At 72.0% G+C, this 226453-nt stretch carries 212 protein-coding genes, 2 pseudogenes and 2 riboswitches (1 of these 216 cut by a window edge); of the genes and pseudogenes, 94 read left to right on the top strand and 120 right to left on the bottom strand.

Annotated elements, in window-relative coordinates; all coding sequences use genetic code 11:
- Positions 1 to 1188: the 3' portion of a glutamate-5-semialdehyde dehydrogenase gene (locus PSH03_RS11570; protein WP_210786558.1), read on the top strand. Its footprint begins 54 nt before the window's first position; the window shows 1188 of its 1242 coding nt (coding positions 55-1242); its start codon lies beyond the left edge, outside the window; its stop codon occupies positions 1186 to 1188.
- Between the two features lie 12 nt (positions 1189 to 1200).
- On the opposite strand, the gene PSH03_RS11565 is transcribed toward PSH03_RS11570, so the two are convergent.
- The 6 genes from PSH03_RS11565 to PSH03_RS32445 form a co-directional block, all read right to left on the bottom strand.
- Entirely contained in the window at positions 1201 to 2037 is an 837-nt protein-coding gene (locus PSH03_RS11565) for a prenyltransferase/squalene oxidase repeat-containing protein (protein ID WP_238689110.1), read from the bottom strand.
- Between the two features lie 179 nt (positions 2038 to 2216).
- Entirely contained in the window at positions 2217 to 3398 is a 1182-nt protein-coding gene (gene moeZ / locus PSH03_RS11560; RefSeq protein ID WP_196919866.1) for an adenylyltransferase/sulfurtransferase MoeZ, read from the bottom strand.
- A 123-nt stretch (positions 3399 to 3521) separates the two neighbouring features.
- Complete coding sequence (locus tag PSH03_RS11555; RefSeq protein ID WP_238689109.1) at positions 3522 to 4343, bottom strand: DUF3152 domain-containing protein; 822 nt, start codon at positions 4341 to 4343, stop codon at positions 3522 to 3524.
- A 104-nt stretch (positions 4344 to 4447) separates the two neighbouring features.
- The gene (locus PSH03_RS11550; protein WP_210786562.1) at positions 4448 to 5293 is read right to left on the bottom strand and encodes a DUF3152 domain-containing protein; all 846 of its coding nucleotides are present in this window, start codon (positions 5291 to 5293) and stop codon (positions 4448 to 4450) included.
- A 5-nt stretch (positions 5294 to 5298) separates the two neighbouring features.
- Positions 5299 to 6273: an alpha/beta fold hydrolase gene (locus PSH03_RS11545; protein WP_238689108.1), complete on the bottom strand. Its 975-nt coding sequence runs from the start codon at positions 6271 to 6273 to the stop codon at positions 5299 to 5301.
- Between the two features lie 23 nt (positions 6274 to 6296).
- The gene (locus PSH03_RS32445; RefSeq protein WP_308194374.1) at positions 6297 to 7997 is read right to left on the bottom strand and encodes a hypothetical protein; all 1701 of its coding nucleotides are present in this window, start codon (positions 7995 to 7997) and stop codon (positions 6297 to 6299) included.
- Between the two features lie 1727 nt (positions 7998 to 9724).
- On the opposite strand from PSH03_RS32445, the gene PSH03_RS11535 reads away from it, so the two are divergent.
- Positions 9725 to 10363, top strand: coding sequence for a TetR/AcrR family transcriptional regulator (locus tag PSH03_RS11535; RefSeq protein ID WP_030489514.1), 639 nt, complete (start codon positions 9725 to 9727; stop codon positions 10361 to 10363).
- Positions 10364 to 10427: 64 nt separating this feature from the next.
- The gene (locus tag PSH03_RS11530) at positions 10428 to 10655 is read left to right on the top strand and encodes a DUF3107 domain-containing protein (RefSeq protein ID WP_088950288.1); all 228 of its coding nucleotides are present in this window, start codon (positions 10428 to 10430) and stop codon (positions 10653 to 10655) included.
- Positions 10656 to 10731: 76 nt separating this feature from the next.
- On the opposite strand, the gene PSH03_RS11525 is transcribed toward PSH03_RS11530, so the two are convergent.
- On the bottom strand, positions 10732 to 11373 hold the full coding sequence (locus PSH03_RS11525) for a ferritin-like fold-containing protein (RefSeq protein ID WP_238689107.1): 642 nt from the start codon (positions 11371 to 11373) through the stop codon (positions 10732 to 10734).
- Positions 11374 to 11723: 350 nt separating this feature from the next.
- Here PSH03_RS11525 and PSH03_RS11520 point away from each other — a divergent pair, with 350 nt between their 5' ends.
- Entirely contained in the window at positions 11724 to 13412 is a 1689-nt protein-coding gene (locus tag PSH03_RS11520) for a DEAD/DEAH box helicase (protein ID WP_210785503.1), read from the top strand.
- A gap of 88 nt (positions 13413 to 13500) precedes the next feature.
- Positions 13501 to 14658: a class I SAM-dependent methyltransferase gene (locus tag PSH03_RS11515; RefSeq protein WP_238689106.1), complete on the top strand. Its 1158-nt coding sequence runs from the start codon at positions 13501 to 13503 to the stop codon at positions 14656 to 14658.
- Here the strand turns inward: PSH03_RS11515 and PSH03_RS11510 are convergent.
- Complete coding sequence (locus PSH03_RS11510) at positions 14655 to 15110, bottom strand: hypothetical protein (RefSeq protein ID WP_238689105.1); 456 nt, start codon at positions 15108 to 15110, stop codon at positions 14655 to 14657. The genes PSH03_RS11515 and PSH03_RS11510 overlap by 4 nt on opposite strands.
- A 248-nt stretch (positions 15111 to 15358) precedes the next feature.
- Between PSH03_RS11510 and PSH03_RS11505 the strand changes: the two genes are divergently transcribed.
- Positions 15359 to 15775, top strand: coding sequence for a helix-turn-helix domain-containing protein (locus tag PSH03_RS11505; RefSeq protein ID WP_210785506.1), 417 nt, complete (start codon positions 15359 to 15361; stop codon positions 15773 to 15775).
- Positions 15776 to 15885: 110 nt separating this feature from the next.
- Here PSH03_RS11505 and PSH03_RS11500 read toward each other — a convergent pair whose 3' ends face one another.
- The 8 genes from PSH03_RS11500 to PSH03_RS11465 form a co-directional block, all read right to left on the bottom strand.
- The gene (locus tag PSH03_RS11500; protein ID WP_238689104.1) at positions 15886 to 16899 is read right to left on the bottom strand and encodes a DUF8832 domain-containing protein; all 1014 of its coding nucleotides are present in this window, start codon (positions 16897 to 16899) and stop codon (positions 15886 to 15888) included.
- Between the two features lie 114 nt (positions 16900 to 17013).
- Positions 17014 to 19146, bottom strand: a complete 2133-nt coding sequence (locus PSH03_RS11495) for a DEAD/DEAH box helicase (RefSeq protein WP_238689103.1) — start codon at positions 19144 to 19146, stop codon at positions 17014 to 17016.
- Between the two features lie 99 nt (positions 19147 to 19245).
- Positions 19246 to 20382, bottom strand: coding sequence for a branched-chain amino acid ABC transporter permease (locus PSH03_RS11490; protein ID WP_238689102.1), 1137 nt, complete (start codon positions 20380 to 20382; stop codon positions 19246 to 19248).
- Positions 20379 to 21269 (bottom strand): branched-chain amino acid ABC transporter permease, encoded by an 891-nt coding sequence (locus PSH03_RS11485; protein WP_091402581.1) that lies wholly within the window; start codon positions 21267 to 21269, stop codon positions 20379 to 20381. Before PSH03_RS11485 ends, PSH03_RS11490 begins: the two co-directional genes overlap by 4 nt.
- Complete coding sequence (locus PSH03_RS11480; protein WP_210785509.1) at positions 21269 to 22048, bottom strand: ABC transporter ATP-binding protein; 780 nt, start codon at positions 22046 to 22048, stop codon at positions 21269 to 21271. Before PSH03_RS11480 ends, PSH03_RS11485 begins: the two co-directional genes overlap by 1 nt.
- A 56-nt stretch (positions 22049 to 22104) precedes the next feature.
- A complete protein-coding gene (locus tag PSH03_RS11475; RefSeq protein ID WP_112584733.1) occupies positions 22105 to 22848 on the bottom strand; it encodes an ABC transporter ATP-binding protein in 744 nt (247 codons plus the stop codon).
- A gap of 2 nt (positions 22849 to 22850) precedes the next feature.
- Positions 22851 to 24050 (bottom strand): substrate-binding domain-containing protein, encoded by a 1200-nt coding sequence (locus PSH03_RS11470; protein WP_238689101.1) that lies wholly within the window; start codon positions 24048 to 24050, stop codon positions 22851 to 22853.
- Between the two features lie 389 nt (positions 24051 to 24439).
- A complete protein-coding gene (locus PSH03_RS11465) occupies positions 24440 to 25552 on the bottom strand; it encodes a glycerophosphodiester phosphodiesterase (protein ID WP_238689100.1) in 1113 nt (370 codons plus the stop codon).
- Between the two features lie 139 nt (positions 25553 to 25691).
- On the opposite strand from PSH03_RS11465, the gene PSH03_RS11460 reads away from it, so the two are divergent.
- Together PSH03_RS11460 and PSH03_RS11455 are read left to right on the top strand one after the other, a co-directional pair.
- The gene (locus PSH03_RS11460) at positions 25692 to 27026 is read left to right on the top strand and encodes a TrkH family potassium uptake protein (RefSeq protein ID WP_238689099.1); all 1335 of its coding nucleotides are present in this window, start codon (positions 25692 to 25694) and stop codon (positions 27024 to 27026) included.
- Between the two features lie 68 nt (positions 27027 to 27094).
- Complete coding sequence (locus PSH03_RS11455) at positions 27095 to 27763, top strand: potassium channel family protein (RefSeq protein WP_210785513.1); 669 nt, start codon at positions 27095 to 27097, stop codon at positions 27761 to 27763.
- Between the two features lie 114 nt (positions 27764 to 27877).
- On the opposite strand, the gene PSH03_RS11450 is transcribed toward PSH03_RS11455, so the two are convergent.
- From PSH03_RS11450 to PSH03_RS11420, 7 genes are all read right to left on the bottom strand, one after another.
- On the bottom strand, positions 27878 to 29533 hold the full coding sequence (locus tag PSH03_RS11450; protein WP_238689097.1) for a serine/threonine-protein kinase: 1656 nt from the start codon (positions 29531 to 29533) through the stop codon (positions 27878 to 27880).
- A 71-nt stretch (positions 29534 to 29604) separates the two neighbouring features.
- Entirely contained in the window at positions 29605 to 31167 is a 1563-nt protein-coding gene (locus PSH03_RS11445; RefSeq protein ID WP_238689096.1) for a fused MFS/spermidine synthase, read from the bottom strand.
- A 36-nt stretch (positions 31168 to 31203) separates the two neighbouring features.
- Positions 31204 to 32220 carry a coiled-coil domain-containing protein gene (locus PSH03_RS11440; protein ID WP_210785515.1) on the bottom strand — a complete coding sequence of 339 codons (1017 nt, stop codon included), beginning with the start codon at positions 32218 to 32220 and terminating at the stop codon, positions 31204 to 31206.
- 180 nt (positions 32221 to 32400) lie between these two features.
- Entirely contained in the window at positions 32401 to 33210 is an 810-nt protein-coding gene (locus PSH03_RS11435; protein WP_238689095.1) for an inositol monophosphatase family protein, read from the bottom strand.
- Entirely contained in the window at positions 33203 to 33655 is a 453-nt protein-coding gene (locus PSH03_RS11430) for a response regulator (RefSeq protein ID WP_196929407.1), read from the bottom strand. Before PSH03_RS11430 ends, PSH03_RS11435 begins: the two co-directional genes overlap by 8 nt.
- On the bottom strand, positions 33652 to 35385 hold the full coding sequence (locus PSH03_RS11425; protein WP_238689094.1) for a sensor histidine kinase: 1734 nt from the start codon (positions 35383 to 35385) through the stop codon (positions 33652 to 33654). Before PSH03_RS11425 ends, PSH03_RS11430 begins: the two co-directional genes overlap by 4 nt.
- The gene (locus PSH03_RS11420) at positions 35382 to 36581 is read right to left on the bottom strand and encodes a PP2C family protein-serine/threonine phosphatase (protein WP_210785535.1); all 1200 of its coding nucleotides are present in this window, start codon (positions 36579 to 36581) and stop codon (positions 35382 to 35384) included. The genes PSH03_RS11425 and PSH03_RS11420 overlap by 4 nt, the downstream gene beginning before the upstream one ends.
- A 290-nt stretch (positions 36582 to 36871) precedes the next feature.
- On the opposite strand from PSH03_RS11420, the gene PSH03_RS11415 reads away from it, so the two are divergent.
- The gene (locus PSH03_RS11415; protein ID WP_372494739.1) at positions 36872 to 39298 is read left to right on the top strand and encodes a M28 family peptidase; all 2427 of its coding nucleotides are present in this window, start codon (positions 36872 to 36874) and stop codon (positions 39296 to 39298) included.
- 60 nt (positions 39299 to 39358) lie between these two features.
- Here PSH03_RS11415 and PSH03_RS11410 read toward each other — a convergent pair whose 3' ends face one another.
- The gene (locus PSH03_RS11410; RefSeq protein WP_210785518.1) at positions 39359 to 39847 is read right to left on the bottom strand and encodes a hypothetical protein; all 489 of its coding nucleotides are present in this window, start codon (positions 39845 to 39847) and stop codon (positions 39359 to 39361) included.
- A 282-nt stretch (positions 39848 to 40129) separates the two neighbouring features.
- Here PSH03_RS11410 and PSH03_RS32830 point away from each other — a divergent pair, with 282 nt between their 5' ends.
- The gene (locus tag PSH03_RS32830; protein WP_210785519.1) at positions 40130 to 42280 is read left to right on the top strand and encodes a tetratricopeptide repeat protein; all 2151 of its coding nucleotides are present in this window, start codon (positions 40130 to 40132) and stop codon (positions 42278 to 42280) included.
- 4 nt (positions 42281 to 42284) lie between these two features.
- On the opposite strand, the gene PSH03_RS11400 is transcribed toward PSH03_RS32830, so the two are convergent.
- Positions 42285 to 43226: a threonine/serine dehydratase gene (locus PSH03_RS11400; RefSeq protein ID WP_196919894.1), complete on the bottom strand. Its 942-nt coding sequence runs from the start codon at positions 43224 to 43226 to the stop codon at positions 42285 to 42287.
- 16 nt (positions 43227 to 43242) lie between these two features.
- Positions 43243 to 44043 carry a 2OG-Fe(II)-dependent halogenase WelO5 family protein gene (locus PSH03_RS11395; RefSeq protein ID WP_238689093.1) on the bottom strand — a complete coding sequence of 267 codons (801 nt, stop codon included), beginning with the start codon at positions 44041 to 44043 and terminating at the stop codon, positions 43243 to 43245.
- Between the two features lie 257 nt (positions 44044 to 44300).
- Between PSH03_RS11395 and PSH03_RS11390 the strand changes: the two genes are divergently transcribed.
- Together PSH03_RS11390 and PSH03_RS11385 are read left to right on the top strand one after the other, a co-directional pair.
- The gene (locus PSH03_RS11390) at positions 44301 to 44474 is read left to right on the top strand and encodes a hypothetical protein (RefSeq protein ID WP_238689092.1); all 174 of its coding nucleotides are present in this window, start codon (positions 44301 to 44303) and stop codon (positions 44472 to 44474) included.
- 32 nt (positions 44475 to 44506) lie between these two features.
- Positions 44507 to 44851, top strand: a complete 345-nt coding sequence (locus PSH03_RS11385) for a hypothetical protein (protein WP_238689091.1) — start codon at positions 44507 to 44509, stop codon at positions 44849 to 44851.
- Positions 44852 to 45047: 196 nt separating this feature from the next.
- On the opposite strand, the gene PSH03_RS11380 is transcribed toward PSH03_RS11385, so the two are convergent.
- Positions 45048 to 45545, bottom strand: a complete 498-nt coding sequence (locus PSH03_RS11380) for an NUDIX hydrolase (RefSeq protein ID WP_238689090.1) — start codon at positions 45543 to 45545, stop codon at positions 45048 to 45050.
- 99 nt (positions 45546 to 45644) lie between these two features.
- Here PSH03_RS11380 and PSH03_RS11375 point away from each other — a divergent pair, with 99 nt between their 5' ends.
- On the top strand, positions 45645 to 46139 hold the full coding sequence (locus PSH03_RS11375; protein WP_238689088.1) for a GNAT family N-acetyltransferase: 495 nt from the start codon (positions 45645 to 45647) through the stop codon (positions 46137 to 46139).
- Positions 46140 to 46700: 561 nt separating this feature from the next.
- Positions 46701 to 46850 (top strand): hypothetical protein, encoded by a 150-nt coding sequence (locus PSH03_RS11370; RefSeq protein ID WP_238689087.1) that lies wholly within the window; start codon positions 46701 to 46703, stop codon positions 46848 to 46850.
- 21 nt (positions 46851 to 46871) lie between these two features.
- On the opposite strand, the gene PSH03_RS11365 is transcribed toward PSH03_RS11370, so the two are convergent.
- Positions 46872 to 47207: a hypothetical protein gene (locus tag PSH03_RS11365; RefSeq protein WP_238689086.1), complete on the bottom strand. Its 336-nt coding sequence runs from the start codon at positions 47205 to 47207 to the stop codon at positions 46872 to 46874.
- 148 nt (positions 47208 to 47355) lie between these two features.
- Here PSH03_RS11365 and PSH03_RS11360 point away from each other — a divergent pair.
- Positions 47356 to 48764 (top strand): annotated as a pseudogene (locus tag PSH03_RS11360) (NsdA family TPR-like regulatory protein).
- Here the strand turns inward: PSH03_RS11360 and PSH03_RS11355 are convergent.
- The 4 genes from PSH03_RS11355 to PSH03_RS11340 all read right to left on the bottom strand — a co-directional run bounded on the left by PSH03_RS11355 (position 48765) and on the right by PSH03_RS11340 (position 51101).
- Complete coding sequence (locus PSH03_RS11355) at positions 48765 to 49331, bottom strand: NUDIX hydrolase (RefSeq protein ID WP_238689085.1); 567 nt, start codon at positions 49329 to 49331, stop codon at positions 48765 to 48767.
- 145 nt (positions 49332 to 49476) lie between these two features.
- Positions 49477 to 49731 carry a Smr/MutS family protein gene (locus tag PSH03_RS11350; protein ID WP_007465523.1) on the bottom strand — a complete coding sequence of 85 codons (255 nt, stop codon included), beginning with the start codon at positions 49729 to 49731 and terminating at the stop codon, positions 49477 to 49479.
- 121 nt (positions 49732 to 49852) lie between these two features.
- A complete protein-coding gene (locus PSH03_RS11345) occupies positions 49853 to 50221 on the bottom strand; it encodes a tetratricopeptide repeat protein (protein ID WP_112584722.1) in 369 nt (122 codons plus the stop codon).
- Positions 50222 to 50330: 109 nt separating this feature from the next.
- Positions 50331 to 51101: an ROK family protein gene (locus tag PSH03_RS11340; RefSeq protein ID WP_238689084.1), complete on the bottom strand. Its 771-nt coding sequence runs from the start codon at positions 51099 to 51101 to the stop codon at positions 50331 to 50333.
- A 62-nt stretch (positions 51102 to 51163) separates the two neighbouring features.
- On the opposite strand from PSH03_RS11340, the gene PSH03_RS11335 reads away from it, so the two are divergent.
- The 3 genes from PSH03_RS11335 to PSH03_RS11325 all read left to right on the top strand — a co-directional run bounded on the left by PSH03_RS11335 (position 51164) and on the right by PSH03_RS11325 (position 53974).
- Complete coding sequence (locus PSH03_RS11335) at positions 51164 to 52801, top strand: ABC-F family ATP-binding cassette domain-containing protein (RefSeq protein ID WP_238689083.1); 1638 nt, start codon at positions 51164 to 51166, stop codon at positions 52799 to 52801.
- A gap of 38 nt (positions 52802 to 52839) precedes the next feature.
- Complete coding sequence (locus PSH03_RS11330; protein ID WP_124822832.1) at positions 52840 to 53148, top strand: hypothetical protein; 309 nt, start codon at positions 52840 to 52842, stop codon at positions 53146 to 53148.
- 100 nt (positions 53149 to 53248) lie between these two features.
- Positions 53249 to 53974 (top strand): methyltransferase domain-containing protein, encoded by a 726-nt coding sequence (locus tag PSH03_RS11325; protein WP_238689082.1) that lies wholly within the window; start codon positions 53249 to 53251, stop codon positions 53972 to 53974.
- On the opposite strand, the gene PSH03_RS11320 is transcribed toward PSH03_RS11325, so the two are convergent.
- The gene (locus PSH03_RS11320) at positions 53971 to 54978 is read right to left on the bottom strand and encodes a LacI family DNA-binding transcriptional regulator (protein ID WP_238689081.1); all 1008 of its coding nucleotides are present in this window, start codon (positions 54976 to 54978) and stop codon (positions 53971 to 53973) included. The two genes, PSH03_RS11325 and PSH03_RS11320, sit on opposite strands and share 4 nt — an antisense overlap.
- Before the next feature lie 37 nt (positions 54979 to 55015).
- On the bottom strand, positions 55016 to 56464 hold the full coding sequence (locus PSH03_RS11315; protein WP_238689080.1) for an amino acid permease: 1449 nt from the start codon (positions 56462 to 56464) through the stop codon (positions 55016 to 55018).
- 235 nt (positions 56465 to 56699) lie between these two features.
- Between PSH03_RS11315 and PSH03_RS11310 the strand changes: the two genes are divergently transcribed.
- Positions 56700 to 58376, top strand: a complete 1677-nt coding sequence (locus PSH03_RS11310) for a glycoside hydrolase family 10-like protein (RefSeq protein WP_238689079.1) — start codon at positions 56700 to 56702, stop codon at positions 58374 to 58376.
- A gap of 107 nt (positions 58377 to 58483) precedes the next feature.
- Positions 58484 to 59020 carry a phospholipase gene (locus PSH03_RS11305; protein ID WP_238689078.1) on the top strand — a complete coding sequence of 179 codons (537 nt, stop codon included), beginning with the start codon at positions 58484 to 58486 and terminating at the stop codon, positions 59018 to 59020.
- Positions 59021 to 59201: 181 nt separating this feature from the next.
- Here the strand turns inward: PSH03_RS11305 and PSH03_RS11300 are convergent, their stop codons facing one another.
- Together PSH03_RS11300 and PSH03_RS11295 are read right to left on the bottom strand one after the other, a co-directional pair.
- The gene (locus tag PSH03_RS11300; RefSeq protein ID WP_238689077.1) at positions 59202 to 62042 is read right to left on the bottom strand and encodes an ATP-binding protein; all 2841 of its coding nucleotides are present in this window, start codon (positions 62040 to 62042) and stop codon (positions 59202 to 59204) included.
- A 152-nt stretch (positions 62043 to 62194) separates the two neighbouring features.
- Complete coding sequence (locus tag PSH03_RS11295; protein WP_210782561.1) at positions 62195 to 62413, bottom strand: FmdB family zinc ribbon protein; 219 nt, start codon at positions 62411 to 62413, stop codon at positions 62195 to 62197.
- A gap of 37 nt (positions 62414 to 62450) precedes the next feature.
- Here PSH03_RS11295 and PSH03_RS11290 point away from each other — a divergent pair, with 37 nt between their 5' ends.
- The 3 genes from PSH03_RS11290 to PSH03_RS11280 all read left to right on the top strand — a co-directional run bounded on the left by PSH03_RS11290 (position 62451) and on the right by PSH03_RS11280 (position 68391).
- The gene (locus PSH03_RS11290; protein WP_238689076.1) at positions 62451 to 63908 is read left to right on the top strand and encodes a lytic transglycosylase domain-containing protein; all 1458 of its coding nucleotides are present in this window, start codon (positions 62451 to 62453) and stop codon (positions 63906 to 63908) included.
- A gap of 72 nt (positions 63909 to 63980) precedes the next feature.
- A complete protein-coding gene (locus PSH03_RS11285; RefSeq protein ID WP_210782577.1) occupies positions 63981 to 64997 on the top strand; it encodes a GNAT family N-acetyltransferase in 1017 nt (338 codons plus the stop codon).
- Positions 64998 to 65088: 91 nt separating this feature from the next.
- Complete coding sequence (locus tag PSH03_RS11280) at positions 65089 to 68391, top strand: lamin tail domain-containing protein (RefSeq protein ID WP_238689075.1); 3303 nt, start codon at positions 65089 to 65091, stop codon at positions 68389 to 68391.
- A 66-nt stretch (positions 68392 to 68457) separates the two neighbouring features.
- On the opposite strand, the gene PSH03_RS11275 is transcribed toward PSH03_RS11280, so the two are convergent.
- The 6 genes from PSH03_RS11275 to PSH03_RS11250 all read right to left on the bottom strand — a co-directional run bounded on the left by PSH03_RS11275 (position 68458) and on the right by PSH03_RS11250 (position 75246).
- On the bottom strand, positions 68458 to 69033 hold the full coding sequence (locus tag PSH03_RS11275) for a helix-turn-helix transcriptional regulator (RefSeq protein WP_210782556.1): 576 nt from the start codon (positions 69031 to 69033) through the stop codon (positions 68458 to 68460).
- A gap of 493 nt (positions 69034 to 69526) precedes the next feature.
- A complete protein-coding gene (gene hemB / locus PSH03_RS11270; protein WP_238689074.1) occupies positions 69527 to 70519 on the bottom strand; it encodes a porphobilinogen synthase in 993 nt (330 codons plus the stop codon).
- 20 nt (positions 70520 to 70539) lie between these two features.
- On the bottom strand, positions 70540 to 72120 hold the full coding sequence (locus tag PSH03_RS11265; protein WP_112584249.1) for a bifunctional uroporphyrinogen-III C-methyltransferase/uroporphyrinogen-III synthase: 1581 nt from the start codon (positions 72118 to 72120) through the stop codon (positions 70540 to 70542).
- Positions 72117 to 73085 (bottom strand): hydroxymethylbilane synthase, encoded by a 969-nt coding sequence (hemC, locus tag PSH03_RS11260; RefSeq protein ID WP_210782552.1) that lies wholly within the window; start codon positions 73083 to 73085, stop codon positions 72117 to 72119. The genes PSH03_RS11265 and hemC overlap by 4 nt, the downstream gene beginning before the upstream one ends.
- Entirely contained in the window at positions 73082 to 74479 is a 1398-nt protein-coding gene (locus tag PSH03_RS11255) for a glutamyl-tRNA reductase (RefSeq protein ID WP_210782549.1), read from the bottom strand. Before PSH03_RS11255 ends, hemC begins: the two co-directional genes overlap by 4 nt.
- Positions 74476 to 75246, bottom strand: coding sequence for a redox-sensing transcriptional repressor Rex (locus tag PSH03_RS11250; protein WP_210782547.1), 771 nt, complete (start codon positions 75244 to 75246; stop codon positions 74476 to 74478). Before PSH03_RS11250 ends, PSH03_RS11255 begins: the two co-directional genes overlap by 4 nt.
- Before the next feature lie 371 nt (positions 75247 to 75617).
- Between PSH03_RS11250 and PSH03_RS11245 the strand changes: the two genes are divergently transcribed.
- Complete coding sequence (locus PSH03_RS11245; RefSeq protein ID WP_210782545.1) at positions 75618 to 76922, top strand: sensor histidine kinase; 1305 nt, start codon at positions 75618 to 75620, stop codon at positions 76920 to 76922.
- Between the two features lie 117 nt (positions 76923 to 77039).
- Positions 77040 to 77693, top strand: a complete 654-nt coding sequence (locus tag PSH03_RS11240; RefSeq protein WP_030329744.1) for a response regulator transcription factor — start codon at positions 77040 to 77042, stop codon at positions 77691 to 77693.
- Here the strand turns inward: PSH03_RS11240 and PSH03_RS11235 are convergent.
- The 3 genes from PSH03_RS11235 to PSH03_RS11225 are packed head-to-tail and all read right to left on the bottom strand — an operon-like array spanning position 77674 to position 80265.
- A complete protein-coding gene (locus PSH03_RS11235; RefSeq protein ID WP_238689072.1) occupies positions 77674 to 78336 on the bottom strand; it encodes an HAD family hydrolase in 663 nt (220 codons plus the stop codon). The genes PSH03_RS11240 and PSH03_RS11235 overlap by 20 nt on opposite strands.
- A 20-nt stretch (positions 78337 to 78356) precedes the next feature.
- Positions 78357 to 78611 (bottom strand): glutaredoxin family protein, encoded by a 255-nt coding sequence (locus tag PSH03_RS11230; protein ID WP_030490173.1) that lies wholly within the window; start codon positions 78609 to 78611, stop codon positions 78357 to 78359.
- Positions 78601 to 80265 (bottom strand): AMP-binding protein, encoded by a 1665-nt coding sequence (locus PSH03_RS11225; protein WP_238689070.1) that lies wholly within the window; start codon positions 80263 to 80265, stop codon positions 78601 to 78603. The genes PSH03_RS11230 and PSH03_RS11225 overlap by 11 nt, the downstream gene beginning before the upstream one ends.
- 528 nt (positions 80266 to 80793) lie before the next feature.
- Between PSH03_RS11225 and PSH03_RS11220 the strand changes: the two genes are divergently transcribed.
- The 3 genes from PSH03_RS11220 (at position 80794) to PSH03_RS11210 (ending at position 83905) form a co-directional block, all read left to right on the top strand.
- Positions 80794 to 81750, top strand: coding sequence for an ECF subfamily RNA polymerase sigma factor, BldN family (locus tag PSH03_RS11220; RefSeq protein ID WP_210782539.1), 957 nt, complete (start codon positions 80794 to 80796; stop codon positions 81748 to 81750).
- 289 nt (positions 81751 to 82039) lie between these two features.
- A complete protein-coding gene (locus PSH03_RS11215; protein WP_210782537.1) occupies positions 82040 to 82909 on the top strand; it encodes a DUF5667 domain-containing protein in 870 nt (289 codons plus the stop codon).
- Positions 82910 to 83035: 126 nt separating this feature from the next.
- Positions 83036 to 83905: an HAD family hydrolase gene (locus PSH03_RS11210; RefSeq protein ID WP_238689068.1), complete on the top strand. Its 870-nt coding sequence runs from the start codon at positions 83036 to 83038 to the stop codon at positions 83903 to 83905.
- Positions 83906 to 83952: 47 nt separating this feature from the next.
- Here the strand turns inward: PSH03_RS11210 and PSH03_RS11205 are convergent, their stop codons facing one another.
- From PSH03_RS11205 to PSH03_RS11165, 9 genes are all read right to left on the bottom strand, one after another.
- Positions 83953 to 84813 carry a lysophospholipid acyltransferase family protein gene (locus PSH03_RS11205; RefSeq protein WP_210782575.1) on the bottom strand — a complete coding sequence of 287 codons (861 nt, stop codon included), beginning with the start codon at positions 84811 to 84813 and terminating at the stop codon, positions 83953 to 83955.
- 292 nt (positions 84814 to 85105) lie between these two features.
- Entirely contained in the window at positions 85106 to 86182 is a 1077-nt protein-coding gene (locus PSH03_RS11200; protein ID WP_210782533.1) for an NAD-dependent epimerase/dehydratase family protein, read from the bottom strand.
- 122 nt (positions 86183 to 86304) lie between these two features.
- Positions 86305 to 86406 carry a 30S ribosomal protein bS22 gene (locus PSH03_RS11195; RefSeq protein WP_007465623.1) on the bottom strand — a complete coding sequence of 34 codons (102 nt, stop codon included), beginning with the start codon at positions 86404 to 86406 and terminating at the stop codon, positions 86305 to 86307.
- 270 nt (positions 86407 to 86676) lie between these two features.
- Entirely contained in the window at positions 86677 to 86886 is a 210-nt protein-coding gene (locus PSH03_RS11190; protein ID WP_007465625.1) for a helix-turn-helix domain-containing protein, read from the bottom strand.
- Between the two features lie 212 nt (positions 86887 to 87098).
- Positions 87099 to 88283 carry an ABC transporter permease gene (locus PSH03_RS11185; protein WP_091402733.1) on the bottom strand — a complete coding sequence of 395 codons (1185 nt, stop codon included), beginning with the start codon at positions 88281 to 88283 and terminating at the stop codon, positions 87099 to 87101.
- Entirely contained in the window at positions 88280 to 89275 is a 996-nt protein-coding gene (locus PSH03_RS11180) for an ABC transporter ATP-binding protein (RefSeq protein WP_441005697.1), read from the bottom strand. The genes PSH03_RS11185 and PSH03_RS11180 overlap by 4 nt, the downstream gene beginning before the upstream one ends.
- Positions 89272 to 90618, bottom strand: coding sequence for an efflux RND transporter periplasmic adaptor subunit (locus PSH03_RS11175; protein WP_210782573.1), 1347 nt, complete (start codon positions 90616 to 90618; stop codon positions 89272 to 89274). The genes PSH03_RS11180 and PSH03_RS11175 overlap by 4 nt, the downstream gene beginning before the upstream one ends.
- Positions 90619 to 90697: 79 nt before the next feature.
- Positions 90698 to 91987 carry a hypothetical protein gene (locus PSH03_RS11170; protein ID WP_210782532.1) on the bottom strand — a complete coding sequence of 430 codons (1290 nt, stop codon included), beginning with the start codon at positions 91985 to 91987 and terminating at the stop codon, positions 90698 to 90700.
- Positions 91988 to 92180: 193 nt separating this feature from the next.
- Positions 92181 to 93101: a proline dehydrogenase family protein gene (locus tag PSH03_RS11165; RefSeq protein WP_210782531.1), complete on the bottom strand. Its 921-nt coding sequence runs from the start codon at positions 93099 to 93101 to the stop codon at positions 92181 to 92183.
- Between the two features lie 106 nt (positions 93102 to 93207).
- Here PSH03_RS11165 and PSH03_RS11160 point away from each other — a divergent pair, with 106 nt between their 5' ends.
- Genes PSH03_RS11160 through PSH03_RS11150 form a run of 3 tightly spaced genes read left to right on the top strand, consistent with a single transcriptional unit; the run spans position 93208 to position 95254 of the window.
- Positions 93208 to 93480, top strand: coding sequence for a hypothetical protein (locus tag PSH03_RS11160; RefSeq protein WP_225855034.1), 273 nt, complete (start codon positions 93208 to 93210; stop codon positions 93478 to 93480).
- A 1-nt stretch (position 93481) separates the two neighbouring features.
- The gene (locus PSH03_RS11155) at positions 93482 to 94648 is read left to right on the top strand and encodes a glutathionylspermidine synthase family protein (RefSeq protein ID WP_210782526.1); all 1167 of its coding nucleotides are present in this window, start codon (positions 93482 to 93484) and stop codon (positions 94646 to 94648) included.
- Between the two features lie 18 nt (positions 94649 to 94666).
- Complete coding sequence (locus tag PSH03_RS11150; RefSeq protein ID WP_210782524.1) at positions 94667 to 95254, top strand: CGNR zinc finger domain-containing protein; 588 nt, start codon at positions 94667 to 94669, stop codon at positions 95252 to 95254.
- 31 nt (positions 95255 to 95285) lie between these two features.
- Here PSH03_RS11150 and PSH03_RS11145 read toward each other — a convergent pair whose 3' ends face one another.
- Together PSH03_RS11145 and PSH03_RS11140 are read right to left on the bottom strand one after the other, a co-directional pair.
- Positions 95286 to 96092, bottom strand: a complete 807-nt coding sequence (locus tag PSH03_RS11145) for a sugar phosphate isomerase/epimerase family protein (protein WP_091402756.1) — start codon at positions 96090 to 96092, stop codon at positions 95286 to 95288.
- Between the two features lie 75 nt (positions 96093 to 96167).
- On the bottom strand, positions 96168 to 97112 hold the full coding sequence (locus PSH03_RS11140) for a Ppx/GppA phosphatase family protein (protein WP_112584229.1): 945 nt from the start codon (positions 97110 to 97112) through the stop codon (positions 96168 to 96170).
- A gap of 80 nt (positions 97113 to 97192) precedes the next feature.
- Here PSH03_RS11140 and PSH03_RS11135 point away from each other — a divergent pair, with 80 nt between their 5' ends.
- Positions 97193 to 97990: a DUF3109 family protein gene (locus tag PSH03_RS11135; RefSeq protein ID WP_210782571.1), complete on the top strand. Its 798-nt coding sequence runs from the start codon at positions 97193 to 97195 to the stop codon at positions 97988 to 97990.
- A gap of 412 nt (positions 97991 to 98402) precedes the next feature.
- Here the strand turns inward: PSH03_RS11135 and PSH03_RS11130 are convergent, their stop codons facing one another.
- Together PSH03_RS11130 and PSH03_RS11125 are read right to left on the bottom strand one after the other, a co-directional pair.
- The gene (locus PSH03_RS11130) at positions 98403 to 99086 is read right to left on the bottom strand and encodes a response regulator (protein WP_030329696.1); all 684 of its coding nucleotides are present in this window, start codon (positions 99084 to 99086) and stop codon (positions 98403 to 98405) included.
- A gap of 24 nt (positions 99087 to 99110) precedes the next feature.
- The gene (locus PSH03_RS11125) at positions 99111 to 100394 is read right to left on the bottom strand and encodes a sensor histidine kinase (protein WP_238689066.1); all 1284 of its coding nucleotides are present in this window, start codon (positions 100392 to 100394) and stop codon (positions 99111 to 99113) included.
- 205 nt (positions 100395 to 100599) lie between these two features.
- On the opposite strand from PSH03_RS11125, the gene phoU reads away from it, so the two are divergent.
- Positions 100600 to 101253 (top strand): phosphate signaling complex protein PhoU, encoded by a 654-nt coding sequence (phoU, locus tag PSH03_RS11120; RefSeq protein WP_151496297.1) that lies wholly within the window; start codon positions 100600 to 100602, stop codon positions 101251 to 101253.
- A gap of 64 nt (positions 101254 to 101317) precedes the next feature.
- Here the strand turns inward: phoU and PSH03_RS11115 are convergent, their stop codons facing one another.
- Positions 101318 to 102085 carry a phosphoglyceromutase gene (locus PSH03_RS11115; protein WP_091403562.1) on the bottom strand — a complete coding sequence of 256 codons (768 nt, stop codon included), beginning with the start codon at positions 102083 to 102085 and terminating at the stop codon, positions 101318 to 101320.
- A 152-nt stretch (positions 102086 to 102237) separates the two neighbouring features.
- Here PSH03_RS11115 and PSH03_RS11110 point away from each other — a divergent pair, with 152 nt between their 5' ends.
- Together PSH03_RS11110 and PSH03_RS11105 are read left to right on the top strand one after the other, a co-directional pair.
- Positions 102238 to 103518, top strand: coding sequence for an MDR family MFS transporter (locus PSH03_RS11110; RefSeq protein ID WP_210782518.1), 1281 nt, complete (start codon positions 102238 to 102240; stop codon positions 103516 to 103518).
- Between the two features lie 74 nt (positions 103519 to 103592).
- Positions 103593 to 104888: an MFS transporter gene (locus PSH03_RS11105; protein WP_238689064.1), complete on the top strand. Its 1296-nt coding sequence runs from the start codon at positions 103593 to 103595 to the stop codon at positions 104886 to 104888.
- A 365-nt stretch (positions 104889 to 105253) separates the two neighbouring features.
- On the opposite strand, the gene PSH03_RS33020 is transcribed toward PSH03_RS11105, so the two are convergent.
- On the bottom strand, positions 105254 to 105577 hold the full coding sequence (locus PSH03_RS33020) for a hypothetical protein (protein WP_238689063.1): 324 nt from the start codon (positions 105575 to 105577) through the stop codon (positions 105254 to 105256).
- On the opposite strand from PSH03_RS33020, the gene PSH03_RS33015 reads away from it, so the two are divergent.
- Positions 105561 to 106412 (top strand): hypothetical protein, encoded by an 852-nt coding sequence (locus tag PSH03_RS33015; protein WP_238689062.1) that lies wholly within the window; start codon positions 105561 to 105563, stop codon positions 106410 to 106412. The two genes, PSH03_RS33020 and PSH03_RS33015, sit on opposite strands and share 17 nt — an antisense overlap.
- Before the next feature lie 255 nt (positions 106413 to 106667).
- On the opposite strand, the gene PSH03_RS11090 is transcribed toward PSH03_RS33015, so the two are convergent.
- Together PSH03_RS11090 and mshA are read right to left on the bottom strand one after the other, a co-directional pair.
- Positions 106668 to 107183 (bottom strand): type III secretion system chaperone family protein, encoded by a 516-nt coding sequence (locus PSH03_RS11090; RefSeq protein WP_112605262.1) that lies wholly within the window; start codon positions 107181 to 107183, stop codon positions 106668 to 106670.
- A gap of 57 nt (positions 107184 to 107240) precedes the next feature.
- Positions 107241 to 108605, bottom strand: coding sequence for a D-inositol-3-phosphate glycosyltransferase (mshA, locus tag PSH03_RS11085; protein WP_238689061.1), 1365 nt, complete (start codon positions 108603 to 108605; stop codon positions 107241 to 107243).
- A gap of 206 nt (positions 108606 to 108811) precedes the next feature.
- On the opposite strand from mshA, the gene PSH03_RS11080 reads away from it, so the two are divergent.
- Together PSH03_RS11080 and PSH03_RS11075 are read left to right on the top strand one after the other, a co-directional pair.
- Positions 108812 to 109579 carry an SDR family oxidoreductase gene (locus PSH03_RS11080; RefSeq protein ID WP_210782508.1) on the top strand — a complete coding sequence of 256 codons (768 nt, stop codon included), beginning with the start codon at positions 108812 to 108814 and terminating at the stop codon, positions 109577 to 109579.
- 21 nt (positions 109580 to 109600) lie between these two features.
- A complete protein-coding gene (locus tag PSH03_RS11075) occupies positions 109601 to 110389 on the top strand; it encodes a class I SAM-dependent methyltransferase (RefSeq protein WP_238689060.1) in 789 nt (262 codons plus the stop codon).
- A gap of 172 nt (positions 110390 to 110561) precedes the next feature.
- Here the strand turns inward: PSH03_RS11075 and PSH03_RS11070 are convergent, their stop codons facing one another.
- Positions 110562 to 111599, bottom strand: coding sequence for a UDP-N-acetylmuramate dehydrogenase (locus PSH03_RS11070; protein WP_238689174.1), 1038 nt, complete (start codon positions 111597 to 111599; stop codon positions 110562 to 110564).
- Between the two features lie 114 nt (positions 111600 to 111713).
- On the opposite strand from PSH03_RS11070, the gene PSH03_RS11065 reads away from it, so the two are divergent.
- The 7 genes from PSH03_RS11065 to PSH03_RS11035 all read left to right on the top strand — a co-directional run bounded on the left by PSH03_RS11065 (position 111714) and on the right by PSH03_RS11035 (position 119386).
- Positions 111714 to 112472, top strand: a complete 759-nt coding sequence (locus PSH03_RS11065; protein ID WP_238689059.1) for a maleylpyruvate isomerase family mycothiol-dependent enzyme — start codon at positions 111714 to 111716, stop codon at positions 112470 to 112472.
- A 227-nt stretch (positions 112473 to 112699) separates the two neighbouring features.
- Positions 112700 to 114004: an ABC transporter substrate-binding protein gene (locus tag PSH03_RS11060; protein ID WP_210782496.1), complete on the top strand. Its 1305-nt coding sequence runs from the start codon at positions 112700 to 112702 to the stop codon at positions 114002 to 114004.
- A gap of 69 nt (positions 114005 to 114073) precedes the next feature.
- The gene (locus PSH03_RS11055; RefSeq protein ID WP_210782491.1) at positions 114074 to 115072 is read left to right on the top strand and encodes a carbohydrate ABC transporter permease; all 999 of its coding nucleotides are present in this window, start codon (positions 114074 to 114076) and stop codon (positions 115070 to 115072) included.
- Positions 115069 to 115902, top strand: a complete 834-nt coding sequence (locus tag PSH03_RS11050) for a carbohydrate ABC transporter permease (RefSeq protein WP_210782488.1) — start codon at positions 115069 to 115071, stop codon at positions 115900 to 115902. Before PSH03_RS11055 ends, PSH03_RS11050 begins: the two co-directional genes overlap by 4 nt.
- On the top strand, positions 115899 to 117311 hold the full coding sequence (locus tag PSH03_RS11045) for a GH1 family beta-glucosidase (protein ID WP_210782487.1): 1413 nt from the start codon (positions 115899 to 115901) through the stop codon (positions 117309 to 117311). The genes PSH03_RS11050 and PSH03_RS11045 overlap by 4 nt, the downstream gene beginning before the upstream one ends.
- 19 nt (positions 117312 to 117330) lie before the next feature.
- Positions 117331 to 118338, top strand: coding sequence for a LacI family DNA-binding transcriptional regulator (locus tag PSH03_RS11040; RefSeq protein WP_091402797.1), 1008 nt, complete (start codon positions 117331 to 117333; stop codon positions 118336 to 118338).
- 151 nt (positions 118339 to 118489) lie between these two features.
- On the top strand, positions 118490 to 119386 hold the full coding sequence (locus PSH03_RS11035) for a GNAT family N-acetyltransferase (protein ID WP_238689058.1): 897 nt from the start codon (positions 118490 to 118492) through the stop codon (positions 119384 to 119386).
- A 265-nt stretch (positions 119387 to 119651) separates the two neighbouring features.
- On the opposite strand, the gene PSH03_RS11030 is transcribed toward PSH03_RS11035, so the two are convergent.
- Together PSH03_RS11030 and PSH03_RS11025 are read right to left on the bottom strand one after the other, a co-directional pair.
- Positions 119652 to 120176 (bottom strand): O-acetyl-ADP-ribose deacetylase, encoded by a 525-nt coding sequence (locus PSH03_RS11030; RefSeq protein ID WP_210782485.1) that lies wholly within the window; start codon positions 120174 to 120176, stop codon positions 119652 to 119654.
- A 1-nt stretch (position 120177) separates the two neighbouring features.
- The gene (locus PSH03_RS11025) at positions 120178 to 120969 is read right to left on the bottom strand and encodes an EI24 domain-containing protein (protein ID WP_238689057.1); all 792 of its coding nucleotides are present in this window, start codon (positions 120967 to 120969) and stop codon (positions 120178 to 120180) included.
- Positions 120970 to 121169: 200 nt separating this feature from the next.
- Here PSH03_RS11025 and PSH03_RS11020 point away from each other — a divergent pair, with 200 nt between their 5' ends.
- From PSH03_RS11020 to PSH03_RS11000, 5 genes are read left to right on the top strand one after another with little or no spacing between them, the layout of a single operon-like run.
- Positions 121170 to 122078: an ABC transporter ATP-binding protein gene (locus tag PSH03_RS11020; RefSeq protein ID WP_238689056.1), complete on the top strand. Its 909-nt coding sequence runs from the start codon at positions 121170 to 121172 to the stop codon at positions 122076 to 122078.
- 14 nt (positions 122079 to 122092) lie between these two features.
- Positions 122093 to 122827 (top strand): ABC transporter permease, encoded by a 735-nt coding sequence (locus PSH03_RS11015; RefSeq protein ID WP_238689055.1) that lies wholly within the window; start codon positions 122093 to 122095, stop codon positions 122825 to 122827.
- 11 nt (positions 122828 to 122838) lie between these two features.
- Positions 122839 to 124107 carry a sensor histidine kinase gene (locus PSH03_RS11010; protein ID WP_238689054.1) on the top strand — a complete coding sequence of 423 codons (1269 nt, stop codon included), beginning with the start codon at positions 122839 to 122841 and terminating at the stop codon, positions 124105 to 124107.
- The gene (locus PSH03_RS11005) at positions 124104 to 124745 is read left to right on the top strand and encodes a response regulator (protein WP_091402812.1); all 642 of its coding nucleotides are present in this window, start codon (positions 124104 to 124106) and stop codon (positions 124743 to 124745) included. Before PSH03_RS11010 ends, PSH03_RS11005 begins: the two co-directional genes overlap by 4 nt.
- A gap of 23 nt (positions 124746 to 124768) precedes the next feature.
- Positions 124769 to 125737: a helix-turn-helix transcriptional regulator gene (locus PSH03_RS11000; RefSeq protein ID WP_238689053.1), complete on the top strand. Its 969-nt coding sequence runs from the start codon at positions 124769 to 124771 to the stop codon at positions 125735 to 125737.
- Here the strand turns inward: PSH03_RS11000 and PSH03_RS10995 are convergent.
- The 6 genes from PSH03_RS10995 to PSH03_RS10970 all read right to left on the bottom strand — a co-directional run bounded on the left by PSH03_RS10995 (position 125728) and on the right by PSH03_RS10970 (position 129936).
- On the bottom strand, positions 125728 to 126642 hold the full coding sequence (locus PSH03_RS10995) for an SDR family oxidoreductase (protein WP_210782470.1): 915 nt from the start codon (positions 126640 to 126642) through the stop codon (positions 125728 to 125730). The genes PSH03_RS11000 and PSH03_RS10995 overlap by 10 nt on opposite strands.
- Before the next feature lie 55 nt (positions 126643 to 126697).
- Positions 126698 to 127435, bottom strand: a complete 738-nt coding sequence (locus PSH03_RS10990; protein WP_124858939.1) for an alanyl-tRNA editing protein — start codon at positions 127433 to 127435, stop codon at positions 126698 to 126700.
- Positions 127436 to 127446: 11 nt separating this feature from the next.
- Positions 127447 to 128334, bottom strand: coding sequence for an alpha/beta fold hydrolase (locus tag PSH03_RS10985; protein WP_091402823.1), 888 nt, complete (start codon positions 128332 to 128334; stop codon positions 127447 to 127449).
- Positions 128331 to 128645 carry a DUF2516 family protein gene (locus tag PSH03_RS10980; protein WP_210782467.1) on the bottom strand — a complete coding sequence of 105 codons (315 nt, stop codon included), beginning with the start codon at positions 128643 to 128645 and terminating at the stop codon, positions 128331 to 128333. Before PSH03_RS10980 ends, PSH03_RS10985 begins: the two co-directional genes overlap by 4 nt.
- A 71-nt stretch (positions 128646 to 128716) precedes the next feature.
- Positions 128717 to 129352, bottom strand: coding sequence for a hypothetical protein (locus PSH03_RS10975; protein ID WP_238689052.1), 636 nt, complete (start codon positions 129350 to 129352; stop codon positions 128717 to 128719).
- Entirely contained in the window at positions 129349 to 129936 is a 588-nt protein-coding gene (locus PSH03_RS10970; protein ID WP_210782462.1) for a helix-turn-helix domain-containing protein, read from the bottom strand. The genes PSH03_RS10975 and PSH03_RS10970 overlap by 4 nt, the downstream gene beginning before the upstream one ends.
- A 112-nt stretch (positions 129937 to 130048) precedes the next feature.
- On the opposite strand from PSH03_RS10970, the gene PSH03_RS10965 reads away from it, so the two are divergent.
- The gene (locus PSH03_RS10965; RefSeq protein WP_238689051.1) at positions 130049 to 130846 is read left to right on the top strand and encodes an alpha/beta fold hydrolase; all 798 of its coding nucleotides are present in this window, start codon (positions 130049 to 130051) and stop codon (positions 130844 to 130846) included.
- Positions 130847 to 130930: 84 nt separating this feature from the next.
- Here PSH03_RS10965 and PSH03_RS10960 read toward each other — a convergent pair whose 3' ends face one another.
- The 4 genes from PSH03_RS10960 to PSH03_RS10945 form a co-directional block, all read right to left on the bottom strand.
- On the bottom strand, positions 130931 to 131890 hold the full coding sequence (locus tag PSH03_RS10960) for an asparaginase (protein WP_238689049.1): 960 nt from the start codon (positions 131888 to 131890) through the stop codon (positions 130931 to 130933).
- 94 nt (positions 131891 to 131984) lie between these two features.
- The gene (locus PSH03_RS10955) at positions 131985 to 132812 is read right to left on the bottom strand and encodes a beta-keto acid cleavage family enzyme (RefSeq protein ID WP_210782456.1); all 828 of its coding nucleotides are present in this window, start codon (positions 132810 to 132812) and stop codon (positions 131985 to 131987) included.
- Positions 132813 to 132835: 23 nt separating this feature from the next.
- On the bottom strand, positions 132836 to 133948 hold the full coding sequence (ygfZ, locus tag PSH03_RS10950) for a CAF17-like 4Fe-4S cluster assembly/insertion protein YgfZ (RefSeq protein ID WP_210782454.1): 1113 nt from the start codon (positions 133946 to 133948) through the stop codon (positions 132836 to 132838).
- On the bottom strand, positions 133945 to 134349 hold the full coding sequence (locus tag PSH03_RS10945) for a Fur family transcriptional regulator (protein WP_238689170.1): 405 nt from the start codon (positions 134347 to 134349) through the stop codon (positions 133945 to 133947). The genes ygfZ and PSH03_RS10945 overlap by 4 nt, the downstream gene beginning before the upstream one ends.
- A 93-nt stretch (positions 134350 to 134442) precedes the next feature.
- Here PSH03_RS10945 and PSH03_RS10940 point away from each other — a divergent pair, with 93 nt between their 5' ends.
- Positions 134443 to 135321, top strand: a complete 879-nt coding sequence (locus PSH03_RS10940; RefSeq protein WP_238689047.1) for an aminotransferase class IV — start codon at positions 134443 to 134445, stop codon at positions 135319 to 135321.
- Between the two features lie 21 nt (positions 135322 to 135342).
- Here the strand turns inward: PSH03_RS10940 and PSH03_RS10935 are convergent, their stop codons facing one another.
- Positions 135343 to 135933, bottom strand: a complete 591-nt coding sequence (locus PSH03_RS10935) for a heme-binding beta-barrel domain-containing protein (protein WP_112584198.1) — start codon at positions 135931 to 135933, stop codon at positions 135343 to 135345.
- A complete protein-coding gene (gene mtfM, locus PSH03_RS32665; RefSeq protein ID WP_030327764.1) occupies positions 135927 to 136031 on the bottom strand; it encodes a small membrane protein MtfM in 105 nt (34 codons plus the stop codon). The genes PSH03_RS10935 and mtfM overlap by 7 nt, the downstream gene beginning before the upstream one ends.
- Positions 136032 to 136043: 12 nt before the next feature.
- Between mtfM and PSH03_RS10930 the strand changes: the two genes are divergently transcribed.
- The 3 genes from PSH03_RS10930 (at position 136044) to PSH03_RS10920 (ending at position 138929) form a co-directional block, all read left to right on the top strand.
- On the top strand, positions 136044 to 136418 hold the full coding sequence (locus PSH03_RS10930; RefSeq protein ID WP_124820325.1) for a DsrE family protein: 375 nt from the start codon (positions 136044 to 136046) through the stop codon (positions 136416 to 136418).
- Between the two features lie 79 nt (positions 136419 to 136497).
- Positions 136498 to 136878, top strand: coding sequence for an SCP2 sterol-binding domain-containing protein (locus PSH03_RS10925; RefSeq protein ID WP_238689045.1), 381 nt, complete (start codon positions 136498 to 136500; stop codon positions 136876 to 136878).
- Positions 136875 to 138929, top strand: coding sequence for an amylo-alpha-1,6-glucosidase (locus PSH03_RS10920; protein ID WP_238689044.1), 2055 nt, complete (start codon positions 136875 to 136877; stop codon positions 138927 to 138929). The genes PSH03_RS10925 and PSH03_RS10920 overlap by 4 nt, the downstream gene beginning before the upstream one ends.
- A gap of 19 nt (positions 138930 to 138948) precedes the next feature.
- Here PSH03_RS10920 and PSH03_RS10915 read toward each other — a convergent pair whose 3' ends face one another.
- The gene (locus tag PSH03_RS10915) at positions 138949 to 139812 is read right to left on the bottom strand and encodes a hypothetical protein (protein WP_372494737.1); all 864 of its coding nucleotides are present in this window, start codon (positions 139810 to 139812) and stop codon (positions 138949 to 138951) included.
- A 71-nt stretch (positions 139813 to 139883) separates the two neighbouring features.
- Positions 139884 to 140339 (bottom strand): winged helix-turn-helix domain-containing protein, encoded by a 456-nt coding sequence (locus tag PSH03_RS10910; protein ID WP_238689042.1) that lies wholly within the window; start codon positions 140337 to 140339, stop codon positions 139884 to 139886.
- Positions 140340 to 140707: 368 nt separating this feature from the next.
- Between PSH03_RS10910 and PSH03_RS10905 the strand changes: the two genes are divergently transcribed.
- A complete protein-coding gene (locus PSH03_RS10905) occupies positions 140708 to 140893 on the top strand; it encodes a hypothetical protein (RefSeq protein ID WP_196919975.1) in 186 nt (61 codons plus the stop codon).
- A gap of 309 nt (positions 140894 to 141202) precedes the next feature.
- The gene (locus PSH03_RS10900) at positions 141203 to 141631 is read left to right on the top strand and encodes a PH domain-containing protein (RefSeq protein ID WP_238689040.1); all 429 of its coding nucleotides are present in this window, start codon (positions 141203 to 141205) and stop codon (positions 141629 to 141631) included.
- A gap of 71 nt (positions 141632 to 141702) precedes the next feature.
- Here the strand turns inward: PSH03_RS10900 and PSH03_RS10895 are convergent, their stop codons facing one another.
- The 5 genes from PSH03_RS10895 to PSH03_RS10880 form a co-directional block, all read right to left on the bottom strand.
- Positions 141703 to 142023, bottom strand: coding sequence for a DUF1416 domain-containing protein (locus PSH03_RS10895; RefSeq protein WP_210782441.1), 321 nt, complete (start codon positions 142021 to 142023; stop codon positions 141703 to 141705).
- Between the two features lie 2 nt (positions 142024 to 142025).
- A complete protein-coding gene (locus tag PSH03_RS10890; protein ID WP_238689038.1) occupies positions 142026 to 142874 on the bottom strand; it encodes a sulfurtransferase in 849 nt (282 codons plus the stop codon).
- A gap of 206 nt (positions 142875 to 143080) precedes the next feature.
- Entirely contained in the window at positions 143081 to 143158 is a 78-nt protein-coding gene (locus tag PSH03_RS33010) for an Ms5788A family Cys-rich leader peptide (RefSeq protein ID WP_310503780.1), read from the bottom strand.
- Between the two features lie 105 nt (positions 143159 to 143263).
- Positions 143264 to 144052 (bottom strand): LmeA family phospholipid-binding protein, encoded by a 789-nt coding sequence (locus PSH03_RS10885; protein ID WP_210782439.1) that lies wholly within the window; start codon positions 144050 to 144052, stop codon positions 143264 to 143266.
- Between the two features lie 104 nt (positions 144053 to 144156).
- Positions 144157 to 145215: a hypothetical protein gene (locus PSH03_RS10880; RefSeq protein ID WP_238689037.1), complete on the bottom strand. Its 1059-nt coding sequence runs from the start codon at positions 145213 to 145215 to the stop codon at positions 144157 to 144159.
- A 241-nt stretch (positions 145216 to 145456) separates the two neighbouring features.
- On the opposite strand from PSH03_RS10880, the gene PSH03_RS10875 reads away from it, so the two are divergent.
- The 7 genes from PSH03_RS10875 to pstB all read left to right on the top strand — a co-directional run bounded on the left by PSH03_RS10875 (position 145457) and on the right by pstB (position 152592).
- A complete protein-coding gene (locus PSH03_RS10875) occupies positions 145457 to 146176 on the top strand; it encodes a winged helix-turn-helix transcriptional regulator (RefSeq protein ID WP_181518701.1) in 720 nt (239 codons plus the stop codon).
- Positions 146177 to 146330: 154 nt separating this feature from the next.
- Complete coding sequence (locus PSH03_RS10870) at positions 146331 to 147203, top strand: polysaccharide deacetylase family protein (protein WP_238689036.1); 873 nt, start codon at positions 146331 to 146333, stop codon at positions 147201 to 147203.
- A gap of 58 nt (positions 147204 to 147261) precedes the next feature.
- Positions 147262 to 148188, top strand: coding sequence for a mycothiol synthase (gene mshD / locus PSH03_RS10865; RefSeq protein WP_210782433.1), 927 nt, complete (start codon positions 147262 to 147264; stop codon positions 148186 to 148188).
- Between the two features lie 291 nt (positions 148189 to 148479).
- Complete coding sequence (gene pstS / locus PSH03_RS10860; RefSeq protein ID WP_196919982.1) at positions 148480 to 149586, top strand: phosphate ABC transporter substrate-binding protein PstS; 1107 nt, start codon at positions 148480 to 148482, stop codon at positions 149584 to 149586.
- A 35-nt stretch (positions 149587 to 149621) separates the two neighbouring features.
- Positions 149622 to 150713, top strand: a complete 1092-nt coding sequence (gene pstC / locus PSH03_RS10855) for a phosphate ABC transporter permease subunit PstC (protein WP_238689035.1) — start codon at positions 149622 to 149624, stop codon at positions 150711 to 150713.
- Positions 150710 to 151798 (top strand): phosphate ABC transporter permease PstA, encoded by a 1089-nt coding sequence (gene pstA / locus PSH03_RS10850; RefSeq protein ID WP_238689034.1) that lies wholly within the window; start codon positions 150710 to 150712, stop codon positions 151796 to 151798. Before pstC ends, pstA begins: the two co-directional genes overlap by 4 nt.
- A gap of 17 nt (positions 151799 to 151815) precedes the next feature.
- The gene (pstB, locus tag PSH03_RS10845) at positions 151816 to 152592 is read left to right on the top strand and encodes a phosphate ABC transporter ATP-binding protein PstB (RefSeq protein WP_112584183.1); all 777 of its coding nucleotides are present in this window, start codon (positions 151816 to 151818) and stop codon (positions 152590 to 152592) included.
- A gap of 185 nt (positions 152593 to 152777) precedes the next feature.
- Here the strand turns inward: pstB and PSH03_RS10840 are convergent, their stop codons facing one another.
- Positions 152778 to 153611 carry an NUDIX hydrolase gene (locus tag PSH03_RS10840; RefSeq protein WP_210782427.1) on the bottom strand — a complete coding sequence of 278 codons (834 nt, stop codon included), beginning with the start codon at positions 153609 to 153611 and terminating at the stop codon, positions 152778 to 152780.
- Positions 153612 to 153693: 82 nt separating this feature from the next.
- On the opposite strand from PSH03_RS10840, the gene PSH03_RS10835 reads away from it, so the two are divergent.
- Positions 153694 to 154662, top strand: coding sequence for a Gfo/Idh/MocA family protein (locus PSH03_RS10835; protein WP_210782425.1), 969 nt, complete (start codon positions 153694 to 153696; stop codon positions 154660 to 154662).
- Between the two features lie 56 nt (positions 154663 to 154718).
- Here PSH03_RS10835 and PSH03_RS10830 read toward each other — a convergent pair whose 3' ends face one another.
- From PSH03_RS10830 to PSH03_RS10820, 3 genes are all read right to left on the bottom strand, one after another.
- Positions 154719 to 155726 (bottom strand): inorganic phosphate transporter, encoded by a 1008-nt coding sequence (locus PSH03_RS10830; protein WP_210782423.1) that lies wholly within the window; start codon positions 155724 to 155726, stop codon positions 154719 to 154721.
- A 4-nt stretch (positions 155727 to 155730) separates the two neighbouring features.
- Positions 155731 to 156357 carry a DUF47 domain-containing protein gene (locus PSH03_RS10825; RefSeq protein WP_030327784.1) on the bottom strand — a complete coding sequence of 209 codons (627 nt, stop codon included), beginning with the start codon at positions 156355 to 156357 and terminating at the stop codon, positions 155731 to 155733.
- Between the two features lie 127 nt (positions 156358 to 156484).
- Positions 156485 to 157426 (bottom strand): PPK2 family polyphosphate kinase, encoded by a 942-nt coding sequence (locus PSH03_RS10820; RefSeq protein ID WP_210782421.1) that lies wholly within the window; start codon positions 157424 to 157426, stop codon positions 156485 to 156487.
- A gap of 189 nt (positions 157427 to 157615) precedes the next feature.
- Here PSH03_RS10820 and sigJ point away from each other — a divergent pair, with 189 nt between their 5' ends.
- The gene (sigJ, locus tag PSH03_RS10815; protein ID WP_238689033.1) at positions 157616 to 158581 is read left to right on the top strand and encodes an RNA polymerase sigma factor SigJ; all 966 of its coding nucleotides are present in this window, start codon (positions 157616 to 157618) and stop codon (positions 158579 to 158581) included.
- A gap of 24 nt (positions 158582 to 158605) precedes the next feature.
- Here the strand turns inward: sigJ and PSH03_RS10810 are convergent, their stop codons facing one another.
- Positions 158606 to 159112: a DUF402 domain-containing protein gene (locus PSH03_RS10810; RefSeq protein ID WP_210782417.1), complete on the bottom strand. Its 507-nt coding sequence runs from the start codon at positions 159110 to 159112 to the stop codon at positions 158606 to 158608.
- A gap of 103 nt (positions 159113 to 159215) precedes the next feature.
- On the opposite strand from PSH03_RS10810, the gene PSH03_RS10805 reads away from it, so the two are divergent.
- Positions 159216 to 161420 carry an ATP-dependent DNA helicase gene (locus PSH03_RS10805; RefSeq protein WP_210782416.1) on the top strand — a complete coding sequence of 735 codons (2205 nt, stop codon included), beginning with the start codon at positions 159216 to 159218 and terminating at the stop codon, positions 161418 to 161420.
- 98 nt (positions 161421 to 161518) lie between these two features.
- Here the strand turns inward: PSH03_RS10805 and PSH03_RS10800 are convergent, their stop codons facing one another.
- Complete coding sequence (locus PSH03_RS10800) at positions 161519 to 162883, bottom strand: AI-2E family transporter (RefSeq protein WP_238689032.1); 1365 nt, start codon at positions 162881 to 162883, stop codon at positions 161519 to 161521.
- A 105-nt stretch (positions 162884 to 162988) separates the two neighbouring features.
- Here PSH03_RS10800 and PSH03_RS10795 point away from each other — a divergent pair, with 105 nt between their 5' ends.
- On the top strand, positions 162989 to 163327 hold the full coding sequence (locus tag PSH03_RS10795; protein ID WP_091402887.1) for a GroES family chaperonin: 339 nt from the start codon (positions 162989 to 162991) through the stop codon (positions 163325 to 163327).
- Between the two features lie 93 nt (positions 163328 to 163420).
- Positions 163421 to 163588: a hypothetical protein gene (locus tag PSH03_RS10790; protein ID WP_167337262.1), complete on the top strand. Its 168-nt coding sequence runs from the start codon at positions 163421 to 163423 to the stop codon at positions 163586 to 163588.
- A 47-nt stretch (positions 163589 to 163635) separates the two neighbouring features.
- Here the strand turns inward: PSH03_RS10790 and PSH03_RS10785 are convergent, their stop codons facing one another.
- Positions 163636 to 165126, bottom strand: coding sequence for a PrsW family intramembrane metalloprotease (locus PSH03_RS10785; protein WP_210782412.1), 1491 nt, complete (start codon positions 165124 to 165126; stop codon positions 163636 to 163638).
- 23 nt (positions 165127 to 165149) lie between these two features.
- Positions 165150 to 165270, top strand: a riboswitch (SAM riboswitch).
- 46 nt (positions 165271 to 165316) lie between these two features.
- Between PSH03_RS10785 and PSH03_RS10780 the strand changes: the two genes are divergently transcribed.
- Positions 165317 to 166594, top strand: a complete 1278-nt coding sequence (locus PSH03_RS10780; RefSeq protein ID WP_372494734.1) for an aminotransferase class V-fold PLP-dependent enzyme — start codon at positions 165317 to 165319, stop codon at positions 166592 to 166594.
- 25 nt (positions 166595 to 166619) lie between these two features.
- On the opposite strand, the gene PSH03_RS10775 is transcribed toward PSH03_RS10780, so the two are convergent.
- The gene (locus PSH03_RS10775) at positions 166620 to 167855 is read right to left on the bottom strand and encodes an FUSC family protein (RefSeq protein WP_210782410.1); all 1236 of its coding nucleotides are present in this window, start codon (positions 167853 to 167855) and stop codon (positions 166620 to 166622) included.
- Positions 167856 to 167961: 106 nt separating this feature from the next.
- On the opposite strand from PSH03_RS10775, the gene PSH03_RS10770 reads away from it, so the two are divergent.
- Complete coding sequence (locus PSH03_RS10770; protein WP_238689031.1) at positions 167962 to 168618, top strand: HD domain-containing protein; 657 nt, start codon at positions 167962 to 167964, stop codon at positions 168616 to 168618.
- On the opposite strand, the gene PSH03_RS10765 is transcribed toward PSH03_RS10770, so the two are convergent.
- Entirely contained in the window at positions 168590 to 168874 is a 285-nt protein-coding gene (locus PSH03_RS10765; protein ID WP_210782406.1) for a DUF4031 domain-containing protein, read from the bottom strand. The two genes, PSH03_RS10770 and PSH03_RS10765, sit on opposite strands and share 29 nt — an antisense overlap.
- Positions 168875 to 168942: 68 nt before the next feature.
- On the opposite strand from PSH03_RS10765, the gene PSH03_RS10760 reads away from it, so the two are divergent.
- The gene (locus PSH03_RS10760; protein WP_210782404.1) at positions 168943 to 170343 is read left to right on the top strand and encodes an FAD-binding oxidoreductase; all 1401 of its coding nucleotides are present in this window, start codon (positions 168943 to 168945) and stop codon (positions 170341 to 170343) included.
- Between the two features lie 10 nt (positions 170344 to 170353).
- Here PSH03_RS10760 and PSH03_RS10755 read toward each other — a convergent pair whose 3' ends face one another.
- Both PSH03_RS10755 and PSH03_RS10750 read right to left on the bottom strand, forming a co-directional pair.
- Positions 170354 to 170890, bottom strand: a complete 537-nt coding sequence (locus PSH03_RS10755; RefSeq protein WP_210782402.1) for a hypothetical protein — start codon at positions 170888 to 170890, stop codon at positions 170354 to 170356.
- Positions 170891 to 170978: 88 nt separating this feature from the next.
- Positions 170979 to 172844: a glycerol-3-phosphate dehydrogenase/oxidase gene (locus PSH03_RS10750; RefSeq protein ID WP_238689030.1), complete on the bottom strand. Its 1866-nt coding sequence runs from the start codon at positions 172842 to 172844 to the stop codon at positions 170979 to 170981.
- A 142-nt stretch (positions 172845 to 172986) separates the two neighbouring features.
- Between PSH03_RS10750 and PSH03_RS10745 the strand changes: the two genes are divergently transcribed.
- The 3 genes from PSH03_RS10745 to PSH03_RS10735 all read left to right on the top strand — a co-directional run bounded on the left by PSH03_RS10745 (position 172987) and on the right by PSH03_RS10735 (position 176920).
- Positions 172987 to 175587 (top strand): S8 family serine peptidase, encoded by a 2601-nt coding sequence (locus PSH03_RS10745; RefSeq protein WP_238689028.1) that lies wholly within the window; start codon positions 172987 to 172989, stop codon positions 175585 to 175587.
- Between the two features lie 69 nt (positions 175588 to 175656).
- Complete coding sequence (locus PSH03_RS10740; protein WP_210780914.1) at positions 175657 to 176592, top strand: GNAT family N-acetyltransferase; 936 nt, start codon at positions 175657 to 175659, stop codon at positions 176590 to 176592.
- A gap of 79 nt (positions 176593 to 176671) precedes the next feature.
- Entirely contained in the window at positions 176672 to 176920 is a 249-nt protein-coding gene (locus PSH03_RS10735) for a hypothetical protein (protein WP_238689026.1), read from the top strand.
- Positions 176921 to 176976: 56 nt separating this feature from the next.
- Here the strand turns inward: PSH03_RS10735 and groL are convergent, their stop codons facing one another.
- The 3 genes from groL to PSH03_RS10720 all read right to left on the bottom strand — a co-directional run bounded on the left by groL (position 176977) and on the right by PSH03_RS10720 (position 180281).
- Positions 176977 to 178599, bottom strand: coding sequence for a chaperonin GroEL (gene groL, locus PSH03_RS10730; protein WP_210780912.1), 1623 nt, complete (start codon positions 178597 to 178599; stop codon positions 176977 to 176979).
- Positions 178600 to 178871: 272 nt separating this feature from the next.
- Entirely contained in the window at positions 178872 to 179984 is a 1113-nt protein-coding gene (locus PSH03_RS10725) for a DUF1373 domain-containing protein (RefSeq protein ID WP_238689024.1), read from the bottom strand.
- Positions 179985 to 180077: 93 nt separating this feature from the next.
- On the bottom strand, positions 180078 to 180281 hold the full coding sequence (locus PSH03_RS10720; RefSeq protein ID WP_091402914.1) for a cold-shock protein: 204 nt from the start codon (positions 180279 to 180281) through the stop codon (positions 180078 to 180080).
- Positions 180282 to 180608: 327 nt separating this feature from the next.
- Here PSH03_RS10720 and PSH03_RS10715 point away from each other — a divergent pair, with 327 nt between their 5' ends.
- Positions 180609 to 181139 (top strand): GNAT family N-acetyltransferase, encoded by a 531-nt coding sequence (locus PSH03_RS10715; RefSeq protein ID WP_238689023.1) that lies wholly within the window; start codon positions 180609 to 180611, stop codon positions 181137 to 181139.
- Positions 181140 to 181309: 170 nt separating this feature from the next.
- Here the strand turns inward: PSH03_RS10715 and paaN are convergent, their stop codons facing one another.
- The 4 genes from paaN to PSH03_RS10695 form a co-directional block, all read right to left on the bottom strand.
- Entirely contained in the window at positions 181310 to 182983 is a 1674-nt protein-coding gene (gene paaN, locus PSH03_RS10710; protein WP_238689021.1) for a phenylacetic acid degradation protein PaaN, read from the bottom strand.
- A 100-nt stretch (positions 182984 to 183083) separates the two neighbouring features.
- Positions 183084 to 184103 carry a GNAT family N-acetyltransferase gene (locus PSH03_RS10705; RefSeq protein ID WP_238689020.1) on the bottom strand — a complete coding sequence of 340 codons (1020 nt, stop codon included), beginning with the start codon at positions 184101 to 184103 and terminating at the stop codon, positions 183084 to 183086.
- A 266-nt stretch (positions 184104 to 184369) separates the two neighbouring features.
- A complete protein-coding gene (gene thrC, locus PSH03_RS10700) occupies positions 184370 to 185656 on the bottom strand; it encodes a threonine synthase (protein WP_210780906.1) in 1287 nt (428 codons plus the stop codon).
- Between the two features lie 10 nt (positions 185657 to 185666).
- A riboswitch (SAM riboswitch) is annotated at positions 185667 to 185802 on the bottom strand.
- A 68-nt stretch (positions 185803 to 185870) separates the two neighbouring features.
- Positions 185871 to 186833, bottom strand: a complete 963-nt coding sequence (locus PSH03_RS10695; RefSeq protein ID WP_238689019.1) for a DMT family transporter — start codon at positions 186831 to 186833, stop codon at positions 185871 to 185873.
- 91 nt (positions 186834 to 186924) lie between these two features.
- On the opposite strand from PSH03_RS10695, the gene PSH03_RS10690 reads away from it, so the two are divergent.
- The gene (locus tag PSH03_RS10690) at positions 186925 to 187230 is read left to right on the top strand and encodes an ArsR/SmtB family transcription factor (protein WP_210780904.1); all 306 of its coding nucleotides are present in this window, start codon (positions 186925 to 186927) and stop codon (positions 187228 to 187230) included.
- A 205-nt stretch (positions 187231 to 187435) separates the two neighbouring features.
- Here PSH03_RS10690 and PSH03_RS10685 read toward each other — a convergent pair whose 3' ends face one another.
- On the bottom strand, positions 187436 to 187891 hold the full coding sequence (locus PSH03_RS10685) for a DoxX family protein (protein WP_238689018.1): 456 nt from the start codon (positions 187889 to 187891) through the stop codon (positions 187436 to 187438).
- A gap of 267 nt (positions 187892 to 188158) precedes the next feature.
- On the opposite strand from PSH03_RS10685, the gene PSH03_RS10680 reads away from it, so the two are divergent.
- On the top strand, positions 188159 to 188782 hold the full coding sequence (locus PSH03_RS10680) for a DUF4232 domain-containing protein (RefSeq protein WP_238689017.1): 624 nt from the start codon (positions 188159 to 188161) through the stop codon (positions 188780 to 188782).
- Here the strand turns inward: PSH03_RS10680 and PSH03_RS10675 are convergent.
- On the bottom strand, positions 188772 to 189638 hold the full coding sequence (locus tag PSH03_RS10675) for an ABC transporter permease (RefSeq protein WP_210780901.1): 867 nt from the start codon (positions 189636 to 189638) through the stop codon (positions 188772 to 188774). The two genes, PSH03_RS10680 and PSH03_RS10675, sit on opposite strands and share 11 nt — an antisense overlap.
- On the bottom strand, positions 189638 to 192502 hold the full coding sequence (locus tag PSH03_RS10670; RefSeq protein ID WP_238689016.1) for an alpha/beta fold hydrolase: 2865 nt from the start codon (positions 192500 to 192502) through the stop codon (positions 189638 to 189640). Before PSH03_RS10670 ends, PSH03_RS10675 begins: the two co-directional genes overlap by 1 nt.
- 372 nt (positions 192503 to 192874) lie before the next feature.
- On the opposite strand from PSH03_RS10670, the gene PSH03_RS10665 reads away from it, so the two are divergent.
- The 7 genes and pseudogenes from PSH03_RS10665 (at position 192875) to PSH03_RS10635 (ending at position 201139) form a co-directional block, all read left to right on the top strand.
- A complete protein-coding gene (locus tag PSH03_RS10665; protein ID WP_210780899.1) occupies positions 192875 to 194053 on the top strand; it encodes a hypothetical protein in 1179 nt (392 codons plus the stop codon).
- Positions 194040 to 196658: a nitrate- and nitrite sensing domain-containing protein gene (locus tag PSH03_RS10660; protein WP_238689015.1), complete on the top strand. Its 2619-nt coding sequence runs from the start codon at positions 194040 to 194042 to the stop codon at positions 196656 to 196658. Before PSH03_RS10665 ends, PSH03_RS10660 begins: the two co-directional genes overlap by 14 nt.
- Positions 196655 to 197128, top strand: a complete 474-nt coding sequence (locus tag PSH03_RS10655) for a roadblock/LC7 domain-containing protein (protein WP_091402960.1) — start codon at positions 196655 to 196657, stop codon at positions 197126 to 197128. Before PSH03_RS10660 ends, PSH03_RS10655 begins: the two co-directional genes overlap by 4 nt.
- Positions 197125 to 197613: a DUF742 domain-containing protein gene (locus PSH03_RS10650; RefSeq protein ID WP_238689014.1), complete on the top strand. Its 489-nt coding sequence runs from the start codon at positions 197125 to 197127 to the stop codon at positions 197611 to 197613. The genes PSH03_RS10655 and PSH03_RS10650 overlap by 4 nt, the downstream gene beginning before the upstream one ends.
- Positions 197591 to 198350, top strand: a pseudogene (locus tag PSH03_RS10645) (GTP-binding protein). Before PSH03_RS10650 ends, PSH03_RS10645 begins: the two are co-directional and overlap by 23 nt.
- 38 nt (positions 198351 to 198388) lie before the next feature.
- Positions 198389 to 198889, top strand: coding sequence for a hypothetical protein (locus PSH03_RS10640; protein ID WP_210780895.1), 501 nt, complete (start codon positions 198389 to 198391; stop codon positions 198887 to 198889).
- 36 nt (positions 198890 to 198925) lie between these two features.
- Entirely contained in the window at positions 198926 to 201139 is a 2214-nt protein-coding gene (locus PSH03_RS10635; RefSeq protein ID WP_210780894.1) for an AAA family ATPase, read from the top strand.
- 5 nt (positions 201140 to 201144) lie between these two features.
- Here PSH03_RS10635 and PSH03_RS10630 read toward each other — a convergent pair whose 3' ends face one another.
- The 9 genes from PSH03_RS10630 to PSH03_RS10590 all read right to left on the bottom strand — a co-directional run bounded on the left by PSH03_RS10630 (position 201145) and on the right by PSH03_RS10590 (position 207955).
- The gene (locus PSH03_RS10630; protein WP_238689012.1) at positions 201145 to 201654 is read right to left on the bottom strand and encodes a GNAT family N-acetyltransferase; all 510 of its coding nucleotides are present in this window, start codon (positions 201652 to 201654) and stop codon (positions 201145 to 201147) included.
- A gap of 149 nt (positions 201655 to 201803) precedes the next feature.
- Positions 201804 to 202691 carry a hypothetical protein gene (locus PSH03_RS10625; RefSeq protein WP_238689010.1) on the bottom strand — a complete coding sequence of 296 codons (888 nt, stop codon included), beginning with the start codon at positions 202689 to 202691 and terminating at the stop codon, positions 201804 to 201806.
- On the bottom strand, positions 202660 to 203259 hold the full coding sequence (locus tag PSH03_RS10620) for a DUF3618 domain-containing protein (protein WP_210780891.1): 600 nt from the start codon (positions 203257 to 203259) through the stop codon (positions 202660 to 202662). Before PSH03_RS10620 ends, PSH03_RS10625 begins: the two co-directional genes overlap by 32 nt.
- A 22-nt stretch (positions 203260 to 203281) precedes the next feature.
- On the bottom strand, positions 203282 to 203677 hold the full coding sequence (locus tag PSH03_RS10615) for a phage holin family protein (RefSeq protein WP_210780890.1): 396 nt from the start codon (positions 203675 to 203677) through the stop codon (positions 203282 to 203284).
- Positions 203674 to 204312 (bottom strand): hypothetical protein, encoded by a 639-nt coding sequence (locus PSH03_RS10610; protein WP_210780889.1) that lies wholly within the window; start codon positions 204310 to 204312, stop codon positions 203674 to 203676. The genes PSH03_RS10615 and PSH03_RS10610 overlap by 4 nt, the downstream gene beginning before the upstream one ends.
- 194 nt (positions 204313 to 204506) lie before the next feature.
- Positions 204507 to 204914 carry a DUF3263 domain-containing protein gene (locus PSH03_RS10605; RefSeq protein ID WP_238689009.1) on the bottom strand — a complete coding sequence of 136 codons (408 nt, stop codon included), beginning with the start codon at positions 204912 to 204914 and terminating at the stop codon, positions 204507 to 204509.
- Between the two features lie 110 nt (positions 204915 to 205024).
- Complete coding sequence (locus PSH03_RS10600; RefSeq protein WP_210780887.1) at positions 205025 to 206041, bottom strand: ABC transporter permease subunit; 1017 nt, start codon at positions 206039 to 206041, stop codon at positions 205025 to 205027.
- Positions 206038 to 207048: an ABC transporter ATP-binding protein gene (locus tag PSH03_RS10595; protein ID WP_091403013.1), complete on the bottom strand. Its 1011-nt coding sequence runs from the start codon at positions 207046 to 207048 to the stop codon at positions 206038 to 206040. Before PSH03_RS10595 ends, PSH03_RS10600 begins: the two co-directional genes overlap by 4 nt.
- Positions 207049 to 207169: 121 nt before the next feature.
- Positions 207170 to 207955, bottom strand: coding sequence for a DeoR/GlpR family DNA-binding transcription regulator (locus PSH03_RS10590; protein ID WP_210780886.1), 786 nt, complete (start codon positions 207953 to 207955; stop codon positions 207170 to 207172).
- Positions 207956 to 208155: 200 nt separating this feature from the next.
- Between PSH03_RS10590 and PSH03_RS10585 the strand changes: the two genes are divergently transcribed.
- The 3 genes from PSH03_RS10585 to nagA are packed head-to-tail and all read left to right on the top strand — an operon-like array spanning position 208156 to position 211138.
- Positions 208156 to 209085, top strand: a complete 930-nt coding sequence (locus PSH03_RS10585; protein ID WP_210780885.1) for an SIS domain-containing protein — start codon at positions 208156 to 208158, stop codon at positions 209083 to 209085.
- Positions 209082 to 210032, top strand: a complete 951-nt coding sequence (locus PSH03_RS10580) for an ROK family protein (protein WP_308194372.1) — start codon at positions 209082 to 209084, stop codon at positions 210030 to 210032. Before PSH03_RS10585 ends, PSH03_RS10580 begins: the two co-directional genes overlap by 4 nt.
- Entirely contained in the window at positions 210029 to 211138 is a 1110-nt protein-coding gene (gene nagA / locus PSH03_RS10575; protein ID WP_210780883.1) for an N-acetylglucosamine-6-phosphate deacetylase, read from the top strand. Before PSH03_RS10580 ends, nagA begins: the two co-directional genes overlap by 4 nt.
- A 279-nt stretch (positions 211139 to 211417) precedes the next feature.
- On the opposite strand, the gene PSH03_RS10570 is transcribed toward nagA, so the two are convergent.
- A complete protein-coding gene (locus PSH03_RS10570) occupies positions 211418 to 212641 on the bottom strand; it encodes a DUF4032 domain-containing protein (protein WP_210780882.1) in 1224 nt (407 codons plus the stop codon).
- Between the two features lie 120 nt (positions 212642 to 212761).
- Here PSH03_RS10570 and PSH03_RS10565 point away from each other — a divergent pair, with 120 nt between their 5' ends.
- Positions 212762 to 213499, top strand: a complete 738-nt coding sequence (locus tag PSH03_RS10565; RefSeq protein WP_238689165.1) for a phosphatase PAP2 family protein — start codon at positions 212762 to 212764, stop codon at positions 213497 to 213499.
- A gap of 10 nt (positions 213500 to 213509) precedes the next feature.
- Positions 213510 to 214745: an APC family permease gene (locus PSH03_RS10560; protein WP_238689008.1), complete on the top strand. Its 1236-nt coding sequence runs from the start codon at positions 213510 to 213512 to the stop codon at positions 214743 to 214745.
- 19 nt (positions 214746 to 214764) lie between these two features.
- Here PSH03_RS10560 and PSH03_RS10555 read toward each other — a convergent pair whose 3' ends face one another.
- From PSH03_RS10555 to PSH03_RS32660, 4 genes are read right to left on the bottom strand one after another with little or no spacing between them, the layout of a single operon-like run.
- On the bottom strand, positions 214765 to 215550 hold the full coding sequence (locus PSH03_RS10555; protein WP_238689007.1) for an ABC transporter permease: 786 nt from the start codon (positions 215548 to 215550) through the stop codon (positions 214765 to 214767).
- Positions 215547 to 216536, bottom strand: a complete 990-nt coding sequence (locus tag PSH03_RS10550; protein WP_238689006.1) for an ATP-binding cassette domain-containing protein — start codon at positions 216534 to 216536, stop codon at positions 215547 to 215549. The genes PSH03_RS10555 and PSH03_RS10550 overlap by 4 nt, the downstream gene beginning before the upstream one ends.
- Positions 216537 to 216566: 30 nt before the next feature.
- Positions 216567 to 219419, bottom strand: coding sequence for an AfsR/SARP family transcriptional regulator (locus PSH03_RS10545; protein WP_238689005.1), 2853 nt, complete (start codon positions 219417 to 219419; stop codon positions 216567 to 216569).
- A 50-nt stretch (positions 219420 to 219469) separates the two neighbouring features.
- A complete protein-coding gene (locus PSH03_RS32660; protein WP_305076079.1) occupies positions 219470 to 221455 on the bottom strand; it encodes a potassium channel family protein in 1986 nt (661 codons plus the stop codon).
- Positions 221456 to 221550: 95 nt separating this feature from the next.
- Here PSH03_RS32660 and PSH03_RS10535 point away from each other — a divergent pair, with 95 nt between their 5' ends.
- The 4 genes from PSH03_RS10535 (at position 221551) to PSH03_RS10520 (ending at position 225549) form a co-directional block, all read left to right on the top strand.
- On the top strand, positions 221551 to 222039 hold the full coding sequence (locus PSH03_RS10535) for an MSMEG_6728 family protein (RefSeq protein ID WP_091403045.1): 489 nt from the start codon (positions 221551 to 221553) through the stop codon (positions 222037 to 222039).
- A gap of 25 nt (positions 222040 to 222064) precedes the next feature.
- A complete protein-coding gene (locus PSH03_RS10530) occupies positions 222065 to 223618 on the top strand; it encodes an FAD-dependent oxidoreductase (protein WP_238689004.1) in 1554 nt (517 codons plus the stop codon).
- A 67-nt stretch (positions 223619 to 223685) separates the two neighbouring features.
- Positions 223686 to 224894: a hypothetical protein gene (locus PSH03_RS10525; protein ID WP_238689003.1), complete on the top strand. Its 1209-nt coding sequence runs from the start codon at positions 223686 to 223688 to the stop codon at positions 224892 to 224894.
- 211 nt (positions 224895 to 225105) lie between these two features.
- Positions 225106 to 225549: an HNH endonuclease gene (locus PSH03_RS10520; protein ID WP_238689002.1), complete on the top strand. Its 444-nt coding sequence runs from the start codon at positions 225106 to 225108 to the stop codon at positions 225547 to 225549.
- 70 nt (positions 225550 to 225619) lie between these two features.
- Here PSH03_RS10520 and PSH03_RS10515 read toward each other — a convergent pair whose 3' ends face one another.
- A complete protein-coding gene (locus tag PSH03_RS10515; protein ID WP_238689001.1) occupies positions 225620 to 226435 on the bottom strand; it encodes a hypothetical protein in 816 nt (271 codons plus the stop codon).
- Positions 226436 to 226453 lie beyond the last annotated feature (18 nt).

Genomic DNA, 226453 nt, shown 5'->3' with positions numbered 1-226453 from the left:
GTGGCCACGCGTACGGTCAAGGACGTCGCGCTGGTGGCGATGGCCGACGCGCTGGTGGCGCGTACCCCGGAGATCCTGACCGCGAACGAGACGGACCTGGCGGCTGGCCGTGAGGCCGGGCTGAGCGCGGCCGTGCTGGACCGGCTCGCGCTCGACGGGGGTCGGGTGGCCGGCATCGCCGACGCGCTGCGTGAGATGGCCGCGTTGCCCGACCCGGTCGGCGAGGTGGTCCGCGGGTCCACCCTGCCCAACGGCCTGGAGCTGCGCCAGATCCGGGTGCCGTTCGGGGTGGTCGGCATCATCTACGAGGCGCGGCCCAACGTGACGGTGGACGCCGCCGGGATCTGCCTCAAGTCCGGCAACGCGGCGCTGCTGCGCGGGTCGTCGTCGGCCGCACACTCGAACGCCGCGCTGGTCGCGGTGCTGCGCGACGCGGTCGCCGGGGCCGGTCTGCCCGCCGACGCGGTGCAGTTGCTCGACGCCAGCTCCCGTGACTCGGTCAAGGAGCTGATGCGCGCCCGAGGTCTCGTCGACGTGCTCATTCCGCGCGGTGGCGCATCGCTGATCCGCACCGTGGTCGAGGAGTCGACAGTGCCGGTGATCGAGACCGGGGTGGGCAACTGCCACGTCTACGTCGACGCCGCCGCCGACCTGGCGAAGGCCGTCGCGGTGACGCTGAACGCCAAGACGCAACGCCTGTCCACCTGCAACACCGCCGAGTCGCTGCTGGTGCACGCGGGCATCGCCGACGCGTTCCTGCCGCCGGTGCTGGCCGCGTTCGCCGAGGCGGGGGTGACAGTGCACGGCTCACCCGAGGTGGCCGCCCACTCCGCCGCCGTGGTTCCGGCGACCGAGGAGGACTACGCGACCGAGTACCTGTCCGCCGACATCTCGGTGGCGGTGGTGGACTCACTGGACGCGGCGGTCGCGCACATCCGCCGCTTCGGCACCGGGCACACCGAGGCGATCATCACCGACTCGGCCAGCGCGGCCCGCGACTTCGTGGCGAGGGTGGACGCGGCGGCGGTGATGGTGAACGCTTCGACCCGGTTCACCGACGGGGGCGAGTTCGGCTTCGGTGCGGAGATCGGCATTTCCACCCAGAAGCTGCACGCTCGCGGTCCGATGGGCCTGCCCGAGCTGACCAGCACCAAGTACGTCGTCACCGGCGACGGACACGTGCGCTAGCGACGGGGCGGCTCAGCCGGGCGGGGTGGGCCGGGCCGCCCGGATCGCGGCCAGCGTGGCGTGCACGTCGAACTGGTGGCCGTCGTCGCTCTCCCAGCCGCCGTCGCTGCGCTGGGTCTCGGTCAGCCGGCGCAGCGCCCGCACCATGATCCAGTCCTGGGGGTCGACGCCGGCGCGGCGCAACGTGGCCGCAAGCCACGCCACGTCCCCGGGGGTCATCTTCGGCATCCGCTCGGCGAGCGCCACCTGGATCCGGGCGGACTCCTGGAACATCTCCTGCCGGTGCAGCACGGCCGCGCTCAGCCAGCCGGCGGCGAGGTACGACGGCCAGCTACCGTCCGGGCGCAGCCGCGCGGCGAGCGAGTGGGCCGCCGCCTGCACCACCCCGGCGTACGCCCCACCGACCCGATGGTCGAGCGGACCCGAGGCCCGGGCGTCCAGGCCAGCGACGGTGAGCCAGAAACCGGCGTTGGCCGACACGAGGAACCCGGCCTCCGGGTCGCCGGGACGGGCCCACTCCGGTGCCGAGTCGGCCAGCGACGCGTCCTCTTCCCAACCGCCGTCGGCCTGTTGCCGGGACGCCAGCCAGTCCAGGGCGCGGCGGGCGGCGGGACGGCCGAGCGCGCCCAGGTCGTCCAGCTCGACGAGCCGGAAGCAGGTGGCGTCGATCGAGGCGACCTCGCCGCCCCAGGTGGCCGGCCAGCCGCCGTCCGGTGACTGGCCGACCTCGGCCGTCTCCAGCAACTCGGCGGGCACGGCCGTGCCGTTGCGGAGCCAGGAGAGGCGGGCGCGTTCCACCGCATCCCCATGCGCCACGACGAACCCGATCGCGGCTTCCAAGTCGACCACGGCGGAGACGCTACCTGCGCAGACGCGATGCCGCCTCGGAGAATCGGCCAGCTCGGAATGGCTGCGTCGCTCTGGCCGGACGGCCGCTCGGCGTCATCTGCGTCGATTTGCCGGGGCAGCCGCGTGGGCCACCCCGGCGCGGCGGCGTGGCCGCGCCAGGGCCGCCCCGGCTCGACCGGTCAGTACGCGGGCAGCGACGGGTCGATCTGCTTGATCCAGGAGAGCACGCCGCCCTGCACGTGCACGGCATCCTTGAATCCGGCCGCCTTGAGCGCGGCGAGCGCCTCCGCCGAGCGGACGCCGGACTTGCAGTGCAGCACGATCTGCCGGTCCTGTGGCAGCTTCGCGAGGGCCTCACCGGAGATGATGTCGCCCTTGGGGATCAGGGTGGCGCCGGGGATCTGGACGATCTCGTACTCGGCCGGCTCGCGTACGTCGACGAGGAAGATGTCCTTGCCGGCGTCCTGCCACTCCTTGAGCTCCAGGGCGGTGATGGTCGAGTCGAGCGTCGCCTCCTGGGCCTCCTCGGAGACCGCGCCGCAGAAGTCCTCGTAGTCTTCCAGCAGGTCGGTGACCGTCGGGTTGTCGCCGCAGAGCGCGCAGTTCGGGTCCTTACGGACCTTGATCTTGCGGTATTCCATCTCCAGGGCGTCGTAGACCATCAGACGGCCGACCAGCGGCTCACCGATGCCGGTGAGCAGCTTGATCGCCTCGTTCACCTGGATCGAACCGATCGACGCGCAGAGCACGCCGAGCACGCCACCCTCGGCGCAGGAGGGGACCATGCCGGGCGGCGGCGGCTCCGGGTAGAGGCACCGGTAGCAGGGGCCGTGCTCGGCCCAGAACACCGACGCCTGACCGTCGAAGCGGTAGATCGACCCCCAGACGTACGGCTTACCCAGCAGCACCGCCGCGTCGTTGACCATGTAGCGGGTGGCGAAGTTGTCGGTGCCGTCGACGATCAGGTCGTACTGGGCGAAGATCTCGCGGACGTTCTCCCGGTCCAGCGCGGTGTTGTGGATCTCCACGTTGACCAGGGGGTTGATCTCGCGGATCGACGCGGCGGCGGACTCGGCCTTGGACCGGCCGATGTCGGACACGCCGTGGATGATCTGGCGCTGGAGGTTCGACTCGTCGACGGTGTCGAAGTCGATGATGCCGAGCGTGCCGACCCCGGCCGCGGCGAGGTACATCAGGGCGGGCGACCCGAGGCCACCGGCGCCGACACAGAGCACCCGGGCGTTCTTCAGCCGCTTCTGGCCGGTCACCCCGACGTCCGGAATGATCAGGTGACGTGAGTAGCGGCGGATCTCGTCTACGGTCAGCTCGGCGGCGGGCTCGACGAGCGGGGGCAACGACACGGTGGACTCCCCGGGATCGGCGGTGTGAACCGCGCCATTGTTGCTCGCGGGAAGCCCTCTCGGCCATGAGGGACGACACGTGGTCCGGTATGCGGGAGCGGGAATAACCGACGACCCGGCAGATCAGGGGACGATGTCCCCCGCGTAACGACGACCGTCGAGGTACGGCCAGGCGTTGGCGACGCAGCCGTGCAGCCCGTACGTCTGCTGCTGCATCACCGGGGCGGGCTCCCCCGGGCCGGGGCACGCCTCGTGCTCCTCGCCGAACTCATGGCCCACCTCGTGGTTGATGACGTAGGTCCGGTAGGTGTCCAGCGAGGCGCCGTAGTCGGGGACCGCCTCCATCCAGCGGGCCAGGTTGATGATGACCTGGCCGGGCAGGCGACAGGAGGTGTAGCGCTCGGTGGTCAGCCCGCCCTCGGCGCACATCCGCTCGGACGTGACAGGGGTGGCCAGGTAGATGGTGAAGTCGGCGGCCCCGGCGTCGGCCACCCGTTGCACCCGCAGCTCATCGGACGCGATCCAACTGCGCGGGTCGGCCAGCACCTCGTCCACACTGGCGGCGAACACGTCCGCGTCCTGGCCGGCGCCTCGTTCGACGACGACCCGGTATCGGTGCAGCGGCCCGTCCGTGCCGTGCACGGGTGTCTCGCCGTCGGCCGCCGTGAAGCGCCCCGCTCCGACCGACGGATAGCCGGTGGACGCCGGGTGCGCGGCCACCCCACCTCCGTGGCCCATTCCGCCCTGCCTGGTGGCCGGAGGCTCGACCGACGACTCGCCGCCCCGGCTCACCGTCACCCCGATGGCGGCCGCGAGCACGAGCAGGCCGAGGAGCATGCTGCGACGACGACGCCGGTGCATCCGGACGAACGCGGGACGCACACCCCGCAACGCCGCCCGGGGCTCGGGCGGCCGGGGCGGGCCGTAAGGGGACGACGGCGTCATACGATCGAGCCTGCCAGATTATTCGGGCATTTCTCCGATTTTATCGCTATTGCCGCAAGACGCCTGATGGAGGGGCCAACAGTCGGCGTGTCGGGCCGAGCAACTCACAGGGCGGGACCGGCGTATCGACGCCCGTTCAGATACGGCCACGGGTTGACCCGACAGCCGTTGAGGAAGAGCGTCTGCTGCATCATCACCGGCGCCGGCCGGCCCGCGCCGGGGCAGCGCTCGTGCCGATGCCCGAGCTGGTGACCCACCTCGTGGTTGACCACGTACGTCCGGTAGACCGTCAACGGCACGCCGGCCGAGACGAAGTGCGGCACTGACAACCGCCACCGATCCAGGTTGATGATCACCTGGCCGGGCGCCCGACAGGACGTGTACGGGCGACCGCCGATCCGGATGTCCACCCCACCCGTCGCGCACATCCGACCCGCGGTGCGGGCGGTGGCCAGGTAGACGGTGAAGTCCCGAGGCGCGGCCCCCGGCACCTGCTGTAGCCGCAACCTGCCGCTGTCGACCCAACTGCCCGGCCCGGCGAGCGCCGCCTCAACCGCCAGGGCGAACTCGGCGACGTCCTCGGCACTGCCCGACTCCACAGCGACCCGGTAACGCCGCAGCTCACCCGCCCGACCCAGCACCGGGCCGGAGCGGGCGTCATAGCCGAACCCGCCCGTGCCGGCGCTCGGAACCACGCCGGGCACCCGCAACACCGGGGGCGGGCTGGACGGAACCGCGTCAGAGGGCGACGGGTCGGGCGGCAGCGGCCCGGCCACCAGCGGCGGCGGGCCGATCTCCTCGGCGGCCAACCGGTCAGCGCCGGGATGCCCACCCGGCCCCTCGGCGATCACTGTCACCGCCGCGCCGACGGCCACCACCACCGCCACCAGTTGGGCGAACAGCGCGAAACGTCGCCGACGGCGAGCAGGATGGCGGGCTGAGCTGGGCATCCAGGTCAGCCTGCCAGATCAGACCGCCCCGCGGTGTCCTCCGTTTCGGCGAGCAGACCGACCACCGCGCGGGCAACCAGCCGGGGAACCTCCAACTGCGCCACATGGCCGACGCCGCCGAGCATCATCAATCGGCTGTCCGCAATGACCCGGGCGGTCTGCGGCGCGACCCGCACGTCGACCAGACGGTCCTGAAGACCGCCCACCACCAGGGTCGGTGCGCGTACCGCCTCGGCGAGGCGCCACAGCGACCCCGGCCCCGGCAGGTACGCCCGCAGGAAGCTGGAGACCAGCCCACGGAACGTCCGGACGTACGCGGCGGCGTAGTGCTCGGCCTCGTACCGCACCCGGATCTCCTCCAACGCCTCGGCCCGGCGCTGATCGCAGATCCGGCTGAGGTCGGCGACGCACGCCTCCAGCACCTGCTGGGCCATCACCTCGGGAGCCATCTGGGTGAGGTGCCGGGCGACCAGCCGCTCACCTCGGGGGATGGCGAGCACCGGCAGCATCCGCCCCTGCAACGAGCGCCGGAAATCCAGGAACGGCAGCGCCGGGGAGATCAGGGTGAGGGTGCGGACCAGCTCCGGCCGGAGCCCGGCGACCTGGACCGCGACCGCGCCACCCAGCGAGTTGCCGAACAGGTGCACAGGCCCTCGACCGGTTTGCTCGATCCAGCGGACGACCAGATCCGCGAAGGCCGGAATCGTGTAGCTCAGGCCCGGCTCGCTACGGCCGAAGCCGGGCAGGTCGATGGCCTGACCGTCCAGCCGGTCGGCGAGCAGCCCGGCCAGGTCGGTCCAGTTCTGCGACGACCCGCCCAACCCGTGCACGTACAGCGCCGGCTCCGCGCCGGCGGCGGTGGCCGGAGTGTCCCGGACGTACGTGACCCGTCCGTCGAGGCGGACTTCCCGGCCCGGCCACGGCGGCGGAACGCTGTCGTCGGGGAGCAGGTGGTCCGGCCAGAGGGTGGCGCGTCTCATTGCTCCAGTCTGCCTCGGACCACTCAGGACAGCAGCGCCTCCAGCCGACGGTTGACCGCCGCCAGCGTCGCCCGGACCACCGCCTGACGGGGATCACCCGCGACCAGGGCCGACCCGGCGAGCTGCTCGACCCAGCCCTCACAGACCAGCAGCGCCACCACGGTGGCCACCTCGCAATTGCCGAACGGCACCACCGCAGCGTGTTCGACGAAACAGCGCCCCCGCTCGGCGTTCTCGGCACCGCGCAGCAACTCGTCCACCGCGGCAGCCGCCGCCACCGCGCAGAGCCGCAACACGTAGCCGTCCACCGCCGGCCCGGTGGCGTACCCGGAGGCGCTGTCGCCCCCGGCCAGCAGCCGGACCTCCACGTTCGCGTCCAGACCGAAGGTGCTGACCTGCACGTGGTCGATCACCACTCGGGGCCCCGGCGTACCGCCGGTCTCCAGCGGCCGGGACGGCGCCGACTCCGTCGTGGTCACCTGACCACCGGAGTACGACGTGCCCAGCGTCGCCGGGCTACCGGTCGCGGCGCCGGTCGGCGCGGACGAGACCGACCCGGGTTCCTCCACGGTGGCGCGCCCCCGGTGCGGAGCGTTCGACCGGCGGCGGCGGGTCGAGTCGGTGCCGGTCCGCTGCTCCGGGCCGGCCGGCGGGGACTCGACCCGACCGCCGGACGGGCGGGCGACCGTCGGCGACTCGGCCGACCGAATCTCGCCGGGATCGCGCGAAGCCGCGTTTCGAGTCTCCGGGGTACGCCGCTCGGCGGGCTCGGCCGCGCGACGGCGGACCGGTGGCGGTGGCGTGCTGGGCAGGCCGGGCACGTTCTGCGGGGCCGCGGCCAACCCCATCCGCTCCTGGAGCAGCCGGGCCACCTGCCGGCTCACCTCGGCCGGGTCGGCACCGTCGGCCAGGTCCAGTCGCAGACTGTGCGCCCCCGCCGGCGTGCGGCGCAGGGCCGCGTCGCGGACACCGGCCACCTCCCGGACGGCGTCCAGGATGGCGTTGACGTCGAACCCCTCGGGGCGCTCACGCAGTGGGGCTGGCTCGTCGTCCCGGCGCAGGTGGGTGGCGATGCGGGCGAGTTCCGGGGTTTCGGCGGGTGGCTCCACGGCTGGCGGCTCCGGCACGACGGGCACGTCCGGTTCTGCGGGGACGCGCTGCGGCAGCACCACCGCGCTCGCAGCCGACTGCCGGCCGTCGTCGGCCGGCGACGTCGGGTCCGGAGCGGATCGGCGCGCCGCGTAGGCGGAGGCGGACGCCGGTGCGGGCTGATCGCGGCGGCCGGAACCCTTGGCGGCGGTGGGCGGGACCGCTGCGGTGGCGGACGGGGTGGCGTCAGTCGATGGCGAGCCGTTTACCGGCGCGGCCGATGGGGGCGGCTCGACGGGTGACGGACCGGGCTCGGGTGTCGCCGGCCGGAGCCGGAACGGTGCGGTCGGTCGGACGTCGGGCCGGGACCGGCCGGGCGTCTCGCCTCCGTCGCCCCCACCGGCGCCGGCCGATCGGCTGGCCGGCCACGACGGGCGCTCGACCGGGGTGGCCGGGAGTCGGCCCTCGGACCAGTCCGGCCGTTCGGCCCGGGAACTGCTCGCCGTCGGCGAACCGCCGGTCCAGGACGACCGCTCCGCGACCAGCGACGGGCCTGCCGGAGCCGGTGGCGCGTCGGTCAGCGTGGGAGGTGGCCCGGCCGGAGCCGGAGGCGGTCCGACGGGTGCCGGAGGTATCGCCTCGGCCGGTGCGGACGGGTCGGCCGATGCCGGGCTGGAGGCCCAGGAGGGTCGCGTCGGCGGGGAGCTGGCCGGTGCCGGATCGGCACCGCCGGCCCAGGACGGCCGCGTCGACGCCGCGCCGGTCGCGGGCGGTTCGGACCCGCCGGCCCAGGACGGTCGTACCGGCGGCACGCTGGTCGCCGCCTCGGACCCGCCGGCCCAGGACGGCCGAACCGGCGGCACGCTGGTCGGCGTCGGATCGGACCCCCCAGCCCAGGAGGGCCGCGCCGGCGACGCGCTGGTGGGGTCGGGATCGGCCCCGCCCGCCCAGGACGGGCGGTCGGCGCGAGGTCCGCCGGTCGCCCCGGACCCCGCCCAGGACGGACGATCGGCAGGCGGACCACTGGTCGGCGACGCACCCCCCGCCCAGGACGGACGGTCAGCCGGTGGCGCGCTGGTCGGTTCGGCGGAGCGTTCCGGGGTGGGCTCGGATTCGACCCGGACGGGTTCGTACGCCCGAGGCGGATCGGCGCGCACCGGCTCGTACGGACGGGGCACCTCGGCGCGCACCGGCTCGTACGGCTGGTGGGGTTCGCCGACCCAGTCCGGCGCCGACTCGTCCCGTGCTGCCGGGCCAGCCGGCTCGTCGTCCTGGCGGGACCAGGGCGGGGCCCACCCGCCACCCCAGCTCGGGCGGTTCCAGCTCGGCCCCGACCAGTCGGGCTCGATGGCCGACGACTCCCCGGCCCGGTGCGTTTCACCGGGACGGTGCGCGTCTCCGACGCGATGCGTCTCCGCCGGTCGGGAACCCTCGGCAGCGCGCCCGGGCTCGCCCTCGTCGGCGGACGGGGCCGGGCCCGGGGTGCGTCCCGAGGTCGCCGCGGGCTCGGGTGCGAGCGGGTCCCGCCAGTCGCGTGGCGCTGTCGGACTTTCGTCGGGGGCCAGCCGCTCGCCGGTCGGCGCGTGGAAACCGGGCGGCACCTCGAAACCCGACGCCGAGGTGCCGACGGGCGGCACCTGGACAGCCGGCGGGGCCGAGGTGGGTAACCCGGGCTCGGCCCAGCGCGCACGGTGCGCGGCAGCCGGATCGACGGTGGAGTGTGGGGCGGGGCCGGGGTCGGGCTCGACGGCACCCTGCTCAGTCGGCGGTGCGGGACGTTGGGCGGGCACCACGAGCCGGTCGCTGGCCGCCGCAGGGCGGCCGTCAGCGGGCAGCCCGGGCGGAGCGCTCACCGGCGTGAGGCGTCCCGCGGACGGTTCGAGACCAGGGTGGTGGACGCCGTTGACGTCGTCCGGGTGCGCGCCGTTGACGTGGTGGCCGTTGGTGCGGGCCGGCGACTCGGGGTCGCCCGACCGGCCGACCAGCGGCGATGGTAGATCGCCGTGCCGTGTCGAGGAGGTCCGCCAGCCCGACGCGGGGTCGGGCTGCCAGCGCGGCGCCTCATCCCGGGCGTCCTCGCGGTCGGCGGCTCGGGGCCACCCACCCGCCGGAGGCGCCCACCCACTGACGGAACGGCTCGGGTCGTCGTGCTGACCCGCTCCGTCACCGTGCTCTCCCGGGGTGGCGGCTCCGGGTTGCCCTGTTTCACTCACCGCGCGCTCCTTGGTCGCCCCCGCTGAGGCTACCGTGTGCCGAGAGTGGCGATAAGTTACAGCGGCGGGCCATTTCCACGACCGAGGTCACGGGCCTCGCCCGGTCTGGGGGGAAAACGCCGGCTCGTACGGAGAACTCGGAGGATCCCATGACCGCTGCGGGGAACGGTGCACAGACCGCTGGCCGGCCCACCCGCCTGCCCCGCTCCGCGCGTCGTAAGCAGCTTCTCGCTGCGGCGCAGGAGGTGTTCGTCGCGCAGGGCTACCACGCCGCCGCGATGGACGACATCGCCGAGCGGGCCGGGGTCTCGAAGCCGGTGCTCTACCAACACTTTCCCGGAAAGATGGATCTCTACCTGGCGCTGCTCGACACGCACTGTGACGCCATCGTCGCTCAGGTGCAGGATGCGATGCGCGGTACCAGCGACAACAAGGAGCGGGTCAGCGCATCGGTACGGGCCTACTTCGACTTCGTCGACCACGAGAGCGAGGCGTTCCGGCTCGTCTTCGAGTCGGATCTGCGCAACGACCCGGCCGTGCGGCAGCGGGTGGAGCGGGTCGAGCAGGGCTGCATCGCGGCGATCACCGACACCATCATCTCCGACACCGGGGTGAGCCGGGCGCACGCCGAGCTGCTCGCCTCCGGGCTGGTCGGCGCGGCGGAGACGGCAGCGCAGTTCTGGCTGGCCGGCGGCCGGCAGGTGCCGAAGGCCGAGGCGGAGGCGTTGGTGGCGGCGCTGTCGTGGCGGGGCATCGCGAGCTTCCCGCTGCAAGGTGAGTCAGCCTGACCTCCGGCCCCGTGATCGGATAGCCTTCGCAGGGCGGTTCTTTCGCCCCAGTTGAGGAGGCACAGTGGAGGTCAAGATCGGCGTGCAGTACGCGCCACGCGAGCTGGTAGTGGACAGCGCGCAGTCGCCGGCCGAGATCGAGCAGATCGTGACCGACGCCTTCGCCGGCAACGGCGGCACGCTCTCCCTGACCGACGAGAAGGGCCGGCGGGTCATCGTTCCGGTCGAGAAGGTCGCCTACGTCGAGATCGCCGAGGCGTCGTCCCGGGCGGTCGGGTTCACCGTCCGCTGACTGGTCCGGCCATCGCGGCAGGTCGGCGCTCGGCCCACCTGCCGCAGGCCGGCACCCGGCCGACCCGGCCGGGTGGTCAGTTGTTCAGCCCGGCGGCGGCCATCCGCGCGGTGTGCGCGGTGGTGAGCCTGCCGAAAAGCCCCGGCACGTCGACCCGGCCGTCGCGTGCGATCAGCGCGGTGAGGGTGGCCCGCTCGGCGGCGACGCGGCCGGCCTGGGACAACGCCTCGCCGACCAGCCGCCGAGCCCACATCGACAGCCGACCGGCCACCCGGGGGTCGTCGGCGACGGCCACCCGGATCTCCGCAGCGGCGAAGTCCGCGTACCGGGAGTCGTGCAGGACGTCCAGCACCAGCGCCCGGTCCGGTTCCTCCAGCGCATCGGCGATCTCGCGAACGAAGTCGTCGGTGATCGCGTCGCCCACGTACGCCTTGGTGACCACTTCCGCCCAGTCCCGTGGCTCGGTCGAGTCGTGGTACGCCTGCAACGGCTCGACATAGGGCGCCATCGCATCCTCGGGCGGTACGCCCAACGCGGTGAGCCGGTCGGCGAGGCGCCGGTAGTTGGCGATCTCGGCCGCGGCCATCTCGTTCAGCGCGGCCCGGCGGCGCAGGTCAGGAGCGAGCCGGGCATCGCCCGCCATTCGCTCGAAGGCGAGCAGCTCACCGAAGGCGACCAGACCCAGCAGGTCGGCGTACGCGGAACCGGAGGCGGACACGAGCGGCAGGCTATCGCGTACCGGCCCTCAGGCGCGGCCCGCCCACTGCGCACCCCGACCGAGCTCCACGCTCACGGTCGACGGGCGGGCGGCGGGCAATAAGTGTGGCGTAGGTCACAATTGCTTGCCCCGCGTGGCGAGTGGCCGACCGGGAATCGGGACGGGGGCATGCCTGTTCAGGTAACATGGAGCAGTTGCCGTGGGCGCCGATCTGATCGAAGCTCAGCCCGCGGCGCGCGTGCGGCCCGGTCCGGCTCGGCAATCTGCCGCCGACCGTGTGGCCCGCGTCATACCGAACGCGCCCTGAGGACATGACGGGCGCACCCACGAGAGGGCACCCCCACATCCACATGAGCGACCTGACTCAAGATTTGCTGGACGGCCAGGAACTGGCCCCCACCGCCCCGGTACGACCGGAGGCCCCCACGTTCGCCGCACTCGGCGCCCGCGCCGAAACCGTCGAGGCCCTGGCCTCGGCCGGCATCACCCGCGCCTTCGCCATCCAGGAGTACGCGATCCCGATCGCGCTGCGCGGCGTCGACCTGATCGGTCAGGCGCCCACCGGCACCGGCAAGACCCTCGGCTTCGGCGTACCGCTGCTCGACCGGGTCTTCGCCCCGGGCGAGGGCAGCGACGGTGTCCCCCAGGCGCTGGTCGTCGTCCCCACCCGTGAGCTGGGCATCCAGGTCGCCAAGGATCTGGCGGCCGCCGGCCGGACGCGTGGCGTCCGGGTGCTGCCGATCTACGGCGGCGTGGCGTACGAGCCGCAGATCGACGCGCTTCGCAAGGGCGTCGAGATCCTGGTCGGCACGCCCGGCCGTCTGATGGACCTGCAGAAGCAGAAGCACCTCCGGCTCGACCGGGTGCACGCACTCGTCCTGGACGAGGCCGACCGGATGCTCGACCTGGGCTTCCTCGACGACGTCGAGAAGATCCTGGCGATGCTTCCGGAAGACCGGCAGACGATGCTCTTCTCGGCCACCATGCCGGACCCGATCGTCACCCTGTCTCGGCGCTTCCTGCGCCAGCCGATGACGATCCACGCCGGGCACACCGCCGAGACCGGCCCGTCGCCGCAGACCCAGCAGTTGGTCTACCGCACCCACTCGATGAACAAGGTCGAGGTGGTGGCGCGCATCCTCCAGGCGGAGGGGCGTGGGCTGACCATGATCTTCACGCGTACCAAGCGGGCCGCCGACCGGGTCGCCGAGGACCTCGACTTCCGCGGGTTCGCGGTCGCCGCGGTGCATGGTGACCTCGGCCAGGGCGCCCGCGAGCGGGCTCTGCGGGCCTTCCGGGCCGGCAAGATCGACATCTTGGTCGCCACCGACGTGGCGGCCCGTGGGCTGGACGTCACCGGCGTCACCCACGTCATCAACTACGACTGCCCGGAAGACCAGGACACCTACACCCACCGGATCGGTCGTACCGGCCGGGCCGGCGCGACGGGTGTGGCGGTGACCTTCGTCGACTGGGACGACATGCCGCGCTGGCGGATCATCGACAAGACCCTGGGTCTGGAGATGCCGGAGCCGCCGGAGACGTACCACACGTCGCCGCACCTCTACACCGACCTGCACATCTCCACCGAGGTCAGCGGCACGCTGCCCACGGCCGAGCGCACCCGGGCCGGGCTGTCCGCCGAGATCGAAGAGGATCTGGGTGGGACGACCCGCTCCCGTCGGGGCGACAGCGGCGGTCGGGGCCCCCGACGCGGCGAGAGCCGTGGTGAGGGTCGCGGCGAGCGTCGTGGTCGGGGCGATGGCCGCCGCGACCGTTCCGACGCCGGCACGCCGGCCGTCGCCGAGGCACCTGCGGCCGACGCCGCCGACGAAGGCACCCGTACCCCCCGCCGCCGGCGTCGCCGCCGGGCCGGCGAGGTGGTCGCGGCCGAGGCGACCGCTGTGATCTCCGCCGACGCCGGCCCCTCCGAGCCGGCCACCGCGTCCGACGGCGAGGCGTCCAAGCCGCGCCGCCGACGCCGCCGCCGTGGTGGCGGTTCCGGTGCGGATGCGCCGGCCGAGGCGACCGCGGACTGACCACCAGCCACACCTGACATCCCCCGCACCGCCTCGCGCGGTGCGGGGGATGTTCCCTTCTCCCACCCCACCTGCCGAAGATGGAACGATGCCGCAACCACTGGACGCCGCCCTGACCGAGGTTCGGGCGCTGCTGCTCGACCCCGCGCTGACCCGGGCGGTCGCCGCCGGACGTCGACGCGGTCGCCGCCCCACAGTTGAGCGGGCCGAACTGCGGCCGGTGCGGCTCAAGGCCGGGCCCCGAATGCAGATCACCACGTCCGACGGTACTCGCCCCTACACCCGCAACCTCGCCTCCGGTCCGGAGGCCGCCGCGGCGATCGACGAACTGCTCGCCGAGCCGTTCGGCAACTGGCACGTCGAGACGACCGACGCCACCCTCCAACTGCGGGTGACCAAGTCCGGCGAGGCGCAGGTGCACAGGGCCGCGACGTCCCGTCCGGCGGCGACGCCCACCGGAAACGACCGGACGAAGGAATACCTGCTCGACCCGGGTGACCCGATCTTCGCGGAGATCGGCGGCTCGGCGGCCAAGCGCCGCCAGGTGGACGCGTTCCTGCGGGCCCTGGCCGCGACCCTGCCCGACGACCTGACCGGTCCGCTACGGGTGGTCGACCTGGGCTGCGGCAACGCCTACCTGACGTTCGCCGCGTACCGCTACCTGACGAGTCGGGGGCTCGACGTCCAACTGGTCGGTGTGGACGTCCGGGAGGACCAGCGGCGGCGCAACACCGAGCTGGCGCAGCGGCTGGGCTGGGCCGACCAGGTCAGCTTCGTGGCCGGGACGATCGCCGACGCCGTCGTCGACCCCGCCCCCGACCTGGTGCTGGCGCTGCACGCCTGCGACACCGCCACCGACGAGGCCCTGGCCCGCGCGGTGCGCTGGGAGGCCCGCTGGGTGCTGGCCGCGCCGTGCTGCCACCACGATCTGGCGAAGCAGCTCCGCGCCCACCCCACCCCGGCCCCGTACGAGCTGCTGACCCGGCAGGGCATCCTGCGCGAGCGCTTCGCCGACGTGCTCACCGACGCGCTGCGTGCCGGGCTGCTGCGGGTGCACGGGTACCGGACCGAGGTGGTGGAGTTCGTGGACTCGCAGCACACCCCGCGTAACCTGCTGATCCGCGCCCGTCGTACCGGTGCCGAGGCGACCGAGCCGCAGCGCGCGGAGTACCGCGAGCTGGTGGACCAGTGGCAGGTCACTCCCCGGCTGGAGACCCTGCTGGCCACCGGAGAGACACCCGCCTAGCTCCTGGGTGGCTGGCGTCGGCGGTCGCGGCCACCGTTGCGCTCGCTGACACCCCGGTCGAGGACCGACACCCGGTCGGCGGCGGGCCGCTGGGCGGCCCACTCACCGTCGGCCGGGGCGGTCGGGAATGGCACGACCTTGCCCCCGGTCTCGGCGTTGCCGGCCGCCGCGAAGGCGTTCCAGGAGATGTCCACCAGCAACTTCTTGACCTCGGCGTGCCGGATGGCGGCGTTGTGTTGCAACGCCATCCGGGCGCCGAGCAGTACCGCGACGAGCGTGGTGGTGATGGTGCCGGTGGCGGCCAGCACCTGGAGGCCGGTCGCGGAGTCGGTGCGGAGCACCAGGACCAGCAACCAGATCCAGAACGCGGCGGCGAAGACGCCGGCCTTGGCGACGAAGAAGAGGCTCACCGCACCGGGCTGGTACGGCTGGGGGCGGCTCGATTCGGCCATGGTGCTCCTCGGCGGTGGTCCGGTCGGAGGCGGCAGGCGACAGACGCGATGTCGGGACGGGCACCGAGCTTAATGGAAGAACGATGAATATCGCTCGATGCAATTTTCGTTCTGCACACACGCTTCCAGAGAAAAGTCTCGCCCACGGGACAGTTTGTGCGGTCAGTCAATTGTTTCCGGCTCCTGGCGTACTACCCTCGGAAGGCGCATCGTCCCGGTGCTCCGGCAGGAGGGGAAGACACACAGGGATGGGATCAGCCGACGTATCACCGCAGATGGCCTTCGCCCGCTTCGTCCGGCGCGCCATCGATGACGCTCGCGACGAACGTGGCTGGACCGTGACTGATCTTGCCTCGCACACGGGCGTGGGCCGCTCCACCGTGTTCCGCTGGCTGGCCGGCGACTGGCAGGACTATCCCGAGTTGGCCAAGGTGCGCGGCTTCTGCGCCGCGCTGGATCTGCCGGTCGCCGCCGCGTTCCGGGCGCTCGGGCTACCCGACGCCGGCCCAGCGCCCCGCCGACGCCACGACGACGGCCCGGTCGAGGCCGACGTCCGGGCCATCCTGGACCGGCTTGCCGACCCCACGGTCCCCGCCGAGGAGAAGCACCACATCCGCGACCTGCTCCGCTACCTGGCCCGCCGCCCCATCCGCCGAGCCAGCTAACCCCCACCCCCACCCCCGTCGGCGTTGATCATGAAGTTATTGCCACGACACGCCGCGCCGAGAGGCAATGACTTCATGATCAACGGGAGTGGGCGAGGGGGCGGGGCGGGTTAGGGGACGGTGAGGGTGAACTCGGCGGTTCGGACTTCGGCGTTCACCTGGAAGTCGAGGTAGAGGCGGTAGCGGCCCGGGCCGGGGGTGGTCAACCAGAACTTGATCTGACCGTCCACCAACTCGGTCTCCGGGTGCACGTGCAGATAGCCGAGGTCGCCCTCGCGCAACGCCACCAGGTGGCCGTACGCCCCTAGATACCGCTCCAGCGGGGCTGCGCCGTCAGCGCCGTCGACCCGGAAGGTCAGCGGCACTGTCGCCCCGGCCTGCGCAGTGCCCTGGTAGCCGACGGTGAAGCCGCCCACGGTCGTCGAGGTGGCCGGCCCCGGCAGTGGACGGGGTCGGTAGTCGCCGGGCGCCACCAGGTCCGTGCCGAGGGTCACAGCGGTCTGCGCGCCGTTGTCGGCGACCACCGTGAAGTCGGCGTACGCGCGCCAGAGGCCGGGCTGCGCGAGGGTCAACGGCACCGACCAGGTGCCGTCCGCCGCCATGGTCGGGTGCAGGTGCTGGTAACCGGTCAGGTCCCGCCGGACGACGATGAGGTGCATCGGCTTGTCGTGCACGATGGCGAACCGGGTCACCGGCCGGCGCTGCGCGTCGCGCACCTGGAAGCGGAGCTGACCGGGACGACCCGCCGCGAACTCGGTGGCCAGCGGCGCCAGGGTGAACCCGGCCGAACTGACCGCGAGACCGCCCGGCTCGGTGGCCGCGCCCTGATCGGTGGCCGTGGCCGAGCCGTGGTTGTGCGGCGCGACGCCCGGTGGGTCGGTGTGCTCGGCGGCCAACGACGGGCTGCCGGTGACGGCACCGTTGGCGTTCAGCCGGCCGAGGCCGAAGCCGAGCAGCACCGCCAGCACCAGCCCGCCGACCACCAGCGCCAGCCGGAGAGTGCTCCGGTCCGGCTCCACCCGACCCTGATCAGCACGACCGACGCCCCGCGCCTGGCCGGCCTCGCCGCCAACGGTCCTGCCCGCAAGGGTGCGCGCACGGGTGACGGGCTGCCGGTCGGTCATGCCGCCCACGGTACCGCCGCGCCCGGCCGCGTCAGGCCGACGCCCGGACAGCGTGGCGACTGTCGCACTCGACACCGCCCGGGAACTTTCCCACCCGACCCCGAGGGCAGCGGGTCAGCCGGCCACGGCGAGGGCGAGCGGGAGCACGTCGGTCGCGCCGGCCCGGCGCAGGGCCCGGGCCACCAGCGTCATCGTCCAGCCCGAGTCGATCAGGTCGTCGACGAGGAGCACCGGGCCGTCCAGCCCGGCCAGGGCGTCGGCCAGGTCGGTGGGCACGGTGAAGGCGTCGTGCAGAGCGCGTACCCGTTGGGCGCTGTTGCCGCGCGGCCCGGCCGGGCCGTCGGGGCCCGCCGCGGTGACCTCGCCGAGCAGCGGCAGCCGGCCCACTGTGGCGATCCGCTCGGCGATCGAGCCGAGCAGCCGGGGCCGCCGACGGGAACCGACAGCGACCACCGCCACCGGCCGGCGGGGCCACGGGTCGTCGCCGTGCGCCCACGCCTTCAGCACCTCCACGACCGCGCCGGCGACGTCGTCGGGCAGCGGCGCGTCCGGCGCTTCCGGGCCGACGAGAGAGCGCAGCCGCCCGCCCCAACCCAGGTCGGAGAGGCGCCCGACGGCCCGGCCCGGCAGCGCCTGGTCCGCGGGGGCGATCCGGCCCTTGAGGGGTACGCCCACCGCGTCGAGCCCCGTCGGCCAGAGCTTCTTCGGCGCGATCTCCACGCCGGGTCGGCCGAGGAAGGTCTGCGCGGCGGCGAGCGCGGCAGTCGACACGTCGGCGGCGAAGAGGGGCTCGGCGCACCTGTCGCATCGGCCGCAGTCGACCGCCTCGGTGTCGTCCAGGCGTTCCCGTAGATACCGCATCCGGCAGTCGGACGTGGTTGCGTACTCCCGCATGGCCTGTTGCTCGACGGTGCGCGCCTCGGCGACGCGGCGCAACCGGGCCTCGTCGTAGACCCACGGCTCGCCGGTGGCGAGCCAACCACCGCGCACCCGGCGGACCGCGCCGTCCACGTCGAGCACCTTGAGCATCAGCTCCAGCCGGGCCCGGCGCAGGTCGACGAGGGGTTCGAGGGCCTGGGTGGAGAGCGGGCGGTCGGTGTGCAGGGCGGCCAGCACGGCCCGGACCTGCTGCTCCGGTGGGAACGCCAGGGAGGCGAAGTAACGCCAGATCGCGGCGTCCTCGACGCCGGGCAGCAGCAGCACCTCGGCGTGCTCGACGGCGCGGCCGGCGCGGCCGACCTGCTGGTAGTACGCGATCGGCGAGGGTGGCGCGCCGAGGTGGACGACGAAGCCCAGGTCAGGCTTGTCGAAGCCCATGCCGAGGGCGCTGGTGGCGACCAGCGCCTTGATCTTGTTGTCGAGCAGGTCCTGTTCGGCGGCACGCCGGTCGGCGTCGTCGGACTGCCCGCTGTACGAGGCGACCTGGTAGCCCCGGGAGCGCAGGAACTCGGCAGTCTCCCCCGCTGCCGCCACGGTCAGCGTGTAGACGATGCCCGAGCCGGGCAGCTGATCCAGGTGGTCGGCGAGCCAGGCCAACCGGTGCGCCGGGCTGGGCAGGTCGAGCACCCCGAGGCGCAGTGACTCGCGGTCCAGGGTGCCGCGCAGGATGAGGGCGTCGCCCAGCTGCTCGGCGACGTCCTGGGTGACCCGGGCGTTGGCGGTGGCGGTGGTCGCCAGCACCGGGGTGCGCTCGGGCAGCTCGGCGAGGAACGTCCGCAGCCGCCGGTAGTCCGGCCGGAAGTCGTGCCCCCAGTCGGAGACGCAGTGCGCCTCGTCGACCACCAGCAGGCCGGTGGTCGCTGCCAACTTCGGCAGGACGCCGTCGCGGAAATCCGGGTTGTTGAGCCGTTCCGGGCTGATCAGCAGCACGTCCACAGCGCCGGTCTGGATCTCGGCGGTGATCTCGTCCCACTCGTCGAGGTTCGCCGAGTTGATCGTGCGGGCCCGGATGCCGGCCCGAGCGGCGGCCTCGACCTGGTTGCGCATCAACGCCAGCAGCGGCGAGACGATGACCGTCGGCCCGGCCTGGTGGCCCTGCTCGCGGTCCCGGAGCAGTGCGGTGGCCACGAAGTAGACGGCCGACTTGCCCCAACCGGTGCGCTGGACGCAGAGCACCCGCCGCCGGTCGACGACCAGCGCCTCGATGGCGCGCCACTGATCCTCACGCAGCCGGGCGTGGTCACCGGCCAGCCGGCGCAGCACCGCCTCGGCCCGCTCGCGTACCGCTGCCCGCTCTGCTGTCTCCACCCGGCATTTCTACCAGCGCCGTCCGTCATCCCCCTGTTGATCAAGAGGTTTGCGTCATCATTCGGCCGGATTCCGACGCAAACCTCTTGATCAACGCGGTCAGCGTGGGTCAGCGGCGTCGTGGGGGGAGTGGGGGGAGCGGGGGCGGAGGGCTCGGGTCAGGTGGGACAGGCGTGGGGCCAGGCTGGTCAGGCCACCGGGGAAGAAGTAGACGGCCAGGATGAAGACAGTGCCCAGGACGAACAGCGGCTGACTCAGCGGACGGCTGAGGACGGCCGGCAGGTTGTCCACCGCGTCGCTCGTGCCGAAGGCGGTGAGCCGGTGGTCCAGGTACATGTAGAGGACACCACCGAGCACCGGACCCCACCGGGTGCCCGGCCCGCCGAGCACCACCATGACCAGCAGCGACAGGGTCAACTCGGAGGACGTGATGTGCGGCGACGCGCCGCCGACGATCAGGACGTAGACCACCCCGCCCGCCGACGCCAACCCGCCGGCCAGTGTGAACGCCACCAGCTTGTAGCGGTACGGGTCCAACCCGAGCACGCCGATCCGCCGCTCGTCGTCGCGCAGCCCGGCGAGCACCCGACCGGTCGGTGACCCACTCACCCGGTGCACCACGAAGACCACCAGGGTCAGGTACGCCAGCGCCAACCAGTACAGGTTGACCGTGTTGGTCACCCCCACCAGCCCGGCGGGCAGCCCCGACACGTCCAGCGGCAGGCCCTCCTCGCCACCGGTGAGCCCGCCGAAGTCGCGGGCCACCAGGATCGCGCCCACCTGGGCGAAGGCCAACGTGACCATGGCGAACGCGATGCCCACCGTGCGCAGCGCCACCGCGCCGAGCAGCGCGGCGAGGATGGTGCCGCCGGTGATGGTCAGCAGCGCCGCCTGCCACAGCGGCAGACCGGCCCGGGTGATGAGGATGTCGGTGCCGTAGACACCGGCGGCGAAGTACAGCGCGTGCCCGAAGGAGAGCATCCCGGTCCGGCCGAAGAGCAGGTCGTACCCGGCCGCCAGCCCGCCGAAGATCAGGCAGATGGCGAGCAGTTGCAGGGTGCCGGGTGAGTTGACCGGCCCCTCGAAGATCCCCGGCAGGGAGATCGTCGAGTACGGCAGGATCGCCAGCACGACCAGTGCGACGAGCGGCAGGAACGGGCGTACCCGGTGCCACCGCCCCCGCTGCGGACTCAGTTCGTCGGGCACCTGTGCGCGAGGCGCGTCGATCACCGTCATGCCGTTGCCACCTTTCCGGCGATGCCCTGCGGGCGCAGCAGCAGCACCACGGCCAGCAGCCCGACCACGCAGATGTCGCCCAGCCCGGACGTGCCGTAGTAGTTGACGAACTGCTGCACCAACCCGACCACGACCGCCGCGTACGCGGAGCCGACCACCGAGCCCATCCCGCCGATCACCACCACGATGAACGCGAAGATCAGCAGCGAGCCGCCCTGCCCCGGCGAGACGGTGCCGAAGTAGACCCCGCCGAGCGCGCCGGCGAGCGCGGCGGCCGCCCCGCCGATCGCGAAGACCAGCGTGAACGCCTTGCGGACGTCGATGCCCAGCGCTGTCACCATCTCCCGGTTCTCCACCCCGGCCCGGATCACCAGGCCGTACCGGGTCCAGCGCAGGAACGCCAGGATCGCGCCGAGCACCAGCACCGCCGCGATGATCAGCAGCAGGCCACCGTTGGGCACCTGCGCGCCGAAGATCCCGGTCACCTGCCGGGTCCAGTCCGGACGCGGGAACGGCCGGGCGTCCGCACCCCAGGTGGCCTGGAGCAACGCCACCCCGGCCAGCGACAGCCCGACGGTGACCAGCACCTGCTCGATGGTGCGCGAGTACAGCGGGCGGATCAGCACCAGCTCGACCAGGATCGCGACCAGCGTGCCGGCGGCCACCCCGAAGGCGACAGCGAACACGAAGCCGAACCCGTCCGGGCCGGCGCCCGGCAGGTTGCCCGCCGCCCACCAGGTGCCGTACGCGCCGACGCCGAGGAACAGCCCGTGCGCGAAGTTGAGCACGTCGGCCAGGCCGAAGACCAGGGACAGGCCGGAGGCGACCAGGAAGTACAGCGCCGCCAGGCCGAGCCCGGTCAACGCCAACAGGATCACGGTGCCCATCAGTGCTGGTCCTCCCTCGCGACTGCGGGGCCCGCAGGCTCACTCCTCGCGCTCGGCGCGGCCACCTCCGCCGAGCCGACACCGAGCAGCGACTTCGTCAACGCGGTCTCCAACAGCAACTCGCGGGCGTCGCCGGTCCAGGCCACCTTGCCGGCGGCCAGCACGACCGCGTCGCGGGCCAGTCGGCGTACGACGGCCAGGTTCTGCTCGACCAGCAGCACCGGCACCGACTCCGCGACCCGTTCCAACACCTCGGCCACCTCGGTCACCACCTTCGGCGCCAACCCCTTGGTCGGCTCGTCGACGAGCAGCAGCCGGTTGTCGTTGAGCAGCACCCGGCCGATGGCGAGCATCTGTTGCTGCCCGCCGGAGAGCGAACCGGCCCGTTGCCGTCCGCGCCGGTCCAGCTCCGGAAAGAGCGCGAAGACCTTGTCGTACGCCGGGGTGGTGCCGCGCCGCTCGGCGAGCCGCAGGTTCTCCGCGACGGTGAGCCCGGCGAACACGCAGCGGTCCTCGGGCACGTAGCCGAGCCCACCGCGGACCAGCCGGTGCGTCGGCCGGGCCAGCAGACTCTGCGCGCCCATCCGGATGGTGCCGCGGACCTCCCCGGCGGGCGGGGTGAGGCCGACGATCGCGCGCAGCGTGGTGGTCTTGCCGACGCCGTTGCGACCGAGCAGGACGGTCACGCCGGTCGGTGCGACAGTGAAGGACACCCCCTGGAGGATGTGCAGCCCGGAGATCCGGACCGACAGCTCCTCCACACTGAGAACTGGTTCCATCAGGGGTGCCTCCGTTCGCGACTGCGGGGCTCGCAAACCCGGCTCACTCCTCGCGCTCACAGCGACTCCCCCAGGTATGCCTCTTGCACCGTGGGGTTGGCCATCACCGTCTCCGGGGTGTCGCAGGCCAGCAGCGCGCCGTGGTGCATGACGGCGATGCGGTCGGCGAGTTCCAGGATGACGTCCATGTGGTGTTCGACCATCAGCACCGCGCGGCCGCTGTCGCCGGTCAACGACTTGATGACGGCGACCAGTTCCGGCACGTCCTCGGCGCTGACCCCGGCCATCGGCTCGTCCAGCAGCATCACCCGCGGTTCCCCGGCGAGCAGCAGTGCGATCTCCAGCTTGCGCTTCTCGCCGTGGGCCAGGGTGCCGGCGAGGGCCGTACCCCGGTGGGCGAGGCCGACCCGGTCGAGCGCCGCGTCGGCGGCGGCGGCGACCTCCCGGTCGGCCGCCGCCCGCCGCCACAGCGCCATCGAGCCCCCGCGGTGCGCCTGCACGGCGAGCCGGACGTTCTCCCGCACGCTCAGCGAGCCGAAGACCGAGGACGCCTGGAAGGTACGGCCCAGACCGAGGCGGGCCCGCCGGTGCGGCGGAAGCGCCCCGATGTCCTGCCCGTCCAGAACGATCCGGCCCTCGGTGGCCCGGCGCAGGCCGGTGATCAGGTTGAACAGTGAGGTCTTACCGGCGCCGTTCGGCCCGATGACGCCCAGGAACTCCCCGGGTGCCAGATCGAGGTAGACGCTGTCGACGATGGCGACCTCACCGATCCGCCAGGTCAGACCGCGGGTGGCGAGCATGGTCAGCCCTTCATGGCCACGGCCGGCGGCGCGGTCTCGTCACCGGTGAGGCTCTTCTGCGCGGTAGCGGTGAACGCGGTGCCGCTGCCGGTCAGCTTGGCCTGGAACATCGGCTGGAGCAGCGCGTGGTCGGCGGCCCGGATGGTCATCTTGCCCTTGACCCCGTCGAAGCTCCAGCCCTCCAGGGCGGTGACCATCTTGTCGACGTCGTCCCCACCCTCCTGCGCGGCCCGGACCACCATCTGCGCGGCGGCGAAGCCGTCCGGGTGGAACAGGTCGGTGGTGTTGACCTTGGCCTTCAGCGCCTTGCTGGCCTCGGTGTCGCTGGCACCGTCGAAGTAGTGCGACAGGAAGGAGATCTTCGCGCCGGCAGCACCGAAGGTCGGCCACGAGGCGCGGATGTCCAGGCCGGTGACGACAGTGGTGGACGAGAGGACGCCCTGCTGGTCGAGGGTCTGCCACATGGCCGGGGCGGTGGTGCCCGCCCACGCCACGAAGAGCAGGTCCGGCTTGGCGGCCTTGATCTGGCTGGCGAACGGGGTGAACTCGGTGGCACTGGCCGGGGCCCGGACGCTGCTCACCGTCGCGCCCGCACTGCCGATGACGGCCTTGACGGCGGCCTCGTTGGCGTCACCGAACGCGCCGTCCTGGGCGAAGACCACCACCTTCTTGCCGGTGGGGTCTCCGATGAACGACTTGGCGGTCACCACATCCTGGTACGACTGCCGACCGGAGCGGAAGGTGTACTTGTTCGCGCCGGTCACCGCGTCCGTGGCAGCCGGGCCGGAGATGAACAGCACCTTGTTCTGCGCAGCGATCGGCGCAACCTGGAGCGCCACACCGGAGGCGGTGGAGCCGGCGATGATCTTCGTGCCCTTACCGATCAGGTCCTTCGCCGCGGAGACCGCCTTGGCCGGGTCGCCAGCGTCGTCGACCTCGGTCAGCTCGATCGTCCGGTCACCGACCTTGCCGGTGCCCTTGGTGGCGAAGTCCAGCCCCGCCTTGAACCCCTCGATGTACTGCTTTCCGTAGCTGGCCAGGGCTCCCGACTGGGAGTACACCAGGCCGACCTTGACCGGCGCGGCACTGTCGCCGCCGCCGGTGGCGGTGTCCTGCGGGCTGCCACAGGCCGTGGCGGCCAGCGCCGCGGCCATCATCGTGGCGGCGGAGAGGAACGCCCGCCGCGTCGTCCGGACCGTCATTGCGACTCCACATGAGGACTCAGAGGGAGAGAACTTCTTCGTGACGGCTCACGCTAGAAGTGACGTCACCCACGAGCTATGTGGCGGAAACACACAAGTAACAGGAATGAGGTGGCCGGAGGTTACAACGGGCCGCACTACCAGCCGGGAGCCCACGCTCTCGATGGCCCGAACCCCCACGGGCCACCCCAGCCGTGTGTCGCCCCGCGCCATTCGCCCGGTTCGGTCAGGGCCACCCCTTCAAGATCGAATGTGATCTTGCGGACGCGGGCCGCCCGAACGTGCCGCTGGCCCGTCGTCCGGGTGACGGACGACGGGCCAGCGTGTGGGCCGGGCGTGGTCGGCCCGGTGGTCGGCTCGGAGCGGATCAGCTCCGGGCCGAGTGTGGGTCAGCGGCCGGCGAGTGCGGCGACGGCAGTGTCCGGGTGGTCGCTGAAGACACCGTCGAGGCCCAGGCCGAGGAAGAGTTCGTACTCGGCGGTGATGTCGCCGCGCGCGTTCGGGTCGGCGCCGATCCGGAAGTCCACCGGGAGGAACTGGTTCTCGGCGCGGAACGTCCAGGAGTGCACGAGCAGGTGCTCCCGGTGCGCGTCGCGCACCACTGTGGTCGGGGCGAGCAGGGCGCCGGCGGCGTTCCGGGGGACGATCAGGTTCTTGTTCGCGCCGATGCCGTCGGCGTACCCGGCGATCCACTTCAGGCCGGCCGGCGTGACCAGATCCTGGTAGGTGCGGGCGTCACCGGCGACGGTGAAGTCGTACGGGCGGCCGGTCGCGTCGAGCAGTTGGACCAGCTTCACGTCGGTCAGGCGGCTCAGGCGACGCAGGTTGGCCGTCTCGAACGACTGGATGAAGACCGGCGAGTTCTTCCGGTCCAGCTTGTTCTGCCGCAGCACCCGCAGCAGCGGCTCCTCCAACGGCAGTTTGATCGAGGCGAAGTAGCTCGGGTGCTTGGTCTCCGGGTAGATGCCGATGGTGCGGCCCCGTGCCCGCCCCTCGGTCCGGGCCAGGTCGATGACCTCCTGGAGGGTGGGCACCTCGAAGCGGCCGTCGAAGGCGGTGTTCGCCACGCGTACCTGCGGCAGCCGCTCCTTGGCCCGCAGCGTCTTCAGCTCGGCGAGGGTGAAGTCCTCGGTGAACCAACCGGTCACCGCGACACCGTCGATGGTCTTCGTCGCCTTGCGGGCCGTGAACTCCGGGCGGGCCGACACGTCGGTGGTGCCGGAGATCTCGTTCTCGTGCCGGGCGACCAGCACGCCGTCGGAGGTGGAGACCAGGTCCGGCTCGATGTAGTCGGCACCCATCCGGATCGCCAACCGGTACGCCTCGAGGGTGTGCTCCGGCCGGTAGCCGCTGGCGCCACGGTGACCGATCACGATTGGTCGGTCGTTGGCCCGGGAGCGGTCCGCGTTGGCCGTTGGTTCGGCCGCGGCCATGGTCGGCAGGGCCACGGCGGCGGCGAGCAGAGCGCTGGCCACGCCGAGGGTCGAGAGGGTACGTCGCAACGCCGTCTCCTGTCATCGATGGTCCGGGTAAGCAGACCGCCCGTGATTTGCCGGGAGTTGGTCGATGGCTGGCCGGCAGATGAATCTCCGGAATGCCCGTTCCCACTCCAGGCGGGCGGGCGGACAGGAAGATTGTCTGGTGCGCCGGTTTTTCCGCAATCCCGTGCGGCTGGTGCCGTTCGCGTTCCTGGTGCCGATCCTGCTCGGCACCCTGTTGCTCATGGCGCGCTGGGCGACCGCCGAACACGTACGCCCACCCGTGGTCACCGCGCTCTTCACCGCCACCTCGGCCGTGTCGGTCACCGGCATGGCCATCACCGACACGCCGAACTACTGGTCCGGCCCGGGACTGGTGGTGATCACCCTGCTCACCCAGCTCGGGGGGCTCGGCATCCTCACCGTCGCGGCGTTGGTCATCCTGGTGGTCTCCAGCCAGCTCGGGCTGCGCAACCGGTTGCTGGTGCAGGCCGAGACGGCGGAGTTCGGCATCGGTGACGTGGGCCGGTTGCTCCGCCGGATCGCACTGACCGTCTTCGCCTGCGAGGCCGTGATGACAGTGCTGGTCGCCGGTCGGCTCTGGCTGGCCTACGACTACCCGTTCGGGCAGGCCCTCTGGTCGGGTGCCTTCCACGCCGTGCAGGGGTTCAACAACGGTGGCTTCGCGCTCTACACCGACGGCCTGCTGGCCTTCAGCCGTGACCCGTGGGTGTCGCTGCCCCTGGCGATCGGCGCGATCATCGGCGGGCTCGGGTTTCCCGCGCTGTTCGAGGCGGTCCGCGAGTGGCGTCAGCCGGCGCACTGGGCGGTGGCGACGAAGTTGACCATCTGGGGCAGCGTGGTGTTGCTGCTGGTCGGCTTCGCTGGTCTGCTCGCCGCCGAGTGGACCAACGCGAGCACGATCGGCCAGTACGACGTACCCGGGAAGATCCTCGCGTCGTTCACCCAGATCGCGCTGAGCCGCACCGGCGGCTACAGCGTCCTGGACATCGCCGCTCTTCAGGAGGAGAGCTATCCCCTGCTGATCGTGCTGATGTTCATCGGCGGCGGCAGCGCCAGCACGGCCGGTGGCATCAAGGTCTCCACGTTCTTCCTGCTGGCGTTCACCATCTGGGCGGAGTTGCGGGGTGAGCCCGACGTGACGATCGGACATCGGAGGGTGGCCACCGCGAGCCAGCGGCAGGCGGTCACCGTGGCGCTGCTCAGCGTCGCGCTGGTGACGGCCGGAACGATGCTGTTGCTGCTGCTCACCGAGGGCGTCCGCTTCGTCGCGGCCCTTTTCGAGATCACCTCGGCGTTCAGCACCACCGGTCTGACCATCGGTCTGGCCGCCGACCTGCCGCCCGGCGGCCAACTGGTGCTGACCGTGCTGATGTTCATCGGCCGCGTCGGGACGCTCACCCTGGGGTCGGCGATCGCCCTGAACACCCGACGCCGGCTCTACCGCTACCCCCAGGAGCAACCCATTGTCGGCTAGTGCGTGTTTCGGAAGTGTCGGCCGGCCCGCACGTCGGAGACACGCCAGTGGAAGCAGGGAGGGCCGAGGTGTCGGCTAGACGGGCGGACAGCGGCGGCATCGTGGTGATCGGGCTGGGTCGATTCGGTTGCCACCTGGCCGGGGCGCTGACCCGGATGGACCGCGAGGTGCTGGCCATCGACCGCAGCCCGGCGAAGGTGCAGCGTTGGTCGGCGCAGCTCGACCGGGTGGTTCAGGCCGACGCGACCGAGGAGGGGGCGCTGCGGCAGCTCGGCATCACCAGTTTCGGGCGGGCGGTGGTGGCCATCGGGGCCTCGGTGGAGGCGAGCGTGCTCACCGTGTTGGCGCTGGTCGAGCTGGGTGTGCCCCAGATCTGGGCGCGGGCCACCTCACAGAAGCACGCCAAGATCCTGTCGTCGGTGGGCGCGCACCACGTGATCTTCCCGGAGGCGGAGACCGGGGACCGGGTCGCGCACCTGATCGTCAGCCGGTTGCTCGACTTCATCGAGTTCGACGACGACTTCGCCATCGCCACCGTCCGGGTGCCGGAGTCCCTGGTCGGGCGCACCCTGCTCGACCTGAAACCGGAGGAGCGCTTCGGGGTACGCGTGGTCGGCGCCAAGCTGCCGGGCGAACGCTTCCGGTACACCGCCGACGACACCACGCTTCCCCAGGGCGGGGTGCTCATCGTCGAGGGTGGGATCGACCAGGTGCAGCGATTCGCGGGGATGCGCTGACCTGCGCAGCAGGGCAAGATCGATCGGGGCCGTCGGACCAACTGGTCCGACGGCCCCAACGCACGGGCGACGCGGTGTGGCCTGCTCACTTCCGGTGACCACGCGGCCCCTTGGTCACCTTTCCGCTTTTCCCGGACCACCACCGGCGGCCTTCGCGGGCTTCGCCGGGGCCTTCGCAGGCTTCGGCGGCTTGGCCTTCGACGCGCCGCCGCCCGAACCGGAGCCGCTGGGCACCTTCGCTGCCTTGGGCGGAGCCTTCGTCGTGGCGGCCTTGGTCGGCGGGGCAGTGGACGGCGCGCTGCCGGCGACGCCGGACACCCGAACCCCACAGGTCGCCTCGCCGAGCCGGAACTCCACAGGCAACGGGTTCGCCCCGCTGTACTTACCCGTGAGGGTCACCTTCTCGGCCGCACCGGGGGCCAGCGTGGTGCGCTGGGCCGCCGGTCGGATCAGCACAGTGCTCCCCTGCTGGTGCACCGGCGCGGGCTCCGCCTTCGTCACCTTCTGCTGCCCGGGGAAGGTGAAGCTCATCGCCCAGTCCCGCAGCTCACGGCCACCGGTGTTGGTCAGAGTCAGCTCGGCGGCGAACTCGGTGCCGGAGTCGGTGCGCAAGGCGTACGCCACCTCGCAGGGCGCCGCCGCCGGCAGACCCATCCGAGCCTCGGTCGTCGGCCGGTCCCCGCCGCTGGCCGGGCTGCGCGACGTGAACCCCCACATCGCCCCGGTGACCGCGATCAGCCCGACGGCGGCCACTCCGGCCTCCACCCGCCGACGCCGGGTCACCCGCTGCCGCGTCCGACGGTCCCGGTTGCGGGTCCGCGACAGCGGCAACGCGTCGGTCGCCGCCGACCAGGGCAGGATCGTGGTACGCGCACTGCCGAGCATGGCCGCGTCCAGCGGCCCGGCGGCCGGGGAGACCGGCACCGCCGCGAGCATGCCGGCCGCCTCGGCGAGCGTCCGGGTCAGCTCGGCGGTGGCCGGCCGGTCGGCGGGCCGCTTGGCCAGGCAACGCCCGACCAGCTCGGCCACTCCGTCGGGCAGCCCCGGGACGGTGGGCATCGGCTCCGGGTCGTTGTACATGTGGGCGCGCAGCATCTGGGTGGTAGTGCTGGCCTGCCACGGCAGTCGGCCGGTGAGCATCCGGTAGAGCAGCAGCCCAACGGCGTACACGTCGGTGGCCGGGGAGACCTGGCCGTTGTCCAGCCGCTCCGGTGCGAGGTACGCGGGCGTGCCCAACAGCGTGCCGTCCGGGCCCTTCTCGCTCTCCCCGACGAGCGCGGAGATGCCGAAGTCGACCACCTTGACCCCGGTCGAGGTGAGCATGACGTTGCCCGGGGTGACGTCGCGGTGCACCACCCCGCGAGCGTGCGCGGTGGCCAGCGCCGAGCTGACCTCGGCGCCGATGGTCACCGCCTCCCGCCACGGCAGTTGGCTCTCCCGGCCCAACCGGCTGGCCAGCGAAGCGCCGTCGACCAGCTCCATCACCACGTACGGAACTGTCAGACCGACCTGCTCGGACTCGCCGTAGTCGTACACGTTGGTGATGTTGGGGTGGCAGAGCCGCGCGGCGGCCTGCGCCTCGATCCGGATGCGGTGGCGGAAGGCCCGGTCGCTGGCCAGCCGGGACGCCAACACCTTCACCGCGACCTGGCGGCCGAGCACCTCGTCGTAACCACGCCAGACCACCGACATGCCGCCCGCGCCGAGCTGCTCGATCAGCCGGTACCGCTCATCGAGCAGCTGCGCGCCGTTTCGGTCCCCACCACCCATGGTGAGCGATGTTGCCCAGGAACGGCCCGCCTACACCTGGAGTATCGGAATCGGTCAGGATTGTCACCCGATCAGGCGGTGGCCAGCAGTTGGTCCACCGGGGCGTAGTCGTCGGTCAACACCATCGCCTCGCCGACGAAGTCCGTCAGCGCCGCACCGGACAGCAGGCTGACCTTCGGGTCCACCTCGGTCAGCCGGGCCCGGACGGCTTCCAGCGGCAACGGCGCGTCGGAGCCGACGATGAGGAAGTTGGAGCCCTGCTCCTGGGCGAGCGCTTCCGGCGGCGCGATCAACGCGACGTGCCCGAACTCGGCGGCCACCGTGGCCAACTCGGCGCGGATGAACCGCAGCGGCGGGTAGTCGATGACGTTCTGCACGTACACGCCGCCGGGGCGGGTCACCCGCCGGACGTCGGCGGCCATCTCCCGGGTGGCCAGGTGCCAGGGCACCACCAGGTGCCCGAACGCGTCGCCGACCACCAGATCGCGGCTGTCGGTCGGCTCGCCGGCAACCAGCATCCGGGCGTCACCCACCACCGCCCGCAGGTCCGGCCCCGTCCGTACTCCCAGCTCCTGCTCACCCAGCTCGACCAGCCCGCCGTCGATCTCGAACACCAGGTTGTCGGTGCCCGGTCGGGTCGCGGTCAGGTACCGCGGCACGGTGAACCCACCGCCGCCCAGGTGTAGCGCGTCCAGGCGCTGACCGGCCGGCGCGGTGACGTCGCCGACCGCGCCGATCCACTTCGTGTACGCGTACTCCAGGTGTTTCGGGTCGGCGAGGTCCACGTACGAGTGCTGGGCGGAGTTGAGCAGCAGCGTCCGCCCGCTGGGCCGGGAGGGGTCCGCGGTGACCCGGGCGCAGTGGTACGCCGTCTCGATGTCGCACGGGTTGGGCGCCACGGTGGTAAGCCCCGCCCCGGCCAGGCCGAGCACGGCCAGCGCGGCCCGGGCTCGGGCCGGACCGGGCAGCTCGGTGGGTTCCTGCCGGCGCAGGTACCAGCCGAGGCCGATGCCGACCAGCCCGAGCGCGAGCGACAGGGCCAGCAGGATGACGGTGCTGCGCAGCGCGGCGACCAGCACGAACCCGGTCAGCAGGGTTGCGGTGATGCCGCCGAGGGTGCCGATCCCGGAGAGTCGACCGACCACCTGGCCGGTGCGGCGCAGGTCGGCGAGCTGAAGTTTCACGACCAGCGGGGTGACAGCGGCCAGCAGCGCGGCCGGCACGAACACCGCCAACGCGACAAGCAGCAGGATGCCGCTGGCCGCACCACCGCGCAGCACCTCACCGGCGTACCGGACCACAGGCAGGGTGACAGCGGTGGCGATGCCGGCCAGCACCAACGCCGGCGCCAGCAGGCCCCGCGGGTTGCGCCGGTCGGCCAGCCAACCGCCGGACCACGCCCCGTACGCGATCGCGGCAAGCGCGATGCCGATCACCGAGCTGGTCACCTGAAGGGTCACCCCTACGTACGGGCCGACCAGGCGCAGCGCGACGGTCTCCAGCACCAGCACGGCGCCGCTGGAGAAGAAGACCAGGAAGGCGGCCAGGCCGTTGGGCAGCGCCCGGCCGGTGACCGGCACGGGCGGGGCCGGGGGTGCCGGCAGGGCCGCTACGTCGGACGGTGGGGAGCTCATCGTCGCGATGGTACGCAGCGAAGCTGGTGCTTCGGGTCAGTACATCGAGAGATGAACATGGTTCGTGTGCGACGCCGCCGGAGAGCCGCTTCCACTGTACGAGCGCCAACCGGTGCCGGGATGCCAGATCTGCCGGTACCAGATCACGTAGAGCACGCCCAGCCGGTCGGCGTTGCGCACGTGCCAGGCGGCCAGGCTGTCCCCGTACGCCTTGTCGCCGCCGGTCGCGTTCTTGTCCTCGAAGCCGTTCGTGGCGGCCGAGAAGTCGCAGGCCCGGCCCTTCGGGTGCTCGCCGCCGCCACCGCTGCGCTTGCAGGAGACGTGCCGCTTGTAGCCGGCCGCCTGGGTCTGCTTGAGCGCGTTGAGGGTGCGCGGGGTGATGCACCCGGAGGTGGTCGGGTCCTTCACCGAGCAGGACTCCGACGGCCAGGACCCGTCGGAGTTGCGCGGCGCCGGCTTCGCCGAGGCGGAGCTGCCACCGCTGAAACCGTTGCTGCCGCCGGAGCTGACCTCGGCGAGCGCCTCCTCGGCTTCTTTCTTCTTCTTCGCCATCACGGCGAGTTGCTTCTGCTGCTCGCGGACCTCGGCGTCGATGGCGACCTTGGCCTGCTGCGCCTGCTGCCGGGCTTCGGTGAGGTCACGCAGCCGCTTGCTGTCCCGCTGGGCCATCAGGTCGAGGTCACCCGCGCGTTGCAGGAACGCCTCCGGCGTGGCGGTGTTGAGCAGCATCGACACCGCGCTCAGCCGACCCACCCGGTACGACTGGGCGGCCACCTCGCCCACCTGGCTGCTGAGCCCGACCAGCCGACCCTCCAGCGTCGTCAGCTCGCCGGTCAGCGCCGTCTGGCGACGCTTGGAGTTGTCCAGCTTGGCCTTGGCCTCGATGTGGCCCTTGGCGGTCAGCTCCAGCGCGTCCTGCAACTTCTTGCTGCCGCCCTCGCCAGGCTCCGCGTACGCGGGCACGGCGGCACCGCCGAGCACCAGCGCGACGGCGGCGAGCACGGCGAACAGAGCGCGGCGACCGAGCCGCGGGCTGAGCCTGGTCCTGGGCACGAAAGCGTCCTTCCGTCGACCGCCGGCCCCCGATGAACACTGCACGGCGGCGCCGGTCGGCGGCCTGCTGGCGGAGACCGCCGGTCACGATACCGGATCGTGGGCCGGTGACCAGCCCGCCGACCCTCGGGCTGTCCCGATGTCGACGGAGCGTCCCGACGTGGTCGCGCAGCGCGCGGATCAGGTGCTGAGGAGCGCGTCGCGCACCTCGGCCCAGACCTGCTCGTTGGCCGCGACGAGCAGACCGCGGCCGTCGTCGGCGGGGTGGTAGTCGACGCCGTCGAACCGGCGGGCGACACCCCCGGCGGCACGGACCAGCACGGCGCCCGGGGCGTGGTCCCAGGGCAGGGTGCGCCAGAAGAGGGCGAACTGTTGCTCGCCGGTGAGGATGTCCAGGTACTCCCGACCGGCGCAGTGCAGGCCGGGCAGCAGCTCACCGAGCCGCCGGCCCCCGGCGCGCACCCGGTCGCGGGTCTCCGGCGGCAGGAACCGGGTCATCGCCGCGCCGCGCAGCTCGCCGAGCGGCGGCACCGGGCCGGCGCCGTCCACCGGTCGACCGTTGAGCAGTGTGCTCTCGTCCGCCGAGCCGGCGGCGAGAGTGCCGGCGAGCGGGTCCAGGATCCAGCCGGCCGTCGGCCGCCCGTCGGTCAGCAGCGACACCATCAGGGCGAACGGCCGGCGACCGGCGGCGAAGTTGGCGGTCCCGTCGACCGGGTCGACCAGCCAGACGTCCCCGCTGTCGCGGAGGTGCCGCAGCAACCCCGGATCGTCGGCGACACCCTCCTCGCCGACCACCGTCGAGCCCGGCCGCAGCCGGCGCAGCCCCGCCGAGAGCAACTCCTCGGCCCGGCGGTCGGCGACGGTGACCACCTCGCCGGGCGCCTTCTCCGACACGTCAGCGTCGTCGAGCTTGCGGAACAGTGGCAGCACGACCTGGTCGGCGGCCTCCCAGAGCAGGCCGCCGACGTCGTCCAGCAGGGTGTCAGCCACGCGGCGGCAGCTTGACCACGCTGACGAAGAACTCGTCGATCTGACGGACCACCGAGATGAAGCGCTCGAAGTCCACCGGCTTGGTCACGTAGGCGTTGGCGTGCAGCTGGTAGCTGCGCAGAATGTCCTCGTCGGCCTGCGAGGTGGTGAGCACCACCACCGGGATCCGGCGCAGGTTCTCGTCTTTCTTAATCTCTTCCAGCACCTCCCGGCCGTCGCGCCGGGGCAGGTTGAGGTCGAGCAGGATCAGGTCGGGCGCCACCGCGTCGGCGTACTGACCCTCCTGGCGCAGGTAGGCGAGCGCCTCGGCCCCGTCGGAGACGACGGTCAGCCGGTTACGCAGCTTGTGTTCCTCGAACGCCTCCTGGGTCATCAGCACGTCACCCGGGTCGTCCTCGACGAGCAGGACCTCGATCGGGCTCTTGCCATCCGCCGGCGCGGTCATCCCACCGTCTCCCTCATGTCACCCGTTCTACCGCTTTCCAGCGTCTCGTCGGCCCGGTCCGGCTGGTCCGGCCCGTCGGCCTGCTCCGTCGGCTCTGCCGGGGCCTCGGGCGAGGGCGTCGCGTCGCCCACGGTCGAGGCGTTCGGCTCCTCAGCGGAATCGGCGGCGGCAGCCGCCGCGACGTCCTCGGGAAGTGCCGGCAGGGTGAACCGGATCGCGGTGCCCTCCGGCACGTCGGTGTCCACCCAGACGCGGCCGCCGTGGTACTCGACGATCTTCTTGACGATCGCCAACCCGATGCCGGTGCCCGGGTACGCGTCCTTCGAGTGCAGCCGCTGGAAGATCACGAAGATCTTGTCGGCGAACTCCGGCTCGATCCCGATGCCGTTGTCCTGGCAGGTGATCTCCCACTCGGCGCCCACCAACCGGGCCGAGACGTGCACCTTCGACGGCACGTCCGGGCGGCGGAACTTGATCGAGTTGCTGACCAGGTTGGCCAGCAGATTGGTCAGCAGCGGTTCCTCACCCGAGATCACCGGCAGCTCGGTCCAGGTCAACTCGGCGTCCGCGTACTGCCTGGCGGCCTCGGTCTGGCCGGCCACGTCGCCCATCACCTTGTTGAGGTCGACCTCGACGAAGCCGGTGGTGAGCCGCCCGATCCGGGAGAACGCGAGCAGGTCGTTGATCAGGCGCTGCATCCGTTGCGCGCCGTCCACAGCGAACGCGATGTACTGGTCGGCCCGCTCGTCGAGCTGCCCCGCGTAACGGCGCTGGAGCAGCTGGCAGAAGCTGGCGACCTTACGCAGCGGCTCCTGCAGGTCGTGCGAGGCCACGTACGCGAACTGCTCCAGGTCACGGTTGGACCGGGTCAGCTCCTCGGCCTGCTTCTGGAGCTGACTGTTCACCCACTCGATGCGCTCGCGGGCGGCCCGGACCTCGGCCAGGTCGGCGGCGATCTTCTGCCGCATCGCGTCCACGTCCTCGCCGAGTTGGATGAACTCCGGCGGGCCGACGGTGGCGATGCGGTGCTGGTAGTCGCCCTCGGCGACCTCGCGGACCTGGGTGGCGAGGCCGGTCAGCGGCCGGACCACCATCCGATCCAGCGAGAGCAGCAGCACCGCACCGGCCACGACCACCACCAGGGCGGCCACGATCAGCAGGACGACCAGCACGTTGCTGCTGGTACGCACGTTGGTGGCGGTCTGCTCCCGGGCGGCCAGGACCTCCTCCTGGAGGTCGTTCACCGCCAAGCGCACCTCGTCGAACTGTTGCCGGGCCGCTTCGGTGACCAACGCCTGGCCGGCGGTGGTGCCGCTCTGCTCGGTGGTGGTGATCACCGGCTCCGCAACCGACTGTCGCCACTGCGCGACACGCTCCTCGACGGTCCGCAGCTCCTGGCTGATCCCTGGATAGTCGTCGAGCAGCGTCCGCATCGAGGCGGTGACGCTCTGCTCCTGGGCGAGCCCTTCCCGGTAGGGGTTCAGGTCGTCCTGGTCGCCGCTGACCGCGTACCCGCGGATCGCCGTCTCCTGGTCGAGCAGCGCGTTGAGCAGTTCCTGGGACTGTACCCGCAACGGGCCGGTCTCGTTCAGCACCGCGTCGATCTGGGTGCGGTTGCGGGCGGCCATCGCCGCTTCCGCGCTGGCCAGCCCGATCAACAGGAAGCCCACGACGGTGAGCAGGGTGATGACCCGGCGGCGCAGACTCCAGCCGCCGACCACCGGCTTCACCGGCCACCACCCCGGCTGACCAGCAGCATGGCCACGTCGTCGGAGAGCGGGCCACCGTTGAGCCGCTCGGCCCGCCCGACCAGCCAGGCCGGCAGCTCCGGCAGCGACACCGAACGGTTGTCCGGCTCGTCCAGCAAGCCGCTGAGGCCCGGCACGTCGAGCCGTTCGTCGCCGGCACCCACCCGCCCCTCGATCAGGCCGTCGGTGTACATCAGCAGGGACCAGTCATCGGTGTCGAACTCCAGGTCGTAGGCGATCGGCCGGCGAGGTCGTACGCCCAGCAGCCGGCCGCCGGGCGCGGGCACCGGGGCGACCCGGCCGCCGGAGAGCAGCAACGGCGGTGGATGCCCGGCCAGCCGGACGGTGGCCCGGTTGGCGTCCAGGTCAAGTCGGACGGTGGCCACCGTCGCGAAGATCTCCTGTAGGCGGCGCTCACTCATCAGCACCTGCTCCAGCGCGGGCAGCACCTCGTCGTCCGGCACTCCGGCGAGCACCAGTGCGCGCCAGGCCACCCGCAGCTCGACCCCCAGCGCGGCCTCGTCCACCCCGTGCCCACAGACGTCGCCGACGATCAGGTTGAGGCGGTCCGGGTGGGTCTGCACCACGTCGAAGAAGTCTCCGCCGATCAACGCGGCGTGCCGGCCCGGCCGGTAGAAGGTGTGCACCGAGACCTGGTCGGTCGTCATCAGCGGTTGGGGCAGCAGGCCGCGTTCGAGTCGGGCCGACTCGGCCTGGCGCAGCTCGACCTCGCGCAACCGGCGGGCGTTCTCGTCGGCGCGCTTACGCTCCACTGCGTAGCGCAGCGCCCGGGTCAGCAGCACCCCGTCGACCTGGCCCTTGACCAGGTAGTCCTGGGCACCCTCGGCGACCGCCACGACGCCCAGGTGCTCGTCCGTGCGGCCGGTCAGCACGCACACCGCGGCACCACTGGACATCTCCAACACCTGGCGCAGCCCGTCCAGCCCCTGCGCGTCGGGCAGGCCCAGGTCGAGAAGGACGCAGTCGACGTCGTTGATCCGCTGCCGCGCCTCCCGGAGGCTGGTGGCGACCAGCAGGTCGATCATCGAGTTCGTCTCGGCGAGCAGCTCACCGACCAGGAAGGCGTCGCCCTCGTCGTCCTCCACCAGCAGCACCCGTAACCGCTCACCCGGCGGCAGGTTGGCGTGCCGCGCCAGGCCACCGTGCGGGTACGGCACAACTGGGGAACCGGCCAAGCCGGCCCCCCGGTGCGGCCGGGTCACCGCCGCGAGACGCGGGAGTTCGCTGGTGATGTCGGGCTCCTTCCGAGTGCCCTGCTGATCCTGTATTAGACAACGGTCGCACACAACACGATGCCTGCGGCGCGGGCGGGGATGGGGCGCATCACTGCTCGGCCGTGGACAAACCGGGCGGCTGATGGACGCGGGACGTACCGGCCATCCCATCCGCAGCACCCGACGGGCAGGATGATGCCACCCCAGGCCCCACCACCCCCCGAGGAGTTCCCGTGGGCGCACCCACCACCCCGGCCACGACGGGCACGCCGCCCCGTCCGATTCCGGGCGTACCCTCTGCCAGCCGTGCGCTGACCCGGCCGCGTCGGCGGCTCGTGGCCGCCGCGGCGGCGCTGGTCGCGCTGGCCGCGGTCGGCGCCGGCAGTCTGCTCGACCTGCGCACCCCGGCCCCGAAGTCGGCCGACGCGCCCGCTGGCACGTTCAGCGCCGGCCGCGCGTACGAGGACGTCCAGGTGATCGCCGCCGAACCGCACGTCGCCGGCAGCCCGGCCAACGAACAGGTCCGCGCGCACCTGGAGCAGCAGTTGCGGGGGCTGGGCCTGGAGACCGAGGTGCAGGACACTGTGGCACCGGAGGCCGGTCAGCTCAGCGGGGCGGCGGGCGGGGCGACACTGGCCCGGGTCCGCAACGTGGTGGCCCGGTTGCCCGGCACCGACTCGACGGGTCGGGTCTTCCTGGTCTCCCACTACGACTCGGTACAGACCGGGCCGGGCGGCAACGACGACGCGGCCGGCACGTCGACCATCCTGGAGGTGGCCCGCGCGCTGACCACCGGCCCCCGGCCGCGCAACGACATCGTCTTCGTGCTGACCGACGCCGAGGAGGCGTGCCTCTGCGGCGCGGCCGCGTTCGCCGCCAGCCACCCGCTGGCCGCCGACGGCGGTGTGGTGCTCAACCTGGAGGCGCGGGGCTCCACCGGGCCGGTGATCATGTTCGAGACGTCGCGGAACAACGCGAAGCTGGTGGACATCTTCGGCCGGGCCGCCCCGCACCCGGTCGGCACCTCGTTCGCTGTGGAGATCTACCGCGCGCTGCCCAACGACACCGACTTCACCGCCTTCCTCGATCAGAAGTTCGTCGGGCTGAACTCGGCGTACATCGACGGGGGCGCGATCTACCACACGCCGTTGGACACCCCGGCCGCCATGGACCGGGGCAGCCTCCAGCAGCACGGGGACAACGCGTTGGGCCTGGCCCGGGAGTTCGGTGACACCGACCTGACCGACCTGCGCTCCGGGCACGACGCCACCTACTTCCCGGTCCCCGGCGGGCTGGTCCGCTACCCGGGCTGGCTCACACTGCCGCTGGCCCTGCTCGCGGTGGCCCTGGTTGCCGCCCTGGGTTGGCTGACCCGCCGGAGCGGCCGGGCCAGCACCGGCCGGCTGGCCGCCGGCTTCGCGCTGGCTCTGGTGCCGATCGTCGCCGCGCCGGTCGCCGCCCAACTGCTCTGGCTGGCGATCACCACGATCCGACCGGGGTACGCGGAACTGCTCGACCCGTACCGGCCGATCTGGTACCGGCTGGCCGTCCTGGCGCTCGCCACCGCCATCCTGTTCACCTGGTACGCGCTGACCCGCCGTCGGATCGGCCCGGCCGCGCTCGCCGTCGCCGGGCTGGCCTGGCTGGCCCTGCTCGGGGTGCTGCTCGCCGTGGCGGTGCCGGGTGGGGCGTACCTCACCACCCTTCCGGCGCTGGCCGGCGCCCTCGGCGGGCTGGTCGCGCTGCGTACCCGGCAGAACGGACCGTGGCCGGTGGTGGCGGTGACGGCCGCCGCGGCCGTGGGTGTGGTCATCCTGCTGCCCACAGTGGTGCTGCTCTTCCCCGCGCTGGGGATGGCCATGGGCGGGGTGGCGGCGCTGGTCGCGGTGCTGCTCGGCCTGGTCGCCCTGCCGGTGGTCGACCTGCTGCACCCGCAGGCCGGTGGTCAGCGCGGCCTGCTCGCGCTGCGGGCCCGGCGGCTCGCGGTGCTGCCGGCCGGCGCCGCCGCGGTGGCCGCCGTGGTGCTCGCCGGGGTCGGGTTGGCAGTGGACCGGTTCGACGCCGCCCATCCCGCCCCGACCCACCTGATGTACGCGATGGACGCCGGCACCGGCCAGGCCCGCTGGCTCAGCCACGAGACCGACCCACAGCCGTGGACGGACGGCTACGTGGACGGGGTGACCACGGTCGACGACTTCCCCGGCCTGGGCGATGCGGAGCTGCGCGGCGGTCCAGCCCCGAAGGCGGACCTCCCGGCACCGAAGGTGGAGGTGCTGTCCGACACCCGCTCCGGTGACGAACGGCTGGTGCGGGTGCGTGTCCTCCCGCAGCGTCCGGTCCGCCTGCTCACGCTGCATGTGAACGGACCGACGGCGGTGACGTCGGCGACGGTGAACGGACGACAGTTCGACGTTGCCCGGATGGCGACTCAGAAGCCCTGGGGCTTCGGCGTGGTGTTCCACGCGCCTCCGGCGGAGGGGGTCGAAATCGCACTGACCATGTACCCGAGCCTCGGTGACGGCCCGGTCGCGCTGCGGGTGATGGACGCCAGTGACGGGTTGGACGCGCTGCCCGGCTTCCGCCCCCGGCCGCCGGCTGTCGGCGTCGTCGGGTCGCACAGTTCGGAGATGTTGGCGGTCGCCCGCACCTATCCCATCTGAGGTGAAACGGTGGTCCGGCGGAGTGGTCTTTCCGCCGGACCACCGTTCCCTCTCTTCCGGTCAGCCCACCGGTTCGGGTTGGCCGGCACCGACCCGGTGCCAGCGATTACCGTCGTGGTCGGTGAAGGTGAGGTCGACCAGAACGGTGTCGCCCGTGCGGAGCCGGTGCTCCGCCGCGACGGTGACGAAGAGGTCGTGCACGTCGCGGCCGGGGATCCGACGGACCTGTTTCGCTGCGGCCAGCCCGACCGGCGGCGCGTCCGGATCGTCGGGTGGAACGAGTCGAGCCAGCGCCACCACGTCCAGCACCGGGGCGTCACTCTCGTTGGCCACGGCGACCCGCAGCACCGAGGTGCCGCGAATCTCGGCCACCGCCGAGACCAGCCGAGCCTGGGTGGCCCGGACTCGCAGATCGTCGTTACGACGGGCCCGGATTTCCCGCCGCAGTCCGAGGTAGACGAAGAGCACGCTGGCGATGGAGCCGACCGCGCCGAACCAGTCCGGCACGGAACCCCAGTCGACGACGTCCTGGATTGGCGACCAGTTCATAGGTCCATCGTGGATGCCCGTGTCGAGTGCCGCGCACGGCGGATCGGCCGGAATCAGCAGCGAATTGGGAATTCCGACACTGGTTTTGGTCAGCCGGGCGGCCTAAACGGAGAGTGTGCAACCCAGTACGGGGGTGGATACGCTTGCGGTCGACATGGTGCGGGCGGCAATCCCTCCGACTGTCCACCAGATGGACAGGTATCAAACGCCTCCGCCCCATTGTGAATTCGCCACCGAAGGGGGACCGCATTGACTGCGGACGTTCCACCCGAGGATGCCGGCGTGCCTCGGCCTGCGTACGACCGGCCGAGTCGGGTCTCCGTCGATCCACCGCTCGGGCGACTGGACAGCCCACTGCACGGGCGCGACGACCTGATCGACGAGATCGTCCAACCGGGGGAAATTGCCCAGGGCCGGCCCGGTGTGCACATCCTGTGCGGCATGGGCGGCTCCGGCAAGAGCCACGTCGCGCTGGAGATCGCCCGCCGGGCCCGCGCTGGAGGCCGGACGGTCTGGTGGGTACAGGCGGGGCGGCTCAACTCCGGGATGCGGGAGGTGGTCAGCCAACTCGGCGCGTCGGAGACCCAGGTCGACCAGGCGTGGGCCGGGATGATCAGCGCCACCGACCTGGTGTGGCGCTACCTCAACCAGGCCGCGCAGCCCTGGTTGTTGATCTTCGACAGTGCCGACGAGCCCGCCAGCCTGGGCCCCACCGACGGAGTGCTCGCCGACGGCACCGGCTGGCTGCGCAGCCCGGAGGCCGACGACGGCATGGTCATCGTGACCAGCCGGGACGGCAACCGGGCCACCTGGGGCACCTGGTCGGTGCTGCACCAGGTGCGCCCGCTCGACGCCGACGCCGGCGCAAAGGTGCTCATCGACCGGGCCGGCGCCCAGGCCGGCGGCCTGGTCGACGCCCGGGAACTCGCCCGGGAGCTGGGCGGGTTGCCCCTCGCCCTACGCGCCGCCGGCAACTACCTGCGGTCGGTCAACGCCAGCCCGGTCTGGCGCGGCTCATCCACAATCACCACCTTCGCCGACTACCGGACGGCAGTGCAGCGTCGGTTCCGCTCACCGCGCGACGCCGCCGACGTCGACCTCGACGAGTCCCTCGGCCTGGAGATCGTCCGCGAGGTCGACGACATCTCACTGGACCTGCTGGCCCGCCGCCAACTCCAACAGAGCCGGCCACTGCTCAACGTGCTGGCCTGCCTGAGCATCTCCCCGGTGCCCTACGAGGTGGTGCTCAAGCCGGCCATCCTGGCCGAGTCGCCGCTCTTCAAGGGGCTCACCGGCCGGCAGCGGGTGAAGGTGCTGGAGGGCATCGGCAACCTGGCCCTGGTCGACTTCGACGTGCAGGAGGAGGTCACCGACCCGGCGTTCGCGCACGTTCTCTCGCTGCACCCACTGGTGCACGCGATGTTCCGCGACCGCGACGAGGTGCGTGAGCAGATCGCCGAGTACCACGGGCTGGTCATGAAGCTGCTGCTCGCCGCCACCGAGGGGCAGAACCCGGACGACTCGGCGGCCTGGACCAACTGGGACGTGCTGGTGCCGCACCTGGTCGAGGCCGTGCGGGAATACCTCGTGCCGCAGAAACACAAGCACGACCCCGAGACGGTACGCCGCGCGCTGGAGCTGACCCGGCTCACCGCCCGCTACCTCATCGCGGTCGGCCTACCCGGCTCGGCCTTCGACATCCTCGACCCGATCGTGCGCGGTTGCGCAGCGTACGACCACGACCTGGACCGACCGCAGGTGCTGGCGCTGCGCCACGAACTGGGCCGCACCTGGCTGGAGCGCAACCAGCCGGAGATGGCCGACCGGGTGCTCCGCGAGGTCATCGCGGACCGCACCAGGGTGCTGGGCAGCGACGACGCCGACACCCTCGCCAGCCGGCACAAGCTCACCAAGGCGATCATGGCGCAGCGCCAGTGGCCGGAGGCCGAGCTGGAGCTGCGGCAGATCGTCGCCGCCGAGGACCAGGTACGTGGCCCGGAACACTGGGACACCATGATCGTGCGGCACAGCCTGGCGCTGGCGGTGCTGGCCCAGCAACGGGCGCCCGAGGCCGAGGAGATGCTGCACGCCATCCTGGAGGTCCGCTACCGGTTGTGGCCGCTCAACCAACCGGAGACCTGGCAGGCCCGGCACACGCTGGCCCGCTGCATGCAGGCGCAGGGCCGGCTCGCCGAGGCGGAGGCCGAACTGCGGGCCACCCTGGCCACCGTCGAACCCCGGCACGCCGACCGCAGCGAGGTGCTCGCCATCCGATCCACCCTGGCCCTGGTGCTACTGCTCGAGGAGCAGGTCGACGCGGCGATCGAGGTGTACGAGCAGCTGCTGGCCGACCGCCGGCGGCTCCTCGGCGACACCCACCTGGACACCCTTCAGGTGGAACACGCGCTGCGCCGGCTGCGCGACGGCGACTGACCGGTCAGTGCGGCGCGGCCGGGCCCAGGTCACTCGGGTCGGTGTTGCCACCACAGATGATCACTGCCACCCGCTCCCCCGGCTGCGGCACGTACGCGCCGCCGACCAGCGCGGCCAGCGCGGCGGCACCACCCAACTCGGCCGCGACCCGCAACTCCGACCAGAGCAACCGACGCGCCCGCACCAGGTCCTCGTCGCGGACCAGCACTGACACCACCTCGGTCCGGCGGGCGGTGTCGAAGGCGATCTCGCCGATCCGCCGGGCACCCAGCGAGTCCGTGGCGATACCACCCACCTCGATGTCGACCGGCCGACCCGCCTTGAGGGCCGAGTGCAGGGTGGGAATCTGCTCCGGCTCGACCGCCACGACCCGTACCGAACCGCCGAACCAACTGGCGATACCGGACACCAACCCGCCACCACCGACCGCCACCAGCACTGTGTCGATCCCGTCCACCTGCCGCTCCAGCTCCCGGCCGACGGTGCCCTGACCGGCCACCACCTCCGGCTGGTCGTACGCGTGCACTACCAGCGCGCCGGTCTCCCCGGCCCGCTGGGTGCTCGCCGCCAACGCCTCGGCGTAGTGCTGGCCCACCTGGCGCACCTGTGCGCCCAACCCGGCCAACCGCTGCACCTTCACCGGCGAGGCGGTGACCGGCACGAAGACCTCCGCCGGCACGCCCAACGACCGGGCCGCGTACGCGACGGCGAGGCCATGGTTGCCACCAGACGCGGCGATCACCCCGGCCGAGGGCAACGACCCCTGGAGCATCCGGTTGAACGCGCCACGCGGCTTGAACGAGCCGGTGTGCTGGTGCAGCTCCAACTTGAGGCTGAGTTGCCCGGGCACACCCAGATCGGCGCCGTCGACGGCGATGACCGGGGTTTCCCGGACCCGCCCCTCGACAAGGGCCGCAGCCGCCTCGACGTCGCTTCTGTCCACCATGGGGAAACGCCCTTCACTACGACCAGAGGGCCAGTCGACCATCGTCGGTGAGCCCGACGAAACATCCTATGGAGATCCGTCGGCCATCCGACGCGGGACGCACCGTGTGATAGTGCCGCGGATCAAACAGAAAGCCCTCCCCGAGCGTGGGGCGCAACGTCAACGACTGCGCTTCGGCGACCACCGCCTCCTGGAAGCCGTACCCGCCGGGGATCCGCAACGGCTCGTCTTTCGGCTGCCAGCGCCGCCGCCACAACAGTGTCTCACCACCGACCGGTGGCACCCGGATGTAGATGTTGAACGCCAACTGGGCCACCACCTCGCCGTCGAGCAGCCGACCCGCGTACTCCCGTACCGCGTCGTCGAAGTGCACCTGGAGCCCTGCGTTGATCTCGCGGACGATGCCGACGTGCATCTCCCGACCCTGCCGCCGCCCGGGTGCCACGTCCGGCCAGGCATCGCGGAACGCGGCCAGGCACAGGTCCCGGGGCGAGTCCGACAGGCCCAGCGTCGACCAGCTCTTCTCGGCTGCGCCGGCCGCGTCCCAGTAGTCCTCGCGGAGTGCCCCGGCGGACCGGTGGTCGTTGATGGCCGGACCGAACTTGGCGACGACGGGAAAGACCCGGCTCTCGTCGTAGCGGTCCATCGGCGCGTTGGCGAGGGCGGCGGTGATCGCCTGGCAGCGGGCCGCGGAGAGCAACCCCGGCACCCGAACGGCGGCCAGCCGCCCCGCGATGAGCCCGGCGACATCCGCTCGGGTGATCGACTCTGATTCGACGGCGACGAACAAGGGATCGGTAGTGCTCGAATGCTGCACGGCGGTCCTCCCGTAACGAAGATCCCTCACCGGACTTGTCGCGCCCCCCGACCCGCGCACAATGCAATGTACAAACCGCAGGCAAGACGAGATAACCGCAGTTCCGGGCGGCATGGCGCGGCCACCGTTACCATCGGCGCAACCGGGGTACGCGACACCGAGCCGTACGGCGGAAGCTTTCCACCGATCGGGGAATGGTGACGATTCTCGGCGTGACGCATGATGCGACTAGTTCGAACGCTGACAAGGAGTTCGAGATGGCAGGCGCCGGCCCGACGGATCTTGACATGCACGTCGACCGCCTGGAAATGGCGCGTCGAATAGCCCGGGAAATGATCGAGTCCGACCATCAGGCCCTGGAGCTCGCCGTCCGGCAGCGCCCACAGTGCTGGTCCCGACGCCCAGCCCGCGCCGACGCCCTCGCGGGCTGACGCTTCTTAACGCAACAGCGGATACTCCGGCGATGACCCTTGCGCCGCCCCGCACCGACCTCGCCGACCGGCGCTCCTCGTTGCTGGTGCTGGCCGGCTGGTACGTGGCCGTCGTCGTGGCGTTCGGCCTGTTCCTCGGCACGCTCTCCGGATCGGTTCCGACGGGCTGCGGCGAGGTGTGCGACTCCGAACGGTCGAGGACGTTGCTCTTCGGGCTCTACGTGGCCCTGCCGGCGCTGTTCCTCGCACTGCTGGTCAGCCTGGCGACGCTCGCGGCACTCATCTCCCGCACCCGGATCCGCTCGTCGACCCTGGTGGGCACCCTCGCCGCGCTGCTCCCGCTGCTCGCGTGCGGCCTCCTCGTCACGATCCTCTGACCGCGCCCCCGTTGATCTGAGCAGTCCGTCGCGTCCAGCCCTCGCCGATCTTGCAGTTTCTGTCGCCGAAAAGCGTGTGATGCCCTTTTCGTCGGGACAGTAAGTGCAAGATCGCGGCATGGGGGGCGTGGTGGCTGCGCACCGGTCCTCGTACCGCATGCCAGTCTGCCTCCACGTCCGGTCCGCTTCGCTCTGCCTACAGGCCAAGCGGGACGGGTTGGGTTGGTACTCCGTCAGCGATCAGTGCGGTCAACGGCGTGGCGAGGTCCCGTGGCGAGAACAGTTCCGGACCGTGGTGTTGCCTGATCTCTGACAGCGACCACCAACGCCAGCCGATGACGTGCTCGGCGGCGAGTTCCTCGTCGCTCATCGCACCGCGCGGCGCGAACGACGCGGTCCGGACGAGGAAGTAGTCGTTCACGACGCCATCGTGGCCGGGTGCGGACCCGGCGGCGACTATCTCCTGGCGCCAGACCTGAGGCGGGTCGACATCGAGAGCAAGACCGACCTCTTCGCGCAACTCTCGCCGCAGCGCGGCCAGTGGCGTCTCGCCGTCTTCGACGCCACCCCCGGGAGTGATCCAAACGGCGATCGTGCCAGCCGGATCGGGAATGGCAAGTCGTAGCAGCAGAACCCGGTCGTCCTCATCGACGACGACCGCACGCGCCGATCGCCGCAGGTTCACCGTCGACATCAGGACACCCTACGGGTCGACCATCACCGTCAACACCCAGTTCGACGCTGCGCCCTGATCTGCCTGTTCGGCCGTGCTGACGTGTGCGAGGCTTCGACGGTGACTGATCTCGTCATCCGCGCAGCCACCTCGGCTGATCGCGATTTCCTGGTTGACATGCTCGTGGAGGCCACCAACTGGCTGCCTGAGCGCAACTGGTCTCGCGAGCAGATCCTGGCGAATCCCGCACTGGCTCACTACGTCACCGGTTGGCTGCAGCCTGACGACTTCGGCCTGGTTGCGGTGGACCCTGCTGATCGGCCAGTCGGCGCGGCCTGGTTCCGATACCTGACCGCCGCTGATCCGGGCTACGGGTACGTGAGTGACGACGTGCCGGAGCTGACTATCGGCGTGGTGGAAAGCTGGAGGGGTGGCGGTGTGGGCCGGGTGCTCTTGCGCGCTGTTCTGGACGCCGCACGAGAACGTGGCATCCGCACCGTGTCGCTGAGCGTGGAGCGGGCGAACTTCGCTGCGGGGCTGTACGCCGCCGAAGGGTTCCGCACGGTTGAGTCGTTCGAGGACGCGGACACGATGGTCGCTGAGATCGGGGCCTGACGCGTGTGGCGTCCCAGTCAAGTCACTGCAAGGCAGACCTGGACACGCTGTCAGCTCCCTTGACCCACGCGTCGTCTCCATCTTGGCACCCCTAGCCATCCCGGAACGCCCGAGGGCTGCTGGCACGAGTTGCACAATCACTGGGCTCAGACGAGACGCTGGAGGCGTACCTTTGGGTGCTCGTTTCTCAGGTGGGCTTGCTTGTGCTGGCGGACCTGTTCGTCCCAGACCGCCTGGTCGTAGTCCGGGTCCGGGGTGATCCACCTGTGGGAGCCATCGCTGTAATGGAACTTTTCGTCCCCCCGCCGCAGGATGCTCATCGGGTCCAACCAAGAAAGCGACAGTGCAGGACCCCTGCCGGTACCCAGGCCAGGTCCCGCGAGGCGCAGACCAGTTGAGCGCCCATGTAGAGCGCCAGGGAAACGGATGCGCCCTCGTATTCAGCGCGTAGCTCCTGCTGTCGGGTCCGGCAGGGCCAGGGCGCGTTGCAGCCCCCGCAGGTCCAGATCGGCATCACCGGGCCGTGGGTGGTCATCGTGGTTCGCCAATGAGGTGCACGAAGTGCGCTCGCCTCTGGAGCCACCGCAGTCGCTCTGGGCAGGGGTGGGGCCGGCCGCACCGGCACAGGTCGAGTCCAACCTCTTCGTGGCGTGTCAGGAGTTCGTCGGCAGCATCGACTTGCGCCTGGGCGTGGCCGATGAAGGCCTCTAGGCCGTGAATGGCAGCCATCTTTCACCCCGTCAGGCCCGCACGGCGACGGTGCCAGTTTGCCTCCGCCAGCACGGCGGCGAGGTTGATGTCGCCCCTGGCGATGCGGCTCCGGGCAACATCGAGCCACAGCGGTGACGCCACGGCCTGCTCCCCGCTAGCGGTTCGCAGGCCTTCTACAGCGAGGCGTCCCAGGCGGCACGACACAAGTTGGTCGTCGTGCGTACAACCGACGATGAGGTAGTGGCCGGCACGGTCGGGGCGGTGGTCTTCCCACAGTGCTCGGCACAGACGCCACAGCAGCCGGTGGCGACAGCCGTCAGGCGGCTCGACCGGTGGGTTCTCGACATCGAACGACATGTCCAAGACGGTCCCGCCGGCTGTGGTCCCGCGACCATGTCCGCTAGCCATGTCACGGTGACATGAGCGGGCTCGACCTACGCCGGCACCAGACTTAAGCTCCAGGTTGAGCACGATGCGTAGTCACTCGATGACGGTGGGGCCGGCTGTGCTACTCGACCATCTTCGGATTCCCGACGGCTTCTGGTCGCGGGAGGACATCAGGACCGCAGTGCGCGTCCGCGACATCGGCACTCTGTTCCGGCTGCTTGCCCGGCATACGGGGGCGAGTCAGACACGCATCGGGGCGGTGGTCGGCCTGGAACAGGGCTACGTCAGCCGGGTGATCGCCGGCCGGAAGGTGACCTCCATCGACGTGCTGGAGCGGATCGCCGACGGCTGCGGCATGCCCGACGAGACCCGGATGTCGCTCGGCCTTGCACCGTGCCAACAAGCACGTCGCCTCACCCCCGGCAGCCCTCGGGGTGATGTGCCAAACGACCGATCCTGGCGCGAGGACGTCCGCGCCGCCACGCAGCTGTGGGAAGGCGACGTGAAGCGCCGAGACATGCTCCGTCAGACGGTGTTCAGCTCCGCTGGCTACACCCTGCCCGCGCTGCGCTGGTTCACCGTCCCCACCACACAACCCGTCACACAGAAAGGTCACCGATCAGTCGGTCAACCGGACATCGACACCATCCGCGAGATGACCTCCACCTACCGGCGGCTCGACAACCAGCACGGAGGGGGCCACGCCCGCGAAACCCTCGCCCGCTACCTCAACCACGAGGTCACGCCCCTGCTAATCGAGGGCCGCTACGATCCGGCGACCGGACGAAAGCTACTCGCCGCCGTCGCCGAGCTGACTCAGCTCGCCGGCTGGCAGGCATACGACACGGCTGAGCACGGCCTCGCTCAGCGCTACCTCACCCACGCCCTCGACCTCGCCCGAGCTGCCGACGATGCTGGGCTCGGCGCCGAAATCCTCGCCGCGATGAGCCACCAAGCCACCTACCTCGGTCACAATGCCACCGGCGTCGATCTCGCCCGCGCTGCCCGGCAGACGGCACAACGCGCCGGCCTCGCGGTGCTGACCGCCGAGGCGCTGGTCATGGAAGCTCATGCCCACGCTGCCGCGCGCAACGAACGCGCCTGCACGACCGCACTGCACCAGGCAGAACAGACCCTCGACCGAGCCGACCGCAGCAGCGACCCGCAATGGCTCGGCTACTTCGACGAGGCATACCTCTCAGCCAAGTTCGGCCATTGCTTCCACCCCTCGGCCGCCACCAGCAGGCCGAGCGCTTCACCGTTCGCTCGCTGCAGATGGACGAACGCTACATACGCGGGAAGGCCTTCAACCTCACTCTTCTCGCCTCCATCCACGCCCGCCACGGCGAGCCCGATCGCGCCAGCGCCATCGGGGCCAAAGCGCTCACGCTGACCTCTCAACTGCGGTCGGCCCGAGCCGTCCGATACCTACGCGACCTGCAAGCCGACCTCACAGTGCACCGCCGCCGGCCGGCCGTCAGACACTTCATCAACCGCGTCGACGTGACCCTCGGTCATCGCCGCTGACTACAGCTCACCCCGGGCTTTGCGCGCGACCAGCTCCAACACCGCGATCACCGTGCCGGATCCCACGATCTCACCCCGGGACACGAGGTCCCGCGCTTCCGCCAACGGCATCCAGGCCACCCGCTCGGCCTCGTTGACGTCCACCGGCGAACCAATATGTACTGCGTCGCGCGCAAGGAACAGCAGATTCTCCGCATCCGCGGTTGCCACCCACGGCTGGAACGACAGCATCGGCTCCACCGCACCCGGACGCCATCCGGTCTCCTCCTCGACCTCCCGGACCGCGCATATCGCCGGCTGCTCACCGTCGTCGACGTAACCCCCAGGCAGCTCCCACACCCACCGGTCGAACACGAACCGGTGCCGCCGCATCAGCAGCAGGCGCTCCTGCTCGTCAAGCACCGCGACCATGGCCGACCGGGGTGCCCGGATCACGTACTGCTCGAAACGGACCCCATCCGGCAGTTCCACGTCGGCGATGCTCAACCGCGCCCGCCGGCTGCCATCCACCACCCGCTCACCGTGAATCGTCCACCGCGTCGACTCGGTAACCTGGTCCTCCGCCACCCATCCAGTATCCGGCCCCCTGGCGCGCACGCATTGCGGGCCTCGTCACGAAGATCCGGCTCCACCCGATGCCGAACCCCGCCGCTTTCACGACTCAGGAACCCTTACAGGGTCTCGGAGACGGCAGGTAAAAGGCGTGTTGGCGCTACTTCCAGCGGAAGTGCACGAAGAGGCGGCCGAAGTTCTTCGAGTCCTTCTCCACCCGGTGGTAGAGCTGCTTGACGTCCTTCTGGTCGAGGAACCGCAGCACCCGCTTCTTGAGTTGGCCGGACCCCTTGCCGGGAATGATCTCGACGAGGGTGGCCTTCTTCGCCACCGCCTCGTCCATGATCCCGCGCAACGCCCTGTCGATGTCCTGGCCCTTGTTGAAGATCTCGTGCAGGTCCAGCTTGAGCTTCATGCCGCAGCCCCCGGCCGGTCAGGTCCCATGTCCGCCATCCTAGGCGCGGCCGCCGGCCCGCCAATCGGGCGACGGAAGGGGCGGCCCCGAAGGACCGCCCCTGTGATGGAACTGCGCACCGTCAGCGCCGGCCGCCGAGGCGGGTCTCCACCCGCTCAAGCGCGGTCCGGTAGTCGTCGTTGGCCGCGTACATCGCGGCGGCGATCCGCAGGTGCCGCAGCGCGTCGGTGTGTCGGTTCAGTCGCTCCAGCGTCCGACCGAGCACGTGGTGCGCGTAGTGGTCGCTCGGGTCCCGCTCGACCAGCTCGCGCAGATGCTCCTCGGCCCGGTTGAGCTGGGCCGACTGGAAGTACGCCCGAGCCAGCAGTTGCCGGACCGCCGCGTTGCCGGGTTCGGCGTCGATGATCGGCTCCAGCAGTCGGGCTGCCCCGCTGGGGTCACCGGTTTCGAAGAACATGGTCGCCCGCCGGTAGTCCGCCAGAAGATCCATCTGCCACCTCCTCGGGTCGCACCGTCACCTGTTCCGACGCTGGCACAACACCGGACGTTTGGCGACTGTTCCCGGGGTCGAGATCAGGTCAGTTCGGGCCGCCGAAGGGTCAGGTGCGGGCGTCCCGGCGTCCGGCGGAAAGTTCCCAGGCGCGGACACCGCCGACGATTCCGGCGGTGTTCGGCACCACCACCACGTCGTCGCCCATCCGGGTCAGTTGCTCGGGCCGGATCAGTCGGGAGTTACCCCCGCCCAGGTAGAGCCGGTCCCAGCGGAACACCGGGCGCAGCCCGTCCACCACCTGGCGGATCCGACGGGACCAGAAGGCGTCGCCGAGCCGCCGCCGTTCCGGCTCGCCGACGTACGTGTCGTAGGTGGTGCCCCAGCGCACCGGCGCGTGCGACAACTCCAGGTGCGGTGCGAGCACCCCGCCGTCGAAAAGCGCGCTGCCCAGCCCCGTCCCCAGGGTCAGCACCAGCTCGCAGCCGGTGCCGGCGACCACTCCGGCGCCGTGCACCTCGGCGTCGTTGAGCACCAGCGCCGGCACCCCGAACGCGTCGGCCAGTGCACCGCGCGCGTCCCAGCCGGACCACTCGGCGAGCAGGTCCGGGTCGACCCGGGTGCGGGGGCCGTTGCGGGTCACGTAGTGCGGGGTGCTCACCACCACTCCGTGCCGGATCATCCCGGGTACGCCGACAGTGATCCGGTCCGCCGTTGGCAGGCGCCCGCCGAGATCCCGCAGGGTCCGGACAAACAGCGCGGGCGGCAACGGGTACGGGGTGGGCACCCGCAACGGCCGGGCCCGCATCGTTCCCGCCTCGTCGAGCACGGAGGCCTTGATGCCCCCGCCGCCACAGTCGATCGCCAGTGTGGTCACCACGTCGTTGAGTCTGCCCGCTGCCGGCCGGTCGTATGCGGGCGGCCGGATAGGCTGCCGTCCTGATGAGCGCCACGATGATCGTCAAGGACCTGGCCGCCGGGCACGGCGACCGCCCGCTCTTCGCCGGACTGGACCTGGTGGTCGCCCCCGGCGACGTGGTCGGGCTGGTCGGGCCGAACGGGGCCGGCAAGTCGACGCTGCTGCGTACCCTCGCCGGGTTGTTGCCGGTCGAGGCCGGCAGCGTGCGGCTCAGCCCGCCCACCGCGAGCGTCGGACACCTGCCGCAGGAGCCGGAACGGCGGCCGGGCGAGACGGTACGGGACTTCCTGGCCCGCCGGACCGGGGTGACCGCCGCGCAGGCGGCGTTGGACGCGGCGACCGAGGCGCTGACCGCCGGGGCGGCGGGTGCCGACGACGCGTACGGCGACGCGCTGGAGCGCTGGCTCGCCCTCGGCGGCGCGGACCTCGACGAACGCGCCGAGCAGGTGAGCGCCGACCTGGGGCTGACTGTCGACCTTGACCACCCGACGACAGGGCTCTCCGGGGGCCAGGCGGCCCGGGCCGGGCTCGCGTCGCTGCTGCTCAGCCGGTACGACGTGTTCCTGCTCGACGAGCCGACGAACGACCTGGACCTGGCCGGGTTGGAGCGGCTGGAGGAGTTCGTCACCGGTCTGCGGGCCGGCACGGTGCTGGTCAGCCACGACCGGGAGTTCCTCACCCGCACGGTGACCCGGGTCGTGGAGCTGGACCTGGCGCAGCAGCAGGTGAACCACTACGGCGGCGGCTACGCGGCCTACCTGGAGGAGCGCGAGGTGGCCCGCCGGCACGCCCGCGCGGACTTCGAGGAGTACGCCGACACGAAGGCCGGGCTGGAGGCTCGGGCCCGTACCCAGCGTGGGTGGATGGAGAAGGGCGTGCGGAACGCCCGCCGCAAGGCCACCGACAACGACAAGATCGGCCGCAAGTTCCGCAGCGAGTCGAGCGAGAAGCAGGCCGCCAAGGCCAAGCAGACCGAACGGCTGATCGAACGGCTCGACGTGGTCGAGGAGCCCCGCAAGGAGTGGGAGCTGCGGATGGAGATCGCCGCCGCGCCCCGCGCCGGCGCCGTCGTGGCCACGCTGCGCGGAGCAGTGGTACGCCGTGGTGGCTTCACCCTCGGCCCGGTCGACCTCCAGATCGACTGGGCGGACCGGGTCGCGGTGACCGGGGCGAACGGCTCGGGCAAGTCCACCCTGTTGGCCGCGCTGCTGGGCCGGCTGCCGCTGGACGCCGGCACCGCCTCGCTCGGGCCCGGCGTGGTGGTCGGCGAGGTGGACCAGGCCCGGGGGCTGTTCCTCGGCGACGTGCCGCTGATCGACGCGTTCGAGGCGGCCGTACCCCATTTGTCGCCGGCGGACGCGCGGACCCTGCTGGCCAAGTTCGGCCTGCGGGCGGCGCACGTGCCCCGACCGGCGGCCACCCTCTCCCCCGGTGAGCGGACCCGGGCCGCGCTGGCCCTGCTCCAGGGCCGTGGGGTCAACCTGCTGGTGCTGGACGAGCCCACCAACCACCTGGACCTGCCCGCCATCGAGCAGCTCGAATCGGCGCTGGCCAGCTATCCCGGAACGCTGCTGCTGGTCACCCACGACCGGCGGATGCTGGCCGCCATCGAGACCAACCGGCGGCTGCGGGTCGACGCCGGGCGGATCGCCGAGGATTGATCCGTGCCCGCGGGCCGGCGCGGGGTGAGAATGACGCCATGCTCAAGTGGGAGTACGCCCTGCTGGTCCGCCGCCGCCAGGCTGCGACAAACGACCTCGGCTGGGAGGTCGTCTTCGTCTGGTACGGGCCGGACGGCTCGATGGTCGACGTGACGCCGTACGGCGACACCTCGCTGGCCCACCTGAACCGGGCCGGCGACCAGGGGTGGGAGTTGGTCGCGATGAGCGAGGACCCGTCCCTGCCCGGCAACCACGAACTGCACCGCTACCACCTCAAGCGGCCGAAGCCCGCCGACCCGCCGCCTCGCCAGCGGATGCGCGGGGGCCGCCGCACCCTCTCCGGCTGACCCGACCGCGCCGGGCCGCGCACCGGAAGTTGCCAACGAGGCGGGCGAGCGGGGCATACCGGGCGCGATTGCGGGTATCGCGCGGCGGGAGGTGGCCCGAATGGTCGCTTTGGCACAGACTCCGCCCTCGGCCGACCGGCTGCGGGCGATCGACGATTTCCTCGCTCAGGCGTGGGCGGACCAGGTCCGCCACGATGATCGGTTGCGGGAGCTGGCGGTCGAGGTGCGGTTCGACCGGGGGGTGGCCCATCTGAGCGGCGACGTGGCCGATCCCACCCAGCTACGGCTGGTGCGGGACCTGGTGGGGCGGCTGGCCGGTGTCTACGGCGTCTGGTGCCGGGTCGGCATCGGCGGGCGGGCGCCGGTGGTGGTGGACCTCGGTTGTGGGCCGACCAAGCAGTGGTCGAGCAACCTGGGGCTGGACATCTACCCGGCACCCGGCGTGAATGCCGTGGCGGACCTGTCCGGCTCGCTACCGCTCGCCGACAACTCGGTGGACGTCCTCTTCGCGGTGCACATCCTGGAGCACCTGATCGACTTCCTGCCGCTGGTCGACGAGTGTCATCGGGTGCTCCGCCCCGGTGGGGTGCTGCACGTGATGAGCCCCTGGTGGGGGCATGTGAACGCGGTGGCCGACCCGACCCACGTCCGGCTGATGGACGTGCAGACGTTCAAGGGGATCTGCCAACTGCGGCCACCGGGCACGCCGCGCTGGTACCCACTGCACGCGGGCTGCGACGGCGCCTCGATCTTCGCCGACCTGACGCCCCTTCCCCCGGACGCCGACGCGGCACCGCAGTCCCACCTGGCCCGCTTCTTCGACTAGCGGGTCCGGGTGGACTCGCGGAGTTCCAGGCGGTAGGGGGCGCGGAGTTCCCGGGCGGGGACGGTGGGATCACCCTCCAGGCGGTTGGCGAGGAGTTCGACGGCCAGGCGGGCGACCTGTTCCTTGTCCGGGGCGACGGTGCTCAGGGTCGGGGTGGCGAACCTGCCGTCCTCGATGTCGTCGAAGCCGGCCACCGCCATGTCCTCGGGCACCCGCAGGCCGGCCTCGTGCAGCGCCCGCAGGGCACCGAGGGCCAGCGTGTCGTTGAAGCAGAAGACGGCGTCGGGGCGTACCCCGCAGGTGAGCAGGCCCCGCATCGCGGCCGCGCCGTCGGCGCGGTGCCAGGCCGGCGCGGACGCCACCAGGTCCTGGTCGTGGTCGAGGCCGGCGGCGCGCAGCGCGTCGCGGTAGCCGGCCAGGCGCAGCCGGGCGCTGGCACCCTCGTCGGTGCGCTGCGCGCCGATGGCAGCGATCCGGCGGTGACCCAACTGGATCAGGTGGCTGGTGATCTCCCGGGCCGCTGCCACGTTGTCGATCACCACGCGATCCGCCGGGCAGTGTTCGATCCGCTCGCCGAGCAGCACCATCGGAGTGCCGTCCAGACCGGCCAGGTCCGCGGCGGTGAGCGCCAACGGACTGAGGATGAGCCCGTCGATCAGGTGGTCGGTGATACCGGAGGCAAGCACCCGTTCCTGGTCACGCCGGCCGCCGGTCTGGTCGATGAGCACCGTCCAGGCGTGCTCGGCGGCGGCGCTGACCACGTGACGGGCCAGCTCGGCGAAGTACGGGATGTCCAGTTCCGGAACGGCCAGCGCGATCACGCCGGTGCGTCCCTTGCGGAGGTGACGGGCGGAGAGGTTGGGCCGGTAGTTGAGTTCGACGATCGCCTCCTCGACCCGGGCACGGGTGTCCGGTCGTACGTGCACGTGGCCGTTCACGACGTTGGAGACGGTCTTGACGGAGACGCCGGCCCGTTCGGCCACGTCCTTGAGTCTGTGTCGCACGCCGCAACCTCCCCGAGGTGACGGGCGCACCATACCGTCAGCGACCCTCCTGCACGGCGGGCTCGTGCTGGGCCAGCCGGTTGCGGCGGCGGCCGTAGCCGAAGTAGATCAACGCGCCGAGCAGCATCCAGGCCAGGAACCGCAGCCAGGTCTCCACCGACAGGTTGAGCATCAGGTAGAAGCAGGCCAACGCCGAGACGATCGGCAGCACCGGTGAGAACGGCACCCGGAACGGCCGCTCCAGGTCGGGCCGCTTGCGGCGCAGGATCGGCACCGCCACCGACACGAGGACGAACGCGCAGAGCGCGCCGATGCTGACCAGGTCGGCCAGCGCGGACAGTGGCAGGAAGCCGGCCAGCAGCGCGACCGCCACGGTCATGATCGCCGAGATCCGGTACGGGGTGCCCCAGCGCGGGTGCACCTTCGCGATCGAGGGCGGGATCAACCCGTCCCGGGCGATGGCGAAGCCGATCCGGCCCATCGCCACCAGGTCGACCAGGATGACGCTGGTCAGGCCCGCGACCGCGGCGATGGAGACCAACACTGCCGCCCAGCCCGCGCCGACCGACTCGAAGGCCGACGCGATCGGGGCGCCCCGGTCGATCTCGGTGTACGGCACCATCCCGACCACCACCAGCGAGACGCCGATGTAGAGCACCGTGGAGATCAGCAGCGTGCCGAGCAGACCCAGGGTGAGGTCCCGCTTGGGCTTCCTCGTCTCCTCGCCCAGGTTGGCCACGGCCTCGAAGCCGGTGTACGCGAAGAAGACCACGGCGGCGGCGCTGAGCACCCCGACGAAGCCGAAGACCGACGGCTCCAGCCCGAAGAGCGCCTGCGTGACCGGCTGCTTGATGCCGTCGTCGCCGCTCCCGGCGGGCTCGGCCGGCGGGATGAACGGGGTGAGGTTGGCGGCCTTGACGAAGAACAGCCCGGCTACCACCACGAAGACGCAGATGGCCACCTTGACCAGCACCAGCAGGTTGGTGATCCGGGCGGATTCGCGGATGCCGACGATCGCCACGATGCCGAGGATCAGCACGATCGCGATGGCGCCCACGTTGACGGTGCTGCCCTCCTCGCCGAACCATCGGGTCGGCAGGTCGAGCAGTTCGGCGAGGTAGCCGGACCAGCCTCGGGCCACCACGGCGGCGCCGAGCGCGAACTCCAGCAGCAGGTCCCAGCCGATGATCCAGGCGACGATCTCGCCCATCGTGGCGTACGCGTAGGTGTAGGCGCTGCCGGCGGTCGGCACGCTGGAGGCCAACTCGGCGTAGCAGAGGGCGGCGAGCAGGGCCACCACGCCGGCGATGGCGAAGGAGATCACCACACCCGGCCCGGCGCTGTCCCGGGCCTCGATCCCGGTGAGTGTGAAGATGCCGGTGCCGATCACGATGCCGATGCCGAAGCCGGTGAGGTCGATCGCGCCGAGCCGTCGCTTCAGCCCCAGCTGGCCGTCGCTGCCGTCCGCCTCACCTTGGGCTATCACGTCCTTGATTGGTTTTGTGCGCAGCACGGACACCCGGTCACCCCTCCCACCGTGCGACCACCCCCGTGGCGGCCGGTGACCGCCGTTGCTACCCACCGGCGCGATTGGTCAACCGCGAACTCTTGCGGCGACGGCCAGACTGTGAAAATTTCCTACCAGCAACGCGGACATCGACGGCGAATCTTGCCGCGCACCGCGCGAAACATCCGGGAGCCCCAACGAAGGGACACACCGCATGAAAGCCACCCGACTCGGAGTCACCGGGCTGATCGCAGCCCTGCTCGGCACGTTCGTCACCGCCACCCCCGCGAGCGCCGCACCCAGCGCGGCCGACACCACTGGCACCGCCACCTGCGCCACCGACCCGGCCACCCCGAAACGGCAGTTCCGGGCCATGTGGATCTCCTCGGTGGTCAACATCGACTGGCCCAGCAAGGCGTCCCAGACCAACCCGGACCGGATCGCGGCCCAACAGGCCGAATACCGCGAGCTGCTCGACCTGGCCGGGCGACTGCACCACAACGCCGTCGTGGTGCAGGTCCGGCCCACCGCCGACGCGCTCTGGCCCTCGCCGTACGAGCCCTGGTCGGAATACCTGACCGGGGTACGCGGCCAGGACCCGGGCTGGGACCCACTGGCGTTCCTGGTCGACGAGTCGCACAAGCGGAACCTGGAGTTCCACGCCTGGTTCAACCCGTACCGCGTCTCCATGCCGGCCCCCGGCGGCGCCGGCGCGGACCTGACCCAGCTCGCCCCCGGCCACCCGGCCCAGCAGCACCCCGACTGGACCTTCGCCTACCCACCGGCCGGCGTGGCCGGCAGCCGGCTCTACTACAACCCCGGAATTCCCGAGGTCCGCGAGTTCGTCCAGACCGCCATGATGGACGCCGTCAAGCGGTACGACATCGACGGCGTCCACTTCGACGACTACTTCTACCCCTACCCCAGCGGCACCTACCAGGTGCCGGACGACGCGACCTTCGCCGCCCACAACCGGGGCTTCACCGACCGGGCCGACTGGCGGCGGGACAACATCAACCTGCTGATCCAGGAGATGAACGGCAAGATCAAGGCGGCGAAGCCGTGGGTGAAGTTCGGCGTCAGCCCGTTCGGCATCTGGCGCAACAAGACCGCCGACCCGCTGGGTTCGGACACCACCGGCAGCCAGTCGTACGACATCATCTCCGCCGACACCCGCAAGTGGATCAAGCAGGAGTGGATCGACTACGTGGTGCCGCAGCTCTACTGGTACATCGGTCAGTACCCGGCCGCCGACTACGCGCGCCTGGTGCCGTGGTGGGCCGAGACGGTGCGCGGCACCCGCGTGCAGCTCTACATCGGCCAGGCCGACTACAAGAGCGGCGACCCGGCGTACGGGCCGTACTGGCAGAACCCGCGCGAGCTGTCCGACCACCTGACGCTCAACCGGTCGCATCCGGAGGTGCAGGGCAACGTGCACTTCTCCGCGGTGCAGGTGCGCGCCAACCGCCTCGGCGCCACCGACATCTACGCGGGCGCGCACTACTCCCGCCCGGCCCTGGTGCCGGCCATGCCCCACCTGCCGGCCCGGCCGCTGCTCTTCCCGGTGGTCAGCAAGGCGATCCGGCAGGCCGACGGGGTCCGGCTCACCTGGCGGCAGCCCGCCGACGGCGTCGGTCCGCTCGGCACCGCCACCTCGTACGCGATCTATCGGTTCGACGGCACCACGCTGCCCGGTCGGTGCGCCACTGCCGACGCCGCGCACCTGGTCGGCACCGTCCGGGCCGCGCCCGGCAACGACCAGTCCTGGGTGGACACCTCGGCCGAGCCTGGTCGGCGCTACACCTACCGACTGACCGCACTGGACCGGTCGGCGAACGAGAGCCCCGCCAGCCCGCCGGCATTCGTCTGTTTCAACGCATGTCACCAATAGTTGGCGATACGCATACCGCCTAGTTGATCAGCTGATCGACACTCATCGACATCCGGTAACCCGCCGGTAACTTCCGTCCCACCCGCTCACCCCCGCGGAGGTAACCCGTGCCCCGACGTCTCGCCACCCTGATCGCCTCGGGCGCGTTAGCGCTGCTCGCCACCCTCACCATCGCGTCCCCCGCCGCCGCCGTCACCCCCGCCCAACGGCTCTCCGTGCTGTCCAGCTGGACCCAGACCAGCGCGTCCAGCTACAACTCGTGGAACAGCGCCCGGGTCAACCGGGCACCCTGGGCCGAGTACAACTTCAACTGGTCCACCGACTACTGCTCGTCCAGCCCGGACAACCCGCTCGGCTTCACCTTCAACCTGGGCTGCTACCGACACGACTTCGGCTACCGCAACTACAAGGCGGTCGGCCAGTTCTCCGCCAACAAGTCCCGCCTCGACAGCGCCTTCTACGAGGACCTGAAGCGCGTCTGCACCACGTACAACTCGGTCGTCCGGCCGGCCTGCTACAGCCTGGCCTGGACCTACTACCAGGCGGTCAGCATCTTCGGTTCGGTAGCGGCCGTCCAGCAGGCCGACATCGACCGCGCTGCCCGAATGAAGGCCCAAGCCGAAGCCAACGCCAAAACCCACTAACCCCACTAACCCCACCCCACCCCACCCCCGCCCCCACCCCCGCCCACCCGTGTTGATCAAGAGGTTTCGGTCATCGGGAGCGCGTTTCCTGACGCAAATCTCTTGATCAACAAGGGTGGGGGGAGGGGGGCGGGGCGGGGCGGGGCGGGGCGGGGCGGGGTGGGGTGGAGGGCTGGGTGGGTTAGGCGCGTTCGGTTCTTGTGGCTGGGTGGCGGTCGGGGTCGGCGGGACGGCGGGGGGTCGGTTGGGACAGGCCGGTGCTGAAGCGGGTCGAGTCCGCCGCCAGGTCCGGGTGTTCCACGTCGAGTGCCAGCGCCGCAGCCTCGTCCAGCCCCAGCTCCGCACCCTCACCGTACGCGTCGTCGAAGGCCGCGTCGCCAAGCACCGCGCGCAACTCCCCCTGCTGCTCGGCCCAGTAACCGCCGAAGATGCCGGGGGTGGCACGCATGCTCGCCCGGGTTGCCTGCGCGGCCCCGAACAGGCGGGCCGCGGTCAACCGCTCCCCGCCGATCGCACAACGCACCGCGACCGCGTTCAAGGTGTCGCACGCCCGCCCGTGGTAGCCGTGGCCCATCCGGGAGCGCAGCGCCACCAGCAGGTGCTCGTGTGCGGCGATCACGTCGCCGCGGGCCAGCGCGACCATGCCGAGCAGCATGTCCACCGAACGCCGGCCCCGCTCCACGGGCCGGGCCGCCTCCACCGGACGCACCGCGCCCAACAGCTCCGCAGCCTCCTCCAGGGCGCCCCGCCGCCAGAGCAGCTCGGCCAGGCTGAAGACAGCGAACAGCGCCTCGCCGACCACGTCCTGCCCGTGCGCCCAGTCGATGACCTCCCGGCACACCCGCTCGGCCTCGACGAACTGCCCCATGTCGACAAGCGGCGCGGCCCTGCCGGCGAGCACCCGGGCCAGCAACCCGGCGTCGCCGGCCTGCCGGGCCGCTGCCTCCGCCCGCTGGGAGTAGCGCAGCTCCTCGGCGAACTCGCCGTCGGCGCTGGCATGCAGCGAATGCATGTGGTACGCCGCCGCCAGCTCCGCCTCCGGAATCCGCTCCCCCGTCTCCGCGATCCGCCCGTACAGCCGGAACAGCCACAGCCGCCCCTCGCGGGCCAGGCCCCGCTCCAGCCACCACTGGTCCAGCCCACCCGCCAGACCGAGGCCGGCACGGGCGCTGCCTCCGGTGGCGCACCACCGCAGCGCGGCGCGCAGCTCCCCGGCCAGTGGATCGAGGGCATACAACGACAGCGTCACCGGCCGGCCGTCCTGGCCCAGGTGGGCCCGGTCCAACGCGTGCGCCGACCAGGCCACGTGCCGGTCCCGAGCGGCCTGCTCCTCGCCCGCCTCGCCCAACCGCCGCGCCGCGTACGCCCGGATGGGGTCGAGCATCCGGTAGGTGCTGCCGGCGGCGCGCGGCTCGGCCAACACCATCGACTTGTCCACCAGGACCGAGAGCGGGTCCAGCGGATCGTCACCCAGCAGCCACTCCACAGTCGCCAGATCCACCGGGCCGGCGAAGACCGCCAGCCACCGCAGCAGGCGGGCGGCCCGGGGCCCCAACGTCCGGTAGGACCAGGTGACGGTGGCCTGCATGGTCAAATGCCGCTCGGTGGCCGAGCGCTGCACCGCCCGACTCGCCGGGGTGGGCGGCGACGCCCCGGCCGCCGCGGCGACCAGGTCCACGGTGTCCTGCTGATTGCCGGACCAGCCCCGCTCCACCGGCGGCGGATCCGGGTCCTCCCGGCCGGCGTCCAGGGTGCCGAGGACATCGTCGAGCCGCTCGGCGAGCTGACCGACGGAGAGCACCCGCAGCCGGGCGGCGGCCAACTCGATGGCGAGCGGCAGACCGTCCAACCGTTGCACGACCCGACGCAGGTCGGCGGACTCGGCCGGGTCCGGCTGCCGACCACCACGCGCTGCCGCCGTACGGTCCAGCAGCAGCGCCACCGCGTCGCTCTCCGCACCGTCCGCGCGCGGGTCGACCGAGAGCGGCGGAATCCGCCACACCACCTCGCCGGGCAGGCTGAACGACTCGCGACTGGTGGCCAGCACCCGCACGCCGCTCCCGCCGGACAGCAGACGCGCGATCACCTCGGCGCAGGCGGCCGGCTGGGTGTCGCAGGTGTCCAGGACGACAAACATCCGGCGGCCGGCCGCGTACTCGACGAGGGTGTCCAGCATCGGCCGACCGGGCTCGGGACGCAGGCCGAGCACGGCGGCGATGGCGAACGCCACCAGCCCCGGGTCGGTCACCGAGGCGATGTCGACGAACCAGACCCCGTCCGGGTACGCCTCGACAACTCCGCTGGCCAACTCCACCGCGAGCCGGGTCTTGCCCGCGCCGCCGGCGCCCAGCACGGTGACCAGGCGGTGCTGACGCACCAGCAGGCCCAGCTCGATGCGCTCAGCCTGCCGGCCGACGAACGAGGTCACCTGGGTGGGCAGGTTGTGCGCCACCGCGTCGGCGGTGCGGGGTCGGGGGAACTGCCGCTCCAGACCCGGGGCGACCAGTTGGAACAGTCGTTCCCGGTCGTCGAAGCCGCGCAGTCGGTGCAGGCCCAGGTCGAGCAGGGTCGCACCAGGCGGCATCGGCTCCGCCCGACGTGCGGTGGACGCCGTGCAGAGCACCTGCCCGCCGTGGGCGGCGGCCGCCACCCGGGCGGCCCGGTGCACCTCGGGGCTGGCGTACTCGCCGTCGCGTGGCTCGGCATAGCCGGTGTGCAGGCCCATCCGCACCCGGGGCGCGGCTTCGGAGGTGGGCCAGTCGTGGCTGGACAGTGCCCGTTGGGCGGTCAGGCACGCGGTCATCGCCGCTGTCGCTTCCTCGAAGGCCAGGAAGAACGAGTCGCCCTCGGTCAACAGTTCCGCGCCACCCGTGCTGGCCAGCGTGCGGCGCAGCAGCCGTCGATGCTCGGCGAGCACCGGGCGGTAGTCGGGGCCGAGCAGTTGAGCCAGCCGGGTCGAGCCCTCAATATCGGTGAATACGAAGGTCACCCAACCGCTCGGGAGCTGGATCCGTGGCGACATGCGAGGAACCTCCGCCCGTGACGTCGGGTTCATGCTGCCTGAGTCCGAACGATCACACATCGTGAGAACGGCCGGGCAAGTGCCGCCTCAACGTGCCACTCGGACCCGCTCCCGGCAAGGCCGGCCCACCAGGCGGCGGCGGATTGGCCCGATCAGCAGCCGCAGGCGCCGCCGCAGCAGCCACCACCAGCGGCGGGTGCCGGGGCACCACCGGCACCGCCACTGCGACCGGTGACGGCGACCGCGGAGAGAAGCTTGACCGTGTCGGCGTGTCCCTGAGGGCAGCTGGCCGGCTCACCGGCCGCCGCCATCGAACGGTTGACCTCGAAGGTGTCGCCGCAGGCGCGGCAGCGGAACTCGTACCGGGGCATGCCACCCAGGGTACGTGGATCTGGCGGATCGCGGAGGATGGGTGATACTCGACAGGTGGTGGACGGCGAGGACGACAAGCGTGTGCAACCGTTACGACCGGCCGCGCCGTTGGACGGGCCGCTCGAAGGCTCCGGGGCCGCGCCCGACCCGGTGCGCAAGGTGCCCCGCCCCCGCCGCCCCTGGCTGAGCGGGCGCTCCACTGGCGCGCCGGCCACCACGCCAGCGGCCACCGCGCCGGCTCCGCCAGCGGCGAAGCCCACCGCGCCCGACTCCGCCGGGTCCGAACCGGACGCGAGCGCCACCGGCACGAACATCCCGGCCGGATCCGTCCCGACCGCCGGCCCAGCGACCGCCCCTCAGACCGAGGCCCCCAAGGTCGACGACGCGAAAGCCGAGGAACCGAAGGCGGACGGCAGCGCCAGTGGCCCGGCCGCGTCGAAGACGGCCGGCGCGTCGAGCGCCGACAAGCCCGCTGACGACGCGAAGACCGGTGCCGCGGATCCGGCCAAGACCACTGTGGATGAGATCCCGGTCGTGCCGGCGTCCGACCCGGCCCGTCGGCGGCGGGTGCAGTTCGCCCACGCGGTACGTCTGCCGCCCCGCCGGGCAGCAGCCGCCGCGGCCCAGGCGACCCGTGCCTGGGCACGCCGGCCGAGTGGTCGGCTGACCCTGCCCGGCGTCTTCCTGCTGGCGCTGGTGGCCGCGACCGCCGCGGCGGGAGCGCTGCTCGTACCGGCCGCGATCCGCTCACCGCGCCCGGTAGCTGTCGACGCCTCGGCCACGCCGAGCGGGGTCGCCGCGCCTGGGATGCCGTCCGGCCTGCCGACCAGCCCGCTGCCCACCGGTCCGCTGCCGACCCTTCCGCTGCCCACCGGCGGGTTGCCCGGCAACGGGCTGCCGACCGGGTCGGTGATCGGTGGCCGCCCGTCGGACGCCCTGGCCGGCTGGGCGCAGCAGGTAGGTGCCAAGGTCGGCGTGCCGGCGGTCGCCATGCAGGCGTACGGCTACGCCGAGCTGGTGCTCGCCCAGACCAACCGCAGCTGTGCGCTGAGCTGGACCACGCTGGCCGCGATCGGGCAGGTCGAATCGGGACACGGCTCGGCCAACGGCGCGCGGCTGGGGCAGGACGGCAAGGCGGTGCCCAACATCATCGGGCTGGCGCTGGACGGGAAGGAGGGTCGGATGCGGATCATCGACACCGACCGTGGGGCGCTCGACGGGGACGCGACCCTCGACCGCGCCATCGGGCCGATGCAGTTCATCCCGACCACCTGGCAGGAGATCGGCGCGGACGCGGACAACGACGGCCGCAAGGACCCGCACGACCTGGACGACGCCGCCCTGGCAGCGGGAAACTACCTCTGCAAGGGCGGCCGAAACCTGAGCATTGCGGGCGACTGGTGGAACGCGATCCTCTCCTACAACGACGTACGGCGGTACGCCCAGGACGTCTACGACACCGCGAACCGGTACGGACGGGCCAGTCGGTCGTGAAGTGATCGTCTCGATACGTTGGAGAACTGGACACTTCCCCCGGGCCTCTGTTAGCGGCAAGCTAGACGGGTGATGGTGCGCGAGTGGGACCCCAGGACCGCGTCGTCCGCCGAGATCGCGTCGCTGTTGGCCACGCTGAACGCGGTCCTGGCGGCCGATCTGCCGCAGGATCCGCCCTGGCGGGTGGCTTCGTTGCGGGAATACCTCGCCGAGGTGATGCCCGGCGAGCGGCGGATCTCCTGGATCGCCCAGGCCGAGCCGACCGCTCCGGGCGACACGGGCGCGGTGCTCGGCCAGGTGCACGTACTCCTTCTGGGTGACATCGGTGTGCTCGAGGTGCTGGTGCACCCGTCCGCGCGGCGCACCGGCCTCGGTCGTGACCTGGTGCTGCGCGCCGCGCGCCGGGTCTACCAGGAGGGCTTCCGGTCGATCGGGGTCGAGGTTGTCGGCGACACGCCGGCGGTCGGGTTCTACGAGTCGCTCGGCTTCAACCGGGAGTACGTGGAGACGCGCAGCGTGCTCGATCTGACCTCGGTGGACTGGGCCGAGTTGGCCGAGATGGCCACCGGCATCGGGACGGGCTACCAGCTGGAGTTCTTCCCGGGCGGGCCGCCGGACGACCTGATCGAGGCGTACGCGCGGGCCAAGGCCGAGGTGCGCGACGTCGACGACGGTGAGCTGCGCCCCAGCTCCTACGACCCGGAGCGGCTGCGGGACAGCCTCGACACGCTGCACCGGCGGGGCATGAAGCCGTACATCGTGCTCGCCCGTCACGAGCAGAGCGGCGAGGTGGCCGGCCTGACCGAGGTGGTGGTGCCGGCGCAGCACCCGACCCGCGCCGACCAGTACGACACGATCGTCGCGCAGGATCACCGGGGCTACGGCATCGATCGGGCGATCAAGGCCCGGATGCTGCTGGAGTTGCGCTCCGCCGAGCCGGAGTTGATCGAGGTGCAGACCTGGAACGCGCAGGCCAACGAGGCGATGTTGAAGGTCAACGCGGAGCTGGGCTACCGCCCCGACCGGGACTGGTGCGAATACAGCGTCGACGTCGCTGAGCTGGTGCACCGCCTCGATCCGCCACGCTGAGGAATTCACGAAACTGTCCATTAGGGGATGGACGGTGGACAGCCGCGCACCTTAACGTGCGTTGACCCCATCCACCCATCGTGGAGGCCCTATGCGCCCGCGCCGCTCAATCGCCGCGCTCGCGACCGCCACCGCCGCCGTGACCGTCACGGCGCTCGGCGTCGTACCCACCGCGGCCAGCGCCGCGCCCACCGACCTGTTCATCTCGGAGTACGTCGAGGGTTCGTCGAACAACAAGGCGATCGAGCTGTTCAACGGCACGGGCGCCGCCGTCGACCTGGCGGCCGGTGGCTACCAGTTGCAGCTCCACTTCAACGGCGCCACCACGGCCACCACCATCGCCCTGACCGGCAGCGTGGCGGCCGGTGACGCGTTCGTGTTCGCCAGCGCCTCGGCCGGGGCCGCCATCCTCGCCCAGGCCGACCAGACCACCGGGGCGAGCCTCTTCAACGGTGACGACGCGATAGTGCTGCGCCGGGGCAGCACGGTGCTCGACTCGATCGGCCAGGTGGGCGTCGACCCGGGCACCGAGTGGGGCGCCGGCGTCACCAGCACCGCGGACAACACAGTGCGCCGGCTGCCGAGCGTGACGGCCGGTGACACCGACCCGTCGGACGCGTTCGACCCCGCCGCGCAGTGGGCCGGCTTCCCCGTCGACACGTTCGACGGGCTGGGCGCGCACACGGTGGACGGCGGTGGCCCGGTCGACGCACCGGCCGCGCTGACCTGTGGCGGGCCGCTGGTCACCGCCGCCGGCACGGCCGCGAGCCGCGAGGTGAGCGCCACCGACGCCGACGACACGATCGTCGACCTGGCGGTGACCGCGATCAGCCCGAGCCCGACCGCCGGCTCGATCAGCCGTACCGCGTTCACCCCCGCCGGAGGGGTGGGCGGCACCGCCCGCGCCACGGTCGGCGTGAGCGCCGACCTCGCCCCCGGGGCGTACACCGTCACCCTCACCTCTACCGACGCGGACGGTGGCACCGCGAGCTGCGCGCTGGCCGTGCAGGTGACCCGGGAGCTGACCGTCGGCGAGGTGCAGGGTCCGACCACCGACAGCGAGTCCGGTCCGAGCGACCGGTCACCGCTCGCACCGGCGAGCGGCAACGGCACGAGCAGCACCCTGTACGACGTACGCGGCGTGATCACCCAGTTGACCCTGGCCCGTACCTCGGCCGGGGCGGAGCAGCACGGCTTCTTCCTGCAGAGCCGCGTCGGTGACACCGACGGCGACCCGACCAGCTCCGACGGCATCTTCGTGTTCATGGGTACGTTCACCTCGCTGATCGGCGGTTACGTGCCGACGGTCGGCGATGAGGTAGTGCTGCGGGCCCGGGTGTCGGAGTACTACAACTTCACCCAGCTCTCCGGCGCGTCGCTGGTCCGCCGGATCGGCGGTGGGCTGGTAGTGGACACCGCGGTCGCGGTGGCCGACGCGGTGCCGCCGGCCGTGCTGGACGACGCACAGCGCTTCTGGGAGCGGCACGAGGGCTCCCGGATGCGGGTACGCGCGGGCAGCGGCGCGGTGAGCGGCCGGGACGTCTTCTCCTCCACTGCCGACGCGGAGCTGTGGGTGGTCGACCGCGACGACCCACTGCTCGACCGCGCCGACCCGTACTCCCGGCGGGTCTTCCGTGATTCGCACCCGCTGGACAACGACCCGACCCGCCGCTTCGACGACGGAAACGGCCAGCGGACGCTGCTCGGCAGCATGGGAGTGAAGGCCACCGCCGGGGACAGCGCCGCGCTGCTCCCGCCGACGCACACCTTCGACACGCTGCGGGCGGACGCGGTGGGCGGGGTCTACTACTCGTTCGAGAAGTACGGCGTCCAGGTCGAGCGGGCGGAGTTCGCCGCCGGGGCCGACCCGTCGAAGAACAACCCGCCCAAGCCGGCCGACCGGTCGCAGGAGGTGGCAGTGGCCACCTACAACGTGGAGAACCTGTACGACTACCGCGACGACCCGTTCGACGGCTGCGACTTCGCCGGGAACGCCGGCTGCGTGGGCGTCACCCCGCCGTTCGACTACGTCCCGGGCAGCGAGACGGAATACCGCGAGCAGCTGGCCGCGCTCGCCGACCAGATCGTCACCGACCTGCACGCACCGGACCTGATCCTGGTGCAGGAGGCCGAGGACCAGGACATCTGCACGGTCTCCGGGGCGACGCTGAGCTGCGGCGACACCAACAACGCCGATGGCGCTCCGGACAGCATCCAGGAGTTGGCGCTCACTGTCGCGGCGGCCGGTGGGCCCGCGTACGCCGCCGCCTATGACCGGACCGGCGCGGACGCCCGCGGTATCACCGCAGCTTTCCTGTATCGCACGGACCGGGTGTCGCTGGCGGCCGCGACGGCGGCGGACCCGCTGTTGGGGTCGGCACCGACCGTTCAGTACCGGGCTGCGGGGCTGCCGGCCAACGCCGACGTGCAGAACCCGAAGGCCCTCAACGCGGTGTTGCCGGCGGATGTGGACACCTCGACCGGTCGGGACGGGAGCAACGTCTTCACCCGTGCCCCGCAGTTGGGCAAGTTCAGCGTGGCCGCGGCGCCCGGCTCGACCGAGCGGTTCACCCTGTACGCCCTCAGCAACCACTACTCCTCCGGCCCGGACAGCCGGGTCGGGCAGCGGCGGGAGCAGGCGCGTTACGGCGCGGCTATCGTCACCGCGATCGAGGCGGCCGACCGGACCGCCCGGGTGGTCTACGGCGGGGACCTGAACGTCTTCCCCCGCCCGGACGATCCGTTGCCCTTTGGGCACCAAGAGCTCAGCGCCACCGGTGACCAGCCCACGCCGTCGGACCAGCTCGCCCCGCTCTACGAGGCGGGCCTGCACAACCTGTGGGACAACCTCGTCGCTGACGTGCCGGCCTCGGCCTACTCGTACAGTTTCGAGGGGCAGGCGCAGACTCTCGACCACCTGTTCGTCAACGACGCGTTCCACGGCGATTTGGTGCAGGTGCGGGCGGCGCACATCAACGCCGACTGGCCGGCGGAGTTCGCCGGTGACGGGTCGCGGGGTTCCAGTGACCACGACCCGCAGGTGGCCCGGTTCCGATCCCGGGCGTCGTTGACAGTGGCCGACTCGGCCGTGGCCGAGGGCAACCAGGGCACTCGGCAGCTCACCTTCACCGCCACCGTGTCTCGGCCGCTCTCTCAGTCAGTGCTGCTCTGCGCCGCCACCGTCGGTCTCACGGCGCAGACGGGTTCGGACTTCGACCCGTACGCCGGCTGCAAGGTCTTGCCCGCCGGGCAGACGTCGGTGGCGTTCCCGGTGTCGGTGCGCGGTGACCGCAAGCGGGAGGCGGACGAGAAGTTGACGCTGCTGGTGGCCGGCGTGCCCGGCCTGCGGCTGGCCGATCCACTCGCGACCGGAACGATCACCAACGACGACTGATTTTGAATGTGGTCGACGACGGCCCGCCGGACCCACCCGGGGCGGCGGGCCGTCGTCTCTCCTGCCTCACTGGTACCGCCAGAGCTGTGGCGGTGGCGGATCGCCGCGGTGCCTGGCTACCCGCACCTCCCATTGGCTGCGCCGACGCATCGCGTCCCGGACCTCCCGATTGCGGTAGAACGTCTCGGGCGGGCGGGCCAGCCCGTAGATGTCCGCCCACCACTCCCCCGGCTCAGGGTCGAGGATGGTGTCCAGGTGCGACGGGTAGCGGCGCCCCGCGCCGTCGCGCGTGTCTTCCCAGTCCCGCATCGGCCTGAGCACCCGGCCGAACTCGTCGACGACGGCCAGCCGACATCCGACGACCCCGACTATCCGGCGGAGCAGCTCAATGCTCGGCACAGTCCGACCGGCCTCGATGCGGCCGATGGTCGCGTGGTGCACTCCCGCCCACCTGGCCAGCTCACGTTGGCTCAGGTCGGCGTGACGACGGACCGCGCGGACGATGCCGACGACCGGCCATGGGGTGTCGGAGGGCTCGCTGAGTATGACTTTCCGCTGCGCGATGCTGGGGCTCGGACCGTCGGGGATCCAGTTGTCGGCGCTGGGTGCTCCTGCACCTGGGGGTGTCGGTGAGTCGTCCATGCCGCCACCGTCCCGGCTCGCTCCGTTCCTCGCAGTCCCGTTCGGCGGGCCTGTGGACAACGGAAGGACCTGTGGACAACCGTGCGTCCGTCACCGCGGGATAGGTGGCTCTCGCATAGCCGGCAAATCCGTGGGCATTGAGCAGCACGTCTCCACCGCGGACGACCAGGGACGCAACCCCTAACCCTTCCCCTTTGCTCTGCACCCCGATATGCACCGGTTGCGGTCCGTAGCCGTCGCATCGGCGGGTGCAGAGCAAAGGCTGGCATGGAGACGTCGGGCCAGGGATCCGCGAGCCAAGACGGCGTCGAGCCAGGAATCAACCAGCCAAGACGGCGTCGAGCCCAGGAATCAACCAGCCGAAGCGGCGTCTAGGCCAGGAGTCCGCCAGACGCGGCAGGGAGCCCAGCCGTCACGGCCACGTGCGGTGCCCGCTTCACCGCGCACACGTCACGAGGGTCCGCGGTCAGCCGACGGTCGCAGGCGGGGCCGCTCAGTAACGCTGGCGGAGCAGGCCGGCGGCCTCGACGGCCCAGTAGGTGAGGATGACCTGCGCGCCGGCCCGCTTGATCGAGGTGAGCGTCTCCAGCATCACCCGCTCGCGGTCGATCCAGCCGTTCGCGGCAGCCGCCTCGACCATCGCGTACTCCCCGGAGACCTGGTAGGCGGCGACCGGGACGTCCACCGCGGCCCGCACCGCCGACACCACGTCGAGGTAGGGCAGCGCCGGCTTGACCATCACCAGGTCCGCGCCCTCGGCCACGTCCAACGCGACCTCGCGCAGCGACTCACGCAGATTGGCCGGGTCCTGCTGGTAGGTGCGCCGGTCGCCCTCCAGCGCCGACTCCACCGCCTCCCGGAACGGGCCGTAGAAGGCGGAGGCGTACTTCACCGCGTACGCCAGCACGGAGACGTCCTGGTAGCCGGCGGCGTCGAGGGCCCGGCGTACCACGCCGACCTGGCCGTCCATCATCCCGGACGGCCCGACCATGCCGACCCCGGCGGCGGCCTGGGCCACCGCCATCTCGGCGTACGCGGCCAGGGTCGAGTCGTTGTCGACCTCACCGTCGGGGGTGAGCAGCCCACAGTGCCCGTGCGAGGTGAACTCGTCGAGGCACAGGTCGCTCATCACCACGGTGGCGTCGCCCACCTCGGCCACCACGTCACGGATGGCGACGTTGAGGATGCCGTTCGGGTCGATGCCACCGGAGCCGGTGGGGTCCCGCTTCTCCGGCACGCCGAAGAGCATGATCCCACCGACACCGGCCTGGACCGCCTCGGCCGCCGCCTTGCGCAGCGAGTCCCGGGAGTGCTGGAGCACCCCCGGGAGCGACCCGATGGCGCGGGGCTCGGTCAGCCCCTCCTTGACGAACATCGGCACGACCAGTTCGGCCGGGTCGACCCGGGTCTCTGACACCAGCCGGCGGACCGCCGGGTTGCGGCGCAGCCGGCGGGGCCGGCGGGGCCGGATCTCGGGGTACGACATGGCAGGCCCTCCTCGAACGACTACCGGAAGCGCAGAGCGGTCGGGCCCTGCACCTTCGAGCCACGGCGCTGCTTGGCCGGCATGGCGGCCAGCTTCTCCCGCAGCTCGACGGCGTAGGCGGCGAGCGCCTCCACCAGGTCGGGCACCGAGGCGTGCGGCGGCTGGACGTCGACGCGCAGGCCGAACTCCGTCGCGGTCTCCGCCGTCTTGGGCCCAATGACGGCAACAACGGTCCGGGCGTGCGGCTTCCCGGCGATGCCGACCAGGTTGCGCACGGTGGAGGACGAGGTGAAGAGCACCGCGTCGAATCCGCCCGACTTGATCGCGTCGCGGATCTCGGCGGGCGGCGGAGCGGCCCGCACCGTCCGGTACGCGGTCACGTCGTCGACCTCCCAGCCGCGCTCGGTGAGCCCGGCGGCGAGGGTCTCGGTGGCGATGTCGGCGCGCGGCAGCAGCACCCGTCCCACCGGGTCGAGGATCTCGTCGTGCGGCGAGAACTCGGCCAGCAGGCCCTCCGAGGACTGCTCCCCGGCGGGGATCAGCTCCGGCTGGATGCCGAACGCGCGGACCGCGTCCGCTGTGGCCTCGCCGATGCAGGCGATCTTGACGCCGCCGAAGTGCCGGGCGTCGAGACCGTGCTCGGCGAACTTCTCCCAGACCGCGCGGACCGCGTTCACCGAGGTGAAGATCACCCAGGCGTACCGGCCGTCGACCAGGCCCTTGACCGCCCGCTCCATCTGCGCCGGGGTACGCGGCGGCTCGACCGCGATGGTCGGCACCTCGCACGGGATCGCCCCGTACGCGCGCAGCCGGGCGCTCATCGCGCCAGCCTGCTCCTTGGTACGGGGTACGAGCACCTTCCAGCCGTACAGCGGGCGGTTCTCCCACCAGCTCAGCTTGTCGCGCTGCCCCACGCCGACACCGACGGTGAGCACCACCCGGCCGGTGAAACCGAGCGCGGCGGCCACGAAGCTGTCCACAGTCGACGTGGTCGTGTACTGGGTCTCGCCGGTGCCGTCGCCGGTCACCCCGACGCCAGTGGTGCCGTCGACCCCGGCGGCGAGCAGCCCGTCCCGGACGGCGGCGAGGTCACCGGCGTCCACGGCGAGCGCTAGCGAACCCCGGCCGACGGCCGTGGCCAGCGCCTCGAAGTCCAGTGCGCTGACGTCCTCGACGTCGGCTGCCGTACGCACACCCGGCAGCGGGACCCCGGCGTAGGTGGCCACACCCTCGGCCTGGCCGACGCCGGGCACCACCTCGAAGTGGGCGGCGGTGCGGGCCACCGCCTGCACCTCCTTGACCACCGAGTCGTGCCCGAACGGGTCGCCGGCGACCAGGTGCACCGCGTTGAGCCCGGAGCGGGCCGCGGAGATCAGCACCTTCGCCACGTCCCCCGGCGCGCCCTCGGCCGGGGTGAACTCGGCATCGTCCCTGGCCTCGGCGCGAACGACGGTGAGCAACGACTCCGGGACTCCCCGGTCGTAGATCACCTGGTCGGCGTCGACCAGGGCGTCGTGGGCCCGACGGGTCAGCAGGCCCGGGTCACCGGGGCCAGCCCCGACGAACGCGATACGGCCGACGGGCTTACGGGTGCGGGTCATTCTGTGCTCCCAAATTGCTGGGTCCCCGGGCCGGTGTGTCCTTCGTGGCCGAGGATCGAGTCGGCGCCGAGCTCGAGGAGTTCGGCGGCGAGTGCCTTACCGATCTCCGCCGCGTCGGCGGGCGTTCCGGTGCGGGACAGCCGGAGGTCACGAGTGCCGTCCGGGCTGATCACCGCCCCGCGCAGGTAGATCTCATCGCCGGTCTCGCCTTCGGCGAGTTCGGCATAGGCGGCGACGGGTGCGCTGCACCCGGCCTCCAGGGTTGCCAGAAACGCACGTTCCGCGGTGACCGCGGCACGCGACGGTGCGTGGTCGAGCACGGCGAGCAGCCCGACCAGGTCCTGGTCGTCGACCCGGCACTCCACGGCCAACGCACCCTGAGCGGGGGCGGGCAGCATGAGCATCGGGTCCAGCGACTCGGTGATCACGTCGAGCCGGCCGAGTCGGGCCAGACCGGCCCGGGCCAGGACGACGGCGTCGAGGTCGGCCTCGGGGCCGAGCACGCGCCCCAGGCGGGTGTCGACGTTGCCGCGGATCGGGGTGACCTCCAGTTGCAGGCCGAGGGCATGCAACTGGGCGATCCGGCGCAGCGCGCCGGTGCCCACTGTGGCCCCGGGCGGCAACTCGGCGAGCGTTCGGCCGTCGCGGGCCACCAACGCGTCGCGCGGGTCCTGCCGGGCCGGCACCGCCGCGATGTGCAGCCCACCGGCGGCGGCCGTGGGCAGATCCTTGTACGAGTGCACCGCGAAGTCGATCGTGCCGGCGGTCAGCGCGTCGCGCAGGGCGGAGACGAACACCCCGACGCCCAGCCGGTGCACCGGCGCGTTGGAGCGGTCGCCCGCGGTGACCACCTCGACCAGCTCGACGGGGCGGCCGGTGGCGGCGGTCACCGCCTCGGCGACCTGGCCGGACTGGGCCATCGCCAGGGCGCTGCCCCGGGTGCCGAGGCGCAGGGGGGCGGTCATCGCGCACCTCCGGTGGGTGGGGTGGGCTCGGCGGCGTCGGCTCCGGACACCGGGTCGGTGCCGGGGAGCGCCATGCCGAGGTCGGGGGTCAGCACGTCCGGGACGGTGTCCACCGGCGAGGTCTGCGGCACCTCGAGGTCGAACAGCTCGCGCAGCAGTGCCGCGTACTGGTCGCCGCCGGGTTCCGCGGCCAACTGGCGGACCTTGACGGTGGGCTGGTGCAGCAGCCGCTGCACGACCCGGTGCACAGTGCGGGCCACCTCGGCCCGCAGGTCGTCGCCGAGGTCGGGGCGACGCTGGGCGAGTCGGCGCAGCTCGGCGGTGACCACGTCGTCGGCCCGGCCGCGCAGCGCGGCCACTGTGGGTGCCACGTCGGCGCCGCGCAGCCAGGTGAGGAAACCCTCGACCTCGCTGAGGACGATGCGTTCGACGGCTGCGGCGTCGGCAGCCGCCGGACCGTCGGCGAGCAGCGCCGCCATCCGGTCGATGTCGATCACCTCGACACCGGGCAGCTCGGCAACGCCCTCCTCGACGTCGCGCGGAACGGCCAGGTCGAGCAGGACCAGCGGGCCCCGGGACGGGTCGCGTTCGGCCAGCGCCGTGGTGACCACCGACCGGGTGAGGACCGGTTCGGTGGACGCGGTGGCGGCCACTACGATGTCCACTGTGGAGAGGGTGTCGGCCAGCTCGGTCATCGGCGCGGCACTTGCCCCGTACGACTCGGCGAGCCGGACGGCCCGGTCGGCGCCCCGGTTGCTGACGGTGAGCGGCCCGGCGCCCAACCGGGACAGCGTGGCGACCCCGAGCGAACCCATCGCACCGGCGCCGACCACCAGGGCCGGGTGGCCGACGAGGTCGCCGTCGAGGTGCCCGGCGGCCAGCTCCAGGGCGGCGGTGACGACGCTCTGGCCGGCCCGGTCGATGCCGGTTTCGGCGTGGGCCCGCTTGCCGACCCGCAACGCCTGCTGCATCAGCTCGTGCAGCAGCCGGCCGGCCGAGTCGGCGCCGGTGGCCCAGTGGTACGCGTCACGCAGTTGGCCGAGGATCTGCGCCTCGCCCACCACCATCGAGTCCAGACCGGTGGCGACCCGGAAGACGTGGTCCACGGCCGCGGTGTCGTAGTGCACGTACAGGTGGCTGGCGAGCGCGGTCGGCGAGCTGCCGGCCTGCTCGGCCAGCACGGCGCAGATGTCGCCGAGCCCGCCGTGGAAACCGGACACGGCGGCGTAGACCTCCACCCGGTTGCAGGTGGAGACGATCACCGCCTCGGCCACGTACGGCTGGGCGACCAGGCGGTCCAGTGTGCGGGTCAGGTCGGCGGGGGGCACGGCCAGCTGCTCCAGCGTGGCGACCGGGGCGGTCCGGTAGGACGCGCCGACGACGAGCAGTTTCACGTGCCTATCGCCTCCTGGGTGTCGGTGGCCGCGAACCCGCCCGGCAGGGCGGTGAGAGCGGTCCCGCCGGTGGCGGGCAGCGCGGTCAGCGACGCCTTGCGGTGCTCGTGGAAGGACAGAATCTGCAGCTCGATGGCGAGGTCGACCTTGCGCACGTCGACCCCCTCCGGAACCGAGAGTACGCACGGCGCGAAGTTGAGGATGCTCGTCACGCCGACGGCGACCAGTTGGTCGGCGACCTGCTGCGCGGCGGCGGCCGGGGTGGCGATCACGCCGATCGCGAGGGATTCCTCCGCGGCGACCGTCGGCAAATCGTCGACATGCCGGACTACCAGGCCGTTGATCTCCTCACCGACCCGGGAGGGATCGGCGTCGAGCAGTGCGGCGATCCGGAAGCCCCGGCTGGCGAAGCCGTCGTAGCCGGCCAGAGCGTGACCGAGATTACCCACGCCGACCAGGGCGACCGCCCGGCGTTGGGTGAGCCCGAGCACATACTCGATCTGCTCGATCAGCAGCGCGACGTCGTAGCCGACGCCCCGGGTGCCGTACGAGCCGAGGTGGGAGAGGTCCTTGCGGAGCTTGGCGGAGTTGACTCCGGCGGCGGCGGAGAGGCCCTCGCTGGAGACCGTCTCGTGCCCGGCGTCGGCGAGGTTGTGCAGCGCGCGCAGGTACTCCGGGAGCCGAGCGACGGTCGCCTCGGGCAGATCCGGGAGCGTCGGTACGGCACCGGCGCGGCCGGGCGCGCCTGGGTGACGGTGCTGACTCATGAGACTCCGTGCGGTGCGATCCTCGGCCAACTCCGCTGGTCGGCCGTTTGTGGACTCCCGCTGGCGACCGAGGTTGCCGGCTGTGCTAGCAGGGCGCGTCGGAGTCACAGCGTAGGCGCTTGTGAAGACGTGCACAAATCGCGATCTTGTCGCTGCGTGGCGCGACCTCACCAGCCCCTCCATTCCACAAGATCGATTGAACGCCCAGGTCCACCCACGGCCCCGGGCGATTATTGCTCAATCCCGACTTCTCTGACCAATCCCGCGCCGGCCCTGCCCCGGGCCCTCTTCGCGGTGGTAGGGGCAGCACTACGGAGGAGAGGCGGGGTTTCGGGATGGGGACACCGAGCCCAGATGCCTAGCCTTTGAGCATGACCGCCGTTGCCGCCACCAGCGACCGACCGACGCTGGCACCGAGCATCCCCCGCCAGCTCTTCGTCGACTCCGGGTACGTCCTGCTCGGCCTGCCGCTGGGGCTGGCCAGCTTCGTCGTCCTCATCGTCGGCCTCGCGGTCGGCATCGGCCTGGTGGTCACGGTGATCGGCCTGCCGATCCTCAGCGGCACCCTGTACACCGCCCGTGGCCTGGCCGACGTCGAGCGGCTGCGGCTGCCCGCTGTGCTCCACCAGCCCCGGATCCGGCCGCACTACCGGCTGCCCGAGGCCGGCGCGAACGCCTGGCGGCGGATCTTCGTACCGATGCGGGACGCCCAGTCCTGGCTCGACCTGGCGCACGGCATCCTGCGGCTGATCGCGGCGGCGGGCACCTTCGTGGTGACACTGTCCTGGTGGGCCGCGGCGATCGCCGGGTCGCTCTACTGGGCGTACGACTGGGCCCTGCCCCGGGCCGACGGCGAGGGTGATCAGGACCTGGCGCAGCTGCTCGGCCTGGGCGACTCGACCACCGCCCGGATCGGCCTGTACACCGCGCTCGGGGTGTTCTTCCTGATCACCCTGCCGATCGTGGTGCGGGGCTGCGCGCTGCTCCAGGCCAGCTTCGCCAAGGCGATGCTGACCGGGGTTGCCGAGATGCGCGACCGGATCACAGTGCTGGAGGAGCAGAAGCGGGCCGCCGTCTCCGCCGAGGCCTCCGCGCTACGCCGGTTGGAACGTGACATTCACGACGGCCCCCAGCAGCGCCTGGTCCGGCTGGCGATGGACCTCAGCCGGGCCCGGATGCAGCTCGCCTCGGACCCGGAGGCCGCCGGCCGCACCATCGACGAGGCGGTCACCCAGACCCGGGACACGCTGGCCGAGCTGCGGGCGCTGTCCCGGGGCATCGCGCCGCCGATCCTGGTCGACAGGGGCCTGCCCAGCGCTCTCGCGGCTATCGCCGGCCGCGGGCTGATCCCGATCGAGCTCCAGGTGGACCCGCAGCTCGGCACCCCGGCCGGACGGCTCGACCCGGCGGTGGAGAACACCGCGTACTTCGTGGTGTCCGAGGCGTTGACCAACGTCGCCAAGCACAGCCGGGCCACCGAGGCCACCGTGGCCGTGGCCCGGCGGGACACCCGCCTGCAGGTGCGGGTCGGCGACGACGGGCAGGGCGGCGCGCACCTGGCCAAGGGGCACGGGCTCGCCGGCATCGCCGACCGGGTCCGGGCCGCCGGTGGCGAACTGGTGGTGGTCAGCCCGACCGGCGGCCCCACCGAGGTCCGCGCCGAGCTTCCCCTGTGAGCGCGAGGAGTGAGCCGGGTTTGCGAGCCCCGCAGTCGCGAACAAACGAGATGCTGTGACCGGTCCGGCACCGCGCCGAGCCCGCACGACGGGCCGGACGTGGTAGACAACACAGCCATGCGCATCGTGATCGCCGACGACGCCGTCCTGCTCCGGGAGGGGCTGGTCCGGCTGCTGACCGAGAGCGGGCACCAGGTGGTGGCCGCCGTCGGGGACGGTGACGCCCTGGTCGAGGCGGTGGTCGAGCACCGGCCCGACGTGTCGATCGTCGACGTCCGGATGCCGCCGTCGCACACCGACGAGGGGCTGCGGGCTGCGGTGGAGGCGCGCCGGCTGGTGCCGCGTACGCCGATCCTGGTGCTCTCCCAGTACGTCGAGGTGTCGTACGCCGATGATCTGCTCGCCACCACCGGCGGCGCCGGCGGCGGGATCGGCTACCTACTCAAGGACCGGGTGGCCGCGATCGACGAGTTCCTGGACGCGCTGCGGCGGGTGGCGGGCGGCGGCACGGTGCTCGACCCGGAGGTGGTCGGTCAGCTCTTCGCCCGGCGGCGCCGGGACGACCCGCTGCGCGAGCTGACCCCCCGCGAGCGCGAGGTGCTCGCCCTGATGGCCGAGGGGCGTTCGAACACCGCCATCGCGCGCGCCCTGGTGGTCAGCGACGGCGCCGTGGAGAAGCACGTGCGCAACATCTTCACCAAGCTCACCCTCCCGCCGGACACCGAACAGCACCGGCGGGTGCTGGCCGTCCTCACCTATCTGCGGAACTGACCTCCCGGGCCAGGGCAACCGCGTCGGTGAGGGTGTCGGCCACCGGGTGACCGGAGGCGCGCAGCCGGGCCGGGTCGGTGAACCCGCCGGTGTAGAGCACGGCACGGCCACCCACCGCGAGCGCCGCGTCCGCGTCGTCGATGGAGTCGCCGATCAGCACCACCGAGGCGCCGTCCACGCCCAGTTCGACCAGGTGCTGCTGGAGCGACTCGGCCTTGTGGCCGCCGCCGACAGTGGCCCGCAGCCCGTCGACGCGGGTGAAGTGACCGGTCAACCCGTACGTGTGCACTGTCGGGACCAGCTCCTCGTGGAACCACATGGAGAGCAGGCTCTGGCTGCCCGGCCAGGCCGCCATCGCGTCGCGCGCGTCGGCAGCCAGCTCACAGGTGGTCAACCCGGTGCGGTACGCGTCGTGGAAGATCTTGTCCAGTCGGCCGAACTCGTCGTCGTCCACGGCCTGCCCGAGCACCTCGGCGTAGTACTCGGCGATCGGCCTGCGGAATCGCACCCGGTGCTCTTCGGGGGTGACCGTCGGCCCACCGAAGCTCGCGAACACGACGTTGGTGGCGGACACCACCAGGCTGAGGTCGTTGAGCAGGGTGCCGTTCCAGTCCCAGACGAGGTGCGGGGGCGCAGAGGTCATCAGAGCACCATAGGCACCCGTCAGAGCTGCGGCGTGGTCAGGTCCCGCAGCAGCCGGTCCTCCTCGACCCGCCAGTAGCCGTGCTCCTTGCCGTCGAGCATCACCACCGGCAGCCGGTCCCCGTACTCCCGCTCCAACCCCTCGTCGCCGGTGACGTCCCACTCAACCCACTTGTCGCCGGTGACCGCGACCACCCGGTCGAGCGCCGCCTTGGCGTCGTCGCACAGGTGGCAGCCGGGTCGGGTGATCAGGGCGAGTCGGGCGTCACTGGCCATCGGTTACCTCCGTGCGGTCGGTCGGCGTCGCCGACCGGAGTTGGGTCTTGCGTACCTTGCCGATCGCCGAGTGCGGCAGGGCGTCGACGAACTCGACAGCGGTCGGGCACTTGAACCGGGCCAGGTTCCGCGCGCAGTGGGCGAGCAACTCCTCGCTGGTCACCGGTCGGCCCTGCACCGGCACCACGTACGCCCGCACAGTCTCGCCGGTCCGCGGGTGCGGCACACCCAGTACCGCCGACTCGACCACCCCGGGGTGCCCGGCGAGCACCAGCTCGACCTCGTGCGGATAGACGTTGAACCCGTTGACCAGGATCAACTCGCCGAGCCGGTCGACCAGGAAGAGGTCCCCGTCCTCGTCGGCGTACGCGATGTCACCGGTGCCCCACCAACCCTCGGCGGCCGGGCCGCCCCGACCGTCGGGCCAGTAGCCGGTGAAGAGGTTGGGGCCGGACACCACGATCTGCCCCGGGTCGGTGCCCGGCGCCACGTCGGAGATGTCCAGCTCGTCCGGGTCGTCGTCGGGGACGGTCAGCCCGTCGCGCCACAGGTCCGTCCCGTCGGCGCCGACCAGGCGTAGCCGCACCCCGGGCAGCGGCCGGCCGATCGAACCCGGCTTGGCCACGCCGCCGACCAGGGTGGAGGTGAGCACCGGCGCGGTCTCGGTGAGGCCGTACCCGATGTGCACCTGATGCCCGGTGACCTCCGCGAAGCGCGCCGCGACAGCGGGTTCGAGCGGTGCCGCGCCGCAGACCGCTACCCGCACCGCCGCGGTCGCCGCGCGGGCCGTGGCCGCGCCGGCCCAGGTCAGGAACATCGACGGTACGCCGACCAGCACGCTGACCCGGTGCCGCTCGACCTCGTCCAGCCCCGCCGTCGGGCCGGGCTCGTCGAGCAGCACACCGGCCGCGCCGTGGTGCACGACCGCGCCGAGCCCCGAGTTGAGCCCGTACGCGTGGAACAGCGGCAACGCCAGGAGAACAGTGTCGGTCGGCCCGACCACCGGCGGTTCGATCTCCGCGACCTGTTCGTGGTTGGCGAGCAGCGCCTGGTGCGAGAGCATCGCCCCCTTGGGTCGCCCCTCGGTGCCGGAGGTGTAGAGCAGTACAGCCAGGTCGGCGCCGCCGCGTCGAGGGCGGGGTGCCGGTCCGGGCGCCTCGGCGGTCGGTGGCGTGCCGTACACCGAGGCGAGTGCGGGCAGTTCGGCGGCCACGTCGGCGACCAGCGCTCGAACGTGGTCGGTGGCGATGAGCACCGACGCGCCGGAGTCGGCCAGCACGTGCCGTAGCTCCGGGGCGGTGAGGCCGGGGTTGACCGGCACGGTGACCAGCCCGGCGCGGAGGGCGCCGAGCCAGGCGATCACGAAGTCCGGCGTGTTGGGCAGCGCGATGGCGACGCGTGGCGGCGTACCGCCGGGGTCGGTGGGTGGCGCTGCGGCGGACAGGCCGCGCGCGGCGGCGTCCACCGCGGCGTCCAGTTCGGACCAGCTCACTGTGTGCTCACGCCAGTGCAGCGCGGGCCGGTCGGCGCGGTCGAGAGCCGCCCGGCGGACCCGGTCGGCGAGGTTCGGCGCGGGGCTTTCCGAGGCGTCCTGCACGGTGATCGAGTCTGGCACAGCGGACAGCGACGGGCCACGCCCGATGGTGGGGCCCACGCCCGGAGGGCGACACCGCGACAGTCCCATGTACGGGACTGTCCGGTGTGCCACCGGCGATCCGATCAGGTCCTGTCGATGGGACGTGCGACGCTGACCACGGGCAGTTCGGCCGCCCCCGTCCGGCCGCCCGGCGCGGCGGGTCGGCCGAATGGTGGTAAGCCTCCGACCTGGGGATCCATCCTGGAACACCCGACCGGCGGAAAGTCAATCGCACACGACGGACAACCGGTCCGCCACCGGTGCGACGGAGCGGGAAATACTTCCGCCTTGTGTAACGGACTTGCCACGCGCGGGTGACGTTGGCCCTATCATCACTCGGGTCGGCTCACCCCATTTGCCGTGAGTCGACACCCCTCAGCCCGAGGAGGCCCCCGTGCCTGTGAGCGCATTGGACCAGCACCTCCAGGGGAATTGCCGCCCGTCGGCAACTCCCGTGACCGTCCTGCCCGACCGGTCAACCGGTCGGTCCGCCCCGACGAGACCTAGACCGGCCCGCCCGGCGACCGACGGGACGGGGGCAACACGGTGACCACCTTCGGTTACGCGGAACGCCCGGTCGGCCTGACCGGTCAACCCGCCCGCTCCCACGTGAACGAGCGGCCAGCGGCCCGTGCCCCATCGGACGAACAGCACGGCGGCGTCGTGCGGGGTGACGGCGCGGCGCAGCGGATCCGCAGCCGGCCACACCACAACGAGCCACCGCCGCGACCCGCGGTGCCCGGTGGCAACGCGAAGCCGGCCGGCGGCCGGGTCGCCGTACCGTCTCGACCCACAATGCCTGTGCAGGGTCGTCGGGTAGCCGACACACCGGCGGTCACCACCGACCCGGCGGCGGGTGAGACAGCGGTGATCCCGGCGGTGCCGGCCACCACCGCGACCACCCCGACCGGTTTCCCGAGCCGCCCGGACCCGTCCGACCCGGCAACCGAGGTCTGGACGCTGATCGAGCGGGCCCAGGCCGGCGAGTCCGAGGCGTTCGGTCTGATCTACGACCGCTACGTGGACACCGTGTTCCGGTTCGTCTACTTCCGGGTCGGCAACCGGCAACTCGCCGAGGATCTCACCTCGGACACCTTCCTGCGCGCGCTCAAGCGGATCGGCAGCTTCACCTGGCAGGGCCGCGACCTCGGCGCCTGGCTGGTGACCATCGCCCGCAACCTCGTCGCGGACCACTTCAAGTCGGGCCGGTACCGGCTCGAGGTCACCACCGGCGACGTCCTCGACGCCGACCGGGAGGACCGGGGCCCGGAGGGGAGCCCGGAGGCGGCGGTGGTGGAGCACATCACCAACGTCGCGCTCCTCACCGCCGTGAAGCAGCTCAACCCGGAGCAGCAGGAATGCATCGTGCTCCGCTTCCTCCAGGGCTTCTCGGTCGCCGAGACGGCCCGCGCGATGGGCAAGAACGAGGGAGCCATCAAGGCCCTCCAGTACCGCGCCGTCCGCGCCCTGGCCCGGCTGCTGCCCGACGGCTTCCAGCCGTAGTTTGTTACGGCGGGACCGACGGGCGTCGATCAACGTCCGCGCAGCTCAGAGTCGGTCCCGCCCGGTGATGCCCATCACTTTCTGTAATTTCCGCTCCGCCAGGCCCGTAACCCGTGCCCCGTCCGCCGCGTTTCTCCGGGTGCGACCGGTGGATGTCCCGGCAGGCCCGGGTCACCGAGGTCCGACCGGCATGCCGGCGGCACCTCACCTCCGTGGTGTCACACTGCCGCCCGGTCGCTGGCAACGACGGCGGCCGACCGGCCGTGACCAGCGAGAGGAGGTGCCTGCGGTGGACAACACCCTCTTCTCCCGCCGGCGCGCGGAGCGCTTCGCGCAGCTTCTCGACGAGGCCAACGGCGCTCGACGACACCACGTGCGATCCCGGGTGGACGGCCAACTGGCGCCGCTCGTCGCAGTGGGTCAGCGGCTCAGCGTCGACCCCCCGGCTGTCGAGGTGGACCAGGACTTCCGTACCGGCCTGCGGGCGATGCTGCTCGCAACCGCCGAGCGGGAAGGGCTGGGCAGCACACCAGCGGCGGTCAGCGAACCGGCCGCCACGAACACCCGCGGGCGGCTACTGCCGGCCGTCACCGCACGGCGGGCCCGAGCCCGGGGCGCGATCCTGGTCGGCATCGCCGCCGGGGCCATCGCCGTCTCCGGGATCTCCGCCGCCAGCGAGAACGCGGTGCCCGGTGACGCGCTGTACGGCATGAAGCGCTCCACCGAACGGGCACAGCTCGCCCTGGCCAGCTCCGACATCAGCAGGGGCCAACTCTTCCTGGACTTCGCCCGGACCAGAGTCGGCGAAGCCGCCAAGCTGCGCGGCGACCGGATCGGCTACAGCGCGGTCCTCGACGACATGGACGCCGACAGCCGGCAGGGAGTCCGCCTGCTGACCTCGGCCGCTGTGCAGCGGGCCGAGCCGGGCAGCCTGGACACTCTCAACACCTTCGTGTCGAGCCAGCGCCGGGCCGTACGCGGTCTGCTCGACGGGAGCACCCGGGTCGACCGGGAACGGACCCAGCGGTCGCTGGTGTTGCTGGACGGCATCCGGGAACGCTCGGACGACCTGCGCGCGGCGATCGCCTGCGGCCTGCCGGCACCGACCGCCAGCGACGCCCTCGGGCCGAACCCGGGCACCTGCCCCGGGGCCCGCTGACCCGCGTCCCCATACCGCACGTCCGACCGGCCGCGCCACAGTTCGCTGTGTGCCCGGCCGGTCGCCCGTCTACGGCGGATACCCTCGCGGGGGAGCATCCGTCGTACCGGTGAGGAAGGGATTCGCGTGGCGCGTAGCCGTAAGGTGACGGTCAGCACCGACGCCGAGGGGCACACCGCAGCCTGGGCGGAGACCGACCTGGCCCCGGTGAGCGCACCCGACCCGACCGGCGCGGCGTTCTTCGACGTGGACAACACGATGATGCAGGGCGCGTCGATCTACTGGTTCGCCCGTGGTCTCGCCTCCCGAAACTACGTGACCACCGCCGACCTGGCCCGATTCGCCTGGCAGCAACTCCGCTTCCGGCTGCTGGCCCGGGAGCACGCCGGTGACATGTCAGTGGCCAAGGAGGCGGCGCTGGCCTTCGTCCAGGGCTGGCGGGTCAACGACGTCGAACACCTCGCCGAGGAGATCTTCGACGAGATGATGGCCCCCCGGATCTGGGCCGGCACCCACCAGCTCGCTCAGCGTCACCTGGACGCCGGTCAGCGGGTCTGGCTGGTCAGCGCCGCCCCCGTCGAGATCGGCCGGGTGATCGCCGCCCGGCTCGGCCTGACCGGTGCCATCGGCACTGTGGCCGAGGTGCTGGACGGGGCGTACACCGGGCGGTTGGTGGGTGACCTGATGCACGGGCCGGCCAAGGCCGAGGCGGTCACCCAGCTCGCCGCCGTGGAAGGGCTCGACCTGTCCCGCTGCGCGGCCTACAGCGACTCGGCGAACGACCTGCCGCTGCTCTGCGCGGTGGGCCGGGCAGTGGCCGTCAACCCGGACGGCGCCCTGCTGCGGCAGGCCCGCCAGCACGGCTGGGAGGTGCGGGACTTCCGCACCGGCCGCCGAGCGGTCAAGATCGCCGTACCGTCGACCGCGGCCGCCGGGCTGGTCGCGGGCGCGGTCACCGCCGGACTGGCCCTACAGCGCCGCCGCCGCACCGGCTGAGACGCCCGCCCAGGGCGGGTGCCAAAGCGTCAGGTCGGCTGAGGCCCCTAAGGGCCGAACGGGTCGGGCCGTCGCTCCAGCAGCGTGTGCAGGGTCTGCTGGATGGTCTCCCGCACCTGGTCGGCGAGGTTGAAGACCACCAGCGGGTCGTCCGCCGAGTCGGTCAGGTGTGCAGTGGGGATCGGCGGGCAGAACTCGATCAGCCACTTGCTGGGCAGCGGCACCATGCCCAGCGGGCCGAGCAGCGGGAACGTCGGCGTGACCGGGAAGTAGGGCAGCTTCAGCAGCCGCGCCAGGGGCTTGATGTCGGCGAGCATCGGGTAGATCTCCTCGCCGCCGACGATGGCGACGGGCACGATCGGGGTGCCGGTGCGCAGCGCCGCCGAGACGAACCCGCCCCGCCCGAAGCGTTGCAGTTTGTAACGGTCGGCGTAGAGCTTGCCGATGCCCTTGAAGCCCTCGGGGAACACACCGACCAGATCGCCGCCGCCGAGCAGCCGCTCGGCGTCCGGGTTGCAGGCCACAGTGCCGCCGGTCTTGCGGGCCAACTCGGAGACCACCGGCATCCGGAAGACCAGGTCGGCGCCGAGCAGCCGCAGGTAGCGATGGGCGGGATGCTTGTCGTGCAGCGCCGCCGAGAGGATCAGGGCGTCCAGTGCCACCGTCCCGGAGTGGTTGCCGACCACCAGGGCGGGCCCGTCCACGGGGACGTGCTGCACCCCACTGACCTCGGTGCGGAACCAGTCCCGGTAGAGCAGCCGCAGCAGTGGGTGGAAGACCGCGTCGGTCAACTCCGCGTCGAAACCGAACTCGTCGACCTCGTAGTCACCGGAGAGCCGCCGGCGCAGGAACGCCAACCCGTTCGCGACCTTGCGGTCCCAGTGGTCCCCGGGCCGGTCCGACACCACCGGCTCGGTGCCGCCGGGCAACGCGGCGTCGACCTCGTCGGCCGGCGTCCGAGCCGGGGTCGGGGTCGGGGTCGGCGGTGCGCTGGAGGCGGGCGGTGCGGTCGGGGTCGGCGCGGCCTGCGCGGCCGGTCGATGTCCGTTGCGCCGCGCCGGTTCCGCGTCCGGCGCGGGCACCTGCTGCGGTACGTCGAAACGCCCGACCGACTGCGGGTCGCGCCCCTCCTCCGGCCCACTCATGATGCCGCCTCGGTTCGCGACTGCGGGGCTCGCAAGACCGGCTCGCTCCTCGCGCTCACGATGACCGCTCCCGGACCGCTGAGCGGACCTGCCGGATGCCGTCCAGGACGAGTTGCTCGGCGGCGGCCAGCTGATCCCGGGTGACCACCACCCCACCATGATGGGCGCGGATGAAGTCCTCGAACGCCTCGGCGGTCGACCGGGGTGTGAAGCCGTACTCCTGCTCGAGCCGGCTGGTGTCGACCACCCGGCCGTGCACGAAGAGGTCGACCTGGTCCAGGCCGTAGCGGCCGAAGCCCATGGTGCGGGCCAGCGCGGCGGCCCCGGAAAGACCCGGCTCCAGCACCGGGACGGCGACCCGTCCGGCGCGCCGGATCGCCTGGGACAGCGACAGCACCCCGGGGCCGGCGACGTTGTACGTGCCGGGATGGTCCTCCACGATCGACCGGTGCAGCACCTCCAACGCGTCGTCGAAGTGCAGAAACTGCAGGCGGGGATCACGGCCGAAGACGGTCGGCACGAACGGCTGCGAGAAGTAGCGGGTCAACGTGGTGTCGGCGGTCGAACCGATGAACGGGGCGAAGCGCAGCACCGTGGCGGTGACGTCGGACCGGCGGCGGCGGAAGCCGCGCACGTACCCCTCGAGGTCGAGGATGTCGCGGCCGAAACCGCCGCGCGGCACCTCGCGGGGTTCGGTTTCCTCGGTGAAGACCGCCGGATCCCGGAACGACACCCCGTACGCGGCTGTCGACGAGCGGACCACGAGCTTGCGCAGTCGGGGTGCCCGCTGGCAGGCGGCGAGCATCTGCATGCTGCCGATGACGTTCTGGTCCTTCATCGCGGACCGGCCGCCGTGCTGCGGGTCGGGTGAGGTGACCAGCGCGAGGTGCACGACCGCGTCGACGTCCAGGTCGGCGAGGAGGCCACCGAGGGAACCGCTGTCGACGCGGATGCGTTCGACCCGGTCCAGCAGGTCGGTGAACTCGGTGCCGGAGTCCGGTGCGTCGACGCCGATGACCCGTTCGATGCGCGGGTCGGCGGCCAGTCGGGCCGCCACGTGGGCGCCCAGGTAACGGCCCACTCCGGTGACGACGACGACCCCCGGAGCACCTGAGGTGCCACCGGGGGTCATCTGACGCACCTACGCCGGCAGGATGGACCGAGCCGGGACGACCACGGCCTGATCACCTGAGCCTCCGGAGGTCGACAGTTTGGCAAGTGACGCCGAACGCCGGGCCGACAGCCCGGCGGCGATCACTTGCCGAGACGGCGACGCTGGACGCGGGTCTTGCGCAGCAGCTTGCGGTGCTTCTTCTTAGCCATGCGCTTACGGCGCTTCTTGACCACCGAGCCCATACGACAGCCTTTCGATACAACGTGCGGGGCGGACCGGATGACACCACGCAGGTGGCGACGGCGACCGCTTGCGGACAACGGACCGGACCAGTCTGGGCGGCGGGGCGCACCGGTGGGGTCTCGGTCGGGCTCCAGGGTAGCCGGAGGGCGTCAGCCGGACCAACGCGCCCCCGTCGCGACCGCCTCCGGTTCGCGACCGCGGGGCCCGCGAGCTCACTCCTTACGCCCACCGATGCCGGTCAGCCGGCGATCGGAGGGCGGGGCGGTGGCTCAGGCGGTCTCCTGAAAGGCACCCCGCAGATATTCGTGCACCGCATGCTCGGGCACCCGGAATGACCGGCCGACCCGGACGGCGGTGAGCTCACCGCTGTGCACCAGGCGATAGACAGTCATCTTTGACACCCGCATGACCGTCGCCACCTCCGCGACGGTCAGGAACTTGACCTCCGACAGCCGTCCGTCGGACTGTGACCCGGCCATGGCTCACCGACCCATCCCATGCCCGGCGCGTGCCAACCCGACGGATGCTCCGGGCCGGGCCGGCGACGCGCGTGTTACCAGTACGGTAGCGGGGCGGTTGTGACCGGCGCGATCCCTTCCTGCAACTGATCATGTTTCGGTGGCCGGTTCACCCGGTCCGCGCTCCCGGTATCCGCCCGTGCGCGCCGGTCGTCCGGTTGTTCCGGCGCTGCTCATTCGGTGCGCAGCGCGACCACCGGGTCGAGACGGCCGGCGCGCTGCGCGGGAACCACACCGAAGACGATGCCCACGACCGCCGACACCCCGAAGGCGAGCGCCAACGACCACCAGGTGATCGCCGCCGGAATTGGCGACAGCGCGTCGACCAGCAGGGCGGTTCCCACGCCCAGCGCCATCCCGGTGAGCCCGCCGATCGTGGTGAGCAGCACCGCCTCCAGCAGGAACTGCACGCCGATGTCGCGGGGACGTGCCCCGACGGCCTTGCGCAGCCCGATCTCCCGGGTCCGCTCCCGGACGCTGACCAACATGATGTTGGAGACGCCGACTCCGCCGACGAGCAGCGAAATGCCGGCGATGGCCGCCAGCACGCCGGTGAGGACACCGAGGATGTCGCCGAGCACGCCGAGGATCTGCTGCTGGGTGACGGCGCTGAACTCGGTGTCCGGGTGACGGCGGTTCAGCTCGGCGACGATCCGTTCGCCCAGCTCGTCGATCCGCTCCCGGTCCGGCGCCTTCACCGCGATGCCGTCGACCCGCTGGGTGCCCCAGAGTCGTTGCGCTGCGGTCACCGGCACGTGCACCTCGTCGTCCCGGTCGACGCCGAGGCTCTGCCCGAGGGGCGCGAAGACCCCGATCACCCGGAACCGCACCCCGGCCAGCGCCACCTGCTGGCCGAGCGGGTCCCGGTCGGGGAAGAGCGCACGGGCGACCGAGTCACCGAGCACCGCCACCCGTCGGCTGGTGTCCACGTCGGTGCCGGTGAGGTACCGTCCCCGCGCCAGCGAGCGGGTGAACACCGCCGGGGTCGTCTCCAGGACGCCCTGCACCGTGGTGAAGTCGGAACGGGCGCCGGCCCGCGCTGTCGCCCCGGAGGCGACGGTGACCGCCACCCGATCGGGGTCGCCGACCACCCGGGTGACGGCGTCCACGTCCTTGAGGGTCAGCGGCGAGACGACCGGCGCGTTGCCCACCTCGATCCGGCCGGGGACGACCAGCAGCAGGTTGGAGCCGAGGCCCTCGACCTGTTGCTCGACCTTCTGTTTGGTGCCGGTGCCGATGGCCACCAGCAGCACCACCGAGGCCACCCCGATGATCACCCCGAGCATGGTCAGCGCGCTACGCAGCCGGTTGGCCCGCAGGGCGTCCAGCGCCACCCGCCATGCCTCGGCGACCCTCACGCCGTACCCCCGGGTCGGTCGGCTTGGCGCGCGCCCGCAGCGCCCTCGCGCGCAACGGCATCGCCCCCGGCGGCGTCGCGTGAGTGGGCCTCGGGCCGCTCGACCTCGCGCGGAAGGCGCCCGGTGGCTCCGGCGGCGCCACCGGAGCCACCGGACGGGTGCCCCGGACCGCTTCCGGACGCGGACCGGGGCTCCGCGCTGGGAGCGGGGACCAGTGTCGCAGGTCGACCGTGATCAACGGACGGCGGTCGATCATGAGCAGAGCGCGGGTCGGCGCTGTCCGCCACGACCACCCCGTCGCGCATGGTGATCCGGCGGTGGGCGCGGGCCGCCACCTCCTGGTCGTGGGTGACCATCACCAGCGCCACCCCGGACTCCGCGTTCAACTGCTCCAACAGCTCCAGCACCGCGGCGCCGGTGACGCTGTCCAGGTTGCCGGTGGGCTCGTCGGCCAGCAGCACCGTCGGCTCGGTGACCAGCGCGCGAGCGATCGCCACCCGCTGCTGCTCACCGCCGGACATCTGGTTGGGCCGGTGGTCCAGTCGGTGCCCGAGGCCGACCCGGCCCAGCATCGCCGCCGCCCGCTCCCGCCGCTGCCGGGCCGACACCCCCCGGTAGACCAGGGGCAACGCCACGTTCTCCACCGCCGAGGTACGCGGCAGCAGGTGGAACGCCTGGAAGACGAAGCCGATCGTCTCGTTGCGCAGGGTCGCCATCTCCGGCGGCGCCAGGGCGTTGACGTCCCGCCCGCCGATCACCAGGCGGCCACCGGTGGGCCGGTCCAGCCCGCCGAGGAGGTGCATGAGGGTGGACTTGCCCGAGCCGGACGGGCCGACCAGGGCCACGTAGTCCCCCGACTGCACGGTGAGCGACACCCCGCGCAGCGCCTCCACCGACACCCCGTCGAGCTGGTACGTCCGGGACACGTCCACCGCCTCGATGGCCGGGACACGCTCCCCTGCCGGCGGATCTGCGACGGCTGGTTCGGTCACCGGACTTCCTGGCCGTCGCGGACCTGGTCGGCGCCGCGCACCACGATCCGGTCGCCGGGCTGCACGCCGTTGAGGATCTGCACGAGGTCGGACCCCTGGACGCCCACGGTCACCGACGCTCGGCCCGCCTTGCCGTCACGGACCACCCAGACCGCGTCGCGGCCGTCGGCGGAGAACACCGCCGACGCGGGGACGGTCACCGCGTCCACGGCCTCACGTACCCGCAGGTGCACGATCGCGTTCATTCCGGGGCGGGGCGTCGGGGCCGGCTCGTCCTCGGCCAGCTTCCCGGCGCCCAGCGCGAGGCGGACCCGGTAGGTGACCCCGCCCTGCGCGGAACTGGTGGGCAGCACGTCGACCGAGCGGACGGTGGCGTCGTAGCTGGCGCCGGTGACGGCGTCCAACTCGACGGTGGCCGGCACGCCGGCCTTGACCAGCAGCACGTCGGTCTCGTCCACCTCGGCGAGCAGCCCGAGCTGCCCGGTGTCCACCACGGTCAGCACCGGCGTGCCGGCGGTGACCAGCCCACCGACGACGACGGCGTCGTCCACCCCGGCGGGCGGCCCACCCTGAGTGGGGGCCAGCACGGACGGGTCGAGGCCCGCGCCACCGGCCTGCTCCAACAGCCCGGCCAGACCGGCATTCGCGCCACCGCCGGCCCGGGTGCCGCCGGGCTGCACCACCCCGGCGATCGGGGCGCGCAGGGTCAGCGCGTCGACTGTCGCCTTCGCCAGGTCGTACGCCTGCTGGGCCTGGAGCCGTTGCGCCGCGGAGAGCGCGCCGACGGCGGAACTCAACCCGTTGATCCCCCGCTGCACAGCGCGGACCGCCTGGTCGGCGCTGCGCGCGGCGGCCGCGTACTGGCGTTGCGCGGACGTCACCTGGGTGAGCAGCGCGTCGCGCAGTTGCGGGTCGGCGATCTTCTCGGCGGCCTTGCGGGCCGCGTCGAAGGCCTCGTCGGCGGCCTTGTCGGTGCCACGCCGGCTGCTGGTCAGGCTGCCCGCTCCCACGCCCCGGCCGGCACGCTTCGCAGCGGCCAGCGCCTCCTTGGCCTGACGGAGGCGCTGTTGCGCGCTCGGCGAGTCGACCACCGCCAGCACCTGACCGCGCCTGACCCGTTGTCCAGGTTGGACGCGCAGGCTGGACAGGGTGCCGTCGGCCGGAGCGGTGAGGGTGGCGGCGGCACGGGCGGTCACCGTGGCGGGTGCGTCGATCACCTCGGTGACCGGGTTGCGGGCGGCCGACGCCAGCGCGAGATCGGGGCCTTCGTCGCCGCAGGAGGCGGCGGTGGTGGCGGTGAGGACGACGACGGCGGTCAGGGCGATGAGCAGGCGGGGCCGCATGGTGCTGGCGGGCCGTGACGACTGGGAACGGCGCACCCATCGATGGTACGGCGCACCGCCGCACCGTCTCCGAGCTGCGTCAGGCGGCGGTGGCGCGGACGTACGCCACGCACTCGTCGTGCAGCGTCGACCACTGCTCACCGAACGCCTTCTCGGAGGCCGCGTCGATGGTCCTGCCGTCGTGCACCACTGTCTTGAAGAAGGTGAGCAGCCGCAGCGGCCCGTACCTGTCGACGAGGTGCCGAACGGCCAGGTAACCGATGCCGTAGCTGGCGGCTACCCGTTCGGCGGACGCGTCGTCAGCGGGGTTGACGCCCTCCAACTTGCCGTCCCAGCCGCCCCGGACCATCTTGCGCACGTCGGCGATCCCCTCGTACCGGTCGACCGCCTGGCCGCCGGCACCGGCGAACTCGGCCAGGCCCTCGACCAACCACCAGGTGAGCTTGCCCGGGTAGCCGCGCTCGGGCAACGACGCCGCGTGGGTCAACTCGTGCCGCAGCAGGTCGTCGGTGCCGCTGTTGGAGAGCCCTTCGGCGTTGAGCACCACCTCGTGGTGGCCGCCGCCCACTGTGACCGCGTAACCGCCGGTCCATTCTGGGCGTTCCCCGCCGTACCAGCGCTGCCACTCGGTGCGCCCGGCGTAGAAGATCCGGTATCGGTCCGGCGGTGAGCCGGTCACCGCGTACCCGTCGGCGACCCTTGCCGCCGCCTCGGCCTGCGCGAGCAGGCCGGGCAGCTTGCCGCGCAGCGCCGGGGTGGTGGCGACGATGGTCCGGGCGCCGATGGCGACCGCCAGGTCGCTGATCTCCCACGGTCGGGTGCCGGTCTGCACCGACTTGGATTCCTCCATGGCGACCATCCGGGGCTGGTCGCCGTTCTCCCGCCACCGGGTGCCGATCAGCACCGGGCTGGGCCGGCAGTTCGGCGTGACGAAGCAGTACTGGAAGCGCACCAGCAGCCGCCACTCGCCGGGCTTGCCGATGATCGGCACGGGCAGGCCACTCGGCTCGGCCCGCCAGCCGGTCACCTTGAGCTCGCGTAGCGCGGCGAAGCGTCGGCGCAGGTCGTCGTGGGCGGCGGGATCGGCGACGGCGAGGAAACCGGCGCGGTCGCCAACCAGGAGCGCCGCCGACTGCCGGTGGAGCTGGGCGGTGATCCGGTCGGAAAGCCCCCGGGCCACGGCGGTGGCAGGGTCGTCGGCCGCCGAGGCACCGACCCGGCTGACGGTGGGGCGCGAGCCTGTCTCCCGGATCACTCCGACGACGAGCGCCGCCGGCAGGCCGCAGCCCAGCAGCAGGACGACAACCACGAGCACCGTCCACAGCGGCCAGAGCCGCCGTGGTGCTGGCTGCTGCACCTCGTCAGTCACCCGCCGAAGGGTACGACCACTACCTGGATGCGGCGAGGCCGCCCCGGGCCGATCGGCCCGGCCGCTCGCGCACCTGGCTAGTTGTCATAGCTTTACAGCTAATTCGCTTAGCCAACGTTCACGAGCCGGATACGCGAAACGGGCCGGCGGTGACCCGAGGGTCGCCGCCGGCCCGTCGGCCGAACCGGAGGAACTACTTCTTGGAGATCAGGGCACGGCCGAAGAAGACCAGGTTGGCGGGGCGCTCGGCGAGCCGGCGCATCAGGTAGCCGTACCACTCGTCGCCGTACGGGACGTAGGTGCGCACCGTGTAGCCCTCGCCGACCAACCGGGCCTGCTCCTCGGGGCGGATGCCGTAGAGCATCTGGAACTCGAAACGCTCGGGACCCCTGTCGAACCACCGGGCCCGGTCCTCACCGATGGCGATCATCCGCGGGTCGTGGGTGGCCAGCATCGGGTAACCGTCGCCGGACATCAGGATGTTCATGCAGCGCACGTACGACTTGTCCACCTCACGGGCCGACTGGTACGCCACCGACTCCGGCTCCTTGTAGGCGCCCTTGCACAGCCGCACCCGCGACCCGGCCGAGGAGAGTTCCCGGCAGTCCGACTCGGTCCGCCGCAGGTACGCCTGGAGCACCGCGCCGGTCGACGGGAAGTCCTTGCGCAGCCGGCTCAGCACCTCCAACGTCGAGTCGGTGGTGGTGTGGTCCTCCATGTCCAGGGTGACAGTGGTGCCCGCCGCGTCGGCCGCCGCGCAGATCGCCCGCGCGTTGTCGTACGCCAACTGCTCGTCGAACATCTGGCCGAGGGCGGAGAGCTTCACGCTCACCTCGGCGGCCGGGGTGAGCCCCGCGTCGCCGAGCATCTTCAGCAGTTTCAGGTATTCGTCCCGGGTGGCGGTGGCCTGCTCGGGGCGGACGGTGTCCTCACCGAGGTGGTCGAGGGTGACCGCGAGGCCGTCGTCGACGAGCCCGCGGGTCGCGCGCAACGCGTCGTCGGTGGCGGCGCCGGCGACGAACCGGCGGACGACGTCCCGGGTGTACGGGGCAGTCGCGACGAGCCGCTCGACCTGGGATGACCGGGAGGCGGCGAGGATGACGGAACGGAGCATGAGCCGAGCGTAACGCCCCTGCCAGGGGCCCCGCCGAGGGGCGGCCGGGCCACCTCGACATGGGGGCGGGGCGGCGGCGGTGGCGTCGATCGGCTACAACGATGCCGTGGACCAACGCCCCCGCCGCCGACTCCGCTCGGCCTCCGTGCAGCTCGGCGCGCTCACCGCTCTCGCGCTCGCCCTTTCCGGCTGCAACATGACCTCGGACGACGACGATGACGACGACTGCGCCCTCGGGCCGGTCGGCGGCGGCGACACCGTCGCGCTGGCGATGCGGGTCACCGACCCGGCCGCCGGTCGCACCGCCCCGGAGCCGACCACCGCCGCCCTGCCCGAACGCGGCGGATTCGGCACCCACCTCGCCGCCTGCGGCGGCTGACGTGCGCCGCGAGACGGTCGCGCCTCGCCCCGACTGGGACGCCACCATCCGGTCGCAGGGGCTGGTCTACGTCGACACCGAGCTGCCCGACGGCGGGGTCATGTCGTACTGGGACGAGACCGCCGCGTACGCGTTCGACCTGGACGAGGTGCTGCGGCTGGAGGAGGCCACCGAGGAGCTCCACCGGATGTCGGTGGCCGCCGCCGAGCACGTGGTGGCGCAGCGCCGGTACGCCGAGTTCGGCATCCCGCAGTGGGCGGCCGACGCGGTGGCCCGGTCGCTGCGGGAGGCGCCACCGACCCTGTACGGGCGCTTCGACCTCGCGTACGACGGCACCTGGCCCCCGAAGATGTTGGAGTACAACGCGGACACCCCCACCGCGCTTGTCGAGGCGAGCATCATCCAGTGGTACTGGCTGGAGCAGACCCGGCCGGAGCTGGACCAGTGGAACAGCCTGCACGAGCGGCTGGTCGGCGCCTGGGCCAAGATCGGGGCCGGGCTGCACGACCCCCGGGTGCACGTGCTCTGGTCGAACGAGGAGGAGTCCGGCGAGGACCACATGACCGCCGGCTACCTCGCCGAGACCGCCCGGCAGGCCGGCCTGAGCGTCGAGCTCCAACCCATCCAGGAGATCGGCTGGGACGGCCGGCGCTTCGTCGACGCCGACGACAACCCGGTGACCACCTGCTTCAAGCTCTACCCGTGGGAGTGGATGCTGGCCGAGCCGTACGGGCCGGCGGCCCTGGCCCCGGGCACCCCGACCACCTGGATCGAGCCGGCCTGGAAACTGCTGCTCTCCAACAAGGCGCTGCTCGCGGTCCTCTGGGAGCTGTACCCCGGCCACGAGTACCTGCTCCCGGCGTACCTCGACTCGCCGCGCGGCATGCCGGAGTACGTCGCCAAGCCACTACTCGGCCGCGAGGGCGGATCGGTACGCATCGTCACCGCCGACGAGGAGATCACCAACCCGGGGATCTACGGCGACGAGGGCTGGTGCTACCAGGAGTTCCGGGCGTTGCCGCAGTTCGCCGGCAACCGGATGGTGCTGGGCAGCTGGATCGTCGACGGCGAATCGGCCGGCGTGGGTGTGCGGGAGAGCGCGAGTCTGATCACCGACGGCTACGCGCGGTTCCTGCCGCACTACATCGACGCGCCGCGCACCCGCTGAGTCGTCTACCGTTGGGGCGTGAACTTCGACGCGTACGCCCGGACCGGCGTTGACCTGGTCAACGCCCGCCTGGACGACCTCGACGACCTGCGGGCCCTCTTCCCCGACGAGAACGCCTGGATGCGCGACGAGGTCGCGGACCGGGACGTGGCGATTTTCCGCCGGGCGCAGAAACGCTTACGCGACGTCTTCGAGTACGGCACCTCGGGGCGGGACGGCCAGGCGGTCACCGAGCTGAACGCGCTGCTCGAGGCGTTCCCGGTGCAGCCGCGCATCTCCGGGCACGACTCCAGCGACTGGCACATGCACGTAACCAGTCGAGGAGCCTCGGTCAGTGCCGAATACCTGGCCGGCGCGGTCTGGGGGCTGTCGGTCTGGCTCTGCGAGTACGGCAGCGCCCGGTTCGGGGTCTGCGCCGACGAGCGGTGCGGCAACGTCTACCTGGACACGTCGTCCAACTGCTGCCGGCGGTTCTGCTCGGAGCGCTGCGCCACCCGCTCGCACGTCGCCGCGCACCGGGCCCGTAAGCGGGCGGCGGTCGGCGAGCAGGTGACTGTCGCCCCGCAGCCGACGTCCGCCGCCGATTCCCTCTCACCGGTCAGCTGACACCGCCACCGCCCGGTCCCGGGCGGACGGGTCAGGCGTCGACCGGTGACGACGCGGTCAGGTGCTGGCGGGCGAACTCCAGCGCGGCGCGCAGGTCCGCCTCGCGCACCGCGCGGCTCTTCGCGCCCCGGGTGGCGACCTCCACCGCCACCGCACCGGTGAAACCCCGGCCGGCCAGCGAGGAGAGCAGTTCCCCGCAGGGCTGGGTGCCGCGCCCGGGCACCAGGTGCTCGTCGCGGCCCTCGCCGGTGCCGTCGCCGAGGTGCACGTGCGCCAGCCCGGCGCCCATCCGGTCGGCCATCTCCAGGGGGTCGCTGTGCGAGGCCGCGCAGTGCGACAGATCCAGGGTGTACGACGGGTAGCCGGCGTCGGTCGGGTCCCAACCGGGCACGTACGGGACGAACTGCCGGCCCGCCATCCGCACCGGGTACATGTTCTCCACAGCGAAGCGCAGCCCCGTGAACCGGTCCGCGACGGTGGCCAGACCCTCGGCGAAGTTGCGCGCGTAGTCCCGCTGCCAGGTGAACGGTGGGTGCACCACAACGGTCGGCGCGCCCAGCGTCTCGGCCAGCTCGGCGGCCTTGCGCAGGCGCTCCCACGGGTCCGGGCTCCACACCCGCTGGGTGACCAGCAGGCAGGGCGCGTGCACCGATAGCACCGGCACGTCGTAGTGCGTGGAGAGGCCGCGCAGCGCGCCCGCGTCCTGGCTGACGACGTCGGTCCAGACCATCACCTCGACGCCGTCGTAGCCGAGCGCCGCGGCCAGTTGGAACGCCGCCGCGGTCGGCTCGGGAAAGACCGACGAGCTGGAAAGGAGCACGGGAACGCGGGAAGTCACATCAGCCAGCGTAGCCCGGCAGCGCCGGGGGCATCGTGACGAGCGCCGGCAAACCTACCGAAAACGGCCGCCGGATCAGATCGGCTCCAGTTGATCGAGCCGGCGGAGGATGACACCCTCCCGCAGCGCCCACGGGCAGATGTCCAGGGAGTCCAGGTCCAGGCGGCGCATCACCGCCTCGGCGACGACGGCACCGGCCAGCAACTGGTGGGCCCGACCCGCGCTGACCCCCTCCAGCTCCATCAACTGCGCCGGTGGGATGTGCCGAATGAAACCGATGACCTGCCGCAGGCCGGCCCGGGTCAGGCTGCGTCGCACCCACAGCCCGGAACCGGACGGGGCCGCCCCGGCCAGTCGGGCCAGGGTGCGGAACGTCTTCGAGGTGGCCACCGCCCGACCCCAGCCCACCTCGGTCATCTGGTCGACGACCTTGTCCAGCCGGCCGTCCACGTACTCCCGGAGCTTGTCGACGGCCTCCGCCGACGGCGGGGCCGCACTGGCCGGATCGACCCGCAGCCGCTCGCGGGTCAGCCGACCGGCCCCGAGCGGCAGGGAGACCGCGACGTCCGGGTCCTCGTCGATGCCGGCGGCGATCTCCAACGAGCCGCCACCGATGTCCAGCACCAGCAGCCGGCCCGCCGACCAGCCGAACCACCGCCGTACCGCCAGGAACGTCATCCGCGCCTCGTCCGCCCCGGAGAGCACCGCCAGGCGTACGCCGGTCTCGTCCCGGACCCGGGCCAGCACCTCGGCCGCGTTGGTGGCGTCGCGCACCGCGGACGTGGCGAAAGCGATCAGGTCGTCGGCCGCCAACCCGGTGGCCGCCGCCTTGGCCATGCCCACCGCCTTGACCAGGCCGTCCGCGCCCGCCTCGGTCAGCGCGCCGTCGGGGCCGATCTGCTCGGCCAGCCGGAGCACCACCTTCTCGGAGTGCGCCGGCCACGGGTGCGCGCCGTGGTGCGCGTCCACCACGAGGAGATGCACCGTGTTGGATCCGACGTCGAGGACACCCAGTCGCATGGTGAAGACAGTAGGCGCAACACGTTTGCGCGGCTCACCGGCCTGCGGACGTCACCGCGCGTACGCTGGGCCGAGTGACGATGGAGCTCCGTGTGCTGGTGGACGACCCGGGTGACCCGCGCAGTCGCGAGGTGCCCCTGGACTTCCCTCGGGAGTGGATCGAGTTCACCGACCCGGCCGACGAGACGCACCTGATCCGGGCCGACCTGACCTGGTTGCTCTCCCGCTGGACCTGCATCTTCGGCAAGGGCTGCCACGGCATCATCGCCGGCCGGGCCGCCGACGGTTGCTGCTCGCACGGGGCGTTCTTCACCGACTCGGACGACGAGAAGCGGGTTCGCAACGCCGTCCGGCGACTCGCCCCGTCGACCTGGCAGCATTTCCGGCGCGGGTTCAAGAACTGGACCGACGAGGACACCATCGACGGCAAGAACCCGGCCCGCCGCACCGCCACCCAGGGCCCCGACGGTCCGTGCGTGTTCCTCAACGACGCCGACTTCGCCGGCGGTGGCGGTTGCGCCCTGCACGCCCAGGCGCTGCGCGACGGGGTGCACCCGTTGGAATACAAGCCGGACGTCTGTTGGCAGCTGCCGATCCGCCGCGATCAGGACTGGGTGAAACGACCGGACAACAGCAAGGTGCTGGTCTCCACCCTGTCCGAGTTCGACCGGCGGGGCTGGGGAGCCGGCGGGCACGACCTGGACTGGTGGTGCACCTCCTCGACGGACGCGCACGTCGGCACCGAGCCGATGTACCTGTCGTACGGGCCGGAGCTGACCGCCCTGATCGGTGCTCCCGCGTACGAGCGGCTGGCCGAGCTGTGCGCGACCAGAACGAAGCAGGGCATGATCGCCCCGCACCCCGCCGACGAGGTCTAGCCGTCTCGGTGACAATCCAGTGACTGCGACACTTCCACCTGACAACGACCCGGCACAGCGAGACGCCGCAGACTTCGCCGGTCTCGCAGACGAGATCATCGGACGCCACGCCACACTGCTCGCTCGTCTACGGAGCGACGCCACAACGGCCGAGGGCAAGGAGCCGGCGCGTCGGGCGGGACGCCTTTGGAGCTGACTCGTTTACGGCATCGGCTCTACGGACGTCAGCTTTACGGACGTCAGCTCTACGACGTCGGCGGATGACTCGTCTGTGACATCAGCTCCAAAGGGCCGCATCAACTGACTCGCCCAAGCCGCGCAGGTGGCTCAGCTCCCGTAGCTGGCCCGCCGCTCAAGGCGGACAGGCCGAAGGGGGCCCGCGTCGAGCGCAGACCCCCTTCGGGTACGCCGATCACGGCTCGAACTTGTAGCCCAGACCCCGCACGGTCACGATGAAGCGCGGCGCGGACGGCTCCGGCTCGATCTTGGAGCGCAGCCGCTTGACGTGCACGTCCAGCGTCTTGGTGTCACCGACGTAGTCGGCGCCCCAGACCCGGTCGATGAGCTGACCGCGGGTGAGCACCCGGCCCGCGTTACGCAGCAGCAGCTCCAGCAACTCGAATTCCTTCAGCGGCAGCTGTACGGCCCCGCCGTCGACGGTCACCACGTGCCGCTCGATGTCCATCCGCACCGGCCCGGCGGCCAGCGTCGGCGCGCCCGCCTCGGCCACCTCCGGGCTCTGCCGGCGCAGCACCGCCCGGATCCGGGCGACCAGTTCCCGCGGCGAGTACGGCTTCGTGACGTAGTCGTCGGCGCCGATCTCCAGCCCGACCACCTTGTCGATCTCGCTGTCCCGGGCGGTGACCATGATGATCGGTACGGCGGAGCGCTGCCGCAACTGCCGGCAGACCTCGGTCCCCGACATCTCGGGCAACATCAGGTCGAGCAGCACGATGTCGGCGCCGGTCCGGTCGAACTCGGTGAGGGCGTCGGTGCCGGTCGCGGCGACCGAAACCTCAAAGCCCTCCTTACGGAGCATGTACGACAAGGCGTCGGAGAACGACTCCTCGTCCTCGACCACGAGAACGCGGCTCAACGGGGATTTCCTTTCCATTTGCTGTCAGACCTGCCGTAGCCCAGTCGGACCGGACTCGATCCCAACCGGCGGCAGTGTCGCCAGGAGGTCGTCCGGTGGACTGGCGGGCAGCCGGAGGGTGAACGTCGATCCACCACCAAGAGTGCTCGACACCTCGACCCGTCCGCCATGGTTGCTCGCAATGTGTTTCACGATCGCCAGGCCGAGCCCGGTGCCGCCGGTGGCACGCGAGCGGGCCTGGTCGGCCCGGTAGAACCGCTCGAAGATCCGGTCGACGTCGGTGGGGGCGATACCGATGCCCTGGTCGGAGACGGCGACCTCGACGTGCTCGTCGTCGCCGCGGAGGGTCACCCGCACCGTGGTGTCCTCGCCCGAGTAGTTGATGGCGTTCTCCACCAGGTTCGCCACCGCGGTGGCGAGTTGGGAGTCGCTGCCGTACGCGGTGAGGCCACGCGCCCCGTCCACTGTCACGGCGACACCCCGGGCGGAGGCCGTGGTGCGGGTCCGGTCGACCACCTCGGCGATCACCCAGTCCAGCGCGACCGGCTCCGGTGGCGGCTGCGGCTCAGCCCCCTGCAACCGGGTCAACTCCAGCAACTCCTGCACCAGCCGACCCAGCCGGGTCGACTCGTGCTGGATCCGCTCGGCGAACCGGCGGGCGGCCACCAGGTCCTCGGAGAGGTCGGGTGCCGCGGCGTCGGCCGGCTCGGTAGCGTCCAGCAACGCCTCGGCGAGCAGCTGCAGGGCCCCGATCGGTGTCTTCAGCTCGTGGCTCACGTTGGCCACGAAGTCGCGTCGTACCCGGGTCAGCCGGTGCGACTCGGTCACGTCGACCGCCTCGACCGCTATGAAGCCGTTGCCGAGACCCATCGCCCGCAGGTGCACGCCGAGCGGGTTCTCCCCCGCACTGTCGCGGCCTCGGGGCAGGTCCAGCTCGATCTCGCGTCGCACGCCGGTGCGCCGCACCTGGCCGGCAAGGGTACGGATCAGCGGGTGCGCGGCGATTGAGCCGGGGGTGCTGCCGGTACGCAGCAGCCCCATCGCGCGGGCGGCCGGGTTGATCAGCACGGGGACGTCGTCGTTGTCCAGGACCACGACACCGGCCCGGAGTGAGTCGATCGTCCGGCGGCCGAGCCCGGCCTGCTGCTCGTCGGCTATCGCGGGCCTCCCCCTGCTCCAGCGGAAGCTGACGCTCCCCGTCGACGTGGAGTGACCGTCCCGCCTCGGCAGGAACCGGGGCAGCAGCAGACCGGCGGCCATCCCGGCCACCAACGCCAGGGCCACCACGACCGCCACCGCCCACTCCACCCGGCGATCGTAGGGTCATTGTTAACCTGGCTACCACACAGAACGGGACGAACTACCCTCACTTACGGAAGTGTTCACCCCCACGTCTGGCGTCGTTCACCGTGGTTCATCCGGGATCCGTCCGCGCGCCCCTACCGTTGGCGTCGCACCTGCTCAACCCCCTGCGCCGGCACCCGTCGGCGGCGACCGACCACAGGACGTGATGATGCGCGACGAGTTCCGGGCCGACCTCCAGATCGTCAGCCAACTGCTGGTGGACATGGCGGAGGGCGTCCGCGCCGCCATGCGCCAGGCCACCCGGGCCCTGCTCACCGCCGACCGGCAGGCCGCCGAGACGGTCATCGAGCGGGACGCCGAGATCGACGACCTCTACCGGCACGTCGAGGAGCGGGTCTGCGACCTGCTCGCCCGACAGGCGCCGGTCGCCTCCGACCTCCGGGCGATGATCACCGCGCTGCACGTGGCCGCTGATCTGGAGCGGATGGGCGACCTCGCCGAGCACGTGGCGAAGACCGCGCTGCGCCGGCATCCCTCCCCCGCCGTACCGGCCGAGCTGCGGACGGTCTTCACCGAGATGTCCGAGATCGCCGACCGGATGGCCGTGAAGATCGGTTCGGTGCTGGCGAAGCCCGACGCCGACCTCGCCGGCGAACTGGACCGCGACGACGACGCAATGGACGAGCTGCACAAGAACCTGTTCGCCGTGCTGCTCGGCGACGACTGGCCGTACGGGGTGGAGACGGCGATCGACGCCACCCTGCTGGGCCGCTTCTACGAGCGCTTCGCCGACCACGCGGTCAACGCCGGCGAGCACGTGATCTACCTGATCACCGGGGAGAGCACGCCCAGCAGTAACTGACCGGCACGCGAAGGGGCCCCTCGCCATCGCTTCCCGCGATGACGAGGGGCCCCTTTCTGGTGGCTCAGCGCCCCTGGTTGGCCACCGCCGCGGCGGCTGCCTTCGCAGCGGTCGGGTCGAGGTAGGTGCCGCCCAGAGTGAGCGGGCGCAGCTGCGGGTCGAGGTCGTAGCGCAGCGGAATGCCCGTCGGGATGTTCAGCTTGGCGATCGCCTCGTCGGAGATCTGGTCGAGGTGCTTGACGAGGGCGCGCAGCGAGTTGCCGTGCGCGGCCACCAGCACCGTCCGGCCGGCCAGGATGTCCGGCACGATCGAGTCGTACCAGTAGGGCAACATCCGGTCGACGACGTCCTTGAGGCACTCGGTGCGCGGCATCAGCTCGGTCGGCAGCAGCGCGTAGCGCGGGTCACCCACCTGCGACCACTCGTCGTTGTCGTCGATGGGCGGCGGTGGCGTGTCGTACGACCGGCGCCAGAGCATGAACTGCTCCTCGCCGTACTCGTCGAGGGTCTGCTTCTTGTTCTTGCCCTGCAGGGCGCCGTAGTGGCGCTCGTTGAGCCGCCACGACCGGCGCACGGCGATCCAGTGCCGGTCGGCGGCGTTGAGCGCCAGCTCGGCGGTGCGGATCGCACGGCGCATCACGCTGGTGTGCACGACGTCCGGTAGCAGGCTGTGCTCGCGCATCAGCTCGCCGCCGCGCCGCGCCTCGCCCTCGCCCTTCTCGGTCAGGTCGACGTCCACCCAGCCGGTGAAGAGGTTCTTGGCATTCCAGTCGCTCTCACCGTGTCGCAGCAGGACCAGCGTCCCGACGGTGGGCCCTTCGCTCGCAGTCATGCGGATCATCCTGCCTCAACCGCCTGACGGACACGCGGGCAGCCGTCGTGACGACCACCACGTGAAAAAGCTGATGACCAGCGGATCCGGCCACCACTAGGGTTGTAAGGCACGCCAGTCACATCGGTCATTACTTGCAAGCGGGGCGCCATATGCGGACGATGCGGAGTTGGTTCCGGGACACCACCGGCGGCCTACCGACCACCTTCTGGTACCTGTGGTCGGGCACCCTGATCAACCGACTCGGCTCGTTCGTCCTCGTCTTCCTCGCCATCTACCTGACCCAGGAACGTGACTTCTCGGCCTCGCAGGCCGGCCTGGTGATCGGCCTCTGGGGCGTCGGCGGGGCGTTCGGCACGACCGCCGGCGGCACCCTCGCCGACCGGTGGGGTCGCCGACCGACACTGCTCACCGCCCACGTGGGAGCGGCGGCCATGATGCTCGGGCTCGGGCTGGCCCGGGATCTCTGGGCGGTGGCGCTGGGCGCGCTGCTGCTCGGCATGTTCGCCGAGGCGGCCCGGCCCGCGTTCGGGGCGATGATGATCGACGTGGTGCCGGCGAAGGACCGGCTGCGCGCCTTCTCACTCAACTACTGGGCGATCAACCTGGGCTTCGCCTGCGCCGCCGTCCTCGCCGGCCTCGCCGCACAGGCCGATTACCTGCTGCTGTTCGTGGTCGACGCGGCCACCATGCTGATCACCGCGCTGATCATCTTCAGCAAGGTGCCGGAGACCCGACAGGCCGGCCCCGCCACCGCCGTCGCGGCAGCAGCGGCTCCGCGCGGGGCGCTGCGCACGATCCTCACCGACCGGGTCTACCTCGGCTTCGTGGCACTCAACCTGTTCGCCGCGCTGGTGTTCCTCCAGCACATCTCGATGCTGCCGATCGCGATGGGCGACGACGGTCTGAGCCCCGCCACCTACGGCTCGGTGATCGCGCTCAACGGCATCCTCATCGTGGTCGGCCAACTCTTCGTGCCCCGACTGATCCGGGGTCGGAGCCGCTCGCACGTGCTCGCGCTGGCGTCCGTGGTGATGGGCGTGGGGTTCGGGCTGACCGCGTTCGCCGGCACCCCCTGGTTCTACGGGCTGACAGTGCTGATCTGGACGGTCGGCGAGATGCTGAACTCGCCCTCCAACTCCACGCTGATCGCCGAGCTCTCCCCGGCCGAGTTGCGCGGTCGCTACCAGGGCGTGTTCTCCCTCTCGTGGCAGATCGCCGGGGCCAGCGCGCCGATCCTCGGCGGCCTGGTACGCGAGCACGCCGGCAACGACACCCTCTGGTACGGCTGCGCCGCGCTCGGCCTCCTGACCGCGGTGGCCCACCTGGTGTCGGGGCCGGCCCGGGAACGGCGTGCAGCCGCGCTGCGCCGCTCCGGTGAGGCACTGGCAACGACCACCGCGTCCCGTGCGCCACAGCCCGCCGAGGCGTAATGAGTGGCGCGGCCGTGCCGGAGTTCCTACTGTGCGGTGGAAACAGTTAACAACCTGAACTGTCGGGAGGTCGGGTGCACGCCCTGCGGCGCTGGTGGCACGACACCGCAGGCGGGCTACCCGCCACCTTCTGGTACCTCTGGGCCGGCCTGCTGATCAACCGGGCCGGCGCGTTCGCCATGCTGTTCCTCTCGCTCTACCTCACCGACGTACGCGGCGCGAGCGAAGCCCTGGCCGGCACAGTGGTCGGCGCGTACGGGGCCGGCGGAGCGGCCGGCGTACTGCTCGGCGGGGTGCTCGCCGACCGGTGGGGACGCCGGGCGACCCTGCTCGCCGCGCACCTGGCCACAGTCGGCCTGATGGTGGCGCTCGCCTTCACCCGACCCCTGCTGCTGATCGCCGTGCTCTCCGCGCTGATCGGCGTGGTCCACTCGATGCCCAGCCCGGCATTCGTGGCGGCGATCGTCGACGTGGTGCCCGCCGAGCGCCGCTCACGCGCGTTCAACCTTCAGTTCTGGGCGTTCAACCTGGGCATGGCGGTCGCCTCGCTGCTCGCCGGGGTCCTGGCCGAGGCGAGCTTCACCGCACTGTTCCTGGTCGACGCGGGCGCCACCCTGACCGCCGCCGCCGTGATCGCCTGGAAGGTGCCCGAAACCCTGCGGTTGGCCCGGCCAGCAGCCAGCCCACCGCCCGCCACAGACGCGGCACCGAGGTCCGTCCGGACCCGCCGGCCGGGACTGCACACCGCGCTCACCGACCGCACCTTCCTGGTCTTCGTCGGGCTCACCTTCGTGCTGGCCGTACTCACCATGCAGACGTCGACCATCATGCCGCTGGCCATGCGCGCGGACGGCCTGGGCCCATCGGCGTACGGGCTGGTGGTGGCGCTCGGCGGCGCGCTGATCGTGGTCGGGCAGTTGTTCGTGCCCCGGCTGATCGACAGGCACCGCAAGGACGTCGTGCTGGCCGCCTCCACGGCGCTGCTCGCGCTCGGTTTCGGGGCGCTCGCCATTGCCGACGAACTGGCCGTCTACCTGGGTGCCGCAGTGGTCTGGACGGTCGGCTCGATGCTCGCCGCCCCGCCCAACGCGCAGATCAACGCGGACCTGGCACCACCGCAGCTACGAGCGCGCTACCAGTCGGTCTTCTACCTGACGTTCCCAGCCGCGGCGTTCGTCGCGCCCACCCTCGGCGGGGTGAGCCTCCAGCACCTCGGCGACCGGCACTGGCTGATCGTGGGCGGGCTGGGCCTGCTGGCCGCGCTCGGGCACCTGCTCGCCGGACCACCCCGGGAGCGGCACGTCGCCGCGCTGCGCCGGGTTGTCGACCCGAAGCCGACAACCTCCGCAGACCGCGTACCGACCGGATAACCGACGCAAAGCGCCCACCACGTCCCTGAGGTCGTGGTGGGCGCCCGCCGGTGGGGCCGGCGGCGGCGGGCAACACTCACCCCCGTAAGCATCGCCCGCTCACGCCGCCGGTCCAAACAGGTGGGAACCGTCCCCCAACGGTTATTCCACCCGTCCCCTCGCGCCTCGTCTGGTGCGCGGATCTGATCGATCCGCCGCTCCCCCGAACGTTTCCAAACGTGGCGCGGTGCAATAAAGCTAGTTCGCCCGGATTCTGGATTCAACCCAGAACGGCTGTCTCGCCGGTCACAACTGGCGAGTATCCGCTGCTCCGGCCTCGTCCGTTGGCAACAGCCGGGTACCCGTCGGCCATTCCCGCAAACACCTCAACCGTCTTCCCGATCGGGTGACTCGGTCCGGAAGAAGTTGCTCTGCCGGCCGTCCCGCAGCTGTTCCTGATAAATCAGGTTCAAGCGCCGCAGGTCAAACGTGTAGAACCACTCATCCCAGGTGATCTCGCGAATCCGGCTGCTTTCCCGGTATCCGGGAATGTTGAAGGTCAACACACCCGCCCGGCCATCCCGCTCGGTGCCGGCGATGGTCGCCGGCCGGGCCCCGCGTTCCCGGGCCCACCGCTGGATCACCTCGTGGTTCGCCGTGATCAAACTCCGTCCCGGCCGCTCCGGCCGGTCCGTGATCGACGAGATCACCTGCGAACTGCGGACCGACCGCCCCGTACCCCGTCCGGTCCGGATCCCGCCGGCCGCCGTCCCGCCACCGGTCGACGGCGTCAACGTGCGCTTGGCCGCCGCGCTCTTGGCCGGTGCGGTGCGCTTCGCCGCCGCGCTCTTGGCCGGTGCCGCGCGCTTCGCCGTGGTGCGCTTCGCAGCCGCGCTCTTGGCCGGTACCGCGCGCTTCGCCGCCGGCCGCGCCGGTGCCTTCTTCGCCGGTGCCTTCCGCGCGGGCGCCGTACGCGCCGTCGCTGTCTTACGGGCCGCCGTGGTCTTCCGCGCCGCGGCGGTCTTCCGGGCGGCCGTGGTCCTGCTCGTGGCCGTGCTCTTGCGGGCCGCCGTCGACGTCGCCGCTGTGGTTCTCTTCGCGGCGGTCGCCTTCTTCGCCGGCGCCCTCTTCGCCGCCGCCGTCGACTTCCGCCCGGCGGTCGCCTTCGTTGCGGCGGCCCGCTTCGCGGGCGCGCTCTTGTTCGCCGGCGCGGCCTTCGCACGGCTGGACGCCGGCCTGGCCGCGGACTTCTTGGTGGCGGCGGCACGACCCGCCGACGCCCTGGTCCCGGCTGCTCGACCCGACGGGCCGGTGCTGCTCCGACCGGCGCCGGCCCGCATCGAGCGCACCAGCTGTTTCACCAGCTCGGGCTTGCGCAACGCGGAGATCCCGGAGACCCCGCGTTTGCGCAACTGCCCGCGGATGTCGTCCACCCGCATCCGGGAAATCTCCGACTCGGAGACTCCGGGCGTACCCGGCGTCTGGTTGCCGGCCTGTCGCTTCGTCCTGGTCGCAGTCGCGCCGCGACCTGAGCTGTTCCGCTGAGCCATGGGACGCTCCGCTCCTTGGCACTCCGTCATCGGCGCGCGGGGGTCCCTTGCCGCACCGCGCGGTGCGGCATACCCGTCAGGAGCACTCCGAACCACAGTCAACTCGCCATGATCGTGCTGGTTCCAGGATCGAGTGGCATCGCCGCGTCGGCGACACCACTACGTCGTGGTTCGAGCACGACCAGGGGAGGCGGCCCCGGCGCGCGGGCGCGGGACGGCGCGGGGTGGGGGCGCGGCCGGGGGCGGTGGGTCAGGTTGGGTCGGGGCCGGCGCCGGAGGGCTCGAAAAGGTGGGCGAAGGCGGCCAGGTTGGCGGTCGACTCGCCCCGCTTCACCCGCCACTCGTACTCGCGCCGGATCGAACTGCCGAAGCCGATCTCCAGCATCGTGTCGAACGACTCGTCGGCGTACGTGAGCACCGCGCCGAACAATCGGTCCAACTCGTCGGCGTCGACGCCGGCCGGGTTGACCCGACCGGTCAGGTACACGTCGCCGACCGCGTCGGTCGAGAAGGAGACGCCGTACATCCGGGCGTTGCGCTGCAACAGCCAGGCCCACAACTCCTCGCGGCGCTCGTCCGGCTGGCGCATCACGAACGCCTCGATCCGCAGCGCGTGCTCGCCGACGATCAGGTTGCAGATCGTCTTCAGCTTGTGGGTGCCCGGCAGCGTCACCGCGTACGAGCCGGGGCCGGTCGACTCCCAGGCCAGGTCCCGCTCGGCGCAGACCGACTCGATCAGGGTCGCAAGATCGCTCTTCGGGCTCACCGGACCCACTCTACGACCGACCGGGCTCGCGCACCCTGTGACAAGCGGGCCCCCGGGTCACCAGGAGCAGGAGAGCGCCGGGTCACACGCCAGGTCGGCCGCGAGACGGGCGCGGTGCCCGGCGATCGCCTCGCCGTAGACCCCGAGCAGACCGGCGACCGTACGGTCCCAGGAGAAATGCCGAGCGTGCTGCTCGGCGCCTCGGGCCAGCACCGACCGCAGCGCCCGGTTCGGCAGCAGGCTGCCCATCGCACGGGCCCAGTCGACCGGGTCGTGACCGTCGATCAGTACGCCACTGACCTGGTCCCGGACGGCGGTGACCAACCCTCCGACGGCGGCGGCCAGCACCGGCGTACCGCAGGCCTGCGCCTCCAGGGCGACCAGCCCGAACGATTCGTTGTGCGACGGCACCGCGACGAGATCCGCCGCCCGGTACAGGGCCGGAAGGTCGTCCCCGGTGAGCGGCGGCAGGAACCGCACCCCGTCGCTGACCCCGAGCCTGGCGGCCAACTCGATCAGGGCGGTCGGCCGGTCCAGCCCACTGCCGCTGGGCCCGCCGCAGATCACCACCGTCACCTGATCGGCCAGTGCCGGGTCGCGCTCCCGCAGCGCGGCGATCGCGCGGATCAGCACGTCGGGGGCCTTGAGTGGCTGGATTCGACCGACGAAGGCAACCACGTACCCGTCGACGGGAAGCCCCAGCCGACGACGGGCCTGGCGGGCGGCCGCGGACCTGTCACCCGGCGCGGGCCGGAACCGGGCCAGGTCGACGCCCGGCTGCACGACGGACACCCGGGTCGGGTCGGCGTCGTACCGGTCGACCAGGTCGCTGGCCTCGACCCGGGTGTTGGCGACCAGCCGGTCCGCCTCGGCGACGACCTGCTCCTCGCCGATGACCCGGGCCTTGGGCTCCGGCCGGTCCCCGGCCGCGAGCTGGGCGTTCTTGACCTTCGCGAGAGTGTGCGCGGTGTGCACCAGCGGCACCCCCCAGCGCTCCTTGGCCAGCCAACCAACCTGGCCGGAGAGCCAGTAGTGGGAGTGGATCAGGTCGTAGTGGCCGGGCGGACGGGACGCCTCGGCGCGCAGCACCCCGGCGGTGAAGGCGCAGAGCTGACCGGGCAGCTCCTCCTTGGTGAGGCCCTCCAGGGGGCCGGAGGTGATGTGTCGGACCTGCACTCCGGGCGCCATCTCGACCACCGGGGGAAGGTCACCGGAGGTGGCCCGGGTGAAGATCTCCACCTCCACGTTGGCCTCGGCGAGACGCCGGGCGACTTCGAGGATGTAGACGTTCATTCCACCGGCATCACCCGTGCCGGGCTGGTGCAGGGGGGAGGTGTGTACCGACAGGGTCGCGATGCGGCGAGGCCGGGGCCACGGTCGGGCACCTCGCTGACGCCCGACACCGGCGTGCATATCCGCCACATCCGCTCCTTCTTCACGGTTGATGCCGTCTCGCACGACCGGCGCTTCTCGGTCAACCTGTACGCCGGATGTCATCTTCCCCATCGGGCTTCGGAAATTCCCCGGCGCGGCCCCTCGGCGTGACGGACCTCATCACCGAACGCCGGGACACTGGCTGCCGTACGCCCGGTCGGGGCGGGTCGTACGCCCGCTGTGACAATGTCGGAATGACCTCAGTCGCCATCGTCACCGGAGCGTCCAGCGGGATCGGCGCGGCCACCGCCCGCCGGCTCGCCGCCGAGGGCTTCCACGTGCTCGCCGCCGCTCGCCGCGCCGAACGGCTCACCGAGCTGGTCGCCGAGATCACCGCCGCCGGCGGGCAGGCCACCGCCGTGACCTGCGACGTCACCTCAGACGAGTCGGTGGCCCGGCTGGCCGACGCCGCCGCCCAGGCACCCGGGCCGGTCACGCTGCTGGTCAACAACGCCGGGGGAGCGCGCGGGCTGGACCCGGTGGAGTCCGGCTCGGTCGCCGACTGGCAGTGGATGTACGACGTGAACGTGCTCGGCACCCTGCGGGTCACCCAGGCGCTGCTGCCGGCGCTGGAAGCCTCCGGCTCCGGCACCATCGTGGTGGTCTCCTCGACCGCCGGACTGACCGTGTACGAGGGCGGGGGCGGCTACACCGCCGCGAAGCACGCGCAGACCGCCATCGCCGGCACGCTCCGCCTGGAGCTGTGCGGCCGGCCGCTGCGGGTCGTCGAGATCGACCCGGGCATGGTGAAAACCGACGAGTTCGGGCTGGTCCGCTTCGAGGGCGACGCGGAACGGGCCGCCGCCGTCTACGCCGGGGTGCCGGGGCCGCTGGTCGCCGAGGACGTCGCCGACTGCATCGCCTGGTGCGCCACCCGCCCCGAGCACGTCAACATCGACCGCCTGGTGGTCCGGCCCCGGGCACAGGCCGCCCAGCACAAGGTGCACCGGGTCGACCAGTGAAGCCCGGGCAGTGACGTCGGGATGAGCGGCGTGGCGCGGCGCCGGCCGGTCGGCGTGGTCACGCGCGGCACGACGAACCCGAACCGGCTCCGTCGGGTGGACAACTGGATCGTCGCCACCTGCGCCGACCGGCTGTCGGCGGCGGACGACCCCCTGGTGGTCGACCTCGGCTACGGCGCCACCCCGGTGACCGCTGTGGAGTTGCGCGCCCGGCTGGCGGCCGGGGTCCGTCCTGACGTACGGCTGGTCGGGTTGGAGATCGACGCGGCCCGGGTGGCGGCCGCGGCGCCGGCCGCCGACCCACCCTGGCTGATGTTCGCCCGGGGTGGGTTCGAGTTGGCCGGGCTCCGGCCGGTGCTGGTCCGCGCGTTCAACGTGCTGCGACAGTACGACGAGAGCGAGGTAACCGAAGCCTGGCAGACGATGACCGCCGCGCTCGCCCCCGGCGGAGTGCTCGTCGAGGGCACGTGTGACGAGTTGGGGCGGCTCGCCAGTTGGCTGCTGATCGACGCCGACGGCCCCCGGACGCTGACCCTGGCCGCGAAGCTCACCACGCTGGGCAGCCCTGCCGAGCTGGCCGAGCGGCTACCCAAGGCGCTGATCCATCGCAACGTTCCCGGTGAGCCGGTGCACGCGCTGATCCGCGCCCTGGACGACGCCTGGCAGGCCGCCGCCCCGTACGCCACCTTCGGCCCCCGCCAACGCTGGCTGCACGCGGTGACCCGCCTCCGCGAAACAGGCTGGCCCATCCTCGACAACGCCACCCGCTGGCGCCAGGGCGAACTAACCCTCCCCTGGCCCCTCCCCTAACCCGCACCCCGCACCCCGCACCCCGCACGCCGATCTTGCACTTTCGGTTGGCTATTTGCCCTTTTGTAGCCCTTATGTCACCGCAGAAACTGCAAGATCGCGGGGCGCGGGCGGGATGGGCGCGGGGCGCGAGGGCGGGGCGGGGCGGGGCGGGGGCGGGAGCCCGACCGGGTTAGAGGGTGCAGTTGATGAGGACTGGTTCGGGGTGCAGGGTTACGCCGAAGCGGGCGTGGACCTGATCGCGGATGGTGGCGGCCAACGCGAGCAGGTCAGCGGTGTGGGCGGTGCCGCTGCGGTTGGTCAGGGCCAGGGTGTGTTTGCTGGAGATGGCCACCCCACCCTCGCCGGGGTGACCCTTGGCGAAGCCGGCCTTGTCGATCAGCCAGGCGGCGCTCACCTTGACCAGGCCGTCCGCCCCGGGCCAGGCGGGCGGGTCACCCAGCTCGGCGGAGCGTTCCAGGAGCTGTTCGTACGTCGCGCGGTCGAGCACCGGGTTGGTGAAGAAGGAGCCGACCGAGCGAGTGTCCGGGTCATTGGCGTCGAGCACCATCCCCTTGCCCGCCCGCAGTCGCAGCACCACCGCTCGGGCGTCGGCCAGCGGCACCTGGTCGCCCACCTCGACACCGAGGACTCGGGCCAGCTCCGCGTAGCGCACCGGCCCGGACAGCGAGGACCTGGTGAGTCGGAAGTCGACCGAGAGCACCACCCAGCGGTCCACGTACTTGAAGACGCTACCCCGGTAGGCGAAGCCGCAGTCTGCGGCGGGGATGACCTGACGGGTGCCCTCGACCCTGTCGTACACCTCGACGCCGGTGATCGTCTCGGCGACTTCCTGGCCGTACGCGCCGACGTTCTGGATGGGGGTGGCGCCGGTCGAGCCGGGGATGCCGGAGAGGCATTCCAGCCCGGCCCAGCCGTTGGCGATGGTGGAGGCGACCAGGTCGTCCCACGGCTCGCCGGCGTCGACCCGTACGGTGACCGAGGTGGCGTCCTCGGCGATGACCCGCATGCCACGGGAGCGCACCAGCACGACGGTGCCGGGGAAACCGGCGTCGCCGATCACCACGTTGCTGCCCCCGGCCAGGATCAGGACCGGCTCCGCCGCGGCGCGTACCGCCTGGACGAGCTCGTCGGCACTGCCGGCGGCCACGATCCGCTCGGCCGGCCCACCCGTTCGGAGGGTGGTGTAGCCGGCGAGTGGACCGGGGATGGCACGATCGGCGTCGGTTGTCGGCTGGGCGGAGGCGTCTGGCACGCCCTTCACCTTAGGCTGACAAGTAGCCGTGGCACCCACTGGTCGCCCGGCACCCCCGGGAGGATGGCGATGAGCAGACTGCAGGGCAGCAAGGATTTCTGGATCGGGGCGCTCCGGACGGAGGGTCCGGCTTTCGCGGCAGCGGTGGCCGAGGCGCCGCCGGAGACACCGGTGCTGTCCTGTCCGGGCTGGACGGTCAACGACGTCACACTGCACATGGCCGGCATCTACCACTGGGTGTCGTCGTTCGCCGGTTCCGGCCAGACCAGCCAGCCGCCTCGGCGGGAGAAGATCGAGGCCGACCCGGGCGTGAATGCGCTCCAGCTGTGGCAGCAGGGTTACGACCGGGTGATGACCCTCTTCGACGGGCTCGACCCCGAGGCACCGGCGTGGAACTGGGCCCCGCAGCCGAAGAAGGCCGGTTTCTGGCCGCGTCGGATGGCGCACGAGACGGCTGTGCACCGCTGGGACGCCCAGCTCGCCATCGGGGCTGGTGATCCGGTCGAGGCGAAGCTCGCGGCCGACGGGGTGAGTGAGGTGCTGGACACCTGGCTGCCGGCGGGCCGGCGGCAGGTGCCCGGTGACTGGCACGGGGTGGTGCAGCTCTGCGCGACCGATGCGGCCCAGGAGTGGTATCTGCGGTTGCGCGGCGAGGGGGTGGCGCTGCTCGACACCGCGACCATCTTCGACCACGACGATCACCACGCCCGCGCCCAGGTCAGCGGCACCGCGAGCGACCTGCTGCTGGCGCTCTGGGGTCGGGTGAGCTTCGAGACGCTGGACGTCGCCGGTGACCGCACCCTGTTGGACGGTCTGCGCACCGGCTGACCGACCCATCACGAACGAGGGCGTCACCCATCCGGGGTGGCGCCCTTCGTCGATGTCGGGGTTCCTTCGCCTGCCGGACGTCGCACCGGCGCGGAGCGTTCATCACGGGACCACAACGCTGAGAGAGCGCTCTCTTGACAGTCGGTTGGCGACCCACCACCCTGTCGTGAGAGCGCTCTCTTAGCCATCTGCCATCACCCGCCCGCCTTGAGAGAGGTCGATAACCCATGGCTGTCTTCCCGCGCCGCCGCCTCGCCGCGGTGGCCCTCGCCGCCGCCACCGCCCTGCTCGTCACCGCTGGCTGCGGCGGCGGCGACGAGCCGGGCGACGGACCGGTCACCCTGACCGTCGATGTCTTCGGCCAGTTCGGCTACGAGCAGCTCTACCAGGAGTACATGAGCGCCAACCCCGGCGTGAAGATCGTCGAGCGCGGCACCGGCACCAACCTCGACGAGTACTCACCGAAGCTCACCCAGTGGCTCGCCGCCGGCCGGGGCGCCGGCGACGTGGTGGCCATCGAGGAGGGTCTGCTTGTCGAGTACAAGGCCAATCCGGCGAACTTCGTCAACCTGCTGGACCACGGCGCCGCCGACCTCAAGGGCAACTTCCTGGAGTGGAAGTGGAACGCCGGCCTGACCGCCGACGGCAAGCAGCTCATCGGCCTCGGCACCGACGTGGGTGGCATCGCCATGTGCTACCGCAAGGACCTCTTCCAGAAGGCCGGCCTGCCCACCGAGCGCGACGAGGTCTCCAAGCTCTGGCCCACCTGGTCGGACTACATCGCCACCGGTGAGAAGTTCGTCGCGGCCAAGACCGGAGCGTCCTTCCTCGACGCGGCCACCAACACGTTCAACACGATCCTGCTGCAGACCGCCGGCAACAGCAGCGGCTACAGCTACTACGACACCAGCGAGAAGCTGGTGGTCGACAGCAACCCGGCCGTGCGACAGGCCTACGACGTCACAATGGACATCATCGACTCCGGCCTCTCCGGAAAGTACGGCTCCTGGTCGGAAGAGTGGGTCTCCGCCTTCAAGCAGTCGAAGTTCGCCACCATCGCCTGCCCCGCCTGGATGACCGGCGTCATCGAAGCCAACGCCGGCACTGGCGCCCAGGGCAAGTGGGACATCGCCCAGGTGCCCGGCAACGGCGGCAACTGGGGCGGATCGCACCTCGCCGTGCCCAAGCAGAGCAAGCACCAGGCCGAGGCGATCAAGCTGGCCAAGTTCCTCACCAGCGCCAAGGGGCAGATCGGGGCGTTCAAGGCCAAGGGCCCGCTGCCCTCCTCGCCGCAGGCGCTCGACGACCCGGCGATCACCGGCGCCACCAACGCGTACTTCTCGGGGGCACCGGTCGGCACCATCTTCGGCACCGGCGCGAAGAGCCTGAAGCCGGTCTACATGGGCCCGAAGAACCAGGCCGTACGGACCGAGGTGGAGAACGCCGTACGGACCGTGGAGCTGGGTCAGCGCAGCCCCGCGCAGGGCTGGACCGACGCGGTGGCCAACGCGAAGAAGGCCGCCGCCAAGTAGCCCGAGCGAGCGTGCGGGCGGGCCTCGGAGCAGAGGTCCCGCCCGCACGACGGAAAGGAGTTCTCGGGCATGACCGTCCAGCTCGACGCCCGCCCGCCGGCCACACCGGCAACCGGTAACAGCCGCCAATCCTCGGGTCGACTCAGTCGATTCGACACGCGCTTCTCCCCGTACCTCTACATCGCCCCGTTCTTCCTGATCTTCGGCATCTTCGGGGCGTACCCGCTGGCGTACACCTTCTGGGTCTCGCTGCACGACTGGGACCTGCTCGGAGCCGACCACCCCTTCGTCGGGGCGGAGAACTACACCCGGCTGCTGGCCGACGTGGACTTCTGGCACGCGCTGGTCAACACGCTGGGAATCTTCGTCATCTCGACCGTTCCGCAGTTGCTGGCGGCGCTCTGGTTGGCCAACCTGCTCAACCGGGGCCTGCGGGGGCGCACCGGTTGGCGAATGGCGGTGCTCGTCCCCAACGTCACGTCCACCGCCGCGGTGGCGATCGTGTTCGGGGTGCTCTTCGGCCGTGAGTTCGGCATGATCAATTGGCTGCTCGACCTGGTCGGGCTGGACGCGATCGAGTGGAAGTCCAACCGGCTGGCCTCCTGGGTGGCCATCTCCGCCATGGTCGACTGGCGGTGGACCGGCTACAACGCGCTGATCCTGCTGGCCGCGATGCAGGCCATCCCCCGCGACCTGTACGAGGCGGCGGCGATCGACGGCGCCAGCCGGGCCCGACAGTTCTGGTCGGTCACCGTGCCGCTGCTCAAACCGACGATCATCTTCTGCGCCATCATCGCCACCATCGGCGGACTGCAACTCTTCACCGAGCCCCGGATGTTCCACTCCGGCACCAACCCGATCCGCGGTGGGCCGCTGCGCGAGTCGCAGACCCTGACCATGTACATGTTCGAGAACGCCTTCGCCCCGCACTACAACTTCGGGTACGGCTCGGCCGTGGCCTGGCTGCTCTTCGCGCTCATCGCGATCGTCGCGGCGGTCAACGTGCTGCTCCTGCGCCGACTCGGCGGCGGAGCGCGCCCCAACGCCCGGAAGGGAACCACCCGATGAGCCGGCTCTGGCGGGCCAGCCCGCTCACCTACCTCGCCCTGGTCGTCGCCGCCGGCCTGTCGGTCTTCCCGATCTGGTGGATGTTCGTCGTCGCCAGCCGCAGCAACGACGCGATGGGCCAACTGCCACCCCCGGTCACCCCCGGCGGCAACCTGGGCGCCAACATCGCCCGCCTGTTCGACAACACCGACGCGTACTTCCTGACCGGCCTGATCAACTCGGCTGTCGTCGCGACCACTGTGACCGTCTCCGTGGTGTTCTTCTCCAGCCTGGCCGGGTTCGCCTTCGCCAAGCTCAGGTTCCGTGGCCGCAACGCCCTGCTGCTCGTCATCATCGCGACCATGATGGTGCCGACACAGCTCGGCGTGATTCCGCTCTACCTGCTCATGACCAAGCTGCACTGGAACGACCGGCTGCCCGCGGTCATCGTCCCGGTGCTGGTCACCGGGTTCGGGGTGTTCATGATGCGGCAGTACGCCGGCCAGGCCATCAGCGACGAACTGATCGAGGCCGCCCGGATGGACGGCTGTGGCACCGCCCGGATCTGGTGGCACGTCGTGCTGCCCGCCCTGCGTCCCGCCGCCGCCGTCCTCGGTCTACTCACCTTCATGACCACCTGGAACGACTTCCTCTGGCCGTACGCTGTATTGAACGATCCGGCGAATCCGACAGTGCAACTGTCCCTACGAGCACTGTCGGACGGGTATTACCAGGACATGTCGCAGGTGTTCACCGGAACGGCCATCGCGACGCTGCCCCTGCTACTGGTCTTCGTGTTGTTCGGCCGACAGATCATCGGCGGAATCATGGAAGGTGCGGTCAAGGCGTGAACGAGCGGAGCGAGCCAACCAACCGGCCCGACAACGAGATCCGGTTTCCCGAACACTTCCTCTGGGGGACAGCCACCGCCGCGTACCAGATCGAGGGTGCGGCCCGCGACGACGGTCGCGGTCCGTCCATCTGGGACACCTTCAGCCGTACGCCGGGCAAGGTGTACCAGGGCCACACCGGCGACGTCGCCTGCGACCACTACCACCGGTACGCCGACGACGTGGCGCTGATGGCCGAGCTGGGCCTGCGGGCGTACCGGTTCTCGGTCGCCTGGCCGCGAATCCAGCCCGACGGCACCGGCCCCGCCAACCCCCGTGGGCTGGACTTCTACGACCGGCTCACCGACACGCTGCTCGACCGGGGAATCGACCCGATCGTCACCCTCTACCACTGGGACCTGCCGCAGGCCCTGGGCGACCGGGGCGGCTGGACCAACCGGGACACCGCCGAACACTTCGCCACCTACGCCACCGCCGTGTACGCCCGCCTCGGCGACCGGATCGACGTGTGGACCACGCTCAACGAGCCGTGGTGCTCGGCCTACCTCGGTTACGCTAACGGCCTGCACGCTCCCGGCGAGCAGGACCCGGCGGCGGCCTTCACCGCCGTACACCATCTGCTGTTGGGCCACGGCCTGGCGGCGCGGGCGTTGCGGGCGGCCGGCGCGCGCAGCGTGGGCGTCACCGTCAACCCGGCCGACGTACGCCCGGCCGACCCGCAGAGCGCTGCCGACGCCGCCGCGGTCCGCCTGGTCGACGGCCTGCACAACCGGATCTTCCTCGACCCGCTGCTGGCCGGCGGCTATCCGGACGACGTCCGCGAGCACGTGGCCCGGCTCGTCGAGCCGACGTTCATCCGCGACGGCGACGAGAAGGTGATCGCCGCCCCGATCGACCTGCTCGGCATCAACTACTACGCCCCGAGTTACGTGGCCGGTCGGCCCGACGGCGCCGGCAACGGCGCGTATCCGGGCACCGAGGGCGCTGTGCACTTCCTGCCGCCGGCCGGGCCGCTCACCGACATGGGTTGGATGATCGAACCGGCCGGGCTCACCCGGCTGCTGGAGCGGATCGCCGCCGACTACCCCGGTGTGCCGCTGCTGATCACCGAGAACGGCGCGGCGTTCCCCGACAAGCCCGGCGCCGACTCGCCCGACGGCCCGACGCAGGTGATCGACGCCGATCGCATCGCCTACCTCGACGGGCACCTCCGTGCGGCGCACGAGGCGATCTCCCGGGGCGTGGACCTGCGCGGTTATCTCGTATGGTCATTCCTGGACAACTTCGAGTGGGCGGAGGGTTACCGCAAGCGGTTCGGGATCGTGCACGTCGACTACCTGACCCAGCGGCGCACACCGAAGGCCAGCGCCCGGTGGTACCAGGAGGTGATCTCCCGGAACGGGCTGTGACGAGCGGGGGGAAAGCGCGATGACGACGGCGCAGCGGCCGACGCTCGAAGCGGTGGCAGCGCGGGCCGGGGTCTCCCGCGCCACCGTTTCGCGGGTGGTCAACGGCTCCACCACCGTCGCCGAGCCGATCCGCGAGGCGGTCACCCGGGCGGTCGCCGAGCTGGGGTACGTGCCCAACCTGGCGGCCCGCAGCCTGGTCACCCAGCGCACCGACTCGATCGCCCTGGTCATGCCGGAGGCGGCCACCCGGGTCTTCTCCGACGACCAGGTCTTCCCGGGCATCATCCGGGGCGTCAGCCAGGAGTTGGAGGCGGCCGACAAGCAACTGGTGCTGATGCTCGCCGGCTCGCCGGCCGGGCACCACCGGGTCGAGCGGTACACCACCGGCCGGCACGTCGACGGCGTGCTCTTCGCGTCGCTGCACGGTGCCGACCCGCTGCCCGGCACGCTGGCCCGACTCGGCATCCCGGTGGTGGTCAGCGGTCGGCCGCTCGGCGACGTGCCCGTCCCGTACGTCGACGTCGACCACGTGGCCGGGGTGACCGCAGCCGTCCGGCACATGATCGACAGCGGTCGTCGACGGATCGCGACCATCGCCGGGCCACAGGACATGGTCGCCGGGATCGAGCGGCTCAGCGGCTACCGCAGCACGGTCGCCGACGCGGGGCTGCCCGAGCTGATCGCCATCGGCGACTTCACCCGGGAATCCGGGTCGGCGGCGATGCGCCGCCTGCTCGCCGAGCATCCCGACCTCGACGGCGTCTTCGCCGCCTCCGACCTGATGGCGCACGCCGCCCTGCGGACGCTGCGCGAGGCGGGTCGACGGGTGCCCGACGACGTGGCGGTGGTCGGCTTCGACGACATCGAGACCGCCGCCTACACCGAGCCGCCGCTGACCACCGTCCGGCAGCCGATCGTGGAACTCGGCCGCCGGATGACCCGCCAACTGCTCCGGCTGGCCGCCGGGGAGAGCATCGAGCAGGCGATCATGCTCCCCACCGAACTGATCCGCCGCGCCTCCGCCTGACCGTACCGGGCGGTTAATGCGTCGCTCGGGCGGACGATCGTCGCTAGCCTCGCCGACATGCCGAATCCTGTCGCGCTGCTGCACGTGCTCAGCTGTTCCCACCAGCGCGTCGAGATCGAGGCCGTCGCGGCCGTATGGATGGGGGCCTGACATGCGCATTCGTGAGGCACAGCCGGACGACGCTCCGGGCGTGGTGGCGCTGCGGACGATCGTCTACCCGTACCTGGTGCGCGGGGTCGAGTCGACCCGAAAGATGATCGCCGAGCCCCCACCCGAGGAGGGCTGGACCGCCTTCGTGGCCGAGGTCGACCACCAGGTGGTCGGCTGGGTGTCGGCGCAACGCTCGGGCTGGACCTCAACGCCGAACTTCGGGGAGGTCTCGATGCTGCACGTGCACCCGGAACACCGGAGGCGCGGCGTCGGCACGGCGCTGCTGACCGCCGTCACCGACCACCTCCGCCAACTGGGAATCCGCCGGGTACGTGCCATGGCCCAAACGGACGGGCTGCCGTTCGCCCGCCGACACGGCTACGAGCCCAGCCGCGAGGTGCGCTACTCGGCGCTCGACCTCGACCCGGCGCCCGCGCTACCCGAGCTGCCCCCGGGCGTACGGCTGCTGCCGATCTCCGACCTGGACCCGCACCTGCTTTACGCGGCGGACGTTGCCTCGGCCGCCGACGAGCCGGGCGACGTGCCGGTCGACTCGATCAGCTACGAGAGCTGGCAGTACGACGTCTGGGACAACCTCGGCCTGGACAAGTCGGCCAGCACCGCCGCCCAGCTCGATGGTGAGGTCGCCGCCTTCAGCCTGGTGAAGCGGGACGGGGACCGGATGTGGTCCGACTTCACCGGCACCATCCCGGCCTACCGGGGGCGGGGCCTCGCCCGGCTCACCAAGACCGCAGCGCTGCACCGGGCCGCCGCGGACGGCGTACGCGTCGCGTACACCTCGAACGACGAGGAGAACGGGCCGATGCTCGCGATCAACACCCGACTGGGCTACCGACCGGTGGCATCCCAGTGGACCTGCCTGGCCGACCTGAACTGACCTGCAGTCCGGGAATGCGTTAGCGATCTGCCCCGCCCGCGCCGATCTTGCAGTTTCTGTCGTCGGAATGCGCGGAATGCCCCCTATGCCGCGACAGAACATGCAAGATCGCGGAAAGGACGAGCCAGACCTCGTCGATCATGGAGTTGTGGTGCCCGTTTTGTTGCAACAAAGGCACTTTGTCACTCACCACAACTCCATGATCAATGGGGCGGCGCCGGGGCTGAACTGCTCAGCATCAAGTGATCAAGGACAAGGTCGGTGTTCAAGGCGAGGGCCGCTCCTCGAACACCCGGCGGGCGACAGCGTGGGTGTCGGGGCCGAAGAGCACCAGGCGGGCCTCGGTGACGGTGGCCGGGGTGGCCGCGCGCAGCACCGCCAGCGCCTGACCAACCGCGTCGTCGACCGGCCAGCCGTAGATGCCGGCCGAGATCAGCGGGAACGCCACAGTGGTCGCGCCCACCTCGTCGGCCACCCGGAGGCTGTTGGCGTAGCAGTCGCGCAGCAGCGCCGACCGGTCCTCGGTGGCCGACCAGACCGGCCCCACGGTGTGGATCACCCAGCGGGCCGGCAGTTCCCCGGCCGTGGTCGCCACCGCCTGGCCGGTGGGCAGGCCCCTGCCGTAGCGGGACGCCCGCAGCGCCCGGCACTCGGCCAGGATCGCCGGCCCGCCGCGCCGGTGGATGGCACCGTCGACCCCACCGCCACCGAGCAGCGACGAGTTCGCGGCGTTCACCATGGCGTCCACCCGCTGGGCGGTGATGTCTCCCTCGACCAGGCTGATCTCCATGTCAGCTCTCCTCGATCGGTTGGCCCATCGAGCGACGGGCCAGCAACGTGGCACCGGCGACCGCGGCCGGCATGATCAGCACGGCGCCGAGCGGAATCAGGAAGCAGAGGAAGACGGCCACTCCGAAGCCGAGCGCCGTGGGTCGGTCGGCCTTCAGGATCGTCCGGCGCTGCGGCAGCCGCATCCCCCGTCGGTAGAACGGTGCGCCCACCAACTCCAGGGCGAGGAACCACCCGCCCACGGCCGCCCCGATGACCGGGACGACCGTCTGGCCGACCACCGGAATGAAGCCGGCGACGAAGAGCGGGATGCCGACCAGCGCCGTGAGCGCCACCAGGCGTACCGAGTCGGCGAGGCTGCGGCGCAGCGACGACCAGAAGGGCACGTCCACAGCGCCCGGCGTGCCGCCGTACCGCTGCTCGACCTGCTCGGAGATCTTCTCGTAGAACGGGTCGCCGATGACCAGGGTGACAGCGGTGAAGGTGAGCACGCCGAGCAGGCCGCCGAGCCCCAGGAAGGCCAACCCGGCGATCACCCGGACCAGGCTGCGGCCGGTGCTCGACCAGTCGTCGGCGAACGGGGTGACCAGCGCGGCGAGATCGTCCACGAAATACACGAGCGTGGCGAGCGCGGCCAGGAAGAGCACGCCGGAGATCAGCGCCGGCACGATGCCGAGCAGCATCAGCCCTGGGCTGCGGACGTAGAGGCCCAACCCGCGCAGGAGCAGCCCCGCCCCGGCGAGGAAGCGTCCGACGACCCCGGTCACCGGGCTGGCGATTCTGCTGGCATCCACGATCGAGCAGCCTAACCAGCCGTGATCGGATCCGCCGGACGGAGCGCTAGCAGCGACTCACCACGTACACATCAACCGGTTGACGGACGGCAGTGATCCACCGGGCACACCGGGGTTCGTCGCTGACCGGTCGATTCGCCGGCGGGCCACCCCGACAACCATTGAGGGGTACGAAGTCAGCGGCGGCGGAAGGCGGCACGATGCCGGTCATCGAGGTGACCCACCTGAAGAAGCGGTACGGCGACCTGGTGGCGGTGGACGACGTGTCGCTCTCCGTGGAGGCCGGGGAGATCTTCGGGGTCCTCGGTCCGAACGGCGCCGGCAAGACCACCACGGTGGAGTGTGTCGCCGGGCTGCGTGTCCCCGACGGGGGCGGGGTGTCGGTCCTCGGGCTCGACCCCCGCAGGGACGCGGCCCAGCTACGCCAGCGGGTCGGGGTGCAGCTCCAGGAGAGTCAACTGCCGGACCGGTTGCGGGTGGCAGAGGCACTGGAGCTGTACGCCTCGTTCTACCGCAACCCGGCCGATCCGGCCGAGCTGATCGACAAGCTGGGCCTGGGCGAGAAGCGGAACACCGCGTACAAGAAACTCTCCGGCGGTCAGAAGCAGCGGCTCTCCATCGCGCTGGCCCTGGTGGGCAACCCGGAGATCGCCATCCTCGACGAGCTGACCACCGGGCTGGACCCGCAGGCCCGCCGGGACACCTGGGGCCTCATCGAACAGGTCCGTGACAGCGGGGTGACGATCGTGCTGGTCACCCACTTCATGGAGGAGGCAGAGCGGCTCTGCGACCGGGTCGCGGTGATCGACCGGGGCCGGGTGGTCGCCGTGGACAGCCCGGCGGGCCTGGTGTCGACGGTGGCTCCGGAGCAGCGGATCCGGTTCCGGCCCTCGGCTCCGGTCGACGACCGACTCCTCACCGACCTGCCCGAGGTTTCCGCCGTGCAGCGCACCGGCAGTCAGGTGGTGGTGACCGGCACCGGTGAGTTGCTGCACGCCGTCACGTCGGTGCTCGCCCGCCACCAGATCGTCGCCGCGGACCTGCGGCTGGAGCAGTCCACCCTCGACGACGCCTTCGTCGAGCTGACCGGGCACCGGCCCGCCAACTGAGAGGGAGAGCCAGCATGCACGCCTTCCGCAACATCCTGCGAACCGAGGCGCGGCTCTACCTGCGGGACCTGCCGACGCTTCTCACCACGATCGGGCTGCCCACGGTGATCCTGGTGGTGCTGGGGCTGATCCCCTCGCTCCGCAAGCCGGATCCGACCTTCGACGGGCAGACCTTCGTCAGCTACTTCGCCCCGTCGCTGCTGGTGGTCACCCTCGCCATGGTCGGGGTGAACATCCTGCCCGCCGTGCTGGCCACCTACCGGGAACGCGGCGTGCTGCGCCGACTGGCGACCACCCCCGCGCACCCGGCCGCTCTGCTCGCGGCCCAACTGGTGCTGGCCCTGGCCGGGATCCTGGCCAGCGCGCTGCTGCTCATCGTCGTCGCCCGGCTCGCGTTCGGGGTGCCATTCCCCCGGCACCCGCTCGGCTTCACGCTGGCGTTCATCCTCGGCACGGCCGCCCTGCTGTCGCTCGGTCTGCTGGTCGCCGCGGTGGCCCGCACGACGAAGGCGGCACAGGCCCTGGCCGTGCCGCTGTTCCTGGTCACCATGTTCTTCGGCGGGGTCTACCTGCCCCGGTTCCTGCTTCCGGACTTCGTGGCGCGGATCGGCGACTACACGCCGCCCGGGGTGCAGGCGCTCCTCGACGCCTGGACCGGCACCCCGCCGCAGCCGCTGCACCTGGGGATAATGGCGGTGATCGCCGTGGCGGCCGGCGCCGGCGCGGCGAAACTGTTCCGCTGGGAGTGAGCGGAGATGCGATGATCTGCAACGGTGGGCACGACCGTCTGACCAGTTGGCGAGAGCGCGAAGCGAGCCTCTATCGGGTGTTTCCCTTCGGCGGGCTGACCCTGGGCACCCTGCTGGCCCTCGTCGCACCGGCACCCGATCATCTCGGGACACTGCCCACCCTCGCCGTCGCCGTGGCGGCCGGATGCTGGGTCGCCTGGTTCGTCACACTGCACCCCGGCTGGCAGAGCCGGCGCACGCTGATGGCGGTCTACTACGCCGGCCTGCTCACGTTCGCCGCCGCACTGGTGGCCGCCAGCCCGTGGTACGGCTTCTTCGCCTGGATCGGCTACATCCACGCCTTTCCGGTGCTACCCGGGCGCTGGCGGGTCGCCGGCGTGGTCACCACTGCCGCCCTGGTCGCCACGTCTCAGGGCGGCGGCCTGTCGGTGGTGGTGTCGCACCTGCCGCTCTGGCTGGTGCTGGTGCTGTTCAACCTGGTGGTGGCCGGCTCGGTCACCTGGTTCGCGATGGTCGCCGAACAGGAGGACGCCAAACGCAAGCGGTTGGTGGCGGAACTCGGCGAGACCAACCGCCAACTCACCGAGACGGCCAGTGAGAACGCCGGGCTGCACGCCCAACTACTCACCCAGGCCCGGGAGGCCGGCGTGCTTGACGAACGGCAACGGATGGCGCGCGAGATCCACGACACCCTGGCGCAGGGGTTGACCGGCATCATCACCCAGTTGGAGGCGGCCGAGCAGACCCGCGACCGGTCCGCCGACTGGCGTCGGCACGTCGACAACGCGCTCGCCCTGGCCCGGGAGAGCCTCACCGAGGCCCGCCGCTCGGTACAGGCGATCCGTCCGGAACCGTTGGAGACGGCCCGACTACCGGACGCGCTGGTCGAGCTGGGCGGGCGCTGGGCGGCCCTGAACGGGGTACGGGCCGACGTGGCCACCACCGGCACGCCCCGCCCACTGCACCCGGAGGTCGAGGTGACACTGCTACGGGCCGCCCAGGAGGCGCTGTCCAACGTGGCCCGGCACGCCGCCGCGTCGCGGGTCGGGCTGACCCTGTCGTACATGGCGGACGTGGTCACGCTCGACGTCCGCGACGACGGGGCGGGCTTCGACCTCACCGACCAGCCGATGCCCCGTGAGCCGGGCGGCGGGTACGGACTGACCGCCATGCGGCAACGGGTGGCGAGGGTCGGTGGCGAGTTGGCAGTCGAATCCGAGCCGGGCGGCGGCACCGCCATCTCGGCGTCCGTCCCCGCGCTACCCGGAGGTGCCGGTTGACCGCCCCGGTTCGACTGCTGATCGTCGACGACCATCCGGTGGTGCGGGACGGCCTGCGGGGGATGTTCACCGGCGACCCCGACTTCGAGGTGGTGGGCGAGGCGGCGGACGGTTCGGAGGCGTTGGTCCTGGTCGCGACGCTGCGGCCGGACGTGGTGCTGATGGATCTGCGGATGCCCGGGATGGACGGCGTCACCGCCATCGGCAGGCTGGCTCGCGCCGGCAGCGCCGCCCGGGTGCTGGTGCTCACCACCTACGACACGGACGCGGACGTGCTGCCGGCGATCGAGGCCGGTGCTACCGGTTACCTGCTCAAGGACACACCTCGGGAGGATCTGGTTCGGGCGGTCCGGGCCGCGGCCCGGGGCGAGTCGGTGCTCGCGCCGAGCGTCGCCGGCCGGCTGATGGGTCGACTGCGCGCTCCCGCCGAGGAGCCGCTCAGTCAACGGGAGTTGGAGGTGCTCACCCTGGTGGCCCGGGGCGCCTCCAACCGGGAGGCGGCGACCCGACTGTTCATCAGTGAGGCCACCGTCAAGACGCACCTGCTGCACCTGTACGCCAAGCTCGGAGTCAACGACCGGGCTGCCGCGGTGGCCACCGCGTACGACAGGGGGTTGCTGACGCCCGGCGGGCGGTGAGCGGCACCGGGCAGGATGGGCGGATGCGCGCGTCCCGACTGATCTCGTTGCTGTTGCTGTTGCAGTCGCGCGGGTCGATGACCGCGAGCGAGCTGGCGCGGGAGCTGGAAGTCTCCGAGCGGACCGTCTATCGGGACGTCCTGGCGCTCTCGGCGGCGGGCGTGCCGGTCTACGCCGACCGGGGGCGGGCCGGCGGTTACCGCCTGCTCGGCGGGTATCGCACCCGACTGACCGGGCTGACCCGGGACGAGGCGGAGGCGCTCTTCCTCGCCGGGCTGCCCGGGCCGGCCGGTGAGATGGGGCTCGCCGACGCGGTCGCGTCCGCCGAGCTGAAGGTGCTCGCCGCGCTGCCACCCGCCCTGCGCGACGCGCCGGCTCGTGCCGGGCAGCGGTTCCACCTGGACGTGCCGGGCTGGTTCCGGGAGACCACGCCACCGCTCTGGCTGCCCGAGCTGGCCCGGGCGGTCTGGGGCGACCGGGTGGTGGAGCTGCGCTACCGACGCGGCGACCGGGAGGTGACCCGCCAGGTCCAGCCGTACGGTCTGGTGCTCAAGAGCGGGGTCTGGTATCTGGTAGGCCGGGTCGGCGACGATGTGCGCACCTACCGGGTGGACCGGGTCACCGGGGTCGAGGTGGGCGACGAGCACTTCGACCGCGACGAGGGCTTCGACCTGGCCGGGCACTGGCGCGAGCAGGCCGGGTCGTTCCTGCGGACCATGCTGCGGGCCGAGGTCGCCGTCCGGCTGAGCCCCGCCGGCCTGCGCCAGCTCCGGCACCTGGTCGATGCCCCCTTCGTGTACGACGAACTGGTCGCCGCCGCCAGCCCGCCCGACGGACAGGGCTGGGTGATGGCGCGGCTGCCCGTCGAGTCGGTCCAGGTGGCGTACCACCAACTGCTGGGGCTCGGCCCCGAGGTCGAGGTCCTCGGCCCACCCGAGCTGCGGCGGTTGTTCGCGGAGAGCGCCGACCGGCTCGCCGCGCTCTACCGGTAGCCGGTCACGTCCGACGGCTTGCCCGCGTCGACCACCTCGGTGATGTAGCGGAAACCCTCGGGTTGGCTGCCGTCGAGGTCGGTGAAGCCGTACACCTTGGACAGCGTGCCGGCGTCGACGGATTTGCCGCTCCAGCGGGCCTTCTCCTCGTCGGCGGCGAGCGCGGCCACCGCCCGGCCGACGAAGGCCGGGGTTTCCGAGATGAGGAAGTTCGGGTCAGTCGCAGCGCCGTCGCGCCAGTTCTCCTCGGTCACGCCGAAGTGCTCCAGCATCGCCTCGGAACGGATCCAGCCGGGGGTGAGCGCCACAGCCGTGCAGCCGTGCGGCTTCAGCTCGTGGGCCTGGCTGAAGGCGAGCCGGTTGACCGAGACCTTGGCCAGGTCGTAGAAGACCGACAGCCGGTAGTTCTCGTCGTTGTACGCCTTGGTGCCGTCGCCCATCTCCACCACCAGGCCGCCGGGCTTGCGGATCAGCAGCGGCAGGGCGAAGTGGCTGGTGATGATGTGCGTGTCGACGGCCAGTCGCAGGGTACGGAAGCCGGCGTCGAGCGGCTGCTCCCAGACCGGCTTGTTCCAGGTGACCAGTGGGTCGCCGCCCCAGATGTCGTTCACCAGCACGTCGAGTTGGCCCTGTTCGGCGTCGATCCGGGCGACCAGGTCGCGGACCTGCTCGGGCACCAGGTGGTCGACCTGAACGGCGATGCCGGTGCCGCCGGCCGCGCTGACCAGCTCGGCGGTCTCCTCGATGGTCTCCGGTCGGTCCATCTCGGAGCGGCCGGCCCGGGAGCTGCGACCGGTGGCGTAGACAGTGGCACCGGCCGCGCCGAGCTGAACGGCGATCTGCCGTCCGGCACCACGGGTGGCACCGGCGACGAGCGCGATCTTTCCTGTGAGCGGTTGTGTCATGCCTGCGACGTTGTCAGGAATACCTGACAACCGACGTCCGAATTCGGTACTCGATCTAGTCGACCAGTCGGACCCGGACCCGACGGTTGGCCCGGCCCTTGCTCTCCACCTTGACCACCTGGACCTTGCCGATCTGGGCGGTGGAGGCGACGTGGGTGCCGCCGTCGGCCTGCACGTCGAGCCCGACGATGTCGACGATCCGGACCTCCTGCTCATCCGGCGGGATGAGGTTGGACTGGGTACGGATGATGTCCGGCAGGGCCAGCGCCTCGGTGCGCGGCAGCACCCGGGTGGCGACCGAGCGGTCGGCGGCCACCTCGGCGTTGACCAGCTCCTCGATGCGACTCTTGAAATCCGGGGGCACCTCGGGGAGGTTGAAGTCCATCCGGGCCTCGCCCGGTTCCATGGAGTTCCCCGTGACCAGCGCGCCGAAGTCGCGGAACACCACACCGCAGAGCACGTGCAGCCCGGAGTGGGTGCGCATCAGCCGGGTGCGGCGCTCGTCCTCCACCGCGCCGACGACCTCGGTGCCGACCGGCGGCAGCGGGTCACCCTCGGCGGGAATCAGGTAGGGGTCGTCGCCCTTGCGGGTGCCGACGATCCGGGTCTGCACCCCCTGCCAGAGCAGCACGCCGTGGTCGGGTGGTTGACCACCGCCGCCCGGGTAGAACGCCGAACGGTCCAGCACGATCCCCTGCTCCGCGTCGGAGTGCAGGACCGTGCACGTCCATTCGCGCAGTGTCGGGTCGGCAAGGTCCAGCCGGTGCGTCCGGCCGTGCTGTGTGACGCCCATGACAGGGCAGGTTACTCGTTCAGGAAGCCGGAGATGCGGTCCCGCAGGTCGGCGCGTTCCGACCAGAGCACGCCGGGCCTGTCGTACACGTGCAGGGTGGCCTGGGGCAGCGCGACGGCGAGCCGCTCGGCGACCTCGACCGGGTGCAGGTCGTCGCCCGCGCAACCGATCACCAGCGCCGGCGCGGTGACCGCCGTCAGGTCACCGATCTGGCGCAGCGGTGTCTGGTCGGTGAGCGTGGCCAGACCGTCGGCCAGACCGTCGCGAAGCAGTTGGTCGAGCCGTTGCCGCAGGTAGGCCCAGCCGGCCGGGGTGTTGCGCACCGCCGGGGGCAACTCCAGCGTGACGATGTCGGCGACCGCCGAGGCGTCCCCGCTCTCCACCGCCTCCAGCAGGTCGGTGACGCGCTCCCGGGCGAGCGGCCCGCGTGGCTCGTCGAGGACCGCCGGCAGGAAGAAGACCAGCTTGTCGAAACGCTCCGGGCTCTCCACGAGGAGTCGGCAGAGGGCGCCCGCGCCGAGGCTCGCGCCGAACGCGCGGCTGGCGCCGCCGAGGTCGGCGATCGCCCGCAGATCCCGGGCCAGGTCCAGGTAGTCCCACGGCCCGTCCGGGGCTTCGGAACGGCCGTGCCCGCGGAACTGGAAGAACACCTTGCGCCCGTTCACCCCACTGCCGAACGGGCGGGTGGTGGCAATGCCGTTGCCCAGCCCGTGCGCGAACACGGTGACCGGATCACCGGTGCCGGTGACCAGCCGCTCCAGCCGTACGCCGTGCGGAGTGGTGACCAGCTCGGTCTCCGGCTCCGGCAGCGCCGGCCGGCCGGTACGCGGCCCACCCGGCCCGGGCCCCCAGGTGCGGGGCCCGCTGTCGGGCGGAGGCGGCCAGCGAAAACCTCTCACCAGAACCCTTTGCCGTCGCTCAGGTCGCGCAGACCGACCCGGACGTCGAGCAGGTAGATCAGACCGGCGGCGATGCCGACCAGCCCGAAGAGGCTGATCGGACCGAAGCCGAGCAGGGTCAGCACGAGGCAGACCGCCAGGATGGCGATCCAACCGCCCTTGGGCAGCGTCCCGATGGCGGGGAAGGCGTCGGAGCGCTGGGTGACGGCGTGCACCAGGGCGACGCCCTGAACGATCAGCGCGAAGACGAGCAGGATCAGCTCGATCACGTCACGGACGGCATAGGCGAAGATCGGCGCGGCGTTGGCCATGTCGGCCAGTTTATGTCCACGACCCCGGCTACGTCCGACAAGGACGCCGCCGGGGTCGTGGACCCGACGAGCTACTCGGCGGCCGGGCGGGTCCGCTTGGTGGCCCGGGGAAGCTTCGCCGACGGGGTCTCGGCCGGCTTGGCGGCCTTCGGCGCGCGGGCGACCTTCTTGACCGCAGCCGGCTTGGCCTCGGCGATCTCCGCCACGTCGGCCGGGGTCGGCGCGTCGGCGGGGGCCGCAGCGGTCGGGGTGGTGACAGCCGCGGTGGTGGCCGGCGTCACAGCCTCGGTGGCCTCGATGTCGGCGTTGACGGTTTCGGCGGCCTCCAGCACGCCGGCACCGACGACCCGCTCGCCCCGGGCGACCAGCGCGCCGTACGCGGCGAAGGCGCGCTCCTGGGCGACCTGGGCACCCGCGACCACCAGGGCGGCGTTGCGGGTCGCGGCGGCGCGCAGCTTGTCGATGTCGGCCACCTCGCGCAGCTTCGCCAGGTCGGCGGTCTCGTTGGCGGTTCGCAGCGTCTCGGTGGCCTTCTGCTTCAGCTCGAAGCCGGTCAGCACGGCCCGGCCACCCAGGTCGGCGACGACCCGGGTGCTGAGGACGCCGACCACGGCCGGCAGCTTGCGCAGCTGCTCGATGGCCAGCTCACCGGCGCCGGCTGCGGCGTAGATCGGGGCGGGGATGCGGTTGGTCTTCGGCTCGCTCATGACGTCTCCTCTTCGGCCGCCTCGGCGGCCTTCTTCTTCTGGGGGATGCTGGTGCTGCCCGGGGCGGGGGCGGTGCCCGCCTCGGTGACGGCTACCGACTCGAGCACGGCTTCGGTCGGGGTGCCGCCCACGGTGGTGGGGCCGGTGGCGGCCACATTGGCCAGGTCCGCGGCCTGGCTGGCGGACGGGCTGGCGGGCTGGTCGGCCTGCGCCGTCTCGGCTTCGGCCTGGGCCTCGGCCAGCCGGGTGTTCTCCCGGCGGAACGTCTCGTAGATCTGACTGAGCGACTGCTTCTGCGCCATCGTCAGGTCGGCGTCCACGGCGATGGCGGCGAGCACCCCGTGGCCTTCCTTGTCGTCGAGCAGACCGGCGCGCAGGTACATCGCCGGCGTGGAGACCCGCAGCGCGCTCGCCAGTTGCTGGAGCACCTCGGCGCTGGGTTTGCGCAGGCCGCGCTCGATCTGGCTGAGGTACGGGTTGCTGACCCCCGCCTGCTCGGCGAGCTGCCGTAGCGAGATCTTGGCGTTGCGCCGCAGATCGCGGATGAACCCGCCGACGTCGGGAAGGTCCTTGGGTGTGGCCATGGCAGCGACGCTAATCGTCCGCGCTAGCTGTTGCAAGCAAAACGCTAACCATAGTTAGCAAGGTCTCAGCACCCCGTTTGCGCGCCACTCGGCCGATCCGTACGGTCCGTCCGTGCACAAGATCACAGTCAATGGAGCAAGCATCGCGTACGACGAGGCCGGCACCGGTTCGCCAGTCGTCCTGCTGCACGCCGGAATCGCCGACCGGCGGATGTGGCGGGGGCAGGTGTCCGCGCTCGCCGCCCGGCACCGGGTGATCGTCCCGGACCTGCGTGGCTACGGAGACTCCGAGCTGCCCCCGACGCCGTTCGCGCATCACGACGACGTGGCCGGGCTGCTGGACGCGCTCGACCTGCCCCGGGCCGCCCTGGTCGGCTGTTCCTTCGGCGGGGCGGTCGCCATCGACACCGCGCTGGCCCACCCCGACCGGGTCAGCGCCCTCGCGTTGTTCGACACGGCGGTCTCCGGCAACGAGTGGTCAGACGAGGCGAACGACCTCTGGGACGGCCTGGTCGGCGAGGTCGACCCGGACGACTTCGTCGCCGGTGCGGCCGGTGAGGTGCGGTTCTGGGTGGTCGGCCCGCGCCGCCGGCCGGAGGACGTCGACAGGGAGCTGGTCGCGTTCGCGCAGGAGATGGACCAGCGTGCCCTCGCCGCCGAACTGGCGCTCGGCGCGGTCGAGGTGGGAGAGCTGTCGCCACCGGCGATCGGTCGTCTCGGCGAGCTGAAGATCCCCGTCCTGGTCACCGCCGGCGCCGCGGACGTGCCGGACATCAGTCGGCTCGCCGACCGGATCGCCGCCGAGGTCCCCGGCGCGGTACGACTGCCAGACGTGCCGGACGCCGCGCACCTGCTGCCGCTGGAGCGTCCGGAGCCGGTCAACGCCGCGCTGCTCGACTTTCTGAGCTAGCCACCACCGCCGCCGACGGGCCTGACGTCGCTCGATCCGGAGTTGGCCGCCGGGTCGGGCGGCCGGGCCGGTGGGCCCGTGGTGTCACCAGAGCGGGCGGACCGCCCCGACCGGGACCCCGCCACCGAAGAGCGGCACCTCGGCGTACTCGGTCAGCACCGGAGCGTCCACGCCGAGCCGGCGCAGCGCGGAGACCAGTACCGGCATCCGGGCCCGGTCGGCGCCGTCGTCGATCTTCAGTGCGACAGCGCCGACGCCCGGCAGCGCCACGGCGATCACGCCCTCGGCACCGACCTTGGCCAGCAGCCCCGGGACACCGCGCATCAACCGGGTGTCGTCGGCCTGGGTGCCACCTACGATCTCCGGGTACGCCCGCATCGCGTCGGCCACAGTGCGCGGCACCGAGCCGGGCTCGGCGTCGACCAGCCGGAGGTACGCCCCGGCCAGGCCGGTCAGCGACACCGCGAGGACCGGGGCGCCGCAGCCGTCGACCCCCACCGCCGCCGCCTGCTCGCCGGTGAACTCCTCGATGGCGGCCCGCAGCCGCTGCTGAAGCGGGTGCTCCGGCCGCCAGTAGCCCTCCCGGGACCAACCGGCGGCCTCGCAGGTCAACAGCATCCCGCTGTGCTTGCCGGAGCAGTTCATCTGCACCCGGCTGGGGGCGCCACCGGCTCGAAGCACCGCCTCCCGGGCCGCGGCCCCCACCGGCAGGTCGGGCGGGCAGTGCAGCGCCGACGCGTCCAATCCGGCGCGCTCCAGCAGCGCAGCGACCCGGGAGATGTGGAATTCCTCGCCGGCGTGGCTCGCGGAGACCAGCGCCACGTCGGCCGGGTCGGTCAGGGCCAGGCCGGCCCGGAGCATCCCGATCGCCTGCATCGGCTTGCTGGCCGACCGGGGGAAGATCGGCGAGGTCACGTCCCCGGCGGTCGCCACCGCGGCACCGGCGGCGTCCAGCACCACCACCGAGCCGCGGTGCGCACCCTCCACGAACCCGGACCGGACCACCTCGGCGAGCGGCGCGCCGCCCTCGTACGTCTTCGTCACGCGCTGGACGGTACCGACGGTCCGGGGGTGCCCGACGGCGGGGTGACCAGGAGGTCCACCGCCCGGGTGACAGGGGCGCGGGACAGACCCGGCCTTACAGCCCGAGCAGCTCGCGGGCCTCGGTGGTGGTCAGCGGCGGGCGCTGGGCGAGCTGGGCGAAACCCACAGCGCGGGCGACCAACTGCATGTTGGACTCCACCGGGCGGCCCTTCGCGTAGGTCACGGTGTCCTCCATGCCGACCCGCAGGTGCCCGCCCGTCGACAGCGAGGCCAGCAGCACCGCGATGGTGCTCCGGCCGACGCCGGTGGCCGAGAAGGTGGTGCCCTCGGGCAGGTCCCGCAGCATCCGGTGGGCCGCGACCAGGGTCTCGGTGGTGCCCGGCATCCCGCCCGGCACGCCCATCACGAAGTCGACGTGCACGTGCCCGCCGGCCGGCAGCCCGTACTTGCCGAGCAACCGCTGCAACGCGGACAGGTGGCCGAGGTCGAAGATCTCGTACTCCGGCACGATCCCGCGCTCCTGCATCCGGGTGTGCAGGTCGACGATGAACTCCCAGCGGTTGAGGAAGACGTCGTCGCCGAAGTTGACAGTGCCCATGGTGCAGGAGGCCATGTCCGGACGGGCGTCCAGCACGGCGAGCCGGGCGGCCTCCGGGTCGGTCACCGCACCACCGGAGGAGAGCTGCACGATCAGGTCGGTGCTCTCCCGGAGCGCCGCCACCGTGTCGGCCAACCGCACCGGGTCGAGCGTCGGCCGGGCCTCGTCGTCGCGGATGTGGACGTGGATCACGGCGGCGCCGAGCGCCTCGCACTCCTTGGCGGTGAGCAGCAACTCGTCGAGGGTCACCGGCAGCGCCGGCACCTCCGCCTTGGCCGACTCAGCGCCGGTCGGGGCCACCGTGATCAACGTCCCTGTCGTCATGCCGGCGATCCTAGACGGCCCGCTCAGGACGGGTCGATCGCCGCCGCGGTCTCGCCGATCAGCAACGCGGCGTCGTCCGGGACGTTCCGCTTCAGCACCGCGAGCGCGACCTGGCCCAGCTCGTGGTGCAGCACTGCGGTGCCGACGAAACCGACCGCCCGGCCGTCGAGCGTCACCGGCGTACCGGCCACCGGCGGCTGATCGGTGGTCACCCCGTCCAGGTGCAGCAGTACGAGGCGACGCGGCGGCCGGCCCATGTTGTGCACTCGCGCCACCGTCTCCTGCCCCCGGTAGCAACCCTTGTCCAGATGCACCGCCGGGGCGATCAGGTCGACCTCGGCCGGAATGGTCCGGTGGTCGGTGTCCACCCCGACCCGGGGCTGCCGGGCGGCCACCCGGATCGCCTCGTACGCCCACAGCCCCGCGACCGGCACCCCGGCACCGCGCAGCTCCGCCACCACCTGGTCCATCGCCGACCGGGGCACCAGCAGGTCCACCCCGAGCGGACCACGTCGGGCCCAGCCGCCGATCGGCAGTGGCCGTACGTCGTACCGAGCGCTCGCCCGGGGTGGCACGGCACCGTGCGGGAACTTCGGACCCGGCACCGCGACCACGTCCGGTGCGGCGAGCCCGGTCACGCCGAGCGTGCCGAGCGCCTCCATGGCCGCCGGCCCGACCAGCGACAACAGCGCACGCTCGGCCGTCGCGTCGCGTGGTTCGACCTTGCTGAAGAACCGCATCTTCTCCAGGTAGGTCAGCAGGCCCTCGGTCGCGCCGGGCTCGGTGTCGAGCCAGGTGGTCTCGCCGTCCTCGGCGACCATGGCGTGCTGCTCGACGTGGCCGTGCGGCGACAGCACCAGCAACTCGGTGCCCTCACCGGCGGCCAGCGCGTTCAGGTGCTGCGAGGTGACTGTGTGCAGCCAGCTGGCCCGTTCCTCCCCGGCCACCGCGATGACCCCTCGATGCGACCGGTCGACCAGACCGACAGCGGTGTCGAGGGTGCGCTGCTCGCGCAGCGGGTCGCCGTAGTGCGCGGCCACCCCCCGCACCCCGGCCGCGACGTGCGCCGGATCCGGCTGGTCACGGCTGGCCTCGTCGATGCCCTCGACGGCCACCGCACCCGCGATGTCGATCATTTTTCGTCCCCGTTCTCGCAGCGTACGCAGACGCCGAAGAGTGACACGTGCCCGATGTCCACCCGGAACCCGCGCTGCGCGGCCAACTGGTCGGCGAGGGGGCGGAGCAGCTCCGGCTCGATCTCGTCGATCGCGCCACACTCCCGGCAGACCAGGTGGACGTGTTGGTGCTCACCGGCGGCGTGATAGGTCGGTGAGCCGTGCGACAGGTGCGTGTGGGTGACCAGACCGAGCCGTTCCAGCAGCTCAAGCGTGCGGTAGATGGTGGTGATGTTGACGCCGGCGGCGACCTCCCGGACCGCGGTGTGCACCTGCTCCGGGGTGGCGTGGCCCAGATCGAGCACCGCCTGGAGGACGAGCTGCCGCTGGGCCGTCAGCCGCAGCCCACGGGCCCGCAGCATTTCCGCGAGGGAGGATTCGGACACCGTCCGATCATAGTTCGGCCACCGGGCTGTTCCCCGCACCGCGATCGATCACCGCTACGCTCGACGGTCATGGTGAGGTCGTCCGTCGGGAAGGTCGGAGCCGACCCGACCGCGCGGATCGCCGTCCTGGGGCGTGGCCCGGTGCCACCCGGCGACCCGGTGCTCCGCGGTGACGACCTCGGGGTGCTGCACGGCGACGGCCTCTTCGAGACCATGCACCTGCGGGACGGCCAACCGTGGCTGCGCGACGAACACCTGGCCCGCCTGGCCACGGCGGCGGCCGCCGTGGAGCTACCCCTGCCCCCCACCGCCGCGCTGGTCGACCTGCTGGACCAGGTGCGAACAGGCTGGCCAGCGGCTGTGGAGGGGGCACTTCGGTTGGTCTGCACCCGAGGCCCGGAGGCCGGCGGTCCGCCCACGATCTACGCCACGCTGGCCCCGGTGCCGGCGGCCTCCCGGGCCGCCCGGCGGGACGGGATCACTGTGGCCACCCTGCCGCTGGGGCTGCCCGCCGCCGCCCGCAGCGGGCTGACCTGGCTGCCGGCCGGCATCAAGTCCACGTCGTACGCGGTCAACAGCGCCGCCCGCCGCTGGGCCCGCCGGGCCGGCGTGGACGACGTGCTCTGGATCTCCTCCGACGGGTACGCGCTGGAAGGCCCCACCGCCAATGTGGTGTGGCTCACCGACGACACGCTCTGCACGGTGCCGGCCGCCAGCACCGGCATCCTCGCCGGCACCACAGCGGCCTGGCTGATCGCCCACGCGAGCGAGCTGGGCCTGGGCGCCGCCGAACGGATGGTCACCCCCGCCGAACTGGACGCGGCGGACGGCGTGTGGTTCACCTCGTCACTGCGCGGAGCCGCCGAGGTCCACACGCTGGACGGGGTACGGCGGACTCGCTGCCCGCGTACCCCCGCCCTGCAGGCCCTGCTGGGTTTCCCCGTCTAGTGCTGTGACCGACCGTCGAGGTCAGCCGCCGACCCGGACGAGTCGGGCGGAGAGGTGCGGGCTGAGCCCGTGCCCCATGGCGGCCATCTCCTGGGCGTAGAGCAGCGCACCCTCGACGATGCCGAAGAGCCGGTGCCCACCGGTGACCTCCTTGGCGGTCGGAGTCCGGATCACCGCGTCGGTGGCGAACTCGAGCTGCGTGCCGGTGCGCTTGCCCAGGTGCAGCTCCATCACCCCGGTCGGGGTGGTCAGCAGCGCCTCCAGCTCGTCGGTCGCCCGCCCGTCCACCAGCACCGGCCGCCACCAGCCCACCTCGCGGCCGGCCGGACGGACCGGCTTGCTCTGCTCGTCGAGGATCCACGCACGCGACTCGTAGTGCAGAAACGGTCGGCCGTCGTGGCTGATCCGGATCTCCTGCGCGTAGTCGAAATCCTCGATGGTGGGGAAGCCGCCCTTGCCCCGACCACGCCACAGACCGATGTACGGCAGCAGGGCATCCAGCGCGGGGTGCAGCTTCGGCCCGACCCGCAGGTCGTGGCTCTCCTCGAACGGGTACTCCTCGACCGGCGGCGCGTTCAGCCACGGCGGCTGCAGCGGGTTCTCGCTCACCAGCGTCCTCTCGAAATGCGTACGGCAAGGTAGACCAGGCCACCGGCGAGCCCGCCCAGGCCAGCGACCAGCAGGCTGACAAACCCGATCTCGGTAACCATCCCGGCCATCCTATGCTGGGCCACATGGCCCGCAATCTCGTCGTCAAGGCCACCGCAGGGGCGGACGCCCCGGAGCGGTGCGCGCAGGCATTCACCGTCGCCGCGACGGCGGTAGCGGCCGGGGTGGACGTCTCGCTCTGGCTGACCGGTGAGTCCACCTGGTTCGCGCTGCCCGGTCGCGCCCAGCAGTTCGACCTGCCGCACTCCGCGCCCCTGGCCGAGTTGTTGCACGTCATCCTGACCAGCGGCCGGGTGACCGCCTGCACGCAGTGCGCGGCCCGACGGGAGATCGGCCCGGACGACGTACTCCCCGGGGTCCGGATCGCCGGTGCCGCGGTCTTCGTCGAGGAGGCGTTGGCCGAGGGCGCGCAGGCACTCGTCTACTGACCGCACGGCGGCGATAGGGCGACCCGAGCGGAGTGTCGATACCGACCCGACATCTCGGACGGCTGCCTACGATTCGGATGTGACCGAGGCGGCGGAGAGGTTCTTCGAGGCACTGCCGTCGCGCGCACCCAACGTCCTGGGCGGCCTGGCCGACGGTACCCTCCAGATCGACCTCGGCGAGGACCACCGCACCGAACACTGGCTGGTCCGGATGCGGCCCGGGTTCGTGGAGGTCAGTCGTGGGCGTGGCCCGGCCGACGCCATCTGGTACAGCAGCGCCGCCCTCTTCGACCGACTGATCACCGGCGAGGCCCAGGGGGTCGCGGCGGTGCTGCGCAACGAGAGCACGTTCAGCGGGAACGTGGTGCTCTTCCTCGCCTTCCGCCGGTTCTTCCCGAACCCGCCCGGCACCCGCGACCCCCGCGAAACGGCCCGCCGAGCAGCCGGGCGACTTCGGTGAAGGACCTCGTCAGCATCCTGGACGGCAACACCTTCCTGGTCAGCGACCGGCGCGGGGACATCGAACCGTCCTACGACTTCCCCACCGGGCTGTTCTCCTTCGACACCCGGTTCCTGTCCACCTGGGTGCTCACCCTGGACGGCGAACGGCTGCACGCCCTCTCCGTCGACGACACCGAGTCGTACCGCACCAAGTTCTTCCTCGCCCCCGGTGAACCCACGCACTACCTGGACGCCAAGGCGTCGGTGATCCGCAGCCGGGCGATCGTGGGCAGCTTCGAGGAGGAGCTGACGGTGCTGAACCACCTCGGCGCGGAGGTCGAGTGCGCCCTCCGGATCGAGATCGGGGCCGACTTCGCCGACCTCTTCGAGATCAAGAACTCTCGACAGAAGCGGGGGCGGATCACAGTCACTGTCGCCGAGAACGAACTGCGGCTGACCTACCGGCGGGAGGCGTTCCACCGGGAGACGGTGGTCAGCACCACCGCGCCGGCGCAGATCGACGAGACCGGAATGACCTTCCGGGTCCGGATAGCCCGCAACGACAGCTGGACCACCAGGCTGCACGTGTCCAGCGTCGTCTACGGGGCCCGGGGCGAGGACATCCGGGCCACCCTCCCGTACGGCGGCAGCCGCAGCGCCGACGTCATCCGGGCCGAGCAGCAGGAGCTGATGGACCGGGCGCCGAAGCTCGGCTGCGACTGCGAGCCGCTGGCCGGGGCGTACCGGCGCAGCCTCAACGACCTGGCCGCGCTGCGCTACGAGTCGATCGCCCTGGGCGTACGGCTGATCGCCGCGGGCCTCCCCTGGTTCATGACCCTGTTCGGCCGGGACAGCATCATCACCTCGTTGCAGGTGCTGCCGTTCCTGCCGGAGCTGGTCCCGCCGACCATCCTGATGCTGGCCGGCCTTCAGGGGCAGCGGGTGGACGACTTCCGGGACGAGGAACCCGGCAAGATCCTGCACGAGCTGCGGTACGGGGAGACCGCCGGCTTCGAGGAGCAGCCACACTCGCCGTACTACGGGTCGGCCGACTCGACGCCCCTGTTCATCATCCTGATCGACGAGTACGAGCGGTGGACCGGTGACGCCGCACTCGTCCGCAAGCTGGAGTCGCAGGTCCGCAGGGCGTTGGAGTGGATCGACACCTACGGTGACCTGCTCGGCACCGGCTACCTCTGGTACCAGACCCGAAACCCGGAGACCGGCCTGCAGAACCAGTGCTGGAAGGACTCCTGGGACGCCATCTCGTACGCAGACGGTCAACTGCCCGGCTTTCCCCGGGCCACCTGCGAGTTGCAGGGCTACGCCTACGACGCGAAGGTCCGGGCCGCCCGGCTGGCCCGGAAGTTCTGGAACGACCCGGAGTTCGCCGACGAGTTGGAGCGGCAGGCCGCCGACCTGAAACGGCGGTTCGACAGCGACTTCTGGATCGCCGACCGCGAGCACTACGCGCTCGCGTTGGACGCCGACGGCCGGCAGGTGGACGCGCTGACCTCGAACATCGGGCACCTGCTGTGGAGCGGCATCGTGGACGAGTCGCGCGCCGGCAAGGTGGTCGAGCACCTGCTCGGGCCACGACTGTTCTCCGGCTGGGGGGTGCGGACGCTCGCCGCGGACGAGGGGCGGTACAACCCGATCGGCTACCACGTGGGCACCGTCTGGCCGTTCGACAACTCGATCATCGCCTGGGGATTGTGGCGGTACGGCTTCCGGGAGGAGGCCGGGTTGCTCTGCGACACGATGCTGGCCGCGTCCCGGTACTTCGAGGGTCGGCTGCCGGAGGCGTTCGCCGGCTACGCCCGCGACCTCACCGACTACCCGGTGGAGTACCCGACCGCGTGCAGCCCGCAGGCCTGGTCGACCGGCACCCCGCTGCTGCTGCTGCGGGTGATGCTGGGGTTGGAGCCGCAGGGCGAGCACCTGATCATCGACCCGGCCGTGCCACCGGGGATGGGCCGGGTCGAGCTGCTGGACATCCCCGGCCGGTGGGGCATGGTCGACGCGTTGGGCCGCAGCCGTGACCCGGAGGACCAGCCGGACGACGGCTGATCCGAGCGGGCTGCCCCGCTCAGCTCGGGCAGCCGACGGTGGCGGCCAGTCGGGTGGCGTCCGGGCCGATCTCGGCCAGCACCGTGACGGCACCGCTGCGGTACGCGTACACCGGGGGTTGGTCCAGCAGTGGGGCGTTACCGGCCAGCGGGGCGAGTGCGGCCGTCGAGGCCGCCGGGCCGGAACCGCTCGCGGACCACGCGGTACGGGCGAGCCCGCCGCCCGGGCAGGGCGCGGTGACCTGCTCCGCCGCGGCGTCACCCGGTCGGTCGAGGGCCGTCAGTGCGGCGGCCAGCGCGGTGGTCTCCGGGCCGGCAGCGGTGGCCGGGGACGGCGTGTAACCGGCGCCGACCGGTCGGCAACCGGTGTCGACGACCAGCCGCACCCGGCCGTCGACGGTCGGCCTGCTCTCGACGGCCACGAACTCTCCGGCGTCGGCGCGCAGCTCGGGGCCGTCCACCCCGGGCCCGACCCCGGCCCGCCAGCTCGCCGGCAGCCGCTCGGCGATGCCGGTCAGCACGGCCCGCTCGTCACCGGTGGCAGCGAGCACCCCGACCTCGCGTCGCAGCCTCGCCCCGTCGGCGAACGGGGTGACCCGGCAGCCGGACGCGACCCGCGCGGGGCTCAGTTCCAGCAGACCGGCCGCACCGGCCGCGCGAGCCAGCTCACCGACCGCCCGGTCGACCACCGGGCCGGCCTGATCGAGGGAACGCTGTTCGCGCACGGTCGGCGGGTCGTTCCGCACCGATATCCAGGTGAGCCCGGCCAGCAGCACCGCCCAGGCCACCGTCACAGCCAGCAGCAAACGCCGCCGCGACCGGGCCGGTGTCGGCGCGGCAGGGCCGGCCGAAGAGGCCCAACCCGTCTGCACAGCACCGCTCACCCGGCCATGGTGTCACGCGCCCGCCGCCGGGCCGGCAGCGGAGGCGGTCGGCCCGGCGGAGCGACAGCGGGTCAGTGGTCGTGCAGCCGGGGCGGCGGGTCGAGCCGATAGCCGATCCCTCGCACGGTGTGCACCTGCGGCCCGCCCGGCAGGCCCCGCAGCCTGCGACGCAGCCGTCTGATGGTGGATTGCAGCGCTGCGGTGTCCGCGCCACCCAACGCGGAGGCGCAGAGCCGTTCGTAGCTCCACACCACCAGCGGTGGGCCGATGAGCAGGGTGAGCAACTCCCGTTCGGTGGGGGTCAGCGGGAGCGCCTCGCCGCGCCAGGTGACCCGGTGTCCGGCCCGGTCGACGACCAGCTCACCCCACTTCACCAGCCCCCGCGGTTCCACCCCTGGGGAGACCGGCCTGACGGCCGGCGTCGGGGCACTCGGCGACGAGAACAGCAGTGCCCGTAACTGGACCAGGTCTTCGCAGCTCACCACCTGACCAACCCCGTCGAGCTGTCGCCGCACCCGCTCAATCATCAAGGCATCCGCGCTGACGCAGACGATGATCGGAACCCTTTGACCGGACACGTCGCTGTCCGCACCAACCGTGATCTCCACTCTTAGATAGTGACGCACACCGATGGATTTGATTGGACCGTCCGCGCCGTCGGCAACACCCAACTTTCTTCCGGTACCCACAAGGCCATCCGCTCGCGCCTCGCGTCGCCGCATCACTCGCGCCGACTGTCGTGGAACCGACACCAGCGCAACCGAAGAGCGGGTGCCATCGATTGACAGTGGGTAGTGGACTAGTGACGCGAGGATCCGCAATGCGGTCCGCGTCGTCGGAGGGAGGCACTAGGGTGACGCCAACAGCGACGTCGTCGACGGCGAGAGGACCAGCAATGGGCACCGCCATCGTCAAGACCCAGCAGGAGCTGCGAGAGTGGCGAGCGCGGCTCCTGGAGCGTGTCCACATGAACAAAGAGACGCTGTATGACCTGGGGCGCAACTTCGAACTCCGCGCCGACGAGCGCAGCGTCTACGAGATGGTCCGCTCCATTGACTACCTGCTCGGCGATGACGACTGACGGGACTCCCGTCTCTTCGGACCTGATCGCCCGAGCCAGCGCTTTCGCCGACGACATAACCAGCCGAGTGCAACGAGTGGTGAGGACAGAGAAGCACCTGTCCGCGCTGCTGATGCCTGGCAGGAACGGCGGTCGCGTCATGGTGGGCATCGTCGAGGGAGACGATTTCGGCACGTTTCCGCTGTACATCGACAACAAGCACCGCCTTGACCTGCTAATCAAGTTCAACTGCTGCATGGATTCAACCGGCAGGCACCTTGCCACGGATGCCTCCTGGCTCATGTCACGCCCAAGGGTGAAAAGGCGCCTTTGTTCCGCTACGAGTACGTCCGGGAGTTCCAGCCCGGCGTGCCCTGCGCCCACCTTCACGTGCATGGTCACCGCGACGAATTCGCCTTTGTCATGCAGGACGGGCCAAGCGGACGCCCGAGAGCCCGTAAGCGCAGACACGAGGTACCGCGGCTTGCCAAGTTCCACTTCCCGCTGGGCGGGCACCGTTTTCGGCCCTGTGTCGAGGATGTCCTGCAGGCCGTGGTGGAAGAGTTCTCCGTCGACACGGTCGACGGATGGCGGATGGCAGTCGACGAAGGTCGGGAGGAGTGGCGCAAGCTCCAGTTACTGGCTGCTGTACGCGACGCTCCGGGCATCGCCGCTCAGGCGCTGGAGGAGCTGCACTACAAGGTGGTTCCGCCCGACTCGGCCCCTGCCGACAACCAGAGCAGGATGCGAGCTTACTAACGCTGCGAAGAAACGACCGGGGCCAGCCACCCCCGGGAGGGTGACCGGCCCCGGTCGATCAGAGCGGTGGGTCAGGCGACGGTGACGGCAACCTCGTTGACGCCTCGGCCGGCAGTGACAGCGGTGTCGCCGTTGCCGTGCCGGGACAACGCCCGCAGCGTCCAGGAACCCGGCGCGGCGAAGAACCGGAACTGCCCGGCGGCCGAGGTGACCACCTCGGCGGTGAACTCACCGGTCGAGTCGAGCAGCCGGACGTACGCGCCCGGCACCGGGTCGGCCTCGGCGGAGCGGACGATGCCGGTGATGACAGTTTCCTTCTCCAGATCCAGGCTGGCCGGCAGCGGCGCGGCCTGGTCCGGTGCGGCGCAACCCGCGGCGGTGGGAAGAGTCATGATCAGGCCTCCCCGGGTTCGTCGCCGAGCGCGACCGGCACACCGACCAGCGAGCCGTACTCGGTCCAGGAGCCGTCGTAGTTCTTGACGTTGCGGTGACCCAGCAGCTCCTGGAGCACGAACCAGGTGTGCGACGAGCGCTCACCGATCCGGCAGTACGCGATGGTCTCCTTGCCGTCGTCGAGCCCCGCGTCGCCGTAGATCTTGCGCAGCTCGTCGTCGGACCGGAAGGTGCCGTCCTCGTTGGCCGCCTTGGACCACGGAACGCTGATCGCGGTGGGGATGTGGCCGGCCCGCTGCGCCTGCTCCTGCGGCAGGTGGGCGGGGGCGAGCAGGCGACCGGCGAACTCGTCGGGGCTGCGCACGTCGACCAGGTTCTTGGTGCCGATCGCGGCGACGACCTCGTCGCGGAAGGCCCGGATGGAGGTGTCTGGCTCCTGCGCGACGTACTGCGTCGCCGGGCGGGACACCGCGTCGGTGACGAGCGGGCGGGCGTCCAGCTCCCACTTCTTGCGGCCGCCGTCGAGCAGCTTCACGTCGCGGTGGCCGTAAAGCTTGAAGTACCAGTAGGCGTACGCGGCGAACCAGTTGTTGTTGCCGCCGTACAGGATGACGGTGTCGTCGTTGCTGATGCCCCGCTCGGAGAGCAGCGCCTCGAACTGCGTCCTGTTGACGAAGTCCCGGCGGACCTGGTCCTGGAGGTCGGTCCTCCAGTCGATCTTGATGGCGCCGGCGATGTGGCCGGTCTCGTAGGCCGAGGTGTCCTCGTCGACCTCGACGAAGACGACGCCCGGGGCGTCGAGGTTCTTCTCGGCCCACTCGGCCGAAACGAGTGCGGTGTCGCGACTCATCGAATCACTCCCTGGTGAGGATGGATGGTGAGCCAACGCGCGCGAATCGACCGGTGTAACTGTCGCACCACGCGCGGGACCCAGCGGAAGGACGGGATCACGGGTTCGTGCGACGGCGCCGCTGCCGGGCGTTCGGTGGGATAACCGGAGGGTGCGAGAACCCTGTGCCGGTGGCCGCCGTCAGGCGGCCGGAGACAGCCCCGCCGTCAGATGACGGGGCGACACAGGCAGGTGGCCACGCGGCACAGGTCGACCGCGCGCCGTTTGGTGAGGTGGGTCCCCATGGCCAGGGAGCTTACCAGCCAGTGACCGTGCTGCCACTGCGCCGACCACCATCCGGGAATCGCCGGGATCGCCGAGGATTTCGGCGTCCCGCCGCGCCTCCGGCGTCAGCCGGCGGAGTTGATCGGCACGTTCTTGGCGTCGGCGGTGACCGCCAGCCCTTCCGGCAGTGGACGGACCTCCCGGACCGCAAGCTGGAACGGCAACTCCGGCAGGGGTACGTCGATGGAAATGCTCTTGGCGTAGTTGCTCAGGAAGGCCCGAGCCAGCGGCAGGTTCGGCAGACCCGCGGCGTCCAGGTCGTTGAACCGCAGGGCGACCGCACCGTTGTCGGCGACGGTGACGTCGGCGGTGCCGCTGATGGTGAGCTTCTGACCGAGGATGTCGGCCGGGGCCTTGACGGTGAGCTTGCCGTTCTGCTCGCCGAGGGTGAGGCCCGGGCGGTTCAGCAGCGCGGCCAGGCTCTCGTAGCTGATCGTGCCGGCACCGTTGACGGTGTCCGCCACTACGTCACCCTGGCCGGTGCGCAGGGTGTCCAACGAGGCCCGAACGTTGCGGGCGGTCACGTCGAGCACCGGCAGCCGGACGGCGTCACCCTCGACCGAGGCCTGCACGTCGCGCAGGTTGATGGTGATCCGCTGGTAGCGGCCATCCAGCACCTGGGTGAGGAACGGAGTTCCGCCCACCTCCACCTCGGGTGCCGCGGACTGCGCGCCCTGCTTGGCGATCTCCTGGCGTACGCGGTCGCCGATCATCCGCTCGGCGACACCGACCGCGACCCGGTCGGCGACCACCAGCAACCCCGCCAGCAGCAGGAGCAGCACGAACAGCCCGATGAGCAGCTTGCGGCCACGCCGTCGGGGTCGCGCCTGGTCCACCGGATAGTCCTGCGCCACGCCGCCTCCTGTCTCCGCCCGTCGCGCCGCGACGGGTCGTTCGTTCCGACGCCGCAGGGCGGCGCACCCGTAGGTACCCGACCGGCTCAGCGCTCAACCGTGCCTCAGAGGAAGAGCATGCACATGGCGTACGCGGCGGGCGCGGCCAGGGCGAAGCCGCCGAGCGGGCCCTGCATGTGCCGGGCCACCCACATCGTCGGCGGTTCGCCGGCCATCAACCGGCCCGCCTCCGCGTACCCCACGGCGAGGTCGGAGAGGACGGCGGTGACCGCCGCGACCAGGCCGATCACGGCGGCCCGGGTCGGCGTGAAGGGAGCCACCAAATAGCTGCCGAGGAGGGCGCTGGTCAGTGTGCCGACCATCGCGCCGGCCACCACGCCGGCGGCGCCCCGGGGCACCTGCGGTGCGAGCCGGGGCCAGGGCAGTACGGCGTCGGTGAGCCGAGCGACGGTGAGCGCGACACCGCTCGCGGTCAGGCAGACGGTGATCGCCTGGGTGCCGGCCGGGATCCGGCTGAGCACGATCAGGGTGCCGAAGGCCACCACCCCGACCACGATGAGCAGCGTGGAGCCGAGGGAGTCGGTGACCCGGACCCGGTCGACCCGACGAACCAGTTGGCCGAGCACCGCGGCGAGGAACCCACCGGCGGCCAGGTAGCCCAGCGGCGCCAGGCCGGCGACGTCGGTCTGCACCGCCGCGATGTCGACAAACGCCGCGACCGCGGCGCTGATCCCGGCGACCACAAACAGCGCGGGCGGACGCATGGCCATCGTCCAGGCGAGCACGAACAGCAGTTGGACGCCGAAGATGATGAAGGCGAACGGCAACCGGTGACCGGGGCCCGACGTCTGCGCGCCGAGCACCAGGCCGACACCGAGCAGCGCGGCGAAGCCGGCGATGGTCAGCGCCAGTTGACGGTGCACCGCGACCGGGGGAACGACCTCCTCTTCCGGCTCGTCGATCTCGTCCTCGGATCGGCGGGCCGGCTCGCCGGCGCGGCGGGCACGGCGCGGCCCACCCCGTTCGCGGCGGTCGCCATCGGTGGTGGCCGGGCCGGTACGCGGCGCGGGCGGTTGGCCGCGCGTCGCTGCGGCGGCCGGACCCGGTTGGGGCCCAGCGGGCCACGATTCGCGGCCGGCCTCGGGCGATGTGGAGGAAAACACGACCCGATCGTGCCAGACCGACGGCCCGACGCGGTGGTCACGGGTTTCGGCGACGTTAAAATCCGGGCCACGATCAGGGGCAAGGTAGACAAACGGGAAATGGCCTGACGGCGCGGCCGAGGCGATCGGTTAGGCTCAACGCGTTACCCGCCCGTCAGCGACGCCGGGACCACGCAATTTCTCAGCGCACTCCTTGATGAGTGCGACTGGTCGCGTGCGGCCTCGCGCCGCCGGGACGGAGGTGATCGTGGAGATCCTGCTGCTGGTGACCGCGCGTGCAGGAGAACCGTCGGCTGTGCTGCCGGCGCTCGACCTGCTGCCGCACTCGGTCCGCACCGCGCCGCGTGATGTTCGCACCCTGGTCGCGGGCCCCAGCCCGGACGCGGTGATGGTGGATGCCCGATCGGAGTTGAGCGAGGCTCGCGCGACCTGCCGAATGTTGCACGCCACCGGGCTCGGCGTGCCGTTGGTCGCGGTGGTGACCGAGGCCGGCCTGATCGCACTCAACGCCGACTGGGGCGTCGACGACGTCATCCTCGCCTCGGCCGGCCCCGCCGAGGTCGAGGCGCGGCTGCGGCTGGCGGTGGGCCGGCTCAGCAACGCCACCGCTGGCGCGGGTGGCTCGATCCGGGCCGGCGAGTTGACCATCGACCCGGACACCTACGCGGCCAAGCTCAAGGGCCGTCCGCTCGACCTCACGTACAAGGAGTTCGAGCTGCTGAAGTTCCTGGCCCAGCACCCGGGCCGGGTGTTCACCCGGGACCAGCTCCTGCGCGAGGTCTGGGGCTACGACTACTTCGGCGGCACCCGCACTGTGGACGTGCACGTCCGGCGACTGCGCGCCAAGCTCGGCTCGGAGTACGAGTCGATGATCGGCACCGTCCGCCAGGTCGGCTACAAGTTCGTCGTTCCGCCGTCGCGGTCGCTTCCCGAGGCGGAGCACGCGCCCCTGCCGGTCTGATCCGGAGATCTCTCCGGGCGATTTCCCATATGCCCTTTTTGCGCAGCTTGGCAGTTCTATTCTGACTGCCGGGTTTGTCGGAGAAAGGGGCGACGGTGCGCGCATTGAACACGGGGGCGACGGGCCGGCGTGACCGGCAAGCCAGGCGGAAGTCGTGACGCGGGGCAGCTCCACCGCGCGCGCCGCGGGGATCGTGACGCTGGTGGTGGCGGGGCTGCTCGGCTCCGCGTACGTGCTGGGCCGCAGCCTCGTCCCCGACCAGACACCTCAGCAGTCAACCGGTGTCACCACGAGCGCCGACGGGCCGCACTACGCCGACCAACCCAGCGTTGGCGAGCCGGGCGGAGCCCCGAGCGGCAGCGCGACTGAGACCGGCCCAGTCGAGACCGGCCAGGACGGGTCCGGACGGGACGCCGGAGACGACAACCTGTTCGGCGCGTACACCACCACCGGCACCCCCCGGCTCGCGCTGACCTTCGACGACGGGCCGGACCCGCGCTACACGCCGCAGGTCCTCGCCCTCCTGCGCGAATACGACGTGCGCGCCACGTTCTGCGTGGTCGGCGAGAACGCGCAGAACCACCCCGACCTGGTCCAGTCGATCGTGGACGCCGGGCACACCCTGTGCAACCACTCCTGGCACCACGACGTGGGCCTGGGCGCCCGGTCGGCCGACGCGATCCGCTCCGACCTCCTGCGCACCAACGCGGCGATCCGGGCGGCGGTGCCGAACGCGCCGATCGTCTGGTACCGCCAGCCGGGCGGAGCCTGGACGTACCCGGTGGTGTCGGTGGCGCGGCAGCTCGGCATGACCCCGCTGCACTGGTCGGTGGATCCGTCGGACTGGGAGCTACCCGGCGCCAGCAAGATCACCGCGACGGTGCTGAGCCAGGCCGAACCGGGCTCGGTGGTGCTGCTGCACGACGCCGGCGGGGACCGGCAGGGCACGATGGAGGCGCTGCGCCGGATCCTGCCCGACCTGACCGCCCGGTTCGAGCTGGAGGCACTCCCCACCGACCCGACGTGAGCCCCGCCTTTACGGCGACGCTCCGGGCGCCACGACACGCAACGGATACGGTGGCGGGATGAGCAGCGCGGAGCCGACCAGCGACCAGGTGACCCGGAGCGACCAACTGGCGCCGGCGGAGATCGCCGAGGTACTCGCCCTCGCCAGCGCCGCCGGTGACACGGACGGAGCGGACCCGCTCGACGAACACGTCCTGCTGCGGCTGCGGGACCCCGACGCCCCCGCCGTTCATCTGGTCGCCCGCGCCGACGACGGCACACTCACCGGGTACGCGCACCTGGACACCACCGACCCGGTGGGTGGGATCGGGGTCGAGCTGGTGGTGCACCCCGCGTACCGGCGGCGGGGCACCGGACGGGCGCTCGCCCGGGGCGTACTCGCCTCGGCCACCGGGCCGCTGCGAGCGTGGGCGCACGGCGACCACCCCTCGGCCGCCGCGCTCGCCGTCGACCTCGGCTTCGCCCGCGCCCGGGTGCTCTGGCAGTTGCGCCGGCCGTTGGCGGCCCCGCTGGGTGAGCCGCGCCTGCCCGACGGGGTGGCGCTACGCGCGTTCCGGCCCGGGGCGGACGACACCGCCTGGTTGGCGCTCAACGCACGGGCCTTCGCCGAGCATCCCGAACAGGGCCGGTGGACGTCGGACGACCTGCGGGTCCGCCTCGCCGAGTCGTGGTTCGATCCGGCGGGCTTCCTGCTCGCCGAGGAGACCGCGACCGGCCGACTGCTCGGCTTCCACTGGACCAAGGTGCACGAGCGGCCGGGGTCGGCCCGAATCGGCGAGGTGTACGTCCTGGGGGTGGAACCGACCGCGCACGGCGGCGGGCTCGGCCGGGCCCTGACCACCGCCGGGTTGGCACACCTGCGGGACAAGCGTGGCCTCGACCGGGTGATGCTCTACGTGGACGACTCGAACACCGGGGCCGTCGCGCTCTACGAGCGGCTGGGCTTCGCCCGCTGGTCCGCGCACATCAACTACCACCTGGGCTGACCGTCGGCCGTCGCCCCGACCGCATCACCGGTGGGTAACGGTCGAGCGTCGGCGGGATAACGCCGAACCGGAAATATACCCATACTTCCGACAGGTGTACCCCGGTTCACTTAACGGACAACTCACCCTCAGCAAGCGGTCACCTCAGGGGCCGTACGTGTTCACCTTGCGTTCACTTGCGACCGGCGAACCGGCTACCTGGCACTTCTAACTTTCGTGTCAGCCGGTCAGTGCCGGTCCTCGGGCCCCGGGATCGGGGCGCCAAGTCAGACGCGAAGGGAAACCCCTCAGGTGAAGCTCCAGCGGTACGGCGCGATTGCCGGCCTCGCCCTTGCTGCGACGCTCGGTCTCAGCGCATGCGGCTCGGACAACAACGAGCCCACCCCCGGCGCCAGCGCTTCGGGCTCGGCCGCCGCGGTCGACTGCGCTACCGGCACGCTGAACGCCCAGGGCTCGTCGGCGCAGAAGAACGCCATGGCCGAATGGATCAAGGCGTACCAGCAGAAGTGCCAGGGTGTAACGATCAACTACGAGCCCAGCGGCTCGGGCGCCGGCATCCAGGCGTTCATCGCCGGGACGGCCGACTTCGCCGGCTCCGACTCCGCGCTCAAGCCGGAGGAGCAGCCGCAGGCCGACGCCAAGTGCGTCGGTGGCAAGGCCATCCACCTGCCGATGGTGATCGGCCCGGTGGCCGTCGCCTACAACGTGAGCGGTGTGGACAACCTCCAGCTCAAGCCGGCCACCCTGGCGAAGATCTTCGCCGGCAAGGTGACCAAGTGGGACGACGCGGCGATCAAGGCCGACAACCCGGGTGCCACCCTCCCGGCGACCACGATCCAGACCGTCCACCGCTCGGACGAGTCGGGCACCACCGACAACTTCACCAACTTCCTCTCCAAGACCGCTGAGGCCGACTGGACCCTCGGCAAGGCCAAGGCGTGGAAGGCCCCGGGCGGCACCGGCGCCAAGGGCTCGGACGGCGTGGCCAGCCGGGTCAAGGGTGCCGACGGCTCCATCGGCTATATGGAGTGGTCGTTCGCCGAGAACGCCGGCCTGAAGATGTCCAAGATCGGTAACGGTGCGGGTGAGTTCGCCGCGCTGACCGCCGAGGCGGCCGGCAAGACCATCGCCGGCGCCAAGGTCGAGGGCCAGGGCGACGACCTCAAGCTGTCGATCGACTACAACACCAAGGAGGCCGGGGCCTACCCGATCGTCCTGGCGACGTACGAGATCGTCTGCAGCAAGGGCCTCGCCGCCGACAAGCTGCCGCTGGTCAAGGGCCTGCTGGGCTACGCCGCCAGCACCGAGGGCCAGGCTGCCATGACCGAGCTGGGCTACGCCCCGCTGCCGGAGAGCGTCCGCACCAAGGTCGAGGCCGCAGTCAAGAACATCTCCTGACCGACACCAACTCCGCAATCGAATCGAGCGAGCAGATGGGTGACACCCCCCACCGCTCGGCCGACGCCGGCACCGGCGGGACGCGCGTGACCCAGAGTCACGAGTGGCCCGCCGGTGCCTCGGCGCGTGTGGCCGAGGCACCAGTCAGCACCCGTTCCCCGGGCGGCACCGGGCTGGGCGGCGGCGGCGCGCTGCCGCGCAGCCGTAGGTTCGGCGCCGAGCGGGCCTTCCGCGGTCTCACCCTGGCCGCCGGCACCGCCGTTCTGGTCATCATCGCCGCCATCGCGATCTTCCTGGTCGTCAAGGCGGTGCCGGCCCTACGCGCCAACACCGAGAACTTCTGGTCCTACGAGGGCTGGTCGCCCAACGAGACGGAGCCGAAGTTCGGCATCGGTGCGCTCGCCTTCGGCACCGTGCTCAGCTCGGCGCTGGCACTGCTCATGGCGGTGCCGGTGGCGCTGGGCATCGCCCTCTACCTCTCGCACTACGCGCCGCGCCGGTTGGGCACCGCGCTCGGCTTCCTGATCGACCTCCTCGCCGCAGTGCCGAGCGTGGTCTTCGGCCTCTGGGGGCGGGACGTCTTCAGCAGCCCCGTCCGGGACTTCTCGGTCTGGCTGAACCAGCACTTCGGCTGGATCCCGCTCTTCGGCGGCGACGGCCCCTTCGGGGCGTCCGTCATGCTCGGCGCCCTGGTACTCGCGATCATGGTGTTGCCGATCATCACCTCGCTCTCCCGCGAGGTGTTCCTCCAGACGCCCACCGCGAACGAGGAGGCCGCCCTCGCCCTGGGCGCCACCCGCTGGGAGATGCTCCGCACCGCGGTGCTCCCCTACGGCCGCCCCGGCATCATCGCCGCGATGATGCTCGGCCTCGGCCGGGCGCTCGGCGAGACCATCGCCCTGGCGCTGACCCTCGGCATCACCTTCGGCATCTCGTTCAACCTGATCCAGAACGGCGGCAACACCATCGCCGCCAACATCGCCAACGCGTTCGGCGAGGCGAACGAGACCGGCCGGGGCGCCCTCATCGCCTCCGGCCTGGTGCTGTTCGCCATCACGCTGATCGTCAACATCACGGCGCGGGCGATCATCTACCGCCGCCGGGAGTTCACGGAGTCGGCCGCATGACCACAACCGCCACCTCCCACCGCACCCGGCCGCCGGCCCAGCCCGACTCGCTGCGGGCCAAGCGGCTGCCCTGGTACGCCGCCCCGGCCATCGCCGTGGCGGCCCTGGCGCTCTCCGCCGTGATCGTCTACGGCACCGGCATCGGCGGCCCGGTCCTCGTGGTCGTCCTCGGCGCGATCCTCTACCTGGTCTGGCTCTTCGCCGCCGCCAACGCGGTCGAGGGGCGCCGATCGGCGCGCAACCGCACCTGGAGCGCACTGATCCACTCCGCCTTCGTGCTGGCGGTGCTGCCGCTCGTGTCGGTGGTCTGGACGCTGGTCAGCAAGGGCGCCGACCGACTGGACGTCAACTTCTTCCAGACCTCGATGAACAACATCGGGGCCCGGGACGCCAACGGCGGCGCGTACCACGCGATCGTCGGCACGCTGGAGCAGGTCGGCATCGCCACCCTGATCACCGTCCCGCTCGGCGTTCTCTGCGCGATCTACATCGTCGAGTACGGGCGCGGCAAGTTCGCCTTCGCGATCCGGTTCTTCGTGGACGTGATGACCGGCATCCCGTCGATCGTCTCCGGCCTCTTCGTGCTGGCGTTCTGGGTGCTGATCGTGTCGCCGTGGTTCAACGACGGTCGGCCCAGCTTCTCCGGCTTCGCCGCCGCGCTCGCGCTGAGCGTGCTCATGCTGCCCACCATCGTCCGGTCCACCGAGGAGATGCTCCGCCTCGTACCGGCACCACTGCGCGAGGGCGCGTACGCGCTCGGCGTACCCAAGTGGAAGACCATCCTGCGGGTGGTGCTGCCGACGGCGCTGCCCGGCATCGTCACCGGCGTCATGCTCGCCATCGCCCGCGCGGCCGGTGAGACCGCGCCGGTGCTGCTGGTCGCCGGCGGTGGCGCCGCGATCAACACCAACCCCTTCGAGAACAGCCAGTCGTCGCTGTCCCTCTTCGTCTACCAGCAGGCCGGCGACGCGTCGAAGTACGCCCCGGCACGGGCGTGGACCGCGGCACTCACCCTGGTCGCCCTCGTGCTCATCCTGACGATCGCGGCGAAGCTGCTGGCCCGTCGCAACAGGCTCAGCCGATGAACCCCGGAGGTACCACCATGGCCAAGCGCGTCTCCGCCTCGAACGTCACCGCGTACTACGGCGGCTTCAAGGCAATCGAGAACATCAACCTGACTGTCGAGCCGAAGACGGTCACCGCTCTCATCGGGCCGTCCGGCTGCGGCAAGTCCACGTTCCTGCGGTCGATCAACCGGATGCACGAGGTGCTGCCGGGGGCCCGGGTCGAGGGCAGCCTGACCATCGACGACCAGGACATCTACGACCGGGACGTGGACGTCACGGCGGTCCGCCGCACCATCGGCATGGTCTTCCAGCGGCCGAACCCGTTCCCCACCATGAGCATCTTCGAGAACGTGGTGGCCGGGCTGAAGCTCAACGGGGTCCGCAAGAAGTCGATCCTGGAGGACGCGGCCGAGAAGGCCCTGCGCGCCGCGAACCTGTGGGGCGAGGTCAAGGACCGGCTCGGCAAGCCCGGCGCGGGCCTCTCCGGCGGTCAGCAGCAGCGGCTCTGCATCGCCCGGACCATCGCGGTCGAGCCGCAGGTCGTCCTGATGGACGAGCCGTGCTCCGCCCTGGACCCGATCTCCACGCTGGCGATCGAGGACCTGATGTTCCAGCTCAAGGACAAGTTCACGATCATCATCGTGACGCACAACATGCAGCAGGCAGCGCGTGTCTCGGACCGGACCGCCTTCTTCTCGATCGAGAAGACCGGCGACCCGGGCCGGCTGATCGAGTACGACAACACCCAGAAGATCTTCAGCAACCCGAGCGTGAAGAAGACCGAGGACTACATCACCGGCCGCTTCGGCTGAGCCGACCACGTCCGGTCACCGGCGCCCCGCCTCCCGGCGTGGGCGCCGGTCCCATCTCCAGCACCAGTACCGCCCCGTCGAGCAAGATCGCGCCGATCTTGCAGTTTCGGTTGTCGAGATGAGTGGGATGCCCCTTATGTCGCGACAGAAAGCGCAAGATCGCGGAGCGGGGGCGGTGCGTGGAGTCAGCCCAGGACGAAGCGGGGTTCGCCGTCCGGGGGTAGGTCCAGGCGCGGGGTCACCGGGGTGGCGGCGTCCCGACCGGCCGCCGCCCGCGCCACCCCGGCCAGGTCACCGGCCGCGGCCACCTGGGCCAGCGTGACGACTGTCGGTGGCAGCATGGTCAGCTCGCCGGCCTGCGCGCGGGCCAGCGCGTCCGCCGGGCGGATCCACAGGGTGTGGTCGGCCTCGCCGGAGACGTCGCGGGTCCGCTGGCCCGCCGGCAACAGGGCGATGAAAAAGTACGTGTCGAAGCGGCGCGGCTCGAACTCGGGAGTGATCCACCGGCTCCACGGCAGCAGCAGGTCCGATCGAAGGGTGAGCTGACGGTCGGCGAGCAGCGCCGCGAAGCCCAGCCGGCGCCCCTCCAGGTCCTGCCGTGCTGCCTCCCAGTCGTCGCCGCTGACGTCGCCCACCACGGTCTCCCGGTTCGGACCGGCGAGCAGGACGCCGGCCTCCTCGAAAACCTCCCGTGCGGCGGCGCAGACCACCGCCTGCGCGGCCTCCGGGGCGACGCCGAGCCGGTCCGCCCACTCGCCCGGCGTCGGGCCGGCCCAGTCCAGGTGCGCCTCCGAGTCGGAGCGGTCCACCCCGCCCCCGGGGAAGGCGTACATCCCGCCGAAGGTCATCGCGGCGACCCGGCGGATGACGTACACCTCGAAGTCGGCCTCGCTCGGACGCAGCAGCAAGACGGTGGCCGCGACCCGCGGCGTCGCCGGAATGCCACCCTCTGCCTGAAACCGGCGGGCGTGCTCGACCAGGGCGGCCGGGGCGGCGAAGCCGTCACTGTCGATCGTCATGCCCGCGAGCCTAGTTCCCGCCGGATGAACTGGTCGTCGGCCGGGCAGTGGGGGGTTCACCTGGCTCGGCTAGCGTTCCGGCATGACTCGTTGGGGCATCCTGGCCACCGGCCACATCGCCAGCCGTTTCGCCGAAGACCTCCGGCTGGTGCCGGACGCCGAGTTGGTAGCGGTCGGTTCCCGCGCCGCGGAGAGCGCGCGGCGCTTCGCCGACACGTACGGCGCGAAGCGTGCCTACGGCTCCTGGGTGGAGTTGGCCGCCGACCCGGAGGTGGACGCGATCTACGTGGCGACCCCGCATTCCGCGCACTACGAGGCGGCGATGACCTGCCTCACCGCCGGGCGGGCGGTGCTGTTGGAGAAGCCGTTCACCCTCGACCTGGCCACCAGCACCGAGTTGATCGACACTGCCCGCGCCGCCGGGGTCTTCCTGATGGAGGCCATGTGGATGCGGCTGAACCCGCTGATCCTGCGGGTGGTCGAGCTGATCGCGGACGGGGCGATCGGCACGGTGACCGGCGTCCGGGCCGACTTCGGGGTGGCCGGGCCGTTCCCGCCGGAGCACCGGATGCGCAACGCGGCGCTGGGCGGGGGCGCCCTGCTCGACCTGGGGATCTACCCGATCAGCCTGGCCCACCTGCTGCTCGGGGTGCCGCAGCACGTCCGGTCCTGGGCGCAGCTCGGCCCGGAGGGGACGGACGAGAACACGGGCATGCTGTTCGGCTACGACACCGGAGCCCTGGCAACGCTGAGCTGCGGCATGGTCGGGTTGAGCGGGCAGACCGCCTCGGTAACGGGCACCACGGGGCGGATCGACCTGCCGGAGCCGTTCTTCCGGCCGGGTTCGGTGACCCTGCACCGGGCCGGCGCGGAGCCGGAGACGATCGTCGCCGACGGGGCCGGCAACGGCTACCAGTACGAGGCGATCGAGGTGCAGCGCTGCCTGGCCGCCGGCCTGACCGAGAGCCCGGCGGTACCGCATGCCACGACCCTCGAGGTGATGACCCTGCTGGACACGGTCCGCGAGCAGATCGGCGTGCGCTACGTCTGAACAGCGGAAGAGCCCCCGGCCACGGCTGGACCGTGACCGGGGGCCCTTCCGGAAACTCAGCCGAAGAGCGGCCGGACCAGCAGGTACGTGACGCACGCGATCAGCGCGGAGGCCGGGAACGTGATGATCCAGGCGAGCACGATGTTGCCGGCCACGTTCCAGCGGACCGCGGAGAGTCGCTTGGTCGCGCCCACACCCATGATCGCCGAGGTGATGGTGTGGGTGGTGGAGATCGGCGCCTTCAGCACCAGTGCGTTGAAGTAGAGCACTGCGCTGGCGACGGTCTCGGCGGCGAAGCCCTCCGGCGGCCCCAGGTCGATGATCTTGCGTCCGAGGGTACGGATGATCCGCCAGCCGCCGGCGTACGTGCCGAGGGCCAGCATCGTCGCCGAGGTCCAGAACACCCAGCCCGGGATGTGCGTCTTGCTCTCCTGGAAACCACCGGTGTAGAGCGCCAGCACCACGATGCCCATGGTCTTGGCGGCGTCCTGCATGCCGTGGCCGACCGACATGGCGGCCGCCGAGGCGGTCTGCGCCCAGCGGAAGCCCCGGTTGAGTTTGCCCGGCTGCCCCTTCCGGAACAGCCACAGGATGGCCAGCATCAGCAGGTAGCCGAGGGTGAGGCCGACGATCGGCGACAGCACCATCGGCAGCAGCACCTTCTCGCCGATGTTGACCCACTGCACGATGCCGCCGGTGGAGAGCAGGGTCGCGCCGACCAGGCCGCCGAAGAGCGCGTGCGAGGACGACGAGGGCAAACCGAAGTACCAGGTGATCAGGTTCCAGGCGATCGCGCCGAGCACACCGGCGAAGACCACCCCGAGGCTGCTCACCCCGGTGGGGAGGGTGACCAGACCGTCGCCGACGGTCTTGGCCACGCCGGCGCCGAAGTGGGCGCCGACGAAGTTGCCGACCGCGGCGAGCCCGAGGGCGATCCGAGGTGTCAGTGCCCGGGTGGAGACGCTGGTGGCGATCGCGTTGGCGGCGTCGTGGAAGCCGTTGGTGTAGTCGAACGCCAGGGCCACCGCGATCACCGCCAGCACGGCGATGAGTTCGGGAGTCACCGGCTCAGGACTCCTTGACGGCGATGGTCTCGACGGTGTTGGCCACGTGCTCGAAGGCGTCGCAGGCGGCCTCCAGCTCGTCGGCGACCTCCTTCATCTTCAGCACCGTCAACGCGTCGTACTCACCGGAGAAGAGCCGGACGAGCAGTTGCCGGTTGATCCGGTCGCCCTCGTTCTCCAGCCGGTTGCACTCGATCCAGTAGTCCTCGAGGTCCTTCATCGACTTCAGCCGGGGCATCGCGTCGGCGGTCAGCTTGGCCTGCTGGTCGAGCACGTTGACCATCTCGTGCAGCTCGCGGGGCAGCGCCGGAAGCTCGGTCAGCCCGTACAGGTAGAGCAGGTCACCGACCGCTTCCAGGTGGTCCATCACGTCGTCCAGCAGCGAGCCGAGCCGGTAGATGTCCTCCCGGTCGAACGGGGTGATGAACGTTGAGTTGATCTTCTTGTACAGCTCGTGGGTGATCTGGTCGCTGTCGTGCTCGACCTCGGTCAGCCGCTCGCTGACGGACTGCACGTCCACGCCGGGCAGGGCCAGCTCGTTGAGCAGCGCGGTGCCCCGGACCAGGTTCTGCGCGGCCCTGGTGAAGAGCTCGTAGAAGGCGCCCTCGGTGGGGCGGAAGGAAAACTTCACAGCACAGACCTCGTCGCGTCGGTGGAAGGGTGGCGGCACCCGAGAGCGCCCGCTCGGTGAATGCTAGGAAACGCCAGAACCGGGAATTCGCCGGCCCACCCCTGGCCAGGCACCATTCACCGCTCGTTCACCTGCCGTTCATCTCGGCCGCCCCACCCGCACCCACTCCCCCAGCCAACAGGCGCTTCCGCTCCCGCGCGACGTCGAAATCGGCAGCCGGATACCCCAGTTCAAGCGTGTCGAACGTCTCACGAAGCAGGTGGGCCACCGCCCAGTCCCGGTACCACTTGCGGTCCGCCGGCACCACGAACCAGGGCGCGGCGTCCGTGCCGCACCGGCTCAGGGCCTCGGCGTACGCGGCCTGGTAGTCGTCCCAGTGCCCTCGCGAGTCGATGTCGGAGGGGTTGTACTTCCAGTGCTTGCGCGGGTCGGTGAGCCGGTCCATCAGGCGCTTGCCCTGCTCGGCGTACGAGATGTGCAGCATCACCTTGATCAGGGTGACACCGCTCTCGGTCAACTCCCGCTCAAACGAGTTGATCTCGTCATAGCGGGCTCGCCAGGTCGCCTCCGGCACCAGCGAGCCGACCCGGGCGATCAGCACGTCCTCGTAGTGCGAACGGTTGAACATTCCCACGTACCCCGGCGGTGGCAGCTCCCGGCGAATCCGCCAGAGGAAGTCGTGCCGCAGCTCCTGGCGGGTCGGCGGCCCGAACGAGCGGATGTGCAGGCCCAGCGGGTTCATCGCGCCGGCCACCCGCTTGATCGTGCCGTCCTTGCCGCCGCAGTCCATGGCCTGGAGCACCAGCAGCACCCGGTGCGCCGGCCGCTCCGACCCGGTCTTGGCCATCGCGAAGAGCATCTCCTGCTGCCGGCCCAACTCCTCGCCGACCAGCTCCACCTGCTCCCGCGCCCAGGTCTTACGGTGCTCGCCGCGGCCCGCGGGCTCCGGCAGGCCGGGCATGGACCGCGGGTCGATCGCGCCGAGATCCACCGGCGCGGTGACCCGCAGCAGGTCCCGCACGGAACCGCCGTCCGGTGCCACGATCTGCTCTTGCTGGGGTGCGCTCATGCACGGATCATCGCCCACCCACAACCGTTCCGCCCGCCGAGGCTCACCTCCGAACCTGGCCCGCTGATTGGCACCGACCGATCTGCGTCCACGGCAGGCACCGGTCCACCGGGCCGTTTCGGGGCTGCCGGCGGGCCCACTCGGCGGGAGGATGTAGGCCGGGACGCCGACCGGAAGGGGTGGTGGGTCGTGCGGGAGCTGGCGACGGAGTTCGAGGCCGAGCGGGGCCGGCTGCTCGCTGTGGCCCACCGCATGCTGGGCAGCCGCAGCGAGGCGGAGGACGCGGTGCAGGAGACCTGGCTGCGCTACGCCGGGGCGCTGGCCGACCCGGCGGCCCGCGCCGAGATCCGGGACCTGTCCGCGTGGCTGACCACCACCTGCGCCCGGATCTGCCTGGACGTGCTCCGCTCGGCCCGGGTGCGCCGGGAGGCGTACCCGGGGCAGTGGCTGCCGGAGCCGGTGGTGAGCCCGTTGGGCGGCCGGTCGCCGGCCGACGGCTACGCGCCCGACCCGGCGGAGCGGGCGGTGCGCACCGACGAGGTCGGCACGGCGCTGCTGGTGGTGCTGGAGCGGCTCGCGCCGGAGCAACGGGTCGCCCTCGTGCTGCACGACGTGTTCGCGCTGCCGTTCGCCCGGGTCGCAGAGGTGCTCGGCACCACCGAGGTGGCGGCCCGGCAGCTCGCCTCCCGGGCCCGACGGGCGGTCACCTCGCCGGACGTACCCCGACACACCGCCGACCCGGCCGAGCAACGTCGGGTGCTCAAGGCGTTCGTCGCCGCCACCGAGTCCGGCGAGCTGGACCAACTGCTTCAGGTGCTCGCGCCGGACGTGGTCTTCGTCGGCGACTCGGGCGGGCACTTCCCGGCGGCCCGCCGGCCGGTGCTCGGGGCGGCCTCCGTGGCGCGCCTCACGCTCGGCCTGTTCGGCCGGACCGGTCGGTACGCCGACCGGGTGCTCGCTCGGCCAGTGCTCGTCGACGGCATTCTCGGCCTGCAGCTGGAGACGACCCACAGCGACGGGCGACCGATCCGCCTGGTCACCGCGTTCGCTGTCGACCAGGGCCGGATCACCGCCGTCTACAACCAGCTCAACCCGGAGAAGCTGACCGACCTGCCGCCGCTGACGGCCGACGACGGCTGGCCTCCACGCTGGTGAGCCGGCCCGAGCGGGCGTGCGGCCTCAGACCACCAGAGCCAACCACTTGCGGTACGCGGTGGCGAACGGCTCGGTGCCGTCGCCCAGGGCCCCCAACAGCCGCTGTGCCGCGGCCTCTGCCTCGGCCACCACGTCGTCCGGGTAGCCGAACCGGGCCCGGTGCTCGGCGAACTCGTCCTCGTCGAGCAGCTCCACCCGGCCGGTGGCCCGACGCCGGACGACGTCCAGGTCCAGGTCGATCAGGTGGACGATGTCGTCGGACTCCCAGCGGGCCGGGGTCGTGATGTCGCAGTAGACCTCGCTGGTGCGGGGCGGGGGGTTGAACATGGCCGTCCACCAGGCGCGGTGTGGCACCAACAGCACGAACGGAATCTTCTCCACCGAGGGCCGGCCGTGGTAGACCGACTCGGTGCCCTCGGGCACCCCGAGCCAGATGCCGAGATCGTCCTCGGTGAGCCGGCGGGCCGGGTAGTCGCGGTGTGCGCTGCCGTCGTACTTGCGGTAGATCACGCGGACCATGTCGCTCGGCATGATTCGCACCCTAACCGATACAGCCCAACGCGTCGTAGCGCGGCCGTAACCGGACGGGGTCGGCCGCAACGCCCGCCGCGGTCGGCGTCGCGCCACGCGGCGGATGGGCGCTGTCGGTGTCGGCGGCGCCGGGTACCGTCGCACGGTGACTCCGCCCCGCACCGCCACCGGTTCCGCCACCCCGTCGGCCCGTGCCAAGGGCCGGCGGCGGGGTGCCCGACCCAGTGGCACCGAGCTGCTGGCGGCGGCGGTCGGCGCGGTGCCCGGCGGCGCGGAGCGCCCTGGCCAGTTGCAGATGACCACGGCGATCGAGGAGTGCGTGGCCGGCGGCGAGCATCTGCTCGTGCAGGCGGGCACCGGCACCGGCAAGTCGCTGGCGTACCTCGCGCCGGCGCTCACTGTGGACGGCCCGGTGGTGGTCTCCACTGCCACCCTGGCGTTGCAGTCCCAGCTGGTCGACCACGACCTGCCCCGGCTCGCCGACGCGGTCGAGCCGGTGCTCGGCCGTCGGCCCACCTTCGCCGTGCTCAAGGGCCGCCACCACTACCTCTGCCTCGCCCGACTGGACAACTCCACCGAGGAGGAGCCGGAGGACACTCTCTTCGACACCCCCGCGGCGCGACCCGGCGGCGGAACGAAGTGGCTCGGTGAGGCGGGACGGCTGGGCAAGCAGGTCGAGCGGCTGCGCGACTGGGCCGAGAAGACCGCCACCGGCGACCGGGACGAGCTGGACCCGGGCGTCGAAGACCAGGCCTGGCGGCTGGTGTCGATGCCGGCCCGCGAGTGCGTCGGCGCGGCCCGTTGCCCGTTCGGGCAGGAGTGCTTCGCCGAGGCGTCGCGGGCCCGCGCCCGGGAGGCCGACATCGTGGTGACCAACCACAGCCTGCTCGCTGTCGACATGCTCGCCGACCGGCACATCGTGCCGCCGCACAAGCTGCTCATCGTCGACGAGGCGCACGAGCTGGCCGACCGGGTCTCCTCCGCCGCCCAGGCGGAGCTGGTGCCGGAGCTGATCGACCGGACCACCCGTCGGGCCCGTACGCTGCTGCGCCCGGAGACCGCCGAGGCGCTCACCGCCGCCGGCGACGCCCTGGCGGTCGGGCTGGCCGAGGCGCCGGCCGGGCGGATCACCGCAGGGCTGCCGACGCCACTGCGGGAGGCGTGCACGCTGCTCGACGCGGCGACCCGCTCCGCCCTGGACGCCATCGGCGACATCAAGTCCGACGACCCCGACCCGGTCCGCAAGCAGCAGGCCAAGGCCGCCCTGGACGAGCTCTCCACCACCGCGCAGCGGCTACTGGAGGAGGGCGACCACGACGTGGCCTGGGTGGAGAAGAACGACAGCGGCAACCGCCGGGCACTGGTGGTCGCGCCGCTGTCGGTGGCCGGCACCCTCGCCACCCACCTGTACGACGAACGCACAGTCGTGGCCACCTCGGCGACCCTGGCGCTGGGCGGCCGGTTCGACACTGTCGCCCGCGCCCTCGGGCTGGACGCACCACCGCCCGCCCCACCGACCCCCGCCGCGGCCGCACTGGCCGCCCGCACCGGTCCCGGCCGGCCGGCTGCCGAGGCGCCGGGCCGTCGCCTCGCCGGCGACGTCACACCAAACGCCGTCGTCCCGGCCACCGAGGGCCCCGGGTGGCGGTCACTCGACGTCGGTTCGCCGTTCGACTACGCCCGGCAGGGCATCCTGTACGTCGCCGCGCACCTCCCCCGCCCCAGCGTCTCCGGGCTGCCCGAGGCTGCCGGAGAGGAGCTGCTCGGGCTGGTCGAGGCGCTCGGTGGTCGTACTCTCGGGCTCTTCTCCTCCCGGCGGGCCGCGCAGCAGGCGGCGGAGCTGTTGCGCGCGCGGACCGACCTGCCGGTGTTGCTCCAGGGCGAGGAGGCGCTGCCGCTGCTGGTGCGTCGCTTCCGCGAGGAGCGCGCCAGCTGCCTGTTCGGGGTGATGTCGCTCTGGCAGGGGGTGGATGTGCCGGGCGACGCCTGCCAGCTCGTCGTCATCGACCGGCTGCCCTTCCCTCGCCCGGACGAACCGCTGGCGGCGGCCCGCGCGGCGGCGGTGGACGCGGGCGGTGGCTCCGGCTTCTCCGCCGTGAGCGTGCCGATCGCGGCGGTGCGGCTGGCCCAGGGCGTGGGTCGGCTGATCCGGGCGACCGGCGACCGGGGCGTGGTAGCGGTGCTCGACTCCCGGCTGGAGACGGCTCGAGGCTACGGGCCGTTCCTACGCCGCTCGCTGCCGCCTTTCTGGTACACGACCCGCCCCGAGGTGGCCCGGGGCGCCCTGGAACGCCTGGCCAAGTCCTGACCCGCTTGGGCAGGACCAGGATCGCGCTACAACAAGAAAAGAGTGGTCTCCCGCTGGCGGGAGACCACTCTTTTCATGGTCCTGCGTGATCTGCGGGTCTAGGGGGCCTGGGAGGCGACGACCACGGCGTCGGGCGGGGTGTCCGGCACCCTGCGGGCGGCAAGCCGGCGGACCGCTGTGTTCAGCACCGCGATGAGCGGCACGGAGACCAGCGCGCCGGTGATCCCGGCGAGTACGACACCGGCGGCGATACCGATGATCACCGCGAGCGGGTGCAGGGCGACCGCCCGGCCCATGATCAACGGTTGGAGCACGTGCCCCTCGATCTGCTGTACGCCGATCACCGCGCCAAGGATGATCAACGCGGTGACCGGGCCGCTGTCGACGAGGGCCACCAGGACCGCCACGCCGCCGGAGAGCGCCGCACCGACGATCGGGATGAACGCGCCGAGGAAGACCAGCGCGGCCAGCGGGAAGGCGAACGGGACGTCGAAGATGACCAGGAAGATGCCGATGCCGACAGCGTCGATGAAGGCGACCAGCACTGTCGCTCGGACGTACGCGCCGAGCGTGTGCCAGGAGGCGCGGCCGGCGTCGTCGACCTTCCACCGGGCGGCGACCGGCAGCAGCCGGACCAGGAAGCGCCAGATCCGGTTGCCGTCACGCAGGAAGAAGAACGTCGCGAAGAGCACCAGCAGCGTGCCGGTCAGCACCTCGGCCAGCGTCGCGGCGGTGCTCAGCGCGCCGCTGGTGAACTTCGAGGTGTTGTCGTTGATCCAGGCCTGCGCCTCGTCGATGTAGCGGTCGAGTTGCCCGTCGGAGAGGTGCAGCGGGCCCGTCTTCAGCCAGTCCTGGATCTGCCGGACACCCTCGGACGACTTCTCGCTCAGTTCCGGCACGCCGCGGATGAACTCGTTGACCACCAGCGTCAGCGTGCCGATCACCGCGACCAGGCCGCCGACCAGCACCACCGCCGTCGCCAGCGACCGGGGGAACCGGGCCCGCAGCAGCCAGCCCACCGCCGGCGCGAGCAGCGCGGAGAGCAGCAGCGCGATGGCCAGCGGGATGATCACGATCTTGATCCTGCTGACGATCATCAGCAGGGCCCAGGCCACCACGCCGATCACGATCAGTCGCCAACACCACGCGGCGGCGATCCGCAGCCCGTGCGGGACGTCGGCGTCGTCCCGACTGGCGGTGGAGCTGTGCAGGTCCACCGGGGGCTCCGCGCCGTAGACAGTGGCGCTCGACGGCGCGGTCGGCCCCGGTACGGCCGGCGACGCCACCCGGGCCGCCTCCGACGCGTCGTTCAGCGCGTCAGCGGAGACGCCCTCGTCGGCGCGCGCCGACTCCTGTCGTGACTGGTAGGCGCGGCGAAGCCGCCCGCGTACCCGCTCGAAGCGGCTCAAGCGCACCTCCTGGCAGAAAACCCGGCCCGCCGACGGCGACAGGTCGGACAGCATACGTCCGTTCCCGACACCGTAGGGCGGTTCCGCCACACAGTGCCCCGACCACCTCCGGCGTAACCACCGGCCAGCCACCGTCGGCCACACGGTAGCGTCTGCGACGTGACCGCCGACAACGATCTCGACGCCGGCCTGCCGATCCGCCTGCTGCACGACCGCGTGCTCGTGCGGATGGAGGGCAGCGAGGGCGAACGCCGCTCCACCGCTGGCATCGTCATTCCGGCGACCGCCGCGGTCGGCAAGCGCCTCGCCTGGGCCACAGCGGTCGGGGTGGGGCCGAACGTCCGCGCCATCGTCTCCGGCGACCGGGTGCTCTTCGACCCGGACGAGCGCTCCGAGGTCGAGCTGCACGGCCGCGGTTACGTGCTGCTGCGGGAGCGGGACGTGCACGCCGTGGCCGCCGAGCGGATCGAGAACGACTCGACCGGCCTCTACCTCTGACGCACCTCCCCCGGCCACCAGGCCCCGTCGCGCACCGTTTGCCCAGCCGCACGACGGGAAGCCATCCGGCGACCGTGGCCCTGGGGAGGGACGATGCCGGTATTCGTGAAGAAGCTGTTGACCTGGGGCAGTGTCGCGTTCCTGATCTACTTCATGGCCTTTCGGCCGGACGGCGCCGCGCAGATGTTCCGGGCGATCGGGGCCGCGCTGATCGCGATGTTCCAGGGCCTCGGTGACTTCCTCACGTCGCTGATGACCTGAGCCGCACTGCTTGCCTACCGTCGGCCGCCGGCCGCCAGTTGCCGCTGTCAGGGGTGCGTCGGCGGCCACTGGGACGCCGGGCGCAGGCCGGGCCAACCGGGCGGGGCATACCCCACCGGAGCCGGGGCGGGAGCGAGCACCACCGGGATCGGCACCACCGGCTCGTCCGGGGCGTCCACCGCGCGCTGCGTGCCGTCCGGGAAGCGCAGGTGGTAGCGGCTGCCGTCCCAGACCCCCGCCGGGGCCTGCGGGTCCCGACCCACGAAGAACGACCGGTATTCGGTGATCGCGTCCAGCAGCTCCCGCTCCTCGCGGGCGGTCCGCTCCTGGTCGGCGGGTTTGCGGTCCAGGCCACGCAGCGCCCCGTCGCGCAGCAGGGCCAGCCGGGTCGCCGCGGACTGGTAACCCCGCATCGCCCGCACCCCGGCGTCACCGGCCACCCGCCGCGCCCAACTGCGGGCGGCGTGCCGCCGGCCGAGACTGCTCAGGGCAGCCACCTCGGGCGGGCTGAGCCAGCCGGCGCTTACGTAGTCGGGTAGGACCCGCTCGGTGAGCCGCCCCTCCCAGGCGCGCAGCCACAGCGCCAGCCCCACGGTGCCGAAGAAGACCGGCACCATGAGGCCCAGGAAGCCGTACAGCATGATCATGGCCTCGCCGGTGGCCTGGGTCAGCGTGGGCAGCAGGTTCCACGTGCCGTGCAGCATCATCGCCAGCAGCAGGCCGGCGATCGGGGCGAGCACCCGGATGCGCCGGTCCGCCGTCCGGGAGGCGATACCCAACCCCACACCGGTCATCGCTGTGAAAAGGGGATGGGCGAACCCGAACAGCAGGATCCGCAGGATGAAGATCGCGATGACCTGCTGGATGCCGGTGGCCGGGCCGTACCGGTCGGCTCCGGACGCGTACCCCAACCCGCCCAGGTAGAGGATGTTCTCCACCATCGCGAAGCCGACCGCGGCGAGCCCGCAGTAGACCAGACCGTCGGTGATCCCCGACCACTCGCGGCGGCGGAACACCAACAGCAGGATCGGGCCCAGCGCCTTGGTCAGCTCTTCGATGAACGGCGCCACCAGCACCCCGGTGAGCGCGGACGGCAGGCCCCAGTCGGCGAAGCGGTTGGCCGCGAAGTCGTTCACAGTGAGCGAGGCGGCGGTGGAGACGAACGCCCCCCAGGCGAAGCAGAAGATCAGATACTTCAACGGCTCCGGTTCGTACCGGTCCAGCCAGAGGAAGCAGCCGACCAGCACCGGCACCGGCAGGATGGCGGCGACCACCCCGATCAGCAGGGCCTGCACACCGAGCGACTGGCCGAGCGTGAAGACCATGAAGACCGCGCACGCCGCGATCAACAGCACCACCCCGGCCAGCACCAGGAACCGCCGCCAGCCCAGTCGGCGCAGCGGCATCCGGGGCGTCTCACCCATGGGCGGGACGGCGGGCGCAGGCGCGGCGGCGGGCGACGGCGGCAGCGGTGAACCGGGCGGGGTGTCGGCCATGCGGTCAGCGTAGCCATCCGCCGCCGGCTGGTTCGGTCGCATCGGTAGCCGCTATGCTGCCGGCAGGTCACGAGCGCCAGCGTCAAGCCCCGGCTTGCTGGCCGGCAACCCTCGTCGAGTTCGCGGTGGGGTGCCCCGGGTGATGACCGGGCCCAGCCCGATCGGTGTGCTGGGCAAGCGCGGACCCCGTCCCGATGTCGCACCCGGGGTCCCTGACCCCGGAGGTTCCGGCGTGTCCGTCACTCTCGTCCCCTCGCTGCCCAGCCTGCCCAGCCTGCCCACAGTGCCGTCGGCGCCGTCCGCGCCGCTCGACGTCCTCGGTGTGCCCGGCGAGATCAACCTGGACTACGCGGCCAGTGCGCCGTGCGCGCGGGTCGCCGCCGACGCGGTGGCCGAACTGCTGCCCTGGTACGCCAGCGTGCACCGCGGAGCGGGAGCGCTGTCGCGGCGGTGCACCCTCGCGTACGAGCAGGCAAGGCAGACGATCGGCGACTTCTTCGGCGCTCGCGCCGACGATCATGTGATCTTCACCCGCAACACCACTGACGCGCTCAACCTGCTGGCGCGAGCCGTGCCGGCCGGCACGACTGTGGTCACGAACGCCTCCGAACACCACGCCAACCTGCTGCCCTGGCCGCGCGGGTCGGTGCGGCTGCCGGTGCCCAGCGACCCCGACGGGGCGGTACGCGATCTCGCCGCCGCCCTCACCGAGCTGCGCCGGGGCAGCAGCCCGGCGTTGCCGGTGCTGGTCGCGGTGACCGGTGCCAGCAACGTGACCGGTGAGCGGTGGCCGGTCGCCGAACTGGCGCGGGTGGCCCACCGGCACGGTGCCCGGATCGTGCTCGACGCCGCGCAGCTCGCCCCGCACGCCCCGGTCGACCTGCTCGCGCTCGACGTCGACTACCTGGCCGTGTCCGGCCACAAGCTGTACGCGCCGTTCGGCGCGGGCGTGCTGATCGGTCGGGCCGACTGGCTGGACGCCGCCCCGCCCTACCTGGCCGGCGGCGGCGCCACCAGCCACGTCGGGCCGGCCACCCACGACGTGACCTGGGCGACCGGCCCGGCCCGACACGAGGGCGGCACCCCGAACCTGCTCGGAGCGGTCGCGCTGGCGGCGGTGTGCAAGGCGCTCGACGAAGCGGACCAGGGCGCACTGGCCGCCCACGAGCAGGGCCTGCTGGCCCGGCTACGGACCGGCCTCGCCGCCCTGCCGCACGTCGTCGAGCTGCGCACCTTCGGCCCGGACGCGCCCCGGGTCGGCATCGTGTCGTTCGTGGTCGCCGGGTGGGACTCCACCGAGGTGGCCACGCAGCTGGCCGCCGAGCACCACATCGGCGTACGGGACGGGTTGTTCTGTGCCCACCCGCTGGCCCGGCGTCTGCTCGGCGAGGCGGCGGAACGGACCGGCCGGCGGGACCTGCCGCCCACCGCGCTGCGTGCCAGCATCGGGCTGGGCAGCACGGCCGCCCAGGTGGACCGGCTGCTCGCGGCGCTGGCCGAGCTGGGCTGAGGCCAGGCCGGCGCAGGCCCCCCGCTCAGCCGACCGGCGGGGCGGTGGGTGGCTTCGGTGTCTCGCCAGGCTCGGCGGGCTCACCGACCGGGCGCTCCTGCTCTCCGAAGGCGGTGCGGATCCACCGGTTCGCCTCCTCCTGCTCGATCCCGGAGGCGACCAGCAGGTCACTGGCGGTGGTGCGGATCTGGGCGATGACCACGCTGCCGGAGAAGCCCACCCCGTCGCCGTACGCCCGGCCGGCCTCACTGACCGCCCGCAGCGACCGCTCCCGGGCCTTCTCCGGCTCCTCACCGGCGGCGAACTCGTGCTTGAGCAGCCGGACCGACTCGGCGAGGTGGCCGATCGCGTCCGGCATGGGATCGGGCACCGGTTCCTCGTCCTCGACGAGCGTGACGGACCGGCGGATCAGCGTGCCGCTGTTGCGCATCGCCCGGTCGATCGGGTCGGCCGCCTCGGCGTAGTGGGTCAGTTCGTCGCGGCGGTGCCAGCGGGCCGGGGAGAGGGTGGCGGTCTCCTTCGCCCCCTCGATCGCCTCGCCCAACGTGGCCAACTCCTCCTTGTTGTTGCGCAGCCGCTCCAGTGCGCCCTGGATGGCGGCGCGGTCCCGGTTGCGCAGCCCGTCGGCGGTGGCGTCGAGTTGGGCGGCGAGCAGGTCCAGGGCGGGGCGGGCCGCCCGGTTGATCACTCGGAGTGGGTTCAGTGGCAGCAGGACCGCCGTGACCAGCAGCGCGATCCCACCGCCGAGGAACGCGTCGACGAAGCGGGGGATCTCCAGATCCTTGGTGGAGGGGCTCAGCGTCACGATCAGCACCGCCGTGGCCGCCGCCTGGATGACGATGGCCACGCTCGCTCCGGCGAAGATGGTGAGCAGGATCGCCACTGTGACCACCAGGCCGAGCTGCCACGCCCCGGTGCCGAGCAGGTAGATCAGGAGGTCGCCGACGGCCACCCCGACCCCCACCCCGACGATCAGCTCCACCGTGCGGCGGAACCGCTGGCCGACCGACGCGGCCAGGGTGCCGACCGCGGAGATCGGCGCGAAGACCGGTTGCGGGTTGCCGAGCAACTTGTGCGAGATCAGGTACGCGAGCCCGGCGGCCAGCCCGGCCTGGACGGCGAGTCCGCCGGCCATCCGTACCCGGTGCAGTCGGTCGTGCAGGGTGGCCCGGCCGCGGTGGCGCAGTTGTTCGGTGGCCTCGGCGATCCGCGCGCCGTCGATGTCCACCAACCCGTTGCGCAGCGCGGTACGTCGCACCATGGGCTGTCGCTTGTCCCGGGCCACGGCCATGGGCGCGACTACCCGTGGTGGGCCCGCTGAACCCTCCCTTCCCGCGCGTCGCGGGCGGATGCGGCAGACTCGGACGGTGGTTGATCTGTTGGACCGGTGGCGGGCGGCGGCCCAAGGTGCCGGCGCGAGGCCCGACCCGAGCACGACCAGGGCCGGTGAGCAGGTGATCGTCCGGTGGCGGGAGCCGCACCGGCAATACCACACGGTGGCCCACCTGACGGCGGTGCTCGATGTGGTGGACCAGCACGCCTACCTGGCCGCTCGGGCCGACGCGGTCCGGCTGGCGGCCTGGTTCCACGACGTGGTCTACGACCCCCGTGCCGCCGGCGACGCCAACGAACGGGACAGCGCCGCAATGGCCGAGAGCGTGCTCACCGGGCTCGGGGTGCCGGCGCCCACGGTGGCCGAGGTGCGCCGGCTGGTGCTGCTCACCGCCGGGCACGCTGTGGCACCGGGAGACCGGGACGGCGCGCTGCTCTGCGACGCGGATCTGGCCGTGCTGGCCGCGCCGCCGGCCCGCTACGAGCGTTACGCGGCGGCGATCCGCCGGGAGTACGCCCATGTGCCGGAGCCGGCCTTCCGGGCTGGGCGGGCCGCCGTGTTGACCGGCCTGCTGTCGCTGCCCGCGCTGTTCCGGTCGCCACCGCTGGCGAGCCGGTGGGAAGAGCCCGCCCGGGACAATGTGCGCCGCGAGCTGGCCACCCTCACCGGGGCACCGGAGACCGCGGACTGACCAGGTGCTTCGGCCGACGCAGACCGGCGGCGCGGAGCAACCGGACCAGCTCCCGGCTCGGCACCACCTGGGCGCCGAGCCACACCGCCGCCGCGAACCGGTCGGCCGGAATGTCGTAGTGGTCCCGGTCGAATCCGCGCCGGGGCGCGCCGAGCGCCTCGGCGAACGCGTGCAGCTCGGCGTACGAGACGTCACTGATCAGGTGCGACCAGAGCCGACCGCGCCACGGCCAGGCAGGCCGGTCCAGGTAGAGCATGCTGCCCAAGTTATCCCGCCCAGTCGATCATGTTGATGATCGCCGGTCGGCGACCTAGCCTCGGCTGCATGGCCCCCACCGCGCTCCTCGACGACCTGCGCGCCGCGCTCGGTGACGACGCCGTGCTCACCGACCCGGACCTGCTGCGCATGCACCAGCGGGACGAGGCCGACCTGTGCGCCGCCGGCGTCCCGCTGGTGGTGACCCGTCCGCGCGACACCGAGCAGGTGGTCGCCGTGATCCAGGCGGCGGCGCGGCACGGCGTACCGGTTGTGCCGCAGGGCGCGCGGACCGGGCTGGCCGGCGCGGCGAACGCCGTGGAGGGCGCGGTGGTCCTCAGCACCGTCGCGATGAACGAGATCCGGGAGATCGACCCGGTGAGCCGGATCGCGGTGGTCCAACCGGGGGTGGTCAACGCGGCCCTGGCCGGGGCGGTGGCGAAACAGGGCCTCTGGTACCCGCCGGATCCCGGCTCCTGGGAGTCGTCCACCATCGGCGGGAACGTGGCCACAAACGCCGGCGGCATGTGCTGTGTGAAGTACGGAGTGACCACCGAGTACGTGCTCGGCCTGGAGGTGGTGCTCGCCTCCGGTGAGGTGCTGCGCACCGGCCGGCGTACGGCCAAGGGGGTGGCCGGCTACGACCTGACCCGACTGTTCGTCGGTTCGGAGGGCACCCTCGGCGTGATCACCGAGGTGACAGTGGCGCTGCGGCCCGCCCGGGCCGACTCACTGACCCTGGTGGCGGTCTTCGGATCCACCGCCACGGCCGGCGCGGCGGTGGCCGAGATCGCGGCTCGCGGGCTCACCCCCAGCCTGCTGGAGTTGCTGGACCAGACCCACCTGCGGGCGATCGAGGCGTACCAGCCGATGGGGTTGCGGACCGACGCGCAGGCCCTGTTGCTGGCCGCCGCCGACACCGGCTCCCGGGCGGCGGACGACCTGGCCGTGCTGGCCGAGGTGTGCGAGGCCGTCGGCGCCGACGAGGTCTACGCGGCCACCGACGCGGTGGAGGCGGCGGCGCTGCTCCAGGCTCGCCGGCTGGCCCACCCGGCCATGGAGAAGTTCGCGGCGGACGCCTACCCGGGCGGCAACGGCGGTCTGGTGATCGACGACGTGGCGGTGCCGCGCGGCGCGCTCGCCGCGCTCCTGGACGGGGTCGCCCGGATCGCGGCCGAGTGTGAGGTGCCGATCGGCGTGGTGGGGCACGCCGGGGACGGCAACATGCACCCGAACATCGTTGTCGACCGGGCCGACCCGGCGAGCGTGGAGCGGGGTCGGCGGGCCTTCGACGAGATCATGCGGCTCGGCCTGGACCTGGGCGGCACGTGCACCGGCGAGCACGGGGTGGGGCTGCTCAAGCGGGACTGGCTGGCCCGGGAGATCGGGCCGGTCGGTGTCCGGGTGCACCAGGCGATCAAGTCGGCGCTCGACCCGGCCGGCCTGCTCAACCCGGGCAAGGTGCTCTGACCGGCTGCGGTCAGCCCTTGACCTCGGCCGGGGTCGCCTGGGTGAGCAGCAGCAGGATCTCCCCGGCGACCGGCGTGAGCTCCTCACCAGGGCAGTCCTGCGAGGTGATCAGCCCGGCCGAGGTGATGAGGCTGGACGTCAGCGCGTCGATGCAGGTTGTCCGGTACCGCCGGGCCTGGTCGGTCTCGTCGGCCAGCGCCGGGTTGGCGAGCAGCACCTGGAGCCGTTCGGTCAGCTCCGGTGCGAGGGTGCCCCGGGAGGTCACGCCGTCGCCGGCGCAGTCGACGCACTGCCACGCGCCGTTCCGCTCGACGCTCAGGGTGCGCATCGGCCCGTCCTCGCCGAGCCGCTGGAGCAGGCTGACCTGACCGGCGGCGACAGTGGTGGGGATCTCCAGCTGCGAGCCGCCACCCGCAGTGCCGGCGGTCGGTTGCGCCACCGGGGTGCTCGGCTTGTCTCCGTCGAAGAGGGAGCACCCGGTCAGGGCGCCGACGAGCGCGACGGCGAGCAGGGGTACGAGCAGACGAGGGTGCGCGCGGGGTAGCACGCGCGGAAACCTACCCCACCGTAGGTAGCGTTCGAAACCACCATCCGGGCCGGTATCGATGGTTACCCATCGGTAACGTCGCAATTCGTCATCGAGCGGACGGGCGCAGCTCCGCCTGATCGTCGTCGCCCCGGTCGGCCGCGTAACCCCGGACGTCCGGAGCACCGAGGCGGGCCGCGTCCGCCGCCGCGTCGTCCGGCATCAACTGGGACTGCCGCTCCGCCTCCACCCGGGCCCGGTAGTGCTCGACCTCGCGCGCCCGGGTCGCCGCGTCCCAACCGAGCACCGCGCCCATCAACTCGGCGGTGTGCTCCGCCGACTCCAACCCCCGGTGGCTGGTCTCGAACGAGATCCGGGTCCGCCGGGTCAGCACGTCCTCCAGGTGCAGCGCGCCCTCGGCCCGCGCCGCGTAGGCGACCTCCGCCGCCAGATACTCCGGAGCACCAGCCAGCGGGGACGCCAGCAGAGGATCGGCGTCGACCAGCGCCAGCAGGTCCAGGGTGAGGGTGCCGTACCGCTCCAGCAGGTGCTCCACCACGCCCACCGGCACACCGTGCCGGCGTGCCAGGTCGGCCCGGTCCCGCCACATCGCCGGGTACCCGTCGGCGCCGAGCAGCGGCAGGTCGGCGGTACGCGACGAGCGAGCGCCACCGAGTCGGCGAGCGGCCCGGTCGACCACGTCGGACGCCATCACCCGGTACGTCGTGTACTTCCCGCCGGCCACCAGCAACAGCCCGAGCATCGGCTCGAAGACCGCGTGCTCGCGGGAGAGCTTCGAGGTCGAGTCGGCCTCGCCGGCCAGCAGCGGACGCAGCCCGGCGTACACCCCCTCGATGTCGGCGGTGGTCAGCGGCCGGTCCAGCACTGTGTTGACCTGCTGGAGGAGGTAGTCGATGTCGCGGGCCGAGGCGGCCGGGTGGGAACGGTCCAGCCGCCAGTCGGTGTCAGTGGTGCCGATGATCCAGTGCCCGCCCCACGGGATGACGAAGAGCACCGAACTCGCCGTACGCAGGATGAGCCCCGTCTCGCCGGTGATCGCCGAGCGGGGCACCACCAGGTGCACCCCCTTGGAGGCGCGCACCCGGACGCCGGGCCGCAGGCCCACGTCGTTGAGCATCCGGGACATGTCGTCGCTCCACACGCCGGTGGCGGCGATGACGGTGCGAGCCTGCACCTCGAACTCCGCGTCCGGCGAGCCCGACGGCGCCTCCAGGTCCCGGACGCGGACGCCGGTCACCTCGCGCGCCTGCCGGATCAACCCGACGGCGCGGGCACTGCTCACCACAGTGGCGCCGAGGCTGGCCGCGGTGCGGGCCAGGGTGACCACCAGCCGGGCGTCGTCGACCTGCCCGTCGTAGTAGCGGATCGCCCCGGCCAGCGCGTCGGCCCGCAGACTCGGGAAGATCCGCCGGGCACCCTCCCGGGTCAGGTGACGGTGCAGGGGCATGCCCCGGCCACCGCCGAAGATTCCGGCGAAGGCGTCGTACGCGGCCACCCCGGCGCCGTAGTACGAGCGGCGGAAGACCCGGGCCGGCAGGTCCCGTAGGCCCCGCCCGGCCGGCAGCGGCACCATGATCGGCACCGGGCGTACCAGGTGCGGCGCGAGCCGGGTGGCCAACAGGCCGCGCTCGGTGAGCGCCTCGTGGACCAGGTGGAACTCCAACTGCTCCAGGTAGCGCAGGCCACCGTGGATGAGTTTGCTGGACCGGCTGGAGGTCCCGGAGGCAAGATCACGCGCCTCGACCAGCGCCACCTTCAGGCCACGGGACGCCGCGTCCAGGGCGGCACCGGCTCCGGTCACCCCGCCCCCGATGACCAGCACGTCGAAGCGCTCGGCACGCAGTCGGCGCAGGTCGGACGCACGGCGGACCGGTGAGAGCTGACCGGCGACGGATCGGGAGACATTGGGGTCGCGCACCTGTCCACCGTAACCGTCGAGCCACCGTGTCGACATTCGCCGCCCGCCCCGCACCGCGCCCACCTGCTCCGAAGCGCACGACACGTCTCGCTACCCGATCCAGGCCGACCGATAGGAGATCTTCCCCGGAACCCGACGGTCGGGTCGAAACCCTTCGTCGTAGTCGTAAGGTTCTCGGATGCAAGGTCAACCTGTGCACCCCGGCCTCAGCGACCGTGGTTCCCCGTGGCCGGTGGTCGCGGCCGTGCTGGCCGGCTGCTGGACGGTTGCGGTCACAGTGGGCACCCAGACCGGTGGTTGGCTCACCGATCAGGTGCTGCTGGGCTTCGGGCGGGACCGGCTCGGCTGGCTCTGGCCGGTGCTCGGCCTGGCCACCGTCGTACTGGCCGGCACGCCCGCCCTGCTGCTGGCCCTCCTGCCCCGGTCGGGCGCGGTCCGGGCCACCGGGCGGGCCTGGTTGATCGGGGCACTCGCCCTCGGCGTGCTCACACTGCTGCGGGCCGTGCCGCCGGTGCACCACGAGGCGTACCTCGCCGCGCTGGCCGGCGCCGCGTTGCTCGGTGCCCTCGCCGTGCGCTGGTCGGCGCGCCGGTGGGCGTACCCCGGGCTGGTTGGCTCGGTCGGCGGCCCGGCACCCACCGGAAACGGCGACGCCACCCCGCCCGAGGCCAGCGCAGACGGCGACGCCACCCCGCCCGAGGCCACCGGGAACGGCGACGCCGCGCGGCCCGAGGCCACCGGGAGCGCGGAGCCGGTCGGACGGCGCGTTCGCCGACCCGGCCCGGTGCCGCTGCTCGCGGTCGCCGCCGGGTTGGCGCTGCTGCTGCCGTGGGCCTGGCTGGGCGCGCTCGGCGGCCTCCTGGAGACCGCGCTCGCGGTGCTGGCGGCCGCCGCGCTCGGGGTGCTGGCCGCGACTCTGCTGGACACCCCCTTCTGGGCCCAGTTCGCGGTCGGGCGACCGCCTCGGCCGGCTCGGCTGGTGCTGGTCGGCGGCCTGGTCGCCGGGGTGACGCTGCTGCTGCTCGCGGCCGGGACCGGCCAGTCCGGCGCGCAGTTGCCCGCGCTGCTGACAGTGCCGCCGGTGGGTTTCGCGCTGGCCGCGCTCTGGGCCGCGACCTGGCGGCCCGCTGCCGACCCGGCCGGCTCCGACCCGGCCACCTCCGATCCGGCCGCCGCCACCCGCGCCGGCCGAGCGGCGACCGGCTGGCTCGTGGGCCTGGCCGCGCTCGGCCCGCTGGCCTTCACCGACCCGGAAGAGATCAGCCTGCTGCTGGTCGGCACCCGGGACATCCCGTTCTGGGTGGCGGCCGCCGCCGGCGTCGGGCTCGCCGTCGCGGTACTGGTCGCCATCGGGTACGCGGTGCTGCTCGCCCGGCCGACGGCACGCCCCCCGAGCAGGCGGGTCGCCGCGGTGGCGGCCGTGGTGCTGCTGGTGGCGGTCGGGGCGGTCGACCTCGGCCCCGGCCAGCCGGGCCTGCACGGCGAGCGGCTGTTCGTGGTGCTGCGTACGCAGGCCGACCTGAGCGATCTTCCGGCCGCCGCGCCGGGTCGGGCCGGGCGGGACGCTCGCGCGGCCGAGGTCTACCGGCGGCTGGTGACGACCGCCGAGCAGAGCCAGGGCGACCTGCTGCGGGGGTTGAACCGGCTGCGCCTCGACCCGGTGTCGTACTACCTGGTCAACGCGGTCGAGGTGGACGGCGGCCCGGCGGTGCGGGCCTGGCTCGCCCGCCGACCGGAGGTGGCGCGGGTGCTGGTCAGCCAGCGCTTGCGACCGCTGCCGGCACCGGCCGGGCAGAACCGGGGCACCCTGCCCAAGCCCACCGGCCCGGAGTGGAACATCCGCCAGATCGGCGCCGACCGGGTGTGGTCCCAACTCCGGGTCACCGGCACGGGCATCGTGGTCGGCAGCTCCGACTCGGGGGTGGACGGCGCCCATCCGGCGCTACGAGCCGGGTTCCGTGGTGGGGACGACTCCTGGTACGACCCGTGGGACGACACCCGGAGCCCGACCGACCAGGGCGGGCACGGCACCCACACGGTGGGCAGCGCGGTCGGGCGGGACGGCATCGGGGTGGCGCCGGACGCGCAGTGGGTGGGCTGCGTCAATCTGGACCGCAACCTGGGCAGCCCCGCGCACTACCTGGACTGTCTCCAGTTCATGTTGGCGCCCTTCCCGGCCGGCGGCGACCCGTTCACCGACGGCCGTCCGGAGCGCGCCCCGCAGGTGCTGACCAACTCGTGGGGCTGCCCGCCCATCGAGGGTTGCGACCAGCGCGTTCTGCGGCCGGCCACCGCCGCCCTCGACGCCGCCGGGATCTTCGTGGTCGCCGCGGCCGGCAACACCGGCCCCTGGTGCGCGTCGATCGACGATCCGCCCGCCCCGTACCCGGACGTGCTGACAGTGGGCGCGGTGGACGCCCAGCGGCGGGTCGCCGAGTTCTCCTCGCGCGGGCCGGCGCCGGGCGGCTCGGGTAAACCGGACGTGCTGGCACCGGGGGTGAAGGTGGTGTCGGCCATGCCGGGCGGCACGTACGCCGCCCTGGACGGCACGTCGATGGCAACCCCACAGGTGGCCGGGGTGGTCGCGCTGATGTGGTCGGCGAACCCGGCGCTGGTCGGTGACGTGACCCGGACCCGGCAGATCCTTCGGGACACCGCCACGGCGGCGACGCCCACCTATCGCTCCGACAGCCCCTCCGACGCCTGCGGTGCCCCGTCGAACGTCACCGGCGCCGGCCAGGTCGACGCCTACGCCGCCGTTCGCGCCGCCCAGCAATAGGCAGGTTTCCTTCCTGAGGTGCTGAGCCGAGGGTGCGGCCCGACAGCCGGTGATCTAGGGTCGGCGACCATGGACGCCGAGATCACCGTCACCGAGCTGACCGCCGACCTGGTCACCAGCGTCGTACAGCTCTGCCAGCAGGCTCTCGACCTGCCCGAGGACGCCGCCGAGGCGGCTGCCATCGTGGACGTGCTCTGGACCCGGGCCACCGCCGACCGGCCGGTGGTCGGGCTGGGCGCGTACCGAGGTGCGGACCTGGTGGGGGTGCTGATCTGTTCGGTGTCGTCGACCGAGCCGGGGATCGGGCACGTGGACCTGGTCGCGGTCCTTGCGGATCAGCGGCGTCGGGGCGTCGGCCGGGCGCTGCTCCAGCGGGCCGAACGGGTGCTCGCCGAGCGCGGGGCGACCGAGGTGCTGCTGGCCGGAAACCCGCCGTACTACGCGTGGCCGGGAATCGACGTCCGCTACACGCCGGCGGTCTGCGCCGCCCTCGCGCTCGGCTACCAGCAGGACCGGACCGCCTGGAACATGACAGCGGACCTGTCGTACGACGGGTCGCCGGCACTGCGCTCCACCGAGGCGGCGGAGCGGCGACTGGCCGATCAGGGCGTCACGGTACGCCGGGCGGAGCCGGCGGACCTGCCGGCGCTGATCGCGTTCGCCCGGTCCACCTTCGGCGGAACGTGGGACGGCGAGCTGGCCGGGTCGGTGGGACGCGCCGACGCCGGTTGCCACCTGGCGGAGCGGGACGGCGAGGTGCTCGGCTTCGCCGCGTACGGGTCGTCGCGGCCGAGTTGGTTCGGGCCGATGGGCACCGCGCCGGCCGCAGAGGGCTCGGGCATCGGTGGGGTGCTGTTGCGACGCTGCCTGCGCGACCAGCGGGCGGCGGGGCTGGACCGGGCACAGATCGGCTGGGTGGGACCGGTGCCGTTCTATTCGGGCAGCGCGGGGGCGTGGATCGAACGGGTCTTCTTCCTGTACCGGCGAACCCTGTCCAGGGGATAAACAGGGCAAACAGGACATGGATCCATTCGCCCGCATCGGCCCATCGACGCCCCCTACCGTTTCGGTAGAGGAGGCAGCCATGACCACGGATGACAACCAGACCGAGGACGGCCCGCCGATCACCTGGAAACCGGTCGGTGAACTCCCCGGCCAACTGCCGTTCGACAGGCTCGACTACGGCGACGCCGAGCAACTGGCCGAGATGACCACCGACGGCGAGCCGTCGGTGGCCGAGGAACCGCAGGAGATGGTGGACGCGCCGATCAAACTGCCTCCGCCGTACAACCGGGCGCAGAAGCGGCGCAACCAGCGCCCACTACCGACCTGACGACGAACGGGGCGGACCGCGTCAGCGGCCCGCCCCGTTCGGTGTCGAAACTGGACTCAGAAGTCCATGTCCCCGCCACCCGGGCCAGCCGGGGCAGCCGGGTTCTTCTCCGGCTTGTCCGCGACAACGGCCTCAGTGGTGAGGAAGAGCGCCGCGATGGAAGCGGCGTTCTGCAGCGCCGAGCGCGTCACCTTGGCCGGGTCGATGATGCCCGCGGCCAGCAGGTCGACGTACTCGCCGTTGGCGGCGTTCAGACCGTGACCCGCTTCGAGGTTACGGACCTTCTCCACCACGACGCCGCCCTCAAGGCCGGCGTTGACGGCGATCTGCCGCAGCGGGGCGTCCAGCGCGACCTTGACGATGTTCGCGCCGGTCGCCTCGTCGCCGACCAGGTCGAGCTTGTCGAAGGCGGTCTTGCCGGCCTGTACCAGCGCGACGCCACCACCCGGGACGATGCCCTCCTCGACGGCGGCCTTCGCGTTGCGAACGGCGTCCTCGATACGGTGCTTGCGCTCCTTGAGCTCGACCTCGGTGGCCGCGCCGACCTTGATCACCGCAACGCCGCCGGCCAGCTTGGCCAGCCGCTCCTGCAGCTTCTCCCGGTCGTAGTCGGAGTCGCTCTTGTCGATCTCGGCCCGGATCTGGTTGACCCGGCCCTGGATCTGCTCGGCGTCACCGGCACCGTCGACGATGGTGGTCTCGTCCTTGGTCACCACGACCTTGCGGGCGCGGCCCAGCATGTCGAGGCTGGCGGCGTCGAGCTTGAGGCCGACCTCCTCGCTGATGACCTGACCACCGGCGAGGATGGCGATGTCGGTCAGCATGGCCTTGCGGCGGTCACCGAAGCCCGGCGCCTTGACGGCGACCGACTTGAAGGTGCCACGGACCTTGTTGACCACCAGGGTGGCGAGGGCCTCGCCCTCCAGGTCCTCGGCGATGATCAGCAGCGGCTTGCCCGACTGCATGACCTTCTCCAGGATCGGGAGCAGGTCCTTCACCGACGAGATCTTGCTGTTGGCGATCAGGATGTACGGGTCGTCGAAGACGGCCTCCATACGCTCCGGGTCGGTCATGAAGTAGGCCGAGATGTAGCCCTTGTCGAAGCGCATACCCTCGGTGAGCTCCAGCTCCAGCCCGAAGGTGTTGCTCTCCTCGACGGTGATGACGCCTTCCTTGCCGACCTTGTCCATCGCCTCGGCGATGATCTCGCCGACGGTGCTGTCGCCAGCGGAGATGGAGGCGGTGGAGGCGATCTGCTCCTTGGTCTCGACGTCCTTGGCGAGCTTGGACAGCTCCTCCGAGACGCTCAGGACCGCGGCCTCGATGCCCCGCTTCAGGGCCATCGGGTTGGCGCCAGCGGCCACGTTGCGCAGGCCCTCGCGAACCAGGGCCTGGGCCAGGACGGTCGCCGTCGTCGTGCCGTCACCGGCAACGTCGTCGGTCTTCTTGGCGACCTCCTTGACCAGCTCAGCGCCGATCTTCTCGTACGGGTCCTCGAGCTCGATCTCCTTGGCGATGCTCACACCATCGTTGGTGATGGTGGGGGCACCCCACTTCTTCTCGAGCACGACGTTGCGGCCCTTGGGGCCGAGGGTCACCTTTACGGCGTCGGCGAGCTGGTTCATGCCCCGCTCGAGGCCGCGGCGCGCCTCTTCGTCGAACGCGATCATCTTGGCCATACGGCGTTGTCCTCCTGGACACTCACGGGCCACCCGAGATGTGTGCCCCGGATGGGCCGCCTGGTGTACGCACCTTGGGACGTCGCCACCTGGCGACGACGACGTCCTTCGGCCGGGCCGGATAGCCCGCGACGACCGGCCATGTGCCGCCCCGGCGTCTCCACGCCGGTGCAACCTGGCCCCACCGTCCCGACCATTGGCACTCACGGTATGCGAGTGCCAATGACTTGTTTAGCACTCTCACCTGCCGAGTGCAAGCACGATGCCGCCGCTCAGCCGAGTTCCGCAGCCAGTCCAGCGCTGTTCACCGGCGCCTCATGGGCACGCTGCTCGGCGTACGTCACCAGCAGACCGATCATCTGCGCGAGGTGAGCCGGCAGGGCCAGCACGGCGGTGATCCCGATCACCACCACCGCCCCGGCGGCGGTGCCGGCCGAGGAGAACGGGTCCGTTCCGAGCGGGGAGGTGCCGATTCCTTCCAGGGCACCGGGGATCAGGGTGCCGACGATCACCGCCGCGGCCACCAGGGCCACCCGTCCGAGCAGCAGGCCGAGCCGGTCGTGGAACATCCGGAACGATCGACCGATCGGGTTGTGCCGTTCGAAGAGATAGACCGGACCGGCCATGCTCAGCGCGAAGGCCAGGTAGATGCCCGGCAGCACGCAAAAACAGACACCGACGCCGATGAGCAGACTGACCAACAGGGTCCAGCCCCACAGCCCGAGTGCCCGACGCAGGCCGTAGCGCAGCGCGGCCTCCAGGCTGGCCGGCTGACCGGCCGCCTGCTTGGTGATCACCCAGGTGCCGGCGGCCCAGCCGACGGCCTGCACCAACCCGACCACCACGCTGCCGCCGACCAGCAGGACCAGGAGGCTCAGCAGTTCGGCGGCGAAATTGTCCGGCAGCGCGGGGGTCGACGTCGATTCGGCCTGGGCGGCCCACTTCGCCGACGGGTCCAGCCCGAGGGAGACCACCGAGAGCACCGCCGCCGGCAGCACCTGGGTGAGCAGCATGATCGGCACCAACTGCCGCCAGCCCCGGCGCAGCGCTCCCCCGCACCGGTTGAACCAGCCGCCGATACCGGCGCCGGGCGGCGTGACCAGGGCGTCGTTCGGGTCGAACCCGTGACCCGGCGGGTACCAGCCGACCGGCGGCCCCGGGTACCACGGCTGCCCGCCGTAGGGACCCGACCCGGGCGGGTAGCCCCCGGTGGGCGGGAACGCCCAGCCCTGCTGTGGCGGGGCCGCACCCCAGGAACCCTGCGCGGGATCCCAGCCGGGCGGCGGACCGGCCGGGCCGGGGCCGCCGGCGGGCGAGGACGGATCGGACGGGTCCGGCTCCCCCGACCCGGAGGACGGAGTGGGCGGGGGTGGCTGGTCGGTCATGAACGCTCCTCAAATCGGCTGGAACGGTTCACGATCTTCCCGGCTGTGCGCCCCTGCCGCAGCCCCGACTCACGGGGCCGATCGGCCAGGAGTTCAGCCGATGACGCGTACGTGCTCCGCCTGTGGGCCCTTCTGGCCCTGGGTGATCTCGAACTCGACCCGCTGACCGTCGTCCAGCGCCTTGTAACCGTCCATCTCGATCGCGGAGAAGTGGACGAACACGTCCTGACCGCCGTCGACGGCGATGAAGCCGTAGCCCTTTTCGGCGTTGAACCACTTCACGGAGCCCTGTGCCACGGTGCACTTCCCTCACTCTGCGCGGCGTTGCCTGACTCGGCGCACGGCACGGCCGGACGCCCCGGACCACCGACTCAGCGATCGATGACCGCCATTGAAGCAGGTGACCGAAATCGCACGCTACACGAGGAGTGACGGAGGCGCACGGCCACAAATCCGACAGACATCGGGGCGTCCCGACCGCGCTGATCGGCCGGGTTCCCGAGCCACCGGATTCGCCAGCGTCATTTGCGAATGGAGGGGAGGGCCGCAGGGCGGGCCCCGAGATGACGGCGATCGGGCCCAGCTCGCGAAACGCCATCCCCGCCCTGTGGTAGGCATGCGGACATGACCACCGACATGGGCTCGCCGGCCCTGCGGCTCGCGGAGATCCGCCGGGTCCGGCCGGAGGACGCCGCCCGGATGCGGGCGCTGCGCCTGGAGATGCTGGCCGACGCGCCGTTGGCCTTCCTGGAGACCCTGGCGGACGCTGCGGCCCGACCGCACAACGAGTTCGCCGCCCGGGTCGCGTACACCTCGGTCGGTGTCGGTAACGCGCAGTTCGTCGCCGATCCGGGCGGCCGGTTGGTCGGGCACGCCGGTGGTACGACCCACCCGAACGAGCCGGGGCTGACCGTGATCTACGCCGTGTACGTCACGCCGACCTGGCGCGGCAGTGGCCTGCTCGGCGAGCTGATCGACGGGGTGGCCGCCTGGTCGCGAGCCTGTGGCCGACCGGAACTGCTGCTGGAGGTGGTGGTCGGCAACGACCGCGCCTACCGCGCCTACCAGCGCCTGGGCTTCAAGGACACCGGGGTACGAGTCCCCCACCCGAACATCCCAGCCCTAACCGAGCTACAAATGCGCAGACCCGCCTAGAACCAAGAACCATCCCACGGCAGAACCACTGAGCTGCCCCCAAAAAGCCGGCAGCGATGCCCCCACCGTGCCCACAAAGGGTTTCCGGGGCAGCCCGACCCGCGCAGGGATCAAGCCTGACCGCCCGAAACGGGGCGGGCTGCCCCGGAAACCCCCACCGCAACTAAAGATCAAACATGACGCCGCGACTGCACGATCCGGAACCGGTTCGCCACATAAGCCCCGTCGGTCAGCGCCGAGTTCGCCGCCGCGTTGGCCCCACTGCCGTGGAAGTCGGAGAACGCCGCCGACTGGTTGACGAAGACACCGCCGGTGAGGTTGCAGGACAGGTGCACCCCGACCTCGACCGCCACCGCCTCGGTCGCGTCCAGCACGGCCTCGTCCGTCGAGTAGACCCCGGCGGTGAGCGCGCCCTTCTCGCCGACCGTCCGGCGCAGCAGCTCCAGGCTGTGCGTGGTGGAGTCGGTGGCGATGGCGAACGAGATAGGCCCGAACCATTCCCGGCCGTACGTCTCCGCGTCGTCGGCGGTCAGCTTCACGATCGTCGGGGTACGCACCACCGCGTCGGCGTACGACGGGTGGGCCACGGCCCGCGACTCCAGCACCGGCTCGCCGACCTTGGTCACCTCGGCCAGCCGCTCCAGCACCCCGTCGTTGACGATGGCGCCGGTCAGCTCCACACCTCGGGCCGGGTCGGCGGTGAGCTTGCCGACCGCTGCGGCGATCCCGCCGGCCACCTCGTCGAAGCTCTTGTGCCCCTGGTCGGTCTCGATGCCCCCGGCCGGGATGAGGATGTTCTGGGAGGTGGTGCACATCTGCCCGCTGTAGAGGGTCAGCGTGAACCCGAGGTTGCGGCACATGCCGGCGAAGTCGTCGGTGGAGTCGATGACGACGGTGTTGAGGCCGGCCTTCTCGGTGTAGACCGATGCCTGCCGCGCGTGCGTCTCCAGCCAGTCGCCGTACTCGGTGGAGCCGGTGAAGTCGACGATCCGGATGGCGCGGTGCAGGGCCAGGTCGCTGGCGAGCTTCTCACCGGGGGCCTCGGCCGCCAGCATGATCAGGTTCGGGTCGAACCCGGCCTCGGCGAGCACCTCCCGGGCGTACTTCACGGTGATGGCCAGCGGCAGCACCGCGCGCGGGTGCGGCTTGACGATCACCGGGTTGCCGGTGACCAGCGAGGCGAACAGCCCGGGGTACGAGTTCCAGGTCGGGAAGGTGTTGCAGCCGATCACCAGCGCCACCCCACGCGGCACCACGTGGAACGTCTTGGTCATCCGCAGCGGGTCACCCTTGCCGGCGGCCTTCTCCCAGCCCGCCGTGCCCGGGTGTCGGGTCATCTCGGCGTACGCGTACGCCAGCGCTTCCAGCGCCCGGTCCAGCGCGTGCGCGCCACCAGCCTGAAAGGCCATCACGAACGCCTGCCCGCTGGTGAACTGCACAGCGTTGGCCAGCTCGAAGATGTTCTTGTGCAGCCGGTCGAGGATCTCCAGGCAGACGCCCACCCGGGCCTGCGGGCCGGCGTCGCGCCACGCCGGCAGCGCGGCGGAGGCGGCGTCGACCAGCTCACCGGGGCCGGCGTGCGGGTAACGCACCGCCAACTCCACCCCGAACGGGCTCGTCTCGGTGGCGACCCGAACGCCCGCGCCGGGCTGGCCGAGCGGGAAGTCCCCGCCGAGGTACGCCTCGAAGGCGGCCTTACCGTCGGCGGCGGCGGTCTCGCCGTACACCCGGGGGCTGGGGGATTCGGGATAGGCGGACCAGTAGCCCCGCTCCGTGATCGCGGTCAGCGCACGGTTGAGGGTGTCGGCGTGCCTGTCGTACAGGGGATGCGGGGTCTCCGTCATGCCCGCCATCATGCCTGAGTCCGGTCCGCGAGCAGTAGCGCGAATGCCCGACAGCGGCGCATGCCTGAGGAGCCACCGTGGGCTGTAGCGCCGATACCTGTCAGAGGGTGAGCTGCCAGTCGGTCCAGCAGTCCACCGGGCGGAAGCCGAGCTGTTCGTTGATCGACACCATGTAACTGTTGCTGGCCGCGTTGAAGGTGTCGATCACCTGTACCGCCGACTCGTGGGTGAGCAGGTGGTGCAGGTTCTCCGCCTTGGCGATGAGGCCGAGCCGGTGCCCACGGTGGGCCGGGTCGACGATGGTGATCTGCTGGAACGCGTGCCAGTCGGCGGAGGCGCCCACGTCCAGCAGCGTCCAGGCGACCAGCCGACCGGACGCCTCGTGCCGCATCCCGAGGTGGTAGCGCCGCCGGCCCCGGGCGTCCAGCGCCCGCTCGTTGCCGCGGATCCGTTCGGCGTCCACCTGCTCCGGCTCCCACTGCACGTCGCCCATGGGCGCGTCCATCAGCAACCGGCCGTCGAGGTAGGCGATGTCCGCCACGTACTCCTGCGGGGTGGAGCCCTGCCAGCAGACGGAGTGATAGCCCTCGGCTCGCGGTCGGGCCTCGGCGAGCGCGGCCCGCAGAGCGACCCGGTCGATCTCGCCGACGTCGAGCCGGCGACGCACCTCGGTGAGGGCTGGTTGAGCGCCGGAAGCGGCAGCGAACGCGTCACCGGCCACGCTTCGGGCCGGCCCGCCGGGCAGCGCGGAGACGGCCATCGCCACCACCCGCTTGCGGCCGTGCTCGCGGAGCAGGCGCAGCCCGTACTCGTGCAGGGCCCGGCCAACGCCCCGGCGCCGCTGCTGCGGATGCACCAGCAGCTCGACGGTGGCGTTGTCGGTGTTGTCGAGCTGCGGCAGGTCCAGTTGGAGGTAGCCGGCCGGCACGCCGTCCAGTCGGGCCAGCGCCCAGAGCGACCGGGTGCCGGGCATCGGCGTGTGGAACAACGCGTCGAAGCGGCGCCGGCAGAAGGGCGGGAAGTCCGGGAGATCGGCGTCGTTGGCCGCCGACCCGATCCGGTACGCCTCGTCGACCGAGGTGCGGTCGGCGCCGTCGAACGACGCGATGGTGATGCTCATGCCGGTGAGCCTGCACCGTACAAAAGCGATCGGGCCAGCGAATTACTCGCTGGCCCGATCGAACGTTGGTCGGGAGGGACACTCGCACAACGCCTCCGGCGTTGGGTCGCAAGAACTTCAAAAGTCTTCGGCGAAATGCCCTCCCGCACGGAGCATCTTGCGCCGTCCGGTTCCTGCCGTCAAGTCCGTAGCGGCAGGTTTTCCACACTCACAGCGAAAACCCAGTTACCGACTGATCGACTCGGCCACGGCTCCGAGCGAGCCCGTCAGCCCAGGAGGCCGGCGTCGCGGGCGGCGCGCAGCGAGGGCTTGATGTGGTGGGTCGGACCGACCTGGCCGGCCACCGCATCGATGGTCTTCAGACCCTCGCCGGTGTTGAACACGACGGTCTCGGCCGTCGGGTCGAGCCGACCGGACTCGACCAGCTTGCGCAGCACGGCCACTGTGACCCCACCAGCGGTTTCGGCGAAGACCCCGGTGGTACGGGCCAGATCGCGGATGCCCGCGCGGATCTCGTCGTCGTCGGCGTACTCCATCCAGCCGCCGGTGCGGCGGACCGCCTCCAGGGCGTAGAGGCCGGCCGCCGGGTCGCCGATGTTGAGCGATTTGGCGATGCCGGTGGGCTTGACCGGAACGATCGTGTCGGTCTCGGCGTGCAGGGCGACGGCGATCGGGTTGCAGCCGGCGGACTGCGCGCCGAAGACCTTCCAGCCGTCGGCGGGCGCCTCGACCAGGCCGATCTCCACCAGCTCGGAGAACGCCTTGTCAATCTTGGTGAGCAGCTCGCCGCTGGCCATCGGGATGACCACCTGCGCCGGGATCCGCCAGCCGAGCTGCTCGGCCACCTCGTAGCCGAGGGTCTTGGAGCCCTCCGCGTAGTACGGCCGGACGTTCACGTTGACGAACGCGGTGTCCTCGAATTCGTCGGTCTCCACCAGCTCGCCGCAGAGCCTATTGACATCGTCGTACGAGCCGTCGATGGCGACCAGTTCGCCGCCGTAGACGGCGGTGGTGATGACCTTGCCCTGCTCCAGGTCGCTGGGGATGAAGACCACCGAGGGCGCCCCGGCGCGGGCCGCGTGGGCGGCCACCGAGTTGGCCAGGTTGCCGGTCGACGCGCAGGCGAACCGGCTGAAGCCGAGTGCCTTGGCGGCGGTGAGCGCCACCGAGACGACCCGGTCCTTGAACGAGTGGGTGGGGTTGGCGCTGTCGTCCTTGACCCAGAGCGGCGCGGTGATGCCCAGTTCGGCGGCGAGGTGCGGGGCCGCCACCAGCGGGGTCAGCCCCGGGTCGAGGGTGACCCGGCTGGCCGGGTCCTGGCCGGCGGGGAGCAGGGCGGCGTACCGCCAGATGTTGTTCGGGCCGGCCTCGATCTGCTCGCGGGTGACGGCGGCCAGTGCCGCGGTGTCGTAGTCGACCTCCAGCGGGCCGAAACACTCGTAACAGGCGTGCTGGGCGGCGAGCGGGTAGCGGGCCGAGCAGGCACGGCAGACCAGGGCGCGGGCGGGGCTGGCGGAGGTGTCGATGCCGGAGGCGACGAGCGTCGACGTCATGTCGAGAGTCCTCTCATCTTTCCCCGCATCGCACGGTGCGGCGGGGACGGAATTGGCACCTGCCCCGCGGGTCGCTCAGCGGTGAGCGCGCAGGGTGGTTGCCGGGGCGTCGTCGGGCCGTATCCCTCAGCCCCTCTGGATGAGGTATTCAGTTGTGCCGTCGAGTCTAGGACAACGCTGTCGGTCGCTGCTAGCGCTGATCCCAGGTAGTGGGTCAGCGGGCGCTCACCGCCAGCGGGTCGGTCACCGCGATCGGGTCCGTCACCGCGCTCGGTCGGGGCAGCGACTCGGTCCGGGGCCGGGCCGCGAGGTTCGCGGCGATCAGGGCGGCGATCGTGATGGCCGCCCCGACCAGTTCCACCGGCTCCGGGCGGTAGCCGCGAGCGATCTGCACCGCGAAGGTGGTCACCGGGACCAGGTTCATGAACAGCGCGGCGTTGGCGGCGCCGAGTCGCTGCACGCCGGTGTTCCACGCCAGGACCGCGATCACGGCACCCACCAGGACGGCGTACGCCAGTTGCGGGGCGACCGCCACGAGGTCGGCGGCGGCCGGCGCGTGCTGCCAGCCGACGGCGTCGGCCCCGACGCTCAGGACGAGCATGGCGGCCGTGCCGGCGAGCGCGGTCAGTGTGGTGAAGCGCAGCGGTGACCACTCGCCGAACCGGCTGGCGCCGTGGGTGTAGATGCCCCAGCCCAGCACCGCGCCGATCATCATGAGCCCGCCGAGGCCGAACTGGCCGAGCCCGGCCAGGCTGCCGCGCGTGATCACCAGACCGACGCCGAGGAGCGCCACCAGGGAGAGGGCCAGCAGCAGCGGCTTCGGGCGTACGCCGTCACGGGCCCAGCGGACCAACTGGGTGATCACCGGAGTGGTGGCCACGAATAGGGAGATCTGCTGCGGGGCGGCGTGTTCGAGCGCCAGGTTGGTGAGCAGGTTGAAGCCCGCGAAGCCGACCACTCCGAGCACCACCACCTCCAGCGCGCGGCCACCGTGCCGGAGCGCGCCGGCACCCTCGCGGAGCAGCAGGATGGCGACCAGGACGACGGCGGCCAGCAGGTAGCGCGCGGTGGTCAGGTTGAGCGGGTCGACCCGGTCGAGCGCGCTGGCCAGGATCGGAAACATCACGCCCCAGCCGAGCACGGCGACCAGTGGGTACGCGGTGGCGCGGGATCGCATCGGCAACTCCAATGTTCGAGTATCGTCGAACCAACGACACCGACCATAGGGCGTCGTTCGATAGTTGTCGAACAAGGGTTACACTGGTCACATGGAGCCGCACGAGCCCGACCTGACCGCCGTACCGGTCACCAACGTGTTGGCCGCACTCGCCGACGACGTGCGGCTACAGATCGTCCGGGCGCTCGCCGAGGGCGGCGAGTCCGCCTGCGGCAGTTTCGACTTCGGCGTCTCCAAGGCGACCCGCAGCCACCACCTCAGGGTGCTGCGCGAGGCGGGCCTGACCCGGACCCGGGCGGCCGGCACCAGCCGACTGGTCCGGCTGCGCCGGGACGAGCTGGACAAGCTCTACCCGGGCCTGCTGGACGCGGTCCTCACCCAGCGCCCGCCGGCCTGACCTCGCCCCACCCTGGCCCACATCGGCCCGTCCGGCCGCCGCCAGACACGGCGGCGGGGGGCGGGTCGGACCTGCCCCAGGCGCTCGCTTTGGAGCTGAGTCGTCTGCGACATCAGCGAAGAGGTGCGGCCCGACGGGGCACCTCACCCGGCGCGCCGCCGAAGCCGCCTCGTCGAGGCTTCGGCGACGCGTGGTTCGGGTGCGATCAGACGGACACCGCGTCGGGCTCGGCCGCCGAAGCCGGTGCCGAGGGGGTGTGGGTGCGACGCCGGGTGAGCAGCGTGTCGAGTGCCCAGGCGCCCGGGCCGAGAGCCGCGACCAGCAGGAATGCCCAGCAGAAGAGCGCTGCCCGCTCGCCTCCGTTGTGCAGCGGCAGCAGCGCATCCGGCTGGTGCACCACGAAGTAGGCGTACGCCATCGAGCCGGAGGCGAGCAGCGCGGCGGGCCGGGCGAAGAGCCCGACCAGCACCAGTACGCCGCAGACCAACTGGATCAAGGCAGCCCACCAGCCCGGCCAGGTGCCGAGCGGGACCGCCTTGCCAGTCATCGGGTTGCCGCCGAACAACCCGAACACCGAGGACAGGCCGTGCAACGTGAACAGCAGGCCGATCACGATGCGGAACAGGGACAGGGTCGGCCCGCCGAGCCGAGAGACGTTCATGGCACCTCCATCGAGGAGAGTGAATGGGTCTCGTCGATCCTGAGGCATCAAGACATCGAATATCATAATTTCCTTGCTGGTGGGATAATCCCTCGTGAAAACGGTGTGAACGAGGCACCCCCACCCTCCCCCGGTGATGTCGCAGACGATTCAGCTCCAAAGGCGCACCAGGAGAGGTTCCCCACCAGTTCAGGTGGCGGCGCAGGGAGGGCCGGCGAGGCCGGGGCCGGGCGGCGGCGTGCTGCGCAAGTGGGCAAGGATCAACGGATGATCTCCCGCGACATGGCAGCACGGCGACGCATCACCGCGACGGTCGCGACAGCTCTCGCGCTCGGCGGCTGCACTCCCGGCGACCATCGGGGTCAGGGCGGGGACCCGAGCGGGCCGCCCCCCGGGTCGAGGGCGGAAGCAGGCCCGACCGCCAGCAGCGAGCCGCCGGCCGAGTGCCCGGCCCCCGGCGTCCGGATCCGGTCGACCGGCGGGGACGCCGCCATGGGCCTGCGCGCACTCGGCCTGGAACTGGTCAACTGCGGCGAGCACCCCTACCAGCTCAACGGGTACCCGGTGCTGCACGTGTTCGACGAAGCGCGCGAGCCGATCATGCTGCGGGTGGTCAACGGCGCCAAGGAGATCACCTCCGGCTTCGACCAACCACCCCGGCAGGTCACCCTCGCCGCCGGCGAGCGGGCCACCGCCGTGGTGCTCTGGCGCAACCTGGTCACCGACTCGACAGTGGTCGCCACCAACGGCGAGTTCCTGACTGTGGCGCCCGCCGCCGGGCAGCCGGCCGAGGAGGTCGACCCGGACGGGCCGATCGACCTCGGCAACACCGGCCGGATCGGCGTCAGCGCCTGGAAGAAGGCCGACCCGAGCAGCCCACCTACGACGTGATGTCCTTGCGGGTGAAGCGCCAGAACGCCAACCCCCAGAACAGCGTCGCGTAACTGATCGCCGAGATGCAGCCGCGCACCACGTCGTCGGTCTGCACCGGAGTCGACAGCAGGCCCAGCCAGGCGGTGCTGAAGTGGGTGGGCAGGAAGTCGCGCAGCGCGCCCAGGGCGGTGATCTGGTCCAGGATGCTGGACAGGATCCAGAGCAGAACCGCACCACCCACAGCACCCAGCGCGGCGTCCGTGATCACCGACAGCAGGAACGCCAGGCCGGCCACCACCAGCAGTACGACAGCCAGGTAGCCCAGCACGGCCAGCAACCGGAGCAACCCCTCGGTGGGTTCCAACTCGGCGGCGACGGTGCTGCGCAGCGGCGACCAGCCGTAGCGCAGGGTGCCGGCCAGCAACGCGGTGCCGGCCAACAGCAGCAGGGCCAGTCCCGAGTACGCGAGCGCGACCACCAGCTTCACAGTCAACAACCGCGCCCGGGGCACCGGGATCGCCAGCAGGTAGCGCAGGCTGCCCCAGCTCGCCTCGCTGGCCACCGTGTCGCCGCAGAACAGCGCGACGACCACCACCAGCAGGAACGACGCCGAGACGAAGATCGAGAACAGGGTGAAGTTGAGCCCGCCCGAGGTGGCCAGTTCGACCAGGCTGGCGAACTCGTTGCGACCGTTGTCGTCGTCGCCGCCCGAGTCGAACTGGAACGCGATCAGGATGATCAGCGGCAGCAGCACCATGAACCCGAGCGCCAACTGGGTCCGCCGCCGCGACGCCTGCCGGCGGAACTCCGCCACGAACGGCATGGTGGCCGACGGCCGGTAGCCACGGGCCTCACCCGCGTCAGTAACAGCCATCACCGGTCACCGCTTCCCCGAGAGTTCTCGCCCACCAGGGCGAGGAACGCGTCCTCCAGGCGCCGCCGAGGCACCACCCGGTCCACCCCGATGCCGGCGCGCACCAGCTCCGCCACCACCTCACTGCGGGCCGTGCCGTTGGTGTCGACCACCAGTTGGCCGTCGCTCTCCGGCAACACGCGGACCCCGTGCAGCCGGTCCAGCACCGCCCGCGCCGCCACCGGGTCGGTGACGTCGAAGAGCACGCTCGGCGACTCGCCCACGATCTCCTCCACCGGCCCGGACGCGACGATCCGGCCCTTGTTCACCACCACCGCGTGCGTGCACGTCTGCTCCACCTCGGCCAGCAGGTGACTGGAGACCAGCACCGCCCGGCCGTCCGTGGCGTACCGCTGGAGCACCCGGCGCATCTCGGCGATCTGCGGCGGGTCCAGCCCGTCGGTCGGCTCGTCCAACACCAGCAGTTCGGGAAGGCCGAGCATGGCCTGGGCGATGGCGAGCCGCTGACGCATCCCGTGGCTGTAGTTCTTGATCCTCCGGTGCACGGAGTCGCCAAGCCCGGCGATCTCCAGCGCCGCGTCGAACTGTGCGTCCTCCCACGGCCGCCCGGTGGCCCGCCAGTACGCCTTCAGATTGTCCAGACCCGACAGGTGCGGCAGGAAGCCCGGCCCCTCCACCAGCGCCCCGATCCGGGACAGCACCGGCGAGCCGGGCACCAGCCGACGACCGAAGACGTAGATCTCCCCGGCGGTCGGCTGGGTCAGCCCCATCAGCACCCGCAGGGTGGTGGTCTTGCCGGCGCCGTTCGGCCCGAGCAGACCCACTACCTGACCGGGGTGCACCTCGAAGTCCACGTTCGACACCGCGACGAAGCCGTCCGCGTACTCCTTGCGCAGCGCGCGCACGGCCAGCGGGGTGTCCGCGTACTCCGGGTGCACCGACCGGTCCTGGCGGCGGTGCCGGCGGCGAACCAGGGCGACGACCACGACGAGCCCGATCACGATGGCGGCGAGCAGGCCGGCGAGCACCCAGCGCCAGATCGTCGCCGCGGTGGGGATCGGCTCACCGCTGACAGTGGGCAGGCTGACCGCGCCGTCAGCGGCCACCGTGTAGACGGTCGGCGCGGCCGGCGTGGTGTACGCCTGGTCGGAGGTGGCCACCACCAGCCGCAGCCGGTGCCCGGCCTCCACCCGGCGGACGATCCCGGGCAGCGTCACTGTGACCGGGCGGGCGTCCTGCACCTGCTGCGGGAGGCCGGTGAGCCGGATCGGTGCGACCAGGCCGTTCGGCAGGGTGGCCGCGCCGTCCGGGTCGACGTCGTAGAGCTTGACGAAGAGCACCGCCTCGCCGGTCGGCGACGCGGCCCGCAGGGTGACGGTCGGCGCACCGGCCACGTCCACCGCCTCGGTCAGCGGGGTCGACTCGAACTGGGCGTGCTGGCCGGGCACGTCACCGGCCACGCCGTCCAGCAGCGAGGCGAGCCCGCCGGCGAACGGGATCGAGGAGATGGCGGCCGGGTTGCCGTTCGGCGGGTTCGCGATCGGCTGTGCCGGGCCGGCGACAGTCACCTCCCGACGGGCGTTGCCGGTGAGGCCCGGGTAGTCGGCGCGGCGGAAACCGGTGGCGACGAGACCCCGGTCGAGCGCGTCGAAGCCGGCGATCCGCGACCAGGTGAAGTCGTCGCCGGGCGCGTCGCCCTCGCCCTTGACGTAGTGGTCGAGCCACTGGACGGTCAGGAACTTCACCCGGTCGGAGTCCGAGCGGGGCCCGCTGCCACCGTCGTGGCCGCCGGTGAACCAGGCGACCCGTACCGGGGTGCCGGTGGCGGCGATGCCGCGCGCGTTCGCGTCGGCCTCACCGAGCGGGAAGAGGGTGTCCGCCTCGCCCTGCACCAGCAGGGTGGGGGCCTTGATCCGGTCCAGCACACCAGCCGGGCTGGAGCGGCGCAGCAGGTCCACGGCGGCCTGGTCGGCGCGGCCGGTGGTGGCGATCCGGAGGTACGCGGCGCAGACGTCGGCGGCGAACCGACCGCAGGACGGGTCGGCGGCACCGGTCGGGGCGCCACCGGGACCGGTGCCGGGGCCGGCGCCCGGCCCGGGGCTGGGCGGGCCGGCCGACGCCGGTGCGCCCTGCGGCTGGGCGGCGGTCGCGCCGGAGAGCCCGGCCGGGCCGGAGCCCACGTTGCCGCCCCCGCCGAAGAAGAGACCGGCCCAGCCCTTCTTGAACACGCCCTCGGTCGGCGCTCCGCCGGTGCTCTCCGGCAGGAACGCGCGGGACAGGTCGTTCCAAGTGATCATGGGCACGATCGCGTCGACCCGACGGTCCTGGGCGGCCAACAGCAACGCCAACCCACCGCCGTACGAGCCGCCGACCACACCGACCTTCGGGTCGCCGGCGGCGTCGGTGCGCACCTCCGGCCGCGCGGCCAGCCAGTCCAGCAGCCGCTCGGCGTCGCGTACCTCGTAGTCCGGGTTGTCCAGGTGGATCTCCCCGCCGCTGCGACCGAACCCCCGCGCGGTCCAGGTGAGCACCGCGTAGCCGCGCCCGGCGAACTCCTCCGCGTCGGAGCGCACCAACTCCTTCGTGCCGCCGAACCCGTGCGCCAGCAGCACCGCCGGCACCTTCCGACCGGACGAGGCGTCATCCGGCAGGTACAGGGTGGTGTCCAGGTTCACCGGCTGGTCACCGGACGGTCCGGAGCGGACGGTGAGCATCGCGCTCTCGGTGCGTACGCCCGGTCCCTGTGGCCACACCGCCCAGGTCACGGCGGCGGCCAACAGCACGACGACCACTGCGGCGGCGGTCGCGCGGCGGCGGGTGGGCAGGGCACGCCGGAACCACGCGGCCGGCGACGGCGATGTCATGCGGCACACGGTACGGCCCACAGCCTGAGCGTTCGCTGAGATCCGCCGTACGTCCGTCCGGTTGCCCCAATCGGTGCGCGATGGGGTGCGAGCGCGCAACGTCCGACGCGGCACAGTGAGTTGAGTTCGGATCCCGTGAATTCCGATCTTCCGCGGATATCCACATCGATCCCTCCATGTCACACCCACAGCGGACACAGAGCGTGCCGGTAACACGGACAAATGGTGACATGGCTCGAAGTGACGCGAACCTGACTCGCCGAGTGAGGTCTGACCAGGCAGGGGTTCGATTAGTTTTCCGGTCCGGTGCACGGGACTTGTCGGCCAGCCCGACGCCGCGCCGATCAGCGCCCCACGCCGGAGGAGACACACATGACAGTCCCCGCGCCGCGGGCCCGTCGACGGCCGTCCACGCTGGGCCGGCTGCTGCCCCTGCTGCTCATCGCAGCACTGCTGGCACCGTTGGGCCTGCTCGTCACGTCGAACTGGCGGCAGGTGACCGACGACCGGGACCTCGCCGCCCGGGAACGGCTCGGCGTGCAGTACCTCACCGCGCTGGCGGCGGTCACCGATGCCCTCGTGGAGGCCCAGTCCAACGCGGTGAACGGTCGCCCTGTCGCCCGGGAGGCGTTGAACGGGGCGGTCGAGAAGGCCGCCGCTGTGGACGCCCGCATCGGCGGGGAGCTGCTCAGCCAGGAACGCTGGGCCGGCGTACGGGCCAAGCTGGAGGCGCTGCGCGGCCGCACCGCCACCGACCCCGAGGCCGCCTACACCGCGTACGGCGAGGTATCCGACCTGCTGCTGGCCCTGCACCGGAAGGTCCGGGAGAGTTCCGGGCTGGTCCGTGACCCCGAGGCCGACTCGTTCTTCCTCCAGGACAGCGCCGGCCAGGAGCTGCCCGAGGCGGTGATCGGCGCCGGTCGGCTGGCCGACCTGTCCACGCTCGTCTCCCGCCGGCCAGCCGCCGAGCAACCGCGCGGCCTGCTCGAGCTGACCGGCCTGCGGGTGTCCGCCCTGACCCCCGCCGCGGACCTCGTCGACAACCTGCGCTCGGCCGTGGACGGTTCGGAGAGCACCGACCTCGGTGCCAACGTGCTGACCCCGCTGGACACCTACCAGCGTTCGGTGGAGGCGCTCGCCGGGTACTCCCTGCCGGACAAGGAGACCGGCGTGGTCGACCCGGGCCAGTTGAGTGCCGCCGCGCTCAGCTCGCACCGCTCCGCCCGCCAACTCCAGCCGGTCATCCTCGGCGAGCTGGACTCCCTGCTGGCCGAGCGCATCGATCGGCTCGACCGGGACCGCTGGCTGACCGCCGGGGCGGGTGTCGTCGCCGTCCTGCTGCTGGGCTGGCTCGCCGCGTTGCTGGTCGCCGCCGGTCGCCGGGCACAACGGCGGGCCGCCCTGGCCGCGACCCACGCGGAGAGTCCCGACACCCCGCCGCAGCGCGACCCGTGGCAACCGCCGGCCGACGAGCCGCGCGCGCTGCAACCGGTCGGCGCGGCCCGTGACCCGGAGACCGCACAGTGGGGGGCGTTCGATGCTGCTCGGTAGGCTCCGGATCCGCGGCAAGCTCGCGCTGCTCGTGGTGATTCCGCTGCTCAGCATGGTCGGCCTGGCCGTGCCGGTGATGCTCGACCGGGTCACCGCGGCACAGCGGGCCGGCGACACCGCCGAACGGGTCCGGCTCGCCAGTCGGGTCGGTAGCCTGGTCCAGGACCTCCAGCAGGAACGCATCCTCTCCGTCGGCTTCCTGCTCGGCCGGGTCGAACGCGGTGAGCTGGTCCGTAAGTCCGCCGACGTGGACGACCGGGTGGCCGACCTGCGGGCGGCGCGGAGCGACGCGCTGACCGACGAGGTCGACAGCGCCCTCGACGGCGTGTCCAGCCTCGTCGAGCTGCGCACGGCCATCCTGGCCCGGGCCGCCAAACCGGGTCAGGTGATGGACGCGTTCGGCCCGGTCAACAAGGGCATCATCGAGTCGCTGCGGCTGGTGGTCGGGGTGGACACCGACACGTTGCCGGGCCGTCAGGTGCTCGCCCTCGACGGGCTGCTCCGCGCCGACGAGGGCCTGGCCACCTGCGCCACCCTGAGCCTGTTGGTCAAGGCGATCGGCACCCCGGACACCACCGCCGGGTACGTGGGGTGCATCGCCGCGCTCATGGTCGACAACTCGCGCTTCCGCAGCCTGATCACGCCCGAGCAGCTCAAGGTGGCCCAGCTCAACGACGCCGCCGTGGCCGCGCGTACCCAACCCGACTTCCTGGTCAGGAGCGCCCGCGATCCGGCGGCCGCGGTCAGCGATGTGACGATCGAGGCGCTCTTCCCGGCCGTCCGCACGATGATCCGGCTCGGTCAGTTCGTCGAGAAGAAGCTGATCGCCGACGTGCTCGCCGAGGTGACGGCCGAGCAGCGGCGCGCGCTGAGCGCCGCGTACCTGGTCGGCGCCGCGGCGGCGTTGATCCTGACGCTGGTGGTGCTGCTCAGCGTGGCGGTGGCGCGGACGGTGGCCCGACCGCTGACCCGACTCACCCGCTCGGCCGACCGGGTCGCCCGGGTCGCCGAGGCGGAGCTGGTCCGGGTCACCGACGACGAGGCGGAGACACCTCAAGCGGTCCGGCTGGAGCCGGTGGACATCCGCGCCAACGACGAGATCGGCGACCTGGCGCGGGCCTTCGACCGGGTGCAGAACACCGCGGCGCAACTCGTCGAGCGGCAGGTCGCCGGCCGACGCAACGTGGCGCAGATGTTCGGCCACGTCGGACGGCGTACCCAGAACCTGGTGGGTCGGCAGATCGCGCTGATCGACCGGCTGGAGCAGCAGGAGGCCGACCCGGGCCGCCTGGAGCACCTGTACCGACTCGACCACATCTCCAGCCGGTTGCGGCGCAACGCCGGCAGCCTCGTGGTGCTCTCCGGCTCGGCCGGGGCCGACGCGCACACCGCGCCGGTGCCGCTGGCCGACGTGGTCCGGTTGGCGCTCGGCGAGATCGAGGACTACACCCGGGTGGAGGTGCAGGTGCCGGCGGGCGTCTCGGCCGCGCCGGCGGTGGTCGGTGACCTCGTCCTGGCGCTGGCCGAGCTGATGGAGAACGCCACCGCCTTCTCCCCGCCGCACACCCGTGTGCTGGTGGCCGCCGAGACGTCGGGCCTCGGCGCACGGCTCACGGTGGTGGACCACGGCATCGGCATGAGCGAGCAACGCCTGGCCGAGGAGAACGCCCGGCTCACCCGCCGGGAACGGCTCGACCTCGCCCCGACCGAGGTGCTCGGTCTCTTCGTGGTGGGCCGGTTGGCCCGTCGGCACGGCTGGCAGGTCGCCCTGGCCGCCACCGGCGGCGGAGGGGTGACCGCACAGCTGGAGATCCCGTCGACGTCGCTGGTGCTGCGCCGCGCCGACCGCGCCGGGGCCACGGTGGCCCGCGCCGCGGTGCCGGATCGGGACCGGCGTACGACGGCGACGCCCAACCCCGAGCGCGAGGCGCGGCCCAGCGCGGTGGCCGTCGCCGTGCCGGCCCGCTTCGACTCGGACCTGCTGAGCCGGGCCACCCTCAGCCTGGACGCCGGCCCGTCCTGGAACGCGTTCGGGCGGGGCCAGCCGGAGCAGGCCGCTCCCGAACCCCAGAGCCCGGAACCGGTTGGCAAGCCGGGCGGGCCACGGGTGCGGCAGCGGGTGCCCGGGGCCACGCTGCACGCCACCGCCCCGACGACCCGGCCGGTGGACGCCACCGGAGCGGACCCCGCCGCCGCCCGCGCGCTGGTCGAGGCATTCCAAGCTGGTGTACGCCGGGCCGAGCTGCATGTGGCGCCGGGCCTCGAAGGCGCTTCGGCGCGGACGGCCGCCGACCCGACGGCCGGTGCCGGGGCGGCCGTGGTGGACTTGGGCACGACCGTCGACCTGCCCAGCACCCCGGGAGGCGCCGGCCCCACGGTGCCGCGTGGTGGTGGCTCGACCGATGCCCCACCGGAGCGGCCCCGGTTGAGTCGACGGGTGCCGGGAGCGAACCTCACCGCCATCCCGGTCTGCCAACCGCCCAGCACCCACCTCGGTGACCCGGCCGAGGTCCGCGACCTCATCAGCGAGTTCGAGGCGGGCGTCGCCCGCGCTCTCCGCGAAGTCAGCCCCGACCACCGGAACGAAGAAGGATCATCACGGTGACCAGCCCCTTCCTGCACGACAATGTCGACCAGAGTCAGCCCAGCGCCAATGGGGACCTCAGCCCGGAGGCCCGTACGTTCAACTGGCTGCTGGACTCCTTCACCTCCAGCACCGCCGGGGTCCTGGAGGCGATCGCGGTCTCCTCGGACGGTCTGCTGATGGCCATGTCGGCGATCAAGGATCGGTCGAACGCGGAGCGGTTGGCCGCAGTCGTGTCCGGGATGACCAGCCTCGCCGGTGGGGCCGCCAGTTGGTACGCCCTCGGCGGCCTGAACCGGGTGATCGTGGACATGGCCGACGGCTACCTGCTGATCAGCGCGATCAGCAGCGGTTCCGTGCTCGGTGTGGTCGCCGACCGTTCGGCGAACCTGGGCACCGTCGCGTACGAGATGACGCTCTTCGCCGGGCGGGCCGGTGGCGCCCTGACCCCGCGACTGATCGTCGAGTTGAAGAACGCCGTTCAGCAGTGACCCCCGACGTCGCCGGCGAGGATCCGGACCCGGACCCGAGGGTTCGGATCCGCCCGTACCTGCGCACGTCACCCCCGACCGGGGCGGGCGCGGCGGCGACACCGGCGCTGCCCGAGCCGGAGCCGGACGGGGACCAACCCACCGGTCCCCGTCCGTTCGTGCTCACCTCCGGGCGGGTCGCGGGTGCCGACCCGGCGATCGGGCTGGAGACCCAAGTGACCGCCCGCATGGACAGCGGCTGGTGGGCCGGCCCACTCGGCGCGCTGCTGGCACCGGAACTTCAGACCATCATCGCGCTCTGCGTCGAGCCGATCTCGGTGGCCGAGATCTCGGCCCGCGCCCGACTGCACTTCGGCGTGACGCGGGTCCTGGTCGGCGATCTACGCGCCGCCGGGCACCTGGACGTGCACGTGACCGACACCGACGACGCTGTCGACCCCGATCTCATCCTGCGAGTGATTGATGGACTCCGTGCGATCTCCTGAATGGCCGGTCGCCCCGCTCGGCGGGGTCGCCGCGAACAGCGCCGCCGCCCGTTACGGCATGTCCCCGGGCACCGGGCCGATAGTCGGGCGGGCCGGCCCACCGCCGACCGCGCCGCCTCCGTACCGGCCCCCGGCCGCCGCGGGGTCGGCGTCGCCTCCGGCCGGTAAGCCGGCCGCCCCGCCGATCCCGGTCAAGATCCTGGTGGCCGGTGGGTTCGGGGTGGGCAAGACCACCACAGTGGGTGCGATCTCCGAGATCGCGCCGCTGACCACCGAGGCCGAGATGACCACCGCCGGGATCGGCGTGGACGACCCGGGTGCCCGGTCCACAAAGACCACCACCACCGTGGCGATGGATTTCGGCTGCGTGACGATCGACCGCAGCCTGAAGCTCTACCTGTTCGGCACGCCGGGGCAGACCCGGTTCGGCTTCATGTGGGACGACCTGGCCCGGGGAGCGCTCGGCGCGCTGGTGGTGGTGGACAGCGCCGCGGCTGGACGACTGTTTCCCGGCCATCGACTTCTTCGAGCGGGCCGGGCTGCCGTTCGTCGTCGGGGTCAACGCCTTCGACGGGCGACTGGCCCTGGAACTCGGCGAGATCCGTTGGGCGCTGGCCATCGGTGATCATGTACCCCTGGTGCAGTTCGATGCCCGCGACCGGCTCTCGGTGCGGGACGCACTACTGGTCGTCCTGGACCGCGCGCTGGACCGCGCTACCCGGGACAGGAGGGCCTGAGCCGACCAGCTCCGGCCGTGGCGGGAAGAGGTGATCTGGTGAGGGGCGACCTGGACGAGACGCTGGCCCGGCTGGCCCGACGTGTGGAGGCGTCGCGCCGTCGGGCCGCCGACCGTGACGACACCACCGCGCCGTCGAGCCCGCCCGGCCTCGGCGGTGACACCCGCAACGCCCGGTCGGGCCGGCACGCGGGGGTGGAGACTGCGAGCGAGGTGGCCGGATGGGGGCCGGTCGAGGAGGTGGCCGAGGCGGTCCGCCAGGTCGTCGGGGCCTACCCCGGGCTGGCGGTGACAGTGCAGGTGGAGCACGCCGGGCGGACGTACCCGATGCGGGTCTCCTGGGACGGCCCTGCCGTCACGGTCGGGCCGGTTCCGCCGCCGACGCCTGTGGAACCCCCGCCGGCCTGGCCGCTCTCCGGCCGGACGGTGCCCGCCTGGGCACCCGGTCCGGACGGGTTGACGCCGGACCCGGCGGCCCGGTTGGCCGAGCTGATCCGAAGCGACCCGACGCTGTTGGACGAACTGGATCCGCGGCGCTGACCGGCGGGGCTGGCTACCGGCGGCTACGGTCGGGCAGTGGCGCAACCCGACCTGACCTTGACGGCGAGCCTACGGCCGGCGGCGCTGGACGCCCGACGGGGCATCGTGCGCCTGCACCCGGAGGCGCTGACAGCGCTGGGGCTGCGCCCCGGTGACCCGGTCCGCCTTGTCGGCCGCCGGGAGACGGCCGGGATCGCTGCGGCGGCCGGGCCGGGCGCGAGCAGCGCCCTGCTGTACGCCGACGACCTGACGTTGGGCAACCTGGGTCTGCGCGACGGCGGTCAGGTGCGGGTGAGCCCGGTGCCGTTGGTCCCCGCGAGCCGGGTCGTCCTGGCCGGGCCGGTGGGGGTCGTCGCGGCGGTCAGCCCGGAGATGCTCCGGCTCGCCCTGCTGGGCAAGGTGCTCACCGCCGGGGACGACGTGTCGCTGCTGCCGCAGGACGTGCTGCCGGACGCCTCGGTCCGCAGCCTGGTCGAGGCGGCGCGACACAGCCTCGCCAACACCGTCGGTTTCGCCTGGACCAGCACGCTGCTCAGCGTGGTCACTGTCGAGCCGGCGGCCGGCGCACTGGTCACCATGGGCACGTCGGTCGCCTGGGCGCACGGTGCGACGACCCACGGTGGGCCCGCCCCGGTCGGCGCCGCGTCGACCCGGCGGGGTACGAGCGCCGACGCCGTTGCGGCGGAGGACGCGCCCGACGTGGACGAGCTGCCCGGGTTGCGGGCCCAGGCCGAGGAACTGACCGAGCTGCTGGACCTCGGCTTCCACCACCGGGAGGTGCTGGGTCGACTGGGCACCACCATCTCGTTGGGGGTGTTGCTCGTCGGCCCGGCGGGCTCCGGGAAGTCTGCGCTGGTCCGGGCCGTGGCCGCCCGGGTCGGCGCCCGCGTTCACCCGCTCTGGGCGCCGGAGGTGGCCGCGTTGGCCGGTCAGGCCGCCGCCGAGCGGTTGCGCGTCGCGGCATCGGCGGCACGGGCCGAAGGGCCGGCGGTACTGCTGGTCACCGACGTCGAGGCGCTCGCACCCGCTGACGATCCCGGTCCGGTGGCGACGGTGTTCCGTCAGGTGCTCGCGGAGAGCATCCGCGCCGGCGTCGCAGTGGTCTGCACCACCGGCCGACCGGAGGCGGTCGACCCCGCACTGCGCGCGCCCGACCTGCTGTCGCTGCGGATCAGCGTCCCGCTCCCGGATCAGGCGCTGCGCCGCGAACAGCTCACAGTGCTGACCCGGCAGGTGCCGCTGGCCGACGACGTCCGGCTGGACGAGGTGGCCGCGCGTACCCCCGGGTTCGTCGCTGCGGACCTGGCCGCACTGGTCCGGGAGGCCGGGGTACGCGCGGCGCTGCGGCAGAAGTCCGCCGAGACGCCGACGGTGTCGATGGCCGACTTCACCGCCGCCCGGGAGGTGGTCCGGCCCACCACGATGGCGGCGTCCACGCTGGATCTGGCCTCGGTGACCCTGGACGACGTGGGTGGCCTGGACGAGGTCAAGCAGACGCTGACCGAGTCGGTGCTGTGGCCGCTGACCTACCCGGACACCTTCGCCCGGCTCGGCGTGCAGCCGCCGCGCGGCGTGCTGCTCTACGGGCCGCCGGGCTGCGGCAAGACCTACCTGGTCACCGCGCTGGCCGGGTCGGGGCGGGCCAACGTGCTGTCGGTCAAGGGGGCTGAACTGCTCTCCAAGTGGGTCGGTGAGAGCGAACGCGCGGTCCGCGAGCTGTTCCGTCGGGCCCGGGAGGCGGCCCCCACGCTGATCTTCCTGGACGAGGTGGACGCGCTGGCGCCGGTACGCGGCCAGGCCACCGACGGGGGCACCACGGACCGGGTGGTCGCCGCCCTGCTCACCGAGTTGGACGGGGTGGAGACGCTGCGCAACGTGGTGGTGGTCGGTGCGACGAACCGGCCGGACCTGGTCGACCCGGCGCTGCTGCGGCCGGGCCGGTTGGAGCGGCTGGTCTACGTGCCGCCGCCGGACGGGCCCGCCCGCGCGGAGATCCTGCGGGCGGCGTCCCGGCAGGTGCCGCTGGCACCTGACGTCGACCTGCCGGCTCTCGGTGACGAGCTGACCGGCTTCTCCGCCGCGGACTGCGCGGCGCTGATCCGCGAGGCGGCGCTGGCCGCGATGCGGGAGTCACTCGCCGCCGCCACTGTCACCGCCGAGCACGTGTCGACCGCACGGGCCCGGGTACGACCGTCGCTGGACCCGGCCCAGGTCGCCGGCCTGGCCGCGTACGCCGCCAACCGGGAGTGAGCCCTTTAGAACGCGGGCGGCGTCGAATCGAGGCAGATGTCGGCGCGTACCTTGCCGTCGTCCTCGCGCAGTTTCGCGCCGCACTTCCGCAGGACCGCGACCGCGCCGATGTTGTCCGGGGTCGTCTCGGCCACCACGGCCCGCATGCCCGCCCGAGCGGCGGCGTTCAGCAGCTCCCGCAGGGCCGCCGCGCCGATTCCCTGCCCGCGCGCCGACCGGCCGAGCCACATCCCGGTCTCCACAGTGCGCGGCTCGTCACAGCGCGTCATCCGGACCATGCCCATCACCTCGCCGCCGACGAGGATGGCGTACATCTGCGAACCGGTCGGGCCGTCCAGCCCGCCGAAGCTTGCCCGGTGGAATTCGCGGAACGCCTCGCGACGGGCGAGCGACCAGCCGGCGGGTGCCTCGACCGGGGGCATCACGTCACCCGGCTCCGCCTCCGCAGCCGCTACGGAGAGCAACGGCTCCAGGTTCCGTTCGTCCACCGGCTCCAACCGGACCGCACCCGCCACGTGCCGCAGTCTGCCGCCCTCATCGGCCGAAGTCCACCCCATTGGCCATCCACTGGCGGTCCGGACAGCGGTACCGGCCGGTCGGGCGGCCCGGATGTTCCACATCACGCTCTGTTGTCACCCGACCGGGTGTCAGGGGACCAAAACGCCTACCCGAACTCGCAGAACACCACCGAGGCGTCGTCGGTGGACTTGTGTCGGCGCAATCGGTCGGGGTGGTCGCGCTCGGCGTCCCGCACCCGGTCGATCAACGCGCCCGGACCGTCGACGCTCAGTAGATCGAGCAGACCGGCCCAGTCGGTCAGCGCGAACTGCTCCACCGCGCTGGACGCGCCGTCACTGAGCAGCGCCGCCCGCCGTAACGCCCCCGGACCGCGCCGGGGCGCGGTCCCGGTGACCGCGTGGAAGGCCGCGTCCGGGTCGGAGGCCGCCACCCAGTAGCCGTGGGTGCGGTTCATCCGCTCCCGCTGGACGCTCACGGCGTGCCGGAACCGGGTGACCGGGTCCGCCGCGCCGCCCGGCACGACGGCCACCGTCTCCCGCAGCTCCGCCATCGCCGCGTCCAGCCGGTTGTCGGTGACCACGCTGACCTGCCCACCGACGTCGAGGACCAGCGGGCTGTCGCAGAGCACCAGATAGTCCACCTGGTCGCCGCAGTCCCGCAGTAGGCAGACAGTGCTGGACGGGGTGCCCGGATGGTCGAGGTCGCACTGCCCGCCGTGGTCGGCGCGTACCGCGAGGATGGCCGCGGCCAGGTTGCTGGTCAGCCGGGCGGCCGGGCGTACCGCCTCGGCGACGCCGATCCGGGCCGCCAGGTGCCGGACGTACCACTCGGGCCCGTGCACGCAGCCGGTGTCGAAGCCGTCCGGCACCGTCGCGCCGTCCAGGACACCGACCAACGGGCCGAACCGAAAGACCAGGTCCTCGTTGACCGGCCGGCCCGGGGCCGGCGCGGACGCGGAGCGCACCCGCATCACCGGCACCGGCCCCGGCACACCGGTCGGGTCAGCGCTGTCGAAGTTCGTCGACGGCCGCATGCGTCTCTCCCTGCACCTGACCGGCAGCCGAACGGCCCTGGTCGCGTACCGCGGACACGCCCTGCTGGGCGTTGGACCGGACCGACTGCGCCGCCTGCTGCGCAGGCTCCCGCAGGTTGTCCTGCATCTGGTGGCCAACCTGGCTCGCCTGCTCGCGCAGCTCACCAGAGTGCTCACTCACCATGCTCCGCGCGCGTCCGGCGAGTTGCCGTTCACGTGCGCTCGGCGGGATCAGAGAGGCGGCCAACAGGCCGACTCCGAAGGCGACCAGTCCGGCGGCCATCGGGTTGCCCTGAGCCTGCTCGCGGGAGTGCTGCCCGAGCGAACGAGTTTCGTCGCGTACCGAACCGGCCGCGTGCGACATCCGTTGGCCAGCCTCCTGCCCCAGGTGGTTCGAGCTGCCCATCATCTTCTCCTTCGCTCGGGTGAACGCCCCGCGGGCCTGCCCGACGCGGTCACCGGCGATCCGACGCGGGTTGACCTTGTCGGTCAGCGCGTCGACGTCACTGCTCAACTCGTTGCGGGTGGTCTCGATCTCCCGCCGGATCCGATCCGGATCACTGGACATGACCTGTTCCCTCCCGACTCGTTCACCGGCCCCGCAGGGCGTCCGGCAGCTCCCGGGCAGTCTGCTTCGTCCGGGGCAGAACCGTGCGTGCCCGCTTCAGCTGGGTCCGGGCGTTGATGAAGAGACCACCGGCCACGGCTGCCCAGAGGACCGCGACGATCAACGCCGCCCACCCCTGGTCCATCGTGTTGGACAACCCCCACCAGAGGGCGTACGACACGAAGAGCACCGCCAGGAACCCGGCCAGCGCGGCAGCGCCGAACATGCCGCCGGACTTACCCGCCTGGCTGACCTCCTCGCGCAACTCAGCCTTGGCCAGCTCGACCTCCTTGCGCACCAAAGTCGACATGTCCCGGGTCACATCGCCGATCAGCTCGCCGACCGATGCCTGGGTCCGCTCCTTCTCGGGGGCGCTCACGGTGCCACCCCGCCGGGCAGGTCCCGCGCTTGGTCACCGGCGGGCGAGACGTTCTGCGCCCGTGCCGTCCCCACGTACGGCTGCTGACCGACGTCCGCCGGTGCGCCCTGCTGGGGTGAGGGAGCACCGGACGCGCTTGCACCCTGACCGTTGCCCGAGGCCGGCGCGGTCAGACCACGGGTGAGCCGCCCGACCAGCAGCCCGGCCACCGCCGCGCCCGCGAGGAACGTCGCCGGGTGCTGCCGCGCGTACGTGCGGACCTCGTCGAGCACCTCGCCGGGTTCGCGCTCGTCGAGCCAACCGGCGGCCTGCTGGGCGGCGTCGGCCGCCTTGCGCACCACTTGACCGGCCAGCCCGGAATCGCCGTCCCGTTCGGCCATCGAACTGAGGTTCTGACCCATGTCGCGCAGGCCCGCAGCGGCCCGCCGCTGCTGCGTCTGCGCCTGATCCCGGAGCTGCCCAGTCGCCTCACCGGTCAACTGCTGGGCCTGTCGCCGCGCCTCTGCGGCCACCTGCCCGCCCTGCTCAGCTGCGGTGTGGGCGACCTGGCCCCCGGCCTGCGCGGCCTGCTGGCCGACGCGCGAGGCTTCCTGGCGGGCCTGCTGACCTCTGCCGCTCTGGTTCGTTGCCGTCATACCCCGCTCCCTTCCTGGGCCCGAGGTCGCAAGCGACCTCGGCGCGCCTCCCGCCTACCCGCCTGCTCAGCCGGCATGCGGCTAAGCAGGCTGGCCGGCGGCCGACGCGGCGATCTTGCACTTTGTGTCCCGGCAAAGACCCACAAAAGACGTGAATCGGCGACAGTAAGTGCAAGATCGCGCGGAGCGCGCGCTCAGCGGCGGCGGTTACGGGCGCGCGACGAGCGCAAGCGGCGGAGTCGGCTGATCAGAACGGGGTCGGCGGCGAGGGCTGCCGGATTGTCCAGCAGGCCGTTGAGCAGCTGGTAGTACCGGGTCGACGAGATCCCGAAGGTGTCCCGGACGGCCTGCTCCTTGGCGCCGGCGTGCCGCCACCACTGCTGCTCGAAGGCGAGGATGACCCGCTCCCGCTCGGTCAGCCCCGCCGCCGGATCAGCGGGATCAGTGGGCTGCGCCGCCTCGTCGGCAGGTGGCGCGTCGGCGGTCTCGATGGGAGGCGCCGGTCGGGGATTCGGGACGGTCGGCCCGGCAGCACCCACGGCCTCACCCGGACGAGCGTCGATGGACGGCTCGGGGGCGGCCGGGGTGGTGTCGGCGGACATGTCTTTCAGCCTAGTCAGCGGCGACCAGGGACGCAGCAAGCGGCGCGGCCGGTCCGTACCGCCGGGAACCCCGACGGCCGGGCCGGCCGCGCCGCGTCACTTCGGTCAGGTCAGGAGATGTCGCGGCGACGCATCGCCCAGAGCGCCGCCCCGAGGATCACCACCACGCCGACCGAGAGCAGGACGGAGGACTGCTGCCAGGTGATGTCCATCGTGGCCGGCTTGCACTCCCCGTAGTAGGTCGCGTTGCAGGAGTTCCAGTCCTGCAACGTGACCGTCTTCGTCATCCAGGCCAGCGCGTACGTGGGCAGCAGCCAGGCCTCGGCGAACCGCACGCTCGCCATGGACAGCAGGATGCCGAGGCCGAACTGGCCGACCACCATCACCGCCACCACGCCACCGAGGGCCATCGCGGTGTGCCGACCGAGCGAGGCGAGGGCGAAGCCGATGGTGGTGAGCACCAACACCAGCACCACACCGCGTACACCGGTCAGCATGAACGACTGCCAGACCCCCGAGGTCATCTTCTCGGTGCTGCCCCGGAAGTTGGCGACCGCCCAGAACCCGGCAAACCACAGCACCGCGGCGGGAAGCGTCACCGCCAGGATGCCGGTGAGCAGCGCGGCCAGCTTGGTGAGCAGCACGGTGAGCCGCTTCGGCCGCCAGAGCAACAGGTTCATCATGCCGCCGGTGCTCCACTCGGCACCGACGAAGGACGCGCCGATGACGAACCCAACCAGGGCGAGGATCGCCGCGAACGGGATCAGCGTCTCGTCGAACGTCTCCTTGAAGTCGAACGTCGACGGCAGGAACCACTCGGCCTTGATCTCCTCCCGGGGCGGCGGAGTGATCACCGAGCAGTCGTCCGGGTAGCGGCCGTCGGTCGCCGTGCCGGCCGTCTTGGCCTGCTCACACGCAACGCGCTCCTGCTCGCTCCAGCGCACCTGCTCCTGGTACTGCTGGTCGGCCTGACGCTCGGCCCGGGCGAGCTGACCGGCGTCGATCTTCTGGTTGGTGAAGAACACCCCGACCACCACCGCGGCCAGCACCAGCAGGCCGAGCAGTGTCATGTAGCGGGTGAAACGCCGCTTGCTGAGCCGGCGCAGCTCGGTACGAAAGAGGCTCACGCGCCCCACCCTCCCCCGGCGGGACCGGGCTGACCCGTCCCACCGACCTTCATGGACTCGTCGACCTGCCGGTGCTGACCGGGTACCGGCGCGGTGGCGGTCAGTTCGAGGAAGACGCTCTCCAGGTCGACGGCGATCGGCGCCAACTCACTGACGTAGAGGTTCTTCTCGGCGAGCAGCCGGGTCACCGACGCCGGCTTGTCGACGCCGGCCAGCATCAGGTGGTCCGGGTGACCGGTGACCCGGATCCCGGCCTGGGTGAGCGCCTCGGTGGCCACCGGCAGGTCGCTGACCGCCTCCAGCCGGATCCGGACCGCACCGGACGAGTGCTGCGCGAGCACCTCGTCGACCGGCCCGAACGCGACCCGCCGGCCCAGCGAGATGATGGTGACCGAGTCGCAGATCAGCTGGATCTCACCGAGGATGTGGCTGGACAGCACCACTGTCATTCCGGACTCGGCCAGGGTGCGCATCAGCGTGCGCATCTCCCGGATGCCGCCCGGGTCGAGGCCGTTGGCCGGCTCGTCGAGGATGAGCAGCTTCGGGTTCTTCAGCAGGGCCGAGGCCACGGCGAGCCGCTGCTTCATGCCCAACGAGTACGTCTTGACCCGCTCGCCGGACCGGTCGCGTAGCCCGACGAGTTCCAGCACCTCGTCGACCCGGACGGCCGGCACCTCGCCCGCCCCCGCGAGCAGGGACAGCGTGTCCCGGGCCGTGAAGTGCGGGAAGAACTGCGGGCTCTCCACGATCGCGCCGACCTGGCCGGCGACAGTGGGCAGCGCGTCGGGGACCTCGTGCCCGAGCAGCGCCATCCGGCCACCGTCGGGTCGGATCAGGCCGAGCAGCGTACGCAGCGTGGTGGTCTTGCCGGACCCGTTGGGACCCAGGAAGCCGTGCACCTGCCCCGCGTCGACCCGCATGTCGAAGCCGTCGAGCGCGTTGCGGGTGCCGCGTCGACGACTCTTGTACGTCTTACGTAGACCTTCGATCTCCAGGACAGCTGGCAAGCTGCACCTCCCCCGATGGGTGGGCGTGACAGCCGACACCATACGCGGTATGCAGATGCGCGCAATACGCGGTATGCATCGACGCGCCGAACAGGCTAGTTCATCGACGGAGCGTGACCTCTCAGGCGCAGATGACCTGTACGCCGGCAGCGCGGAACGCGTCCACCACCTCCGGCGCGGCACCGGAGTCGGTCACCAGCGTCTCCACCCGCTCGACCGGGCAGATCCGGGCGAAGGCGTGACCGCCCAGCTTGGACGAGTCCGCGATGATCACCACGCGCTTGGCGCGGGCCACCATCAGGTTGTTCATCGCCGCCTCCCCCTCGTGGTGGGCGGCGGCGCCGAGCTGCGGGTCGATCGCGTCCACGCCGAGCAGGGCGACGTCCAGGGTGACCTCGCGCAGCAGCGCCCCGCCCAGCGGGCCGACCAGCTCGAACGACTTCGGGCGCACCACGCCGCCGGCCACCACTACCTTCATCCGGGATCGGACCAGCAGCTCGTTGGCGATGTTCAGCGCGTTTGTCACCACTGTGAGCTGGGCACCCTCGGCGCTGGTGTTCAGATCCGGTCGCACGGCGAGCGCCCTCGCCACCTCGGTACTGGTGGTGCCGCCGTTCAGACCGACCACGGTGCCCGGCGTGACGAGCGCGGCGGCGGCCGCCCCGATCCGCTGCTTCTCGGCCGAGTGCTTGGCCGTCTTGTAGCGCAGAGGCAGGTCGTACGACACGCCATTGGCGACCGCGCCGCCGCGGGTCCTCGTGATCATTTGCTGCTGTGCGAGCTGGTCGAAGTCACGCCGGATGGTGGCCTGGGAGACGCCCAGCCGCTCGGCTGCCGCCTCGACGCTGACCCGGCCGTTGTCGGTCAGCATTTCGAGCAGGGCGTTCCATCTGGCGTACCGGTCCACCACGGGGGCCCTCCCAGCAACTGCACGGACGGTGATTGATTGCGTGCACACTAGTGCGCGAAACTAGGCTTGCGCAAAAGACCGACCTGCGCGATCGGCCGACCGGTTGCCATGGTCACCCGCGTTCGCGCAGAATAACGCGCGAAATGCGGGTCTAACGAGCCGTATTGCGCATCGATCGGCCCTGCGAGGAGTTTCCCATGGCACACGTGGACGCGGAGATCGCGAGCCAACCCGACTGCTGGCGGGAGGCGGCCAGGCTGGCCGAGGTCGTACGCGGTGACCTGCCGCGCCCCGGGGAGCGGGTCGCCGTCGTCGGTTGCGGCACGTCGTGGTTCATGGCGATGGCGTACGCGGCCCGCCGCGAGCAGGCCGGCCAGGGTGAGACCGACGCGTTCCAGGCGTCCGAGTTCCCCGCCGGCCGCCGCTACGACCGGCTGATCGCGATCACCCGTTCCGGCACCACCACCGAGGTGCTGGAGCTGCTCGCCGCGCTGCGCGGACAGACACCCACCACAGTCATCGTCGGTGACCCCGCGTCCCCGGCGGTCGAGCTGGCCGCCGCCACCGTGGCCCTGCCCTTCGCCGACGAGCGGTCGGTGGTGCAGACCCGCTTCGCGACCACCGCGCTGGCCCTGCTCCGGGCCCAGCTCGGCGACCCGGTGACAGCGCTCGCCGCCGACGCCGAGGTGGCGGTGCGATCCCCACTGCCGATCGACCCGGCCACCATCGAGCAGGTCACCTTCCTCGGTCGGGGGTGGACGATCGGGCTGGCCCAGGAGGCGGCGCTGAAGTGCCGCGAGGCGGCCACCTTCTGGGCCGAGGCGTACCCGGCTATGGACTACCGGCACGGGCCCATCTCGGTCGCCGCGCCGGGCCGGTTGGTCTGGGCGTTCGGTGAGCTGCCCGACGGGCTGCCCGAGGACGTGGCGGCCACCGGCGCGGCCTTCGTGCACAGCCGCACGCACGGCTGGCGCACGGTGCTGGGCAGCTGGTCCGCCGGCCGTACCCCGGTCGATCCGATGGCCGACCTGATCCTGGCGCAGCGCTTCGCTGTCGCGCTGGCCACCAGCCGGGGCCTCGACCCGGACGCGCCCCGCCACCTGACCCGGTCGGTGGTGTTGGCGTGAGCGACCGGGTGGTCGTTGCGCTGGACGTCGGCGGCACCGGCATGAAGTGCGCCCTGGTCCGACCGGACGGCGTCGTGGTGCGCACCGAACGGCACCCCACCGACGCCGCACGGGGCCCGGCCGCCGTGGTCGGCACCATCCTGGAGGTGGCCGGCGGGCTGGCCGACAAGGCCCGCGCCGACGGTCTCACCCCGATCGCGGTCGGCATCGCCGTGCCCGGGGTGGTGGACGAGGCACGCGGCGTCGCGGTGTGGTCGGCGAACGTGGGCTTCCGGGACGTACCCCTGCGGGACCTGACGGTGCGGCGGCTCGGCCTGCCGGCGGCGCTCGGCCACGACGTGCGTGTCGGTGGTCTCGCCGAGGCCCGGCTCGGCGCCGGACGGGGCACCGGGCACGTGCTGTTCGTGGCGATCGGCACCGGCATCGCCGCCGCGCACGTCGTGGACGGCACGGCCGCCGTGGGCGCCCACGGCGCCGCCGGGGAGATCGGCCACATCCTGGTCCGGCCCGCCGGTCCGCGCTGCGGCTGCGGCCGCCCCGGCTGCCTGGAGGCGGTCGCGTCGGCCGCCGCGATCGGTCGCCGCTACGCCGAACTCGCCGGCGACACCGCGGACGCCCCGGTGACCGCGGCCGAGGTGGCCGAACGGGCCGCGGCCGGCGAACAGCTCGCCGGCCAGGTCTGGCAGGAGGCGGTCGAGGCGCTCGCCGATGGCCTCGCCAGCGGACAGGCGCTGTTCGACGTGGCGACGGTAGTGCTCGGCGGCGGCCTGGCCCAGGCCGGGGACCTGCTGCTGACCCCGCTGCGGGCAGCGCTGCACGAACGGATGACCTTCCATCGGGAGCCGCAGCTGGTAGCGGCAGCCCTCGGCGACGAGGCCGGTTGCCTCGGTGCCGCCCTGCTCGCCCTGGACGCCGTGGGTGTCCGTGACCATCAGGAGAAGCGATGACCGTACGGGTGAACGGCCGAGTGGTGACCCCGACCGGAGTCGTCCGACAGGGCTGCGTCGAGTGGGACGGTGATCGGATCACAGCAGTGGCCGAGTATCCGTCGGTGCGCGACGGGCACTGGATCGTGCCCGGCTTCGTCGACATGCACACGCACGGCGGTGGCGGGCACACCTTCACCACCGGTGACGCCGACGAGGCCCGCGCGGCCGCCGACTTCCACCTCGCCCACGGCACCACCACACTGCTGGCCAGCCTGGTCAGCGCGCCCTTTCCGCTGATGCGTACGGCCACCGAGGCGTTCGCCCCGTTGGTCGACGAGGGCGTGTTGGCGGGGATCCACTTCGAGGGGCCGTACCTGTCGGCCGCCCGCTGCGGCGCGCAGAACCCGCAGTACCTGCGCGACCCGTCGACCGACGAGCTGACCGAGCTGATCGAGCTGGGCCGGGGCGCGATCCGGATGGTCACCCTCGCCCCGGAGCGCGACGGCGCGCTGGAGGCGATCAAGCTGCTCACCGCGCAGCGGGTGGTGGCGGCGGTGGGCCACACCGACGCCACGTACGAGCAGACCCGCGCCGCGGTCGCCGCCGGCGCCAGCGTCGGCACCCACCTGTTCAACGGCATGCGCCCGGTGCACCACCGTGAGCCGGGGCCGGTGGTGGCCCTGCTCGACGCGCCCACGGTGATCTGCGAGCTGGTCGCCGACGGGATTCACCTGCACGACGGCATGCTGACCTTCGCCACCGCGACCGCCGGCCCGGACCGCGCCGCGCTCATCACCGACGCGATGGCCGCCGCCGGCATGCCCGACGGCGAGTACGAGTTGGGCGGCCAGGCCGTCACCGTCGCCGACGGGGTGGCTCGACTCGCCCGCGACGGCGCGATCGCCGGCAGCACGCTGACCATGGACGCAGCGCTGCGGCACGCCGTGAACGCCGGAATCCCGATCGCCGACGCCGCACGGATGGTGGCCACCACCCCGGCGCGGGCCATCGGCCTGGGTGATCGGGTCGGGTCTCTCCAGGTGGGCCTCCGCGCCGACCTGGTGGTGCTCGACGACGACCTCAACGTGGTGCGGGTGCTGCGCGCAGGCTCCTGGGTGGAGTGATCGCCGGGCCCTTCGCGCAGGTCGGCCTCCAAGATGTGATCCGCCGTGAACCGCCGCGCCTGTCGCCCAGCCCCAAATCGGGGGCAGGTAGGCGGACGCTCGTTGTCGCCGCGTGGTGCGACCGCCGCCCCCTATCCGGGACGGCTCGACAGGCCGCCCAAGGAGCCTTTGGAGCTGAATCGTTTACGACATCAGCTCCAAAGGCAGCGACACAAACAGTTCGATTAGCGCCCGGAGCCGACTTGGCGACCGTCTGAGCCGGACAACTCAGGCCGGGCCTCAACCCAGGCTGGGGACTTCCACGCCCAGGACGGCCTGCTCGTCGGGGCGGTGCACCAGCACGTCGGTCAGGTACGACTGGACCGCGTGGCGCATGCCGACGTCCCGGCCGGCCTGCTCGGAGAGCAGCCACTTGTGCTCGATGATCTGGGCGAACAGCTCCTGCGGCTCCAGCTTGCGGCGCAGGTGCGCGGGGACGGCCCGGACCACCGGCTCGAAGACCTCCGTGAGCCAGCGGTGGGCGGCCTGCTGCTCGTCGATCAGGTCGCTCTCCGCGCGGTAGGCGTCCAGGTCGTTGAGCAGCTTGCGGGCCTGGTTCTCCTCGGCGTCCAGCCCGGTCAGCCGCAGCAGCCGCCGGGTGTGGTAGCCGGCGTCGACGACCTTCGGCCGGACCAGGAACCGTCCGTCGTCGATTGATGACATGGCCACCTCGGCGACGTCGAAGCCCAGCTCGTTGAGGCGGCGGATCCGGCCCTCGATGTCGTGCCGGGCCTCCCGCTCGATCGCCTGCTCATAGGTGATCTCGTGCCAGAGCCGCTCGTAGCGTTGCACGACCTCCTCGCAGACCACCTCCGGGTCGATGGACTCGTGCAGCAGGCCGGCGGCCTGCAGGTCCAGCGCCTCACCGAAGATGTTCACCCGGGCGATCTCCAGGTCCTCGCCACGCTGACCGTTGGAGAGCGTGTTGTGCAGGGCACCCGTCTCCGCGTCCACCAGGTAGGCGGCGAAGGCGCCCGCGTCCCGCCGGAACAGCGTGTTCGACAGCGAGCAGTCGCCCCAGAAGAAGCCGGTCAGGTGCATCCGCACGATCAGGGCGGCGAGCGCGTCGAGCAGCCGGCTCATCGTCTCCGGCCGAAGGGTGTGCGAGAAGAGCGCCCGGTACGGCAGCGAGAACTGCAGGTGCCGGGTGATCAGCACCGATTCGAGCGGCTCCCCGTCCTCGGTCTGCCGGTCGGCGACGACCGCCACGGCCTCGACCGAGGGAAAGTCGATCCGCTCCAGGGCCCGGAGCAGGTCGTACTCCCGCTCGGCGATCCGCTCGCGGGTCTCCTTGAACGCGTACACGTAGTCGCCCAACCGGACGAAACGGACGATGTGCCGGGAGATGCCCTGCGGCAGCGCCACCAGGTGTTGGGCAGGCCACTCCTCCAGCGGTGTCGACCATGGCAGGTCGAGCAGCGCCGGGTCCACGAGGGCAGACGTGATCCGCACGGGCACAAGCATGACTGGTCGCCCCCCGCATCCGCTCCTGATCGTGGTTGGGCCCACAGCGCCGCATACCCCGCCCTCGCGCCGGGCCGGTAGCGTGGTCGCGTGCTCAAACCCTCAGCGGTACGACGTGACCTGCGGCTACGGTCCGTCCGGCCGGCCGGCTGGTGGTTCGACGCGCTCATGCTGGTCGGTCTGGTCGGGTTGACGGTGGCGCTCGCCGCCGACCAGCTCTTCGGAGTGGACCGGGCGATCGCCGACTGGGCCGACGGGCACCGGCCGGCCGCCGCCTACTGGGTCGCCCGGGTGCTGAACTTCCTCGGCCAGGGCACTCCGCTGACGTTGATCGCCGTCGGGCTGGGCGTGCTGCTGGCCGTCCGGCTGCGGTCGGTGCGGCCGATTCTGCCTCCGGTGGTCGCGTTCGCGCTGACCAACCTGACGATCGGCCCACTCAAGATCTGGACCGCGCGGGCGGCACCGAGCGCCAGCGTCAAGGAGCCGTTCCTGACGCCCGAGCAGACCCTGCCGCTGTTCCACGACGACCTGCCGGTGCGGTTCGCCCAGTCCTACCCGTCGGGGCACGTCGCCAACGCGATCGTCTGGTACGGGGTCATCGCGCTGCTGCTCGCCCCGCTGGCCCGCAGCTTCGGCCGCCAATTGCCAGCCCGGCTCGTCACAGTGATCCGCGTCGTGCCGCCGCTGGTCGTCCTCACCACCACCACCTACCTCGGCTGGCACTGGCTGACCGACTCGGTGGCCGGGCTGCTGCTGGGCCTGCTCCTGGACCGGCTGCTGCACCGGGCACCCTGGGACGGCGTGCCGCTCCCCGGCCGGTTACGCGAGTGGGATCGGCCGTTCACCTCGTACCCCTAGGTTGTGGTTCGTGGATCAACTAAGGCGGCGGTTGGGCGTACCCGATGCGGTTGTCATCGGGTTGGGCTCGATGCTGGGCGCGGGCATCTTCGTGGTCTTCGGCCCGGCGGTGGCGGCGGCCGGCGGCGCGGGCCTGCTGCCCGCGCTGGCGTTGGCCGGCTTCGTCGCCTTCTGCAACGCGACCAGCTCGGCGCGGCTGGCGGCCCGTTACCCGGAGTCCGGTGGCACCTACGTCTACGGCCGGGAGCGCCTCGGACCGTTCGCCGGTTTCGTGGCCGGCTGGGGGTTCGTGGTCGGCAAGACGGCAAGCTGCGCGGCGATGGCGTTGACCATCGGGGCGTACCTGTGGCCGGGGCAGGCCCGGCTGGTCGCCGTCGGCGCGGTGCTCGCGGTGACCGCCGTGAACCTGCGCGGCATCGGCAAGACGGCCACCGTGACCAGGGCGCTGGTCGCGCTCGTGCTGGCGGTGCTCGCCCTGGTCACGGTCGTCGGCCTGGTCGGTGGGCCGGTGCATCTGGACCGGCTCGGCGAACCCGGCGGTTCGGCGCGGGGCGTGCTCACCGCCGCCGGGCTGCTGTTCTTCGCGTTCGCCGGGTACGCCAGGATCGCCACGCTCGGCGAGGAGGTCCGCGACCCGCAACGGACCATCCCGCGCGCGCTGCCGCTGGCGCTCGGGGTGGTGCTCGTGATCTACCTGGTGCTGGCCGTGGTCACCCTCGGCGTGCTCGGCGCCGACCGGCTGGCCGACTCCGCCGCGCCCCTTGTCGACGTGGTGACCGCCGCCGGGCTGCCCGGCCTGGCGTGGGTGGTCCGCGCCGGTGCCACCATCGCGGTCGTCGGGGTGCTGCTGTCCCTGGTCGCCGGGGTCGGCCGGACCACCCTCGCGATGGCCCGCCGCCGTGACCTGCCCGGTGCGCTGGCCGCCGTGCACCCTGTGCACCAGGTGCCGCACCGGGCCGAGCTGGCGGTCGCCGCCGTGGTGATCGTGGTGGTGCTGATAGGCGACGTCCGCGACGCGATCGGCTTCTCCAGCTGCACGGTGCTGGTCTACTACGCGATCACCAACGCGGCGGCGCTCACCCTGGGCCGGGACCCGGACCGACGCTTGCCGGTCCGGGCGCTCGCCGTTCTCGGGCTCTTCGGTTGTCTGCTGCTCGCGGTCAACCTGCCGCTGAGCAGCGTGATCGCCGGCTTCGGCGTGCTCGCCGTCGGTGCCGCCTGCTACGCGCTGCGGGCCCGCCGCTGACCCGGGCAGGCGGCCGGCGTCAGCGGCTCAACCGCTGGTAGCGGCGCACGGCCAGCGGGGCGAACGTCGCGATCAGCAGCACCGGCCACAGCACCGCCAACAGCAGCGCGTGCTCCGCCGGCCAGGAGTCGCCACCCAGGCCCGGGTTGCCGAACAGTTCGCGGATCGCCGCGACGGTGGCCGACAACGGGTTCCACTCCGAGATCGTCCCGATGACCGGAGGCATCAGCTCGGGCGACACGAAGACGTTGGAGATCGCGCTCAACGGGAACGCCGCCGGAAAGACGATCACGCCGACCGTGTCCGGGTTGCGGACCAGCAGCGCCAGGTAGATCCCGACCCAGGTGATAGCGATTCGCAGCAGCAGAAGGAGAGCGACGGCGAGCATCGCCTTTCCGACACCCTGTCGCCACTGCCACCCGACGAGCAGGCCACACACCAGGAGGGTGGACATCTCCAGCAGGGCGCGCAGCAGGTCGGCGGCGCTGCGACCGGTCATCAGGGCGGACCGTGCCATCGGCATCGACCGGAACCGGTCGACCACGCCCCGGCTGAGGTCCAGCGCCACGCCGGTCGCGGTGGCCCCCAGCCCGTAGAGCATCGTCATCACGAAGACCCCGGGCAGCAGGAACTCGCGGTAGTTGCCGCCACCCGCCACCTGCATGCCGCTGCCGAACACGTACCCGAAGACCAGCACGAACATGATCGGCAGCGAGAAGTAGAGGATCAGCTCCTCCGGAGCGCGGACCACGTGCGTCATGTTCCGCCTGGTCATCGTCCAACCGTCAGCGATCGCCGTGGTCATGCCACCTCCACAGTTTGTTCGGCCGCCACGGGCTCGCGGGCCTCGTCCGGCCGGTGCCCGGTCAGGTGCAGGAATGCCTCGTCCAACGTCGCGCGCCGCAGGCCGATGTCCTCGACCGCGATGCCGGCGTCGTCCAGCGCGCGTACCACGTCGACCAGGCCGGCGACGCGATCGAGCACCGGCACGCTGAGCCGTCGGATCACCGGGTCGAGTTCGGGTTCCGCACCGCAGATCGGCGCGACGAGGCGAGCAGCGCGGCTCAGCTCGGCCGCGTCGCGGACCACCACCTCGATCCGGTCGCCACCGGTCATCGCCTTCAGCTCGTCCGGTGAACCCTCGGCCACCACCCGACCGGCGTCGATCACCGAGATCCGGTCGGCGAGCTGATCGGCCTCCTCCAGGTACTGCGTGGTGAGCAGCACGGTCGTCCCGTCCGCCACGAGACCGCGGACCAGGTCCCACACCTGGTTGCGGCTGCGCGGGTCCAGGCCGGTCGTCGGCTCGTCCAGGAACAGCACCCGCGGCGTACGGATCAGGCTGGCGGCGAGGTCCAACCGGCGACGCATCCCACCCGAGTACTCACCGGCGGACCGGCTCGCCGCCTCGTCGAGCCCGAACCGTTCCAGCAGCTCACCGGCGCGTCGGCGGGCCTCCCGTCGGCCGAGCCGGAACAGGCGGCCGAACAGCTCCAGATTCTGCCGGCCGCTGAGGATCTCGTCGACCGCGGCGTACTGCCCGGTCAGCCCGATCCGGGCGCGCACCTCGTCCGGCCGGCGCAGCACGTCGTACCCGGCCACTGTGGCCCGTCCCGTGTCGAAACGCAGCAGCGTGGTGAGGATCCGTACGGCAGTCGTCTTGCCCGCGCCGTTCGGTCCCAGCAGTCCGTGGACCGTGCCGGGTGGCACTGTCAGGTCGAACGTGTCGAGCGCACGGGTCGGGCCGTACCGCTTGCCCAGACCCTCGGCGACCACCTCGAATGTCGTCATGCCCCCACGGTGCTGCCGGGCGCTGACCGGTCACGCACCGTCCGCTGACGGCGGCGCACCGGCCTTCTCCGCCTCGGTGATCTCCTTCAGGGCGAGAATGATCTCGGCACGGGCGGCCTCGCCGACGTACCAGCCGGTGAGCCCGCCGGCCAACGCCTCCTCGCAGAACCGCCTCGCGGCGGCCAGGTCTCCGCGCACCCGGGCCACCTGGGCGAGGCCGAGCCGGGCGCTGGCCACGAACTCGGGCGCGCCGCTGCGCTGCGCGAGGAGCAGCGCACCGGCGAAGTCGTCGTGCGCCGCCGCGAGGTCACCGGCGCGCAGCCTTATCTCGCCCCGGGTACGCAGCATGTCGGCCTGGTCGACGGCCGACCCGAGCGCCTCGACCAGGCCCATGGCCTCATCCATGTGGGCCCCCGCCGTCTCCGGATCGCCCTGCCAGGCGGCCAGTTCGCCGAGCGCACCGAGCGTGATCATGGTGCCCCACCGGTCCCCGGTGGCGCGGAAGCCGTCGAGCGCGGTGGCCAGCGCGGCCCTGGCCCGGTCCCGTTGGTCGCTCCACATCAGCGCCGAGCCGCTGCCCATCGCGCCGAGCGCGTTGATCCACGGGTCCGGGCCGACCAGCCGCCGCAGCTCCGCCATCAGCTCGTCGACATCCTCGGCGCCGCCGGACGGCGGTCCCGTCGAGATCCCCGACAGGTACAGCAGGAAGGGCTGTCGGGGCGGCCGGTCGAGGCTGCGGATCACTGACCGCTGCGTCCCGAGGGACGGCAGATGCCCGGAGCCGGCGAGCGAGGCGTTGTAGACGCAGAGGGCGAACTCCTCACCCAGCCCCGGCGGCGCCTCGGTGCCGAGCAGTTCGAGGACGTCCGCGGCAAGCCGCGCCCCTTCCCCGCGCATGCCGCGCAGCCACCAGTAGAACGACAGGGCCGCGACCATTCCGGCCGCGTCGGACGCGTCACCGGCCGCGGTGGCCCGGCGCAACGCCGCGTGCAGGTTGTCCCGCTCCGCGTCCAGCAGCCGCAGCCAGTGCAGTTGTTCGGCACGCCGGAGGTGGTCGCTGGCGGTCCAGGCGAACTCCAGGAAGTACGCGGTGTGCGCGCGACGGAGTTGGTCGGCCTCGCCGGCCTCGGCGAGGCGCTCGGCGCAGAAGGCCCGCACCGTTTCGAGCATCCGGTACCGGCCACCCGTCATCTCCACGAAGGACTTGTCGACCAGGCCGGTGAGTGCGTCGACGAACTCGGCGGTGGGCAGGCCGCAGACCCGCTCGGCCGCTTCCAGCGTGGCCCCACCGGCGAAGACGGTCAGCCGCCGGGCCACTTCCCGTTCGGCGTCGTCGAGCAGATCCCAACTCCACTCGACCACGGCCCGGAGGGTGCGGTGTCGCGGCGACGCGGCCCGGTTGCCCGTCGACAGCAGCCGGAACCGGTCGTCTAGACGGGCGGCCACCTCGGCGACGGACAGCGCCCGCAGCCGCGCGGCGGCCAACTCGATCGCCAGCGGCAGGCCGTCCAGGCTGCGGCAGATCCGCAGCACCATCTCGACGTTGGCCGGCGTGACGGTGAAGTCGGGCGCGACGTCGGCGGCCCGTTGGGCGAAGAGACCAACTGCCGCGTAGTCGTCGGCGTCCAGCGCGGACGCACCGAGCGGTGGCAGGGTGAGCCCGGACAGCGGGCACAGCGCCTCACCGACCAGCCCCAGCGGCTCCCGACTGGTGGCCAGGACGCGCAACGCCGGGCACGCGCTCAGCAGCCGGGCCGCCAGCCGGGCCGCGTCGACGAGGACGTGCTCGCAGTTGTCGAGCACCAGCAGCAGTCGCCGCTCGGCGAGCGCCTCGACCAACCGGTCGGTGGTCTGCCAGCCCGGCTCGGCCGGGGCACGCAGGCCCGCGTCGCGCAGGCCGAGCGCGCTCAGCACCGCCTGCGGAACGTCCGACCCGTCGGCCAGCCCGGCCAGCTCGACGAAACGGACCTCGCCGTCGACCCCGCCCGCGGCCTCGATCGCCAGTCGCGTCTTGCCCGCCCCACCGGGGCCGGTGAGGGTGACGAGCCGGCGCTCGCCGAGCAGGTCGCCGACGCGCTTGAGTTCCTCCTCGCGCCCGACGAATGTGGTGAGTTGACTCGGCAGCACCGGTTCGACCGACCCGCGTTCCTCACCGCGCAGCACCGCCAGGTGAACCGCCGCCAACTCCGCCGACGGGTCGACGCCGAGCTGCTCGGCCAGCGTGTGCCGGACGTCCTCGAACTCGGCCAGCGCTTCCGCCGGCCGACCCAGTGTCGCCAGGGCACGCATGAGCTGGCCCCGCGGACGCTCCCGCAGGGGATGCGTGACGACCAACTCCCGCAACTCCGCGACCAGCGCGCTCTGTGCGCCCAACGCCAGGTCCGCCTCGACCCGATCCTCGATGGCGGCCAACCGCAGTTCGTCCAGCCGAGCCGCCTGCGCGGACGCGCCGGCGGCGCCGATGGCATCGGCCAGGGCGGGACCACGCCACAGCTCCAGCGCCTCGCGCAACACCGTCGCCGCCCGGGGCCAGTCGCCGTCGACGAGCGCGCGGTGCCCCGCCTCGGCGAGCCGTTCGAACAGGTACGCGTCGACATCGTCGGGGTCCACGGCCAGGCGGTAACCGGCCGGGTGAAACTCGACCGGGTCGTGCCCGGCGGGCAGGGCCTGGCGCAGCCGCGACACCTGGGACTGGAGCGCGTTGGCAGCACCCCGGGGCGGATGCTCCCCGTACAGGCCGTCGATCAGGCGCTCCGCGGAGACCACCCGACCGGCGTCGAGCAGGAGGAGCGCCAGCAGGGCGCGCAGCCGCGGACCGCCCACGGGGACCTCTCGCCCGTCGGCCAGCACCACCTGGGTCGGCCCCAGGATGCGGAAACGCATGGCATGGATTGTCGCTCAGCGCCGGCCGGTTCTGGCCGCGCCGGGTGGCGTCAGCTCACCTCGCCGGTCCCGTCATGCCGGCGGGTCAGCTCGAATCCGTCAGCTAGGCCGCCGTTGGTCGTCGAAGAGGCACCCTCGGCGGGGGGAACGGGATGCGCCGCGCCGGGCGCGGACGCGGCGACCCCGGAGTCCGTCGGGCCGGGCACCGAGGGAGACGCCGCCGCCGGGGTGTGCACCCCGCCGTGGACCGCCCCGGCCGGCCGGGGGACCGGGACGGGGTGGGCCGGCGGGGCGCACTGGCGCGTCAGCCAGTCCAGCCCGCGCCGCCGGGCGACGACTGTCAGCCGGTCGCCGGCGAAGATCACCTGCCGGGGGTCGAGGTCCTTCCACCAGATGGTCTTGGCACCACCGGCCGGGGTGCGGGCGATCAGCCGGACCTGCCCGTCCCGGTTGACCACGCCCAGCGGTCGGCCGTCCAGCTCGGAGCCGGCGGCGACCGGCACCTCGGCGACCGGCAACGCGTGCCGGTCGACCGGGATCGTGGTGATCACGGCACGTTCGGTGAGCGCCCCGATGAAGGCCGGGGCGGCCAGGTAGGAGACCGAGCGGGACACCCCGAGCGCGAATGTCTCCTCCACCCGTTCGGCGAAGTCACCGTCGAAGAGCCGCAGCACCACGCGCAGGTCGGCGCGGAGGTCGCGGGCAGCGAGCGCCGCCTCCAGGTTGGCCACGTCGTCGGTGGACGCCACCACCAACGCCTGGCAGTCGGCCACCGAGGCGGCGACAAGTGTCTCCGGCAACGCGGCGTCGCCGACGATCAGCGGCACCTCCAGTTGGCGGGCCAGGGCGGCACCGCGCGGCTCCGGATCCTTGTCGATCGCCACCACCTCGACGTCGTACTCGCGTAGCTGCGCCATCACCCGGGTGCCGACGTTGCCCAGGCCGATCACCACCACGTGCCCGACCCGCGCGGGTTGCAGGCGGCCGGTGTGCAGGGCCAGCCGGGCGTTGACGATGCCGTCCACCACGACGGCGGTGATCAGCGGGATCAGCGCCAACCCGGCCAGGTTGAGCACCACCTGCATGATCTGGGCGTCCGCCGCCTTGGTGGTGTCCGGGTCGGCGCCGCTGAGGGTGGTGACCAGGGTCAGGTACAGCGCCTCCAGCGGAGAGACGTCCTCGGCCCGGGAGATCAGCGCCCCCAGCACCGCGATCAGCGCGAGCACCGCCATCACCGCAACGCCGATCTTGCGGGTGGCGAAGCCGCGGACCGCCCCCAGCACCACGGCGACCGGACGACGACGCCGACGTGCCCGGACCAACCGGCGGGCGGCGACCTCGGTGCCCGGTGGCTGACCGGTCGCCTCGGCGAGCACCAGGTCGGCTCCGGCCTGCTCGGCCGGCAGCAACTCCACCCCCTGCGCCTCGCTGAGGTGCGCCAACGCGCAGACCACGTCCTGCGGTCGGACGTCGGCCCGACGCGCCACCCGCAGCGTCTTGTCCCGGTGTTGGAAGGAACTCGGGTCGACCTCGTTGAGCGCGGCGGCCACGAAGGCCGGCGCGGCCATCTCGGCGTCGGAGAGCACCTCGACCGGGGCCTTGAGCAGCTTGCGTACGCCGTCGGCAAGGGTGCCGTTGAACATCCGCAGCACCTGGCGGACCCGCTGGTCGACAGCCTGGGCGCAGAGCGCGGCGTGCAGGTTGCCCACGTCGTCCTGGTGCAACAGGGCCAGCCCGGTCGCGCCGGCCAGACCGGCGGCCTCGAAGGTGGCCACGTCCAGCCGGTCCGAGCGGACCACCCGGACCCCGCGCAGCCCGGCCACGTCCGGCCCGTTGCTGCGGTAACGCTCCGGCACCACGACTGTCACCCGGGCCCCTCCCGCCGGCAGCTCGGATTCGAGCATCGCCCGGGCCACGTAGTAGGCGAGCGCGTCCTTGCCACAGATCACGTAGTGCGGGCGCGGATCACCGACGGACCGTAGCCGCCAGTTCCACTCGACCGCCCGTCGCGCCCGGTCCCGCCACGGCTCCGCCATGCCCGGATCGTAATCAGCACGGCCACGGTGGGCGACCCCGTCCGGATCATCCCGTGACCAGGTATGTCCGCTCCGGTGCCGGGTAGAGCAGCGACATGCAGACGTTCCTCCCGTACCCGGGCTTTCTGGCCAGCGCCCGCACGCTGGACCAGAAGCGGCTCGGCAAGCAGCGGGTGGAGGCCATCCAGGTGCTGCGTGGGCTCACCCGACCCGGGTACGGCTGGCGCAACCACCCGGCGGTGAAGATGTGGGCCGGGTACGAGGAGGCGCTCGTCCGCTACGGGCTGGACATGTGCGCGGTCTGGACCGAACCGGGGCGGGCCGACACCTGCGCCACCACCATGACCGTCGACCTCGCCGCCGCCTGCGGGGCCGGCGTGATCCGAACCCAGGATGAGCTGGCCCGAGCAGGTGAGCTGCCACCATGGCTGGGCCGCGACGACCTGCACCTGAGTCACCGCTCGTCGCTGCTGCGCAAGGACCCGACGCACTACCGCCCGCTGTTCGGCGACGACGTGCCGGAGGACCTGGAGTACGTCTGGCCCGCCTCCGACCGTCCCCGCCGTTGCTTGCCAGCCGACTGATCCGAGGTGGGGCAGACTGGGCCCCATGGCGCTGTCGCAAGTGGTAGGTCGGCTGATCGGCGTACGGCAGCACCAGGTGGACCCGGGCGGTGGTGGCGCCGACCGGGTGCCACGACCGACCACGGCGCTCGTGGTGGGTGGCGGCATCGCCGGCATGTCGGCGGCGGTGGTGCTGGCCGAACGGGGTGTGGCGGTCACCGTGCTGGAAGCGGCACCGACGCTCGGCGGTCGACTGGGCGCCTGGCCGGAGGCGCTCGCCGACGGCAGCCAGCAGAACGAGCACGGCTTCCACGCGTTCTTCCGGCAGTACTACAACTGGCGGTCCATCCTCCGCCGGATCGATCCTGACCTGGGCTTCCTCAAGCCGATTCCGGGCTACCCGATTCTCAGCGGGCAGTGGCCGACCGAGGAGTTCGGCAGGTTGCCACCCGCGCCGCCGGCGAACCTGCTGGCGCTGCTGCTGCGCAGCCCCAGCCTGCGCCTGGCCGACCTGCGACTGATGGACCGGGACGCGGCGCTGCCGCTGCTCAGCTACGACCCGGTGCGCACCTACGCCGACCTGGACGACACCACCGCCGACGAGCTGCTGGCGTCGCTGCGACTGCCGGATCGGGCGCGGGCGATGCTGTTCGAGGTCTTCTCGCACTCGTTCTTCAACCACGAGGCGGAGATGTCGGCCGCCGAGATGGTCGCCCAGTTCCACTTCTATCTGCTCGGCAACCCGGAAGGGCTGGCCTTCGACTGCCCCGACGAGGACTACGCCACGGCGATCTGGGAGCCGCTGACCCGGCACGTGGAGAAGCACGGCGGCCGGGTCCTCACCAGTTGCGCCGCCACCGGGGTGCACCGCGACGCCGAGGGGTGGCGGGTGACGACCACCGACGGCGGCAGCCATCCGGCCGGGCACGTCGTGCTCGCCGTCGACCCGCCGGCGCTCGCCGCGCTGGTGGCGGCCTCCCCGGACCTGGCCGAGCAGGCCCCCGACCTGGCGGGAAGGATGCCGGCCTTCGGCACCCCCGGCCCGCCGTACGCGGTGGCGCGGTACTGGTGTGACGGGGACGTGGCCGCCGAGCGGGCGGTGTTCAGCGGTGTGTCCCGCCAGCCCACACTGGACTCGGTGACGCTCTACCACCGGCTGGAGAACGAGCCGCGGCGCTGGGCGCAGCAGACCGGCGGCTCGGTCGTCGAGTTGCACGCGTACGCCTGCGAGCCCGGCGTGCCGGCCGAGGAACTGGCCGAGCGGATGCGCCGCGAGCTGGTGGCGCTCTGGCCGGAGGCCGGCGACCTGCGGGTCCGCGAGCTGCGGGCCCGGGTGGAGGCGCAGGCTCCGGCGTTCACGCCGGGCAGCCACGCCTGGCGACCGGGGGTACGCACCGACGCGAACGGCCTCTACCTGGCCGGCGACGGCATCGCCACGGACTTCCCGAGCGCGTTGATGGAACGCTCGGCCGCGACCGGGATCATCGCCGCGAACCACATCCTGCGCGCCGAGGGTGGCGCGGCCGAGTCGGTGCGCTCGATCCGACCGCGTGGGCTGCTGGCCGGTCGCATCGGGCCAAATCGACAAAACACAACATAAGCCACCGTACGCTGCCGTACGCTCGAATGATCAACCGTCGATCGGCCGGGCGGGAGGGCAGCGGGAGATGTCACCACTGCACCGCGCCGGCGCGGAGAACGGTTCGTCGATGGACGAGATCGGCCGCGACGACGCGTACCCGCTGATCCGTGACGAGCGCGCCTGCATCGTCACCGCGCTCCGACTGGGTTGGTGGATGGCGGACGCCTACCACCACGGGCAGCACGCGGAGCCCCGCGCGTTCGTCGAGGCCCGCCCGGCCGTACCGCCGGCCAAACTCTCCAACCTCACCGAGATGTCCGTCCACCGTCGAATGCGGATGTACCTCGACGGGGTGGACGTCGCCCTGGCCCAGATCGCCGACCTCACCCGGCACACCGGGCCGGTGCCCGACACGTCGGCCGCCCGAGCCCTGCTCCCCGACCTGGGCCAGCCCGATCCCGCCGACCCGGTGCCGCTGCTGCTCGCCCTCGACGACCTCAACGTGGAGGTGCTGCGCTGGGCGATGGCCGCCAACCACCGGGTCGGGCTGGCCTACCGACTGGGCCGTTCCGTGGCCGACACCGTCCGAGCCGGCGACGTCACGCAGTTGCTGCGCCAGTTCGGCGGCCGGCAGGTCCAGATCAGCAGGTGGTTGGACGAGCTGGCCAGTGTGCTGCCGCCGTACTCGGCCGCGGTGGTGCGCCGCTCGCTGGCCGCCTGGGCGAACGCTGTCGACAGCGCCGGCCACGGGGACCCGACCGAGCCGACGCCCGCCACCCTGAGCCGGGCGCTGCGCGGCCAGGGTGACCTCTGGCGCGACGTGCTCACCGGTGGCCTGCACCCGCGCGACCTGCTCGACGAGGAGGACTACGCGGTGATCGCCCGGAACCTGATCATCCGAGACCGGCGACTGGTGGCGCAGGCGGCCCGAGGCATCTTCTGGCCGGTGCTCGTACCCCTGCTGTTGGTGCTCTTCGCGGTCGTCGGGGTGAGTGCCGCCGCGGCCGCCGGCTCACCGACCACCCGGGCCACGGTAGCCCTGGTGGGCCTCGGCGCCGGGCTGGCCGCGATCTGGCGGTCGGTCTCCGGGCCCGCGCTGGCCGTCGCCGGTGAGGTCAACCGGCCACTGCTGGACAGCGAACTCACCGCACGGATGGCCCTGCGGCTGAACCGGCCGCTGACCAACGCCCAGGTCTCGGCCAAGGCAGCTCCCCGCACCCGCCGCCAGCGGCGTCCCGACGAGGCCGGCCGATCGAAATACGTTGCCCCTGTCTCCCCCGTCGACCTAACGTGAGCGCGCAAGGTCAACCACCACCGCGGGAGCAGCTCATGACGATGTGGCACGTCAGCACCGTGCTGTCGACGCTACCCGGTGACGGTTACCGAGCGGAAGGTCCCCGGGCGGGCCGGCCCGACTGACGCGTGTCCGTACGCGCTGAGCCGCCCCGTCCGACAGCCGGACCGGGCGGCTTCTTGCTGTCCGTCACCTCTGGAAAGGAGTCCCGGTGGACGCCGTCCTCGTCATCAACGCCGACCTCGGCCCGCTGCACCGGGTCACCGTCCAACACGCCGTCCGCATGCTCTGCCGCCGGGTGGCCGAGATCCACGAGGCCGAGCCGGACCGGGTGATCGGGGTCTTCCCGATGCCCCGGGTGGTACGGCTGGTCCGCTTCGTGGTCACCCGGTGGAGATTCAACTCCGGGCCGGCCTGGTCGCGCGCCGGTGTGCTGCGCCGCGACAACAGGTGCTGCGCGTACTGCGGCGGCCCGGCCTCCACCATCGACCACATCCTGCCCCGCTCGCGCGGCGGTCGGAACACCTGGCGAAACACCACCGCCGCCTGCTGCGCCTGCAACCAGCGCAAGGGGGACCGGACGCCGGCGGAGGCGGGCATGCCGCTGCGCCGTGAGCCGGTGAACCCGGGCTGGGCGGCGCTCGCCGGGCGGTGACGGACCGGCCGGCGGGAACGGGGGGCCGCGTTTCGGGTACGTCCCGGACGCGGCACCCGCCGGCCCCCGATCAGGCGGCGCGTTCCTTGACCTTCGACTTTAGCTGGCCGTTGGGGCACTGCACCCGGATCTCGCTGCGGTGCTCCGCGGAGGTCAGCTCGACCATGATCTGCTTCGCCGGCCCCGGGTCGTACCCCTCGACCCGGAAATCGGGCGCGAGCACCACAGCGAGCACCTCGACCGAATTTCCCACGCAGCGAGCGGTGACCGTCCCGCCGTGCGCCTCGACGGGCACACCGGCGCCGGCGGTGGGAGTCGGCGCAGCCCTGGTCGGGGTCGGGCCAGAGGTGGCGGGCGTCGGGCCCGGGACCACTGGCCCGCCCGGACCGGACGGGGGGCTGATCCGGGTAGCGGGCGCGGTGTTCCTGGTCGGCGGTGCGGCGGACGGACCGGCATCAACCGGGTCGGTCGGGTCCTCGATGCCGGGCATCCCCACCGTGGTGGTGCCCGGGCCACTGCCGGTCGGCGCGGCGCTCTGTCCCTGTCGACGATTGCTGAAGTCACCGAGCGATCCGGCGAGCGCCACCGCGGCGATCACGGCTCCGCCGACCGTCAGGATGGCTCGCCCCCGACGCCACGGCCCGCGCCTCATCCGCGCCACCGAATCGCCGGTCGGCTCGGTGCCGGCCTCCTCGGTGCCGGCCTCCTCGGTGCCGGCCTCCTCGGTGCCGGCCTCCTCGGTGCCGGCCTCCTCGGTGCCGGCCTCCTCGGTACCGGCCGGCTTGGGGCCAGTCGCCGCTGGGCCGGCGTGCTCGACCCTCTTTTCCGCCCATCCAGCCGCACCGCCCGCCCCCCCATCGCCGGCCCCCTCGTCCCCTGCACACACTGCTCGATCCCTGTGCGC

Source organism: Micromonospora salmantinae (genome assembly GCF_022230905.1).
Lineage (GTDB): Bacteria > Actinomycetota > Actinomycetes > Mycobacteriales > Micromonosporaceae > Micromonospora > Micromonospora salmantinae.
The sequence above is the reverse complement of the archived record's forward strand: the minus strand, read 5'-3'. Positions and strand labels throughout refer to the sequence as shown.

Excerpts from the sequence above, each read along its gene's own strand:
- PSH03_RS11555 (WP_238689109.1), bottom strand. The coding sequence starts at position 4,343 with ATGACGCCGTCGTCCCCTTACGGCCCGCCCCGGCCGCCCGAGCCCCGG.
- PSH03_RS11550 (WP_210786562.1), bottom strand. The coding sequence starts at position 5,293 with ATGCCCAGCTCAGCCCGCCATCCTGCTCGCCGTCGGCGACGTTTCGCG.
- PSH03_RS11545 (WP_238689108.1), bottom strand. The coding sequence starts at position 6,273 with ATGAGACGCGCCACCCTCTGGCCGGACCACCTGCTCCCCGACGACAGC.
- PSH03_RS11535 (WP_030489514.1), top strand. The coding sequence starts at position 9,725 with ATGACCGCTGCGGGGAACGGTGCACAGACCGCTGGCCGGCCCACCCGC.
- PSH03_RS11520 (WP_210785503.1), top strand. The coding sequence starts at position 11,724 with ATGAGCGACCTGACTCAAGATTTGCTGGACGGCCAGGAACTGGCCCCC.
- PSH03_RS11515 (WP_238689106.1), top strand. The coding sequence starts at position 13,501 with ATGCCGCAACCACTGGACGCCGCCCTGACCGAGGTTCGGGCGCTGCTG.
- PSH03_RS11510 (WP_238689105.1), bottom strand. The coding sequence starts at position 15,110 with ATGGCCGAATCGAGCCGCCCCCAGCCGTACCAGCCCGGTGCGGTGAGC.
- PSH03_RS11505 (WP_210785506.1), top strand. The coding sequence starts at position 15,359 with ATGGGATCAGCCGACGTATCACCGCAGATGGCCTTCGCCCGCTTCGTC.
- PSH03_RS11500 (WP_238689104.1), bottom strand. The coding sequence starts at position 16,899 with ATGACCGACCGGCAGCCCGTCACCCGTGCGCGCACCCTTGCGGGCAGG.
- PSH03_RS11490 (WP_238689102.1), bottom strand. The coding sequence starts at position 20,382 with ATGACGGTGATCGACGCGCCTCGCGCACAGGTGCCCGACGAACTGAGT.
- PSH03_RS11485 (WP_091402581.1), bottom strand. The coding sequence starts at position 21,269 with ATGGGCACCGTGATCCTGTTGGCGTTGACCGGGCTCGGCCTGGCGGCG.
- PSH03_RS11480 (WP_210785509.1), bottom strand. The coding sequence starts at position 22,048 with ATGGAACCAGTTCTCAGTGTGGAGGAGCTGTCGGTCCGGATCTCCGGG.
- PSH03_RS11475 (WP_112584733.1), bottom strand. The coding sequence starts at position 22,848 with ATGCTCGCCACCCGCGGTCTGACCTGGCGGATCGGTGAGGTCGCCATC.
- PSH03_RS11470 (WP_238689101.1), bottom strand. The coding sequence starts at position 24,050 with ATGACGGTCCGGACGACGCGGCGGGCGTTCCTCTCCGCCGCCACGATG.
- PSH03_RS11450 (WP_238689097.1), bottom strand. The coding sequence starts at position 29,533 with ATGGGTGGTGGGGACCGAAACGGCGCGCAGCTGCTCGATGAGCGGTAC.
- PSH03_RS11445 (WP_238689096.1), bottom strand. The coding sequence starts at position 31,167 with ATGAGCTCCCCACCGTCCGACGTAGCGGCCCTGCCGGCACCCCCGGCC.
- PSH03_RS11430 (WP_196929407.1), bottom strand. The coding sequence starts at position 33,655 with ATGACCGCGCCGGCGGATGGCAAGAGCCCGATCGAGGTCCTGCTCGTC.
- PSH03_RS11410 (WP_210785518.1), bottom strand. The coding sequence starts at position 39,847 with ATGAACTGGTCGCCAATCCAGGACGTCGTCGACTGGGGTTCCGTGCCG.
- PSH03_RS11400 (WP_196919894.1), bottom strand. The coding sequence starts at position 43,226 with ATGGTGGACAGAAGCGACGTCGAGGCGGCTGCGGCCCTTGTCGAGGGG.
- PSH03_RS11390 (WP_238689092.1), top strand. The coding sequence starts at position 44,301 with ATGGCAGGCGCCGGCCCGACGGATCTTGACATGCACGTCGACCGCCTG.
- PSH03_RS11385 (WP_238689091.1), top strand. The coding sequence starts at position 44,507 with ATGACCCTTGCGCCGCCCCGCACCGACCTCGCCGACCGGCGCTCCTCG.
- PSH03_RS11380 (WP_238689090.1), bottom strand. The coding sequence starts at position 45,545 with ATGTCGACGGTGAACCTGCGGCGATCGGCGCGTGCGGTCGTCGTCGAT.
- PSH03_RS11365 (WP_238689086.1), bottom strand. The coding sequence starts at position 47,207 with ATGTCGTTCGATGTCGAGAACCCACCGGTCGAGCCGCCTGACGGCTGT.
- PSH03_RS11350 (WP_007465523.1), bottom strand. The coding sequence starts at position 49,731 with ATGAAGCTCAAGCTGGACCTGCACGAGATCTTCAACAAGGGCCAGGAC.
- PSH03_RS11345 (WP_112584722.1), bottom strand. The coding sequence starts at position 50,221 with ATGGATCTTCTGGCGGACTACCGGCGGGCGACCATGTTCTTCGAAACC.
- PSH03_RS11335 (WP_238689083.1), top strand. The coding sequence starts at position 51,164 with ATGAGCGCCACGATGATCGTCAAGGACCTGGCCGCCGGGCACGGCGAC.
- PSH03_RS11330 (WP_124822832.1), top strand. The coding sequence starts at position 52,840 with ATGCTCAAGTGGGAGTACGCCCTGCTGGTCCGCCGCCGCCAGGCTGCG.
- PSH03_RS11325 (WP_238689082.1), top strand. The coding sequence starts at position 53,249 with ATGGTCGCTTTGGCACAGACTCCGCCCTCGGCCGACCGGCTGCGGGCG.
- PSH03_RS11310 (WP_238689079.1), top strand. The coding sequence starts at position 56,700 with ATGAAAGCCACCCGACTCGGAGTCACCGGGCTGATCGCAGCCCTGCTC.
- PSH03_RS11300 (WP_238689077.1), bottom strand. The coding sequence starts at position 62,042 with ATGTCGCCACGGATCCAGCTCCCGAGCGGTTGGGTGACCTTCGTATTC.
- PSH03_RS11295 (WP_210782561.1), bottom strand. The coding sequence starts at position 62,413 with ATGCCCCGGTACGAGTTCCGCTGCCGCGCCTGCGGCGACACCTTCGAG.
- PSH03_RS11290 (WP_238689076.1), top strand. The coding sequence starts at position 62,451 with ATGGGTGATACTCGACAGGTGGTGGACGGCGAGGACGACAAGCGTGTG.
- PSH03_RS11285 (WP_210782577.1), top strand. The coding sequence starts at position 63,981 with ATGGTGCGCGAGTGGGACCCCAGGACCGCGTCGTCCGCCGAGATCGCG.
- PSH03_RS11280 (WP_238689075.1), top strand. The coding sequence starts at position 65,089 with ATGCGCCCGCGCCGCTCAATCGCCGCGCTCGCGACCGCCACCGCCGCC.
- PSH03_RS11275 (WP_210782556.1), bottom strand. The coding sequence starts at position 69,033 with ATGGACGACTCACCGACACCCCCAGGTGCAGGAGCACCCAGCGCCGAC.
- hemB (WP_238689074.1), bottom strand. The coding sequence starts at position 70,519 with ATGTCGTACCCCGAGATCCGGCCCCGCCGGCCCCGCCGGCTGCGCCGC.
- PSH03_RS11265 (WP_112584249.1), bottom strand. The coding sequence starts at position 72,120 with ATGACCCGCACCCGTAAGCCCGTCGGCCGTATCGCGTTCGTCGGGGCT.
- hemC (WP_210782552.1), bottom strand. The coding sequence starts at position 73,085 with ATGACCGCCCCCCTGCGCCTCGGCACCCGGGGCAGCGCCCTGGCGATG.
- PSH03_RS11250 (WP_210782547.1), bottom strand. The coding sequence starts at position 75,246 with ATGAGTCAGCACCGTCACCCAGGCGCGCCCGGCCGCGCCGGTGCCGTA.
- PSH03_RS11245 (WP_210782545.1), top strand. The coding sequence starts at position 75,618 with ATGACCGCCGTTGCCGCCACCAGCGACCGACCGACGCTGGCACCGAGC.
- PSH03_RS11240 (WP_030329744.1), top strand. The coding sequence starts at position 77,040 with ATGCGCATCGTGATCGCCGACGACGCCGTCCTGCTCCGGGAGGGGCTG.
- PSH03_RS11235 (WP_238689072.1), bottom strand. The coding sequence starts at position 78,336 with ATGACCTCTGCGCCCCCGCACCTCGTCTGGGACTGGAACGGCACCCTG.
- PSH03_RS11230 (WP_030490173.1), bottom strand. The coding sequence starts at position 78,611 with ATGGCCAGTGACGCCCGACTCGCCCTGATCACCCGACCCGGCTGCCAC.
- PSH03_RS11200 (WP_210782533.1), bottom strand. The coding sequence starts at position 86,182 with ATGACCCCCGGTGGCACCTCAGGTGCTCCGGGGGTCGTCGTCGTCACC.
- PSH03_RS11195 (WP_007465623.1), bottom strand. The coding sequence starts at position 86,406 with ATGGGCTCGGTGGTCAAGAAGCGCCGTAAGCGCATGGCTAAGAAGAAG.
- PSH03_RS11190 (WP_007465625.1), bottom strand. The coding sequence starts at position 86,886 with ATGGCCGGGTCACAGTCCGACGGACGGCTGTCGGAGGTCAAGTTCCTG.
- PSH03_RS11175 (WP_210782573.1), bottom strand. The coding sequence starts at position 90,618 with ATGCGGCCCCGCCTGCTCATCGCCCTGACCGCCGTCGTCGTCCTCACC.
- PSH03_RS11165 (WP_210782531.1), bottom strand. The coding sequence starts at position 93,101 with ATGCTCCGTTCCGTCATCCTCGCCGCCTCCCGGTCATCCCAGGTCGAG.
- PSH03_RS11140 (WP_112584229.1), bottom strand. The coding sequence starts at position 97,112 with ATGCGACTGGGTGTCCTCGACGTCGGATCCAACACGGTGCATCTCCTC.
- PSH03_RS11135 (WP_210782571.1), top strand. The coding sequence starts at position 97,193 with ATGGAGCTCCGTGTGCTGGTGGACGACCCGGGTGACCCGCGCAGTCGC.
- phoU (WP_151496297.1), top strand. The coding sequence starts at position 100,600 with ATGCGCGACGAGTTCCGGGCCGACCTCCAGATCGTCAGCCAACTGCTG.
- PSH03_RS11115 (WP_091403562.1), bottom strand. The coding sequence starts at position 102,085 with ATGACTGCGAGCGAAGGGCCCACCGTCGGGACGCTGGTCCTGCTGCGA.
- PSH03_RS11110 (WP_210782518.1), top strand. The coding sequence starts at position 102,238 with ATGCGGACGATGCGGAGTTGGTTCCGGGACACCACCGGCGGCCTACCG.
- PSH03_RS11080 (WP_210782508.1), top strand. The coding sequence starts at position 108,812 with ATGACCTCAGTCGCCATCGTCACCGGAGCGTCCAGCGGGATCGGCGCG.
- PSH03_RS11075 (WP_238689060.1), top strand. The coding sequence starts at position 109,601 with ATGAGCGGCGTGGCGCGGCGCCGGCCGGTCGGCGTGGTCACGCGCGGC.
- PSH03_RS11065 (WP_238689059.1), top strand. The coding sequence starts at position 111,714 with ATGAGCAGACTGCAGGGCAGCAAGGATTTCTGGATCGGGGCGCTCCGG.
- PSH03_RS11060 (WP_210782496.1), top strand. The coding sequence starts at position 112,700 with ATGGCTGTCTTCCCGCGCCGCCGCCTCGCCGCGGTGGCCCTCGCCGCC.
- PSH03_RS11055 (WP_210782491.1), top strand. The coding sequence starts at position 114,074 with ATGACCGTCCAGCTCGACGCCCGCCCGCCGGCCACACCGGCAACCGGT.
- PSH03_RS11050 (WP_210782488.1), top strand. The coding sequence starts at position 115,069 with ATGAGCCGGCTCTGGCGGGCCAGCCCGCTCACCTACCTCGCCCTGGTC.
- PSH03_RS11040 (WP_091402797.1), top strand. The coding sequence starts at position 117,331 with ATGACGACGGCGCAGCGGCCGACGCTCGAAGCGGTGGCAGCGCGGGCC.
- PSH03_RS11035 (WP_238689058.1), top strand. The coding sequence starts at position 118,490 with ATGCGCATTCGTGAGGCACAGCCGGACGACGCTCCGGGCGTGGTGGCG.
- PSH03_RS11030 (WP_210782485.1), bottom strand. The coding sequence starts at position 120,176 with ATGGAGATCAGCCTGGTCGAGGGAGACATCACCGCCCAGCGGGTGGAC.
- PSH03_RS11020 (WP_238689056.1), top strand. The coding sequence starts at position 121,170 with ATGCCGGTCATCGAGGTGACCCACCTGAAGAAGCGGTACGGCGACCTG.
- PSH03_RS11015 (WP_238689055.1), top strand. The coding sequence starts at position 122,093 with ATGCACGCCTTCCGCAACATCCTGCGAACCGAGGCGCGGCTCTACCTG.
- PSH03_RS11010 (WP_238689054.1), top strand. The coding sequence starts at position 122,839 with ATGATCTGCAACGGTGGGCACGACCGTCTGACCAGTTGGCGAGAGCGC.
- PSH03_RS11000 (WP_238689053.1), top strand. The coding sequence starts at position 124,769 with ATGCGCGCGTCCCGACTGATCTCGTTGCTGTTGCTGTTGCAGTCGCGC.
- PSH03_RS10995 (WP_210782470.1), bottom strand. The coding sequence starts at position 126,642 with ATGACACAACCGCTCACAGGAAAGATCGCGCTCGTCGCCGGTGCCACC.
- PSH03_RS10990 (WP_124858939.1), bottom strand. The coding sequence starts at position 127,435 with ATGGGCGTCACACAGCACGGCCGGACGCACCGGCTGGACCTTGCCGAC.
- PSH03_RS10980 (WP_210782467.1), bottom strand. The coding sequence starts at position 128,645 with ATGGCCAACGCCGCGCCGATCTTCGCCTATGCCGTCCGTGACGTGATC.
- PSH03_RS10975 (WP_238689052.1), bottom strand. The coding sequence starts at position 129,352 with ATGAGCGAGCCGAAGACCAACCGCATCCCCGCCCCGATCTACGCCGCA.
- PSH03_RS10970 (WP_210782462.1), bottom strand. The coding sequence starts at position 129,936 with ATGGCCACACCCAAGGACCTTCCCGACGTCGGCGGGTTCATCCGCGAT.
- PSH03_RS10955 (WP_210782456.1), bottom strand. The coding sequence starts at position 132,812 with ATGACGACAGGGACGTTGATCACGGTGGCCCCGACCGGCGCTGAGTCG.
- ygfZ (WP_210782454.1), bottom strand. The coding sequence starts at position 133,948 with ATGATCGACATCGCGGGTGCGGTGGCCGTCGAGGGCATCGACGAGGCC.
- PSH03_RS10945 (WP_238689170.1), bottom strand. The coding sequence starts at position 134,349 with ATGCTGCGGGCCCGTGGGCTGCGGCTGACGGCCCAGCGGCAGCTCGTC.
- PSH03_RS10940 (WP_238689047.1), top strand. The coding sequence starts at position 134,443 with ATGGTGAGGTCGTCCGTCGGGAAGGTCGGAGCCGACCCGACCGCGCGG.
- mtfM (WP_030327764.1), bottom strand. The coding sequence starts at position 136,031 with ATGGTTACCGAGATCGGGTTTGTCAGCCTGCTGGTCGCTGGCCTGGGC.
- PSH03_RS10930 (WP_124820325.1), top strand. The coding sequence starts at position 136,044 with ATGCTGGGCCACATGGCCCGCAATCTCGTCGTCAAGGCCACCGCAGGG.
- PSH03_RS10910 (WP_238689042.1), bottom strand. The coding sequence starts at position 140,339 with ATGATTGAGCGGGTGCGGCGACAGCTCGACGGGGTTGGTCAGGTGGTG.
- PSH03_RS10905 (WP_196919975.1), top strand. The coding sequence starts at position 140,708 with ATGGGCACCGCCATCGTCAAGACCCAGCAGGAGCTGCGAGAGTGGCGA.
- PSH03_RS10895 (WP_210782441.1), bottom strand. The coding sequence starts at position 142,023 with ATGACTCTTCCCACCGCCGCGGGTTGCGCCGCACCGGACCAGGCCGCG.
- PSH03_RS10890 (WP_238689038.1), bottom strand. The coding sequence starts at position 142,874 with ATGAGTCGCGACACCGCACTCGTTTCGGCCGAGTGGGCCGAGAAGAAC.
- PSH03_RS33010 (WP_310503780.1), bottom strand. The coding sequence starts at position 143,158 with ATGGGGACCCACCTCACCAAACGGCGCGCGGTCGACCTGTGCCGCGTG.
- mshD (WP_210782433.1), top strand. The coding sequence starts at position 147,262 with ATGAGCAGCGCGGAGCCGACCAGCGACCAGGTGACCCGGAGCGACCAA.
- pstC (WP_238689035.1), top strand. The coding sequence starts at position 149,622 with ATGGGTGACACCCCCCACCGCTCGGCCGACGCCGGCACCGGCGGGACG.
- pstA (WP_238689034.1), top strand. The coding sequence starts at position 150,710 with ATGACCACAACCGCCACCTCCCACCGCACCCGGCCGCCGGCCCAGCCC.
- pstB (WP_112584183.1), top strand. The coding sequence starts at position 151,816 with ATGGCCAAGCGCGTCTCCGCCTCGAACGTCACCGCGTACTACGGCGGC.
- PSH03_RS10840 (WP_210782427.1), bottom strand. The coding sequence starts at position 153,611 with ATGACGATCGACAGTGACGGCTTCGCCGCCCCGGCCGCCCTGGTCGAG.
- PSH03_RS10835 (WP_210782425.1), top strand. The coding sequence starts at position 153,694 with ATGACTCGTTGGGGCATCCTGGCCACCGGCCACATCGCCAGCCGTTTC.
- PSH03_RS10820 (WP_210782421.1), bottom strand. The coding sequence starts at position 157,426 with ATGAGCGCACCCCAGCAAGAGCAGATCGTGGCACCGGACGGCGGTTCC.
- PSH03_RS10810 (WP_210782417.1), bottom strand. The coding sequence starts at position 159,112 with ATGCCGAGCGACATGGTCCGCGTGATCTACCGCAAGTACGACGGCAGC.
- PSH03_RS10805 (WP_210782416.1), top strand. The coding sequence starts at position 159,216 with ATGGGCGCTGTCGGTGTCGGCGGCGCCGGGTACCGTCGCACGGTGACT.
- PSH03_RS10800 (WP_238689032.1), bottom strand. The coding sequence starts at position 162,883 with ATGCTGTCCGACCTGTCGCCGTCGGCGGGCCGGGTTTTCTGCCAGGAG.
- PSH03_RS10790 (WP_167337262.1), top strand. The coding sequence starts at position 163,421 with ATGCCGGTATTCGTGAAGAAGCTGTTGACCTGGGGCAGTGTCGCGTTC.
- PSH03_RS10785 (WP_210782412.1), bottom strand. The coding sequence starts at position 165,126 with ATGCGACCGAACCAGCCGGCGGCGGATGGCTACGCTGACCGCATGGCC.
- PSH03_RS10775 (WP_210782410.1), bottom strand. The coding sequence starts at position 167,855 with ATGGTGCGACGTACCGCGCTGCGCAACGGGTTGGTGGACATCGACGGC.
- PSH03_RS10765 (WP_210782406.1), bottom strand. The coding sequence starts at position 168,874 with ATGCTCTACCTGGACCGGCCTGCCTGGCCGTGGCGCGGTCGGCTCTGG.
- PSH03_RS10760 (WP_210782404.1), top strand. The coding sequence starts at position 168,943 with ATGGCCCCCACCGCGCTCCTCGACGACCTGCGCGCCGCGCTCGGTGAC.
- PSH03_RS10750 (WP_238689030.1), bottom strand. The coding sequence starts at position 172,844 with ATGTCGACACGGTGGCTCGACGGTTACGGTGGACAGGTGCGCGACCCC.
- PSH03_RS10745 (WP_238689028.1), top strand. The coding sequence starts at position 172,987 with ATGCAAGGTCAACCTGTGCACCCCGGCCTCAGCGACCGTGGTTCCCCG.
- PSH03_RS10740 (WP_210780914.1), top strand. The coding sequence starts at position 175,657 with ATGGACGCCGAGATCACCGTCACCGAGCTGACCGCCGACCTGGTCACC.
- PSH03_RS10735 (WP_238689026.1), top strand. The coding sequence starts at position 176,672 with ATGACCACGGATGACAACCAGACCGAGGACGGCCCGCCGATCACCTGG.
- groL (WP_210780912.1), bottom strand. The coding sequence starts at position 178,599 with ATGGCCAAGATGATCGCGTTCGACGAAGAGGCGCGCCGCGGCCTCGAG.
- PSH03_RS10725 (WP_238689024.1), bottom strand. The coding sequence starts at position 179,984 with ATGACCGACCAGCCACCCCCGCCCACTCCGTCCTCCGGGTCGGGGGAG.
- PSH03_RS10715 (WP_238689023.1), top strand. The coding sequence starts at position 180,609 with ATGACCACCGACATGGGCTCGCCGGCCCTGCGGCTCGCGGAGATCCGC.
- paaN (WP_238689021.1), bottom strand. The coding sequence starts at position 182,983 with ATGACGGAGACCCCGCATCCCCTGTACGACAGGCACGCCGACACCCTC.
- PSH03_RS10705 (WP_238689020.1), bottom strand. The coding sequence starts at position 184,103 with ATGAGCATCACCATCGCGTCGTTCGACGGCGCCGACCGCACCTCGGTC.
- thrC (WP_210780906.1), bottom strand. The coding sequence starts at position 185,656 with ATGACGTCGACGCTCGTCGCCTCCGGCATCGACACCTCCGCCAGCCCC.
- PSH03_RS10695 (WP_238689019.1), bottom strand. The coding sequence starts at position 186,833 with ATGCGATCCCGCGCCACCGCGTACCCACTGGTCGCCGTGCTCGGCTGG.
- PSH03_RS10690 (WP_210780904.1), top strand. The coding sequence starts at position 186,925 with ATGGAGCCGCACGAGCCCGACCTGACCGCCGTACCGGTCACCAACGTG.
- PSH03_RS10685 (WP_238689018.1), bottom strand. The coding sequence starts at position 187,891 with ATGAACGTCTCTCGGCTCGGCGGGCCGACCCTGTCCCTGTTCCGCATC.
- PSH03_RS10680 (WP_238689017.1), top strand. The coding sequence starts at position 188,159 with ATGATCTCCCGCGACATGGCAGCACGGCGACGCATCACCGCGACGGTC.
- PSH03_RS10675 (WP_210780901.1), bottom strand. The coding sequence starts at position 189,638 with ATGGCTGTTACTGACGCGGGTGAGGCCCGTGGCTACCGGCCGTCGGCC.
- PSH03_RS10670 (WP_238689016.1), bottom strand. The coding sequence starts at position 192,502 with ATGACATCGCCGTCGCCGGCCGCGTGGTTCCGGCGTGCCCTGCCCACC.
- PSH03_RS10665 (WP_210780899.1), top strand. The coding sequence starts at position 192,875 with ATGACAGTCCCCGCGCCGCGGGCCCGTCGACGGCCGTCCACGCTGGGC.
- PSH03_RS10660 (WP_238689015.1), top strand. The coding sequence starts at position 194,040 with ATGCTGCTCGGTAGGCTCCGGATCCGCGGCAAGCTCGCGCTGCTCGTG.
- PSH03_RS10625 (WP_238689010.1), bottom strand. The coding sequence starts at position 202,691 with ATGCGGCCGTCGACGAACTTCGACAGCGCTGACCCGACCGGTGTGCCG.
- PSH03_RS10620 (WP_210780891.1), bottom strand. The coding sequence starts at position 203,259 with ATGTCCAGTGATCCGGATCGGATCCGGCGGGAGATCGAGACCACCCGC.
- PSH03_RS10610 (WP_210780889.1), bottom strand. The coding sequence starts at position 204,312 with ATGACGGCAACGAACCAGAGCGGCAGAGGTCAGCAGGCCCGCCAGGAA.
- PSH03_RS10605 (WP_238689009.1), bottom strand. The coding sequence starts at position 204,914 with ATGTCCGCCGACACCACCCCGGCCGCCCCCGAGCCGTCCATCGACGCT.
- PSH03_RS10585 (WP_210780885.1), top strand. The coding sequence starts at position 208,156 with ATGGCACACGTGGACGCGGAGATCGCGAGCCAACCCGACTGCTGGCGG.
- nagA (WP_210780883.1), top strand. The coding sequence starts at position 210,029 with ATGACCGTACGGGTGAACGGCCGAGTGGTGACCCCGACCGGAGTCGTC.
- PSH03_RS10570 (WP_210780882.1), bottom strand. The coding sequence starts at position 212,641 with ATGCTTGTGCCCGTGCGGATCACGTCTGCCCTCGTGGACCCGGCGCTG.
- PSH03_RS10555 (WP_238689007.1), bottom strand. The coding sequence starts at position 215,550 with ATGACCACGGCGATCGCTGACGGTTGGACGATGACCAGGCGGAACATG.
- PSH03_RS10550 (WP_238689006.1), bottom strand. The coding sequence starts at position 216,536 with ATGACGACATTCGAGGTGGTCGCCGAGGGTCTGGGCAAGCGGTACGGC.
- PSH03_RS10545 (WP_238689005.1), bottom strand. The coding sequence starts at position 219,419 with ATGCGTTTCCGCATCCTGGGGCCGACCCAGGTGGTGCTGGCCGACGGG.
- PSH03_RS32660 (WP_305076079.1), bottom strand. The coding sequence starts at position 221,455 with ATGGCGGAGCCGTGGCGGGACCGGGCGCGACGGGCGGTCGAGTGGAAC.
- PSH03_RS10535 (WP_091403045.1), top strand. The coding sequence starts at position 221,551 with ATGCAGACGTTCCTCCCGTACCCGGGCTTTCTGGCCAGCGCCCGCACG.
- PSH03_RS10530 (WP_238689004.1), top strand. The coding sequence starts at position 222,065 with ATGGCGCTGTCGCAAGTGGTAGGTCGGCTGATCGGCGTACGGCAGCAC.
- PSH03_RS10525 (WP_238689003.1), top strand. The coding sequence starts at position 223,686 with ATGTCACCACTGCACCGCGCCGGCGCGGAGAACGGTTCGTCGATGGAC.